General features: G+C 60.5%; 171 protein-coding genes, 5 pseudogenes and 1 riboswitch. Of the genes and pseudogenes, 91 read left to right on the forward strand and 85 right to left on the reverse strand.

Annotated elements, in window-relative coordinates; translation table 11 throughout:
* The first annotated feature begins 383 nt into the window (after nucleotides 1–383).
* The 5 genes and pseudogenes from HGP14_RS24100 (at nucleotide 384) to arcC (ending at nucleotide 4179) form a co-directional block, all read left to right on the forward strand.
* Complete coding sequence (locus HGP14_RS24100) at nucleotides 384–752, forward strand: hypothetical protein (protein ID WP_246704569.1); 369 nt, start codon at nucleotides 384–386, stop codon at nucleotides 750–752.
* Between the two features lie 217 nt (nucleotides 753–969).
* Nucleotides 970–1176, forward strand: a complete 207-nt coding sequence (locus tag HGP14_RS24105) for a hypothetical protein (protein ID WP_168832397.1) — start codon at nucleotides 970–972, stop codon at nucleotides 1174–1176.
* 169 nt (nucleotides 1177–1345) lie between these two features.
* The gene (gene arcA / locus HGP14_RS24110; protein WP_168832398.1) at nucleotides 1346–2575 is read left to right on the forward strand and encodes an arginine deiminase; all 1230 of its coding nucleotides are present in this window, start codon (nucleotides 1346–1348) and stop codon (nucleotides 2573–2575) included.
* 49 nt (nucleotides 2576–2624) lie between these two features.
* Nucleotides 2625–3239, forward strand: a pseudogene (locus HGP14_RS24115) (ornithine carbamoyltransferase subunit F); the annotation flags it as partial.
* 1 nt (nucleotide 3240) lies between these two features.
* Nucleotides 3241–4179, forward strand: coding sequence for a carbamate kinase (arcC, locus tag HGP14_RS24120; RefSeq protein ID WP_168832400.1), 939 nt, complete (start codon nucleotides 3241–3243; stop codon nucleotides 4177–4179).
* 23 nt (nucleotides 4180–4202) lie between these two features.
* On the opposite strand, the gene HGP14_RS24125 is transcribed toward arcC, so the two are convergent.
* Complete coding sequence (locus HGP14_RS24125) at nucleotides 4203–5567, reverse strand: amino acid permease (RefSeq protein ID WP_168832401.1); 1365 nt, start codon at nucleotides 5565–5567, stop codon at nucleotides 4203–4205.
* 195 nt (nucleotides 5568–5762) lie between these two features.
* Between HGP14_RS24125 and HGP14_RS24130 the strand changes: the two are divergent.
* From HGP14_RS24130 to HGP14_RS24150, 5 genes and pseudogenes are all read left to right on the forward strand, one after another.
* Nucleotides 5763–6883: pseudogene (locus HGP14_RS24130) on the forward strand (cation diffusion facilitator family transporter).
* A pseudogene (locus HGP14_RS24135) lies at nucleotides 6846–9106 on the forward strand (Orn/Lys/Arg decarboxylase N-terminal domain-containing protein). The pseudogenes HGP14_RS24130 and HGP14_RS24135 overlap by 38 nt, the downstream one beginning before the upstream one ends.
* Nucleotides 9103–11463 (forward strand): ornithine decarboxylase, encoded by a 2361-nt coding sequence (gene speC / locus HGP14_RS24140; RefSeq protein WP_168832402.1) that lies wholly within the window; start codon nucleotides 9103–9105, stop codon nucleotides 11461–11463. The pseudogene HGP14_RS24135 and the gene speC overlap by 4 nt, the downstream one beginning before the upstream one ends.
* An 18-nt stretch (nucleotides 11464–11481) precedes the next feature.
* Nucleotides 11482–12840 (forward strand): putrescine-ornithine antiporter, encoded by a 1359-nt coding sequence (gene potE, locus HGP14_RS24145; RefSeq protein WP_168832403.1) that lies wholly within the window; start codon nucleotides 11482–11484, stop codon nucleotides 12838–12840.
* A gap of 17 nt (nucleotides 12841–12857) precedes the next feature.
* Complete coding sequence (locus HGP14_RS24150) at nucleotides 12858–13784, forward strand: amino acid ABC transporter substrate-binding protein (RefSeq protein ID WP_168832404.1); 927 nt, start codon at nucleotides 12858–12860, stop codon at nucleotides 13782–13784.
* Between the two features lie 155 nt (nucleotides 13785–13939).
* Here the strand turns inward: HGP14_RS24150 and HGP14_RS24155 are convergent, their stop codons facing one another.
* From HGP14_RS24155 to HGP14_RS24215, 13 genes are all read right to left on the reverse strand, one after another.
* Nucleotides 13940–15016, reverse strand: coding sequence for an ABC transporter ATP-binding protein (locus HGP14_RS24155; RefSeq protein ID WP_168832405.1), 1077 nt, complete (start codon nucleotides 15014–15016; stop codon nucleotides 13940–13942).
* Nucleotide 15017: 1 nt separating this feature from the next.
* On the reverse strand, nucleotides 15018–16946 hold the full coding sequence (locus HGP14_RS24160) for a glycoside hydrolase family 127 protein (RefSeq protein WP_168832406.1): 1929 nt from the start codon (nucleotides 16944–16946) through the stop codon (nucleotides 15018–15020).
* Between the two features lie 27 nt (nucleotides 16947–16973).
* A complete protein-coding gene (locus HGP14_RS24165) occupies nucleotides 16974–17837 on the reverse strand; it encodes a carbohydrate ABC transporter permease (RefSeq protein ID WP_168832407.1) in 864 nt (287 codons plus the stop codon).
* Complete coding sequence (locus HGP14_RS24170) at nucleotides 17834–18748, reverse strand: carbohydrate ABC transporter permease (protein ID WP_168832408.1); 915 nt, start codon at nucleotides 18746–18748, stop codon at nucleotides 17834–17836. Before HGP14_RS24170 ends, HGP14_RS24165 begins: the two co-directional genes overlap by 4 nt.
* Nucleotides 18749–18832: 84 nt before the next feature.
* Nucleotides 18833–20071 carry an ABC transporter substrate-binding protein gene (locus HGP14_RS24175; RefSeq protein WP_168832409.1) on the reverse strand — a complete coding sequence of 413 codons (1239 nt, stop codon included), beginning with the start codon at nucleotides 20069–20071 and terminating at the stop codon, nucleotides 18833–18835.
* 40 nt (nucleotides 20072–20111) lie between these two features.
* Nucleotides 20112–21176, reverse strand: coding sequence for a LacI family DNA-binding transcriptional regulator (locus tag HGP14_RS24180; RefSeq protein WP_168832410.1), 1065 nt, complete (start codon nucleotides 21174–21176; stop codon nucleotides 20112–20114).
* 123 nt (nucleotides 21177–21299) lie between these two features.
* Nucleotides 21300–22064 carry a FadR/GntR family transcriptional regulator gene (locus tag HGP14_RS24185; protein ID WP_312862179.1) on the reverse strand — a complete coding sequence of 255 codons (765 nt, stop codon included), beginning with the start codon at nucleotides 22062–22064 and terminating at the stop codon, nucleotides 21300–21302.
* A gap of 25 nt (nucleotides 22065–22089) precedes the next feature.
* The gene (locus tag HGP14_RS24190; RefSeq protein WP_168832412.1) at nucleotides 22090–23157 is read right to left on the reverse strand and encodes a four-carbon acid sugar kinase family protein; all 1068 of its coding nucleotides are present in this window, start codon (nucleotides 23155–23157) and stop codon (nucleotides 22090–22092) included.
* Entirely contained in the window at nucleotides 23154–24146 is a 993-nt protein-coding gene (locus HGP14_RS24195) for an ABC transporter ATP-binding protein (protein ID WP_168832556.1), read from the reverse strand. Before HGP14_RS24195 ends, HGP14_RS24190 begins: the two co-directional genes overlap by 4 nt.
* Nucleotides 24146–25150, reverse strand: a complete 1005-nt coding sequence (locus HGP14_RS24200) for an ABC transporter ATP-binding protein (protein ID WP_168832413.1) — start codon at nucleotides 25148–25150, stop codon at nucleotides 24146–24148. Before HGP14_RS24200 ends, HGP14_RS24195 begins: the two co-directional genes overlap by 1 nt.
* Nucleotides 25150–26109 (reverse strand): ABC transporter permease, encoded by a 960-nt coding sequence (locus HGP14_RS24205; protein WP_168832414.1) that lies wholly within the window; start codon nucleotides 26107–26109, stop codon nucleotides 25150–25152. Before HGP14_RS24205 ends, HGP14_RS24200 begins: the two co-directional genes overlap by 1 nt.
* Before the next feature lie 2 nt (nucleotides 26110–26111).
* Entirely contained in the window at nucleotides 26112–27068 is a 957-nt protein-coding gene (locus HGP14_RS24210) for an ABC transporter permease (protein WP_168832415.1), read from the reverse strand.
* A gap of 136 nt (nucleotides 27069–27204) precedes the next feature.
* A complete protein-coding gene (locus tag HGP14_RS24215) occupies nucleotides 27205–28845 on the reverse strand; it encodes an ABC transporter substrate-binding protein (protein WP_168832416.1) in 1641 nt (546 codons plus the stop codon).
* A gap of 278 nt (nucleotides 28846–29123) precedes the next feature.
* On the opposite strand from HGP14_RS24215, the gene HGP14_RS24220 reads away from it, so the two are divergent.
* From HGP14_RS24220 to HGP14_RS24290, 16 genes are all read left to right on the forward strand, one after another.
* Nucleotides 29124–30029, forward strand: coding sequence for a dihydrodipicolinate synthase family protein (locus tag HGP14_RS24220; protein ID WP_168832417.1), 906 nt, complete (start codon nucleotides 29124–29126; stop codon nucleotides 30027–30029).
* A 12-nt stretch (nucleotides 30030–30041) separates the two neighbouring features.
* Nucleotides 30042–31226 carry a sialidase family protein gene (locus tag HGP14_RS24225; RefSeq protein ID WP_168832418.1) on the forward strand — a complete coding sequence of 395 codons (1185 nt, stop codon included), beginning with the start codon at nucleotides 30042–30044 and terminating at the stop codon, nucleotides 31224–31226.
* A gap of 323 nt (nucleotides 31227–31549) precedes the next feature.
* Nucleotides 31550–32683: an iron-containing alcohol dehydrogenase gene (locus HGP14_RS24230; RefSeq protein WP_168832419.1), complete on the forward strand. Its 1134-nt coding sequence runs from the start codon at nucleotides 31550–31552 to the stop codon at nucleotides 32681–32683.
* A gap of 26 nt (nucleotides 32684–32709) precedes the next feature.
* On the forward strand, nucleotides 32710–33711 hold the full coding sequence (gene pdxA / locus HGP14_RS24235) for a 4-hydroxythreonine-4-phosphate dehydrogenase PdxA (RefSeq protein ID WP_168832420.1): 1002 nt from the start codon (nucleotides 32710–32712) through the stop codon (nucleotides 33709–33711).
* 23 nt (nucleotides 33712–33734) lie between these two features.
* Nucleotides 33735–34700, forward strand: a complete 966-nt coding sequence (locus HGP14_RS24240; RefSeq protein WP_168832421.1) for a hydroxyacid dehydrogenase — start codon at nucleotides 33735–33737, stop codon at nucleotides 34698–34700.
* Nucleotides 34701–34734: 34 nt separating this feature from the next.
* Nucleotides 34735–35790, forward strand: a complete 1056-nt coding sequence (locus HGP14_RS24245; protein ID WP_409527102.1) for an Ldh family oxidoreductase — start codon at nucleotides 34735–34737, stop codon at nucleotides 35788–35790.
* Between the two features lie 386 nt (nucleotides 35791–36176).
* Nucleotides 36177–36299 carry a hypothetical protein gene (locus HGP14_RS36290; protein WP_281408120.1) on the forward strand — a complete coding sequence of 41 codons (123 nt, stop codon included), beginning with the start codon at nucleotides 36177–36179 and terminating at the stop codon, nucleotides 36297–36299.
* Between the two features lie 63 nt (nucleotides 36300–36362).
* On the forward strand, nucleotides 36363–37358 hold the full coding sequence (locus HGP14_RS24250) for an ABC transporter substrate-binding protein (RefSeq protein ID WP_168832423.1): 996 nt from the start codon (nucleotides 36363–36365) through the stop codon (nucleotides 37356–37358).
* A gap of 29 nt (nucleotides 37359–37387) precedes the next feature.
* Nucleotides 37388–38197, forward strand: coding sequence for an ABC transporter ATP-binding protein (locus HGP14_RS24255; RefSeq protein ID WP_168832424.1), 810 nt, complete (start codon nucleotides 37388–37390; stop codon nucleotides 38195–38197).
* An 11-nt stretch (nucleotides 38198–38208) separates the two neighbouring features.
* Complete coding sequence (locus HGP14_RS24260; RefSeq protein WP_168832425.1) at nucleotides 38209–39042, forward strand: ABC transporter permease; 834 nt, start codon at nucleotides 38209–38211, stop codon at nucleotides 39040–39042.
* Nucleotides 39043–39512: 470 nt separating this feature from the next.
* Complete coding sequence (locus HGP14_RS24265) at nucleotides 39513–41189, forward strand: ABC transporter ATP-binding protein/permease (RefSeq protein WP_168832426.1); 1677 nt, start codon at nucleotides 39513–39515, stop codon at nucleotides 41187–41189.
* A gap of 67 nt (nucleotides 41190–41256) precedes the next feature.
* On the forward strand, nucleotides 41257–43704 hold the full coding sequence (locus HGP14_RS24270; protein ID WP_168832427.1) for a phosphoketolase: 2448 nt from the start codon (nucleotides 41257–41259) through the stop codon (nucleotides 43702–43704).
* Between the two features lie 140 nt (nucleotides 43705–43844).
* On the forward strand, nucleotides 43845–45164 hold the full coding sequence (locus HGP14_RS24275) for a glucoamylase family protein (RefSeq protein ID WP_168832557.1): 1320 nt from the start codon (nucleotides 43845–43847) through the stop codon (nucleotides 45162–45164).
* Between the two features lie 183 nt (nucleotides 45165–45347).
* The gene (locus HGP14_RS24280) at nucleotides 45348–45536 is read left to right on the forward strand and encodes a DUF3008 family protein (protein ID WP_168832428.1); all 189 of its coding nucleotides are present in this window, start codon (nucleotides 45348–45350) and stop codon (nucleotides 45534–45536) included.
* A 116-nt stretch (nucleotides 45537–45652) separates the two neighbouring features.
* Complete coding sequence (locus tag HGP14_RS24285) at nucleotides 45653–45934, forward strand: hypothetical protein (protein WP_168832429.1); 282 nt, start codon at nucleotides 45653–45655, stop codon at nucleotides 45932–45934.
* Between the two features lie 258 nt (nucleotides 45935–46192).
* On the forward strand, nucleotides 46193–47221 hold the full coding sequence (locus tag HGP14_RS24290) for a CorA family divalent cation transporter (protein ID WP_168832430.1): 1029 nt from the start codon (nucleotides 46193–46195) through the stop codon (nucleotides 47219–47221).
* Nucleotides 47222–47260: 39 nt separating this feature from the next.
* On the opposite strand, the gene HGP14_RS24295 is transcribed toward HGP14_RS24290, so the two are convergent.
* From HGP14_RS24295 to HGP14_RS24305, 3 genes are all read right to left on the reverse strand, one after another.
* Nucleotides 47261–47740 carry an MEKHLA domain-containing protein gene (locus tag HGP14_RS24295; protein WP_168832431.1) on the reverse strand — a complete coding sequence of 160 codons (480 nt, stop codon included), beginning with the start codon at nucleotides 47738–47740 and terminating at the stop codon, nucleotides 47261–47263.
* Between the two features lie 167 nt (nucleotides 47741–47907).
* Complete coding sequence (locus HGP14_RS24300; RefSeq protein ID WP_168832432.1) at nucleotides 47908–48129, reverse strand: hypothetical protein; 222 nt, start codon at nucleotides 48127–48129, stop codon at nucleotides 47908–47910.
* A gap of 405 nt (nucleotides 48130–48534) precedes the next feature.
* Complete coding sequence (locus HGP14_RS24305; protein ID WP_168832433.1) at nucleotides 48535–49173, reverse strand: response regulator transcription factor; 639 nt, start codon at nucleotides 49171–49173, stop codon at nucleotides 48535–48537.
* A 371-nt stretch (nucleotides 49174–49544) separates the two neighbouring features.
* Between HGP14_RS24305 and HGP14_RS24310 the strand changes: the two genes are divergently transcribed.
* Complete coding sequence (locus HGP14_RS24310) at nucleotides 49545–49940, forward strand: response regulator transcription factor (RefSeq protein WP_168832434.1); 396 nt, start codon at nucleotides 49545–49547, stop codon at nucleotides 49938–49940.
* A 73-nt stretch (nucleotides 49941–50013) separates the two neighbouring features.
* Here the strand turns inward: HGP14_RS24310 and HGP14_RS24315 are convergent, their stop codons facing one another.
* The 5 genes from HGP14_RS24315 to HGP14_RS24335 form a co-directional block, all read right to left on the reverse strand.
* The gene (locus HGP14_RS24315; RefSeq protein WP_205927317.1) at nucleotides 50014–52617 is read right to left on the reverse strand and encodes a PAS domain S-box protein; all 2604 of its coding nucleotides are present in this window, start codon (nucleotides 52615–52617) and stop codon (nucleotides 50014–50016) included.
* Between the two features lie 309 nt (nucleotides 52618–52926).
* On the reverse strand, nucleotides 52927–53838 hold the full coding sequence (locus HGP14_RS24320; RefSeq protein WP_168832436.1) for an ABC transporter substrate-binding protein: 912 nt from the start codon (nucleotides 53836–53838) through the stop codon (nucleotides 52927–52929).
* 125 nt (nucleotides 53839–53963) lie between these two features.
* Entirely contained in the window at nucleotides 53964–54851 is an 888-nt protein-coding gene (gene copD, locus HGP14_RS24325) for a copper homeostasis membrane protein CopD (protein ID WP_168832437.1), read from the reverse strand.
* On the reverse strand, nucleotides 54848–55213 hold the full coding sequence (gene copC / locus HGP14_RS24330; protein WP_168832438.1) for a copper homeostasis periplasmic binding protein CopC: 366 nt from the start codon (nucleotides 55211–55213) through the stop codon (nucleotides 54848–54850). The genes copD and copC overlap by 4 nt, the downstream gene beginning before the upstream one ends.
* A gap of 326 nt (nucleotides 55214–55539) precedes the next feature.
* Nucleotides 55540–56469, reverse strand: a complete 930-nt coding sequence (locus HGP14_RS24335; protein WP_168832439.1) for a LysR family transcriptional regulator — start codon at nucleotides 56467–56469, stop codon at nucleotides 55540–55542.
* Between the two features lie 193 nt (nucleotides 56470–56662).
* On the opposite strand from HGP14_RS24335, the gene HGP14_RS24340 reads away from it, so the two are divergent.
* A complete protein-coding gene (locus HGP14_RS24340; protein ID WP_168832440.1) occupies nucleotides 56663–57130 on the forward strand; it encodes an Rrf2 family transcriptional regulator in 468 nt (155 codons plus the stop codon).
* Here the strand turns inward: HGP14_RS24340 and HGP14_RS24345 are convergent, their stop codons facing one another.
* Nucleotides 57131–58210 (reverse strand): acyl-CoA dehydrogenase family protein, encoded by a 1080-nt coding sequence (locus HGP14_RS24345; protein ID WP_168832441.1) that lies wholly within the window; start codon nucleotides 58208–58210, stop codon nucleotides 57131–57133.
* A gap of 224 nt (nucleotides 58211–58434) precedes the next feature.
* On the opposite strand from HGP14_RS24345, the gene HGP14_RS24350 reads away from it, so the two are divergent.
* Nucleotides 58435–59172 carry a metallophosphoesterase gene (locus tag HGP14_RS24350; RefSeq protein WP_168832442.1) on the forward strand — a complete coding sequence of 246 codons (738 nt, stop codon included), beginning with the start codon at nucleotides 58435–58437 and terminating at the stop codon, nucleotides 59170–59172.
* On the opposite strand, the gene HGP14_RS24355 is transcribed toward HGP14_RS24350, so the two are convergent.
* The 7 genes and pseudogenes from HGP14_RS24355 to HGP14_RS24380 form a co-directional block, all read right to left on the reverse strand.
* Complete coding sequence (locus HGP14_RS24355; RefSeq protein ID WP_168832443.1) at nucleotides 59173–61521, reverse strand: polysaccharide biosynthesis tyrosine autokinase; 2349 nt, start codon at nucleotides 61519–61521, stop codon at nucleotides 59173–59175. It lies immediately after the preceding gene.
* Between the two features lie 4 nt (nucleotides 61522–61525).
* A complete protein-coding gene (locus HGP14_RS24360; protein WP_168832444.1) occupies nucleotides 61526–62533 on the reverse strand; it encodes a glycosyltransferase family 2 protein in 1008 nt (335 codons plus the stop codon).
* Nucleotides 62530–63441, reverse strand: a complete 912-nt coding sequence (locus tag HGP14_RS24365) for a glycosyltransferase (RefSeq protein WP_409527100.1) — start codon at nucleotides 63439–63441, stop codon at nucleotides 62530–62532. The genes HGP14_RS24360 and HGP14_RS24365 overlap by 4 nt, the downstream gene beginning before the upstream one ends.
* 14 nt (nucleotides 63442–63455) lie before the next feature.
* Nucleotides 63456–64451, reverse strand: a complete 996-nt coding sequence (locus HGP14_RS35700; RefSeq protein WP_246704575.1) for a glycosyltransferase family 2 protein — start codon at nucleotides 64449–64451, stop codon at nucleotides 63456–63458.
* A gap of 30 nt (nucleotides 64452–64481) precedes the next feature.
* Nucleotides 64482–65651, reverse strand: a pseudogene (locus HGP14_RS36490) (glycosyltransferase family 4 protein); the annotation flags it as partial.
* 80 nt (nucleotides 65652–65731) lie between these two features.
* On the reverse strand, nucleotides 65732–66523 hold the full coding sequence (locus tag HGP14_RS24375; protein ID WP_168832447.1) for a glycoside hydrolase family 16 protein: 792 nt from the start codon (nucleotides 66521–66523) through the stop codon (nucleotides 65732–65734).
* Nucleotides 66524–66526: 3 nt separating this feature from the next.
* A complete protein-coding gene (locus tag HGP14_RS24380; RefSeq protein ID WP_168832448.1) occupies nucleotides 66527–67645 on the reverse strand; it encodes an acyltransferase family protein in 1119 nt (372 codons plus the stop codon).
* A gap of 531 nt (nucleotides 67646–68176) precedes the next feature.
* On the opposite strand from HGP14_RS24380, the gene HGP14_RS24385 reads away from it, so the two are divergent.
* Nucleotides 68177–69136 carry a glycosyltransferase family 2 protein gene (locus HGP14_RS24385; protein WP_168832449.1) on the forward strand — a complete coding sequence of 320 codons (960 nt, stop codon included), beginning with the start codon at nucleotides 68177–68179 and terminating at the stop codon, nucleotides 69134–69136.
* A 6-nt stretch (nucleotides 69137–69142) separates the two neighbouring features.
* On the opposite strand, the gene HGP14_RS24390 is transcribed toward HGP14_RS24385, so the two are convergent.
* Entirely contained in the window at nucleotides 69143–70153 is a 1011-nt protein-coding gene (locus tag HGP14_RS24390) for a glycosyltransferase family 2 protein (protein WP_168832450.1), read from the reverse strand.
* A gap of 114 nt (nucleotides 70154–70267) precedes the next feature.
* Nucleotides 70268–70546: an exopolysaccharide production repressor protein gene (locus HGP14_RS24395; protein WP_168832451.1), complete on the reverse strand. Its 279-nt coding sequence runs from the start codon at nucleotides 70544–70546 to the stop codon at nucleotides 70268–70270.
* A 762-nt stretch (nucleotides 70547–71308) separates the two neighbouring features.
* Here HGP14_RS24395 and HGP14_RS24400 point away from each other — a divergent pair.
* The 4 genes from HGP14_RS24400 (at nucleotide 71309) to HGP14_RS24415 (ending at nucleotide 75657) form a co-directional block, all read left to right on the forward strand.
* Entirely contained in the window at nucleotides 71309–71989 is a 681-nt protein-coding gene (locus HGP14_RS24400) for a sugar transferase (protein ID WP_168832452.1), read from the forward strand.
* A gap of 121 nt (nucleotides 71990–72110) precedes the next feature.
* Nucleotides 72111–73331: a polysaccharide biosynthesis/export family protein gene (locus HGP14_RS24405; RefSeq protein ID WP_246704570.1), complete on the forward strand. Its 1221-nt coding sequence runs from the start codon at nucleotides 72111–72113 to the stop codon at nucleotides 73329–73331.
* A gap of 11 nt (nucleotides 73332–73342) precedes the next feature.
* Nucleotides 73343–74608, forward strand: coding sequence for an O-antigen ligase family protein (locus tag HGP14_RS24410; protein ID WP_168832454.1), 1266 nt, complete (start codon nucleotides 73343–73345; stop codon nucleotides 74606–74608).
* Nucleotides 74609–74652: 44 nt separating this feature from the next.
* Nucleotides 74653–75657 (forward strand): acyltransferase family protein, encoded by a 1005-nt coding sequence (locus tag HGP14_RS24415; protein ID WP_168832455.1) that lies wholly within the window; start codon nucleotides 74653–74655, stop codon nucleotides 75655–75657.
* On the opposite strand, the gene HGP14_RS24420 is transcribed toward HGP14_RS24415, so the two are convergent.
* The 3 genes from HGP14_RS24420 to HGP14_RS24430 all read right to left on the reverse strand — a co-directional run bounded on the left by HGP14_RS24420 (nucleotide 75626) and on the right by HGP14_RS24430 (nucleotide 81805).
* The gene (locus HGP14_RS24420; RefSeq protein WP_168832456.1) at nucleotides 75626–78838 is read right to left on the reverse strand and encodes an efflux RND transporter permease subunit; all 3213 of its coding nucleotides are present in this window, start codon (nucleotides 78836–78838) and stop codon (nucleotides 75626–75628) included. The two genes, HGP14_RS24415 and HGP14_RS24420, sit on opposite strands and share 32 nt — an antisense overlap.
* Entirely contained in the window at nucleotides 78835–80013 is a 1179-nt protein-coding gene (locus HGP14_RS24425) for an efflux RND transporter periplasmic adaptor subunit (protein ID WP_168832457.1), read from the reverse strand. The genes HGP14_RS24420 and HGP14_RS24425 overlap by 4 nt, the downstream gene beginning before the upstream one ends.
* Nucleotides 80014–80263: 250 nt before the next feature.
* Nucleotides 80264–81805, reverse strand: a complete 1542-nt coding sequence (locus HGP14_RS24430) for a sodium:proton antiporter (RefSeq protein WP_168832458.1) — start codon at nucleotides 81803–81805, stop codon at nucleotides 80264–80266.
* A gap of 288 nt (nucleotides 81806–82093) precedes the next feature.
* Between HGP14_RS24430 and HGP14_RS24435 the strand changes: the two genes are divergently transcribed.
* On the forward strand, nucleotides 82094–83320 hold the full coding sequence (locus HGP14_RS24435) for an HlyD family secretion protein (protein ID WP_168832459.1): 1227 nt from the start codon (nucleotides 82094–82096) through the stop codon (nucleotides 83318–83320).
* Complete coding sequence (locus HGP14_RS24440; RefSeq protein ID WP_168832460.1) at nucleotides 83313–84857, forward strand: DHA2 family efflux MFS transporter permease subunit; 1545 nt, start codon at nucleotides 83313–83315, stop codon at nucleotides 84855–84857. The genes HGP14_RS24435 and HGP14_RS24440 overlap by 8 nt, the downstream gene beginning before the upstream one ends.
* 58 nt (nucleotides 84858–84915) lie before the next feature.
* Here HGP14_RS24440 and HGP14_RS24445 read toward each other — a convergent pair whose 3' ends face one another.
* Together HGP14_RS24445 and HGP14_RS24450 are read right to left on the reverse strand one after the other, a co-directional pair.
* Entirely contained in the window at nucleotides 84916–85503 is a 588-nt protein-coding gene (locus HGP14_RS24445) for a DNA-3-methyladenine glycosylase (protein ID WP_168832461.1), read from the reverse strand.
* Between the two features lie 50 nt (nucleotides 85504–85553).
* Nucleotides 85554–86456, reverse strand: coding sequence for a LysR family transcriptional regulator (locus tag HGP14_RS24450; protein ID WP_168832462.1), 903 nt, complete (start codon nucleotides 86454–86456; stop codon nucleotides 85554–85556).
* A gap of 122 nt (nucleotides 86457–86578) precedes the next feature.
* On the opposite strand from HGP14_RS24450, the gene HGP14_RS24455 reads away from it, so the two are divergent.
* Both HGP14_RS24455 and HGP14_RS24460 read left to right on the forward strand, forming a co-directional pair.
* Complete coding sequence (locus tag HGP14_RS24455) at nucleotides 86579–87319, forward strand: SDR family oxidoreductase (RefSeq protein WP_168832463.1); 741 nt, start codon at nucleotides 86579–86581, stop codon at nucleotides 87317–87319.
* A gap of 79 nt (nucleotides 87320–87398) precedes the next feature.
* Complete coding sequence (locus tag HGP14_RS24460; RefSeq protein ID WP_168832464.1) at nucleotides 87399–88301, forward strand: SDR family oxidoreductase; 903 nt, start codon at nucleotides 87399–87401, stop codon at nucleotides 88299–88301.
* 234 nt (nucleotides 88302–88535) lie between these two features.
* Here HGP14_RS24460 and HGP14_RS24465 read toward each other — a convergent pair whose 3' ends face one another.
* Entirely contained in the window at nucleotides 88536–89447 is a 912-nt protein-coding gene (locus tag HGP14_RS24465) for a LysR family transcriptional regulator (RefSeq protein ID WP_168832465.1), read from the reverse strand.
* 154 nt (nucleotides 89448–89601) lie between these two features.
* Here HGP14_RS24465 and HGP14_RS24470 point away from each other — a divergent pair, with 154 nt between their 5' ends.
* The 5 genes from HGP14_RS24470 (at nucleotide 89602) to HGP14_RS24490 (ending at nucleotide 98935) form a co-directional block, all read left to right on the forward strand.
* On the forward strand, nucleotides 89602–90414 hold the full coding sequence (locus HGP14_RS24470) for an alpha/beta hydrolase fold domain-containing protein (protein WP_168832558.1): 813 nt from the start codon (nucleotides 89602–89604) through the stop codon (nucleotides 90412–90414).
* Between the two features lie 46 nt (nucleotides 90415–90460).
* On the forward strand, nucleotides 90461–91648 hold the full coding sequence (locus HGP14_RS24475; protein WP_168832466.1) for an efflux RND transporter periplasmic adaptor subunit: 1188 nt from the start codon (nucleotides 90461–90463) through the stop codon (nucleotides 91646–91648).
* A 255-nt stretch (nucleotides 91649–91903) separates the two neighbouring features.
* Nucleotides 91904–95101, forward strand: coding sequence for an efflux RND transporter permease subunit (locus HGP14_RS24480; RefSeq protein WP_168832467.1), 3198 nt, complete (start codon nucleotides 91904–91906; stop codon nucleotides 95099–95101).
* A gap of 139 nt (nucleotides 95102–95240) precedes the next feature.
* A complete protein-coding gene (locus tag HGP14_RS24485; RefSeq protein ID WP_168832468.1) occupies nucleotides 95241–97025 on the forward strand; it encodes an IlvD/Edd family dehydratase in 1785 nt (594 codons plus the stop codon).
* 125 nt (nucleotides 97026–97150) lie between these two features.
* A complete protein-coding gene (locus HGP14_RS24490) occupies nucleotides 97151–98935 on the forward strand; it encodes a putative bifunctional diguanylate cyclase/phosphodiesterase (RefSeq protein ID WP_168832469.1) in 1785 nt (594 codons plus the stop codon).
* A 3-nt stretch (nucleotides 98936–98938) separates the two neighbouring features.
* Here the strand turns inward: HGP14_RS24490 and HGP14_RS24495 are convergent, their stop codons facing one another.
* The 4 genes from HGP14_RS24495 to HGP14_RS35270 all read right to left on the reverse strand — a co-directional run bounded on the left by HGP14_RS24495 (nucleotide 98939) and on the right by HGP14_RS35270 (nucleotide 104261).
* On the reverse strand, nucleotides 98939–99955 hold the full coding sequence (locus tag HGP14_RS24495) for an NAD-dependent epimerase (RefSeq protein WP_168832470.1): 1017 nt from the start codon (nucleotides 99953–99955) through the stop codon (nucleotides 98939–98941).
* A gap of 3 nt (nucleotides 99956–99958) precedes the next feature.
* Complete coding sequence (locus HGP14_RS24500; RefSeq protein WP_168832471.1) at nucleotides 99959–101275, reverse strand: UDP-glucose dehydrogenase family protein; 1317 nt, start codon at nucleotides 101273–101275, stop codon at nucleotides 99959–99961.
* Between the two features lie 97 nt (nucleotides 101276–101372).
* Nucleotides 101373–102800, reverse strand: coding sequence for a mannose-1-phosphate guanylyltransferase/mannose-6-phosphate isomerase (locus HGP14_RS35265; protein ID WP_205927318.1), 1428 nt, complete (start codon nucleotides 102798–102800; stop codon nucleotides 101373–101375).
* 33 nt (nucleotides 102801–102833) lie between these two features.
* The gene (locus tag HGP14_RS35270; protein WP_205927319.1) at nucleotides 102834–104261 is read right to left on the reverse strand and encodes a phosphomannomutase; all 1428 of its coding nucleotides are present in this window, start codon (nucleotides 104259–104261) and stop codon (nucleotides 102834–102836) included.
* Between the two features lie 158 nt (nucleotides 104262–104419).
* Between HGP14_RS35270 and ung the strand changes: the two genes are divergently transcribed.
* From ung to HGP14_RS24520, 3 genes are all read left to right on the forward strand, one after another.
* Nucleotides 104420–105130, forward strand: coding sequence for a uracil-DNA glycosylase (gene ung, locus HGP14_RS24510; protein ID WP_168832472.1), 711 nt, complete (start codon nucleotides 104420–104422; stop codon nucleotides 105128–105130).
* A gap of 131 nt (nucleotides 105131–105261) precedes the next feature.
* Nucleotides 105262–106194, forward strand: coding sequence for a VOC family protein (locus HGP14_RS24515; protein WP_168832473.1), 933 nt, complete (start codon nucleotides 105262–105264; stop codon nucleotides 106192–106194).
* A 10-nt stretch (nucleotides 106195–106204) separates the two neighbouring features.
* Nucleotides 106205–106813, forward strand: a complete 609-nt coding sequence (locus tag HGP14_RS24520; protein ID WP_168832474.1) for an alpha/beta hydrolase — start codon at nucleotides 106205–106207, stop codon at nucleotides 106811–106813.
* Here HGP14_RS24520 and HGP14_RS24525 read toward each other — a convergent pair.
* Nucleotides 106804–107667 (reverse strand): DUF6030 family protein, encoded by an 864-nt coding sequence (locus HGP14_RS24525; RefSeq protein WP_246704572.1) that lies wholly within the window; start codon nucleotides 107665–107667, stop codon nucleotides 106804–106806. The genes HGP14_RS24520 and HGP14_RS24525 overlap by 10 nt on opposite strands.
* 413 nt (nucleotides 107668–108080) lie before the next feature.
* Between HGP14_RS24525 and HGP14_RS24530 the strand changes: the two genes are divergently transcribed.
* Nucleotides 108081–108926, forward strand: a complete 846-nt coding sequence (locus HGP14_RS24530; protein ID WP_168832475.1) for a GNAT family N-acetyltransferase — start codon at nucleotides 108081–108083, stop codon at nucleotides 108924–108926.
* An 8-nt stretch (nucleotides 108927–108934) separates the two neighbouring features.
* Here HGP14_RS24530 and HGP14_RS24535 read toward each other — a convergent pair whose 3' ends face one another.
* Nucleotides 108935–109852, reverse strand: a complete 918-nt coding sequence (locus HGP14_RS24535) for a DMT family transporter (protein ID WP_168832476.1) — start codon at nucleotides 109850–109852, stop codon at nucleotides 108935–108937.
* A gap of 196 nt (nucleotides 109853–110048) precedes the next feature.
* On the opposite strand from HGP14_RS24535, the gene HGP14_RS24540 reads away from it, so the two are divergent.
* Together HGP14_RS24540 and HGP14_RS24545 are read left to right on the forward strand one after the other, a co-directional pair.
* Nucleotides 110049–111347, forward strand: a complete 1299-nt coding sequence (locus tag HGP14_RS24540) for an adenylosuccinate synthase (protein ID WP_168832477.1) — start codon at nucleotides 110049–110051, stop codon at nucleotides 111345–111347.
* A 63-nt stretch (nucleotides 111348–111410) separates the two neighbouring features.
* Nucleotides 111411–113774: a hypothetical protein gene (locus HGP14_RS24545; RefSeq protein ID WP_168832478.1), complete on the forward strand. Its 2364-nt coding sequence runs from the start codon at nucleotides 111411–111413 to the stop codon at nucleotides 113772–113774.
* 73 nt (nucleotides 113775–113847) lie between these two features.
* On the opposite strand, the gene rpoH is transcribed toward HGP14_RS24545, so the two are convergent.
* Nucleotides 113848–114756, reverse strand: a complete 909-nt coding sequence (gene rpoH / locus HGP14_RS24550) for an RNA polymerase sigma factor RpoH (RefSeq protein WP_168832479.1) — start codon at nucleotides 114754–114756, stop codon at nucleotides 113848–113850.
* 171 nt (nucleotides 114757–114927) lie between these two features.
* Nucleotides 114928–115953: an RluA family pseudouridine synthase gene (locus tag HGP14_RS24555; protein WP_168832480.1), complete on the reverse strand. Its 1026-nt coding sequence runs from the start codon at nucleotides 115951–115953 to the stop codon at nucleotides 114928–114930.
* Between the two features lie 39 nt (nucleotides 115954–115992).
* Here HGP14_RS24555 and HGP14_RS24560 point away from each other — a divergent pair, with 39 nt between their 5' ends.
* Both HGP14_RS24560 and HGP14_RS24565 read left to right on the forward strand, forming a co-directional pair.
* The gene (locus tag HGP14_RS24560) at nucleotides 115993–116376 is read left to right on the forward strand and encodes a hypothetical protein (RefSeq protein WP_168832481.1); all 384 of its coding nucleotides are present in this window, start codon (nucleotides 115993–115995) and stop codon (nucleotides 116374–116376) included.
* A 5-nt stretch (nucleotides 116377–116381) separates the two neighbouring features.
* Complete coding sequence (locus HGP14_RS24565) at nucleotides 116382–117203, forward strand: RNA methyltransferase (RefSeq protein ID WP_168832482.1); 822 nt, start codon at nucleotides 116382–116384, stop codon at nucleotides 117201–117203.
* 1 nt (nucleotide 117204) lies between these two features.
* Here the strand turns inward: HGP14_RS24565 and HGP14_RS24570 are convergent, their stop codons facing one another.
* Together HGP14_RS24570 and HGP14_RS24575 are read right to left on the reverse strand one after the other, a co-directional pair.
* On the reverse strand, nucleotides 117205–118365 hold the full coding sequence (locus tag HGP14_RS24570) for a hypothetical protein (protein ID WP_168832483.1): 1161 nt from the start codon (nucleotides 118363–118365) through the stop codon (nucleotides 117205–117207).
* A 118-nt stretch (nucleotides 118366–118483) separates the two neighbouring features.
* On the reverse strand, nucleotides 118484–119080 hold the full coding sequence (locus HGP14_RS24575) for a DUF1134 domain-containing protein (RefSeq protein ID WP_168832484.1): 597 nt from the start codon (nucleotides 119078–119080) through the stop codon (nucleotides 118484–118486).
* A 185-nt stretch (nucleotides 119081–119265) separates the two neighbouring features.
* Here HGP14_RS24575 and chpT point away from each other — a divergent pair, with 185 nt between their 5' ends.
* Together chpT and HGP14_RS24585 are read left to right on the forward strand one after the other, a co-directional pair.
* Nucleotides 119266–119916, forward strand: coding sequence for a histidine phosphotransferase ChpT (gene chpT, locus HGP14_RS24580; RefSeq protein ID WP_205927320.1), 651 nt, complete (start codon nucleotides 119266–119268; stop codon nucleotides 119914–119916).
* 119 nt (nucleotides 119917–120035) lie between these two features.
* A complete protein-coding gene (locus tag HGP14_RS24585) occupies nucleotides 120036–120398 on the forward strand; it encodes a PleD family two-component system response regulator (RefSeq protein WP_168832486.1) in 363 nt (120 codons plus the stop codon).
* Nucleotides 120399–120598: 200 nt separating this feature from the next.
* On the opposite strand, the gene ctrA is transcribed toward HGP14_RS24585, so the two are convergent.
* Nucleotides 120599–121300, reverse strand: coding sequence for a response regulator transcription factor CtrA (gene ctrA, locus HGP14_RS24590; RefSeq protein ID WP_003542362.1), 702 nt, complete (start codon nucleotides 121298–121300; stop codon nucleotides 120599–120601).
* A 443-nt stretch (nucleotides 121301–121743) separates the two neighbouring features.
* On the opposite strand from ctrA, the gene HGP14_RS24595 reads away from it, so the two are divergent.
* Entirely contained in the window at nucleotides 121744–122094 is a 351-nt protein-coding gene (locus tag HGP14_RS24595) for a flagellar export protein FliJ (RefSeq protein WP_168832487.1), read from the forward strand.
* Nucleotides 122095–122204: 110 nt separating this feature from the next.
* Here HGP14_RS24595 and HGP14_RS24600 read toward each other — a convergent pair whose 3' ends face one another.
* Nucleotides 122205–122483 carry a GNAT family N-acetyltransferase gene (locus HGP14_RS24600; protein ID WP_168832488.1) on the reverse strand — a complete coding sequence of 93 codons (279 nt, stop codon included), beginning with the start codon at nucleotides 122481–122483 and terminating at the stop codon, nucleotides 122205–122207.
* Between the two features lie 106 nt (nucleotides 122484–122589).
* Here HGP14_RS24600 and HGP14_RS24605 point away from each other — a divergent pair, with 106 nt between their 5' ends.
* Nucleotides 122590–123057, forward strand: a complete 468-nt coding sequence (locus HGP14_RS24605) for a paraquat-inducible protein A (RefSeq protein ID WP_168832489.1) — start codon at nucleotides 122590–122592, stop codon at nucleotides 123055–123057.
* Between the two features lie 23 nt (nucleotides 123058–123080).
* Here HGP14_RS24605 and HGP14_RS24610 read toward each other — a convergent pair whose 3' ends face one another.
* From HGP14_RS24610 to cysQ, 3 genes are all read right to left on the reverse strand, one after another.
* Nucleotides 123081–123356: a DUF1153 domain-containing protein gene (locus tag HGP14_RS24610; RefSeq protein WP_168832490.1), complete on the reverse strand. Its 276-nt coding sequence runs from the start codon at nucleotides 123354–123356 to the stop codon at nucleotides 123081–123083.
* Nucleotides 123357–123533: 177 nt separating this feature from the next.
* The gene (locus HGP14_RS24615) at nucleotides 123534–124571 is read right to left on the reverse strand and encodes a DUF2793 domain-containing protein (protein ID WP_168832491.1); all 1038 of its coding nucleotides are present in this window, start codon (nucleotides 124569–124571) and stop codon (nucleotides 123534–123536) included.
* A gap of 96 nt (nucleotides 124572–124667) precedes the next feature.
* Complete coding sequence (gene cysQ, locus HGP14_RS24620) at nucleotides 124668–125486, reverse strand: 3'(2'),5'-bisphosphate nucleotidase CysQ (protein ID WP_168832560.1); 819 nt, start codon at nucleotides 125484–125486, stop codon at nucleotides 124668–124670.
* A 476-nt stretch (nucleotides 125487–125962) separates the two neighbouring features.
* Here cysQ and HGP14_RS24625 point away from each other — a divergent pair, with 476 nt between their 5' ends.
* From HGP14_RS24625 to ureC, 14 genes are all read left to right on the forward strand, one after another.
* Entirely contained in the window at nucleotides 125963–126865 is a 903-nt protein-coding gene (locus tag HGP14_RS24625) for a branched-chain amino acid ABC transporter permease (RefSeq protein WP_168832492.1), read from the forward strand.
* Between the two features lie 4 nt (nucleotides 126866–126869).
* Entirely contained in the window at nucleotides 126870–128261 is a 1392-nt protein-coding gene (gene livM / locus HGP14_RS24630) for a high-affinity branched-chain amino acid ABC transporter permease LivM (protein ID WP_168832493.1), read from the forward strand.
* Nucleotides 128261–129142, forward strand: coding sequence for an ABC transporter ATP-binding protein (locus HGP14_RS24635; protein ID WP_168832494.1), 882 nt, complete (start codon nucleotides 128261–128263; stop codon nucleotides 129140–129142). Before livM ends, HGP14_RS24635 begins: the two co-directional genes overlap by 1 nt.
* Nucleotides 129142–129870 (forward strand): ABC transporter ATP-binding protein, encoded by a 729-nt coding sequence (locus tag HGP14_RS24640; RefSeq protein WP_168832495.1) that lies wholly within the window; start codon nucleotides 129142–129144, stop codon nucleotides 129868–129870. Before HGP14_RS24635 ends, HGP14_RS24640 begins: the two co-directional genes overlap by 1 nt.
* Before the next feature lie 24 nt (nucleotides 129871–129894).
* Nucleotides 129895–130248 (forward strand): DUF6867 family protein, encoded by a 354-nt coding sequence (locus HGP14_RS24645; RefSeq protein WP_168832496.1) that lies wholly within the window; start codon nucleotides 129895–129897, stop codon nucleotides 130246–130248.
* A 119-nt stretch (nucleotides 130249–130367) separates the two neighbouring features.
* Nucleotides 130368–131495 (forward strand): branched-chain amino acid ABC transporter substrate-binding protein, encoded by a 1128-nt coding sequence (locus tag HGP14_RS24650; RefSeq protein WP_168832497.1) that lies wholly within the window; start codon nucleotides 130368–130370, stop codon nucleotides 131493–131495.
* Nucleotides 131496–131648: 153 nt separating this feature from the next.
* On the forward strand, nucleotides 131649–132617 hold the full coding sequence (locus tag HGP14_RS24655; protein WP_168832498.1) for a D-glycerate dehydrogenase: 969 nt from the start codon (nucleotides 131649–131651) through the stop codon (nucleotides 132615–132617).
* Nucleotides 132618–132987: 370 nt separating this feature from the next.
* The gene (locus HGP14_RS24660; protein ID WP_168832499.1) at nucleotides 132988–133809 is read left to right on the forward strand and encodes an urease accessory protein UreD; all 822 of its coding nucleotides are present in this window, start codon (nucleotides 132988–132990) and stop codon (nucleotides 133807–133809) included.
* A 16-nt stretch (nucleotides 133810–133825) separates the two neighbouring features.
* The gene (locus HGP14_RS24665; RefSeq protein WP_168832500.1) at nucleotides 133826–134128 is read left to right on the forward strand and encodes an urease subunit gamma; all 303 of its coding nucleotides are present in this window, start codon (nucleotides 133826–133828) and stop codon (nucleotides 134126–134128) included.
* 10 nt (nucleotides 134129–134138) lie between these two features.
* A complete protein-coding gene (locus HGP14_RS24670) occupies nucleotides 134139–134393 on the forward strand; it encodes a DUF1272 domain-containing protein (RefSeq protein ID WP_168832501.1) in 255 nt (84 codons plus the stop codon).
* Between the two features lie 10 nt (nucleotides 134394–134403).
* Entirely contained in the window at nucleotides 134404–134709 is a 306-nt protein-coding gene (locus tag HGP14_RS24675) for an urease subunit beta (RefSeq protein ID WP_168832502.1), read from the forward strand.
* Nucleotides 134710–134732: 23 nt separating this feature from the next.
* Nucleotides 134733–135140, forward strand: a complete 408-nt coding sequence (locus tag HGP14_RS24680; protein ID WP_168832503.1) for a lysozyme inhibitor LprI family protein — start codon at nucleotides 134733–134735, stop codon at nucleotides 135138–135140.
* A 2-nt stretch (nucleotides 135141–135142) separates the two neighbouring features.
* Nucleotides 135143–135784, forward strand: coding sequence for a Urease operon accessory protein (locus tag HGP14_RS24685; protein WP_312862181.1), 642 nt, complete (start codon nucleotides 135143–135145; stop codon nucleotides 135782–135784).
* 3 nt (nucleotides 135785–135787) lie between these two features.
* Nucleotides 135788–137500: an urease subunit alpha gene (gene ureC, locus HGP14_RS24690; RefSeq protein ID WP_168832504.1), complete on the forward strand. Its 1713-nt coding sequence runs from the start codon at nucleotides 135788–135790 to the stop codon at nucleotides 137498–137500.
* Here the strand turns inward: ureC and HGP14_RS24695 are convergent.
* Nucleotides 137497–137706 (reverse strand): hypothetical protein, encoded by a 210-nt coding sequence (locus HGP14_RS24695; RefSeq protein ID WP_168832505.1) that lies wholly within the window; start codon nucleotides 137704–137706, stop codon nucleotides 137497–137499. The two genes, ureC and HGP14_RS24695, sit on opposite strands and share 4 nt — an antisense overlap.
* On the opposite strand from HGP14_RS24695, the gene HGP14_RS24700 reads away from it, so the two are divergent.
* From HGP14_RS24700 to crcB, 6 genes are all read left to right on the forward strand, one after another.
* Nucleotides 137696–138235, forward strand: coding sequence for a peroxiredoxin (locus HGP14_RS24700; protein ID WP_168832506.1), 540 nt, complete (start codon nucleotides 137696–137698; stop codon nucleotides 138233–138235). The genes HGP14_RS24695 and HGP14_RS24700 overlap by 11 nt on opposite strands.
* Before the next feature lie 215 nt (nucleotides 138236–138450).
* Nucleotides 138451–139335 carry a GGDEF domain-containing protein gene (locus HGP14_RS24705; protein ID WP_168832507.1) on the forward strand — a complete coding sequence of 295 codons (885 nt, stop codon included), beginning with the start codon at nucleotides 138451–138453 and terminating at the stop codon, nucleotides 139333–139335.
* A 79-nt stretch (nucleotides 139336–139414) separates the two neighbouring features.
* Nucleotides 139415–139894: an urease accessory protein UreE gene (ureE, locus tag HGP14_RS24710; RefSeq protein ID WP_168832508.1), complete on the forward strand. Its 480-nt coding sequence runs from the start codon at nucleotides 139415–139417 to the stop codon at nucleotides 139892–139894.
* A gap of 6 nt (nucleotides 139895–139900) precedes the next feature.
* Nucleotides 139901–140572 carry an urease accessory protein UreF gene (locus HGP14_RS24715; protein WP_168832509.1) on the forward strand — a complete coding sequence of 224 codons (672 nt, stop codon included), beginning with the start codon at nucleotides 139901–139903 and terminating at the stop codon, nucleotides 140570–140572.
* Nucleotides 140573–140648: 76 nt separating this feature from the next.
* Nucleotides 140649–141260 (forward strand): urease accessory protein UreG, encoded by a 612-nt coding sequence (ureG, locus tag HGP14_RS24720; protein WP_168832510.1) that lies wholly within the window; start codon nucleotides 140649–140651, stop codon nucleotides 141258–141260.
* A gap of 67 nt (nucleotides 141261–141327) precedes the next feature.
* Nucleotides 141328–141389: riboswitch (Fluoride riboswitch) on the forward strand.
* 74 nt (nucleotides 141390–141463) lie between these two features.
* Nucleotides 141464–141895 carry a fluoride efflux transporter CrcB gene (crcB, locus tag HGP14_RS24725; RefSeq protein WP_168832511.1) on the forward strand — a complete coding sequence of 144 codons (432 nt, stop codon included), beginning with the start codon at nucleotides 141464–141466 and terminating at the stop codon, nucleotides 141893–141895.
* A 66-nt stretch (nucleotides 141896–141961) separates the two neighbouring features.
* Here crcB and HGP14_RS24730 read toward each other — a convergent pair whose 3' ends face one another.
* The 7 genes from HGP14_RS24730 to HGP14_RS24760 all read right to left on the reverse strand — a co-directional run bounded on the left by HGP14_RS24730 (nucleotide 141962) and on the right by HGP14_RS24760 (nucleotide 151248).
* Nucleotides 141962–145267 (reverse strand): efflux RND transporter permease subunit, encoded by a 3306-nt coding sequence (locus HGP14_RS24730; RefSeq protein WP_168832512.1) that lies wholly within the window; start codon nucleotides 145265–145267, stop codon nucleotides 141962–141964.
* An 11-nt stretch (nucleotides 145268–145278) separates the two neighbouring features.
* On the reverse strand, nucleotides 145279–146469 hold the full coding sequence (locus HGP14_RS24735; RefSeq protein ID WP_168832513.1) for an efflux RND transporter periplasmic adaptor subunit: 1191 nt from the start codon (nucleotides 146467–146469) through the stop codon (nucleotides 145279–145281).
* Nucleotides 146470–146872: 403 nt separating this feature from the next.
* Nucleotides 146873–147844, reverse strand: coding sequence for an ABC transporter substrate-binding protein (locus HGP14_RS24740; protein ID WP_168832514.1), 972 nt, complete (start codon nucleotides 147842–147844; stop codon nucleotides 146873–146875).
* 57 nt (nucleotides 147845–147901) lie between these two features.
* Nucleotides 147902–149029, reverse strand: a complete 1128-nt coding sequence (locus HGP14_RS24745) for an ABC transporter permease (protein WP_168832515.1) — start codon at nucleotides 149027–149029, stop codon at nucleotides 147902–147904.
* The gene (locus HGP14_RS24750; RefSeq protein WP_168832516.1) at nucleotides 149026–149910 is read right to left on the reverse strand and encodes an ABC transporter permease; all 885 of its coding nucleotides are present in this window, start codon (nucleotides 149908–149910) and stop codon (nucleotides 149026–149028) included. The genes HGP14_RS24745 and HGP14_RS24750 overlap by 4 nt, the downstream gene beginning before the upstream one ends.
* Nucleotides 149907–150227 carry an endonuclease domain-containing protein gene (locus HGP14_RS24755; protein ID WP_246704573.1) on the reverse strand — a complete coding sequence of 107 codons (321 nt, stop codon included), beginning with the start codon at nucleotides 150225–150227 and terminating at the stop codon, nucleotides 149907–149909. Before HGP14_RS24755 ends, HGP14_RS24750 begins: the two co-directional genes overlap by 4 nt.
* Before the next feature lie 235 nt (nucleotides 150228–150462).
* A complete protein-coding gene (locus tag HGP14_RS24760) occupies nucleotides 150463–151248 on the reverse strand; it encodes an ABC transporter ATP-binding protein (protein ID WP_168832518.1) in 786 nt (261 codons plus the stop codon).
* A gap of 98 nt (nucleotides 151249–151346) precedes the next feature.
* Between HGP14_RS24760 and HGP14_RS24765 the strand changes: the two genes are divergently transcribed.
* A complete protein-coding gene (locus HGP14_RS24765; RefSeq protein ID WP_168832519.1) occupies nucleotides 151347–151763 on the forward strand; it encodes a cupin domain-containing protein in 417 nt (138 codons plus the stop codon).
* A gap of 9 nt (nucleotides 151764–151772) precedes the next feature.
* On the opposite strand, the gene hydA is transcribed toward HGP14_RS24765, so the two are convergent.
* The 3 genes from hydA to HGP14_RS24780 form a co-directional block, all read right to left on the reverse strand.
* The gene (hydA, locus tag HGP14_RS24770; protein ID WP_168832520.1) at nucleotides 151773–153227 is read right to left on the reverse strand and encodes a dihydropyrimidinase; all 1455 of its coding nucleotides are present in this window, start codon (nucleotides 153225–153227) and stop codon (nucleotides 151773–151775) included.
* A complete protein-coding gene (locus HGP14_RS24775) occupies nucleotides 153224–153658 on the reverse strand; it encodes an endonuclease domain-containing protein (RefSeq protein ID WP_409527101.1) in 435 nt (144 codons plus the stop codon). Before HGP14_RS24775 ends, hydA begins: the two co-directional genes overlap by 4 nt.
* A gap of 149 nt (nucleotides 153659–153807) precedes the next feature.
* The gene (locus HGP14_RS24780; RefSeq protein WP_168832522.1) at nucleotides 153808–155061 is read right to left on the reverse strand and encodes a Zn-dependent hydrolase; all 1254 of its coding nucleotides are present in this window, start codon (nucleotides 155059–155061) and stop codon (nucleotides 153808–153810) included.
* 292 nt (nucleotides 155062–155353) lie between these two features.
* Between HGP14_RS24780 and HGP14_RS24785 the strand changes: the two genes are divergently transcribed.
* Nucleotides 155354–155995, forward strand: a complete 642-nt coding sequence (locus tag HGP14_RS24785) for a TetR family transcriptional regulator C-terminal domain-containing protein (RefSeq protein WP_168832523.1) — start codon at nucleotides 155354–155356, stop codon at nucleotides 155993–155995.
* Between the two features lie 50 nt (nucleotides 155996–156045).
* Here HGP14_RS24785 and HGP14_RS24790 read toward each other — a convergent pair.
* A pseudogene (locus tag HGP14_RS24790) lies at nucleotides 156046–157524 on the reverse strand (GAF domain-containing protein); the annotation flags it as partial.
* Nucleotides 157525–158004: 480 nt separating this feature from the next.
* Between HGP14_RS24790 and HGP14_RS24795 the strand changes: the two are divergent.
* Nucleotides 158005–158211: a hypothetical protein gene (locus tag HGP14_RS24795; RefSeq protein ID WP_168832525.1), complete on the forward strand. Its 207-nt coding sequence runs from the start codon at nucleotides 158005–158007 to the stop codon at nucleotides 158209–158211.
* A gap of 90 nt (nucleotides 158212–158301) precedes the next feature.
* Here the strand turns inward: HGP14_RS24795 and preA are convergent, their stop codons facing one another.
* The 4 genes from preA to HGP14_RS24815 all read right to left on the reverse strand — a co-directional run bounded on the left by preA (nucleotide 158302) and on the right by HGP14_RS24815 (nucleotide 163367).
* Nucleotides 158302–159615, reverse strand: coding sequence for an NAD-dependent dihydropyrimidine dehydrogenase subunit PreA (gene preA, locus HGP14_RS24800; RefSeq protein WP_168832526.1), 1314 nt, complete (start codon nucleotides 159613–159615; stop codon nucleotides 158302–158304).
* A 15-nt stretch (nucleotides 159616–159630) separates the two neighbouring features.
* Nucleotides 159631–160992, reverse strand: coding sequence for an NAD(P)-dependent oxidoreductase (locus HGP14_RS24805; protein ID WP_168832527.1), 1362 nt, complete (start codon nucleotides 160990–160992; stop codon nucleotides 159631–159633).
* A gap of 390 nt (nucleotides 160993–161382) precedes the next feature.
* Nucleotides 161383–162336, reverse strand: a complete 954-nt coding sequence (locus tag HGP14_RS24810) for a sensor histidine kinase (protein ID WP_168832562.1) — start codon at nucleotides 162334–162336, stop codon at nucleotides 161383–161385.
* A 236-nt stretch (nucleotides 162337–162572) separates the two neighbouring features.
* Nucleotides 162573–163367 (reverse strand): response regulator, encoded by a 795-nt coding sequence (locus tag HGP14_RS24815; RefSeq protein WP_168832528.1) that lies wholly within the window; start codon nucleotides 163365–163367, stop codon nucleotides 162573–162575.
* Between the two features lie 269 nt (nucleotides 163368–163636).
* Between HGP14_RS24815 and HGP14_RS24820 the strand changes: the two genes are divergently transcribed.
* Together HGP14_RS24820 and HGP14_RS24825 are read left to right on the forward strand one after the other, a co-directional pair.
* Entirely contained in the window at nucleotides 163637–163843 is a 207-nt protein-coding gene (locus HGP14_RS24820) for a NepR family anti-sigma factor (RefSeq protein ID WP_168832563.1), read from the forward strand.
* A 10-nt stretch (nucleotides 163844–163853) separates the two neighbouring features.
* Nucleotides 163854–164408, forward strand: coding sequence for an RNA polymerase sigma factor (locus tag HGP14_RS24825; RefSeq protein ID WP_168832529.1), 555 nt, complete (start codon nucleotides 163854–163856; stop codon nucleotides 164406–164408).
* A gap of 56 nt (nucleotides 164409–164464) precedes the next feature.
* On the opposite strand, the gene HGP14_RS24830 is transcribed toward HGP14_RS24825, so the two are convergent.
* Both HGP14_RS24830 and HGP14_RS24835 read right to left on the reverse strand, forming a co-directional pair.
* Nucleotides 164465–164866, reverse strand: coding sequence for a hypothetical protein (locus HGP14_RS24830; RefSeq protein ID WP_168832530.1), 402 nt, complete (start codon nucleotides 164864–164866; stop codon nucleotides 164465–164467).
* Nucleotides 164867–164875: 9 nt separating this feature from the next.
* Nucleotides 164876–165220 (reverse strand): DUF883 family protein, encoded by a 345-nt coding sequence (locus tag HGP14_RS24835; RefSeq protein WP_205927321.1) that lies wholly within the window; start codon nucleotides 165218–165220, stop codon nucleotides 164876–164878.
* A 332-nt stretch (nucleotides 165221–165552) separates the two neighbouring features.
* On the opposite strand from HGP14_RS24835, the gene HGP14_RS24840 reads away from it, so the two are divergent.
* The 3 genes from HGP14_RS24840 to HGP14_RS24850 are packed head-to-tail and all read left to right on the forward strand — an operon-like array spanning nucleotide 165553 to nucleotide 166554.
* Nucleotides 165553–165966: a DUF2325 domain-containing protein gene (locus tag HGP14_RS24840; protein WP_168832531.1), complete on the forward strand. Its 414-nt coding sequence runs from the start codon at nucleotides 165553–165555 to the stop codon at nucleotides 165964–165966.
* On the forward strand, nucleotides 165963–166229 hold the full coding sequence (locus tag HGP14_RS24845) for a hypothetical protein (protein ID WP_168832532.1): 267 nt from the start codon (nucleotides 165963–165965) through the stop codon (nucleotides 166227–166229). Before HGP14_RS24840 ends, HGP14_RS24845 begins: the two co-directional genes overlap by 4 nt.
* Before the next feature lie 10 nt (nucleotides 166230–166239).
* A complete protein-coding gene (locus tag HGP14_RS24850) occupies nucleotides 166240–166554 on the forward strand; it encodes an antibiotic biosynthesis monooxygenase family protein (RefSeq protein ID WP_168832533.1) in 315 nt (104 codons plus the stop codon).
* A gap of 47 nt (nucleotides 166555–166601) precedes the next feature.
* Here the strand turns inward: HGP14_RS24850 and HGP14_RS24855 are convergent, their stop codons facing one another.
* Nucleotides 166602–166967, reverse strand: coding sequence for a DUF423 domain-containing protein (locus HGP14_RS24855; protein WP_168832534.1), 366 nt, complete (start codon nucleotides 166965–166967; stop codon nucleotides 166602–166604).
* A gap of 8 nt (nucleotides 166968–166975) precedes the next feature.
* A complete protein-coding gene (locus HGP14_RS24860; protein WP_168832535.1) occupies nucleotides 166976–167365 on the reverse strand; it encodes a group II truncated hemoglobin in 390 nt (129 codons plus the stop codon).
* A 155-nt stretch (nucleotides 167366–167520) separates the two neighbouring features.
* On the opposite strand from HGP14_RS24860, the gene HGP14_RS24865 reads away from it, so the two are divergent.
* From HGP14_RS24865 to HGP14_RS24880, 4 genes are all read left to right on the forward strand, one after another.
* Nucleotides 167521–168084, forward strand: coding sequence for a TetR/AcrR family transcriptional regulator (locus HGP14_RS24865; protein ID WP_168832536.1), 564 nt, complete (start codon nucleotides 167521–167523; stop codon nucleotides 168082–168084).
* Between the two features lie 16 nt (nucleotides 168085–168100).
* Nucleotides 168101–168442: an SMR family transporter gene (locus tag HGP14_RS24870; RefSeq protein WP_168832537.1), complete on the forward strand. Its 342-nt coding sequence runs from the start codon at nucleotides 168101–168103 to the stop codon at nucleotides 168440–168442.
* A 167-nt stretch (nucleotides 168443–168609) separates the two neighbouring features.
* Nucleotides 168610–169395: a ThuA domain-containing protein gene (locus tag HGP14_RS24875; protein ID WP_168832538.1), complete on the forward strand. Its 786-nt coding sequence runs from the start codon at nucleotides 168610–168612 to the stop codon at nucleotides 169393–169395.
* Nucleotides 169396–169404: 9 nt separating this feature from the next.
* On the forward strand, nucleotides 169405–170448 hold the full coding sequence (locus HGP14_RS24880; RefSeq protein ID WP_168832539.1) for a Gfo/Idh/MocA family protein: 1044 nt from the start codon (nucleotides 169405–169407) through the stop codon (nucleotides 170446–170448).
* 71 nt (nucleotides 170449–170519) lie between these two features.
* Here the strand turns inward: HGP14_RS24880 and HGP14_RS24885 are convergent, their stop codons facing one another.
* Both HGP14_RS24885 and HGP14_RS24890 read right to left on the reverse strand, forming a co-directional pair.
* Nucleotides 170520–170915 (reverse strand): DUF1236 domain-containing protein, encoded by a 396-nt coding sequence (locus HGP14_RS24885; protein WP_168832540.1) that lies wholly within the window; start codon nucleotides 170913–170915, stop codon nucleotides 170520–170522.
* A gap of 400 nt (nucleotides 170916–171315) precedes the next feature.
* The gene (locus tag HGP14_RS24890; RefSeq protein ID WP_168832541.1) at nucleotides 171316–172740 is read right to left on the reverse strand and encodes an efflux transporter outer membrane subunit; all 1425 of its coding nucleotides are present in this window, start codon (nucleotides 172738–172740) and stop codon (nucleotides 171316–171318) included.
* Nucleotides 172741–173016: 276 nt separating this feature from the next.
* Here HGP14_RS24890 and arsC point away from each other — a divergent pair, with 276 nt between their 5' ends.
* A complete protein-coding gene (gene arsC / locus HGP14_RS24895) occupies nucleotides 173017–173439 on the forward strand; it encodes an arsenate reductase (glutaredoxin) (RefSeq protein ID WP_168832542.1) in 423 nt (140 codons plus the stop codon).
* Between the two features lie 68 nt (nucleotides 173440–173507).
* Here the strand turns inward: arsC and HGP14_RS24900 are convergent, their stop codons facing one another.
* Nucleotides 173508–174014 (reverse strand): hypothetical protein, encoded by a 507-nt coding sequence (locus HGP14_RS24900; protein WP_168832543.1) that lies wholly within the window; start codon nucleotides 174012–174014, stop codon nucleotides 173508–173510.
* A 425-nt stretch (nucleotides 174015–174439) separates the two neighbouring features.
* Between HGP14_RS24900 and HGP14_RS24905 the strand changes: the two genes are divergently transcribed.
* Both HGP14_RS24905 and HGP14_RS24910 read left to right on the forward strand, forming a co-directional pair.
* The gene (locus HGP14_RS24905) at nucleotides 174440–174760 is read left to right on the forward strand and encodes a hypothetical protein (protein WP_168832544.1); all 321 of its coding nucleotides are present in this window, start codon (nucleotides 174440–174442) and stop codon (nucleotides 174758–174760) included.
* Between the two features lie 11 nt (nucleotides 174761–174771).
* Nucleotides 174772–175092: a hypothetical protein gene (locus HGP14_RS24910; RefSeq protein WP_168832545.1), complete on the forward strand. Its 321-nt coding sequence runs from the start codon at nucleotides 174772–174774 to the stop codon at nucleotides 175090–175092.
* A 107-nt stretch (nucleotides 175093–175199) separates the two neighbouring features.
* On the opposite strand, the gene HGP14_RS24915 is transcribed toward HGP14_RS24910, so the two are convergent.
* The 8 genes from HGP14_RS24915 to HGP14_RS24950 all read right to left on the reverse strand — a co-directional run bounded on the left by HGP14_RS24915 (nucleotide 175200) and on the right by HGP14_RS24950 (nucleotide 187398).
* A complete protein-coding gene (locus HGP14_RS24915; protein ID WP_168832546.1) occupies nucleotides 175200–175946 on the reverse strand; it encodes an isoprenylcysteine carboxylmethyltransferase family protein in 747 nt (248 codons plus the stop codon).
* 14 nt (nucleotides 175947–175960) lie between these two features.
* The gene (gene cmoA, locus HGP14_RS24920) at nucleotides 175961–176719 is read right to left on the reverse strand and encodes a carboxy-S-adenosyl-L-methionine synthase CmoA (protein WP_168832547.1); all 759 of its coding nucleotides are present in this window, start codon (nucleotides 176717–176719) and stop codon (nucleotides 175961–175963) included.
* A gap of 237 nt (nucleotides 176720–176956) precedes the next feature.
* Nucleotides 176957–178114 (reverse strand): UDP-galactopyranose mutase, encoded by a 1158-nt coding sequence (gene glf / locus HGP14_RS24925; RefSeq protein WP_168832548.1) that lies wholly within the window; start codon nucleotides 178112–178114, stop codon nucleotides 176957–176959.
* Between the two features lie 12 nt (nucleotides 178115–178126).
* The gene (locus HGP14_RS24930; protein WP_168832549.1) at nucleotides 178127–179461 is read right to left on the reverse strand and encodes a hypothetical protein; all 1335 of its coding nucleotides are present in this window, start codon (nucleotides 179459–179461) and stop codon (nucleotides 178127–178129) included.
* 166 nt (nucleotides 179462–179627) lie between these two features.
* Nucleotides 179628–180428, reverse strand: a complete 801-nt coding sequence (locus HGP14_RS24935) for a class I SAM-dependent methyltransferase (RefSeq protein ID WP_168832550.1) — start codon at nucleotides 180426–180428, stop codon at nucleotides 179628–179630.
* A 78-nt stretch (nucleotides 180429–180506) separates the two neighbouring features.
* On the reverse strand, nucleotides 180507–182564 hold the full coding sequence (locus tag HGP14_RS24940) for a glycosyl transferase (protein WP_168832551.1): 2058 nt from the start codon (nucleotides 182562–182564) through the stop codon (nucleotides 180507–180509).
* Nucleotides 182565–182782: 218 nt separating this feature from the next.
* Nucleotides 182783–183748, reverse strand: a complete 966-nt coding sequence (locus HGP14_RS24945; RefSeq protein ID WP_168832552.1) for a hypothetical protein — start codon at nucleotides 183746–183748, stop codon at nucleotides 182783–182785.
* 431 nt (nucleotides 183749–184179) lie between these two features.
* Nucleotides 184180–187398: an S-layer family protein gene (locus tag HGP14_RS24950; protein WP_168832553.1), complete on the reverse strand. Its 3219-nt coding sequence runs from the start codon at nucleotides 187396–187398 to the stop codon at nucleotides 184180–184182.
* A gap of 560 nt (nucleotides 187399–187958) precedes the next feature.
* Here HGP14_RS24950 and HGP14_RS24955 point away from each other — a divergent pair.
* Nucleotides 187959–189887, forward strand: a complete 1929-nt coding sequence (locus HGP14_RS24955; protein WP_168832554.1) for an adenylate/guanylate cyclase domain-containing protein — start codon at nucleotides 187959–187961, stop codon at nucleotides 189885–189887.
* Between the two features lie 267 nt (nucleotides 189888–190154).
* On the opposite strand, the gene HGP14_RS24960 is transcribed toward HGP14_RS24955, so the two are convergent.
* Entirely contained in the window at nucleotides 190155–190667 is a 513-nt protein-coding gene (locus HGP14_RS24960) for a hypothetical protein (protein ID WP_205927323.1), read from the reverse strand.
* Between the last annotated feature and the right edge of the window lie 329 nt (nucleotides 190668–190996).

Here is a 190996-nt window from a genome sequence, read left to right on the forward strand (position 1 = left end):
AGACCAGCAAGAACGTCAAGGATCGTCTAAACGGCTCCGCGTCATCGACGAGATGGACTGTAAGGTCGTTCGCCATCAGTTGAGCTCTCCGGCAACGCGGGCGACAACGAGAAAGGAAACCTTCTCCATTGCCTGTGTGCGATATGCGAGCTTGTCCGCACGAGATGATAGCTCCGCCGGCCATCTTTGGACCGATGATCGGTGTAACATCGCGTAACCTCTATTGGAAATGGCTCGTCACCCAACATTGCGCGGTGGTCGGGAGGAGGTGGTCAATGGGAGTTGCACCTATCTCTATTTTCATTGATCCGGCTCAATGCCGCCGCTTTGCTGTTCGGCTAATTTGAACCAACGGGTACATGATCTTTCGAGGAGTAGCTGAAATGAGGAAGTTTGCCCCGGCCGCCGTTGGAATTGTGGCCGCTGCTGCGATGGTGATGCCGACGGTGATGCCTGTGAGCGCTCAACAAACGACTCGCCAGGAATACCGAAGGATGAATTGGGCCGAAAACCTGCCGGAAGCGGTCAGGACGTATCATGACAAGCGGTTCACGGTCATCAGCTACAGCAACGCACATGAAACCGGCCATCATCCGTCGCCTGGCACTGCACAGCAGGTGGAGGCAATCCGAGCTGCAGCTCGGGCAAACAAATGGCTCGTTGCGCAATTGAAGGCCAGGAAACTCACGCCGAGCAAAATCGAGTGGGTGACACGAGCCCGTAATGGCAACATGGTTTTCTACATAGATTGAGCGATAGCTGGTCTCGGAGGAGAAATCTTCTCCGACACATAGCGAGCGATCGTTGCAACATCCCCTGACAAGTGCGTTGCAGGCGTTCGTTTCGCTACAGCGAAACCTGGCTCGTGCGCTGGTCGACCGAGGACCGTGCCATCCAGGTGACCGAGTTATGGGCTGAGCCGTTCTCAGCCCAGACTGTCGCTCGTGCATCGTCGCGAGGTTTCCGGTGATGTGGAAGTCAATCATCGAAGCTCCATTGGAGCAGGATTTAGAACTCGCCGTGATCGACGAGGACGGAGTTCACGCTTTGGTTTTTCCGTGTCAGCGCAGGCCCGGCGCTTGGGTGAACGCCATGACTGGCGAAATTCTGGAGGTTCATCCGACCCATTGGCGCGCCTGGCTTGTTCAACAATTCCATGTGGTCAAAGTTCATTGACGCGAATAGACGCGGCCGCCTCGGGCGGTTTGTCAGCGGAGCACCAGATGCTGCACCGCACATTGCTTCCGATCAATGACATCGCCAACCGCGCCAACATAGTCTGGCCGGGTTCACGGGCGGCCGGATGTGGCCGCCATCCGGTAGGCTGCTTGCAGTGGAGAGGGTCATGCGCGGTTTCGGTGTTCACTCGGAGGTCGGAAAACTCAGGACCGTCATGGTCTGCAAACCGTCCTTGGCCCATCAGCGTCTGACGCCTGCCAATTGTCATGATCTGCTCTTCGATGATGTCCTCTGGGTTCATGAGGCGCAGAAGGATCATTATGATTTCGTCCTGAAGATGCAGGAAAGGGGCGTCGAGGTTCTCGAACTCCACGATCTGCTCGGCCAGACGCTCGCCGACAAACAGGCGCGCGATTTCGTGCTGGATCGCCGGATCACCCCAAACGTGCTTGGCTCGCAGATCGCGGAGGCGGTGCGCCCGTGGCTTGACGAAATGCCGGCCACGCAGCTCGCGGCATTCATGATCGGCGGCATCGCTATCTCCGATCTGCCTGACGTCAAGGCGAAGTCGTTGATGCTGAGTGCCTTAGCGGAGTCGGAATTCGTCATACCGCCGATCCCCAACACATTGTTCCAGCGCGATCCCTCCTGCTGGATTTATGGTGGCGTCACCTGCAATCCGATGTTCTGGCCCGCTAGGCGCGCGGAAACCCTGATCCAGCGTGCGATCTACAAGTTCCACCCATCTTTCCATGGCGGCGATTTCCAGATCTGGTGGGGCGATTCAGACCAGCAGTTTGCGAATGCCTCGATGGAGGGTGGGGACGTCATGCCGATTGGCAACGGCACCGTGCTGATTGGCATGGGCGAGCGCACGACCTATCAGGCCGTCGGGCAGGTGGCCCAGGCCCTGTTCAAGAGCAAGGCGGCAAAGAGGGTCATCGGCTGCCTGATGCCGAAGAGTCGCGCGGCGATGCATCTCGACACCGTTTTCAGTTTTTGCGACCGCGACGTCGTCACGCTGTTTGCCGAGGTGGTCGACCAGATCCGTTGCTACAGTATGCACCCGAAGGACGACGACGGCACGTTCGAGGTTCATCCCGAAAATCAGCCGATGCTCGATGTGGTCAGCGAAGCGCTTGGCTTGCCTCAACTGCGCGTCGTGGAGACCGGGGGCAACTCCTACCAAGCCGAACGCGAGCAATGGGACGACGGCAACAACGTCGTCGCGCTCGAGCCGGGCGTCGTCGTCGCCTACGACCGCAACACGCACACGAACACGCTTCTGCGCAAGGCGGGCATCGAAGTCATCACCATTCGCGGCTCAGAACTCGGCCGCGGCCGCGGCGGCGGACATTGCATGACCTGCCCCATATGGCGCGACCCCGCATACTGATGCCTCGCATCCATCAAAACAGACCCGACGGAGCAAGAAAATGAGTTTTACCGACGAATACCATCCGACGCAGATGCTCGCCGACGTGATGACCATGCGCGAACATAGCGACAAGCCGATCGCTGACATCAAATATGCCTATGTTGGCGACACGCGCTCGAACATGGGGCACTCGCTGTTGATCGTCGGCTGCCTGATGGGGATGGACGTGCGCATCTGTGGGCCCAAGTCGCTCTGGCCTTCGGAAGAATACATGAAGATCGCCAGGAATCTGCAGCAGAGGTCTGGTGCGCGTCTGCTGATCACCGAAGATCCCAAGGAAGCCGTGAAGGGCGTCGATTTCATCCATACGGACGTCTGGGTCTCGATGGGTGAGCCGAAGGAAGTCTGGCGCGAACGCATCAAGCTGCTCACGCCCTATCAGGTCAACGAAGACCTGATGAAGGCAACGGGTAATCCGCAGACGAAGTTCATGCATTGCCTGCCGGCGTTTCACGATACTGAGACGACATTGGGCAAGCAGATCGCAGAAGACTACGGCATGAGCAACGGCCTTGAGGTGACCGGCGAGGTCTTCGAGTCGGAGGCCAATGTCGCCTTCGAGCAGGCGGAAAACCGGCTGCACACGATCAAGGCGCTGCTTGTCGCTACCCTGGGAGATTAGGATGCGTGTGGTTATCGCGCTTGGCGGCAATGCCCTTCTCCGGCGCGGAGAAGCCATGACCGCGGATGTCCAGAGGCGGAACGCGCGCATCGCTGCGGAAGCGATCGCACCGCTGGCAGCCGAGCATCAGCTCATCATAACCCATGGCAATGGGCCGCAGGTGGGCCTCCTCGCGCTTCAGGGCGCGGCCTACGAGCCGGATGAAGCCTATCCGCTCGATGTTCTCGGCGCCGAAACCGAGGGTATGATCGGCTACATGCTCGAGCAGGAACTCGGCAATCTGCTGCCGTTCGAGCAACCGCTGGCGACGCTTCTGACCATGGTTGAGGTCGATGCCGACGATCCCGGTTTCCAGAATCCGACCAAGTTCGTCGGCCCGGTCTATGACAAGGCCGACGCCGATCGCATCGGCACGGAAAAAGGCTGGGTGTTCAAGCAGGACGGCGAGAAGTGGCGGCGCGTCGTTGCGTCGCCATTGCCGAAGCGCATCTTTGAGGTCCGCCCGGTACGGTGGCTGCCGGAACAGCGAACCATCGTCATTTGCGCTGGCGGCGGCGGCATTCCGACGATGTATGAAAAGGGTAGTGACCGGAAGCTGATCGGCGTCGAAGCCGTGATCGACAAGGATCTGTGCTCGGAGCTTCTGGCACGCGAGCTCGGTGCCGATCTTCTCGTCATGGCGACTGACGCCCAGGCCGTCTGCACCGACTGGGGCAAGCCATCTCAGAAGGCGATCCATAAGGCGCGTCCCGATGATCTCAAGCAGTTCTCCTTCCCTGCCGGCTCCATGGGGCCGAAGGTCGATGCCGCGTGCCATTTTGCTCAGGAAACCGGCAAGAGCGCGGCAATCGGAACCTTGGCTGACATTGCCAGGATGGTGCGCGGTGAGCGCGGGACGATCATCAGCAGCGGGTTCTCTGGCCTGACCTGGCACGCTTGAGCGTGCCAGGTTCCGCGATGACGTTATCCTGAGACGGCCGGGTGCGTTGCTGCACCCGCAGCCGTCTCTTTGCTGTCGACCGGTGCCGCGGCGTTTCGTCGTTGCCAGACGTAGACAGGAATGCCGAGCATGAGCAGCACGAGACCATAGAGCACTGGCTCGGCGCCGGACCCATAGAGGGTGAACATAGCGAAAATGAAACCGACAAGCTCGATCGCGGTCACGCGCGGCACCCGTCTTCCGTTGGTCACACGCGCCGCAACGAGGCTTCCGGCAAGCGAGCAGAAGGCATAGGGAACAACGGCCGTCATGGTACTCAGCCCGACCATCAGCCGATAGACTGCGGCGAAGCCCTCCGACCCGATAGCCTGGACCAGGACCAGCAGGGTCGCAAACGATGCCGAGACCACCATACCGATCGCCGGCACGCCGCGTGAGGAGAGCCGGGCAAAGAGAGGAGGGAACAGCCCGTCGCGAGCTGCCGCCATTGGAACCTGCCCCATCAGCAGCGTCCAGCCGTTTAGCGCGCCAATCGATGAGAGCACGACTGCGATCGAGATCGCCAGCTCGCCGCTGCGCCCCCACATGATTCCCGCTGCCTCGGAGAACGGCGCCACGGAACGCACGAGCTGCTCGCGAGGCACAAGGCCCATCACAACGATCGTGCCGAGCACATAAAGAGCCGCAGCGATGGAGATACCGAGCACCGTCGAACGAGGGATGGTTCGCTCCGCATCGCGGACATCGCCGGCGGGAACGGTCGCCGATTCCAGTCCAAGATAGGCAAACATGGTGAGCGGCGCCAATGCGGCGACCGACTGAAGCAGCGGCTGGCCGCTCGGGTTGAATTCGGAGAAATGAGACGTGTCGACGAAGAGAAGACCGATAATGGCGACCGCGCCGAAGGGAACCAGCTTGGCGTAAGTGGTGACCTGCGCAAAGACGCCGGCTGCGTGAACGCCGCGAAGATTGACGAGCACGATCGCCCATATCGCCCCAAGCGTCAGCAATGTCGCGGCAAAGCGGTTTCCTAGCGCTGGGAAGAGATCGATCATCACGCCGGCAAAAGCGATGGCGATCACAGGCAGCGATGTCCAGATGGAAATCCAGTAGCCCCAGGCGATCAGGAAGCCGGCAAAATCGCCATAGGCCAGCCGCGTATAGGCGTAGGGTCCGCCGACAGCCGGCACGAGACTGGCGAGCCGCGCGAATGTGAGACCGAGGCAGATTGCGCCGGCTCCCATGATGATCCAGACGACGATCGCGAGGTTGCCATATGGCGCGATCGCGGCCGGCGAAAGATAGAAGCCCGATCCCACCATATTGCCGACGACGATGGCGGTGCAGGCGGCAAGTCCGAGGCTTTTGCCATTCGGTGACGTCGTCATGAATTCCCCCTAAGAGGCCGTCTCCCTGGTGCCAACGGCGCCGTGGGCCGCCATCTCAAGCCCGATCTTCCCTCCAAAGATCGGGCGCTGCAATCCGGTTCAATGCGTAGTCGGCGCGCGCCTCAGACATCTTCACGATTGGCGTAGAGGCGCTAGAATGGCCACTGCTCAGTGGTGGGCCGCGTGGGGATGCCGATGTGGAACGAGCAGGGGTTTTTACGCATCTCGATTGCGGCCACCGTCGTGGTTGCCGCGCTCGGCGTCGTCTTCGGTATTCTTTCGGGCTCATTTTCCATTGCGTTCGATGGGATCTATTCGCTGGCGGATGCAGCGATGACCGGGCTTGCTCTATGGGTTTCGAGCCTGATCGTGAAATCGGCGCAGAGCGATGCTCAGTCGGGCAGAATTCGCAACCGTTTCACCATGGGCTTCTGGCATCTGGACCGATCGTCCTCATGCTCAACGGCTGCCTGCTGATGACGGTCGCGCTCTACGCGCTGATCAACGCGATCATCAGCATTCTCAGCGGCGGGCACGAACTCCATTTCGGCGTCGCGATCGCCTATTCCGCCGCGACGGTGGTCGTCTGCGTGGTCATGGCCGCCATAGGCATGAAACTGAACCGTACTTTGAAATCCGACTTCATCTCCCTCGACGTCAAAGCCTGGATCATGTCGGGCGGTATCGCCCTTGCCCTGCTGATTGCTTTTCTGATCGGCCTTGCGGTGCAGTCGACGCCGGTCGCCTGGGTCGCCAATTATGTGGACCCGGTGGTCTTGGGCCTGGTCTGCCTCGTGATGATTCCGCTTCCGATTGGCACGGTCTGGAAGGCGCTGACCGAAATCCTGCTGATTGCGCCGGTCGATCTCAAGGACCATGTCGATCATGTTGCTTCCGAGACGGTTCGCCGTCTCGGTTTCCTCTCTTACCGGGCCTATGTCGCACGCGTTGGCGGGCAACGCAGATCGAACTTTACTTCATCGTGCCTCAAGGACTTCCTCCGAAAACAGTGGAGGAATGGGATGCGCTTCGCGAAGAAATCGGCGACGCGATCGGGGATGAGAGCGCCAATCGCTGGCTCACGATTGCCTTCACCGCCGATGCGGAATGGGCCGAGTAGAGACGAGGGATCGTCTCCGCCGATTTCGAAAGGCTTTTGTTCCTATCTTGATTGCGATCAACGACGCCGCTTTATCCGGCGTGTACCATCCCCCGACCTGAGGCGCATGCGGCTGCGTGGCGGTCGCTGCCTTTTGACCATCGGGTTGTGGAGGGCGCATGGAGTTCCAAAAGGCATTTCCGATAGCCGTCATTGATGAGGATTTTGACGGCAAGAGTGCTGCTGGGCGCGGGATGCGCGATCTGGCGGCGGCGATCGAGAACGAGGGGTTCCGCATCGTTTCCGGTGTCTCCTATGAGGACGCGCGCCGTCTCGTGCATATCTTCAACACCGAATCCTGCTGGCTGGTTTCCGTCGACAGTACGGAGGACAAGATCTCGCGGTGGCAGGTGCTGGAAGAGGTTCTAAGCGCGAAGCGCGGGAAAAACGACCGGCTGCCGATCTTCCTATTCGGCGACGACACGACCGCCGAGGATGTCCCGGCCAGCGTGCTGCGTCACGCCAATGCCTTCCTGCGGCTGTTCGAAGATTCGGCGGAGTTCATGGCACGCGCCATCGTGCAGGCTGCGCGCAACTACCTCGACCGGCTGCCGCCGCCGATGTTCAAGGCGTTGATGGACTATACGCTCGAGGGTGCATATTCCTGGCATACGCCCGGCCACGGCGGCGGCGTCGCCTTCCGCAAGAGCCCGGTCGGGCAGCTCTTTTACACCTTCTTCGGCGAAAACACGCTCAGATCCGATATCTCCGTATCTGTCGGCAGCGTCGGTTCGCTGCTCGATCATGTCGGGCCGATCGCCGAGGGCGAACGCAACGCCGCCCGCATCTTCGGCACGGACGAGACGCTGTTCGTGGTCGGCGGCACGTCGACTGCAAACAAGATCGTATGGCACGGCATGGTCGGGCGCGGCGATCTCGTGCTTTGCGACCGCAACTGCCACAAGTCGATCCTGCACTCACTGATCATGACGGGCGCGACCCCCATCTATCTGACGCCGTCGCGCAACGGGCTCGGCATCATCGGCCCGATCTCGAAGGATCAGTTTACGCCCGAAGCAATCGCGCAGAAGATCGCCGCAAGTCCGTTTGCCGGTCAGACGAGTGGCAAGGTCCGGCTGATGGTCATGACCAACTCGACCTATGACGGGCTCTGCTACAATGTCGATGCCATCAAAGCATCACTGGGTGATGCGGTTGAGGTGCTGCACTTCGACGAGGCCTGGTACGCTTACGCCAATTTCCACGAGTTCTACGACGGCTTCCACGGCATCTCCTCCGCTCAGCCTGCGCGTTCGCAGAACGCCATTACCTTTGCCACGCACTCGACGCACAAGCTGCTCGCCGCGTTCTCGCAGGCGTCGATGATCCATATCCAGCATGCCGAGAACAAGCGCGTCGACATTACGCGCTTCAACGAAGCCTTCATGATGCACACCTCGACCTCGCCGCAATACGGCATCATTGCCTCCTGCGATGTCGCGGCCGCGATGATGGAGCAGCCGGCCGGGCGCGCGCTTGTGCAGGAGACGATTGACGAGGCAATCAGCTTCCGGCGTGCGATGAACGCGGTCAGAAAACAGACGGAAGGGAGCTGGTGGTTCGATGTCTGGGAGCCGACGGTTGCCGAACAGACGCCGAGTGACAATCACGAAGACTGGGTGCTGAAACCCGGCGACGGCTGGCACGGCTTTGCGGGCTTGGCCGAAAATCATGTGATGGTCGACCCCATAAAGGTCACCATCCTCTCGCCGGGACTGTCCGCAAACGGCACCATGCAGGAACACCGCATCCCGGCCGCCGTCGTCACGAAGTTTCTTTCCTCGCGCCGCATCGAAATCGAAAAGACCGGCCTCTACTCCTTCCTTGTTCTCTTCTCGATGGGGATTACCCGCGGCAAATGGAGCACGCTTGTCACCGAACTCTTCAATTTCAGAATCTTTATGATGCCAACGCGCCGCTGACGCGTGCGCTGCCGGCACTTGCCGCCGCGCATCCGGAAGCCTACGGCGGCATGGGGCTGAAGGATCTCTGCGAGCAGATCCATGCGATCTATCGCAGGGACGACGTGCCGAAGGCGCAGCGCGAGATGTACACGGTCCTGCCCGAGATGGCGTTGCGGCCGGCCGATGCGTATGACCGGCTCGTCAAGGGACAGATCGAGAGCGTTGAGATTGACGATCTCATGGATCGCGTGCTTGCCGTCATGATCGTTCCCTATCCGCCCGGCATTCCGTTGATCATGCCGGGCGAGCGGATCACGCAGTCGACGAAGTCGATCCAGGGTTACCTGCTCTACGCCCGTGATTTCGACCGCAAGTTTCCGGGCTTCGAAACCGACATTCACGGCCTGCGATTTGCCCCCGATAAAGACGGACGTCGGTACCTCGTCGACTGCATTGCAGAAGGACAGCAACAATGATCCCGCGCGATGTGAAGTCTCCGACCGTGGCCATACCGTTTCACAAGATGCTGAAGGTCGTAGCAGTTGTGGATCGCGGCAATCCGCAGGTGCAGGAGTTGCTCGCGCGGATTGCTGCCGAAAACTTCGAGGTGGAGTTGCGCGACGACTATTCCGCCGACGTCTCCGAGGATGCGTCCGTCGGCGCCTATATCGGCTCGGTCGAGGGTGGGCGCTTGGCGGATGCGCGCGCCTTCCTTCGCTCCGTCCGGGACGGCGGTTTCCGCACCCCGATCTGGGCGATGGCGGATGTGCTGACGATCGCGGACATGGATATCGTCGAGATGGCCGGCGAGGTGGATGGCTTCGTCTATCTCGGCCAGCAGACGCCCACATTCTATGCCAAGCAGATCATCTCCAGCCTGGTCAACTACGGCAAGTCGCTGCTGCCGCCGTTCTTTGGCGGCATGATGGCCTATGATGGTGAAGCCAACATCGCCTTCGATTGCCCTGGTCATCAGGGCGGGCAGTTCTATCGAAAATCACCGGCCGGGCAGCTCTTCTTCAAGTATTTCGGCGAGAGCATTTTCCGCAATGATCTCTGTAACGCCGACGTCGATCTTGGCGACCTGCTGATCCACGAGGGGCCCGCGGCGGAAGCTCAGAAGCAGGCGGCGCGCATCTTCGGTGCGGACCGCACTTACTTCATCCTGAATGGAACGAGCACCTCCAACAAAGTCGTCGCCAATGCGGTGCTGAGGGCCGGCGACCTTGTGCTCTTCGACCGCAACAACAAGTCTCTTCATCAGGGCGCTCTTGTACAGGCCGGCGCCATCCCGATTTATCTGCCCACAGCCCGCAATTCGTTCGGCATGATCGGAGCCGTCGATTGGGCGGCGTGGGATGAGACCTGGCTGCGGCAGCAGATTGAGGCGCATCCGCTCGTTGCCGACAAGAGCCGTGCCGCCGCCGACAGACCCTTCCGGCTCGCCTGTATCCAGCTCGCCGCTTATGACGGCACCATCTACAACGTGCGCCAGGTCATGGAGAAGATCGGGCATCTCTGCGACTATGTGCTCTGGGACGAGGCGTGGATCGGATACAACGCCTTTCATCCGCTCTTCGAGGGCCACAGCCCGATGCGCCTCAAGGATTTGCAGCCCGATATGCCGGGTCTCTTCTCGACGCAGTCGGTGCACAAGCAGGGCGCCGGTTTTTCGCAGGCCTCGCAGATCCACAAGCGGGACGAACATATTCGCGACCAGCGCAGGTTCATCGAGCACAAGCGCTTCAATGAATCCCTGCTGATGCACGTCTCGACATCGCCGTTCTACCCGCTCTTCGCCTCGCTTGACGTCAACGCCAAGGTGCACGAGGGCAACGCGGGCGAAATGCTCTGGGATCGCTGCATCGGATTGGGGATCGAGGTGCGCAAGAAGCTGCGCGGCTTCGTGCAGCACTATGAGACCAAGGCCGCAAATCCCGAGGAGCAGTGGTTCTTCGATCCCTTCGTGCCCGATAAGATCACGGTCTCCGGTTCGAAGCATACTGATGACATCGCTGAGACGCGGTGGGAGGATATCCCGACCGACGTGCTGAAGCGCGAGCAGCAGTGCTGGCGGTTCGATCCGGAGGCGAAGTGGCACGGCTATGCCGGCTATGCGCCTGGCTACACCATGGTCGATCCCAACAAGCTGACGCTGCTCACACCCGGCATCGATCGGAAGACGGGTGAATATCGCGAGTTCGGCATTCCGGCGACCGTGGTCGCCAATTATCTGCGCGAGCAGCGGGTCGTGGCGGAAAAGTGCGACCTGAACAGCCTGCTCTTCCTGCTCACGCCGGCGGAGGACGAGAGCAAGCTGAACACGCTCGTTGCCAAACTGGTGAAGTTCAAGAACCTCTGGGATCGCGACGCGCCGCTGCAAGAGGTGCTGCCGACCGTGTTTGCGGCCAATCGCGAGCGCTATGCGGGCTACACGGTTCGGCAGGTCTGCAAGGAGATGCATTCCTTCTACCGCAATGCCGGCGTCAAGGAATTGCAGCGCCTCTGCTTCCGCTCCGAGAGTTTTCCGGAGCCGGCGATTGCTCCCAAGCAGGCCTATGAAGCGCTCGTGGCCAACGATGTTGACTATGTGCCGCTGACAGAGGCCGCCGGCCGCATCTCGGCGACGCTGGCGCTGATCTATCCGCCGGGCATTGGCGTGATCGTGCCGGGAGAGCGCTGGGACGACAGGGCGCGTCCGATGCGGGACTATTTCCTGGCTTTCGAGGAGTCCTTCAACCGCTTCCCCGGCTTCAATTACGAAGTCCAGGGCGTGTTCCAGGAACGGGTCGATGGGCGCATCAAGTTCTATACGTATGTCGTGCGCGAGTAGGGACGGGAGGATTTCACCATGACCGATAACACGATGCATCTCGCGACCGAGGCCACGGCCAAGAAGAAAATGAACCTGGTGCAGCTCACCTTCATCGTCGCCGTCAACATGATGGGATCTGGCATCATTATGCTGCCGGCCAACATGGCGCAGGTCGGGGCGATCTCGCTGCTCTCCTGGCTGGTGACTGCAGTCGGCTCGATGGCGATCGCCTACGGATTTGCGCAGGCCGGACTGTTCAATCAGCGGCCGGGCGGCATGTCCGCCTATGCGGAGGATGCCTATGGAAAGGACGGCTACTTCCTGGTGTTCTTCCTGTATTTTCTCTCACTTGCCGTCGGCAATGTCGCAATCGGCATTTCTGCGGTGGGTTACCTCGCCGGGTTCTTTCCGGTACTGACGTCGACCCCCGTGATGACGTGCCTGGCCCTGGTCGTCCTCTTGTGGCTGACGACGGCTGCCAATTTCGGCGGTCCGCGCATAACCGGACGCATCGGCTCGGTCACCGTATGGGGCGTCATCATTCCCGTGGGGCTGCTTTCCATCATAGGTTGGTTCTGGTTCAGCTCCAGCACCTTCGCGGCCGCTTGGAATCCGAAGGGGTTGACGCTCGCCCAGGGGATGGGCTCAAGCATTTCCCTGACGCTCTGGGCCTTTCTCGGCATGGAGTCGGCGGCGCAAAATTCGGACGCTGTGGAGAATCCGAAGCGTGACGTGCCGCTTGCCTGCATGTTCGGCACGCTAGGAGCGGCCGTTATCTACATCCTGTCGACGACCGTCATCCAGGGGATTGTCCCCAATGCCGATCTCGCGGCGTCGACCGGGCCGTTCGCGCTTGCCTATGCCACCATGTTCAACCCGACGATCGGTTCGGTGATCATGGCGCTCGCCGTGCTGGCCTGCCTCGGCTCGCTTCTCGGCTGGCAGTTCACGATCGCGCAGACCGCACGTACGGCGGCTCAGGAAAGGATGTTTCCTGCCGTGTTCTCCCGCGTGAACGAGATGGGTGCGCCGGTCCGCGGCATGATTATCCTCGGCATCGTCCAGACATGCCTCGCTCTCATGACGATTTCGCCGACGCTCAGCGAACAGTTCTCGGCTCTGGTCAACCTCGCCGTCGTGACGAACGTCCTGCCCTACATCATCGCGCTGTCGGCGCTATTCGTCATGATGAAGGCTGCGGGCGTGCCGGAGGCGAAGTACCGGTTGAACGCCTTCATCGCCATGGTCGGCATGCTCTACAGCGTGTTTGCCATCTATGCCTCCGGCAAGGACGCGGTGCTTGGCGGTATGCTGGTGACAGGCATCGGTTTCATCATCTACGGCCTGATCGCACCTCGCTTCGTCAGCGGCGTGAATCGCGCACCGGCCGAGTAGCGCAGGGAGGACCAATCATGCCAACGAACAAAGGTCGCTGGACCGCAATAGTTGCCTCCATCTTCGTCGGGGCGATCGCATCGACCGCTTGGACGTCCGCTAACGCACAGACGCTGGACCGTATTCGCCAAAGCAGTTCGCTCAGGCTGGGGTACGACGCGGATGCGAGGCCGTTTTCGTTCAAGACTGAGCAGGGAGCGCCTGATGGCTATGCGGTCGCCCTCTGCAACAAGATTGCCGACAGCGTGAAGGCAGAGCTGAACCTGCCGCAGCTCAATGCCGAATGGGTTCCTCTTGCCGGTGATGCTCGGATGCGTGCCATACAGGATGGCATTGTAGATCTCGTCTGCGGAGCGGAGCCTGTAACGCTCAGCCGCAGGCAGGAAGTTTCATTCTCGATCCCCATTTTCCCGAGCGGCACCGGGGCCGTCGTCAGCACCAGCGCGCCACTGGCATTGCGCGAAGTCTTGGAATACGGCGAACCGTCGAGCCGTCCCGTCTGGCGCGGCGCGCCAGCCCGGACCATCCTTGAGCACAAGACGTTCTCGTCGGTCGCAGGCACGACAAGCGAGCGCTGGCTGTCCGACAAGATCAAGACCTTCCAGCTTGCCGCAACGACGACCCCGGTGGAGAGCTATCAGCAGGGGATCGAGCGTGTCCTCGATGGTCAATCGGCTGTGCTTTTCGGCGACATGCCTCTCTTGATGGACGCCGCTGCCCGCAGCGACAATTCCGGTAATCTCATCGTTCTGGAGCGCCATTTCACTTATGAACCGCTTGGCCTTGAACTGGCGCGCGGAGACGAGGACTTCCGCCTGTCCGTCGACCGCGCCCTCAGCCAGACCTATGCTTCGGATGGTTTCCGTACCTTCTTCGCAACATGGTTCGGCCCGCCCGACGAAGCGACCGTGACATTCTTCCGGCAGACAGCGCTGCCGGAATAGGCGCGTTTCTCACGACGTTCCGAATGCAACCGCGATGATTTGCCGGGGTGGCTCTGATCTCTCCGCTGCTGCCAGAAAAGCCGCTGTCTGATCGACCGCGGGTTATTGGGGCGGGCTTTTGCCCGGCCAATCAGAGTATCACAGCCATATTGTTGTTATAATGCCCTCGCTCCTCGTTCATCGAAGACACGCAGATCAGACGCTGCCGCCGCGAGGATGATTTCAGCGCCTGGCGCAATGGGGGCGGGGGAGCGATGTTCGACCGTCACCGGCTGGCGGTCGGCAAGCTGGCAGTAGAGGTATTGTGTTCCTCCGAGGTACTCCGAAAACTCGACGCTGGCGCGCAAGATGCCATCCACATCACTGGATGCGACGCGCAGATGTTCCGGGCGGACACCGAGGGTCACGCTGCCACCCGGTGCAAGACTTTTGCCGGAAACAGGCGTTTGCAGCGAATGTCCGCTGATGCCGATCTTGCCAGCGCCCCGCCACTCGGCGTTCAGCAGATTCATTCGCGGCGATCCTATGAAACCGGCGACGAAAGTGTTCGACGGGTTCTCGTAGATCTCGCGTGGCGTTCCGGCCTGTTCGACGCGTCCGTCGCGCAGCACGACGATTTTGTCGGCCAGGGTCATCGCCTCCGTCTGGTCGTGGGTTACGTAGATCATCGTGTTGCCGAGTTCGCGATGGAGGCGGGCGATTTCGATGCGCATCGAAACCCGCAGTTCCGCATCGAGATTGGATAGCGGTTCGTCGAAGAGGAACACCTCCGGCTTGCGGACGATCGCCCTGCCGATCGCTACGCGCTGGCGCTGGCCACCGGAAAGCTGGCCCGGCCGCCGGTCGAGAAGATGGTCGATCTTCAGGATCGCGGAGGCAGCCTTGACGCGGACCTCGATCTCCCCGCTGTCGGTATGCGCCATCTTGAGCCCAAAGGCGAGATTGTCGCGCACGCTCATATGCGGGTAGAGCGCGTAGGACTGGAAGACCATGGCGATGCCGCGCTCGGAAGGATCGAGATCGGTGACGGTTCGTCCCTTGATCTCGATCTCCCCGTCGGTGACCTCTTCCAGGCCTGCGATCATGCGCAGCAGCGTCGACTTTCCGCAGCCGGAAGGTCCCACGAAGACGACGAAGGAGCCTTCGTCGATCGAAAGGTCGATCCCATGGATCACATCCAGACTGCCGAAGCTCTTGCGTATCCCGGTCAGTACGACGCCGGTATCAGCCATCTTATTCACCACGCACTTCGCCCGCTCTCACCCATACCAGCATCTCGCCGGGCGCGCGATTGTCCCAGAAGGGATAGGGCACGAAGCGGGCGGTCGTCTTCTTCGCCTTCGGCGGGGAGGTCCGGTAAAGCGCCGGTCCCCAATCGGCCTCGTCTCGCGTAACCGGTACGTCAAGCGCGATCGCACCGCCCATCCCTTCGATCTCATCGGTCTTGGCGGCGGTGACATCGGATGCAATCCTGATGCCGTTCAGGCCAGCGCCGTTGTCGGTTTCCTCGACGCAATAAACGAGCGGCCCGCGCATGACGGCCGTGCGGCCGGCATCCTGCCGGACCAGCGGATTGGCGAAGAGCGTGCGGGCAACCAGCGGAATGTCGAGGTCGACATGATCGCCGGCCTTCCATTCGCGTTCGATGCGGGCATAGCCGTCGACCGTGACGCCAGCGAGATCGAACGCCTCGCCGTTGACTTTGAGTGTGGCGCCGTCAGCCCATTCCGGAATGCGAAGGGAAAGCGCAAACCGCGACGGGTTGTCGGGCGACACGTCGATGCGGATCGCGCCCTTCCAGGGATAGCGGGTCTTCTGGGAAAGTTCGACCTTCGCACCGGCGAGCTCGAAGCGGGCCTTGCTTTCACCGTAGAGGTGCACGGCGATCTCGTCTTCGGCAACCGCATACATGTAGGAGCCGACGGAAGCGAGCAGGCGGGCGATGTTCGGCGGGCAGCAGGGGCAATGGTGCCAGATCCACCGATGGTGCTTACCGACGCTTTCCAGCGGGTTTTCGTAGAAGAACCGCGTGCCGTCGAGCGAGAGACCGGCCATGGCGCCGTTATAGAGGGCCTGTTCCATGATGTCGGCATAGCGCCGGTTCGGGCCGCGGCCCAGCATGCGGCTCGCCCAGAAGACGAGGCCGACAGAGGCGCAGGTCTCGGCATAGGCGCTCTCGTTCGGCAGGTCGTAATAGTCGGTGAAGCCTTCGTTGGATGCCGCCGGCCCGATGCCGCCGGTGATGTACATCTGCTTGGTGGTGAGATCGTCCCAGAGCGTTTCGAGCGCTGCGGTCAGCGTGTCGTCGTTATATTCGGTCGCGATATCGGCCATGCCGGCATAGAGATACATGGCGCGCACCGCGTGCCCCACCACCTTCGTCTGTTCGCGCACCGGCAGATGCGCCTGACCATATTCATAGGTCTTCTGATGGAAATCGGCGGCGCTGCGGCCGTCGCGGATTGCCTCCTCGGTGAAGAAATGCGGCTCCTTACCGCGTTCATCGATGAAGAATTTCGAAAGATCGAGATATTTCTTTTCGCCCGTCACGCGCGCCAGCTTGACCAGTGCAAGCTCGATCTCCTCATGGCCGCAGTAGCCGGGGATCTTCCCGGGGCCGTGGCCGAAGATCTTGATCATGTAGCCGGCAAAGCGGCTCATGATGTCGAGCAGCTTCCGCTTGCCGGTTGCCTGGTAATAGGCGACGGCGCCCTCTATAAGATGGCCGGCGCAATAGAGCTCGTGGTGGTCGCGCAGGTTTGTCCAGCGGCGGTCCGGCTGGACGCGCTGGAACCAGGCGTTCAGATAGCCGTCTTCATCCTGCAGCTTCTCGTACATGTCGATGATCTGGTCAACGCGGGCTTCGAGCTTTGGGTTCGGGCGACGGTAGAGAGAGTAGGCGACGGTCTCGATCGATTTGCCAAGATCGCTGTCCCAGAACATCTGCGTCGTGCCGCCCCAGGGGCCGATCGGAATGACAACGCCGGGGCTTGGCTGGTTCACGTCGATGGCACGCAACATTCCGGCCTCGACGCAGCGGTCGAGCAGCGTCTCGGCAGTCGAGTCGCAGATAGCATCCTGCCGGTCTCCGAAAAGCCCCTGTAACTCGACGCTCGGAACGGGCAGGGGGCGGAACTGGCGGTCTCTCTTCAGCTTGTTCATGGCTTCATCCATTTCGTTGAAAGATCATCATTTCACCGCGCCGGCCATCAGCCCGCGCATGTAGTAGCGTTGCAGGAGCAGGAAGACGATCAGGCAGGGGATCGTCATGACGATGACGCCGGCCTGGACCGCTCCCCAGTTGACCGCGCCGAGCCGGCCGGCACGAACTGCCGTCATCAGGACCGGCAGCGTGTATTTCTCGTTGCTGGAGAGCAGCACGAGGGCGGCCAGGAATTCGTTCCAGGCATTCAGGAAGGCAAAGATCGCAACCGTCGCGACACCCGGAAGCACCAGCGGCAGAAGCACCCGGGCAAGCAGCCTGAGGTCGCGGGCGCCATCGATGCGCGCCGCCTCCTCGATCTCCTTCGGCACGGCGTCGAAGGCGTTGCGCATCATGAAGACGGAGAATGGAAGCTGCAGCGTCACGTAGACGAGTGTCAGCCCGAGCAGCGAATTGTTGAGGCCGAGCCTGGCGAGGATGATGAAGAGGGGCGTCAGGATCGACTGGAACGGGATCATCAGCGTGGCGATGATCAGCACGAAGAGGGCGTTCTTCAGCGGGAAGCGGTAGCGGGAGAAGCCGTAGCCGGCGAGCAGGCTCACGGCGACGGTCAGGACCACCGTTGCCAGCGAGACGAAAAGCGAATTGACCATATGCCGCCAGATGCCGGCACCGAAGCTGTCGAGCACGGCATAGGCATCGAAGCTCACGCCGGTCGTCGGCCATGGGGGCAGGGGCGGCAGGCCGGACTCCGTCCCGTGCCGGAAGGAGGCAAGCAGGGTGATGACGAAGGGCGCCAGGAAGAAGATCGAAATGGCGATACCAATCACATGATAGGCGGAGGCGGCGCGGCGGGCCTTGCGGGCGCGTCTTTCCTTGGTTGAGATCATGGCCTTTCCTCCCCGACCCGCAACAGCCAGAGCTGCACGATGCTGATCGCGACAAGGATGGCGAGCAGGGCGATCGAGAGTGCCGCGCCATAGCCGAGATTGAAGGACACGAAGGACTGGTTGAAGATGTAGTAGACGACCGAGATCATCTTGTTCTGCGGCCCGCCTGACGTCATGATGTAGAACTGGTCGAATGCGAGGATCGAGCCGGTGACGGAGACGATGAGCGCCAGCGCGATCGTGCGGCGCATCAGCGGCAGCGTCAGGTGCCTGAACCGCTGCCAGCGACCGGCGCCGTCGATGCGCGCGGCCTCCGTCAGCTCCGCCGGGATCGCCTGCAGGCCGGTGAGCAGGATGATCATCGTGAAGCCCGCAATCTTCCAGACCACCATCACGATGATCGTCAGGAAGGCGGTATCAAAGCTCGCCATGATGTTCGGGCTGCGCTCGACGATGCCGAGCGCGCGCAGAGCCGGACCGAAGAAGCCGCTATCGACATTGGCGAGCCACACCCAGAGCAGCGATGCGGTGGCAAGGCCGACGACGACCGGCAGGAAGATGATGGTGCGATAGGTGCCGACGAAGCGGCGTTGCCGCTCGACGAAGAGCGCCAGAGGAAAGGCGACGGCGAAGATCGCAATGGTGACGATCACCGTATAATAGGCCGTGAAATTGAGCGCGGCCATGAAACGGCCGTCGTTTAACATGCGGGTATAGTTAGCCAGGCCGATCCAGCGAGAGACGCCCATCAGCGGCCAGTTGTGCAGGCTCATCCAGCCGGTGAAGAGCACTGGCATGACGAAGAAGACGATGACGAGCGCCATGGCCGGCGCAATATAGAGAAGGCCGCGCCACTGCGACTTCCGCCGTCTTCGGGCTGCGCGTATGGGCTGCGCACCGGAACCGGTCATCGAAACCTCCGCATTTCATGATGTCGATCAGTCAAGGGGTCGGCCGGGGAACTGCCACCGCTCCCCGGCCACGGCCGGGAGAGATTATTGGCCGCTGTCTATGATCGACTGCATCTCGGATTGTGCATTCGAGAAGGCTCCATCGACATCGTCGCCGTAGATCGCGGCATTGGTGAATGTCGCCCAGGGACCGTTGGCGCTGTTGATGAGATCGTTGAACTGCAGCGTATAGGGCGTCTTGGCAACGGCGATCGCCTTCAGCCCCACCTGCATCCGCGGATCGAGGCCTGCGAGCACCTGCTCGGCTATGTCGCCGCGCGTCGGCAGGCTGCCGTATTTCGCCATGACCTTCTGGCCGTCCATGGAATAGATGTATTCGAGGAATTCCTTCACGGCGTCGAGCCTCTTCGTGCCCTTGGTGATGACGAAGTTATCGCCGCCCGCAAAGGAAGAAGGCTTGCCGTCGACGCTGGGGATCAGCGTCACGCCGAAGTTGATCTCGGGATGCTGGGTCACCAGGGTGCCGATCGCGAAGGCGCCGAGGCTCTGCTGCCCGATCTTGCCGTTCGGGAAAGTCAGGAAGTTCACGCCATTGTCGCTTGCCGCACCTGCCGGCACGAGGTCCTTCTTGACCATGTTGCGATAGATATCGACTGCCTTGCGCATCTGCGGCGTATCGAGCGTCGCCGTCTTGCCGTCCTCCGAGAGGATATCGGCGCCCGCACCCCAGACCAGTGGCGTGAACGTGAAGATCATGCAACCGCCGCAGCTGCCGCCGGAGAAATAGAAGCCGTAGGTATCGTCGCCGAGCTTGCGGATTTTCTCTGCGTTGGCCGTAATCTCTTCCCATGTGGCCGGTGCCTTTTCAGGATCGAGCCCGGCCTTCTTGTAGAGATCCTTGTTCCAGGCGAAGACCGAGGTCTCGACCGAGAGCGGCAGACCGTAGATGCGGTCCTGGTAGGTGCCGAGGCGCACATGCGAGGGCGAAAGCGAATTGAAATAGGGAAGCTGCTTGGCCCAGTCGGTGAGATCCTCGAGCTGGCCGGCGGCGGCAAAGGCCGGTGTGTAGATCAGATCCATCGACAGTGCATCGGGCGCCTGGCCGCCGGCGATCGCGGTCGCATATTTCTGTACCAGTTCACTGAAGGGCACTTCGGTCGCGACGACCTGGTTCTCGTGGCTGGTGTTGTAGGCCTCGACGACCTTCTTGAAGGCATCGCCGATGCCGGTCCGGACCCACATCTCGATTTTTTCGGCTGCCGAGGCGCCGGACGCCAGGCAGAGGGTGGCAACGCTCGTCGCCAGCAAAAGACGCTTGATCATGGCACTCCTCCCAATATGGCGCGTCTCCTTCGCGCCGTTGCTATATTCCGAGGGTGTCCCCCCCGCATGACTGCCGCACGATAAGCCGGCACGGCAATTTCCTGATGCCGGGCTCCACCGTCCGGCCTTCCGCCAGGGCAAGAACCGTAAGCCCCGCCTGACGTCCCAATTCCTTCAATTCCATGTCCACCGTCGTCAGCGGCGGCCGCGTCTGGGCCGCGACGATCTCCCAATTGTCGAAGCCGACAACCGAGACGTCCTGCGGAACCTTGAGGCCTCTCTCTCGCAGGGCATCGATGACGCCCCGCGCGATCTGATCGTTGCCGCAGAAGATCCCATCCGGTTTCTCCGCAACACGGCTCCATATCGCCGCTATCGCATCGTGGCCCCAGCTCTCGGACCAGACGCCAGACATGACTTCCGCATCCCGACCGACGATCGCCCGGTAGGAGGCCGCACGCTCCCGAACCGAAAAGAAATCCTCGGGCCCGGTGATATGGACGATCCGTCGCCGTCCAAGCTTGCGCAGCCACTCGACCGCCAGCCTGGCACCCTGCTCGTCATCCGACCGGAAGGTCACGCTATTCGGCGCTCCTTCCGTGAAGGCGTAGACGACCGGCACATGCAAATTGGACAAATCGACCGGCAACCGTCTGTCAAGACGCTTTCCCGTCGCGATTATTCCGTCCACCTGTTTGTCGAGCATAGCCTCGACATGAATCTGGCCGAGAGCGGGATCGTCTTCGATCGCGCACAGGAAAACCGAAACGCCGTGATCGACGAGAGCCTCGGATATGCCCGCCATGACCGGCAGCGTGAAGCGGCCGTAAGTGTCGTTCGTCAGGAGTCCGATCGTGAAGCTCCGCTTGCTGAGGAGACCCCTTGCCAAGGCATTCGGCCGGTATCCGATCTCCGCGGCGATACGCTTCACGCGTTCGCGCGTGTCATCGGTCATTCGGCCGGTATCGTTCAGCGCTTTCGATGCCGTCGATATGCTAATTCCGGCAGCCCTTGCCACTTCGTGAATGGTGGTCCTGCCTGTTTTTTTCCCCGTGAGTATTAGCTGCTCCTCCGTCGCACCCGACATGAGAAAAGCTTTTACCATGGCACTTGTCAAGCGGGAAAAGGTTTTCTCGCGAGGTGGGTGGGATGCGAAGGAGAGCAGCTTGCAGCTCCTCGTCCTCAAAGGCGCGACCTCCCCGGTGTCGATCCGAAATTTCGAAGGACCTCAGAAGGAGAGATCGAGCACGCGGCCTTCGAAAAGCCGGTCTCGGGAACCTTCGAGATGCGCGCGCATCAGGTCGCGCGCCTCGTCGGCTCTGCCCTCGGCAATGGCCTTGTAAATGGCATTGTGCTCCTGGAACACCTGTTCGAGGCCCTGGCGGGGGCCGAGCAGCGAAAGGCCGTGAAGATGCATGCCGACGGCGATATGTGCCTTCAGGGCGTCGATCGAGGCGGTGTAATAGTGATTGTTGGCAGCCTCGGTGACGGCGCGATGGAAGATGAAGTCGGCATCGGCGCGATGCAACTGATGGCTGGTCGCTTCCCTCAGATCGGCAAGCGCGTCGGCGATCTTCTGAAGCGCTGCCTCATCCCGGCGTTTGGCCGCGAAATAGGCCGCCGCCGGCTCGATCGTCAGGCGGAATTCGTAGCAGCGCTGGATATCGGCGATCGTTTTGACCGGCGAATAGGCGAGCTGAGCCGTCGGCGAGCCATGTGCGCTGACGAAGGTGCCGGCTCCCTGACGGGCGTAGACGATCCCTTGTTCGCGCAGTCGGGCCAAGGCATCGCGGACGATCGGACGCGAAACGCCGAGCATCGAGGCAAGCTCGTGCTCGCCCGGCAGACGGGAATCCGGCGGATAATTGCCGGTCCGGATGCGCTCCAGGAGCTGGTCGAAAACGCGGTCGACCAGTTTCACAGCCTTGCCGCGTTCCGGCCGCGGCGGCGCCCCCGCCTGCGAATTCACTGATGCGCCGTTCGCTTCATCCACTCTCATTCTCCCTGCTGGCATCCGTCTATGCCGCCTGATTTCGGGGAACCAGTCTTAGCAAACTATCGGAATTGCCAAAGCCTCCCGACTTGATGGCGCAACGGAACTGCCGTCCTGCGCCATCGGTCAGATCGAACCAGGGAATGCCGGCTTCGATCTCGCCTTTCGGCCGAACGACCCGCACCCCCAATCCGCGAAGGACGGCAAGCGCGGTATCCCCGCCGCCGACCATCAGCATTTCCGGCCCCGTCGCAACTATGACCGATTTCACACCCTGCGCAAAGCGCGCCGCGACCTGCGCAGCCTCATGCGATATTTCTCCTGTGCAACGCAAGAGTGCAGGCAGCCGTATATTCCCGACCGGTTCGACTTCTCCCATCGGTGCATCGATCACCGTTGCGAGGGTTCCGGACCTTTCCAACCGTTCCATCTGGCGGGCGGTGATCGGATCGCGCGAGCCGAACGCAAAGAGCGTTTCCGCCCGGGCTTCGAAACCCTGGTGCTGGCTACCGATGTGGCCGCGGCCGAGATGGCGGGCGAGGGCGGCGCCAAGGCCGCGCGCACCGACGGCGAGAACCGATGCCCAGTCGTTTTCCGCCACGATCCGGTCGAGGTCCGCATCGCTTTCGGCATCCCCGATCGCGAGTCCTTCGGAATGTCCGGCAAAGAGAGCGGCAATCGGCAAGGGCGTGTCGACGCCGCGTCCGACGACAGAGGCGCCGGAGGTAAACCGTTGCTGATCCGGGATTGCCGGTGCAATCAGGATGCTCTTGCGTCCGAATACGTCGGCAAGCGCCGCACTTTCGGCCGCGACATTTCCCTTCAGCCTGGAATCGATCTTCTTCATGACGACCGCCGGAGCCGCAGCCGCAAGCTTTTGACCGGCGGCCAGGACCACCTCGGCCGCCTCGTCGCCGGAGAGCGCCCGCGAAGCCGTATTGACGACAACCACTTCAGCGCCTGTGGCGATGGCTTCCTCGATCGCCCCTGCATCGACCGCGACGGCGACAGACAGGCCCGCCTCGACGAAGGGCGTGCCGGTGTCGAGCGAGCCCGTCAGATCGTCGGCGATCACGGCAACCTTCAAGCTCATGCCGTCTGTCCCGGATTGACGGCGTGGCAGGCGACGAGATGGCCGGGCTTTGCCTCCGTCCAAGCCGGCACCACCTTGCTGCAGACCTCCATGGCAATCGGGCAGCGTGTATGGAAGCGGCAACCGGATGGCGGGTTGAGGGGGCTCGGCACATCGCCCTGCAGGATCTGGCGCTTGCGGTTCCTCTCATGCTCCGGATCGGTTTCGGGCACAGCCGACAGCAGCGCCTTCGTATAAGGGTGCAGCGGATTGTCGAAAAGCTCCTCGCGCGTCGCAAGCTCGGCTAGCCGGCCGAGATACATGACGCCGACGCGGGTGCTGATATGGCGCACGACCGCAAGGTCATGGGCAATGAAGAGATAGGTCAGGCCGTATTTCTCCTGCAGGTCGAGCAGCAGGTTGATGATCTGCGCCTGGATCGAGACGTCGAGCGCCGAGATCGCCTCGTCGCAGACGATGAATTTCGGCTGGCAGGCAAGCGCGCGGGCGATAGCGACGCGCTGGCGCTGGCCGCCGGAAAGCTCGTGCGGATAGCGCTGCGCAAAGCGTGGCGGCAGGCCGACATCGGTCAGAAGTGCTGCGACCCGGTCCTTCAGTTCCGCCTTCGTGGCGAGCTTGTGGAAGAGGATGGGTTCGGCGATCGCCTCGCCGATCGTCATGCGGGGATTGAGCGTCGAATAAGGGTCCTGGAAGACGATCTGCAGGTCGCGCCGGAAAGGGCGCATCTGTTTCTCGCCGAGCGTGGCCAGATCCTGGCCCTTGTAGACGACGCGGCCGCTGGTGGCGCGATAAAGGTTGAGGATGGTGAAGCCGGTCGTCGATTTGCCGCAGCCGGATTCGCCGACGAGGGAGAGCGTCTCGCCTTCCATGATGTCGAGATCGACATTGTCGAGCGCATAGACGGTAGCCGCGCGTTCTCCGAAGGCGCCGAGCTTGACGTGGAAATGCTTGACCAGGCCTTCGACCTTGAGGAGCGGTTGCGCACCCATCATGCAGCCTCCTGCATTCTCTGAACGACGAAACATGCGGCGCGGTGATCGATGGCGCCGGCGAGTGGCTCGAGCTTTGGCACCTGCTCGTGGCAGATCGCCTCGGCCAGCGGACAACGCGGCGCAAACGGACATCCCTTCGGCCGGCGGCCGGGCTCCGGCGGCGTTCCGCCGATCGAACTCAGTCGGCTTGCGGGCGCATCCGAAAGCTTGGGGATCGAGGAAAGCAGGCCGCGCGTGTAAGGATGGCTCGGGCGGGCATAAAGCTCGTCCACCGGCGCATCCTCGACGACGGTGCCGGCATAGAGTACGGCGACGCGATCGACGAGACCGGCGATCAGCGCCAGATCGTGGGTGATCCAGACGACGGACATGCCGAGCTTGGCCCGCAGCTCCTTCACGAGATCGACGATCTGCGCCTGGATGGTCACGTCGAGTGCCGTGGTCGGCTCGTCGGCGATCAAAAGCTTCGGATTGCAGGCAAGGCCGATCGCGATCATCACGCGCTGGCGCATGCCGCCCGAAAGCTCGTGCGGATAAGCCATCAGCCGCTCTTCCGGGCCTGGGATGCCGACGAGGCGCAGCAACTCGACGGCACGGGCGCGGGCCTCCGCCTTGCTTATCTTGCTGTGATAGATCAGCGGCTCGCAGATCTGGTCGCCGACGCGCATGACCGGGTTCAGCGAGGTCATCGGGTCCTGGAAGACGAAACCGATATCGCCGCCTCGCACTTTTCGCAGCTCCGAATTCGACATCTTCTGCAGGTCGCGGCCGTTGAAATCCGCGCTCCCCTTGGTGACCTTGATCTTGTTCGGCAGGAGCCGCATCAGGCTCAGCATCGTCAGACTCTTGCCGCAGCCGGATTCGCCGACGACGCCAAGGGTTTCGCCCTTGTTCACGTGAAGGTCGATACCGTCGACCACCACTGCTGGGCCACGCCTGGTTTCGATCTCGACGGTGAGGTCGCGGACGTCGAGAAGGCGTTCGTTCGCCTTGGTGTTCATTATTTGCTCCCCCGCGGATTGAGTGCATCGTTGAGGCCATCGCCGAGGAAGCTGAAGGCAACCGAGGCAAGGCCGAGCACGGCCGCCGGGGCGGCAAGGAGATGCGGATAGTGCTGCCAGACACGCAGGCCGTCCGAGATCATGTTACCCCAGCTGGGCGTCGGCGGATTGACGCCAACACCGAGAAAGCTGAAGGCGCTTTCGAGAACCATGGCAGTGCCGAGACCGGCGCTGACGGAGACGATCAGCGGACCCAGCGCATTCGGCACGATATAGCGCTTGATGATGATCCAGTTCGACAGACCGAGCGCCTGCGCCGCCGTGATATAGGGCCGGTTGCGGATGGAAAGCACCTGCGCACGTACCAGGCGGGCATAGGGCGGCCAGGAGATCAGCGCCATCGATCCGAAGACGAGGATGAAATCTACCCATACCGTCTGGCGATAGAAGGGGTTGAGCGTCTCCAGATAGCGCGCTTCCATCCATCGAGTGATCGGTGACTTCAGCGAGGCGTTGATGACGACGACGAGCAGAAGATTGGGGACCGACATCGTCACATCCGTCAGCCACATGATGACGCGGTCGAAGGGATTGCCGAAGAAGCCGGCAACAGCGCCAAGAGTAAGCCCGATCAGCACCGCGAAGAAGGTGACGATGACGGCGACCAGGAAGGCGGTGCGCGTGCCGAAGACGACGCGGCTGAAGACATCGCGGCCGAGATCATCCGTCCCGAAGAGATGCGAGAGGGAAGGGGCCGAGTTTCTGGCTGCGAGATCCTGGCTCAGATAATCGTACGGCGTGAGATAGGGACCGAAGATCGCCGCGAAGCCGAGGATCAGCACGACGGCGAGGCCGAAGAGCGCGAGCTTGTTGCGCTTCAGGCGGTGCCAGGCATCGCGCCATAGGTTGACCGGCGGCTCGTCGGCTGTCTCGACCGTGGAGAGGGGAATGGCGGACATGATCAGCGGCTCCTTCTCGAATCGCCGGCGCGCGGATCGAGCAGCGGATAGAGCACATCGACCAGCAGGTTCGACACCATGACCAGGAAAGACCCGATCAGCGTGATCGCAAGAATAACGGGATAGTCGGAATTGGTGAGTGCCTGCACGGTCAACCGGCCGAGGCCCGGAAGACCGAAGACGAGCTCGACGAAGATCGCGCCGTTGACGATCGTGATCATGATGAGGCCGAGCTGGGTGACGACCGGTGTCAGTACCGGGCGCAGGATATGCTTCAGTGCGACGACAATCTCCGGCACGCCCTTGGCGCGGGCGGTGCGGACGAAATCTTCCGACAGCACCTCGATGACGGCGGCGCGCGTCTGGCGCACGATGAGCGCGATCGGCTGGAAGGACAACACGATGAGCGGCAGGATGATGCGCACGTCGAAGATGCCGCCCCAGCCATAGGGCACCTTGATCATTGGCAGAAGCACGATCAGCCCCACCATCAGGAGCGGGCCGGCGACATAGGCCGGGACCGCCCAGAGGAAGAGCGCCGAACCGAGGATCGTGTAGTCGATGCGACTGTTCTGGTTGAGTGCGGCAAGCATGCCAAGCGGAATCGCCACCACGGCCGTCAGGACGATGGCACAGAGCGCGAGCTGGAAGGAGACGGGGGCGGCGGCGGACACCATTGCCCAGACGGAACGGCCGGAGGTCAGCGAATTGCCGAACTGGCCGTGCAGCAGGTTCCAGATGTAAAGGCCGAATTGCTCGATGAAAGGCCTGTTAAGACCGGCGCTCTCGCGGATGGCCTCGATCTTCTGCGGATTATAGGCGACGTCGCCCGGCGCGCGAAGGAAGATCAGTTTGATCGGATCGCCGGCGCCGTAGAAGGCCATCGCATAGACGGCCATCATCACGACCAATACCGACGGTATCCAGATGGCGAACCGCGTTAGCACATAGCGTAGCAAGGCCACCTCCCACTCTTGCCCGGCGCATGACTGGCGGGAATACCGCAAATGGCCGGTTCTTCTTGAAAGATGCGCGAAGACCCCTGCGGCCTTCGCGCCGATGTCAGGCCGCCTCAGGCGGCCTTGGTCGTTGCGGTCAGCCGATGGAAACGTCCCAGGGCGCCACGACCTGCCAGTCGAGGTTCTTCTCCATGGCCTTGACGTCCTTGGTTGCCCAGCGGGACATCGCCTGAGAATACCACGGAATGAACGCCCAATCCTCGCGGAACGCCTTCTGCGCCTCCTGGGCGAGCTTCACGCGGTCCGGATCGTCGGTGGACTTGGTCGCGGCCTCGGCAAGCAGGCTGTCCACCTTGTCGTTCTTGTAGCCGCCGAGTTTGTTCTGGGCGTTGGACGAGGTGGAGGCGATGGAGCCTGCAAGATAGGAAGCCGCATCGGGAACCCGCGTGCCGACGTCGTCGCGGAAGATCTGCACGGAGTTCTGGTCCGGTCCCGCATAGGCGTCTTGCTGCGGCTTCATGTCAACGGCGGTGATACCGAGGTTCTGGCGCCACTGCTCGGCGATGAACTGTGCGGCCGCCTCGATCGCCGGAGCCGAAATGCCGACGAACATGATCTTCGGGAGACGTTCCGGTCCGCCATACTTCGATTCCGCCAGAAGCTTTTTGGCGCCTTCCGGATCGTAAGGGTAGGGCTCGAAGCCGGAATTGTCGGCGCCCGGAACAGAGTTCAGGATCTGGTCAGCCTTCTTGTGCGGTCCGTCGGGATAGGAGGCCTTGAACAGGCCGTCGCGATCGACCGCCATGATCAACGCTTGGCGCACCTTCGGATCGTCCATCGGCGCGCGGGAGATGTTGAACCAGAAATGCTGGCTCGTCGGAATGATCGGGCCGGCGGAGAATTCGGGGCCGAGATCCTGGATGATCGTCGAGGTGACGAGCTCCGTATGGGCATTGTATTCGCCCGACTTGATGAGCTGCGTCGCCGTGACATTGTCTTCGATCGAGGCAATCTCGATACGGGCGAGCTTCGGCTTCGGCCCGAAGAAGTTCTCGTTCGGCTCGAAGGTCAGCGTGCCGGCGTCGATATCGATCGCGGTCAGCTTGAACGGGCCGGAATAGACCGCACTGTTGTCGGGCTTGTACCAGTCTGCGACTTCCTCGCCATCGCTGCCCTTGGACTGCGAAGCTTTGGTGATCGGGATGATGTGGTTGGCAAGGCGCATGAAGAAGATCGGGTCAGCTTCGGTCAGCGTGACGACGACCGTGCCCTCGTCCGGGGTGGCAACACCGGAGATCTCAGTTGCCGAACCTGCGCCCAGTTCCTTGTAGCCTTGAACCTTGCTCAGCACCTGGTCGGCACGCTGGCTCTTGGTGTTCGGCATGGACGCCACTTCCCACGAACCCTTGATATCGGCCGAGGTAATCTTGCTGCCATCGGAGAACACGGCCTTCGGATCGATCTTGAAGGTCCAGACCTTCTTGTCCGGCGATTCCCAGCTGGTGAAGACGTAGGGCTTCAGCTTGCCGTCGGCGTCGAAATACATCGGCGAGGCCCACCAGAAGGAATTCCAGCGAAAGGTTCTGCCGCCGCCGCGCAGCGGCGACCAGTCCTGGTCGAAGGCCGGGTTGATGGCCTTCAGCACCTGGCCTTCCTGCGCCTTCACGATGCGGGCGCTTGCGCCGAAAAGAGTGAAGCCGACACCGGCGGCCAGCCCGAGCTTGAGGGCTTCGCGGCGGGAAATCTGCGAAATGCTTTGGTCGTTGCGAATTGTCATTTGCTCCTCCGTGGCAAGCAGCGCGCTTGTTCGAAAGACCCTCCCCGAAGCCGCGCGACATGGCGTAGAGAGTTGCGCGATAATGTAAATCTGTCAATAAAAAATAACGAAGCGACCACCAAAACTGTATGGCTCAATATTTAATATAGAAAAATCAATAAATTAAAATCCAGGGCGGGGTTTTCTCAAATTTGTAAGATTGACAACTCCGGCACGTTGCGATGAATTCAGCACGGTAGGAACGTGCCCGGAAGGCCCGGTTTGAAGAGGAGGATACTTTGAGCGATCACAAGATTACAGGCGTCTACAGCGCCGCCACGACCCCTCTCAATGCCGATGGCAGCCCCGATCTCGGCCTCTTCACCGAACACTGCCGGAGGCTGATCAGCGAAGGCTGCCACGGCGTCGCGTTGCTCGGCACCACCGGCGAGGCCAACTCCTTCTCTTCGGCCGAGCGCCGCACCATCCTCGAAGCGGCGCTTGAGGCCGGCATCCCGGCGGACCAGCTTCTGCCCGGCACCGGCGTCGTCGCCATTCCGGAGACGGTCGAACTCACCAAGCACGCGCTCTCGCTCGGCGTTACCAAGGTGGTGATGCTGCCGCCCTTCTACTACAAGGGCGTCTCCGACGAGGGGCTGTTCGCCGCCTATGCGCAGGTGCTGGAGAAGATCGGCGACAGCCGCTTGCAGGTGATCCTCTACCATATCCCGCAGGTTTCCGGCGTTCCGCTCTCCATTCCGCTGATCAGCCGGCTGGTCGAAGCCTTCCCGAAAACCGTGGTCGGCATCAAGGAATCTGCCGGCGATTTCAATAACATGCAGGCAATCATCGCCGCTTGCCCGGGCTTCTCGGTGCTCTGCGGTGCCGATCCGCTGCTGCTGCCGCTTCTGAAGGCCGGCGGCGCCGGCTGCATCACCGCGACCTCCAACCTCGTCGCGAATTCGCTGCGCACCGTCTACGACCATGTTCATGACGAGACGCGTGCCGCCGAAGTCGAAGCTGCGCAGGCGCGTATCAACGCTTTCCGCACGCTGTCCAACTCCTATGTCCAGATCCCGACGATCAAGGCGATGGTCGGTCTGAAGACCGGCAATACTGCTTGGAAGCGTACGCGGCCGCCGCTGGTGCCGCTCAGCGATGCCGAATATGCGACGCTCGCCGAAGGTTACGCCAAGCTGCCGTAAGGGAGAAAGCTCATGCAAGCGACAGGCCTGCTGCCGGAGGAGGTTCCGGCTCTGATGGATGGCGTGCTTCGGCCAAATGGCGCTCAGCCCGGGCGCTTCGATGCCTATCTGCCGTCTCCGTGCATCCAGAACCACGCCGCCAACCTCGCGTTCCTGGCCGACGGCACGCTTACCTGCGTCTGGTTCGGCGGCACGATGGAGGGCATGGGGGACATCTCCATTTACATGTCGCGGCTCGCGCCGGGAGCCGATCGCTGGTCCGAGCCGGAGAAAATGTCGGACGATCCGGCGAAATCCGAGCAGAATCCGCTGGTTTTCACTGCGCCGGACGGCGGGGTCTGGCTGCTTTACACCTCGCAGACATCCGGCGACCAGGATGGCGCAGTTGTCAAATGCCGGATTTCCGAGGATGGCGGCAAGACCTTCGCGCCGGCCTATATTCTCTGCGACGTTCCAGGCACGTTCGTGCGCCAGCAGATTGTCGTGAACCGCAGCGGCGACTGGCTGCTCCCGGTCTTCCGCTGCATCAGCCTGCCCGGGCAGCGCTGGAGCGGTGACGCCGATACGGCGGGCGTGCTGATCTCTCGCGACGGCGGAAAAAGCTGGCAGATGCGGGATATAGCCGATAGCCTGGGCGCCGTGCATATGAATATCCTGCCGCTCGACGGGGACAGGATGGTCGCCTTCTTCCGCGATCGCTATTCCGAGAACGTCCGCGCCTCGCTGTCCTCCGATCAGGGCGAAACCTGGAGCGCGCTGGAGCCGACAAACCTCCCCAACAACAATTCCTCGATCCAGGCCACGGCCTTGAAAGATCGAAGAATCGCAATGGTTTACAACCACAGCAATGCTGCATCGTCGGATGCGCGACGTCAGTCGCTCTATGACGAGATCGACAGCGACAAGACGGCGAGCGTGGAGGTTTCCGGGGCGCCGGTGAGAAAGGCCGTCTGGGGCGTGCCGCGTGCGCCCCTCAGCCTTGCGGTTTCCGTCGACGAGGGCCGCAGCTTCGAGCGCAAGCTCGATCTCGATACCGGCGACGGCTATTGCCTGAGCAACAATTCGAAAGACATGCTCAATCGCGAGTTCTCCTATCCGTCGATTGTCCAGGGATCCGACGGCGTGCTGCATGTGGCCTATACCTATTACCGGCGCGCCATCAAATATGTGCGTCTTCCATTGGAATCAATTGCTTAGCACTCCGTGAAAATAGTTGGAGGGGCGCGGTGAGGCTGGATGCCGGAAGGCATTCGGCCTCACTGTGTCAACAGCGATGTTTACAAGTGTACGACAGATCGTGCACTTTCCTCTTCACTGGCGCTGGCGTAGGTCTTTCTAAGAAAATTGCTTTTAAGTCAATGGTTTAACGCGTATACCAGCTGCTTCATATCGATGCAGCCTCATCGAAATGGATCGGAAAGCAAGAAAAACCCTTGACCGTTCTTGCCAAAAACCAGCAATTGAGATAACAACTTTACATCATCGACGGCAAGTCCGTCGCGCCTCGGGGAGGACCGCAGATGGTCAGTTTGGATTCGCCTATCACCGTTGTCCGGCCGCACCTGATCGAATTCGGCCTCGGGACGGCGGGAAAGCTGGGCGCCTGGGCGGCCGACAAGGGCTATTCCCGCATGCTGGTCATTTCCGACGCCTTCAATGCCTCGCGCATCGACCTTTTGCAGTTGAAGGGCCAGGTTTCCGTCTTTTCGGACGTAGTCCCCGAGCCGGATATCGGCAATCTTGCCAAGGTGCTCGCAGCGGCCGGGGCGGCGCAGGCCGATCTCATCGTCGGTTTCGGCGGCGGCAGCGCCATGGACCTTGCCAAGTTGGCTGCCGTGCTCACCGGTTCGTCGCAGAGCCTGCGCGACGTCGTCGGAGCGAACAAGGTTCAGGGCCCCCGCAAGGCAGCGCTCGCCCAGGTGCCGACCACGTCTGGAACCGGAAGTGAAGCCGGCATCCGCGCTCTGGTGACCGATCCCGATACAAAGGCGAAGCTTGCCGTCGAGAGCCTGCATATGCTCGCCGATATCGCCGTCATCGACCCGTCGTTGACCTTCTCGGTTCCCGCCCGCACGACGGCCGCGACCGGCGTCGATGCCATGGCGCATTGCGTCGAGGCCTTCACCAATCGCAAGGCGCATCCGATGATCGATATCTACGCGATCGAGGGCATCCGGCTCGTCGGCAAATATCTCGCGCGCGCCGTCCGCGATGGTTCGGACGCTGAGGCGCGCGCCGGTCTTTCGCTCGCCTCGCTCTATGGCGGTTTTTGTCTCGGCCCGGTCAACACGGCAGGCGGACATGCGCTCGCCTACCCGCTCGGCACGCGCTGGCATGTCGCCCATGGCGCGGCCAATGCGCTGATTTTCCCGCATGTCCTCGCCTTCAACACGCCGGCCGTGCCGGAAAAGACGAAGGCGGTCATGGAAGCGCTCGGCTACAACACCTCTGACAGCATCAAGTCGGTCTTCGATGCGGCCTATGCCTTCTGCGCCGAACTCGGCATCGAGATGACGCTGTCCGGCCTCGGCGTGCCGGAAAACGATCTCGACGCCATGGCCGACGACGCTTTCGCCATCCGCCGGCTGCTCGACAACAATCCGCGCGACTTGACCCGCGCCGACATCCGCTCGATCTACGAAGCAGCCTATTGAGCAGGGTTTTCAAGAGGATTTGACTGATGGACAGGAATGCAAAAGTCGCGGTAACCCTCGGTGATCCCGCCGGCGTGGGCCCTGAGGTGATCGTCAAGGCGCTGGCTGCGCTGCCGGCCGCCGAACGGCGCGATTTCGTCATCGTCGGCAATACGGAAGCGCTGGAACGGGCAGCGCGTGCAACCGACATTACGCTCCGCTTCGGTCCTTCGGCCTCGGACGACGGAAGCATCATCGCCGTGGATGAAGTGCCGCTCGGCGCGGCCCTGCCGGAGATCGGCAAGGTCAGTCCCGTCGCCGGCGATGCCTCGGTCCGCTATATCGCCCGCGCCGTCGATCTGGCGATGTCGAAGCAAGCCGACGTCATCGTCACCGCGCCGATCAACAAGGAGGCGATGAACCTCGCCGGCCATCATTTCGACGGTCATACGGGCCTGCTTGCGCATCTGACCGGCTCCAAAAGCTCCTTCATGCTGCTTGCCTCGGAACGGCTGAACACCATTCACGTCTCCACCCACGTCTCGCTGAAGGGCGCGATCGAGCGGGCGAAGACCGAGCGCGTGCTGGCGACGATCGAGGCCGGACACAATCACTTCATGCGGCTGGGCAAGAACGCGCGCATCGCCGTCGCCGGCCTCAATCCGCATTGCGGCGAGAACGGGCTCTTCGGTACCGAGGACACGGAATTCCTCGCCCCGGCCGTGGAACAGGCGCGCGGCAAGGGCATCGATGTCGTCGGCCCCATTTCCGCCGATACGGTTTTTGCCCGCGCCTATAACGGCGCCTTCGACCTCGCCGTCGCGCAGTATCACGATCAGGGCCATATCCCGATCAAGCTGGTCGCCTTCGAAACCGCCGTCAACGTCTCGCTCGGGCTGCCGATCGACCGCGTCTCGGTGGACCACGGCACGGCTTTCGACATCGCCGGCACCGGCAAGGCCAACCACGTCAACATGCTTTCTGCCATCGCCTATGCACGGCTGATGGCCCGTTCGCCGCGTGATGCAAAGGCGCACGAACCGTCCTGAGGGGCGAGCGAGGGGGAGGCACAATGGAAAAGACGGTCGTCATCCTCGGAGGGGAGCTTGCAGCGGAGGGCAGGGCGATCCTTGAGGAGGCAGGCGTCGGTGTCGTTTCCACCCCGCCCTATATCGACCGGCAGGCCGTCATCGAGGCGATGAACCGCCACAAGCCGGATGCCGTCATCGTCCGTCTTCTCGCCGATATTCTGGGCCGGAAGGAGATGGAAGCGGGCGGCCGGCTGCGTCATATCGCAAAGCACGGTGTCGGCACCAACGATATCGACATCGAGTCTGCCGCCCGGCTCGGCATCCCCGTTTCCGTCACAACAGGGAGCAATGGCCACTCGGTCGCCGAACATGCGCTCGGCCTCATGATGGCGCTCGTCAAGGATTTTTCCCGGCAGGATACGCTGATCCGCGATGGCGTCTGGGACAAGAACCAATATCAGGGGCGGGAGCTGCGCGGCCAGCATCTCGGCCTCGTCGGCTTCGGCTTCATCGGTCAGACGCTCGGCACCATGGCGCTGGCGCTCGGCATGCGCGTTTCCGCCTTCGATCCGCACACGCCGGATTCAGCCTTTCGTGACGGCATCCGGCGCGAAAGCGATCTCGATCGCCTGTTGTCGCAGGCCGATATTGTCAGCCTGCATTGCCCCCTGACCCCGGACACCCGCAATCTTATCGACGCGCGGCGCATCGCGCTGATGAAGCCGGGCGCCTTCCTGGTGAATACCGCCCGCGGCGTGGTCGTCGACGAAGCGGCGCTCGTCGAGGCGCTGAAGTCCGGACATCTCGCCGGCGCCGGGCTCGACAGTTTCGCGCTCGAACCGCCGGACAGGGACAATCCGCTTTTCAAGCTGACGAACACGATCGTGACGCCGCATGTTGCCGGCGTCACGATCGACGCCAAGCGCGCCATGGCCGTGATGGCAGCCCAGAACGTGCTGACGACCCTGCGGGGTCAGCAACTCGCGGAGCGCTTCCTGGCGCGCTGAACCTATGTCTTCAAAGGAGGCTGAGATGGCCGACATGACCCATAAGCCGGTGCCGCATTATTCCGTGGACGAATTGCGCTCCTTTGCCCAGAAACTTTTTGCGGCCGCCGGCCTCGAAGAGGACAAGGCAGAGGCTGTTGCCCGCTACCTCCTTGAGGCGGACCTCATGGGCCACACCACCCATGGCCTGGCGCTTGCCGGCTGGTATCTGCAGAGCGTCGCCGATGGCGTGATGAAACCTGCCGGACTGCCGGCAGTGATTTCCGATCGCGGCCCGGCGATCGCCTGGAACGGGCGCCGGCTGCCCGGCGCCTGGCTGACTTCCGAGGCGGTAAAGCTCGCTGCCGAGCGCGCGGCTCAGTACGGCACGGCGACGGTGACGATCGCCGACAGCCACCATATCGGCTGCCTTGCCGCCTATCTCAGTCTTGCCACCGATCGCGGCTACATGGTCAGCATCGCAAGCTCCAGCCCTTCCGGTGCACAGGTCGCTCCCTTCGGGGGAAGGCGGGGCATCTATACGCCGAACCCGGTCGCCCATGGCATCCCGACGCCGGGCGATCCGATCCTGATTGATATCAGCGCCTCGATCACCACGGTCAACATGGCTCAGCGCCTGATCCGCGAAGGGCGGCAATATGATCACGATTGGCTGATGGACGAGGAGGGCAATCCGAGCCGCGATCCGGGCGTTCTCGAACGCGGCGGCACGCTTCTGCCGACGGGTGGCCTCGATCATGGCCAGAAAGGTTACGGGATGGCGCTGCATGTCGAAGCTTTCACCCAGGGCCTTGCCGGCTACGGCCGCGTCGATGCACCGAAGGGAACCAATGCCGCGGTCATCGTGCAAGTCTTCGATCCCGATGCCTTCGGCGGCCGTGAGGCCTTCCTCCGGCAGACGGGCTGGCTGGCCGACGCCTGTCGTTCTAATCCGCCGCGTCCCGGCGTGGCGCGCGTCAGGCTTCCCGGCGAAAACGGCCTTGCGAAGAAGCGGGCAGCCCTTGCCGAGGGCGTCGAACTCGCTCCCGGCATCATGCCATCGCTGCTGCCGCATGCAGAGCGCCTCGGCGTCGCCGTCCCCCGTCCGTAGAGAGAGCCTAGCGGCGACAGCCTGAACCGGATGTTCCGTCAGCCGCTGCCGGGGACTACCCCGGTCATTGTCAGTCAGCGTCGCTGGTTCTAAGCTGGTCGAGACCGGATGGTGACCAGGTGCGAGGAGCGGTCGCCCGTGAAGCCAAGCTGATCGGGCCATTCCTGCGGATGTTGTTCATCACATCTGCCGTGCTTGTCCTTACGTCTTCTGAGATACCGGCCGCCCATAGCAAAAAACTTATAGCTCGTCGCTTCCAACGGTCTTGGACAGGCAGCTTTCGCGGCACTAGGCTCACCTGATGACAAACCCAGCGGGGCAGGAGAGAGCGTCGGCAGGCCGCTATCGCGCTAAGGGAAGAGCACCGGCAAGTGGCGGAGAAGGATATGGACGTCGCCCTTGACCTCGCGCAGAGCGTGAAGCTGCCCTTGCCGCTCAACGGTCTCGTCGACCAGTTCATGAAGTCGATGAACAGGGAACGAATGCAAAGCCTGCTTAGCTGCACTTAGTTGCGCCCACCCGTAGCTCGGAGGAGAGCGGGGTGAGGACAAACCAAATCGTGGGAGGAAAGCATGAGAAATCTATTGAAAGCAGCTTTGGCAGCGGGGTTGAGCCTGCTTGCGGGCGCCATGTCGCCGGCCGCGGCAGACGAAGCCCTGACCAAGCTGAATGTCGCGTATGACGGCTTCACCATGACGAGCGCGCCGATCCAGTACACGCTTGCCAAGGGCTTGTTCAAGAAGTACGGGCTTGACGTCAACCTCGTTTATGTCGAGGGCGGTTCCGTGCTCACCCAGGCGCTCGTCGGCGGCTCGATCGACATCGCCCAGAACGGCTACACCCCCTCAATCGCCGCGGCCGTTGCCGGCGCCGATGTCGTGATCATCGGCAGCATGGCCAACAAGCTGCCGTTCCAGCTTGTCGTCGATGCCTCCATCCAGAGCGCCGACCAGCTGCGCGGCAAAAGCATCGCCATCAGCAAGTTTGGTTCGTCGACCGACACCGCCGTCAAGTTCGCTCTGAAATCTCTCGGCCTCGAACCCACGGATATCAACATTCTCCAACTCGGTGGCGAGGGCACGCGCGCGGCCGCCTTTGAAAGCCACCAGGTCCAGGGGCTGATGTCGCAATATCCGCGCACGCAGGAAATGGTCGATGCCGGCTCGAAGATGCTGGTAGACGTGACCGAGATCGTCAAGGACTACCCGAACACTGCATATGTGACCTCGCGGAGTTATCTTTCTGAGCATTCCGATACCGTCAAGCGCTTCTTCATGGCGATGGGAGAGGGCCTCCACGGCTTTCGTGCCAATCCGCAGGACGCGATGGACGTGACTGCATCCTTTCTGAAGCTTGAGAAGGGGCCATCGGTCGAACAGGCGTTCCGCTTCTATTCCGAGAAGGTGTTCCCGCAGGATCTGCGCCCCTCGATCCCAGGTGTGTCTGCTGTCCTGGCGGAGCTTTCGAAAACGCAGCCGGCTGCAGCCTCCGTGAAGCCGGAATCGATCGTCGACACAAGCACGCTCGATGCGCTCGATAAGGAAGGCTTCTTCAAAGCGCTCAACTAAAAACTGCCGATAAGGCGGGAGGAGAACCCATGTTGCAGGCAACGCCGGTCAAGCTGAAGGCCGATAGCGTCAAACTGAATTATTACAATGATCGCACCAAGCGCGATCTGAGCGTACTTGACGGCGTCGACTTCAGTGTCAACGAGGGTGAACTCGTCAGCATCGTCGGCCCAAGCGGCTGCGGGAAATCGACCTTCCTCGCTGCCGTCGACGGCCTTGTCTCGATCAACGGCGGCAGAATCCTGATCGACGAACGGGAGGTGAGGAAACCAGGCCCGGATCGCGGCCTTGTCTTCCAGCAGGATTCGCTTTTTCCCTGGCGCACCGTCCTGAGGAACGTCGCCTACGGCCTGGAGATCCAGAAGGCCTTCAGTAGGGAGGAGATCGCCGCACGTGCGCGCAAGTTCGTCGAGCTCGTCGGGCTCGCCGGCTTCGAGGACAACTTTCCGAATGAGCTCTCGGGCGGCATGCGTCAGCGTGTCAACATCGCAAGGGCGCTGGCCGTCGACCCGGAATTGCTGCTGCTTGATGAGCCCTTTGCCGCACTCGACGCGCAGACACGCGAATTCATGCAGTTCGAGTTGCTGCGCATTCTCGACCGTGCTCAGAAGACCGGGCTGTTCATTACCCACCAGATCGACGAGGCGATCTTCCTCTCCAATCGCGTCATCGTGTTTTCGGCGCGTCCGGCAAAGGTGAAGGAGATTGTCGAGATCGACCTGCCGAAGGAGCGCACGCTCGATCTGAAGCATACACCGCGCTTCATGGAGATCTTTCGCCATATCTGGCGACTGATCGAGGAAGAAAGCGCCCGAATGGGCCTTCTGCGGGTGAATTGAAGGAGCGAGAGATGACGTCCGTTACCGAAGAACAAGAAATCCCAAGACAGCGAAAGCCGGAATTCGCCATCTACGAATTCCTGGTGCGCCGAGAGAATGCCTTGCTCGGCGGGGCCACCATGATCGTGGCGCTCCTGCTCTGGGAGGCGGTTGTCCGCCTTGGCCTGGTCAATCCGCTTTTCACCAGTTCGCCGAGCCGCATTATCGCAACAGGTTATGCGATGTTCGCTGACGGCAGCATCTATCCACACCTTGCCATCAGTGGATTGGAGCTGCTCGTAGGCTATGGGCTGGCGATCATCGTCGGCGTGCCGCTTGGCATTCTGATGGGCTGGTACCGGCGTTTCGACGCGGCGCTCGACCCGATCATCTCGGCGCTCTACGCCACACCGCGCATTGCGCTCCTGCCGCTGATCATGATCTGGTTCGGCATCGGTCTCGGCTCGAAGTTCGCGATCATCTTCCTGAGCGCCGTGTTCCCGATCCTCATCAACACGAATGCCGGCGTCAAGACCGTCGAACGCGACTACATCAAGGTGGCTCGTTCTTTCGGGGCGAACGACAGGCAGATGTTCCTGACCGTCGCCTTCCCGGCGGCCGTTCCGTTCCTGTTGACTGGCCTCCGTCTCGGCCTCGGCCACGCGCTGATCGGCATCGTCGTCGGCGAGATGTACTCGGCACAGGCCGGCGTCGGCTATCTCATATCCGTCGCCGGCGCCACCTTCCAGACCGACCGGGTCATGTTTGGCATCATCCTGATTGCCGCCGCCGGCGTCGTGCTCACCAACATCCTTAGGATGGTCGAGCGCCGCTTCGACCGCTGGCGGCCGAACAACAGGCTCTAGCCGGTCGGCCGGTTCCCAGCGGCCATCGGCGGCGACACGATTCTACAGCGACGGCGGCTACCACATTATAGATTAGGCCGCCGGTCTATTTGGCCGAAAGAGTCGGCGCGCAGCGGTTCAGCATCCTCAGGCCGGCTCATAGGCCTCAAAAATCGCCTAGGTGGTGGCCCTTATTGTTTCCGCGGGCGCGCGGCGGTAATGTGTGTGGAGGCCGAAGAAGTGGCTGGCGACTATTCCAGATCGGTCGCCATTTGCGCGGCAGAGTCTGCGGAGTTGCATCCAAAAAAGGGGTGCAAGGACTGGCCCCTCTGAGGCCCTGGGATTAGCAGAGTAATCGAAAGTTGCGAAGATGGTGTTCGCAACTGATCGCCACTCTATTTGGCACGAATAGCCTTCAAGGAAGCCGTGAGAGAGGCAGGGCTTCATCTGTAGGGCGAAAACGAGCAGCGACGCGATGCAAAGAGGGAGGCATGGAAGAGCTGCAGACTTCTCTCAGGGTGACGGCGAGCCGCTTTCTGCGCTCAGTGAAGCATTTCCTTTCTTCGGAAGTCGGCGGCACGGCAAAGCTTCTGACCGCAAGCCTGGTCGTATTCTTCCTCGCGATTAACGGGCTCAATGTGCTCAACAGCTTCGTCGGCCGGAATTTCATGACGGCGATCGTCGACAGGCAGGTTGCAGAGTTCGCCAGGCAAGCCGTGTTCTATCTTCTTGTGTTTGCCGCCTCTACGACCGTATCGGTGTTTGCGCGCTTTACCGAGGAACGGCTCGCACTCCTTTGGAGAGACTTTCTGACGCGTCGCGCCGTCAATCTCTATCTCACGGACAGAGCCTTCTACCGCCTGGACGTTTCGGGAGAGCTCTCGTATCCGGATCAGCGCATCTCGGAGGATATCCGTGCGTTTACCGTGACGACGCTGTCCTTCCTGCTCCTGATCTTCAGCAGCGGACTGACGATTCTTTCATTTTCAGGGGTGCTTTTGTCCATCAACCCTGTCTTGTTCGCCGTGGCTTTCATCTACGCAGCTTGTGGCTCATTGCTCACGGTATGGCTCGGGCGACCGCTCATCAAGCTGAACTACGACCAGCTCGATAAAGAGGCAAGCTTCCGTACGGGCCTCGTCCGGGCAAGGGAAAATGCCGCACGGATCACGCTGTCCGGCACCGAGCGGCACATGAAGTCCTTTCTGGCAGGCCGAATTGATGATCTGGTAGCGAACTTTCGGGTCATAACATCTGTGAACCGCAATGTCGGCTTCTTCACAACTGGTTACAACTGGCTGATTCAGATCATCCCTGCTCTGATCGTCGCGCCGGCGTTTTTCCGCGGTGATATCGAATTTGGGGTGATTACACAGTCTGCAGCAGCATTCGCGATGCTGGTGGGCGCCTTTTCGCTGATAATCAACCAATTCAACTCGATCTCCAATTTTGCTGCCGTCGTGGCACGGCTGAGCACACTCTCGGCAGCGATAGAAAACCCCCGGCAGCACGTCCGATCGGAAATTCAGATCGACGACACCGGAGAGGGCCTTGTTTATGAGAAGCTCACGATATTGTCAGAGCGGGATGACGCGCCGTTGTTGCGGGAGCTGACCGTAGCCATTCCGTCTTGTGCTCGCGTACTGGTGACCGGCCGCGAGGACCAAGAGAACGCGTTTTTCAGGGTCACCGCAGGGTTCGCTTATCCGGGTTCGGGCAGAATCTTTCGTCCCGCCAACGCAGGGATACGCTTCCTGCCGCAGCAGCCCTATCTTCCGCCGAGCACGCTTCGACAGCTGATCGTTCCGTCGGATGCGGGTGCTGAAAACCTGGATGAACGGATTTCGAGACTGCTTACCGAATTCGGACTCGAACGCATTTCCGCAGCGGGGGGATTTGAACAGGTAGTAGAATGGGATACGCTTCTGACGCCAAGAGAGCAGCAGCTGCTCGCGATGGCGAGTGTATCCGTAGCGAAACCGCGTGTCATTGTGCTTGAGAGGACCGCGGCTACGGTGGGGCAGGACGAAGTCCGCAAGATTATTACGCGCTTTGCAGAAGACGGTATCGCCTGCGTTCATATTGGGAACGTCGCAGAGATATCACTTTATGATGCCATCCTGAAGTTTGCAGACGATGGCGCTTGGCAGTGGAGGAAACGGACATAACCGCACAAGCGGTGGTGGCATGCAGCACAGAGACTGAGGCGAGAAGAAACTCGATGGGAGGCTGATGATGACGAATGCCGCTCTTTCAATCGATGACAAGCAGACAAAGACCACCCCGCTTGGGGCCGAGGAACTCCGCTTGATGGACGCCTATTGGCGGGCATCGAACTATCTTTCGGTGGGGCAAATTTATCTACTCGATAACCCGCTTCTGAAAGAGTCGCTCAGGCGCGAGCATATCAAGCCGCGGCTGCTTGGCCACTGGGGAACGTCGCCCGGCTTGAACATGCTCTATGTGCACCTGAATCGGGTGATCAAGCGCGACGACCTCAACATGATCTATGTGATCGGGCCTGGCCATGGCGGACCGTCGCTGGTCGCGCATGCCTATCTGGAGGGAACCTACAGCGAAGTCTACCCGAATATCGGGCAGGACGTGGGGGGCATGAAACGCCTGTTCAAGCAGTTCAGTTTCCCGGGTGGAATCCCGAGCCACGTCGCTCCCGAAACGCCTGGAAGCATCCATGAAGGCGGTGAACTGGGCTATGCCCTGAGCCACGCCTACGGCGCTGCCTTCGACAATCCTGATTTAATCGTCGCCTGCGTCGTCGGCGACGGCGAGGCCGAAACAGGCCCGCTGGCGACGGGATGGCACGGCAACAAGTTCCTCAATCCCGCCCGTGACGGATGCGTGCTGCCGATCCTGCATCTCAACGGCTACAAGATCGCCAACCCGTGCTTCCTCGCTCGCATTCCCCAGCCCGAACTGCAGAAGTTCTTCGAAGGGATGGGGTATGCGCCGCTTTTCGTGGAAGGGCATGATCCCGATAAGGTGCAGCAGCAATTGGCCGCGGCCATGGACACCGCCGTTACGGAGATCAAAAGGATCTGGGCGGAGGCGAGGGACAAGGGGAACGTCAGCCGTCCGGCCTGGCCCATGATCGTCTTCCGCACCCCTAAGGGGTGGACCTGCCCGAGCGAAATCGACGGCAAGAAGTGTGAAGACTATTGGCGCTCGCATCAGGTCCCGATGGGCGACATGGACAAGCCGGAGCACATCGAGATCCTTCAGCAGTGGATGAAGAGCTACAAGCCTGAAGAACTCTTCGATGACGACGGTCGATTACGCGCCGAATTGGCGTCCTTGGCCCCGGCGGGTCATCGCCGGATGAGCGACAACCCGCATGCAAATGGCGGCCTGGTTTTGCGTGATCTGAAGATGCCGGACTTCCGCGACTACGCCGTCTCGGTGCCGAGCCCCGGATCGGTGACGACGGAATCCGCTCGTGTCATGGGCAAGTTCCTGCGCGATGTCATGAAGCTGAACATGGATAGCAAGAACTTCCGGCTGTTCAGCCCTGACGAGAACAACTCCAACCGCTGGCAGGACGTGATGGAAGTCACCAACCGTTGCTACATGGCGGAGATCTATCCCGAGGACGATCACCTGTCGCCCGATGGCCGCGTGATGGAAGTGTTGAGCGAGCATCAGTGCCAGGGCTGGCTGGAAGGCTACCTTCTGACGGGGCGCCACGGCTTCTTCTCCTGTTATGAGGCTTTCATCCACATCATCGACTCGATGTTCAACCAACACGCCAAATGGCTGAAGGTGTGCAACCACATTCCCTGGAGGCGGTCGATCGCCTCTCTGAACTACTTCCTGAGCTCGCATGTCTGGCGGCAGGATCACAATGGCTTCAGCCACCAGGACCCGGGCTTCATCGATCACGTCGTCAACAAGAAAGCCGAGGTGATCCGCGTTTACCTGCCGCCGGATGCGAATACGCTGCTTTCGGTCACCGACCACTGCCTGCGAAGCCGCAACTATGTGAACGTCGTCGTGGCCGGCAAACAGCCGGCTCCGCAATGGCTGACCATGGATGAGGCGATCAAGCACTGTGCCCAAGGCCTCGGCATTTGGGAGTGGGCCAGCAACGATCGAGGTTCGGAGCCGGATGTCGTCATGGCGTGCTGTGGCGACGTGCCGACGCTGGAGACGCTGGCGGCCGTGCAATTGATCCGCGAACATATTCCGGAGCTGAAGGTGCGCGTGATCAATATCGTCAATCTCATGAAGCTGCAGCCGTCAAGCGAGCACCCGCATGGGCTTTCCGATCGCGATTTCGACGCGCTGTTTACCAAGGACAAGCCGATCATCTTCGCGTTCCATGGATATCCCTGGCTTATTCATCGTCTGACCTACCGTCGCACCAACCACGACAATCTGCATGTTCGAGGATACAAGGAGGAGGGAACGACCACGACGCCGTTCGACATGGTCGTTCTGAACCAGCTCGATCGCTTCCATCTCGTCGAAGACGTCATTGATCGGCTGCCGCAACTCGGCGCTCGCGCGGCCTACTTCAAGCAGGCGATCCGCGACAAGCTGATCGAGCATCGGCAGTACATCCAGGAGCACGGCGATGACATGCCTGAGATCAGCGGCTGGAAATGGGGTGTCCGAGGACAGTCAGTTAGGCCGCAAGGGACGTCGACGGAAGGCGACAACACGTGAGCCGCCCAGCCGGCTGCTGAGGGGCGGCTAGGCTGACTTGCGATGACACCAGTGCTGATACGCAAGTCACGCCTGACGACGCTCAGGCTGTGATTTGCGTGAGGCAAAATGGATCGCGAAGCTGTGGAATGGGTGAAGTCATGATCGAGATACCTCCCATCGCGCCACATATGGAGTCCGCGCCGAGCGACCAGGACTTGGCGCGATTGCAGTTAATGACCCTGCTCTACTACCTGCAATGCACCAATCCGGACAACGGGCTGGTGCGCGACAAGACGCAGGACGGTGCGCCGGCGAGCATCGCTGCGGTCGGTATGGCGCTTGCCACCATTCCCGTCGTGGTGGAGCGTGGCGTTATCATTCGCGAGTTTGCCGTCAAGATCGCGCGGCGCCGGCTGGAATTCTTGATGCGTTGCCACCAGGGACCGGAACCTGACGCCTCCGGTTACAAGGGATTCTTCTATCATTTCCTCGACATCGAGACGGGGCGGCGGGTCTGGCAGTGCGAACTGTCGACGATCGACTCGGCCTTTCTGTTTGCCGGCGCTTTGACGGCCGCTACCTATTTCGATGGGGATACGGAGGACGAGGTGCAAGTCAGGCATCTTGCTGCCTCGCTCTACGAACGGGCAGACTGGAACTGGGCGCGTGACCATGGTGCGACGCTGACGCATGGCTGGCGACCGGAGAACGGCTTCATTCCCTATCGCTGGCGTGGCTATGACGAGGGCCTGCTTCTCTACATACTGGGGCTTGGATCGCCGACCTATCCGCTGCCGCCGGAAAGCTATGCGGCCTATAGGGAGAGCTACGAGTGGCGTAACATCTTCGGGCGTGAACTGCTCTATTCCGGTCCGCTCTTTACGCATCAGCTTTCGCATATGTGGATCGACTTCCGCGATATCCGCGACGAATTCATGCAAGAGCACGAAAGCGACTATTTTCAAAACAGCCGTCAGGCCACCTTCGTGCAGCAGGAATATGCGATCCGAAATCCGATGGGATTCGAGGGCTACGGCGAGCACTGCTGGGGATTTACCGCGTGCGACGGTCCCGGCTGGCGGACCGTGGAAATTGACGGCGTGCGGCGCGAGTTCTTCGATTACATCGCACGCGGGGCACCGTTTGGGCCCGACGACGGGACCGTATGCCCCTGGGTTGTCGTAGCATCCCTTCCTTTTGCGCCTGAGATCGTCATTCCGACCGTTCGCAATTTCGCGGGCTTGAAGCTGGGGATGACGCGGCTTTACGGATTCAAGCCGTCCTTCAATCAGACCTTCAAGGATGCAAGCAGTCCGACAGAGTGGTGGATCAGCCCCTACCATTTCGGGATCGACCAGGGGCCGGTGGCGCTGATGATCGAAAACTATCGCACTGGCCTCCTCTGGAATCTGATGCGCAATTGCGAGCCCATCGTCCGTGGATTGCGTCAGGCCGGGTTCACTGGCGGCTGGCTGTAGCAAAGGATGCGCGAAGGGAGCACCCGGCGTCGCCAATCCCTTTCCCCAGCCGCCGAGGCCGCCTGAGACCGACTCGGGCGATGTTTTCGGCATTCATGAAGACGAGCCTTCCGGTGGCGACCGCTGGAACATTTTGCCCGTAAGAATGGTTCAGCCCTCGTAGAAAACAGGGGAGTATTTCCCATGCCGGCAAAATCGAAATCACAGCAGAAGGCCGCAGGCGCCGCTCTCGCCGCCAAGCGTGGAGACATAAAAAAGAGCGAGCTGAAGGGCGCTTCAAAGGGCATGGCTGAGTCCATGAGCGAGAAGGAGCTGCACGACATGGCGTCGACGAAACGTAAAGGCAAACCGGAGCATGCCTCGAAATCGTGATTAAGCGTCGCCATTGCACGCCCATCAAAGCTTGACCGATACAGCTTCAAGAAACGTCCGTCGTTGGGCAGAGGCGGAACCATAGGTGTGGCGTACAATTTACACAGGAGCACACTTTGAACACGGCCAATCTTCAACTCGAAGGCCTCGTCATGGCGATCGCAGCCATGGCGGATGTCATTGTCGACAAGGGCCTGATCAGTCGCCGGGACATCAATGCCGCCCTGGAAGAGGCGGAGAGAGCGATCGCGGAGGACGGCAAGCGCGAACTATCGGATGCCAACCGTGCGGCGGCGCTGTTTCCGATCCGCGTCCTCCTGCTCGCCGGCCAGGATGCTCAGCGGGCGAAACGGCTTACCTTCTCGGATTATGCTGAACTCGTCGGCAGGTCGACGTGAACACCGGATGTTGAGGTATTCACGCCGGCATCGCCGACGCGAGCGCGTATTCCGCCGATATGACGGTACCGACCGAATAGCATTTCGCTGCCGGTTGCAAAGCGATGCCTATTCAGCAGTCGTTGCGACAGTATCGGCAAGCGAGATGGCTAATCGCCTTGCCTTGCAGCTTTAACCCAAGCTGATAGAGTGAATTGCATAAGCGCCACGCATTGTGCTGCCTGCATTTTTGTCCCCATTTGAATGTGTTGAGGCACAATGGAAGCATCGAAGACTCCGAGTGTCAGCTATGGTGCCGAACCTGGATTGCGCTTTGCCTCGCTGCTTGACGGACAAGGCGGGTGCAGGCAACTGGACATGGCGCAGCTCTGCGCTTGGAGGCCGGAAGAGGGCGTCCTCTGGCTTCATCTGGAGCGCGATCATCCCGCCGCCGCTTCCTGGATCACGCACAAAAGCGGCCTTGATCCGTTTGTGGTCGAGGCGCTTCTGGAAGAAGAGTCCCGCCCTCGCGTCGAACCTGTCGACGATGGACTGTTGATTATCCTGCGCGGCGTGTGCGCCACGTCGCCGGAGGACGCGCAGGAGGCACCGGCGGATATCGATCTCGTGCCCCTGCATCTTTGGGTCGACACAAACCGCATCGTCTCACTGCGCGACAGCGGTCATTACATTACCGCACTCCGCGACATCCGTTTGTCACTGGAGAAGAACAAGGGCCCTCAGCGCACTGGCGATCTGCTTGCCCTGATCGGCGACAAACTGGTGCGCGATCTCGAAGCCGTGCTCGACGCCATGGACGAGGAAGTGGACGAACTCGACGAGATGATATTTCACGGTGAGGCGAGCCAGGTGCGCGAGCGCCTCAAGTTGCTACGTCGGCGTGCCGTGCAACTTCGCCGCTATCTTGCGCCCCAGCGCGATGCGCTCAATCGCATCGAGCATGACGACGCACCCTGGCTGGCCGAGCGCGACAAGCTTCGCATGCGCGAAGTTATCGACAAGCTGATGCGCTTCATCGAATATCTCGACGCGATACGTGATCGCACGAGTATCCTGCACGACGACCTTTCGACCGTTATCAGCGAACGCATCGCCCGCAACTCCAACCGTCTGGCTGCGCTTGCGGCGCTGCTGTTGCCACCAAGCGTGATTGCCGGCCTTTTCGGCATGAATGTCGGCGGCATTCCGGGCGTCAACGACACCTGGGCCTTTGTGATCATCGTTGCATTCGTGACGATCATGGCGGTCGTGACACTGTGGATGCTGAAGCGCATCAACTGGCTCTAGGAATCAGACGCGAGCTGCACGCCAGCCCCGCCCGGCGCTTTACTCGACGCTGACATCTTTCCAGGTATCGAACGTTGCGGCTTGGCCGAGGCGCCGTCCCTGCCGATCGATGAGTTCCCAGACAATGGCATTTTCAATCCAGAAGCGGCGGCCTGATTTGGCAATGCGAAGGCCACGGTAGTCGGCAATAAAACCGTTGGCTGTCACGGCATTGAGCAATCTTTCGCGCTCGGCCCGATCCGGCGCTTCAGCCGAAAGACGGGACGGCAAGGTAATGAACTCCGCCCATGTATATCCAAAGCAGGCCTGGGCGGCGCGGTTTGCATAGATGAAACGCGGATCGGTTTCATTGTTGTGAGCAAGGACCACAGCCGGAGACTGGTTGTACAGCCACTCGGCACCTTGGTCCTCGGGTGTCAGAGGTCGTCCTACGCGGCGTTCAAAGCTCTCGGCCATCAGCGTGTAAAACGCCGGATCGCAGGACAAGTCGAGTCCTGCCATGCTGTAGTCGAATATCATGCCATACATCCTTCAGCGACGACGAAAGTCGCTCCTTATGTCTGTCTTCTGTGAATTGGAGTCAAAAATGAGGCGCCCATTACACGATATCGACCGCTGGAGATGCCGGACGTGGCTTCATGAGGCAATGAGTTGGCCGGCAGGCATGGACCAACCGCTGGATGCCGTTACCATTGAGCATTCGAGGCTGCTTCGATGGGCGCAGAGGGGGTATCTCCGAAAAGCTCCTGTGGTCTGTGGCCCGGCGAAAACTCGCCACCAAACGGGCCATGCGGTGTGACGAAAGCAAGATAGATCGCGATGGCAAATAGCGAAATCAGGTACATGCCGAGCGGGAAGGCGAGGCTGAGGGATTGCGAGTTCTGATCCCTATGCTGATGACGCTTCATTTTTGAGTGCTCCGTGGAACGTCGGGCGTAACAAAAAGTTCTGCAGCGCTTTCCCGTTCGGGTCGGCTAGAGCGATCGGGGAGAAACTCCCCTTGGTCTTCGTAGCTTCAGGAAGACCGCCCAGGACGGCTGGGCGGTCTTGCGGGATCCTGGACCCGCGAAGCTTCGGGAGGGGATGCCGAAGCTCATTGGTAGCAGGAGAGAAGAGCTTGCTACCCGCCTCTCATGAGGCTGGAGAAAATGTAGCGCCAGGAGGGACGAAAGAGAATTATACAGTCGTCTTTTCTCGTCATACCTTCGGATGCGGCACGAGAACCCGTCCGGAAACTGGGTGCGCTGCGGCGAAACCTTGGCAAGGCTGAAAATGGATAGTACCGGCTTGGGCTTTTTTTGGCCCTAGAGCGTTTATACGTGCCTCGGCGGCTCCCCAAGCGGCAGCTTCAGCTTGTCCGCCATGCGGGCGAGCTCCGGCAAGGAGGCAGCACGCATCTTCTGCATGACCTGACTGCGGTGAACCTTCACGGTAATCTCGCTAACGCCCAGATCTCCGGCGATCTGCTTGTTGAGCCGGCCGGTTACTACCAGAGCCATTACCTCGCGCTCTCGCGGGGTCAAGCTATCGAACCGCAGGCGCAATGTCTCCAGTGCCTTTTCATTTTCAAGCCATACGCGGTCGCGCGCCAGGCCGACGTAAACGGCATCGAGCAAATCCTGATCGCGGAACGGCTTCGTCAGGAACTCGATCGCGCCCTCCTTCATTGCCTGGACGGACATCGGAATATCGCCATGCCCAGTGATGAAGACGATCGGGAGCTGCATGTCCGCCTGCGACAGCTGCCGTTGAAAATCAAGGCCGCTTTGTCCAGGTAGCCGGACATCGAGCACGAGGCAGGTCGGCCCGGCTGGCCGCCCAGAATTGAGGAAATCGCCCACCGAGGTGAGGAGCTTCACGTCAAAACCGACGGATCGAAGGAGACTGCCGAGCGCCTCGCGGATCGCCGGATCGTCATCGATGACAATAACGGTTGCTGGCGCCTCGGGCATCGTCAGCGCCCCCAAAACTGAGCGAGCTCTCGTCGCGCGCTATCTGTGCCCATTATGGCAGCAGGCCGAGGCGGACTCGAAACGCTATAACGCCAAGGTGAACAGAACACTCCCCCTCTCTCCCTCCCGAGCTCCGGCACGCTAGAATGCCCCCTAATTATCTAAGCCACAAGGGCAAATGCGATGTGACCAGTCCGCCGGGTCAGCCGCTTTGCGCCTCCTCGTTGTGATGGTGCCGGTGTTAAACAACCTATACCATCGTATAGGCTCCGGTGACTTTGTCGTCACTGCACGCTGTTGTATGTTATTGCAGACGCTACAACGCTAGAATGCTTCACAACACCAAACGGCGAATTTTTGGGGAGGCGGCAGTGCCAACCGTCAAGCCTCTGATTGCGATCGTCGATGACGACGTGTCGATGCGCGAGGCTATCGAAGGACTCATGAGATCGCTGGGATTTGACGCCGAGGCCTTTTCATCCGCGGACGATTTTCTGAAGTTTCCCGATATCAATCGCACCGCTTGTCTGGTCACGGATATCCATATGCCCGGACTGAGCGGGCTTGATCTGCACCGCCACCTCGTTGCGCTGGGCAAGAATATTCCGACCGTTCTGATTACCGCTTATCCGGACGAAAATGCGCGCGCGCGGGGGTTCGGCCCGGGTATAGTCGGCTATCTGACAAAACCCTTTGGCGAGCAGGATCTCCTTGATTGCATCCGTTCCGCGCTGCCGCCTGGTAGCGACGGAGAGGTCGATTTATGACTTGAGACGAAGGCACCCCAGTCGTACAGCCCGGCCATGCTCCGACGAACAAAGCGCCTTCAGCAAGCTGTCGTCAGCTGCTGAACTCCTCCCGTTCCGAAGGCAGGGTGAACTGAAATACCGCCCCGTGAGGTTCATTTGCGCTTGCCCACAACCGCCCTCCATGGGCCTCTATGATGAGCCGGCAGATCGACAGGCCAAGTCCAAGTCCCTCCGCCTTCGTCGTGTAGAACGGCACGAACAGCTCCGCACTTTGCGGGTCGAGCCCGGTGCCGGTATCCCTCACGGCGACGAGCACCGCCGCGGATGCCTCAAGCCGGGAGGTGATCAGCAGCTCGCGCGGCCGGTCCGTCACCCCGCTCATTGCCTCGATGCCGTTCATCATCAGGTTGAGAATCACCTGCTGCAACTGCACGCGATCCCCTGCCACCGGCGGCAAGTCTTCCGCCAGCTCGGTGTGCAGCAGGATGCGGTGGCGGCGCAGCTCGCCTTGAAGCAGGCCTACCGTATCCTCGATGAGGGCATTTAGTTCCACGCGCGTCGTGGCTGTTTCCGTCTTCCTGAGCAGCGAGCGCACCCGCCCGATCACCTCACCGGCGCGGTGACCGTCCCGGACGATGCGCCCAAGCGCTTCCCGAGCTTCGCCGATGTTGGAGGGCTGACTGGCAAGCCAGCGTAGGGCCGCATTGGCATTGGTGACGATGGCTCCCAGCGGCTGGTTGACCTCGTGCGCGATGGACGAGGTCAACGCTCCCATCGTCGTCACCCGCGCCACATGCGCGAGTTCCGCCTGCGCCTTCTGCAGCGCCTCCTCGGTCCGCCTGCGGTCTTCAATGTCGACGAGGAATCCGTACCATTTAAGGATATTGCCCCCTTCATCCCTGAGTGGCACGGCGCTTTCAAACAGCAAGCGATATTCGCCGTCAGCCGCGCGGCGGATGCGCATCTCGGCTTCGAAAGGCTGGCCTGTGGCCAGAGATGCATGCCAGTTTGCGAGGTAAGCTTCGATGTCTTCCGGGTGAAATGGGGCTTCTGCTTCCCAGCTCCATCCCAAGGTTTCATCGAGGGACAGGCCTGTAAACTCCCGCCACCGTTGATTGATGAAATCGACGTGGCCGTCGGGCAAGGCGGTCCAAACCATAGCGGGCACAGTCTCGATGACCTGACGAAGCTCTTCTTCACTCCGCCGGGCCGCCTCTTCGGCGCGTTTGCGTTCGGTGATGTCCTCACAGACGATCAGGAGCACGGTACGCTTCTTCACCACCATCGCCCGGGCCGTCTCGCGGACGCAGAGCATCGAGCCGTCTTTGCGGACCTTGCGCAGTTCCCAGCTCATGGCCCGGCCAAGATGTTCAAGACAAGCGGCCGCATTTCTCTGGACAGCGTCCCGGTCTTCCTCGTGAAAGATGTCCTGTACAGGGCGACCGATCAATTCGTCGACGGTGTATCCAAGCTGTTCTGCGCCAAAGGGATTGACGGACAGGATTGTGCCTGTGTCGTCTATCATGAAATACATCGTCGGATTGTTCTCGAAGACCGCCCTCCATTGCTCCTCGCTCTCACGTAGCGCCTCTTCCGCCTGCTTGCGCTCCGTCAGATCAATCACGAAGGCGACGCCTTGATTATCGCTTTCTTCAAAGGTTGCCGCGCCGATCATCACCGGCACGCGGCTGCCGTCCTTTCGAAAGTACTCCTTCTCGATTGGTGGCCGGCTTCCGGTCAGTTTGTGCTCTTGTAACCACTGGACATCGCGCCCGTGCCAGTCCGGCGGTGTCAAGTCGGCCCAGCTCAGGCGCCCGGCGACAAGATCTTCACGCTGGTAGCCCACAATCTGGAGAAAGGCGTCATTGGCCTCGATTATCCGGCCTTCGAAGTCCCAGATGAAAATGCCGATGATATTGGCTTCGACCAAGCGCCGGATACGGGCCTCCCTTTCCCGCAGGACTGCCTCTATTTCGCTGCGGACTGCAACGTCTCGGGCAAGCTGAACATTGGCATTACAAAGACCGTGATAGGCTGTCTGAAGGTCGTCGGACAGCAGATTGAAGGCGGTCACCAGCCGCTCCAGTTCGTCCTCGTGCCGAGGGGGACGGCGCCGCAACCGTAAATGCGGCGGCGGATCACTGATGCAGTAGGTGCTAACAAAGTTCGCGATAGCAAACAGATGACGCGTGATGAGATAATGAAAAATGTAAATGATGAACAATGATAGCAGTAATATTGTTGCTGCCTGCCCAAGAAAGATTGTCCATGCTCTATTCAGCAGCATACGATATATGCCGGCAAGCGTGGCCTCGATATGAAGTGTGCCGATCGTTTTCTCTTGCCCCTCCACACTGCGGCGTAGCGGATATTCCTGTGCGATGATGGATGAATCGGATGATTTCGCTCCAACCTGCACGGTAAACGGATTTCCGGTCGCAGTCGTCTCGCGGACCTCCACGGCGCTGATATCAGGAAGCTGGAGAATTCCGGTGAGTTGCAGCCGCAGCTGCGTTTGGTCCAAGGTCCAGAGACTTTCAGCCAGGCTGCCGAGATAGCTATTGCTGATCTGCTCAAGCCGCGACTCAAGGGCCGAAACATCGCGCCGGTAATCGATATAGAGCTGAAGCAGGGTCAAGATGAGCGTGATGGACACGCTAAAGAGGAGGACGCTGATCAGAAGGCGCAGCCCCAAGCTGTGGCGCATGCTGGCGGGGACCCCCAAACGTCCGCGCGTATGGGCTGCAAGTGCGCTGAGGACACCCGAATACCGTTTCAAGCGCTCACCATCCTTCGCTCCAGCGGCTCAATCGCCGACGCCCAAAAGGTCAAACGCTATTTTGTGGCGCGCTTAGTGCCCCTCGTTCCAACGGTGGCAGACTGAAGATAGCCGCATTCTTCCTTCGCACGCCGCGTAAAGACCGCTGCTGGGCCGGGATCAGTCCGGCCTCTGACAGTATGGCCCTGTTTCCCTTGCTTTAACCGATGAAGATGATCGTCCACGTCAACGATTTTGTACGCTATCACTTGAGCGCCACTCAAGGCGAGGAATCTTTGCCCAGGCCGGCAGGGAGGGGTTCTCGAGCTCGATGACCGTTCGCTGCGAGAAGCGAAAGTCGGCAATCGTCTGCGCGAAGTACTTTTCAAAGTAACGGTCAAAGCTGCCATCCTTTTGCATTTCCTGCAGCCCATAGCGGATTCGTTCCGCCAAGCGCGGTGCGGACTTCGAAACATAGGCGTACTGCGCATAAGGGAAGTGTATGAGCAGATGCTGGTCGGTCGCCAGGTTCGGGTAAGCCTTTGCATCTTCATCATGTATTGCAGCAACCACGGTTGCACCGCGTGGAATCAGGTCGAAGCGTCCGCGTTCCAGCATTAGCATCAGCAACTTGGGATCTGTGGCAGTCACGACCTCCATGCCGTTGTGGCGAAATATCGCCGCCGTCGTCTCGCCTGATGCCCCGATCCGTAGTTGCCTGAGGTCGGCGAGATCTCGCACCTTTGCCACCCGGCCCTGATCGCTGGCGCGGATGGAGGCGATGCGATAGCCAAAAAGACCCTTGTCCAGCGGGATATCAATTGGGATCAAATCGTCGTCGAGCGGTTCGAGGACCACGAGATTGATCAGATCACCTTTCACGGCCTCGCGCCTGAGCCGGGCAGCGGTCAACTCCGTCATGGCAGGTTCGACTCGATACGGCCCGTAGCGGGCAACGCTGCGTTCCAGTGCGGCATCCAAAAGTTCGTAAGTGTATCTTCGGCTAATCAGTTGCCGCTCGAACTCACTGCGGCGCACCACATCCTGGACCGGAGCCGCTGGCTCCGTGGCCATCACCCGCCACCCGCCTGCTGCAAGACAGCACAGCGCCAACAGCAGGGCGCTCATCAGGCCCGTCATTCGACGATGTGCAACCATGCCGGAACCCTCGGTCGGGATCGCCAAGCCGCCTGGGCAAGTTCATTCGAGGAATGCGGAGGCGGATAAGTTGCTAATATACATGAAAGCTTTAGCCGGAACAATTTTGGCCGACGCGGGCCGAGCTACGGATATGGCTCAAGCATGCCGAACCACGCGACGAGGCCAATGACGAACAGTCCGAGGATAATCTCGGCTGCGGTCCCGGCGGTTAATGCCGAAACGGAATGGGATCTGCGTGCCAATCGAGGCACGAACACGTAGCGGTTGAAAATCGCCATCAGCGCCATCATGGCGACCAGCCCGATCTTGATCGCAAGCAGCCGCTGATAGTCGATGGTCCAGTCCGTGGGTAGGCGGCCAAGAACTAGAAGCATGTTGGCGACCCCCGAGAGGATGACGATAGCCACGGCGACATGCCCGGCCGTCGAGAAGCGGATGAGCGCCGTTCTGGCTTCCTGTTTCTTTGCAGGGTCGGTCGACGGCCGCAGGATGATGAGCAAAGGCAGCAGCGCGCCGAGCCAAGCTCCTCCGGCAAGCATGTGGATGATATCATTTGCCTGATGAAGGGTTCGCAGCCAGCCTTCGTTCATGGCAGCATGCCCCGTCACCGCCTGACTGCAGAGGAGCAAGGCGCACGTCGCTGCAGTTGCGGAAAGTCGGTAGCGAGGTGGTAGGGCGCCCGTGGCAAGAAGCAGCAAAGTCGCGACCACCTGGCACACCCAAGCGGCTCCGACGGTTGTCTCCGATGCGACGCTGGCCATCATCTCGAAGCTGATCGCGTCCTGCCAGCCTTCTCCGATCGTGGCAGCACGTAGTGGAAGCGTGGCAACGGTCGCCACGGTCACGCAGACGATAGCGGCCGTTCGGAATGCATAAAGCCGCGCCCAAACATTCGACCGCAAACCGCTCGGCACGAGCGTGCACAAATAGACACTGGTGCCCCACAGCAAGAGCGTGGCAGCGTCGAAGAGGAACCGGCAAAGGATGAGGGCGGCGCCGGGACCGGTCACGGCTTGACGGTGAAGCTGTAGGAACCGCTGGTCTTGTGGCCGTCGGTCGAAAGCACGTGCCAGTCGACGGTGTAAGCACCAGGCTTCAGCGGGTCGGAGATGGGTACCATCAATGTCTTGTCGCCGTCCATCAACTTACTGTCGCCAAGCTCGACATCCTGCTTGTCGGGCCCAGTCACCTTGATGCCTGAGAATTTGAGGTTTAGCCCCTCGGTGAAGATCAGGTCAATCTCGCTCGGTGCTGCAACGGAAGCGTTGTCGGCCGGTACGGAGGACGTCAGGTGCGCGTGGGCGAAAGCCGGGCCTACAAGCACGGCGCTCGCGACAGCGGCGTAGGAGAGAAGGCGGGTAAGTCGTGGCATTAGGATGTGCCTTTCGGTCGAGGTTGAGGTTGGGACATGCGATGAACGCCGCGGTATCCCGGCGGCCGCGAATATAACCATCGGAAATGGTAGACATTCGCGGATCGGATTTATTCCGGGGGTGTAGTCAAATCGCCTCGCCCCGAGTTCGGTCGCGGCCTTCGCTGCCTGGAATACTGAGATCGAGCGCGACAGGACCGATGCCGTGGCGTCGGTTTTCCTAATTGACGAGATCTGGAATCCCAAGCGAATTCCGCTCTGAAACGGCGCTTGCGGCGGATAGGCGCACCAGCACCACCGGTACGATCGTGACACCCGTTGAGGCCTCAATCCGGGCTGCCGGCAAAGCGGGCGGCTAACTTTCTCTTTCGGAACTCCTCGGTGACGAAATCCACGAAAGCGCGGGTCTTTGCGGGCAGGAGTGAGCGGGTCGCGTAGTAAAGCGAGATTGGCCCGGCATCGGCGTACCAATGCGGAACGAGCCGGATGAGCTCGCCGCTGTCGAGATAGGGCAGCGCGTCAGGTTTAGCGATCAGCGTCACGCCGAGACCGAGCACCGCGGCGCGGCACATGGCTGCCGGATCGTTGACGACGATCTTTTCCTGAAGCTCGGCCGCCACCTCCTCGCCGGCGGCATTGCGCATCAGCCAGCGGCGAATACGGCCGGTATGCACCGAGCGCATCACGATGCCGTCGAGCCCGGCCAATCCGGCTGGATCGGCAGGTGGCGTGCGGCTTTGCATGTAGGAGGGGGAGGCGACTGCGATCAGATGCGCCGGGGCAAGCGTGCGGGCGATAACGCCTGGCGTCAGCTCGAAGCCGCCGCCGATCGCCGCGTCATAACCCTCGGCGATCAGATCGACCGGACGGTTCTCGAAGGTCCATTCCGGCCGGATGTGAGGATAACGGGCGATGAAGTCCGGCAGCAGCGGCAAAAGATAAGCGATACCAAAAGTCGGGCTCAGGCTAACCTTCAGGATGCCGGAAGGCTCACCACGATCTGTGGAAATATCCGCGATCGCATCCTGCAGACGCTCCAGGTGGTCGCGGATTGCAAAAAGGAAGCGCTCGCCGGCTTCCGTCAATGTCAGTTTGCGCGTGCTGCGCTGGAAAAGCCGGACGCCGATATTGGTTTCGAGCGTTGCGACATTCCGGCTGACTGCGGCCGGTGTAATCGTCAGCCGCCGCGCCGCAGCCGAGAAGCTGCCGAGTTCGGCGCTGCGCACGAAGGACTCAAGATTCGCAAGCGTTTCCATCGCTTATTTTCAATCCCTCTTGAAGCGATCATGAACTCTCGGGTTGTAACACAAGACTCCGATTTTTGAGGAGAGTCAAAAAGGCGGACTTAACCTATATAAATCCTAGGTATTTCTTGCTCATTCGTGCTTTCGGCGCTATTTGCATATTAGAGGACAGCAGGGCGCGCGGAACCCTGTAGGGCAGTCGATAATGTTAACAAAAAAAGGCAAATATGGATTGAAGGCACTGGTCGATCTGGCGCGTCTCGCTCCAGGTGAAACCGCCTTCATCAACGATGTCGCCGCGCGCAACAATATCCCCAAAAAATTTCTCGACGCGATCCTTCTGGAACTGCGCAATGTCGGCATCTTGCGCTCGAAGAAAGGGCCGGGCGGCGGATATTCGCTGTCGCGGCCGGCATCGGAAATTCGCATCGGTCATGTCATCCGGACGCTCGATGGCCCGCTCGCTCCCATTCGCTGCGCCAGCCGTACGGCATACGAAGCCTGCGACGACTGTTCGGATCCGGAAACCTGCCACGTCCGCAGGTCGATGACCGAGGTGCGGGATGCGATCGCTGATATTCTCGACAGCATGACGCTCGAACAATTCGTCGCAAAGGGCGGCAAAGTTGAAGGCCACGACGACGAAAAGGTCCCGGTCTCCGCCGCGAGTTGATCAGCGATTCTTCCGCAAGTGGTGGGTCGCGGCGCGGCGATGAAGGACATCGAGTGGCGTTCCCAAAGCTCGGATGCGAGCGTTTCGCCAGTGACGGTCGAGGTTGAGGCCGATGCTCGCGGTATTTTTCCCGGCCAGTTCGAAAACCAGGCTTGAGGCATTCAACGCTAGTTCGCTCGCTACCGCCCGCGCGGCGGTCGCGGAGAAGTAGGCATCTTCGGCAGCCCGGCCAACGATGTTGATCTGGGCCATGTCGAGCTGGCGACCGGCCCTTTCGAGAAGAGCGGATGCAGCCTCTGCGCTGATCGCCAGTTTGCCAACGTCACTTTCCTGCGTGGTGCTGACACCCGACGAAAGAACCGCGCGCGCAATCCCCAGATCGACAGCGGCATGCAGCAGTTCGCCGATCGCCGACGGTGTTTCCGCAGCAGGAGCGATCGCATCTGCATTGACATGCACCTCGTTGGCGACGATCGCGGCCGTGCCATTGGTGCGCTGGCCAAAGCCGTCCCAATCATCGACCAGTTGAAGGCCGTCGCTGTCGCGCGGCACATAGAGCGTGCTCTGATCACTTCGGATCGCGATCCAATCGACGAAGAGGACGGCGGGAGAAGATGTGCTGCGGCCGTTCAGTCGGTGTCCGAGACCGTTCGCGCTGGTTGCTGCGGTGTCTGGAAATGAAGCCGCTGCAAGGCGATCGCCGGCAAGCACGCGCGCGAAAAGCAAGCGCTTCAGCTCTTCGCTGGCGTGCTGCCGCAACCCTTCGAGCACGGTAAAGTGGACTTCGAGAAATTCACCGATCGAGGGGTCGCCTTCGGCGATAATCGCAACGATTTCGGCGAGCAGCGAATTGGTGACGTCCAGCCCCTCATACTCGGCAGGGACGGAGAGGGCGGCAAGGCCGGATTGCGAGAGCGCATCGATTTCCTGGTAAGGCAGGATGCGGTTGATGTCCCGCTCGCTCGCTTGCCGCTGAAAGGCGGCAGCAAGGCTGCGGGCCGTGTTGATCGCCTCTTCCTCGCTTTCGATGCGCTGTGCGACCGGTCTCGTACGGTCGTGAAATTGCGATACGGTTCCCATCGGTCGGTCTCGTGTTCAGAGATGACAGGAGTGGAGGATTGCAGCCGGAATGGTAAGACCGGCTTTTCTACAAAATTAGTATGGTTTGAATTTTCTTACCAGGTTAAGAGGAAAAGGCCGCGCTCAACTCCTCACAAACTTGGCATTTCGCACCGCAGCGCTTTCAGCCATGCACGGAATTGATTATGGCTCATGCGTCAGTACCCGCCAAGAGGTTTCCCATAATGCTATCGTCTGCCCGGCAACGCCTTCAGCTCGATTGCGGCGATATGCCTATTTATGCCATCGGAGACATTCACGGGCGTCATGACCTGCTGCAGATGGCCGAACACACGATTGTCAAGGATGCGGCGCGTCTGCCGGGCCGCAAGCTCATCATCGCACTTGGCGACTACATCGATCGCGGTCCCTCGTCGGCGCAGGTGATCTCGCATCTGATGTCGCCGCCGCCGGAGAATTTCGACCGCATCTGTCTGACCGGCAATCATGAAATGATGATGCTCGACTATATCGACGGGAATCTTTCATTTTCCGAATGGATGCGCATGGGCGCCGACGCGCTGCTGCGCTCCTACGGTCTCGATGCCGAGCATCTGCCGCTGATCTTTCCGACGGCTGCGAAACTCGACGGCTTCATCCGCCAGTCGTTGCCGCGCCAGCATATCGATTTCATGCGGGCAATGCCGATCCTGGTCGATACGCAGGACGCGTTGTTCGTGCATGCCGGGATCGACCCCGCCTTCACGCTCTCCGAACAGAAGGACGAGGATCTCGTCTTCATCCGCGACCGCTTCTTCAACAGCAGCAGTTCGCTACCGAAGCTCGTCGTTCACGGCCATACGCCGGGTGACGAACCAGAGGTGCAGCCGAAGCGGCTCAATCTTGATACGCGTGCATTCAAAAGCGGAAGGCTGACCGTCGCCCGCCTGTGGCGGGGACGGGTTCACCTCTTTTCGACCTGATCAGGCCTCGGCAGCCTGACGCTTCTGTGGAACTTCTTCCGTGTAGTAGCTGACATATTTGTGGTGGTAGCGTTCCGTGCCGCCGAAATTGCTGAACTTGCCGAGTTCGGCCATATCCGTCTTGTTGAGGATGACGCCCAGGATCTTCGACTTGATCTGCGGTTCGGCATTCACGACGTCTCGGACGATGCTCGTCGGTGTCTGGCCCCATTCGGTCACGAACAGGAAGCCGTCCACCTGCGGCGCAAAGGCCTTGGCGTCGACGACCGGGCCGAGCGGCGCGAGGTCGACCACGATGTAGTCGAACATTTTCCGGGCGTTTTCCATAAGGTTGAACATGCCCTGGGAGGCAAGAAGCTCGCTGGTGTGCATCAGGTGGTCGTTCGTGACGACCGGCAGGATCGCAAGCTTGGTGCGGCTGTCGACCTTGACGGCGCTTGCCCACGGCACCTCACCGAGGACTGCTTCCACAAGACCCTGCTGCGGCGGTGACTTCAGCATCTGCGTCAGGCCTGGATTGCGAAGGTCGGCGTCGATCAGCAGAGTGCGCTTGCCGCTGGACGCGAGCAGGGCTGCGAAGTTCGCCGCTGTCGTCGACTTGCCTTCGCCGGGCAGGGCGGAGACGACGCCGATGACACGATCGCTCTTGCCCTGGAACATGACGTCGCTCGCAAGCTTGGCATTGCGCAGCGTTTCGGCAAAGACCGAGCGGGGCGCTTCGAGAACAATACGCATGATGCGTTCGAAGCTTGCGCCATCGTCCGGTGCTTCGGCGGTCTGAGGGAGCGGCTCCTTACGCGGCTGGAAGACCTTGCGTTCGCGCGGCGGCTTTCCGACTAGCGGCAGGTAGCCGAGGAATTTCAGGCCCAGGATGCTGCGCACATCGCCCTCGACACGGAAGAAGCGTTCGCGGAATTCCTGGAACGCGGTCAGCGCACCGCCGGCCATCAGGCCGAGAACGATGGCGAGACCGAGCGTCATCGTTTTCTTCGGGCTCGACGGCGACGTGGGGATACCGGCTTCGGAAATCACGCGTGCCTTCGCGATCGGGAAGGACTGCTGCTGCGAAGCCTCTTCGTAACGGCCGAGATAGGATTCGTAGAGCGTCTTCAAGGCGGTTGCCCGCTGCTCGAGATCGTTGAGCTGTACGATCGACTTGTCCGATTCCGAATTTTTGCCGGTCAGATGCCGGATGTTTTCGCGCAGCGACTGTTCACGCGATTGAGCGACCTCGAACTCGTTGCGATAGCTGGAGGTGAGCTGCTTGAGTTCCTGGAAGATCTGACGTGTCAGGTCTTCCTTCTCACCGCGAAGCTGCACCGCTTGCGGATGGTCGGCACCATAATTGGTGGTGATCTCCTGCTCGCGGCGGCTGACCGACAGATAACGCGTGCGAAGGTCCTGGATGACGGAGTTATCCGTCTGGCCGGAGGAGATTGCGGCGTTGTTGACCGCCGCTTCCGGGCCCTGATCGACGATCGACTTGAACTGGTTGTAGCGGGCCGAGGCGCTTGCGGTATCGGCCTGTGCGACGATGAGCTGCTTGTTGAGGTCGGCAAGCTGCTGGTCGGACATAAGCTCGCCGTTTGCCGAAGTCAGGCCATTCGCGGCCTTGAAATTCGCGACGTCGAGCGCCGCCTGCTGCGAGCGATTGCGGAGATCGGCAAGGCGTTCCTGCAACCAGACCGAGGCACGTTCGGTTGCGTCGAAATTCGCGTTGAGCTGGTCGTTCAGATAAGCGTCGGCATATGCCTTGGTGATCCTCGCAGCCAGCATCCTATCGGTCGAGCGATAGGAGACGGCGATAACGGAGCTGCGGGAAACGCGCTCCACCCCCAGCGCCTGCTGCAGCATGGCTGCGGCCTTCTGACGGCGGCCATTACGGGCATCCTCCTCGGAGACCGGCGGGCCGCCCGGTGTCAGGGCACTGGCGATAAGCTTTATGCCTGACTTCACGAGGTCGACCGGCGACTGGCCGGCGTCGAGGACGGTGTCGTTATCCGCGAGCTTCTGAGCGTCGACGACCCGCAGCGCAAGTTCGTTCGATTTCAGAATTTCGACGGCACTGGCAATCTGCGTATCCAACTGCTGGGCGTTGGCGGCCGGCGGCTGATCCTCGGCATATTTGGTCATGCTGTCGTCGAGCAGGATTTGCGTCATCGACGTATAGACGGGTGTCGCAAGAAACAGGTAGACGGCCGCGAGCGCCACGAACGCAACGACGCAAAGCACGATCGAGCCTTTGCGGCGCAAGAGGATCGCGATCAGCCGATCGATATCGATGAAGCTGTCGGAATCGTCGCCCGCTTTCGGTACGGAGCTGTGCAGGGTCAGGTTTCGTTGATTCATGAGCTCATCCTTTGGGCGAACGCGGTGCGCCGCCGAACGTTGGAATGTCTGTCTTTTGTCCGGCGAGATTGCGGAATGCCGCCGCCATTCTGTTGAGGCGTGCGGCGATCGGCATCTTGAGGTGGCGAAGGGCAGCAGGATCGCGCCATGCCGCCCTGATCGCGCCGGAGATCGATCTGTTTTTGATGTTTTCCACCAGGATCAGGAACGACGCCGCCCGTCGCAGACTCTGTGCCCGGAATTTCTGTGCAGCCATGGCATCCGCATCGAGCGTGTGTTTCCCGAGAAAGACCCTGTCTCCCTCCACCATTGCCTCGATATGCCGGAGTTCCAGCACCCGTGAGATGGAGCCCTCGCGGATATTGTAGTTATAGCCGGGGATCGGCTCGATGACGCAGCGTGCGCCGAGCGCCAGCGCCGAAGCGAGAAAAACATAATCCTCGCCGATCCGCAGGTTCTCGTCGAAGCGTAGCGCATGCTTCTCGATGAAGGCGCGCTCGAAAACAGGCTTCAGATAACCGAAATTATGCGTCGTTTCGAAAAGCGCGTTGGAGCGAATGAAGTCGGGCAGCGTCAATTCCGGCATGGCCGCCAGAGCGCTTTCGGCAAACATCGTTTCCGGGGGCGAGCCATCGGCGCGGATCACCCGAAGATTATCGACCGCAATCTGTGCACCTGCGTGTTCAGCACGGGCGATCAGTCGCGCAAGTCGGCCCGGCTCGATGGCGTCGTCGGAATCGAGCACGGCAATCCAGCGGCCGCTCGCCGCGGCTAGGGCGGTATTGCGTGCTACGGCCGGCCCACCGTTCTTCTCAAGCGTCAGCAGCCGGACATTTTTATCCGCGTAACCTCGCGCCACCTCGCCGGTTTCATCGGTCGAGCAGTCGTCAGCAACGATGACCTCGACGGTCACGCCGGTCTGCGCCAGCGCACTGTCGATCGCTTTCGAGAGCGTTTCGGCTGCATTGTAGGCAGCCATGATGAAGCTGATGTCCGGCGGCGCTTTCGTCATGCAGTCCCCTCCGCCGCGCCGTATTGGCGGATCTCGCGCACACCGAGCAGGCCGCTGACGACACCGAGGTGCATCATGCCGCGAAGTGCGTAGCGATAACGCGGGACCGGAACGAGGATGCAGACGAAGGCAACGCCGAGGCAATAACCGGCCTTTGCCGTCGCAAGACCGATCTGCTTCAGACGATTGAGGCCCTTGTGCTTCTCCTGCAGCAGCCGGCCGTGCGTCTGACCGAAACGGAAGCGGCGCTTCGCAAGCCACGAAAGCTCCGCCCGATTTTCCGGTACCGATTCATAGACGTGCGCTTCGGGGGCATAGGCAATGCGCCCGCCATCCCGGTGCATGTGGCTGAAGAACTCGGTGTCTTCGCCGCCCGTCTTTCCGAGTGCCAGGTTGAAGCGGCGCCCCTTCACATGCGGCGAGCCGAGGCGAAGCAGCACATTGCAGGTGTAGCCGGTGCGGATTTCGCCGCCGACCCAGACCGGCAGGGTCGAATGAAAATCACCTTCCCGCATCCAGCTTGGCGCCGTCTGGGAGTAGACGCTGCGGACCGGTCCAAGGACGGCGTCTGCTTCGGTCCTCTCGGCCGCACTCAGCAATTCGATCAGCCAGTTTTCCGAGGCATCCTCGTCGTCGTCGATGAAGGCCAGGAAGTCGCCGGTCGCGTTTTCGAGACAGGCGTTCCGGGCGATCGAAATGTTTGATGCCGGGCAGTGCACATAGGCGATCACGTGCGGGACCCTTGAGCGAAGAGCGTCGACGCGCTCTCGTGCGCTCGGCGTCACGTCGTTGTCGGCAACGATGATGCGCAGTTTGACGTTTTCGGGAACCGCAAGACCGGCAAGCGAAAGCAGCGCCTCATCCAATGAGGCGCGGCGATAGGTGCAAACGCCGATATCGATCTGCATGCGTTGGTCCTTCATCAGGAAGCCTTGCGGTTGCGGAAGCTCAGGAGCTCCATCCAAAAACCTGCCGACCAGGCGAAATGCATCACCATGGCCGAGAGTGCGGCAAGCGGGCCGTATGGGTTGCGCTGGCCGACGGCCATCCAGAAGCCGTAGCCGACGCAGGCGACCGCCCAGAGGCTGAATGGTATAACGGCGATCCAATTCAGCACGGCCAGGAACGCACCGATAAACAGCGGCACCACCGCAAGCGGCAACATCTGACGAAGCTTCGGCATGCTGCCATGCTTGAGGATGTTCTTCGCGCGGCCCCGACCATAGCCAAGATATTGGCGGAAAAGCGTCCGGACCGTTGATCTTGGGTAATAGATCATCCGCGTCTTGTCGGTCATCCAGATACCGAACCCGGCCTTTTTCAGGCGGTAATCCAGTTCCGCGTCCTCATTATGGCTAAATGTCTCATCGTATCCGCCGACGGACTCGAAGGCTGCGATGCGTATCAGCGCATGGTGGCCGTGATCGGCCCAATGGCCCTTGGCACCCTCGCGGTGCTTGGAGCCGCCATTGCCGAGCTTGGAGTTCTGCGCGAAAGCCGTTGCCTTCTGGAAAATGCCGTGTCCAATCGTCTCCATCGCGACGACGACCGAATCCGCCTGGACCAGCTCGGCTTCTTCGACAAGCCGCTGGCAATAATCCGCCGGATAGTCGCCGTGGGCGTCGATCCGGATCAGGTATTCGTAGTCGCGTCCAAAGGTTTTGACCGCCAGGTTGACGGCCGCGCTTTGAATCCGGCGCGGGTTGTCGAGAAGAATGACCCGGGGGTCGGCTTCGCTGATCCGCGCGACGATGTCACGGGTGCCGTCGGTGCTGCCGCCGTCGGCGACGACGATGCGGGCATTCAATTGATCGAGGGCGGGACCCAGTCTCTCGATCAGGGGGCCGATGTGCTTTTCTTCATTCAGGCAGGGGATGACGATAAGGCTGGCGACGCTGGAACAAACATCAGTCTTCATTGCAGTCAAACCCTCTTGAGCTGCGGTTGCGGGAACAAAGGAAGCGGCGGACGCCTCCGCGGCGGAGGATACAAGGCGGGACAAGTTGTCGACCAAGGCGCGGCAATCGCTGCGGTCAGCAAACCAGCTTCTGCGATCCTCGGCTGCGACGGCCGCCGCAAGGGCGCCGTAACGTTCGCCGGTGAGGCCGTCGAAGAGCGCCTCGAGGCTTTCAGGAGAGGCGTCGTGCAGCGTCAGGCCAATGTCCTTGGCGGAGAGGAAGCGGGCTGTTTCGGTGCCTGCAAGCGTGATCGGCACGCTCCCGTAGAGGCAGCCTTCGTAGAGCCGGTTGGGAAGCAGCCAGCTGGAATTGAGGCCTTCTTCGAAGAAGTCGATGGCCCAGGAGAAGTGGACATCGCCGTAGATCGCTGAGAGATCTTCCGGGTTCTTGTACGGCCCCTCGAAGCTCAGGTAGGGCTCGTTGGCGACAAAGGTGTCGAAATCCTCGAACTCGGAATAGGCGGGCCGGCCGCGCAGCACGATGTTGACGCGACCATCCATGCAGCGGGAGAAATCGGCAAGCAGTTTTAGCGACTTGCGGCAACGGAGCGCCCCGAACCAACCGATCTTCCAGGGCTCGCCGTCCTGCGGCGGCAAGCGGAACGGCTTGGCTTCCGGCATGCCGTCCAGCGCGAGCACCTTGTTTTCGACAAGCATGATCGGCGCCTTGAGAGCAGAGCGCGGAACGAAGTAGTTGGCGATAAACGCCGGCGAACTGGTCAGGATCAGTTTGGCGTCGCGTCCGAAATGGGCTTCCGCACGGCGGATGGCCTTGCCGGCTGCACCGTCGCTCACGAGAAGGCGATGGATGTCGAGGCATTCGTAAACGACGGGCACGCCGCCGAAGAGCCGGCTTGCGCGGTCAGCGACGGCGAGCGATTCCAGATTGCGCCCGATAATCACGTCAGGGCGCTCGACGCCCTTGAGCAGGCGGCGGAGTCCGGCAACAGCCTTTGCGACGGCGGCCATGCGCTGGCCGAATCTGCCGTCAGCGGTCCGCCCCAGCTCGATCGGCGTAAGGCCATCGACGGCGGCGAGCGCATTCTCGCCGCGCCGGAAGCCGGCCAGCGTCACCGACGCGCCGCCCTCCCTCAGCATCAGCACGCGGCGGCGCACAGCCGGATCGGCAAGGTCGTGCGCCAGGTAGAGGACTTTTAGCATCAATACTCCTTTGCGTAGACCGGAATTCACCGGAGTCCGTTCGGTTGGTGCTGTGCAGTGTCTTGGCAGGTTCTGCACGCTCAGTTGAGCGTGCAGGCGATCGAACCCTGGAACTGGCATTTATCGCCGGGCGCCGTGTAGGCGAACCGGTCGATTTCCATCGTCGTGGGTTGTGTGTAGGCAAACTTGCCCATCCAGTTCGCAAGCGTGTCCGATCCCCAGAGGCTGAAGAAAATCTTCTGCGGGCTCTGAGGGATCTTGGATGGATCGGTGACCTCCTGAACGAGTTTACCGTTCAGGTAATAGCGAAGCCGGGCCGGCTCCCAGACAAAGGCATAGTCGTTGAAACCCTGGTCGGCAGCCTGGCCGACGGGCACGAGCTTTTCGTTGCCGCCCTTCGCCTTGATGTACTGATTCAGCTGAACGGTCGACGTGTCCTTGCCAAGCACTTCGAAATCGATTTCATCGTGCTGCTGTTTGTCGGCCGGGCCGATATAGGTGAAGAAGGCGGAGTTCAGGCCCGGGCCGGTTGCCGCCTTGATCCGCGCTTCATAGGTGCCGTAGCTGAAGCGCTTCTTCGTCTGGATCTCGCCGCAGAGATAATTCCGGTCCTTGGACTTACCCTCCGTGAAGCCCAGGCCCAGCATGCCGCCCTCGGCCTTCACCTCGTTCTTCGACCAGGTGCAATTCTGGTGAGCGCCATTGTTCCAGCCGTCGGATACGAACCAGACGCTGCGATCGATCTTGTCGAAATCGTCGACGAAGGATTTGCCCGTCGCCTGCTGGGCATGGGCGGGAAGGGCGCCCAGGAACAGGGCGCCGATTGTCAAGCTTTGGCAAAGCAGTCGCGCATGGGCGATTTTAGCCGTCATGTGTCACCTTTGCTGTGGAATGAATTCTGCCGGGATTTCCCGGCGCGAAGCGGGCGAAGACCCTTTCTTCGACCGGCCACCGGTCAGTACGGCGTAGAGACGCGGAGCGGTGTTGCGGACGAGGTTGTTGGAAACCGCAAGCACCGGGAAGAGAACCAGTAGCGAGCCGCAGAAGAAGAGCGGATAGAAATCGATCCCCATCTTTCCCCAGACCATCCAAAGAAAGACGAGCAGCGGATAATGGGCGCAGAATATCCAGAAGCTCAGGCTCCCGGTTTTCGAAAGACGCTGGCCCAGACGGGTTTTGATGAGCAGGGCAGACAACATCCAGAAACCCGCAGCTCCGCCGATCGCCAGGGCGTTGCGGGAAAGTTCGACCCACGAGGGCATCAATGGACCGGTCGTGTAGATCGCGGTCGCAAGTAGCGCCGAGGCGATAAAGAGAGCCGCGACACCGAGCGGGGCGAAGCGATCAAGCGCCTTGATGTCGAGCTTGTAGAGGCTTGCATAGATGCCGAACGTGAAGCTGAAGAGGATCGAGCGCTTGATCACGATGTAGAGCGACAATTCCGGAATGAGCGCAAGAAGCAGCAGCGCCGACAGCGTCAGCAGCGGAACGCGACGGATGAGCCAGGCAAGCAGCGGCGAAAGCAGGATGCAGACGAAGAGGTCGCGCAGGAAATAGAGCGGGATGTTTGCCGGGAAATCCTCGAGCGCGAACAGCTGGCTGAGAAGCCCACGGACCGATGCTGTCCAAGGACTGATGACGTAGCCATCGCCGATGCCGATGCTCAGCATTGCCAGCACGGCGATGAAGAATGCCGTATTCCAGAGGAGAAATGGCAGGAAAACGGTTTGCGCCTTCGTCCGCACGGTCTTCAAGTAGTCGAACCCCTCCATGCCGCCACGAAACAGCAGATAGCCGGAAATGGCGCTGAGGCAGGGAACCCCAACACGGAAGAGCGCTTCGCTCAGGAACACCCGCAGCCAGTCGAAGAAACCGTAGTTTCCGTTGAACGGCGTGTTGGCAGGATCGAACGGTATATGGACGAACACGATGCCCGAAATGAGCACGATGCGCATCAGGTTGATCCGAGAGGATACGTTTGTGTCTACGTTCACGTTATCAGTCACCCCTATTCGGCCGCACCTCCCCTTACGGCCGTTTCAACGAGACAGACTCCAGCCCGCGATCCAAAAGCTAGAGTGTTTTCACGGAAGAAAATATGGCGCTGCAGCAAAAATGATCGGGTGTCCCGTCTTGACACAGCCGGGGAACCTCCGCATCGGCAGCCGGTTTTGTCGCGCACCGACTTAGAGAAGCGGCTGAACGCCCCATACGGCAATGTATTTCGGAATATGATAATAAAGCAGGATTGGGCCGGGCCGGGAGCACGCGTGCTAGAAAAGTTTTTCATTCTTGGTGAAAGATGTCGACGGTTTCCAAGGCCATGCAGTCCCGAATTGCGGCGAGAATGTGATTTTTGGTATCCTTGGTGCGCCTTTTCAGCACATGCCTCTCTCGAGGCCAAACTATTGGGCTTTGACAAATTTCGGCCGGAATGACCTTCATCATTTCGCACTGCAGCAACTTGTTCGGTGTAGCTCTCGGGTCTATGTGCTTGATCACCGGACGGTCCTTCAGGAGAAAGAATGGCGACCTTCACGATCATCATCCCCTTCTATCAGCGCGAAGACGGCATCCTTCGCCGCGCACTGGCTTCGGTCTTTGCGCAGAGCTTTCAGGACTTCGATGTGATCGTTGTCGATGACCAGTCACCCTATGCGGCCGAAGACGAATTGAAGCCGCTCACCCAAGACCAGCGGGAGCGGATTACGATCGTCAAGCAGCCGAATGCAGGCCCCGGCGGAGCGCGCAATACCGGCCTGGACAACGTTCCGGCCGCTACGCGCTTCGCAGCCTTTCTGGATTCCGATGATCTCTGGACGCCGGCGCATCTGCAAAATGCCCATGATGCGCTGCAGAAGTTCGATGCAGACTGTTACTGGGCGTCAATCCACGGCGGCGAAGAGTTCGACTACCATTTCGGGATCGCCGATCTGGAGAGGAGCGAAAAGGCGTCGCGCCTTTCCGACCATCCGCTGCTGCTCGAGATTCCGGACCTTGCAGGCGTGATGCTGAAGAACTGGGCTTTCCTGCACATGTCGTGCATGGTCATCGGCCGGCCGCTGATCGAGAAGGTTCGCTTCGACGCGGCACTTCGGCTCGCGGCGGAAGATGTTCTGTTTTTCTGCGATTGCATGCTCGCGGCGCGGCGGATCGTTCTCTGCGGGGAGGCGGGTGCGCTGCGCGGAGAAGGAATCAATATTTTCCACGGCGTCGACAACGCCTCGCCGGAGTTCCTCAAGCAGCAGTTCATAACCTGGATGGCGCTCGACCGGCTGGAAAGCCGTTTCTCCAAGCGTCCGCAGGAAATCGAAACGATCAAGGCCTACAAGAGCCGGGCACGGAAACAGGCGCTCTGGAGCCAGGCCGGCCTTGTGCGCAGGCGACGGATGCCGGACTTGCGGCTGCTGGCACGCTGGGCCTGGCGCGATCCGGCCTTGCTCACGAGCGTGCTTCAGCTCGCCGGCGGAAAACCTTCGAAATAGGCAGGCTTACTCCGCAGGCGACGGCAAAAGATATCTGAGCCCACCGGCTCCCTTGGTCGCGATGTCGACGCCGCCGGGGCTGCGGAAGCGTTCCGTCTTGTCCATGAAGATGCCCCCGGCAATCGCCGGGATGGCCAGGGGGTGGGTCAGGGCGTAGCCAAGGGCCGCACCGGCCCCGGACTGCTTCTTCACATCGAGGAAGTGCCGAAGCTCGTATTTGCCGCGAACGTGGCTCTCGTGCCGGCGCACGGCTGCGGCGGCTTCTGAGGACAGCTTGCAATTGGCCAGGATCGCCTGGTCCGCTTCATAGAGCCTGCGGATATCTTCCGTCCGGTGGCTTCCGCTCAAGGAGTTGCCGCGCACGACGGCGCCATACCCGCAGCTATGGATCACCTTGTAGCGTGCGCCGTTAGCCAGCGCGCGGACGTAGAGATCGTAGTCCTCGCCGAGGCGCATCTCCTCGCGATAGCGCAGCTTGTAAGCATCAAGAAACGCACGCCGCATGACCGGCTTCAGGAAGCCGATTTCACCGCGCCGGACGCCGCGCTTCGAAATATTGCCCTCGACAAAGCTCACCAAGTCAAGAAACAGCGGACGATCAGGGAAATGGTCGAGTTGCTGCGGGGCGCGCGTGACGGTCTCGGCTTCCACGAAGGCGATGTTATCGGCCACCAGATCCCAATCGTCTTCCGCAAGCATCCGGCTGAAGCGGCCTTCGAAGAAGAAGTCGTCGGCATCGAGAATGCTGATCAGCGGCGCGGAGGAGACCTCAATCGCATGGTTGCGGGCGGCGGACGGACCCCTGTTCTTCTCGAAGGAGACGACATTCAAGCGATTGCTGCCGTCATCGGCAGCCCTGGCGACATCGGCCGTTCCATCGGTGGATCCGTCGTCGATCACGACGACTTCGGCCACTTGCTTTTCCCGCAAGGCCGAAGCGATCGCCATACCGATCGTATCGGCCGCGTTCTTGGCGGCAATGATTACGCATATGCTTGCCGTAGCCGTCTCAACCACGTCGTACCCTCCGTTGTTTCGCGCAACAGTTAGGACGTCGCCGCTTCGACGGCAATGCAAAAGACCTTCAAAAGATATTACGGAGCCCGGGCGTCACGTGCCGGAAGCGTGCTTTCAACGGTTGAAAGGCTCGGAACTTTTGAACGGTGTAACGACAAGCGTTTCCTTGTCGTCGCGAGCCGGCGACATCACTGCAGTCCCCTTGGCGTTACGCGCCTTGCTTTCTTTCCAGACGAGGAAAAGCACGCCGCCAAAGTAGCCGATCTGCAAAAGTACCGCGCTGATTGCTGTGTCGATCAGCGTATCGACGAGAGAACCGTTTAGGTAATAGGTCGCAATCGCAAAGACCGCCAAAGCGCCGAGCATGCTGACGAAAACACGAGGTGCGTACATAATCCTGCCTCCCCTAAGGAGGTCGTTCAATGAACATTCATTGAATTCGGGCTGCCTCCCTGGGACCCTTTACTTTGTATATTTTAGATAGCCTGTGGTTTCAACCGAACAGAAGCATTCTTTCGTTATCCGTTGCTCGTTTTCTACAGTATTCGAATTAAGGTTTCGTTCCGGCCTTGGATAAAATCGGCGAATGCTCGTTAAGGATTAACTCCGGCCTCCTTTCATGCGATCAGCTTACCTTGGATTGCGGCAAATTTGACATTGCACCTGTCTTTCGCGCCATATTTCCACATGGTAACTAACGCGGCGGCGGGCAATGCGTTCAACTTTTATTACAAAGTTCTCATCTAAAACGATTTGAGTGTGCGGCGCAAAATGCATGGTGCGCCGCAATAAAATTGGCAATAAGGCAATATAGTTGACCTATTGAGGGTAGTGCCGAGGCTGCATAGCCAAATTCCGTCGCAAATCCGCAGAAGAAGTTATTCTTCAATCTTTTTGCGCCGCAAAGCAAATACCAAGTTCTTTAGTGCGGCTCATCGAGACTATTCGAAAACATTGCAAGCTTTGCATCTGCACTTAAGGGATGGCTCATAAACGAAAAAGCGCTTGCGGCACGTCAAAAACGGCCCGTTACACAATCGCCATGAAATTGTGGCTTAAAAAAACAAAATCGGCCCATACACTCCGAACTCGTCAACGCCAGCCTATCGGCCTTGGCATACCGACCAAACGGCAAACATAAGTGGAGTTAACTCTATGAAGTCTGCGACGAGATCGGACAGTACGCCATTCTTTGGCGTGGTTCATGCGAATGTCTTTCCGCCGACCGGCGGGATAATCAAGCGAGCATTCGATATCTCTGCTGCCGCGCTCGGGCTCATTTTCCTGAGTCCGGTGTTTCTAATGGTGATGCTGCTCATAAAGCTCTCCGACAGGGGACCGGCTTTCTACGGACATCGCCGTATCGGCCACAACGGCCAGGAGTTTCGTTGCCTGAAGTTCCGAACCATGGTCGTCGATGGCGACAAGGTTCTGCAGGAGCATCTGCGCAACAATCCGAAGGCAATGGAAGAGTGGCGTTCAACGCGCAAACTTCAGGACGATCCGCGGGTCACCGCCGTCGGAAGCGTGCTGCGCAAGCTCAGCCTTGATGAACTGCCGCAACTCATCAACATCCTTCGCGGCGAAATGAGCGTCGTCGGGCCTCGGCCCGTGGTGCATGACGAACTGGAGCTCTATGAGTCTTCCGCCGTCTATTATCTTCAGGCTCGCCCTGGGCTTACCGGCCTTTGGCAGATCAGCGGACGTAACGACGTGTCCTATGCCACGCGCGTTGCTTTCGACACCCACTACGTCGAAAACTGGTCGCTCACCCGCGACGTTATGATCATTGCCCGGACGATCCCTGCCGTCTGCATGCAGCGCGGCAGCTACTGAGAACGCCGCTTCCAAATACACCAGTGACGTACGGTATAGCTTTTGGCTTGCCGTGCCGATTTATGGGAAAGACTGAATGAGAGAAATCCTGTTACGCCGTAACCTGCTTGGAAACTCCTTTATGACTGGCCTCGCTTTCGTTGCGGGGTTTGGCATATTGGTCGGCTCTTCTAGCTTTGCAAAGGCTGATGACTACAAGCTGGGCACGATGGACAAGTTGCGCATCCGCGTTGCCGAATGGCAGACGGCGGAAGGATCGATCCGCGACTGGTCGGTGGTCAGCGGCGACTATACGGTCGGCCCCGCAGGCAATCTCTCGCTTCCGTTCGTAGGCGACCTCCCAGCCTCCGGAAAGACGACGGATGCGATCGCGCAGGAGATCGGTGTCGCGCTGCAGAAGCAGTTCGGCCTGAAGGACCGGCCCTCCGCATCCGTCGAACTTGCCGAATTCCGGCCTGTCTTCCTGACAGGCGACGTCGACAAGCCGGGCGAATATCCTTTCGCACCGAATCTCACCGTCGTGAAGGCCGTCAGCCTCGCCGGCGGGCTTCACCGCGCAGACGCCGGCCAGCGCTTTGCCCGCGATTTCATCAACGCCAAGGGTGATGCAGTCGTCTACACGACGGAAAAGAATCGCCTGCTCGCCCGCAAGGCACGGCTGCAGGCCGAGATCGCCGGCCAAGAGACGATCGACATGCCGAAGGAACTGAAGGATCTGCCGGAGGCAAAGGCGCTGCTTGCCAGCGAAACAGCATTGATGTCGACGCGCAAGAAGCGGCTCACGCTGCAGCTTCAGGGGCTCGAGGACTTGAAATCTCTGCTGCAGTCCGAAATTGAGTCTCTCGCCAAGAAGACAGAGACGCAGACACGCCAGCTCGAGCTTGCCAAGGAAGACCGCGATAAAGTGGAAAACCTTGCCGAGAAGGGGCTTGCGCTCAGCGCCCGCAAGATGGCATCCGAACAGCGCGCAGCCGATATCGAGGCCACGCTTCTCGACATCGACACCAACTCGCTGAAGGCCAAGCAGGACATCAACAAGGCCAATCAGGACGAGATTACGCTCCGCAACGACTGGGACGCCACGCTGGCGCAGGAACTGCAGGACACCGAAAGCGATCTGGATACGCACAACCTGAAGCTTGCGACCAGCGATGCGCTGATGTCGGAAGCTCTGGCGCAATCGAATGATGCCGCGCGGTTCGACCCGGACAATAGTGCCAGCATCGGCTACTCGATCGTGCGGGAAGTCGACGGCCAGTCGAAGGAAATTCCGGTGCAGGAAAACACCGCACTGCAGCCCGGCGACCTGATCAAGGTCACCGCCGGGGTCGCAATGAGATAGCGGAGACCCGCATGCGGATCGCCAAATCGGTGCTGATAAAACCAGCTGAGAACGAAATCTACGCCATTCCGGCGGTGGCGCTTTCGCTCTTCTGCTTCGCCTATTCGCTCCGTTTCGGACAGCCGGCGATCCTGCTTTACTATGCGTTGTGGTTGCCGCTCATCGCAGTCGATTATCGTAAGGTGCTGGGCAGCTACAGCCGGTTCATCTGGCTGTTTGCCTTTGCCGGTTTCGCATTTCTGTCCGTATTCTGGTCGCAGGTCCCGAGCGTCTCGATGCGGGCGAGCATCCAATTACTGACACAGGTGGCCTGCGCGCTGATCGCCGTTCGCGTGGTCGACGTCCGGACCCTGACGCTTGGGATGGTGGCAGGCACGGCCATTGTGCTCCTTTATTCGATCCTCTTCGGCTTTTACGAATATGACCCGATCGACGGGACCTACAGTTTCGTCGGTGCTTTCGCGTCAAAGAACCAGCTTGCCTTCTACGCATCCCTGGGCATCATTTTCGCATATGCCGCCGTCTTCATCTACGGCGAACGCCGTCTGTGGATGATAGCCTCCGTCATCGCCGGCCTTATGTCCGCCTATTGCCTGCACGCCGCGCAATCCGCAACCTCGGTCATCACGACGGCAGCTATCGTCGCCCTGCTGATTGGCTTACGCGTCGTGCTCATGCTGTCGCCGGATAATCGTAAACTGCTGGTCGTCGGTGGCGGGGTTGCGGCAATCGTGCTCGCCGTGGCGGGTGTCTATCTCGGTGCCGTCGATGCGGTCCTTGGTCTTTTCGGCAAGGATTCGACCCTGACCGGGCGTACCTATCTGTGGCAGCAGGGTATTGCCGCAGCGACGCAACACCCGGCCTTCGGTGTCGGCTACCAGGCTTATTGGGTGCAAGGTTTTTCCGAGCCGGAGCGGCTATGGAAGGAATTCTTTATCGGCTCGAGAAGCGGCTTCCATTTTCATAACACCTACATCGAGACGGCAGTCGAACTCGGCCTGACCGGTGTGCTCATTCTGGCCGCCACAATCATCGCAACGCTGTGGGGGCATTTGCGCCGGCTGCTGGAGGATGTGCGCAACGATGAATCCTATCTGCTGTTCGGCATCATCGTGCTGCTTCTGTTCCGCTCGTTCGTGGAAATCGATATTCTGACACCTTATAACGTCGGTACGTTCCTTCTTTACTTCACCGCGGGAAAACTTGTCGGCGCGCGACAACGTTCGGCGATGGCCGCCCTGCGACGTTATCAATCCGTTTCGCCTGTCAATTCCTGATCATCTGCATCTACGCCGCGAGAGCGGAGTAAACGGGGAAATGCATGAAGACCCTCTACGGGATCCAATATTTGCGTGCTTTCGCGGCACTTGCCGTCGTCGTTTTTCATGCGGCGGAGAGAAGTAGCGAGCATTTCGTCATCGGCGCTGCGGGCGTCGATGTCTTCTTCGTCATCAGCGGATTCATCATGTGGGTGATCAGCGAGCGCAAGCCGTTGACGCCGCAGCGCTTCCTGCTCGACCGAGTCCGCCGCATCGCCCCCTCATATTGGCTTGTGACCATGATCATGATCGCCGGAGCACTGGCAGGGCTGTTTCCAAACCTGCGGCTTGCTGCCGGCCACGTCCTGGGTTCGCTCTTCTTCATTCCTGTGCACTCGCCGAGCACAGGCGAGATTTGGCCAGTCCTGGTTCAGGGCTGGACGCTGCAATTCGAGATGTTCTTCTATGTCGTTTTTGCCGGTGCGTTGTTCCTGCCGCGCCAGTGGCGGCTGCTCTTCCTCGCCGCGGCGTTCGGATTTTTCGTCGTCATCGGCGCGATCTGGCATCCGTCCTCGCCGATGCTCGCCACCTACACCCGCCCGATCATCCTGGAATTCCTGGGCGGTGTCTTCATCGCCGAACTGTGGCTGCGCCGCTGGATCGCGGGCCACAGCCTCGGGCTTGCTTTCGTCGGCGCAGCACTCTGCGGCTTTGCGGTGATCTATCTGAGTGGAGCGGAATTCGACGAGTTCATCTGCGGGCCGCTGGCGATGGCGCTGGTGTACGGCATGGTCTCGCTGGAGGCGGACGGCAGCATCGGCCGCGTGCCGGTGCTCACCTATTTCGGCGACGCTTCCTACTCCATCTACCTCTGGCACACGCTGGCGGTGTCGGTTGTCCTCAAGGCCTCCGGACTTGCCGGGATCCCCGATACTCTTACCGTGGTTGCGGCCACTTGCGCCGGAACGCTCCTGGGAGTCGCCGCCTACGAGATGATCGAAAAGCCCATGCGCAAGCTGCTGTCGGGCGACACCTTCAAGCGCCGCCCGCTCGAACGTCCTTCGTAGTCTCAGCGTCCAGTTCATCGGCAGATGCTTGCTCCGCAACAGCCGTCTTACGCCAGCGGGCGCGCAGCACGACGTAGAAGACCGGAGTCAGGAACAGGCCAAAAATCGTGACGCCGAGCATGCCGGAGAAGACGGCCGTGCCAAGCGCCTGGCGCATCTCCGCGCCCGGCCCCGTTGCGATCATCAGCGGCACGACGCCGAAGATGAAGGCGAATGCAGTCATCAGAATGGGGCGAAGGCGCAAATGGCTGGCTTCAATCGCCGCTTCCACGGGCGTTTTGCCTCCCTCTTCCGCCTGTCTCGCGAATTCCACGATCAGGATCGCGTTCTTCGCCGCAAGTCCGATCAGCACGATGAGGCCGATCTGCGTCAGGATGTTGTTGTCCATACCGCGGAAATGGACGCCAAGCAGGGCCGCGAGAATGGCGAGCGGCACGATCAGGATGATGGCGAGCGGCAGCACCCAGCTTTCATACTGGGCGGCCAGTGCCAGGAATACGAAGATGACCGACAGCGCGAAGATATAGATCGCGGTGTTGCCGGTGCCGCGCTCCTGGAAGGCGAGCTCGGTCCAGTTGAACGTCGTTCCGGGGGGCAGTACCGAGGCTGCGATCTTTTCCATGCTATCGAGGGCAGTGCCGGTCGACACACCCGGCGCCGGATTGCCCTGCAGCGGTACCGAGACATACATATTGTAGTGCTGGACGAGCGCCGGGCCGCTCCTGTCCTGAACTTCGATGAGCGTTCCCAGCGGCACCAGCGCGCCCGTCGCCGAACGGACCTTCAGAGCAAGGATATCGTCCCGCTCGAGGCGGAATTCCTGGTCGGCCTGCGCCCGCACCTGATAGACCCTGCCGAAAGCATTGAAGTCGTTGACATAGGACGTGCCGAGATTGATCGAGAGCGTATCGAATATGTTCGAGATCGGGACGTTCAGCATACGGGCCTTGTCGCGATCGATATTGAGGAAGAATTGCGGGCTCGATACGGAGAAGGTGGTGAAGACGCCTGTCAGTCCGGGTGTCTGGTTGGCGGTGCCCATCATCTGGTAGGCAAGGGCCAGAACCCGCCGCATGTCGCCGCTTTCGAGGTCCATCAGCTGCATTTTGAAGCCGCCGGAATTACCAATACCCCTGACGGAGGGGGGCGGGATGGCAATGATGAAGGCTTCCTGGATGCCCTGCAGGTTCTGGTAGAGCTGACCGATGATCCGGCCAGCGCTTAGAGCTTGCTCAAGCCTGTGTTCGAACGTGTCAAAGGGCGCGAAGACAACGCCTTGATTGGACGCGTTGGTGAAGGTGGCGCCGCTGAAGCCTGCAAAGGCCACCGAGTGAGAGACGCCAGGCGTTTTGCCGATGATTTCCGCCGCCTGCTGCACGACGGCGTCGGTGCGGTTGAGCGAGGCGCCCTCGGGCAGTTGAATGACGACGATTGCGTAGCCCTGGTCCATATTAGGGATAAAGCCACTCGGGACGATCCGGCCCATGTAGTAGGTCGACGCCAGCAGTGCCGCAAATACCAGCAGCGCACAAAACACGGCGGTCCTTGTCGCAACGATGTGGCGAACAAGCCATGAGTAGCCGTGGCTCATCCGGTCGAAGCCGCGATTGAAGCCGTTGGCGAGGCCGCGGCCCAGTCGCGTGAGCGGATTTCGCGTCTCTTTCGCATGTTCTTCGTGTGGCCGCAGCACGAGCGCGGCGATCGCTGGCGACAATGTCAGCGAGTTGATCGCCGAAATCGCCGTTGCGACCGAGATCGTCACCGCGAACTGCCGGTAGAACTGGCCGGTAATGCCCGGGATGAAGGTTGTCGGGACGAAGACGGCGATGAGGACAAGGGAAATGGCGATGACCGCCGTTCCGACCTCGTCCATGGTAACATGCGCCGCTTCCCTCGGCGTCATGCCCTTGGCCAAGTTTCGTTCGACGTTCTCGACGACGACGATCGCATCGTCCACCACGATGCCGATGGCGAGCACGAGACCGAAGAGCGTCAGCATGTTGAGCGAGAAGCCGAAGGCGAGCAGGAAAGCAAAAGTGCCGATCAGCGACACGGGGATCGCCACGATGGGGATGATGGCCGTGCGCCAGGATTGCAGAAAGACCAGCACGACAATTGCGACCAGCAGGGCTGCTTCGAAAATGGTCTTGTAGACCTCTGATATGGACTCGGAAATGAACTCCGTCGGATTGTAGACGATGTTATAAGCCAGCCCTGGAGGAAAGTCCTTGGCGAGCCGTTCCATCGCCGCCTTGATTTCGGCGGCGCCAGCCAGCGCATTCGTGCCTGGACGCGAGAAGATGCCGAGCGCCACCGCCGGCTTGCCGTCGAGGTAGCTGTTGGTGACATATTGCTTGGCGCCGAGTTCGATGCGGGCAACGTCCTGCAACTGTACGAGGCGGCCATCCGCTGTCGCTTTCACGATGACGTAGCGGAACTGCCGCGCATCGGAGAACCGGCCCTGCGTTGTCACGGTGTATTGGAATGCATTTGTGCCGGCCGCCGGCGGACCGCCGATTGAGCCGCCGGACACCTGCACGTTCTGCTCGCGCAAGGCAGCCACCACATCATTCGGGGTCATGCTATAGGATGCCAGCCTCTGCGGATCGAGCCAGATGCGCAGGGCATACTCGCGCTCGCCGAAGATGGTGAGATCGCCGACGCCGTCAAGGCGCACGAGCACATCGCGGATGCGGCTGCGGGCATAGTTCGAGACGTAAAGCTGATCGTAGCGGCTGTTCGGAGAGAGGATGTGCACGACCATCATAAGATCGGGCGAACTCTTCGTGGTGGTGACCCCGGTGCGGCGAACCTCCTCCGGCAGCCGTGGTTCGGCGATCGCTACCCGGTTTTGGACGAGAACCTGGGCCTGATCCAGGTCGGTGCCGAGCTTGAAGGTGATCGTCAGGGACATCGACCCGTCATCCGTCGCATACGAGGACATGTAGAGCATGTTCTCGACGCCGTTGATCTCCTGTTCGATCGGCGTTGCGACCGTGTCGGCGACGGTCTGGGCGTCGGCGCCGGGATAGTTTGTGCGCACGACGATGGTGGGCGGTGCTATTTCGGGAAACTGCGCCACCGGCAGCTGGAAATAGGCGAGGCCGCCGAGAATGAGCAGAACTATGGAGAGAACGGACGCGAAGATCGGCCGGTCCACGAAGAAGTGCGCAAACCTCATTGGGCCAGCTCCATGCTTGCAGCTTCCGGCGGGATATCCTCGCGGCTCTGCGGCAGTTCTGTCATCTGCGGCGTGACCTTGCTGCCCGGGCGGGCGCGCATCAGGCCGTTGACGACGATCGTCTCGTTGCCGTCCATGCCTTCGCGGATGGCGCGGTAGCCGTAAAGCCGCGGACCAGTTCGGACCGGTTTCGTCGAAATAGTGCCGTCTTTGCCGACGACATAGACGACGCGCTGGTTCTGGTCGGAGCCGATTGCGTCGTCCGGCACGAGAATGGCCCTATAGACGTTCGACGCCTCCACTTGCACGCGGCCAAAGAGACCGGGCTGAAGCACGAATTTCGGATTGTCAAAGCGGGCGCGGACCCGCATCGTGCCCGTCTGGCTATCGACCCGGTTCTCGGCGAAGTCCAGTTTGCCTGTGAACGGCTTATCGTTGGAATCCGTGATGCGGACCTTAACTTCGAGACCGCCGCCACCCTGCTGAAGCTCGCTGCCGCGTTCACGCGCAGTTTGCGCGAAGTTCAGGAGCCGGCGTTCATCGACGTCAAAATAGAAATCGATCGGGTCGAGTGAAACGATGGTCGTCAAAACCGATTGATCGGCCTGAACGAGATTGCCCACGGAAATCAGCCGGCGGTCGATGCGGCCGCTGATCGGGGCGGTAATCGTCGTATATTCCAGATCGAGCTTTGCGCGGTCGGCCGTTGCTTGAGCGCCTCGGAGATTGGCTTGAGCGGAATCCCATTGGCTGCGACGTTCCTCGAGCAAGGAAATCGACTGGCTGCCGCTGGTCGAGAGCGATGCCGTTCGCTTGTACTGCGCATCGGCATACGTCAGCGTCGATTTCGCCACTTCCAGCGCAGCATTCGCTTGGTTCAGGGCAGTGATGAAGGGCCGCTGGTCGATGACGAACAGCAGGTCGCCTTTCTTGACCAGAGAGCCGTCGGTGAAGTGCACCTCCTGCAGGTAGCCGCCGACGCGCGATCGCACGGAGACCTCGTCGACTGGCTCGAAGCGGCCGATGAATTCGTCATTATCGACCACGTCCCGGACGACGGGCTTGGCGACCGTGACGGACGGGGGAGCCGGAGGGGCTTGCTGTGCCATTGCAACGATCGGCGCAAGCGCTGCAAAGCCAACAAATGTCAGGATGTTACGAAAAGAGTAAGGCATAGCAACCCCCGCTGCTGGGCGGCCGTTATACCGCCGATCTTACACTGTAACGATGCAATTCATATCTGCTGCTTTGGAACCCGGTTTCCCGTGTTCGTCTTCCTGTCTCGTCATGCGGCCGGCCGCCGCGCCTGGTTTTTCGAAGAGGCAGAGGTTCGTCCCGGGTAAACCTCTGGCATAGGAATATAGACGCCAGTGGATGAAAATTGCAAACGCCAACCGCTCGCCGTTTTGAGATTTGCGTGAGGCCTCAGCCCTCGACGATCTGCTCGCTCTCGGGCGACGACGCAGCGAGCTCGGCCCAATCGAGTTCCTGCTCCAGGATGTGGAACATATCGTCGTCGATGGCGTCGGCGCGGCGCATTTCGGCGAGTTTTTCCCGCTTGGCAGCGATGATGTTCCGCCGCAGTTCGTCCATTTCACCCACCTCTCGCGGATGCTCGCCACTACGCGCGATCTCGCGCTCCGAAGCGTAGACATCGCGCAGGATTTTTGCCGACTTTCCCTGCTTGGTTTCGAGTTCCTTGAGTGCGGTTTCGATCAGTTCGACGCGGGCCTGCGACAGATCTTTCCCCCATGAATGGTCGGGCTCGAAGCGGAGAAAATGGATGAGCGGGCCGAGCGTAAGACCCTGTATGATCAAGGTGCCGAGAACGACGGCGAGCGCGGCAAGCAGAATGATATCGCGGGATGGAAAGTCGAAGGGCAGAGCAAGCGCGGTCGCCAGCGTCACCAGCCCGCGCATGCCGCACCAGCCGGCAACGAGGCTCATGGAAAGCGTCGGCGCCTGCTTTGTGGCATGGCGCGACGGGAAGAGAGCCATCGTGCGGTTATAGAGAAGTTCCCAGAGCATGCGCACGACGACGACGGTGACGAAGACGGAAATGGCGACGGTTATTGCGAATGTCAGCCGGTCCGGTTCCATTTCGAGGAATATCTGCCGGGCCTGAAGGCCCATGAGCAGAAATGCCAGGACGTTCAAAAGGAAGACCGCTGCCTCCCAGACCGAATAGGAATGAATGCGATGGCGGGCGCTTTGGCGCTCCGGCATGTAACGGGCAATGACCATCGCATAAGCGACGATCGCCAGGATCGCCGAGAGATGCAGATGTTCGGCGATGATCCAGGTGCCGAAGGTGGCGACGAATTCCAGCAGCGTCCCGCCGAGCGTGCCTGCGAGCTTGATGCCGATCAGCATGTAGGCGCGGCCTGCGAGATAACCGAAGATGAGTCCGCCGGGAACGGCAAATGCAAGCAGCGGCAGGACGCTCGCGAAGAAACTGGGGCTGGCGGCGGCCGCGACTGCGGCGCTGAAGATGAGCAGGGAGACTGCGTCGTTCAGCAGGCTTTCGCCTTTGAGGACGACGTAGGTTTGGCGCGGCAGGTTGAACCTTTCAAGCATCGCTGTCGCGGCCGCCGCGTCGGGCGGGGCGACAATGGCACCGAGCGCGATCGCTGCTGCAAGCGGAAGGCCCGCGACCGTCACGCCGACGAAGGCGACCGCGGCCGTGGTCAGTATCACCGCGATAGCTGCGAGCGAAACGAGCGGCAGCCAGTTCTGCCTCAAGGTCCGAGGCGGCAAGTCATAGGCGGCGTCGAAGAGAACAGGGGCAATGAACAGGGCGAGCGCCAACTGAGGGTCGATGCCGATTTCCGGCGCCCAGGGTACGGCGGCGACGATGACCCCGGCGATCGCAAGCATGGTCGGATAGGGGATCAGAAATTTGCGCGAGAACTGCAAGAACACGATCGCGACCAGCAACAGGCTCAGCATGCTCTCGAAAAACGCCATCGATTTCCCCATCGCCATCAGTGTTTGAACAAGAAACTAGCGCGGCGGCGGGGCTTGCATACGGCGCTCTGGTGCTGGAGAAGCGAATGCTTAACTATGCCCTGCGACATTTTGGCCGCAGTCGCAGAATTTCCGGCGGCTGATCTTGTTCCGCGAACCGTCAGAACGTATTTGCAAGATCATAAGTGTGCTTATAAATAGCTGGCATATCTTGAGTGCGCATCCTATCTCATGAAGTCAAACCTAGTGCAGGCGTGCCGACACCGGTCGCCGAGAATGAGCTGAACCATGGCTGATAACTCCTCCCTGCGCGTCGTTGGTGACGCCAGTGCAAAGAACCTCACCGAAGACAAGAAGATCTCCGAAACCCAAGAAACGGTAGCCGAAGCGCCTTCATCCAATCCAGCGCCGGTTGCCGCCGTGGCTGCGCCCGACGGTACCAAGGTCCGCCGTCGGCGCAGCCTCACACGTCCCGTGCTGTTCGCGCTCCTGCCCGTCGCCCTCGTTGTCGGCGGCTATTACTACGTGAACGGCGGACAGGTGATGTCGACCGACAACGCCTATATCCAGGCCGATATGGTTGGCCTGACGACGGACGTTTCCGGTATCGTCGACCAGATCAACGTACACGAGAACGAAACCGTCAAAGCGGGGCAGGTGCTCTTTAGCCTGAAGCCCGACAGCTTCCGGATCGCGCTCGACGGCGCAAAGGCGCAGCTCGGCGCCCAGCGCAACCAGATCGAAAACCTGAAGGCCAGCTATCAGCAGTCGCTCGCGGAAATCACGCAGGCGGAGGCAGACATCCCATATTACCAGGCGCAGTTCGCCCGTCAGCAGAATCTCATTAACAGTTCCGCGGCGACGCGTTCGGCTTATGACGAGGCAAAGCACGACCTCGATGCCGCGCTTCAGAAGGTTGCGGTCGCCAAAGCGCAAGCCGCAGCCACGCTCGCCCAGCTCGGCGGCGACGCCGGCCAGCCGGTCGAGCAGAACCCGCTCTATCTCGAGGCCAAGTCGAAGGTGGACGATGCCCAGCGCGAACTCGACCATAGCGTCGTCAAGGCACCGTTCGATGGCATCGTCACCAACGTCAACGCGCTGCAGGTTGGCTCGTACCTGCAGGCCTCCCAGCAGGCTTTCTCGCTGGTCGCCACCAACCATCTGTGGATCGCCGCAAGCCCGAAAGAGACCGAGCTTACCTATGTGAAACCGGGCCAGGAGGCGGCCATCTATGTCGACACCTATCCGGGCGTTGAATGGAAGGGCAAGGTCGAGAGCATTAGTCCGGCATCCGGCTCCAGCTTCTCGCTGCTCCCGGCGCAGAATACCACCGGCAACTGGGTAAAGGTCGTCCAGCGCATTCCGATCCGCGTCAGCATCGAGGATGCTGCCGGTAAGCCGCCGCTCCGCGTCGGCATGAGCACGATCGTCGATGTCGATACAGGCCACGCCCGCGGCCTGCCCGATTTCGTCAATAACCTGTTGGGCCGTTCCGGCGGCAAGGACCATGAGTAACGCTGCATCTCCGGCCGCACCCGTTGCCAATCGCGGCGCGATCACGGCCTGCGTCATTCTCGCCGTTATCATGCAGGCGCTGGACACCACCATCGCCAACGTGGCGCTGCCCTATGTGCAGGGCAGCGTTGCGGCGAGTGCCGATCAGATCAATTGGGTTCTGACCTCCTATATCGTCGCGGCTGCCATCATGACGCCGCCGTCGGGCTTCCTGGCTGCCAAGTTCGGCCGCAAGAACGTCCTGCTGACGGCGATCGTCGGCTTCGTCGTCGCCTCGGTCCTCTGCGGTCTTGCCCAATCGCTGAACCAGATCGTTGCGTTCCGCCTATTGCAGGGCCTGTTCGGCGCCGCTCTCGTTCCACTCTCTCAGGGCATCCTCCTCGACATCTATACGCTCGAGGAGCGCGGCTCGGCCATGGCCTTATTCGGCGTCTCGGTCATGGTCGGGCCGGTTCTGGGCCCGGTCATCGGCGGTTGGCTGACGGACAACATCAGCTGGCGGTGGGTGTTCTACATAAACGTGCCGATCGGTGCGCTGGCGTTTGCCGGGATTGTCATCTTCGTGGCGGAAACGAAGCGGGATGCTCTGGCGAAACTCGACTGGTTCGGCTTCGGCATGATGAGCCTCTTCATCGCCGCGCTGCAGCTGTTTCTCGACCGCGGCGAGCAGCTCGACTGGTTTTCGTCCGGCGAAATCATGATCGAGGCGATCGTCTGCGCCGCTGCCTTCTATCTGTTGGTCGTGCATACGCTGACGGCCGAGAAATCCTTCGTGAATCCACGCTTGTTTCTCGATCAGAATTTCGCGGTCAGCATGGTGTTCATCTTCGTGGTCGGCGTCACCTATCTTGCTTCGCTGGCGCTGATGACGCCCTATCTGCAGACGCTGATGGGTTATCCGGTGACAACCGCCGGGATCGTCATGGGTCCGCGCGGCATCGGCACCATGCTCTGCATGTTCATCGTTGGCCGCCTGATCGGCAAGGTCGATACGCGCTGGCTGCTCCTGGCCGGCCTCGGCCTGACAGCCTGGGCAATGTATGACATGACGGGCTGGACGCCGGACGTTTCGCAATGGACGATCGTTTCCGTCGGCTTCATCCAGGGCGCGGGGCTCGGCTTCCTCTTCGTGCCGTTGACGACGATCGCCTTTTCAACGCTGCCGGCGCATATGCGCGGCGATGGCACGGGCCTCTACAACCTGTCCCGCAACATCGGCTCCAGCGTGGGCATTTCGATCGTCTCGGCGCTAATCGTCGAGAATACCCAGAGCAATCACGAGTCGATCGCGGCCTATGTCACGCCGTTCAACCGGGCCTTCGATGCCGCCGCTGCACAGTCGCTCAGCCCGCTCACCGCGGCGGGCCGGGCGTCGCTCAATGAGCTCGTCACGCTGCAGTCGACGATCATCGCCTATATGGACGACTTCAAGCTCCTGATGCTGATGTCCGTGGCCGTGATGCCGCTGGTGCTGCTGCTGCGCAAGCCCAAGGCCGCTGCCACCGCCCCATCCGATCACACCGCCGTCATGGAATGAAGCTCCGGACATCATGCCATCGCAGGCGAAAGCCGCTTGGCACTTTTTCGGAATTGCTCTAGCGGAACGGCTTGCTCAGATATCGCGAGCCCTGAATGCCGAAGCGCCATGGTGCTTCGGCATTCTTCGTGATCCCGATCCTTGTGCCCGCGATGATCGGAACCGGTGTAGAAGGTGAGATGGAATAAGGCGGGTGATCGAGCAGCCGATCGTTGAGTGCGATATCGATGCCGAGCGCCTGGCAGAGCTTGCCCGGGCCGCTGCAAAGCTGGGTCAGAACATCGGTACCGCGCCGCTCGATCATCGCGGCGATCCCGCTTTCCGGTTCGAGTGCGCGGATCAGCACGGCTGAGCCGGGCGTGCAGACGAAATTCAGGCACCAGTACATGCCGTAGATGCGGTAGATATAGACGTTGCCCGGCGGGCCGAACATTGCGCCGTTCCGTTTCGTCGGGCCGCGGAAACTGTGCGAGGCCTCGTCGTGCGGGAAATAGGCCTCTGTCTCGGTGATCCGCCCGCCCGCACCGTTGACGAGCAGATGGCATCCGATGAGATCGCGGGCGACGGCGATCGCATCGCGCTCGAAGAAGCTTCGAAGTTCATTGCCGGTCAAAGGACCGCTTCCGATGGCGCCCATGTTCGTCATTCAAATCCCGTTCTCTGATTTCGGCCGATATCACCGCGTGCCGGGCGCCGCTACCCGAAACTTGGCGGCTGCTGTGCGAAGACTTTCACCAGCCAGTCTATGAAGACGCGAACACGGGGCGAGAGCTGGCGGTTGCGTGGATAGAGGAGCGAAACCGGCGTTTCGGTCAGCGGAAAATCCGGCAGCACATGAATAAGGGTGCCAGCGGCCAGGTCCTTTTCGGCGTGGTAGCGCGGCACCTGTATCAAGCCCAGGCCGAGGCGGGCGGCCGACATGAAGCTCTCGGCGGCGTTGACGGTGACCGTCGCGGCCAGGGTGACATTGCGGATGCTGCCGTCTACCAGGAATTCCAGTGGCATTACGCCGCCGGTCGCGGTCGAACGAAAGCCGACCATGCGATGGCCGTCCAGCTTGTCCGGATGTTCGGGAATGCCATGGCGCTCGAGATAAGCGGGCGAGGCGAGGGTGATCTCCTCCAGCATGGCCACATGCCGGGCGATCATGTCGCTATCCTGCGGAATGCCGACCCGCAGCACGCAATCGATGCCCTCGCGCACCAGGTCGACCAGCCGGTCGCCTTCGCTCATGTAGAATTCGATATCCGGGTACGTCTCCAGAAATGACGGCAGGCTTGGCAGGACGAAATGCCGGGCAAGCGTGCCGTGCACGTCCACCCGAAGCATGCCTTTCGGCTTGGCGCCGGCAAAGGCGCCTTCGGCATCCTCGATGTCGGCCAGGATCGACAGGCAGCGCTGGTAATAGGCTTCCCCGTCGAGCGTCGGGCTGACATGGCGCGTGGTGCGCTGAAGCAGGCGAACGCCAAGCCGGGCTTCCAGCTGTTTCACGGCGTCGGTTACCGTCGAGCGCGGCAATCCTATATCTTCGGCTGCAAGGGTGAAGCTGCGCCTCTCCACAACGCGGGAGAAAACCCGCATGGCATCGAACCTGTCCATCGTATTTGTTCGTATTTTCCGGATAGTGATGCCGAAGAATGCATGATTATCCGCAGGATGAAAAGAGGCATCTTGTCCTTATCGGAACGCGCTGCGGCGCAAATGACTGAAGGAGAAAGAAAATGGCTAACAATAACAATAAGGTTGCTCTTGTCACCGGCGCTTCCCGCGGCATCGGGGCTGCCGTCGCCGAGCGTCTCGCCCAGGACGGCTTTACCGTCGTCATCAACTACTCCGGAAATGCCGCTCCCGCGGAAGAATTGGCTCGGAGGATCGAGCAGGCCGGCGGCAAGGCTCTGACGGCGAAAGCCGACGTCAGCGACGCGGAAGCCGTGCGCCGCATGTTCGATGCCGCAGAAGCAGCGTTTGGTGGCGTGGATGTGCTCGTCAACAATGCCGGCATCATGATGCTTTCACCGATCGCCGACGCGGACGATGCCCATTTCGACCGCCACATCAGCGTCAACCTGAAGGGCACCTTCAACACGCTGCGCGAAGCCGCCAAGCGCCTTCGTGACGATGGCCGGATCATCAATTTCTCGACGAGTGTCGTCGGCCTCAAGCTCGAGACCTATGGGGTCTATGCCGCTACCAAGGCCGCCGTGGAAACGCTGACGGCGATCATGTCGAAGGAAATGCGCGGCCGAAATATCACCGTCAACGCAATCGCTCCCGGCCCAACCGCCACCGACCTCTTCCTCAACGGCAAGTCGGAGGAACTGATCGGCCGCATGGCGAAGATGAACCCGCTGGAGCGTCTCGGCACGCCGGAAGACATCGCCGCCGCGGTCTCTTTCCTCGCCGGTCCCGACGGCAGCTGGATCAACGGCCAGGTGCTGCGTGCCAACGGCGGCATGATCTGACCCTCGGCCGGGAGGCGGCTATCCGTCTCCCCTTTCTCCCCGAATATTCACCGATCTGATTTGAAGAAGGAGCAGCACTATGAGCAAGCAAGTTATCGTCGTCACGGGTGCATCGAGCGGCTTCGGTGCGATGAGCGCACGCGCCCTCGCAAAAGCAGGCCATACCGTTTACGCCGGCATCCGCGCTACGCAAAGCCGCAATGCCAAGGCCGTTGCCGATGCGGCAGCGTTCGCTAAGGAAAACAATGCCGATCTGCGCAGCGTCGAGCTGGATGTCGCCGACAATGCCTCGATCGAGCAGGCGGTCGAAAAGATCGTTGCCGAAAACGGCCGCCTCGACGTCATCGTCCACAATGCCGGTCATATGTCCTTCGGCCCGGCCGAGGCCTTTACGCCGGAGCAATATGCGGAACTCTTCGATATCAACGTGCTCTCCACGCAGCGCCTCAATCGCGCGGCCCTGCCGCAGTTGCGCAAGCAGGGCAGAGGGCTGATTGTCTGGGTCTCGTCCTCCAGCACCCGCGGCGGCACGCCGCCGTTTCTGGCACCGTATTTCGCAGCCAAGGCCGCCATGGACTCGCTGGCCGTTTCGTATGCCAGTGAGCTAACCCGCTGGGGCATCGAGACCTCGATCATCGTTCCCGGCGCCTTCACCAAGGGCACCAACCACTTCGCGCATTCCGGCTCTCCGGCCGATACCGCACGTGCCGCCGAATATCTGGAAGGTCCTTACCAGGGCGTTTCGGACAAGGCGCTGCAGGGGCTGGCAGCACTTGAGCCTGCCGATGCCGATCCCGAAGAGGTTGCCCGCGCCATCGTCGACGTCGTCGGCAAGCCGTTCGGCAAGCGTCCGTTCCGCGTCCACGTTGATCCGTCGCAGGACGGTGCCGAGATCGTCAACGGCGTTGCCGATCGCGTCAGGGCCGAACTCTTCTACCGCGTCGGTCTGGAGGACCTGCTGAAACCCTCGGTGATCGGCTGACGCGGGCTTGATTGTTGCATTTTTGCGAACACTGCTATGCGAATCAAACGCCTTACAAAGTTCGCATTAGGGCGTATCTCTATTGGGTAAGGGGCGACGGGAAGTCTCCGTCCTGTCGCCCACCTCCAAGGTCCGCCGGGCCATTTCCCCTGGTGACGCGGTGGACCTCGAAATTCAAAGTCGATGATAAGCGGCCCGTCGAAGGTTTCCCTGCCTTCCGGGCCGCTTCCGTCTTCAAGGCTCATTGAGCTTCGCGTCGGCAAGCAGCTTCACCAGCCAGTCAACGAAAACGCGCACCTTGTTGCTCAAGTGCCGGTTCGGCGGATAGACGACGTAGAGCGGCAGCGGTTCGCGGCTCCACTCGGGCAAGACTGGCACCAGCTCGCCCTTGGCAAGGGCGTCGCCGATCATGAAGCGCGGAATCTGTGCAATACCGAGACCGTTCAGGACAGCCGTCACGTACGTCCGGCTGTCATTGACGGCGACGATGCAGCGCGGATTGACTTCGAGCTCTTCGTTGCCCTTGCGGAACTCGAAGGGAAAGGCGCGGTTGGTCTGAGCGCGGAAATAGCTGACCGAATAGTGGTCGGCTTCCAGTTCCTCGGGCCGGCCCGGGATACCGAACTTTTCGATATAGCGCGGGGCAGCGCAGGTTATCATTTCGACCTCGGAGACGCGCCTTGCGATCAGAGATTGATCGGCTGGCGTACCGCCGCGAAGGGCACAGTCGACATTCTCTGCAAGGTAGTCGACGTTGCGGTCGCTGACGCCCAGATCGATGCGGATCTCAGGATATTTCTCGTAGAAATCGCAGAGCGCCGGAACAACAATGGTATCGGCAAAAGCACCTGCCATTTCAACGCGTAGGCGGCCGCTCGGAAGGCTCTGCGAGTTGGAAAGACTGCCGTCGAGCTCTTCCAGCTCGGAGACGATCTGGGAGGCCCGCTCATAGTAAAGCGCGCCGTCCGTCGTGACCATGACGCGCCGCGTCGTGCGGTTGAGCAGCTTAGTGTGCAGATGCGCCTCCAGGCCCTGAATGAGATTGGTGATTGTCGCCTTGGGCATTGAGAGCGTCTCGGCCGCTCGCGTAAAGTTGCCCGTCTCAACCACGCGTATGAACGCGCGCATTGCCGAGAGTTGGTCCATTGGAGATCTCCACAGTGTGCACTGCGATATTATTCGAAAATCGGAACAGTGTAATCGCAATAGACCTTCTTATTCCGCGATGTGAATAACAATATGTTTTTTCGTAGATTGGCAAGCCATAGCTGTTTGCGCCGACCAAATGAAAGCCGGAACGATGGCGATGCAGGTGAAAGACATAGTGCTGGAGAAGGTGGCCACTGGCCCCGTTTCCGCACGCGTCTATCAGGGCGCCGAGTTCGGCAAGGGCGCGCCGATCGTTCTGTTCTTTCACGGCGGCGCCTTCCTGCAATCCGGCGTCAAGGAAAGTGCGGTTGCCGAGAGCATGGCGAACGCCGGCGCGATCGTTGCGATCCCTGACTACAACGCGCCACTCGGCAACGTCTTTCCGAAGCCGCTCGAAGTCGGCTATTCCCTCTTTTCCTATCTTGCCAACAAGCGTGCCTCCGGCATCGGCGATCGCAATTCGCTGCTTCTGGTCGCCGGCGAAGAGGCTGGCGGCAATATTGCGGCCGGTGTAGCGCTGAAGGCGCGCGATCATTATGCCGATGCGCTCGATGGCCAGATCCTCATTTCCCCGCTTCTTGATCCGTTCATGGGTACGGCCTCCATCCGCAAAGCCGATGGTATCGGCATGCGTCAGCGCTGGACGGAAGGCTGGAGCCACTATCTCAGCGGCGGCGGGTGCCATCCCTACGCCGCGCCCTGTCTCTGTTCGCGCATCGCCGGTGTTGCTCCAGCCCTCATTTTTACGGCGGAGGACGATCCTCTGCGTGATGAGACCGTCGGTTACGGAGCCCGCCTCAAAACGGCCGGCGTTGCAGTTCGCCAGCATATCCTCCCCGCCCGGGCAGGCTGGCCTTCGATTTACGGCGGGAAAACGGACGGCACTTCGAACTGGCAGGAAAACGTCAGCCGCGAGTTCGAAAGTTTCCTCCGAGAGTTAAGCGTTCAGCAGCAATTGCATTGAAGACAACCTGTTTTTGCCGGCCGTAGCGGCCGGAAGGAGAGTACCAATGACGTCCAGAAAGAAACGCTGGGCCCTGGTGGGCGCCGGCATAGGTGTTGTTGCGTCTGTTTCGGCGGCCGCTATCTTTTTTGAATTGCCGATGAGCACGGCTGCGACCGCCGCTTCGGAACCCGCGCAGGCTCCCGCTGTGCCGGTCACCGTTGCCGTGGTCCAGAGCCGTGACGTGACGGCCTGGGAAGACTTTTCAGGCCGTCTGGAGGCGGTAGACCGTGTTCAGGTCCGCCCGCGCGTTGCGGGTGCCATCCAGTCCGTGCACTTCCGCGAAGGCGCTTTGGTGAAGGCGGGCGATCTGCTTTTCACCATCGACCCGGCTCCGTATGAGGCTGCAGTCGCGCAGGCGCAGGGTCAGGTTGCTTCGGCCGAAGCCAAGGTCGGCCTGGCGCAGACCGAACTCGACCGCGGCCGCAAGCTTTCCGACAACCGCACGATCTCGCAGAGCGATCTCGATCAGCGTCAGAGCACGCTGGCTGAGGCGCAAGCGGGCCTTCGTTCGGCTCAGGCGGCCCTTCAATCCGCCCAGCTCGACCTCGACTACACGCAGGTGCATGCCCCGGTTTCCGGCCGCATCGGCAAGATCGAGGTCACCGTCGGCAACCTTGTCGCCGCTGGCTCCGCCTCGCCGGAACTGACGACGCTCGTCTCCGTCGACCCGATCTATGCGAGCTTCAATGCAAGCGAAGAAATGGTGACGAAGGCGCTTTCGGAGCTTCCGGCAACCGACGCCGCGCTGCCGGCCGTCGAACGGATCCCGGTTGAAGTCGGCACGCTCGCCGATGACGGCACGCCGATCAAGGGCAAGCTGCAGCTCGTCGACAACGAAGTCGATGCGGCAAGCGGCACCATTGCGGTCCGCGCCGTCTTCGACAATCCCGGCGGCAAGCTGATCCCCGGCCAGTTCGTGCGGGTCCGCATGGGTCAGCCGAAATCCGAGAACAAGATCGTCATCAACGACCGCGCGGTCGGCACTGATCAGGACAAGAAGTTCGTCTTCGTCGTCGATGGCGAGAACAAGGTCAGCTACCGGCAGATCCAGCTCGGCTCGCTGTTCGACGGCCAGCGGGTGATCGAAGGCGGTCTCACTGCCGGCGAGAAGATCGTCGTCAACGGGCTGCAGCGCATCCGTCCGGGCGCAATCGTGGCGCCCCAGATGGAAGAGAAGGTCGCGACCAACTGAAAATTCCCTTCTCCCCCACGGGGAGAAGGTGGCCCGAAGGGCCGGATGAGGGGGCGGGTGCGGCCGGGACGGCCTCGCTTTCGCTCAGCCGTTCGCTCCTTCGTCGCTCACCCCCTCATCTGTCCTGACGGACATCTTCTCCCCGCTGGGGAGAAGGGGATGGGCCGCAATCCAAAAATATACCACCCGCCGGCGGCCTCCCATGCCGCCTGAGAGGGACCTTATATCCATGTTCACCCCGGAGAGGGCTTTGATATGAACATCTCCAGATTCTTTGTCGACCGCCCGGTGTTTGCCGGTGTTCTTTCGGTCCTCATCGTGGTCGCCGGCCTGATCGGCCTCAGGGCGCTGCCGATTTCGGAATATCCGGAAGTCGTGCCGCCTTCCGTCGTCGTGCACGCCACCTATCCCGGCGCCAACCCGTCGGTCATCGCCGAAACGGTGGCGACGCCGCTCGAAGAGCAGATCAATGGCGTCGAGGGCATGCTTTACATGTCCAGCCAGGCGACCTCCGACGGGGCACTCAACGTCACTGTTACCTTCCAGCTGGGCACCGATCCGGACAAGGCACAGCAGCTCGTACAGAACCGCGTTTCGCAGGCCGAGCCGCGTCTTCCGGCGGAAGTGCGCGCGCTCGGCATCACCACGGTCAAGAGCTCGCCCGACTTCATCATGGTCGTGAACCTCGTCTCGGATGGAGACAATCATGACATCACCTACCTGCGCAATTACGCGACCCTGAACGTCAAGGACCGGCTTGCCCGCATCCCAGGTGTGGGCCAGGTGCAGGTCTTCGGCGCCGGCGACTATTCGATGCGCGTCTGGATCGATCCGCAGAAGGCTGCCGAGCACAATCTTGCCGCCAGCGACATCAGCAATGCGATCAATTCCCAGAACGTGCAGGCCGCCGCCGGCATCATCGGCGCGTCGCCGAGCCCGACGGGCGTCGACCTGCAGCTCAACGTCAATGCCCAGGGACGTCTGCGCACACCTGAGGAATTCGGCAACATCATCGTCAAGACAGGCGCCAACGGTGAAATCACCCGCCTTCGCGACGTTGCCCGCATCGAGCTTGGTGCCGCCGACTATAGCCTGCGCTCACTGCTCGACGGCAAGCCGGCCGTCGCCGTCGCCGTCCTTCAGGCGCCGGGTTCGAACGCGATCGAGATCGCAGACAACGTGCGCGCCACCATGGATACGCTGCAGCAGGCGATGCCCGATGGCGTCAAGTACGAAATCGTCTACGATACGACGAAGTTCGTACGCGCCTCGATCGAAAAGGTCATCGATACGCTGCTCGAGGCTATCGCGCTCGTCGTTCTCGTCGTCATCCTGTTCCTGCAGACATGGCGTGCCTCGATCATTCCGCTGATCGCCGTTCCGGTATCGATCATCGGTACGTTCGCGGTCATGTATGTCTTGGGCTTCTCGATCAACGCGCTCAGCCTCTTCGGGCTGGTGCTGGCGATCGGTATCGTCGTCGACGATGCGATCGTTGTCGTTGAAAACGTCGAACGCAATATCGAGAACGGGCTCAGTCCGCGACAGGCGACCTACAAGGCCATGAAGGAAGTGTCCGGCCCGATCATCGCGATTGCGCTGGTGCTGGTCGCGGTCTTCGTGCCGCTCGCCTTCATCTCCGGCCTGTCGGGTCAGTTCTACCGCCAGTTCGCGCTGACGATCGCGATCTCGACCGTGATTTCTGCCTTCAACTCGCTGACGCTCTCCCCGGCGCTTGCTGCTCTTCTTCTGAAGGGGCATCACGCACCGAAGGATTGGCTGACGCGGTTCATGGACGCGATCTTCGGCTGGTTCTTCCGCGGCTTCAACCGCGCCTTCGGTGTCGGTTCCAGCTACTACGGCAAGGGCGTGGGCGGTCTCCTGTCGCGCAAGAGCATCGTCATGGTGGTCTATCTTGCGCTGGTGGGAACGACTTACAGCCTGTTCACCACGGTTCCGGGCGGCTTCGTGCCTTCGCAGGACAAGCAATATCTGATCGGCTTCGCACAGCTGCCGGATGCCGCAAGCCTCGACCGCACGGAAGACGTCATCAAGCGCATGACCGATATTGCCCTGAAGCAGCCGGGTGTCGACCATGCGATCGCCTTCCCCGGCCTGTCGATCAATGGCTTCACCAACTCCTCGAATGCCGGCATCGTCTTCGTGACGCTGAAGGACTTCGACGAGCGCAAGACGCCGGACCTTTCCGGCGGCGCGATCGCCATGGCACTGAACCAGAAGTTCGGCGCCATCCAGGATGCCTTCATCGCCATGTTCCCGCCGCCGCCGGTCAACGGTCTCGGCACGACGGGCGGATTCAAGCTGCAGATCGAGGATCGCGCAGGCTTGGGCAACCGGGCGCTCGACGAGGCAACCAAGGCAGTCCTTGCCAAGGCCTATCAGACGCCTGAGCTTGCCGGTCTGTTCTCCAGCTTCCAGATCAACGTGCCGCAGCTCTATGCCGATCTCGACCGCGCCAAGGCCGAGCAGCTCGGAGTGTCCGTCACCGACGTCTTCCAGACGCTGCAGATCTATCTCGGCTCGCTTTACGTCAACGACTTCAACGCCTTCGGCCGCACCTACAGCGTTCGCGTCCAGGCCGATGCCAAGTTCCGGGCACAACCGGAAGATATCGGCCAGTTGAAGGTCCGCTCGGCATCGGGCCAGATGATCCCGCTTTCGGCGCTGCTGAAGGTGGAGCCGAGCACCGGTCCGGAGCGTGCGAACCGCTACAACGGCTTCCTCGCGGCCGATATCAACGGCGGTCCGGCACCGGGCTTCTCGTCCGGTCAGGCGCAGGCGGCAATCGAGAAGATCCTGAAGGAGACGCTGCCTCCGGGCATCGACTTCGAATGGACGGATCTGACCTACCAGCAGATTCTTGCCGGCAATTCGAGCGTCGTCGTCTTCCCGCTCGCCCTGCTGCTCGTCTTCCTCGTGCTGGCTGCCCAGTATGAGAGCCTGACCCTGCCGCTGGCGATCATCATGATCGTGCCGATGAGCCTGCTGGCCGCACTGACCGGTGTCTGGCTCACGGGTGGAGACAACAACATCTTCACCCAGATCGGCTTCGTGGTCCTTGTCGGCCTCTCGGCGAAGAACGCGATCCTGATCGTGGAATTCGCCCGCGAGCTCGAGTTCGAGGGCAGGACGCCGGTCCAGGCCGCAATCGAGGCAAGCCGCCTGCGCCTGCGCCCGATCCTGATGACCTCCATGGCCTTCATCATGGGCGTCGTTCCGCTCGTCACCTCGACGGGTGCCGGTTCGGAAATGCGCGCCGCCATGGGTGTCGCCGTCTTCTCGGGCATGATCGGCGTGACCTTCTTCGGCATCTTCATGACGCCGGTCTTCTACGTGCTCTTGCGCAGGATGACGGGCAACCGTCCGCTGATTCAGCACAACGACAATCATCCTCGGGATGAAGAAGAGCATGTCCGGGTCGCCGCCGAATAAGCGGGAGCTCGACGAGCAAAAAAAAGAAGGCGGGACATCGGTCCCGCCTTTTTCATTTGCGCGCAGGCGTCATCTGTCTATGTTTTTTTGACGAACGTACATCGCATGCAGGGAGCAATCCCTAGCTCGGGAGGAAGGAATGACTGACAATAAAACGCCGAAACGTCGCCTGCGTTCGCAGGACTGGTTCGACAATCCGGACCATATAGACATGACGGCTCTCTATCTCGAGCGCTTCATGAACTACGGCATCACCCCGGAGGAGCTGCGCTCCGGCAAGCCGATCATTGGCATCGCCCAGAGCGGCAGCGACCTGACCCCCTGTAACAGAGTGCATATCGAGCTCGCCAAACGCGTGCGCGACGGCATTCGGGATGCGGGTGGCATTCCGATCGAGTTTCCGACACATCCGATCTTCGAGAACTGCAAGCGGCCAACGGCGGCGCTCGACCGCAACCTCGCCTATCTCGGGCTCGTCGAAATTCTCTACGGCTATCCGCTTGACGGCGTCGTGCTGACGACCGGCTGCGACAAGACCACCCCTTCGGCGATCATGGCCGCCTCGACCGTCGATATCCCGGCCATCGTGCTTTCCGGCGGGCCGATGCTCGACGGCTGGCATGAAGGGGAGCTGGCGGGCTCCGGCATGGCGATCTGGCGGTCGCGGCGCAGGCTTGCGGCGGGAGAGATCGACGAGGAGGAGTTCCTGCAGACGGCGCTCGATTCCGCACCGTCTGTCGGCCATTGCAATACGATGGGCACGGCTTCGACGATGAACGCTCTTGCAGAGGCGCTTGGCCTGTCGTTGACGGGCTGCGGCAATATCCCCGCCGCCTATCGCGAGCGCGGCCAGATGGCCTATCGCACCGGACGACGCGCCGTCGAGATCGTTTTCGAAGATCTGAAACCGTCGGATATTCTGACGCGCGAAGCCTTCCTCAACGCCATCCGCACCAATTCGGCGATCGGCGGTTCCACCAATGCGCAGCCGCATCTGGCGGCGATGGCAAAGCATGCCGGCGTCGAGCTTCATCCCGACGACTGGCAGGTCCACGGCTTCGATATCCCGCTGCTTGCGAATGTCCAGCCGGCCGGCGCCTATCTCGGAGAGCGCTATCATCGCGCGGGCGGCACGCCGGCGATCATGTGGGAACTGCTGCAAGCCGGAAAGCTCGACGGGAACTGTCGGACGGTGACCGGCAGGACGATGGCCGAGAACCTGGAAGGCAGGGAGGCACGCGACCGCGAAGTCATCCGGCCGTTCAACGAGCCACTGAAGGAGCGGGCGGGTTTCCTCGTGCTCAAGGGCAATCTCTTCGATTTCGCGATCATGAAGATGAGTGTGGTCTCGGAGGATTTTCGCAAGCGCTACCTGCAAGAACCCGGCCACGAAGGCATATTCCAGGGCAAGGCGGTCGTGTTCGACGGCTCTGAGGACTACCACAAGCGGATCAACGATCCGGCGCTCGACATCGACGAGAACACTATCCTCGTCATCCGCGGGGCAGGCCCGATCGGCTGGCCGGGATCAGCCGAGGTCGTGAACATGCAGCCGCCGGATCGTCTCCTGAAACGCGGTATCCGCAGCCTTCCGACGATCGGCGATGGCCGACAGTCCGGGACTGCGGACAGCCCCTCGATCCTCAATGCCTCGCCGGAGAGCGCGGCCGGCGGCGGTCTCGCGTGGCTTCGTACCGGTGATATCATCCGCATCGATTTCAATCAGGGCCGTTGCGACATGCTGGTCGATGCGACCGAGATCGAACGCCGGAAAGGGGATGGCATTCCACCGGTGCCGCCGGACGCCACACCATGGCAGCGTATCTACCGCCGGTCGGTCAATCAGCTTTCTGAAGGTGCGGTTCTTGAGGGAGCACCGGAATTTAGGGGGATTGCAAAATTTCCACCGCGCCACAATCATTAGACGCAAGCGTTAAGGAATTGGGCACCCTATAACCAATTCGATAGTCCCAAAGTATATTCGTTAATGTGGGTTTGAGACGGTACTATAAGTCATCGCATCTGCTTTAAGGCTGAGACCGACTGCCTATGACGAAAACGACCCGGTCGGAGCAAGAATTCCAGGATCTCCTGAGGCGCCTCGAGCTCGCGCTCGACGCGTCGCAGATCGGCGTTTGGGACCATAATGTGCGCACCAATGAGATTTTCTGGGACGCGCAGATGCACCGGCTCTACCAGACCGGCCTGAGCATGCGGGTCATTCCGGCATCACTCTGGATGGACGCCATTCATCCGGAAGACCTACGGCGGGCAGTGGATGAGTTCGACGAGGCGGTTGCCCGGCGCGGTCCTTACAATTCCGAATTCCGCATCATTTTGCCGAATGGTGAAATCCGGCATTTGCGTTCGCGCGGCCATTTTTACGTCAGCGAGGAGGGCACTCCCTCCTTCATCGGCGCCGAATGGGACGTCACGGCTGACGTGCTGCTGAATGCCGAGGTGGAGCGTCAGCGGCAGGTTGCTGAAGCGCGCGCAAGGGCGCTCGAAGAAAGCAATGCGCGCATCGAATATGCATCCGAGCACGACTACCTGACCGGGTTGCCCAACCGGCGCCTGTTTGATAACCGGCTCGCCGCCCTGCAGGCCGACAAGTCGATCTCGACGCTCGCGGTCCTTCATCTTGATCTCGATCAGTTCAGGCAGATCAATGACAGCTATGGTCATGCGGCTGGCGACGGCGTGCTGCGTGCGGCAGCACTGCGGATCACCGCCGCCATCCCAACAAATAGCATGGCTGCGCGCGTCGGCGGCGACGAGTTCGTGATCCTGCTGTGGAATTTCGGAACGGTCGAAGCGCTCAGGCGCATAGCGGCGGATGTCCAGCAGCGTCTGCGCAAGAAGATCCGGTTTGGTCACGAATTGCTGCAATCCGGCGCCACGATCGGCGTATCATGGAGCGCCGGCCGGCGAACGCGTAATCTGTTCGCGGAATCCGATCTGGCGCTTTATCAGGCCAAGAAATCCGGGTTGAACCGCATAGAATTCTTTTCTCGGCAGCTGCAGGATGACTTGCTGAGCAAACGCCACCTCGCCGAGGAGTTGAAGCGCGGGCTGGAGCGCGGCGAGATCATTCCTTACTACCAGATGCAGTTCGACGCCAAGACGCGCGAGATTTCAGGTCTTGAAGCGCTTGCCCGCTGGCTTCACCCGGAAAAAGGCCTGCTGTCACCCGCCGTGTTCATGAATGTCGCGGCTGAAAGTGACCTTTTGGCCGATATCGATGCCGCAATTCTAAAGAGGGCTTTGGAAGATCGCAAATACTGGCTGCGCCGGGGAGCGGTTGTTCCACGTATAGCGGTGAATATCTCCGGCCCGCGGCTCTTCGACCCGACGCTACTGGATAGCCTTCGGGCAATGGAAATTCCTCCCGGGCAATTTGCTTTCGAGCTGGTGGAGACGATTTTTCTCGATGACCCCGACGACAGATTGCTGCGCAACATCGATCAAATCAAGCAGATGGGCATCGACATCGAGATCGATGATTTCGGTTCGGGGCATGCCTCGCTGATCGGTTTGGCGCGGCTGCGCCCGAAGCGGCTGAAGCTTGACCGCCAGCTAGTGATCGATGTCGTCGAATCCGAGGAGCAGTACCGAATCGTCAGTTCGATCATCGACATTGCCAAGGCGCTCAATGTCGAAGTGATCGCGGAGGGTGTCGAGACCAAGGGGCATGCCGAAGCATTGACCCGGCTTGGCTGCGACACGCTCCAAGGCTTTGCGCTCGGCTCTCCGGTTTCCGCGGTGGAGATCGACCAGCTTATTTCGCCGGCGAGCCGGATCGAGGTCAAACCAGGCGCGGCAGGACGGCTCTAGCGATTACGGCTCCAGCTCGCGGCGGGCTTCCAGATACCATTCCACAAAGGCTCTGACGCCGGTTTCCAGCGTCGTGTCCGGCTTGTAACCCGTGAGCGCCGCGAGCAGATCCGGGCTGGCGAAGGTGCGCGGAACATCGCCCTTCTGCATCGGCAGCATCTTTCGCTGTGCCGGCTTTCCGAGCGCCTTTTCGACCGTCTCGACGAAGTCCATCAGGCTGACAGGCTGACCGCCGCCGATATTGACGACGCGGAACGGTGCCTGATGCGACAGCGTCTCGACCTTTTCGTCGGCAACGCGGTTCTCCTCCGAAGGCACGACGGCGGAAAGCCGGACGATCGCTTCCACGAGGTCATCGATATAGGTGAAATCGCGGCTCATCTTGCCTTCGCCGTAGATCTCGATCGGCTGATCCTCCAGCATGCTCTTCACGAACTTGAAGAGCGCCATGTCCGGGCGGCCCCAGGGACCATAGACCGTGAAGAAGCGGAAGGCGGTGGTCGGCACCTTGTAGAGATGCGCGTAGCTATGCGCCATCAGTTCCATCGACTTCTTCGTGGCGGCATAGATCGTCAGAGGTTCGTCAGCCCTATCTGTCTCGCGGAAGGGAACAGACGGATTTCCACCATAGATCGAAGAAGTCGAGGCCAGCATCAGATGCTGCACCTTGTGGCGCTCTGAAAGCTCAAGGATGTTCCACGAGCCTTCGACGTTCGAGCTGAGATAGGCACGCGGATTTTCGAGGCTGTAACGGACCCCCGCCTGGGCGGCGAGGTGGATCAGGATATCCGGCTTTGCCTCGCCAACTGCGCCCGCAAGCGCCTTTTGATCTTCAAGCATGGCGATAACAGGCTTGAAGGCGGGGAACTGCGCCAGAGCTGCGTGCCGCATGTGCTTCAGCTTGACATTGTAGTAGGGCGTCAGGCCGTCGAAACCGGTGACGCGATGCCCATCCTGCAACAGGCGCCGCGCAAGGTGAAAGCCGATGAAGCCTGCGGTGCCTGTTATGAAATAGTGCATTCTCTATCTCTTCTCGGTCTTCTTCCCGACGGCGAAGTAGCTGAAGCCATGACGGGTGATTTCGCCGACGGGATAGATATTGCGCAGATCCACGATGACAGGGTTCTTCATCGTCGTCTTCAGGCGCTTGAAGTCGAGGGCGCGGAATTCATCCCATTCCGTGACGATCACGATCGCGTCGGCGCCTTCAGCGATCTCGTATGGATCCTTGCCGTAGGTGACCGGACCGAGCATTTCCTTGGCAGCTTCCATGCCTTCCGGATCGTAGGCGTGAACGGTGGCACCGCCGTCGAGCAGGGCTTGAACGATAGTGATCGAGGGCGCGTCGCGCATGTCGTCGGTGTTCGGCTTGAAGGTCAGGCCGAGGACGGCGATCTTCTTGCCGCGCACGCTGCCGTCGCAAGCGGCGATGACCTTGCGGCCCATCGCCCGCTTGCGATTGTCGTTAATCGCCACCGTTGTTTCGATGAGGCGCATCGGGCTGTCGTAGTCCTGCGCGGTCTTGACGAGGGCGAGCGTGTCCTTCGGAAAGCACGAGCCGCCGTAGCCGGGACCGGCATGCAGGAACTTGTCGCCGATGCGCTTGTCCATGCCGATGCCCTTGGCAACCTTCTGCACGTCCGCACCGATCTGCTCGCAGAGATCGGCGATCTCGTTGATGAAGGTGATCTTCATGGCGAGGAAAGCATTGGCAGCGTATTTGATCAGTTCCGACGTCCGGCGCTCGCAGAAATAGAGCGGTGCTTCATTGAGATAGAGCGGCCGGTAGACTTCGCGCATCACTTCTGTCGCTCGTGGATCTTCCGTGCCAATGACGATGCGGTCTGGACGCTTGAAATCGGTAATCGCCGCGCCTTCGCGCAGAAATTCCGGATTCGAGACGACGGCGATGTCCTTGCCGGGGAACTCCTCGCGAAAGATGCGCTCGATCTCGTCGCCGGTGCCGACGGGAACGGTGGATTTCGTGACCACCACGGTAAAGCCGGTGACAGCTGCGGCAATCTCGCGGGCGGCGGCATAAACGTAGCTCAGATCGGCGTGGCCGTCGCCGCGGCGCGACGGCGTTCCGACGGCGATGAAGACGACATCGGCATCGGCGACCGGCCCTGTCAGTTCCTTGGAGAAATCCAAGCGGCCGGCGCTGCGGTTGTGTTCGATGATAGCGTCAAGGCCCGGCTCGAAGATCGGCACTTCGCCAGCCATGAGCGCGTCGATCTTCGCTTCGGATTTGTCGACGCAGGTGATGTGGTGTCCGAAATCCGCAAGGCAGGCGCCGGAAACGAGACCGACGTAACCCGAACCAATCATAACTATGCGCATGGGATAACCTTCATCATGTAAAACGATCGTGGCCTACGGCGGCAAAACGCGATCGTGTTACAGGCGCACACTTACAAATTCAAGACAGCGGCACGTTTCAGCTACGGCCGAACTCGTCGACGATGCGGATGATGTCATCCTCACCGAGGTAGGAACCGGTTTGCACTTCGATCAGTTCCAGCATGATCTTGCCGGGATTCGCGAGCCGGTGGACCTCTCCGAGCGGGATATAGACCGACTCGTTTTCGCGCAGCATCTGCACAGTCTCGCCGATCGTCACCTCGGCCGTGCCCTTGACGACGATCCAGTGTTCCGAGCGGTGATGATGTTTCTGCAGCGAGAGCTTCTTGCCGGGCGTGACGAAGATGCGCTTCACCTGAAAGCGGTCGCCGTTGAGGATCGACGTGTAACCGCCCCAGGGCCGATATGAGGTCGGGTGCGTCTCCGTCAGTTTCGACGTCGCGGGCAGGGCGGCGAGCGTCTTGACGAGATCGCCAACACTCTGGCTGTCCTGCAACTTGCCGACATAGACGGCATCCTCGCTTGCGATCACGGCAACGTCGTCCATGCCTTGGACGGCCAGGTGAACGCCGTGGCTCATCACCAGCGAGTTGCGGCTATTGACGAGTGTCGTATTGGCGGTCGCGACGTTGCCATTCTGGTCGCGCGTGCCGGATTTCCACACGGAGTCCCAGCTGCCGAGGTCAGACCACTTGAATGGCGAGGGCACGACGGCGGCGTTTTCCGTCTTTTCCATGATCGCATAGTCGATCGAGATGTTCGGCGCCTTCGCGAAGGACGGGGAATCGAGGCGGATGAAGTCGAGGTCGCGTGTGGACTTCGCGACCGCAGCATCGGCCGCTTTCACGACATCCGGCGCATGGGCGCGCATTTCGCCAAGAAGCACCGAAACCTGGAACATGAACATGCCCGAATTCCAGTAGAAGTCGCCGGCTGCCAGCATCTCCTTCGCCTTGTCCAGAGGCGGCTTTTCAATGAAGCGCTTCACCGTCTGCGCGCCGGTCGGAAGGTTCTTGCCGCCCTCGATGTAGCCGTAGCCGGTCGCCGGCTCGGTGGGCTTGATGCCGAAGGTGACGAGCTTGCCCGTAGCGGCGGTCTCCCGCGCTGCGCGTACGCTGTCGAAATAGCTTTGGTCGGCGACGATCTCATAGTCCGAGCCGAGCACATGCATGATCACGTCCTTGCCGAAAGCCTCGGCAACGAGAGCGGCAGCGGCGGCGACGGCGGGCGCGGTGTTGCGGGCGACGGGCTCGAGCAGGATGGCCTTCAGCGGGTGATCGAGCTCGCGGGCCTGTTCGGCCACGAGGAAGCGGAATTCCTCGTTGGTCAGCACGACCGGCGCTTCGTAGAGTGCAGGGTCGGAGACGCGGGCGAGCGTCTCCTGGAACAGGGTCTTGTCGCCGATGAACTGAATGAATTGCTTCGGCGCAGTTGCGCGCGACAGCGGCCAGAGTCGCGTGCCCTTGCCTCCTGCCATGATCACGGGAACGATCTTTTGCGTCATCGGGTGCGTTTCCTCAAAGTCTTTTGTCTTCAATCAGTTTTGTCCGGCCCAGTGCCTGATCCGGTTCAGTCCGGCTTCAAGCAGTTCCGTCGCGGCGTGTTCGTTTTCCGCCTCGACATAGCAGCGCATTTCCGGCGCATTGCCAGAGGGGCGGAAGTGAATGATGCGCTTGTCGGCCAGCGTGACCCGCAATCCGTCGATATCGCTCGTCGCGGAAGGTTTTCCGATCGGTGTCAGGAATTCGGCCAGATTTTCCGGCGATGCCCGCAGGTAAGCCATCAGCTTTGCGCTGGTTTCGACGGGGAAGTTCTCCAGCCGGTCGGCGGCAGCAACCGGAAGGTTATAGGAACCGGCGATTGCCGAGAGCGGCTTCTTTTGCGCTGCTGCCAGCGAAAGCACGGCGAGCATCGGCAGGAAACAATCGCGCGTCGGCAGTGCGTCCACGGTCTTGCCGTTGACGGTGAAATCCGAGCCGGTCAGCAAGCCGCCATTGGCCTCGAAACCCATGACGTGGTCTTTGCCCGCGGAGCTGGCTTCCTGCATGCCTGATATGACGAAGGGCGAGCCGACGCGCGTCCGCACGACGGTGAAGGCGCCAGCGGCTTCGATACCGGAGTTGGACGTCACGGGCGTGACGACGGTGCCCGCGTTCAGGAACTTCGCAGCAATCAGCCCGAGCAGGTCGCCTCGCAGCGGCGTACCGGTTTCGTCGGTGACCAGAGGCCGGTCGCCGTCACCATCGGCGGAAACGACAGCGTCGAGCTTCAACGACTTTGCCCAATCCTGCAGGAGCGCGATGGTTTCCGCCGAGACCGCTTCGGTATCGACAGGTATGAATGTTTCCGATCGTCCGAGGGCAACGACGTCGGCCCCGTAATGCGACAGCAGCTGAACCAGAAGGTCGCGAGCGACCGTACTGTGCTGATAGACGCCGATCTTCAGGCCGGAAAGTGCATTTGCAGAAAGGATACCGGCATTGCGCGCCACGAAGGCTTCCGTGCAGTCAGCTGTCTTGTCTTCGACTTTTGTGCCGGCTGTGGTGGTCGCTTTGTGCATCGAGGCGTCGAGCTTGGCCGCGAGGTCGGATATCGCCGTTTCGTCTGCCTTGTCGATTTCGCCGTCGGGCCGGTAGAATTTGATGCCGTTGCGGTCGGCCGGGATGTGCGAACCGGTAATCATCAGGCTGGCGGCCTTGTGCCGGAGCCCGTAGAGCGCCAATGCCGGCGTCGGGACGGTGCCGCAGTCGGCGACCCTGAAGCCGAGCGCGGAGAGTGCCGCAGCGCAAGTCGCAGCGATTTCGGGGCTGGAATCACGAAAGTCGCGGCCGATCAGAACGAGATCGCCTTGCCCTGCACGCCCGCTCTCAAGAAGATATTGCCCGAACGCCGTGGCGTAGACGGCCGATGCCCTGCCTTTCAAATCGGTGGAGAGGCCGCGCAGGCCGCTTGTGCCAAACTTCATTCGTGTTAAATCCTTGCTGACGCTTGCTTTACCGCGCCATTGTCACCGGTCTAACGATACTTCGTAAATTTTAGCCGCGATAGGTGACTAAAATATTCCGCGTATTCCCTTTAGGCTTAGGGCAATCCGTCGGCCATGCGGTTGAACAGGGATGATCGATGAGCGAACAGACCATCGCGCTTGAAGAAAGCTGGAAGACGGCGCTCGCGGCTGAATTTTCCAGCCCGTACATGGCGCAGCTCAAGGATTTTCTGCTGGCCCGGAAGCAGCTTGGCAAGCGCATCTTTCCCAAAGGTCCGGAGTATTTTCGGGCGCTCGACCTGACGCCCCTTACCCGGGTGAAGGTCGTCATTCTCGGGCAGGACCCGTATCACGGTCTCGGGCAGGCGCATGGGCTTTGCTTCAGCGTTCGGCCCGGCGTGCGTATTCCGCCATCGCTGGTAAACATCTACAAAGAGATGGAAGCCGACCTCGGCATCAAGCCGGCGCGGCATGGCTTCCTGGAGCATTGGGCCCAACAGGGCGTCCTGCTGCTGAACAGCGTTTTGACCGTCGAGGAGGCGCAGGCAGCGTCGCATCAGGGCAAGGGCTGGGAGCAATTCACCGATGCAGTGATCCGCAAGGTGAACGAGCAATGCGACTCGGTCGTCTTCATGCTCTGGGGTTCCTACGCGCAGCGAAAGGCGGCCTTCGTCGACTCTTACCGCCATCTCGTCCTGAAGGCGCCGCATCCGTCGCCGCTTTCGGCGCATAACGGATTTTTCGGCTGCCGGCATTTTTCGAAAGCGAATACCTTTCTGCAGTCCCATGGCCGCACGCCGGTGGAGTGGGAGCTACCGGCTAATCCGCAGGATAGTCAGACTTATTGAACAGCCGATGATCGTTGTTCAATGAACGGAGACGATGCGTTTTGATCTCCACGGCTATTCCAAAGCGCTCCAAGGGCTCATCTATAAGCCATCCAACGCCCGCCGTTGCGGGCAAGAAAGAGGGTTTCGATATGATCAACCAGATCAAGGGTCTGCACCACGTCACTTCCATGGCGGAGGACGCCCGCACCAACAATCAGTTCTTCACGAACGCGCTCGGTCTGCGCCGCGTCAAGAAAACCGTGAACTTCGACGCGCCTGAAGTTTACCATCTCTACTATGGCGACGAGACCGGTGCCCCCGGCACGGTCATGACTTATTTCCCGTTCCCGAAGATGGCGCAGGGCCGTCCGGGTACCGGCGAAGTCGGCACGACCGTCTTTTCCGTTCCCGAAGGTTCGCTCGGCTTCTGGAGCGACCGTCTCGCCAAGCTCGGCGTCAGCGGCCTCAAGGCCGACGAGAGCTTTGGCGAAAAGCGGTTGAACTTCGCCGGTCCTGATGGCGACGGTCTCGCACTTGTTGAAGTCAAGGACGACAACCGCCAGCCCTGGACGCATGGCGGCATCAGCGAAGACCATGGGATTCGCGGTTTCCACTCCGTGGCCATGCGGCTTCGTGACGAGGGTGCGACGGCCGAGCTCCTGAAATTCATGGGCTATGAAGTTCAGGACGAGAAGGACGGCGTAAAGCGTCTGATTATGCCGGGCGGCAATGGCGCACATCTCGTCGATCTCGAAACGATGCCGAATATTTCCCGCGCCCTGCCGGGTGCCGGTTCCGTTCACCACGTTGCCTTTGCCGTCGAAAACCGGGAAAAGCAGCTCGAGGTCCGCAAGGCCCTCATGGATACGGGTTACCAGGTGACGCCGGTCATCGACCGCGACTATTTCTGGGCGATCTATTTCCGCACGCCGGGCGGCGTTCTATTCGAGGTTGCCACCAACGAACCCGGCTTCAACCGGGACGAAGACACGGCTCATCTCGGCGAAGCGCTGAAGCTGCCACAGCAGCACGCGCATCTGCGGGAGCTGCTCGAGCAGCATCTGCAGCCGCTCGAAGCTTAAGGATGGAACGATGAACGACCACAGCTATGTGCACCGGCTGCATGCCGGTGCACCAGGAAAACCCATTCTCTTTGTGTTGCATGGCACCGGCGGAGATGAAAACCAGTTCTTCGATTTCGCGCGGCGGCTATTGCCCGATGCAACGATCGTTTCCCCCCGCGGGGACGTTTCGGAGCACGGTGCGGCCCGCTTTTTCAAGCGCACAGGCGAGGGCGTCTACGATATGGACGATCTCGCCAGAGCCACGCAGAAGATGGCGGCCTTCGTCAAGGACATGACCGTCGATCACGGGGCGTCACACATCCTGGGTCTTGGCTTCTCCAACGGCGCGAACATTCTAGCGAATGTATTGATCGAGAAGGGGCTGTTCGATGCGTCGGTGCTCATGCACCCGCTCGTCCCCTTCCAGCCGAAAACGAACCCGGAACTCAATGGGCGCAAGGTGCTGATTACAGCGGGCGAACGCGATCCGATCTGCCCAGTCCCGCTGACCAAGGCGCTAGCAGCCTATTTCGAAGGGCAGGGTGCTCAGACGGAGACCGAGTGGCACCCGGGCGGTCATGATATCCGGCCGAATGAGATCGACGCCGTCAGGCGCTTTTTCGCGCCCTATCTCTGAAGCCTACCGAAAATCTGTGGGAGGTTTTCGGATGCCTCAACATCTGGCGCCGTCATCCAGCGCTCGCGTGAAAAATAAGCCCTGGTCCGCAATTGCGGGCCAGGCGCGGCCTTGATCGTCACGATGAAGTTGAAGCTGTTTTCGCTCGTGAACTCGCGGGTGAAACTGACGCTTGCGCCGAAGCCGTCCTCTTTCACATCCTTCATTTCGCGGATTGCGGCCAATGTGTCGCTGAAATCCAGCCAGTGCGGTTGCGCGAGCATCGTATCGAAAATGCGCATCACCGACGGGTCAAGCCGCCCGGCGCCGTCGGTAGCCGGGCCGACGATCTTTGCGCGCATGTTGAAAATCGCGCCCTTGCGGTCTCCGCGAACAATCAAAAAGACCGAACTCAGCGGCCGTTCCTCATCCTGTTTGTAGACCTCCTGGAAGGAACACTCATAGGCACTGCTGCCAAACGCCGAGGGGCGCCATGGCGTGGTCTCGATGCCCGCCTTGCGCAGGGCCTCGCACATCGTGGGGCCCGTCGTCCGCCAGGTCCTCAGGAAACCGCCCGCAAGCTCGATCCGGGGCGCCTCGAGCAGACGCTTCGAAAAGTCGAGGCGAACCGGCGCCGGATTTGGTTGAATTGGGGGCTTGGTCGTTTCTACTTCGGTGTGGACCACCACGCTCTCGTCCGGCAGTTCATATCCGAAACGCGCAGCCAGCGTACGCAGATTGCGCATGTCATTGGAGAGGAGAACTGTGCCGCCGACGACCGAAAGCGAGGCGGCGACCATCAGCCAAAGCGCTGCCCGCCGCTTACGATGCGGCGCCGGCGTTTTCAGGTGCTGGCGCGAGGGCTCGCTGGCCAAATCCAATCACTCGTCAGAAGGCGGTCGCCCGCATCACTACGTCTGGCAAACAGTATTTAGTCAACAAGAGAAGCGAAACACTCAACGAAATAGTGAAAATGCGCTTATTCGGCTCGAAAGCCGATGTGAGTGGATGATGTCGCCGAAAGCCTGCGGGCCTTATTGTTTTCCCATTTACTCCCCTGCTTTCGGTTCCAATTTCTTAAGCAATTTTCTTGAGATTGTAACGGCGTTGTTTCATGATATTCGCGGCGCGAGGAATTTCGTGTCGTGCCTTTTGACGATCGATGCAGATCGTTTCAGCCATGAGCATGTTTCTTTGCGCCTGGCAGCGATGCGGTGGTCTCTAGACTTTAGCGTTTCTGGATATTCCTCCCTGCAAACTTACGGCAGGGTTTGCATGGGAAGGTTGCATGAGTTCGGAATTTGCGGTTCGTGCGATACGGCCGGGTGAGTTGGAGCTTGTGCTCGAATGGGCAAGGCAAGAAGGGTGGAATCCCGGGCTCGACGATTCACTCGCTTTCCAGGAGGCCGACCCCTCCGGCTTTTTCGTCGGCGCGCTCGGCGAAGTGCCGGTTGGCTCCATTTCCGTGGTGAAATACGGCGAGCGTTTTGCGTTTCTCGGTCTCTTTATCGTCCATCCGGACTTCCGCGGCAGAGGCTACGGCAGGGCACTCTGGAATGTGGGGATCGAGTCCGCAGCGGACCGTACGGTCGGTCTTGACGGTGTTGCCGCTCAACAGGCGAATTATCGCAGGGCAGGCTTCGAGACGGCGCACATGACGGTGCGTTACGGCGGTGTCGCCACGAGCCTCCCACGCTCGTCACTCGCGGCGCATCCGGTCTCCGACAAGCTGGATGGGCTCTTCCGCTACGATGCCTCGATTTTCCCGGAACCGCGCAATGAATTCGTTGCCGCCTGGTGCAGGAGGCGGCGCGGGCGCATGACGTTGGTCGTCCGCAAGAGCGGCAAGATTCGCGGTTACGCGACGATCCGGCGCTGCTACGAAGGTTACAAGATCGGGCCGCTTTTTGCGGCGGATGCCGACTCCGCAGCCGCGCTGCTTGCCGGATTGTTGCCGGAAGCCGGGGACGCACCGGTTTTCATCGATGTCCCTGTACCCAACCGGGAAGCGGTCGCGCTGGCCGAAAGCATAGGTCTTGAGCCGGTCTTCGAGACTGCGCGCATGTATCGCGGCGGCGCGCCTGCGATCCCGTTGAAGAATATCTTCGGCGTGACGACGCTGGAACTCGGGTAGCTCGCAGATCAATCCATCGGGGATGCGGGAGCAGTCGGAGCGGCGAGCTCCGGGCGGCCCCTTTCGGCGATGGCAATGCCGCCAAGCGTCAGAACCAGTGCGGCGATATGAAAGAGTTGCAACGCTTCGCCGAGCAGCAGCACGGACAGCAGCGTGCCGAAAACCGGAACGAGATTGATGAAGAGACCGGCGCGGTTGGCGCCGATCCATTCGACGCCCTTGATGTAGAGGATCTGCGCGAGCAGTGAAGCGAAGATCGCCGTATAGATGGTGATGATCCAGCCTTTGCCGTCAGGCATCTGGATATTGCCGGCGGCACCCTCCCAAAGCAGGAACGGCAGGGACGACAATGCCGCCGCAAACGCGGGGAAAGCCATCAGCGTTCGCCAATCGACCGGCGGCTTCCAGCGCAGAAAGATCGTGTAGATTGCATAGGCGGCGACCGCCAGCAGCATCAGGGCGTCGCCGCGATTGAGGCCCAGCTTCAGCAGTGTGGCGATATCGCCATGGGTGGCGGTCAAGACGACGCCGGCGAGCGTCATGCCGAACCCGGCCATCTGCGCGGTCGAAACAATTGTGCGGAAGAAGATGAGGTTGAGCAGAAAAATCAGCATCGGGATGCCGGCCTGCTCGATCGCGACATTGATGGCGGTCGTGTACTGCAACGCAGAGTAAAGCACGGCATTGAAGATCGTATAACCGATCATACCGTAGAAAAACAGCAGAGGCAGGTTCTTGCGGACGAGCGGCCAGTCCTTCCTGAGCTGCGGAAACGACACAGCTGCAATCAGCGTGGTCGCAAGCGTCCAGCGCAGGAAAGTCAGCATCATCGGACTGACATGGCCGAGCGCCAGTTTTCCGGCGACGGCGTTTCCCCCCCAGCATAGCGCTGCAACGATGAGACAAAGGTAGGCCGTGATCCGCAAGGATGATTCTTCCCGTTTTCCCTGAAAAGGAGCTTTGATTGCTGCCGATGCCCCGGCAATTAGCCCGTGGCGGGCTGATTTGTCACGCAAAAAGCCCAATTCCCCGTGATAACAGGGTCGCTTTCCAAAAGACAAAGCTTTATAGATGCGCGGGTTTGAGCAGAGCGGTTGATCCGCTGGTAACAGGAAGAGTTTAATGACGAATGTAGTCGTGGTCGGTTCGCAATGGGGTGACGAAGGCAAGGGCAAGATTGTCGATTGGCTTTCGGAACGTGCGGATATCGTTGTGCGCTATCAGGGCGGGCACAACGCAGGCCATACGCTGGTCATCGACGGCACGAGCTACAAGCTCTCGTTGCTGCCTTCCGGCGTCGTGCGCCCGGGCAAGATGGCAGTTATCGGCAACGGCGTCGTGGTCGACCCGCATGCGCTGATCGCCGAGATCGAGAAGCTGGAAAAGCAGGGCGTCAAGATTTCTCCCGAGAACCTGCGCATCGCCGACAACGCGACCCTTATTCTCTCGCTGCACCGCGAGCTTGATGCCTACCGGGAAGATGCTGCCTCCAATAGCGGGACGAAGATCGGCACGACGCGCCGCGGGATCGGGCCGGCCTATGAAGACAAGGTCGGCCGCCGCGCGATCCGCGTCATGGATCTCGCCGATCTCGAGGCGCTGCCGGGCAAGGTCGACCGCATCCTGACGCATCACAATGCGCTGCGCCGCGGCCTTGGCGTCGCCGAGGTCAGCCATGACGCGATCATGACCGAGCTGACGTCGATCGCCGACCGCGTGCTTCCATACCGCGATACCGTTTGGCTCCTGCTCGACAGGGAACGCCGCAAGGGCGCCCGCATTCTCTTCGAAGGCGCGCAGGGCAGCCTGCTCGACATCGATCATGGCACCTATCCGTTCGTGACGTCCTCGAACACCGTAGCCGGTCAGGCTGCGGCCGGCTCGGGCATGGGTCCGGGGTCGCTCGGTTACATCCTCGGCATCACCAAGGCCTATACCACGCGTGTTGGCGAGGGTCCGTTCCCGACCGAGTTGCATGACGACATCGGCCAGTTCCTCGGTGAAAAGGGCCATGAGTTCGGCACGGTAACGGGCCGCAAGCGTCGCTGCGGCTGGTTCGATGCGGCGCTCGTCCGCCAGTCGGTTGCAACCAACGGCATTACCGGGATCGCGCTGACGAAACTTGATGTTCTCGACGGCCTGGACGAACTGAAGATCTGCGTCGGCTACAAGCTGGACGGCGAGCAGATCGATCATCTTCCGGCCAGCCAGGGCGCGCAGGCGCGCGTGGAGCCGGTCTATATTACGCTTGAAGGCTGGAAGGAATCGACGGTTGGCGCGCGTAGCTGGGCCGATCTGCCGGCCCAGGCGATCAAGTATGTCCGCCAGGTCGAAGAGCTGATCGGGGCGCCTGTCGCTCTCTTGTCTACAAGTCCTGAGCGAGACGACACGATACTTGTGACTGATCCTTTTGAGGACTAATGTCGCGGGTCACTAAGACATCTGGCCAGGCTCTGGGCGACCTGGCCCCTCGAGAAAGTACTAATGGCTGATTTTATTGCAGTTATCCGGCGGGCGGTGGACGGCCTGGCCGAAAATACACCCGAGATGCGGGTGAAGGTTTACGAGCGCGCGCGCGGTGCCGTGCAGCGGCAGCTCGAAAACATGAAGCCGCGTCCGCCGGAAGCGATGCTGCAACGCCAGCTGGATAAGCTCGATGCCGCCATTCGCGAGGTGGAAGCAGAGCATTCCGAGGCATTGCCGGAAGACCAGGCTGCGATTGCCGCTGCTGCTGCCGAAGCGCCTGTCCATGAGCAACCTCCAGTCGAGGCATTCGCCGAACCTGCTCCTGCGCCCGAGCCGGTGGATCAACCGGTTGCCGAGTCTCGTGAGCAAGCCGCCGAACCTGTCGAATATCAGCATGAAGAGGAATCTCGGGAAGAGGCCGCCCATTACGAGGAGCCCGTCGTTGCGGCGGATGAGCCCGCACCCCAAGAGGTACAATGGGAACGCCCCGCCGAGGAAGCCGCCCCCATTGAAGAAGTGGCCCCTGTTGAGGAGTGGGCGGCATCGCATCACGACGAAGCGCCGGTCGAGGAATACCGTGTTGCTCCGCATGAGCCTCATGTGGAGGCGCCCGCTTTCGAGCCGGAACCTGCCTTCGAAGCCGAGCCCGCGGTCGAACCCGAACCGGCGGCCGAGCCGAAGCCACTCCCGCCGATCAACGAATACAATCCCTCGAACCGTCTCGTCGAGCCCGTCGCCGCGTTCGAGAAGCCGGAGGAATTCGTAGAGCATAGCCGCGAGGAGCCGCTTCAGGCGGAAACTGCCGCGCATTTCGATCCCGTATGGGCCGAACCTGCTGCTCAGATCCCGTCCGAGCCCGCGAAGGAAGCGGAGGCGGCGTGGGCTGCCGAGGAGGTGAGGAACTTTTCGGGGATCGTGCCGCCGGCCGAGTCGACCAGCGACGCGGCGCGCGCTTTCGAGGAAGCCATTGCGGCGCTTCCCCCGGTGCTGCCGAAGATGCCGCCCGCGAACGAAGGCTTCTCATGGGAGGCTGCGGCCTTCGACGACCTGCCGCCGATCGAGGCAGGTCAGGACAAGAAGAAACCCGTTGCGGCACAGTTTAACGATGCGGACCTCTTTGAGGATATCAACGGCAAAACTGGAGCTCCCGTCGCGGACGTTCCGGGTGCAGAGTGGCAGGAGGCCAAGGCACTTCGAGGCTACGATCACCGCGGCGTCGTGGCGGAAGACGACGATTCCGTGCCGTCCGACGGTGTCGACCATCTGCTTGCGGCCAAACTGCAGAACAAGAATTTCCGCATGGAGCCGAAGCGACGGCGCTTTGGCGTCGGCGCGGCCATTACCATGCTCGTGGTGCTGGCGGTGCTGGGCGGGGGCGCCTATGCCGCCTGGATGAACCGTGACCAGCTGGTCGCGATGTTCAACGGTTTGGTAAGTTCGGCGCCATCCAAGACGGCCGATGGCGAGCCGGCTGCCTCTTCCGGAAGCCCGGCACCTGCGGCGCCCGCGACAAATACCGAAGCGGCAAAGCCGGCCGAGAAGGACCAGCAGGCTACCGCCCGTGATGACGGCTCCGCTACGAACAACAAGTTCACACAGCGCCTTATGGCTGACGGCACGGAAGTCGATAACGGCCCGGCCGCCGCCCCCGGTACGCCGACGGCCGAAGGCAAGTCCGTCTCCGAACAGAACGTCGCATCCGCTGCGCCGGCGCCAGCCGCGCAGGCGAGTACACCCGCCCAAGGGCAGGCGGCAGACGCCCCGGCCGCTGCCCCTCAGCAGGCCCAAACCGCGCCGGCCGCTCAGCAGACGCCCGCCGGTGCGACGGAGAAGATGTTCCTCTACGAAGAGCGGATCGGCGAAAGTTCGCCGACGGCGATCCAGGGATCCGTCATCTGGAGCGTCCAGCATGAAACCGATCAGGCCGGCAAGCAGGAATCGACTGTGCAGGCCAATGTGACGGTGCCGGAGCGCAATCTTTCGGTTCTCGTGACCTTCAAGCGCAACTCCGATCCGTCGCTTCCGGCGAGCCATCTCGTCGAAGTCGTTTTCTCGCTTCCGCCGAATTTCGAGGGCGGCAGCATCGAAAGCGTGCAGCGCATTTCAATGAAGCGCACGGAGCAGGATCGCGGCGACGCGCTGATAGCCGTGCCTGCCAAGATCACCGACGATTTCCACATGGTCGCGCTGAATGATTATCCGGACGCGCGAAAGGCCAATCTCCAACTGCTTCAAACGCGCGACTGGATCGATATCCCGATCACCTATCGCAATGGCCGTCGCGCTCTGATCACCATCCAGAAGGGTGCGACCGGCACGGAAGCGTTCAACAAGGCGATCCAGGAGTGGACCGCACTCGGCGACGTGAGCACGAGCCAGTAACCCTGATCCAGAGCTCGGACACAAAAAAGGCGGGCCGCATGGACCCGCCTTTTTCACGTGTGAGTTTGCTGATTTATGCCGTGGATTCGACGACGCGGACGGCTTGTGCCCTCTCCAGCGCTTCCTTTCGGACGGCATCCTGCACCTTTTCAAAGGCGCGCACCTCGATCTGGCGGACGCGTTCGCGGCTGATATCGAACTCGGACGAGAGATCTTCCAGCGTAACCGGCTCGTCAGCAAGGCGGCGGGCCTCGAAGATACGCCGTTCGCGGTCGTTCAGCACGCTCATCGCCTTTGACAGCATCCGGCGGCGCGTCTCCAGTTCATCCTGCTCGATCAGCACGGCCTCCTGGCTATCGTGGTCGTCCACGAGCCAGTCCTGCCACTGACCGCTATCGCCTTCCGAGGCCTTGATCGGCGCGTTCAGCGAAGCGTCGCCGGAAAGGCGGCGGTTCATCGAAACGACTTCCTCCTCGGACACGTTCAGCTTCGTTGCGATCTCGGCAACCTGCTCCGGCTTCAAATCGCCTTCATCGATGGCCTGGATACGGCCCTTGAGACGGCGCAGGTTGAAGAACAGGCGCTTCTGGTTCGCAGTGGTCCCCATCTTCACCAGCGACCACGAACGCAGGATGTATTCCTGGATCGAAGCCTTGATCCACCACATGGCATAGGTGGCGAGACGGAATCCGCGTTCCGGATCGAACTTCTTGACGGCCTGCATGAGGCCGACGTTGCCTTCGGAAACAACCTCTCCGATCGGCAAACCATAACCGCGGTAACCCATGGCGATCTTGGCGACGAGACGCAGGTGGCTGGTGACCAGCTTATGCGCGGCTTCGCGGTCGCCATGCTCCGCATAACGCTTCCCCAGCATGTATTCCTGCTGCGGCTCCAGCATCGGGAACTTGCGGATTTCGTCGAGATAACGATTGAGGCCGGCTTCGCCGGCGGTAATGGACGGCAAGGTATTACGGGCCATGATTGCACCCTCCTATGTAGATTCCGGCTCCCAATGGAACGCGCCCCCGCGTTGAACAGGCGAACCGAGACATGCGGCCCAAAGCCGGGCCCGCACTTAGTCTATGTAAAGATAAGTATGGCGGAACGGCGGTTCAAGCCAGCTTGCCCGGTTCACGATGGCGTTACGTGTCTAACGGCGCAGGGCTTCGACCAGTTCCACCATATCTTCGGGGAGGGGAGCCTCGAAGTGCAAAAGTTCACCTGAGCGGGGGTGCTCGAACTGCAGCATATAGGCATGGAGCGCCTGCCGCCCGAAGCTGTTGACGACCTTGCGTGCCGCTTCCGGCAGAAGGTTGGCCTTGGTTCTGAGATGCGCGCCATAGACCCCGTCGCCGAGAAGCGGATGACCGATATGGGCCATGTGGACGCGGATCTGGTGAGTGCGGCCGGTCTCCAGGTGGCATTCGACGAGCGCGGCGAGCGCCGTCGCGTCCGGGTTTTCGTGGAAGCGCTCCAGCACCTCGTAATGGGTAACGGCCTCGTCGGCATCCTGGCTGTCGGGACGTTTGACCGTGCGGCGCGTGCGGTCGCCGGTCGAGCGGCCGAGTGGCGCGTCGATCGTTCCGCTGAGCGAACGCGGGCGGCCCCAGACGATGGCCTTGTAGGCACGTTCGAGCGGCATGGTGCGGCCGTGGTCGGCAAATTGCTGCGACAGGTTGCGGTGGGCAATATCGTTCTTGGCAACGACCATGACACCTGTGGTGTCTTTGTCGAGCCGGTGAACGATGCCCGGTCGCCGGACACCGCCGATGCCCGACAGGCTGTCACCGCAGTGGTAGATCAGGGCGTTGACGAGCGTGCCCGTCCAGTTTCCGGCGGCCGGATGGACGACAAGGCCGGCCGGCTTCGAGATGACGATGACGTCGTCGTCCTCGTAAAGGATGTCGAGCGGAATGTTCTCGCCTTTCGGCGTGGGGTCCTCGGGCTCGGGCAGCAGGATCTCGTACTGGTCGCCGGGCCGCACCTTCTTCTGCGGATCAAGGGCAGGCGCTCCGTTCACAAGCAACTGGCCGTCCTTGATGAGCACCTTGACGCGGCTGCGTGAGAATTCCTCGCCGAGCTGTGCAGTCAGCCAGGCATCGAGCCGGCCTTCGGCACTCTCATCAGCGGTCAGGACTTTCCTAATCCCGGATGCTTGTTTAAAGGGGTCGCTCAAGACGCTTCTTCTCCGAAGTATTTTTTGCAGGACGCCACAATGACCAAAATCGAGACAGACGATCAGGAAGAACAGTCCCTTGACCCGGCAATGGAAAGTGTCCGGCGCAAGATGGTGCGGTTGCAGATCGTTTCGGGCGTCATCATGTTTGTGAGCCTTATGGCGGTCTTCGGCGCCGTTGTCTACAAGACGATGAAGGCGGAACCAGCCGAAACGGCCGCTGCCTCCGGCTCCGGCGTTCCTTCGGATGCGCCGGTCAGCTCCACGGTTTCGCTGCCGCCCGGCTTCGCCGTGCAATCCACATCGCTATCAGGAGACCGGATTCTGTTCTTCGGGCAGTCTGCCGACGGGAAGCGCAAAGCACTGGTCTACGATATCAAGGCAGGCCGCCTCGTCGCTGATATCATCGTCGGGGCCAATTAGCGCCGATGGCTGCGCCTCCGGTCACGATCGAGAGCGTGGATGACCCGCGCATTGCGGAATTCCGATCGATCCGCGAGCGCGACCTGACCGGCAGGCAGAACCGCTTCATTGCCGAAGGCACCGTCGTGCTGCGGATGCTGGCCGAGGCCCATTTGGCAGGGCGCGGCTTCGAGGCCGAGAAGGTGCTGCTGCTGCGCAACCGCGTCGAAGGCGTTTCCGACATTATTGCGCGCTTTCCCCCGGAGGTTCCAATCTACGTCGCCGAGGCCGATGTCCTCGACGGCATTGTCGGTTTCCATCTTCATCGCGGCGTCCTGGCGATCGGAAAAAGGATCGAGCGCAGCGAGAGCCTGCTCGACTGCCTGCCCGATCGCGCGCTCGTTTTGGTCGGCTGCGGCATTTCCAACCACGACAATGCGGGTTCGATGTTTCGCAATGCGGCGGCCTTCGGTGCGGATGCCGTTTTTCTCGATGAGACATCCTGCGACCCGCTTTACCGCAAGGCGATGCGCGTCTCCGTCGGATCGGTGTTGAGCGTTCCCTATCAGCGCGACGGCAGCGCCCTGGACATTCTCGCAGCGCTTGCCGCAGGGGGCTTCGATATCTGGACTTTATCGCCGCGCGGCGAGACGGATATTCGCGCGATATCGTCGTCAGATCGCATAGCGCTCGTCGTCGGTACGGAAGGAGAAGGATTGCCGGAAACAGTCCTGGCACGCTTCAGGAGCGCGCGCATTCCGCAATCCGCCGGCCTGGACAGCCTCAACGTCGCAACGGCGACCGGGATCGCACTGTTCGCAATCTCGTCGGCTGTGGGCCGGGTCTGACTTAGCCCGGCTCCGAAAGGATCGTCGCGGCGCGCTCGGCGAGGCTCACGCGTTCGCCTTGCTCCTTGCCGGTGCCTTCCGGCAAAAGGTCACGGATCGGCGAGGACGGACCTTCGTTGATAACGGTCAACGCGACCATGCCGGCAGCGATCGAGGCGATCTCTTCGCGCATTGCGCTGTCGTCGGCTGTCGTCGTCTTTGCCTTGGCGATGCGATCGGAAATGGCTGCGCTGCGGGCACGGACTTCCTCGGCGAGGCGGGCGGCAACGACTGCTGGATCAAGTTCGGACGCTGGAGCGCTTTCCTGCATCGTTTCCTCCGCGATGGTTTCGACAACTGCCTCCGCCAGCCCGGCGGCGCGAAGCGCACGGTTTGCCTGGCGCAGGCCGGCTTTGGTTGCCTTCAACTGCTCCTTGAGCTTGGCGATTTCCTGCTGGCGCCGCCCCAGCAGCGTTTCCTTGTCGGCAGCAGCGGTCGCGTCACGGGCACCCTTGTCTTCCAGGCGGAGCACCTTGTGTTCCTGCTGCGTCAACTTCTGCTCGGCATCCTTGGCGCGCTTCTGCAGAAGGTCGACGTCCTTGCGCAGCGTATCGCGTTCGTCGCGCAGCGTGTTGGCCCGCGATTTCAGACTTTCCATCTCCGTTTGCTGCGCAGCCATGTCGATCTTCAGGTTATCGGACTGTTCGGCAAGCTTGTTCAGACGGCTGCGTAGGAGGTCGAGTTCGGTTTCCTTTGCGGAGCTCGCCTGTTCGGCCATGTGCAGGCTCGTCTTCAGCTGGCTGATGTAAGTCTCGTCCTTGCGAAGATGAGATCGGGAATCGGCGGCCTCAAGGTTCAGATCTTCGATCTGGGCCTTCAACGCGCCGACTTCGGAGGAGAGGCGACCGGCATCGAGGGCGAGACCGTCATGGCGAAGCTTCAAGGAAAGAGATTTTTCGCGCTCCCTTATCAAATCCTGGGCCGTCCTGGCATTTTCGGCCGCATAGAGTGCCCTCACCATGTCCTTCTGCGCGCGAACCTCCTGCGGGCTGAGCGGCATGGTCGCCTTCATCCGGTTTTCCGTATACCAGACGATGCGGCGATGGATGGCAGGCGAGATCAGGAAGACGAGGAACGCCGCCGTCAGGAATCCCAGTCCGAACAGAAGTGCATACTCGATCACGGCGCCGCCATTGCCTCAGAATTGATTTGCGTCAGCGCCAATGATTAAGCGCGCACCAAGCGCAGGGCAAGTGGCGGATGGGTGACGGCGGGAGAGAAACCGCCACCGGACTGTAGGTTCAGAAGGGGTTCCAGGTCGGGCCCGGGGTGATCTTCAGATAGCCGACATTGACGCCGAGACGCGCGCCGATGCCGGTGCGGATCGGAACCACCAGAACATTGTTGTTCTTGAGGAGCGTCATGCCGAAGCCGGCAACCACGAAAGCCTGACCGCTGACGCCGCCGAAGCGGGCATAGATGCTGTCCACCGAAGGCAGGTCATAGACCAGCATCATCACGCGCGTGCCCTGGCCGCCATAATCGAGACCAAGGGAGGGGCCCTGCCAGTAAAGAGGATGTTCGCCGGCATTCTTGGTGTTGAGCTGGCCCTCGCCATAGGTAAGGCCGGCGATGAAGGCGCCCGATCCTTCCTGTCCGAGGATGTAGCCGTTCGGCAGTCCGTATTTCTGAAAGGCCGCCTCAATGACCTTGGCAAGGCCACCGCTGGTCGAGCCGAAGAACGAGTGGCCGGCGTCGATGATCTCCTGGACTGTGTACTGGTTGCCGCTGGCCTGCTGGGCTCCGGCCTCCTGCGAGGAGAGCATAAATGCGGATATGGTCAGCGCGACGAGAAGCCGGCAGAAGCCGATAAATCTTCTGGGGGATTGAAGGCGCATGGTGTGATCCGTTCGTCATGGTCGGTTCGATGAGCCGTTTCCGGCAGTAGACACATTTTGCGCCGATCGTCTTAACAATCGGTTTACCAAATATGGTGTCATTATGGCGGCGAGTACGGCGCAAACTTCGTGCAATTTTGATCAAGCAAGATATAGGCGGATGGATCCACCGCCCTCAGGAGACGATGATGTCCAGAAATCCTAATCTTACATTGACCGGCCCCGATTTGGCCGCGCTACTTTGCAGCCGAGTTTGCCACGACGTCATCTCGCCGGTCGGCGCGATCAACAACGGTCTCGAACTGCTGGACGAAGGTGGGGCCGATTCCGACGCCATGGACCTCATCCGCACGAGCGCGCTCAATGCGTCCGTTCGCCTGAAATTTGCACGCCTCGCATTTGGCGCTTCCGGCTCGGTCGGCGCTTCGATCGATACCGGTGAGGCAGAGCGCGCGGCCAAGGACTTCGCTGCCGCGGAAAAGAAGACCGAGGTTACCTGGAACGGCCCGCGCGCCATCGTCGCGAAAAATCGCGTGAAGCTGCTGCTGAACCTTTTTCTCGTCGCCTATTCGTCGATCCCGCGCGGCGGTTCGCTGGAAGTGACGCTCGAAAATCCGGAATTCGATGCGAAGTTCAAGATCATCGCGAAGGGCAAGCTGATGCGCATGCCGGGCAAATTCGTGGAGATCACCTCTGGTCAAATCGAAGAGGCGATCGATGCCCATTCGATCCAGCCCTACTATGCCGTCTTGCTCGCCGAAGAGTGCCGGATGGAGCTCGGCCACAGCCAGACGGGCGAAGAAATCATCTTCACTGCGGAGTCTCTGGCCGCCTAGTTTTATGCCCGCATCGCTGCCGTCTGTCCCGATTTGGGTAACACTTCCTTAGCCTAATCGACCTATCCTCGAAGACTAAGGAAGCGCCACCGGTATAGAAGTGGAGCGAAGGAGCAGTCATGCAGCGGTTCATGATCACTGATAGTTCGGATGTCGTGCGCAAGGTGGGTAAACGTATCCTTTCCGAGCTCGATTTTCTGGTCAGTGAGGCGTCAAATGCAAGCGAAGCGCTCTCCCGCTGCCAGACCGAACTTCCCGAATACCTGATCGTCGATTCCGGCATGGACGGTGCGCTCGAACTGATTTCCGCCATCCGCGCGATGGAACGCGGCAAGGAGGTCAAGATCTACTACTGCGTGATCGAGGCCGATCTGAAAAAGCTGATGGCCGGCAAGCGGGCAGGGGCAACCGACTTCCTGCTGAAGCCGTTCGACCGCAAGATCCTGACGGCAGTCTTCGGCAACCGGGCAATCGCCGCCTGATTTCTTGACAATGAAGCTGTCTTCCTCCGTCATGCTCGGGCTTGTCCCGAGCATCTGCCACCCATTGTTGCGTCGTAGATCCTCGGCACAAGGCCGCGCCTGGGATGGGCGATCTCGTCAACAAGCTCATCGCACCTCCGCAAACGAAAAATCCCGCCGGGGAAGGCGGGATCTCTCAGTCGAAGGGGACGTTCGGCGTCTTATGCGGTCTCGGCGTATTCAGCTCCATCCGGCTCGCGCAGCACATAGCCGCGGCCCCAGACGGTTTCGATGTAGTTGGCGCCACCGGCAGCGTTTGCGAGCTTCTTGCGCAGCTTGCAGATGAACACGTCGATAATCTTGAGTTCCGGCTCGTCCATGCCGCCGTAGAGGTGGTTCAGGAACATTTCCTTGGTGAGCGTCGTGCCCTTGCGGAGCGAAAGCAGCTCCAGCATCTGGTATTCCTTGCCCGTCAGGTGAACGCGCTGGCCGCCGACTTCGACAGTCTTGGCGTCAAGGTTGACGATCAGCTCGCCCGTCATGATGACGGACTGGGCATGACCCTTGGAGCGGCGGACGATCGCATGGATGCGGGCGACCAGTTCGTCCTTGTGGAACGGCTTTGTCATGTAATCGTCGGCGCCGAAGCCGAGACCACGCACCTTGTCTTCGATGCCTGCCATGCCGGACAGGATGAGGATCGGCGTCTTGACCTTGGACAGGCGGAGAGTGCGGAGCACTTCGTATCCGGACATGTCCGGAAGATTAAGGTCGAGAAGGATGATGTCGTAGTCATAGAGTTTGCCGAGATCGACGCCCTCTTCACCGAGGTCGGTGGTGTAGACGTTGAAGCTTTCGGACTTGAGCATTAATTCTATGCTCTGCGCTGTCGCGCTATCGTCTTCAATAAGTAGTACCCGCATTATTATCCCCTTTGCCGCCGCCGAAAGGTGGGCTGGCCCCCTACGCGATACCGAATGCTTTCACTGCGTGATTTGGAAGCTGCCACGAAATGGTTAACAAATTCTGATTCACTCTGGCAAGAGGCAATGAATTTATTAAGCAATCGATCCATTCCGCTGTTTTCCAATGACAATTCGCAAAGCCTTATCCTCAACTGCTACATTAAGAAGGGCGGGTAAGCGATTCATTCGACTCACCAATGAAAAGGTTTCGGAAATCGCGTAGTGATATTTACCGACCCTTAAATCATCGGCACTATCATTAACGATGCCCGTAAACGAAAGGTTACCAGCGGTAGGTTTTTGTTAATACCGCTGAAAATTTTTCAGGCAGACCGTCTCAAAGCGGTGCGCGGCGGGCAATTTTAGTAAAGCCGGGATCTCGCATCACTGGAGTAATGCGTATGAAGTCGCGTGAGAGCCTAGTTCGCCTGAAGGAGTTTCAGGTGAACGAAAAACGACGTCAGCTGCAGCAGTTGCAGATGATGATGTCGGAATTCGAACGGATGACGAAGGATCTGGAGAGCCAGATCCTCGTCGAAGAGAAGAAGTCCGGCATTTCCGACCCGAATCACTTCGCCTACCCGACCTTCGCTAAGGCGGCACGTCAGCGTGCCGACAATCTTCAGGTTTCCATCAAGGAATTGAAGATGCAGGAGGAAACGCTCGAGCAGGCGCTGGAGGAGATGCAGGCGGAATACGCCCGCGCAAGTGCGCTCGAAGAGCGCGATGGCGCCGTTCGGGCCCGCGCCTGAACGACGAGCCGAGGATGCCGCCTGCGGCGTCCGGGGAATCGCCTGAAGAAGCCATGTATGATGGACATCGAAGTCCGTCATACATGGCTTTTGGTGCTGAGCTCTTGCGCTCAGTTCACCACGTCGCGCCATTCATCATGTCGCTGCGCTTGCGCCTTGAAGAACGGGCATAGCGGAAAGATCTTCCATCCGCCCTTTCTCGCTTCCTCGACGGCGTGAAGCGCCAGCGCCTGGCCGACGCCCTTGCCGCGCAGGGCGTCCGGCACGCCAGTGTGATCGATGATGATGAGTTTCGGTGAGGTGCGGGAGTAGACCATTTCGGCCTCGTGCCCGTCAACCTCGGCCACATATCGGCCGCCGGACGCATTTTCTTCGTTGCGAATGTTCATTGTATTTCTCCGGAAACTGATGTTGTTGACGCGGACCGTGACATGCCGGCGCAGCCGTGCCAAGCCGGCGCAAGCGGCAACACACTGTTCAACCGAGGGATGCTCGATGAAAAGATTGGCGGCGATCCGGCCAGTTCTGCTTGTTGCGGCCCCGTTCTTTCTGGCGCTCGGGCTGGTTTTGCCGCTGATCCGATTCGAGAAACTCTATTTCTTCGATGAGACGCCGTCGCTGGTTCAGATCGTTTCCTCGCTCTGGAGCGGAGGGGACATCCCGCTTGCGCTCATCGTCGGGCTGGTTTCGATCGTACTGCCGGTCCTGAAGATGATCGGGATTGCCGCCGAGGCGGTGGCTGCCGGCGGCGGAACCGGCAGCTGGTTTTATCGTCACGCCGTACCGTATCTGTCCAAGTGGTCGATGATGGACGTGCTTCTGGTGGCGATCGTGATTGCAGCGGCGAAGACGACGGGTTTTGCGGATGCTTTCACCCAGCCCGGCCTCTGGTGCTACGCTGCCTCAACAATAATTTCGGGCCTTCTTCACTCCCTTCAGGGAAATGCGTCCGGCCCGAAATGATGTCTTTGCCTGGGGCAGATGGTTCAGTGACGGTATTGCTGGATACGCGTCGTGCGCAGGCCGGCAAGGCCGTGGCTGTTGATCGACGACTGCCAGGACAGGAATTCTTCGACGGTAAGCGTGTAACGCTCGCAGGCTTCTTCCAAGCTCAACAGGCCACCGCGAACCGCCGCGACAACCTCAGCCTTACGACGGATAACCCAGCGCCGCGTATTGGGCGGCGGAAGATCCGCTATCGTCAGCGGGCTGCCATCGGGGCCGATGACATATTTTACTCGGGGACGTATCACTTCGGTCATTGGACTCTCTACACAACTCAAGACCACGCGGGCACTCTAGCCCGTCACATTTAAAAATTGACTAAGCGCTTAGTAACACTTTGATAACAACTTTACCTGCCGTCCTGCGACGCAGGCGCGGCCGTAATCCGGCCGTCCATCGCCTGCGCTTTCCAGGGAAACGATGCCGGATTCCGTTCAGATCAGAATGGCGCTGACCTCGGTCTTTCCGGCGCCGAACTCGTATTGAGCGGTCCCGGAGTGAATGATCGAGAGCCAGTCGCCGCTTGCAAGCTCAGCGAGGCCGAAGGCCGTCTCGCGGGTTGCTGCCGTCGAGGCCACGCCCGCCACGGCGGCAAGCGTATTGGCGCCGTTGGCATCGAGCCGTGCCCCGTAGGCCGAGGATGTCACGGTGCTCGTTGTCAGGATCAGCAGGTAAAGCCCTGTTGCCGGGATGATCAGCCTGTTGCCGGAGCCGGAGGGAACAGCAGCACCGAGCGCGAAACCGCCTTGCTGCACATGCAGGGTATCGAAACCCGTCCGGCTGTTGTTTGCCGGCGTTGACGTCGCTGCCGCAAGCGAGGCCCGGACGATGGGGCGACCCGGCGTTTTCACAATGCCGCCTGCCGCAATTGCCAGGGCGGTCTGCCAGGCTGCGCCGTCGCCGCTCACTTTGATTGCGAATTCATCGTTGCCGGCGAGCCCCATTTCTGCGCGGCCCGACCAGCCCGACTGGAAGAGCAGGGAGGCGGTATCGCCTGCGGCGGCTTTGTTGACCTTGACTTGATGTCCTTGACCTTCATGGCTGAAGAGGCTGGCATGTGCCGCGACGGCAAGCCGGTTCGTGGCATCGGCGGTGGCGTTGAGGCCGAGAAGAGGCAGGCTGCCTGGTACGGGCAAAGAGAGGTCGCTCCAAAGGCCGGCCTGCAGGACGCGGAACCGGCCTGTGTCGAGAAAGAGGGCGCGCCAGCCTTCGCGCGGACTGAGGTAGAGCCAGGCGCCGTCCTGGCGGAAAGCGAGCCTGCCTTCCTTGCCGGTCCAAAGACCGCCGGCACTGGGCGCAATCAAATAGCAATCGCCTTCCGACGGGGTTTCGGGAGGTACTGCCGCTTCTTCTTTCACTGTCAGCTGCACAATGGCGTCGAGACGCTGCAGCGCCTCGTTATGCGTCACGTGCTTCTGAGATTGTGAAGGAAGGATGTAGGGGAGGGCGAGATTAATCGTTTCGTCGGACAAGGTGCGGTCTCCGGTTGGCGCAACGGCGCGGTTATTGCCGCATCGTAAAGCCATCCATGAGGTCCGCTGACGAAAACGCCCTTCCTCTGTTGATTTCTAAGGATTTTCTTCGGAAGTCATGCGCATCCGCGCGGGGTTCACCTTGCCGCCCCAGGAGATAAAGTCGGGATTGGCGAAGTCGAAATCCGCTTTGACGCCGGTCTTTCCATAGGTGAGCGGCAATCCGTCCACGGTAACCGTCGTGCCGCCCGCCGCCCGCAGCACGGCATCGCCGGCCGCCGTATCCCACTCCATTGTGCGACCGAAGCGCGGATAAACGTCTGCCTTTCCCTCAGCGAGGAGGCAGAATTTCAGTGAGGAGCCGATATTCGTGCATTCAGAAATTGCTTGTTCGAAAAGAAATTTGTCGGTCGCAGGACTGTTGTGACTCCGGCTTGCGAGGGCAAGGCGGTTGAGGGGCGGCTCTCGAACCGCAATCGGGACGCGCTCCATCACCGTAAAATCAGTGCCGACGATGAGTTTTTCGGCATGACCTGCTTCGCCCGCGAAAGCGACGCCGAGTGCCGGTGCATAGACGATGCCGGCAACCGGGATGCCATTCTCCACATAGGCGATGTTGACGGTGAATTCGCGCCGCCTGTCGACGAATTCGCGTGTGCCGTCGAGAGGGTCCACAAGGAAAAAGGCCTTTCCCTCGATATCCGGCACCTGACCGGCCGCTACCGATTCTTCGGCGATCACGGGAATATCGGGATAGCTGCGGGCGAGATGCGCCAGGATGATGCGCTCTGCCTCCTCATCTGCACGTGTCACCGGGCTGGAGTCTGCCTTCATAGCGACCGCGCAGCCCTCTTCGAAGATCGTGATGATCACTCTGCCCGCTTCGAGCGCCGTCTTTTCGAATATCTCCAGCATCTTTCCCTCAAGGAACGCAAACATCTGAAAGCTCTTTCCGCAGTATAGAGATAAATAGGGGAGGCGAGCCAGTTTTTGCGCGGCAGCGGAAATTCGCCGGAAACGCAGGGTAAGCATTGAGATATTTTTTCGCGCACAGCTAGCAGAGTCGGTATGAAATTTGCTCGGAAATCCGCTTTCATGGAATAAGTAACAGCTCGGCGTTGGGGCATGTTGCTGGTTCTTCGAGGCCGTTTGGTTAATCCACATTCCGGTTCCGGCTAAAATTTCATCGAAGAATGCCTGTTTTGTGTGGATTTTGATCCGAAACGCGCCATCTGCGTCCAGTTGAACAAGAATCTGACCCAGTAAAGCCTTTTTGTCTTCACATTTTCGCGGAAAGCGGTATGGATTGCCGCTTATAAGGTTCCGGCAAAAGCGGAACTGCACACCAAAAAGAGATGCAGCGCTCGGCTCGCATCCAGGGGAAATGATATATGGAGTACTTCGTCCAGCAGCTCTTTAATGGGCTGACGCTCGGGTCCATCTATGGCCTCGTCGCAATTGGCTATACGATGGTTTATGGCATTATCGGCATGATCAATTTCGCCCATGGCGATATCTTCATGCTCGGCGGTTTCGCTGCTCTCATCGTTTTTCTCGTTCTGACATCCATCTTCGCAGGTCTTCCCGTAGCCGTTCTGCTGCTGGCCATGCTTGTGGTTGCGATGCTGATGACGAGCCTGTGGAATTGGACCATCGAGCGCATCGCGTACCGGCCGCTGCGAGGCTCCTTCCGGCTGGCGCCGCTGATTACCGCGATCGGCATGTCGATCACGCTGTCCAACTTCATTCAGGTGACGCAGGGTCCGCGCAACAAGCCGATTCCGCCGCTCGTAAGCAAGGTTTACGCCATCGGCGGTCTGTCGATTTCGCTGAAGCAGATCATCATCATCGTCATCACCGGGGTGTTGCTTGCTGCCTTCTGGTATATCGTCAACCGCACGGCGCTCGGACGCGCCCAGCGTGCGACGGAGCAGGACCGGAAGATGGCCGCGCTTCTCGGCGTCAACGTCGACCAGACGATCTCCATCACCTTCGTCATGGGCGCCGCACTGGCCGCCGTCGCCGGCACCATGTATCTGATGTACTATGGCGTTGCCTCCTTCAGCGATGGCTTCGCGCCGGGTGTCAAGGCCTTTACAGCAGCCGTTCTCGGTGGCATCGGCTCGCTGCCGGGCGCCGTTCTCGGCGGGCTGATGATCGGCCTCATCGAGTCGCTGTGGTCCGCCTATTTCACGATCGCCTACAAGGATGTCGCAACCTTTGCGATCCTCGCTTTCGTCCTGATCTTCAAGCCGACCGGCATTCTCGGACGGCCGGAAGTCGAGAAGGTATAACATCATGGCAAACATCGAAAATTCTGCTGGCAAGCCCGCACCGGGGCTTGTCCGGAAGGGCCTGACGGAAGCCTTCTTCGCGGCCCTCCTGTCTTTCGGCTTGTTCGTTCTCTATGTCGGGCTCAAGACCGATCAGAACATCAACAACGAGCTGGTCATCGTCCAGCGCTGGGGTCTGCTGGCCAGCTTCGTGGCGATCGCCGCAATCGGCCGCTTCGTCGTCGTTGTTTTCGTCAGGCCGAATATCGACCGGCGGAAGCTCGCGAAGGCAAAGCACGGCGAGCTGGAAATCTCAACGGAGAAGGGCTTCCTACGTCAGCATTTCCTGAAAATCGCTCTGGTCGCGCTGCTGTTGTATCCCATGGCCATCTATGCGCTTCTCGGCGCGCAGGGTTCGCTGAAATGGGTCGACAACTTCGGCATCCAGATTCTCATCTATGTCATGCTCGCCTGGGGCCTGAACATCGTCGTTGGCCTCGCCGGCCTGCTTGACCTCGGTTATGTCGCCTTCTACGCGGTCGGCGCCTATTCCTATGCGCTGCTTTCCAGCCATTTCGGCCTGTCTTTCTGGGTCCTGCTGCCCCTGTCGGGGATGCTGGCCGCACTCTGGGGCGTCATCCTCGGTTTCCCGGTGTTGCGCCTGCGCGGCGACTACCTCGCCATCGTTACGCTCGCTTTCGGCGAAATCATCCGCCTTGTGCTCATCAACTGGACGGATCTGACCAGAGGTACCTTCGGTATTTCCGGCATCCCGAAGGTGACCCTGTTCGGCATTCCCTTCGATGCCACGTCCGGCGGCTTTGCAAAGCTCTTCGGCCTTCCGATGTCGTCGGCCTACTACAAGATTTTCCTCTTCTATCTGATCCTCGCTCTCTGCATGCTGACCGCCTATGTCACGATCCGGCTTCGCCGCATGCCGATCGGCCGCGCCTGGGAAGCTCTGCGCGAGGACGAAATCGCCTGCCGCTCGCTCGGGATCAATACGGTCACGACAAAGCTCTCTGCCTTTGCGACGGGCGCGATGTTCGGCGGCTTCGCCGGTTCGTTTTTCGCAGCGCGCCAGGGCTTCGTTTCGCCGGAATCCTTCGTGTTCCTGGAGTCAGCGGTGGTTCTCGCCATCGTCGTCCTGGGCGGCATGGGCTCGCTAACCGGCATTGCGATCGCTGCCATCGTTATGGTCGGCGGTACGGAACTGCTGCGCGAGATGGACTTCCTGAAGGTCGTCTTCGGCCCGGATTTCACGCCGGAACTCTACCGCATGCTTCTCTTCGGCCTCGCCATGGTCGCCGTCATGCTGTTCAAGCCTCGCGGCTTCGTCGGCTCGCGTGAACCGACTGCCTTCCTCAAGGAGCGGAGGGCAGTATCCGGAACCTTTATCAAGGAGGGGCACGGCTGATGAGCCCCGTAGAGATGACGACTACCATGTCCCCGGATACCTTGCTCAAGGTCGAGCACCTGTCGATGAAGTTCGGCGGCTTGATGGCGATTAACGACCTATCCTTCGAAGCCAAGCGAGGCGACATTACCGCGCTGATCGGTCCGAACGGTGCCGGCAAGACCACCGTCTTCAACTGCATTACCGGCTTCTACAAGCCCACGATGGGCATGATCACGCTGAAGCAGCAGCACGGAAAAGAGTATCTGCTGGAGCGCCTGCCGGATTTCCGCATTACCAAGGAAGCCAAGGTCGCACGTACCTTCCAGAACATCCGGCTGTTTTCGGGCCTAACGGTTCTGGAAAACCTGCTCGTCGCCCAGCACAACAAGCTGATGAAGGCATCGGGTTACACGGTTCTCGGCCTGCTCGGCATCGGCCCCTACAAGAAAGAGGCCGCCGCAGCCATCGAGCGTGCACGCTTCTGGCTGGAAAAGGCTGATCTGATCAGTCGTGCCGACGACCCGGCGGGCGATCTCCCTTATGGTGCGCAGCGGCGTCTGGAAATTGCCCGCGCCATGTGCACCGAACCCGAACTGCTCTGCCTGGACGAGCCTGCCGCAGGCCTTAACCCGCGCGAATCTGCCGCCCTTAACGCACTGTTGCGGGGAATCCGCACCGAAACCGGCACATCGATCCTGCTCATCGAGCACGACATGTCGGTGGTCATGGAAATCTCTGACCATGTCGTCGTGCTGGAATACGGCCAGAAGATCTCCGACGGCACGCCGGAGCACGTGAAGAACGACCCGAGGGTCATCGCGGCCTATCTCGGTGTTGAGGACAAAGAAGTGGAGGAGGTCATCGCAACCGTCGAGAACCTCGAAGGGGGCGTAAATTGATGGCCGGTGAACAGCTTCTCAAGGTTCAGGGCGTCGAAACCTACTACGGCAATATCCGCGCGCTCGCAGGCGTCGATGTCGACGTCCATAAGGGTGAGATCGTCAGCCTGATCGGCGCCAACGGCGCCGGCAAGTCGACGCTGATGATGACGATCTGCGGTAGCCCGCAGGCCCGCAAGGGCACCGTCATCTTCGAAGGTCGCGACATTACCCGTATGCCGACGCACGAAATTGCCCGGCTTCGCATCGCGCAGTCGCCGGAAGGCCGTCGCATTTTCCCGCGAATGACCGTCACGGAAAACCTTCAGATGGGCGCGGGCCTCGATAACCTCAAACATTTCAACGAGGACGTCGAGAAGATCTTCACGCTGTTCCCGCGTCTCAAGGAACGCCATGCGCAGCGCGGCGGCACGCTTTCGGGCGGCGAACAGCAGATGCTGTCGATCGGCCGTGCACTGATGGCACGCCCGAAGCTCCTGCTTCTCGACGAACCGTCGCTCGGTCTCGCACCGCTGATCGTCAAGGGCATCTTCGACGCGATCAAGAAGCTTAACGAGCAGGAAGGCTTGACCGTTTTCCTCGTGGAGCAGAACGCATTCGCTGCCCTGAAACTCTCGCATCGCGCCTACGTGATGGTGAACGGCAAGGTGACGATGAGTGGTTCGGGTAAAGAGCTGCTCGCCAATCCTGAAGTCCGTGCCGCCTATCTCGAAGGCGGAAGACATTGAGCCGATAGAAAAGGAGAGTTTGATATGCAGGGACTTTTCTTTGAGGCAGATTCGGGCGTGCGGATGGCCATCCGTGGACTTGTGATGCTGATCGGCTTCTGGACGGCGTGGCGTGCGGGCAGGGCTGCGGCTGAAAGCTGGAGCAACTATCCGCAGGTCATCGTCTATACCTTCCTCCTCGCCTGGGCGATGCAGTTCCTGCATCACGCCCTCTTTGACGGGCCGATGCTCAGCGCCTTCTATTATGTCATCGATTTCGTGCTGCTGCTTGTCTTCTCGACGGCAGGTTTCCGCTATCGCCGCACCAATCAGATGGTTAACAACTATTACTGGCTGTACGAAAAGACATCCGCGTTCTCGTGGAAGAACAAACATTGACAGCCCGTTGAAACTAGGCATGAATTGCCTTCAGAGTGGAACAGCTTTCCTGGCGCAGTGATGGTGGGCAATGCGCCAGGTCTTGGACCGGAACCCGCCCAAATAATTGGGAGTAAAATATGAAGAAGTCTCTTCTGTCGGCAGTGGCTCTGACGGCGTTGGTCGCCTTCAGCGGCAACGCGTGGGCCGACGTTCTCATGGGCGTTGGCGGTCCGCTGACCGGCCCGAACGCTGCTTTCGGCGCTCAGCTTCAGAAGGGTGCCGAGCAGGCAGTTGCCGACATCAACGCGGCAGGCGGCATCAACGGCGAGCAAATCAAGCTCGAACTCGGTGACGACGTTTCGGACCCGAAGCAGGGCATCTCGGTCGCCAACAAGTTCGTCGCTGACGGCGTGAAGTTCGTCGTCGGCCACTTCAACTCGGGCGTTTCGATCCCGGCGTCTGAGGTCTACGCTGAAAACGGCATCCTCGAAATCACCCCGGCTGCAACGAACCCGGTGTTCACCGAGCGCGGCCTTTGGAACACCTTCCGCACCTGCGGACGTGACGACCAGCAAGGCGCGATTGCCGGCAAGTATCTTGCCGATCACTTCAAGGATGCCAAGATTGCTGTCGTTCACGACAAGACCCCTTACGGTCAGGGCCTTGCCGACGAAACCAAGAAGGCTCTGAACGCCGCTGGCGTCACGGAAGCCATGTATGAAGGCATCAACGTCGGCGACAAGGACTTCTCCGCCCTCATCGCCAAGATGAAGGAAGCCGGCGTCTCGATCATCTACTGGGGTGGTCTGCACACCGAAGCGGGTCTCATCATCCGCCAGGCTGCCGACCAGGGCCTGAAGGCGACGCTCGTTTCGGGTGACGGTATCGTCTCGAACGAACTCGCTTCCATCGCTGGCGACGCGGTTGCCGGTACGCTGAACACCTTCGGCCCGGATCCGACCACCAACCCGGCCAACAAGGAACTCGTAGAGAAGTTCAAGGCTGCCGGTTTCAACCCGGAAGCTTATACCCTCTACTCCTACGCTGCAGTGCAGGCGATCGCTGGTGCTGCCAAGGCAGCCGGCTCAGTCGACCCCGAAGCCGTTGCCGCGGCAATGAAGGAAAAGGGCCCGTTCCCGACGGTTCTCGGCGACATGTCCTTCGACGAAAAGGGCGACCCGAAGCTCCCGGGCTACGTCATGTACGAATGGAAGAAGGGTCCGGACGGCAAGTACAGCTACTTCCAGCAGGAAGCTGCCAAGTAAGCTTTGCTTGAACGGTTCACACCGCTTACAGGAAGCCCGGTTTCGACCGGGCTTCTTTGTTTTTGAAGCCGCCTTCGGCGCATAAGCCGTTTGCATTCCGGTCACGCTCAGTTAACTGTTGGCCCCACCAGAATTCAGAAACGGAAGTTCCCGATGTCCCGACCGCGCATCCTCGTCACCCGCCGCTGGCCCTCTGCTGCCGAGGCGGCGCTTGCGGAGCGCTTCGATGTGACATTCAACCAAGCCGACATCCCGCTGAATACCGATCAGTTCCGGCAGGCGTTCTCGGAGTATGACGCGATCCTGCCCACCGTCTCCGACAAGCTGCCAGCCGCTGTTTTCGCGGGCGATGTCCGCACGAAAATCCTCGGCAATTTCGGCGTTGGCTACAACCACATCGACATCGCTGCAGCCAAGGCCAAGGGCATCGCGGTCACCAACACGCCGGGCGTGCTGACGGATTGCACGGCCGATATCGCCATGCTGCTTCTTCTCGCGGTGGCGCGCCGCGGCGGCGAGGGCGAGCGCCAGGTGCGTGCCGGCGCCTGGAGCGGTTGGTGCCCGACGCACATGATAGGAACGAAGGTGACCGGCAAGACGGTCGGAATCATCGGCTTCGGCCGCATCGGCAAGGCCTTTGCCCGGCGCTGCCATTTCGGCTTCGGCATGGATGTCGTCTTCTATAACCGGTCGAAGGTCGATGAAGCCGAGGCGGCGCGTTACGGCGCACGTCAGCTTGCGACGGTGGAGGAGGTGCTGGCCGCCTCCGATTTCATATCGCTGCATTGCCCGGGCGGGGCCGAGAACCGGCACTTGATGAACGCGGAACGCTTTGCGGCAATGAAACCGGGTGCGTTTCTGATCAATACGGCGCGCGGCGACGTGGTCGACGAAGCGGCATTGATCAGCGCTTTGGATAGCGGCACGATCCGCGGGGCGGGGCTCGATGTCTACGAGGCCGAGCCGCAGGTGCCCGAGAGACTGAAAGCGATGGAAAACGTCGTCCTCCTGCCGCATCTCGGCAGCGCGACGGAGGAAACCCGGACCGCGATGGGCATGAAGGTGGTGGACAACATCACCGCCTTCTTCGACGGCAGGGAGCCGCCGGACAGGGTGGCTTGAGAGAACAACATCCCCCTCACCAACAAAATCGAGCACTTAGCTAAAGCTAAGATGCTGATTTTGTATCCTCTCCCCGCTGAGTAAGAGGAAGGAATGCCACGGAGAGGTTTGTCCCTCTCCCCTCGGGGAGAAGGTGCCGGCAGGCGGATGAGGGAGCGGGATGCTATTCACATCTCATGCAGCATACGGGCTGCCGTTACCTGACCATCCGAGTGGCAGATGCTGCTTTTTAAGGCATGGTCCAGATGCTGCCAATCCGTCTGCCGCGGCTGCGGCCGGTTCGGCGGATGGCACAAAGATTGCTCACTTAAAATATTTGCCGGATTGAATGAGAACAGCCGGGCAAACGGCGAAGGCGCAGGGAGACGGAATGACGACCGTGGCGGCAACCACCAGACCGCAAAGGGCCGAAGGGCGCGGGCATCTGGCCGCAAAGCTGCTGGACGGGCGTGCGCGTATCCGCGAACTCTACCAGGAAGGTGCCGCCAAGATCCGCCTGCCGGAGACCTTCGATGCGTCCATGGAGGCGGTCATCATCAATACGGCCGGTGGGTTGACCGGCGGCGACCGGATGAACTGGAGCGTCGTCGCAGGACCCGGCACGCGTATCGATGTGACCACGCAGGCATGCGAGAAGATCTACAAGGCATCGGCTGGCACGGCGGAAGTAACGACCACGATCACGGCGGGTGCGAATTCGCGCGTCGACTGGCTGCCGCAGGAAACCATTCTGTTCGACCGTGCATCGCTGTCTCGCCGCCTCGATGTCGATCTTGATGAGACCGCGGAATTTCTCGCTGTGGAAGCAAACTTGCTCGGCCGCAAGGCGATGGGCGAGGTCATGGAGACCGGGCTTTTCAGTGATCGCTGGCGCATCCGTCGAGCGGGCAGGTTGATCCATGCCGAGGAGTTGCGGCTTGACGGTGCCGTCAGCGCGCTCACCGCTCGCCAGCCTATTCTGAGCGGGCAGGTGGCCTTTGCGACGCTGCTTTATGCCGGCGCGTTTGCCGATAGCTATCTCGCGAAGGTCCGGCCGCTTTTCGAGGGTCACATGGCAGGGGCCAGCGCGTGGAACGGCAAGCTTGTGGTGCGCGCTGCGGCAGCCGATGGCTTTGCCCTCAGAAAAATACTGATCCCGGTCATTTCCGCCTTGCGCAACGGAGCGCCTGTGCCGAAAGTCTGGAACCTCTAATCTGAATGGATGAATGATGAACCTCACTCCAAGAGAAAAAGACAAGCTGTTGATTTCCATGGCAGCGATGGTGGCACGGCGGCGGTTGGAGCGCGGCGTGAAGCTCAATTACCCTGAAGCGATCGCCCTGATCAGCGACTACGTTGTGGAAGGCGCGCGTGACGGCCGCCCGGTCGCCGAATTGATGGAGGCGGGAGCCCACGTCATCAGCCGCGATCAGGTGATGGTGGGCATCGCCGAGATGATCCATGACGTTCAGGTGGAAGCGACGTTCCCCGATGGCACCAAGCTCGTCACCGTTCACGAACCGATCCGTTGAGGAGGCGATGATGCTCGAACTTCGTCCGAACTGCGAATGCTGCGACAAGGACCTGCCGCCAGAAAGCCGAGAGGCGATGATCTGCACGTTCGAGTGCACCTTCTGTGCGGACTGCGTGGATGGTGTGCTGCAGGGGCGGTGTCCGAACTGCGGTGGCGAATTCACCCGCCGTCCCGTGCGTCCGACCGCTATGCTTGCCAAATATCCGGCATCGGTAAAGCGCGTGCTCAAAGCAGAAGGTTGCGCGCCGCAAAGGGCGGCGTGAGGAGAACGACATGATCCCAGGCGAAATCATTGCCGCGAGCGGCGACATCGAACTGAATGCCGGTCAGCCGACCGTGACGCTTGAGGTTTCGAACACCGGTGACCGCCCCGTGCAGGTTGGCAGCCATTACCATTTTGCGGAAACCAACGCGGGACTTTCCTTCGATCGTGACCAAGCCCAGGGCATGCGCCTCGATATACCGGCAGGCACCGCCGTTCGGTTCGAGCCGGGCCAGACGCGTTCCGTGACGCTGATACCGCTTTCCGGCAAGCGCGAAGTCTACGGCTTCCGCCAACTCGTGATGGGCAAGCTCTAAGAAAAAAGACGGGAGACAATTGAATGCGATCGACTCTGTACCTGGTCGCCGCGGCAGCAGCGCTGATGGCCAGTACCGCGCAAGCTCAGGAGGCGGATTGCAAAAATCCGCAGACGCAGACCGATATGACCTTTTGTGAGCAGTCTCGCTACGAGGCTGCAGACGCGGCACTGAACGAGCAGTGGCAAAAGACGCGCGCGGCACTGGCTGCGACGGACAAGGGTCTGGATGAGAATGATCGTGGCGCCGAGAAGGCGCTCTTAACGGCTCAGCGCGCCTGGATCTCCTATCGAGATGCTCATTGCCAAGCCTACGGCTTTCAGGCGCGGGGCGGTACGATGGAGCCGATGCTGGTTGCCGGCTGCCTTGCCGATCTCACGGACGAACGCACCAAGCAGCTCAAAGAGCTCTCCGACGCGATGGGGAACTGAACGTGACCCGGAAGATCGTGATCGTAGGCAATGGTGAAATCGGCAAGGAAGGGGCCGCGGCAATCGCCGCTGCGGACTTCGTCATCCGGTTCAACGAGTGCCGCTCCTATGCCGCAAGCCCGGGCCGGACCGATGTGGTCGCCGTCTGCAATACCGGCAGACCGGGCAAGGCGATGAGTGGTTCGGATGCCTGGCGGAACCACCGCGCCGTCATTGAAGCCTCCGAAATTTGGAGCGTCCGCGATCCCGAAAAGTTTGCAGCTTTCAAGGCGCCGCTGGCCGTTTCACATCCTGACCTCGATGATTTCTGCGATGATTATACGAGTCGGTTCAATGTCTTCTGCGAGGATGCTGGCAAGCGGCACGTGGTCGTTCAGAAATCGATTCATGAAGCCGTAGAAGCCGAGCTCGCCGCTTTCAATCCCGCGCCATACGTCGTTCCGAGCAGCGGCATGATCGTCATCGCCGAGACGTTCCGGCAGTTTCCCGATGCGGATATCTTGCTGTCCGGCTTCAACCATACCGGCTGGGAATGGCATCCCTTTGCCGCCGAAAGGCAGCTCGTCGACAGCTATGTCGCCGCTGGCCGCATCACGCGGCTTCCGAGGGCGAACGCATCCCTTTCTTCCTCCCAAGGAGCCTGACAGATGCCCCATAAGATCTCCCGCGCCGCCTATGCCAGCATGTTCGGTCCGACCGTCGGCGACAAGGTTCGTCTGGCCGATACGGAACTCTTCATCGAGGTCGAGAAGGATTTCACCACCTATGGCGAAGAGGTGAAGTTCGGCGGCGGCAAGGTGATCCGCGACGGGATGGGGCAGAGCCAGGTGACGCGCGCCAGCGGTGCGGTCGATACGGTCATTACCAATGCGGTGATCGTCGACCATACCGGTATCGTCAAGGCCGACATCGGCCTCAAGGACGGACGCATCGTCGCGATCGGCAAGGCCGGCAATCCGGATACGCAGCCGGGCGTCAACATCATTGTCGGACCGGGCACGGAAGCGATCGCCGGCGAGGGCAAGATCGTGACGGCGGGCGGCATGGATAGCCACATTCACTTCATCTGCCCGCAGCAGATCGAGGAAGCGCTGATGAGCGGACTGACCTGCATGCTCGGCGGCGGCACCGGCCCCGCCCATGGCACGCTGGCGACGACCTGCACGCCCGGACCCTGGCATATCGCTCGGATGATCGAGGCGGCCGATGCGTTCCCGATGAACCTTGCCTTCGCAGGCAAGGGCAATGCCTCCCTGCCGGGGGCATTGGAGGAAATGGTGCTTGCGGGGGCGACCTCTCTGAAGTTGCACGAAGATTGGGGAACGACGCCGGGGGCCATCGATTGCTGCCTCTCCGTCGCCGACCAGTATGATGTGCAGGTGATGATCCATACGGATACGCTGAACGAAAGCGGCTTCGTCGAGGATACGATCGGCGCCATCAAGGGCCGCACGATCCATGCGTTTCACACCGAAGGCGCCGGCGGGGGCCATGCGCCTGATATCATCAAGATCTGCGGCCAATCGAATGTCATTCCGTCATCCACCAATCCGACGCGGCCCTATACGGTCAACACGATCGCAGAGCATCTCGACATGCTGATGGTCTGCCACCACCTGTCACCGTCGATCCCGGAGGATATCGCCTTTGCCGAAAGCCGCATCCGCCGGGAGACGATCGCCGCCGAAGACATCCTGCATGACATCGGTGCCTTCTCGATCATTTCGTCCGACAGCCAGGCCATGGGCCGCGTCGGCGAGGTGGCGATCCGCACCTGGCAGACGGCAGACAAGATGAAGCGCCAGCGCGGCCGGTTGAGAGAGGAGAAGGGCGACAACGACAATTTCCGAGTCCGCCGCTACATCGCCAAATACACGATCAATCCGGCGATCGCCCACGGCCTGTCGCACGAGATCGGTTCCGTCGAAGCCGGCAAGCGCGCCGATCTCGTCATCTGGAATCCAGCCTTTTTCGGGGTGAAACCGGACATGGTGCTGCTCGGCGGCTCGATTGCTGCCGCTCCGATGGGCGATCCGAACGCCTCGATCCCGACGCCGCAGCCCGTCCACTACCGCCCGATGTTCGCATCCTACGGCAAGAGCCTGACGAATTCTTCCGTGACTTTCGTCTCGCAGGCGTCGCTCGATGCGGGTCTCAAGGGACGGCTCGGCGTCGCCAAGGACCTGATCGCGGTCAAGAACACCCGCGGCGGTATCTCCAAGGCGTCGATGATCCACAACAGCCTGACGCCTGACATCGAGGTCGATCCGGAAACCTACGAGGTTCGCGCTGATGGTGAATTGTTGACCTGCGAGCCGGCGACAGTGCTGCCGATGGCGCAGCGGTATTTCCTGTTCTAATCGGACTGATTGACCTCATCTTTATGCAGTTGCCCGCAAGCGCCATGCACCTGCGGAATGTCTGTTATGCGCTGCGGTATTTTTGTCTCTTTCATGCTGCAATGCCGCGAATTCTTCGCTAGTGAGGACTCTCCATTTTCGGGGTCGCGGATTTTCCCAAGATTTGCCGCAGACCCTCCCACGAAGGAGATTTCGATGATCGGCAAGAAGGTTCCCACCGTTGTTTTCCGTACCCGCGTCCGCGACGAGGCCGTTGGCGGTCCCAATCCGTTCCGCTGGGAAGACAAGACGACCGACGACTACTTCGCAGGCAAGCGCGTCATCCTCTTCTCGTTGCCGGGCGCGTTTACGCCGACCTGCTCGACCTATCAGCTGCCGGACTTCGAAAAGCTTTCCGGCGAGTTCGGTGCCGAAGGCGTCGACGAGATTTACTGCATCTCCGTCAACGACGCTTTCGTGATGAACGCCTGGGGCAAGTCGCAGGATCTCGAAAACGTCAAGCTTATCCCGGACGGTTCCGGCGAGTTCACGCGCAAGATGGGCATGCTTGTCGCCAAGGACAATCTCGGCTTCGGCATGCGCTCCTGGCGCTATGCGGCGATCGTCAATGATGGCGTCGTTGAGCAGTGGTTCGAGGAAGAGGGTTATTCCGATAATTCCGATACGGATCCCTACGGCGTCTCTTCGCCCCAGAACATTCTGGAAGCCCTGAAGTCTGTCAAGCAGGCCGCCTGACAGGCCAAAAATCATCGCTAAAAACAGCGGGGCTCGGCATTTTGCCGGGCCCTTGCTTCTAGAGATGACTATGCAGCTTTAGCGTGCATCCGTCACCGTGAAATTGGTGTTCACAAGCTTGGGATGGCAGGCATTTTAACGATCGCCTTAGGTGGTTGGAAGCAAATCGCCCTTTAATCAAACGCTATCGCGGGAGATCGGAGAGGTCGATCAAAATGAAAAGATGGATTTCGCTCCAGGCCGATCTCCGCAATTTCCAGCATAGGCGCACGGTCTATGTGTTCGCGCTTAAGATGAGCTTTCTCGCCGTCATTCTGTCGGCGCTTGTGATTGCCGCGATGCTGCCCACGCTCGACTACATCGGCTTCCTGCCTCTCCCTTTGGTACATGCCATTCAATTCGGCGTCATTCTCTCCTGGCTCGTCTGCGGCGTGGTCTGCGGCGTGCTTTCGCTGATCGTCGGCCACGCGATGCATCATTTGACAGTATCGCGCGCGGAGTTCGAAAAGCTGAGCCGCACCGATGTGCTCTCCGGCTTGTTGAACCGCCGCGCTTTCGCCGAAGCGCTGGAGGGGATGGATGACGGCGCCTCGCTGGTGATCTTCGATGTCGATCGCTTCAAGGCGATCAACGACCGCTTCGGTCATGCCTGCGGCGATGCCGTCATCGTTGCCCTATCCACAATTCTTGCGTCGGCCTTTGGCGCTCCTTCGGTCGTCGCGCGTCTCGGCGGCGAAGAGTTCGGTGTGATCGTTGCCGGCGGTGACGTTGAAGAGCGGCTGGAGCGGATCGAGTCGGTGAAGGCTCAGATCGCCCGGCGCCCGATCGCTGCCGACGGCTGCGATATCGCGATCACGATTTCGGCTGGCATCGCCGATCTTCTGCCCGGACGCAGCAAGGACTCTATTTACACAGCCGCCGACAAGGCGCTCTATCTGGCAAAGGCGCTCGGCCGAAACCGCGTGGTACACGAGAGACACGGGCTGAACTACGCCCTGCATCGCCATCTGATCGAAAGTGGCCTCGGCGTTCAGGGGGCTGATCCGGAATACGACGACGCGCCCCGCGCCTCCAGAGCATTTCAAGGCTCTGGCAGATAACTCGGTTGCAAAGCGCATTGGCGCTTGCGCCGGCAGGCGCTATTTTGCATGGTCGTGACCTCACAGAAACGGACATGTCATGCAGCGCGTTACCTCATATCTTCGAGCCGGAACCCCGTCTTCCAACCCCATCGGCAAAGTCGTTCTGCCGCACGATCTGAGGCATCTGCGCCGCAAACTCCTGCATCTCGAAAACGGCGACATGGTCATGCTCGACCTGAAGGAACCGGTGCTGTTTGCAAGCGGCGATATGCTGGTTCTCGAGGATGGGGAACTCATCGAAATCCAGGCCGCCGACGAGAAGCTTTTCGAGATCCGAGGCCGCGACCGGATGCATCTCATCGAGCTTGCCTGGCACCTCGGCAACCGGCACCTCGGTGTGCAGATCGAGGAAGAGCGCATGCTCATCCTGCGCGACCACGTGATCCGGCCGATGCTCGAGGGGCTGGGCGCGACCGTCAACGAAGTCACGGAGCCGTTCCAGCCCGCGCGCGGCGCCTACCATTCGCATGGCAACCATTCGCACGGGCACGACCACGGTCATCACGCGCATGATTGAGCCGCAATGACCGAGGGCGGCGACCTGCAGGCTCTGCTGCGTCTCATGACATGGCTCTCGCCGGCCTTTCCGGTCGGCTCGTTCGCCTATTCCGGCGGTCTTGAGCGCGCCGTCCATGACAGGCTCGTCACGGATGCGGCCTCGCTGGGCGGATGGATCGAGACGCTGCTTTCTAATGGGAGCACATGGAACGACGCGGTGCTCTTTGCGGCAAGCTGGTGGATGCTGGATGATGCGGATGAACTTGCAGAACTTGCTGCCCTGGCGGAGGCCCTGGCAGGATCACGGGAGCGCCACCAGGAGACGATGCTGCTCGGCGAGGCGTTTCTGACGGCGGCGCGCGCCTGGCCCGATCCCCTGTTTGATCGCCTGCCGCGGGCCGTCGCCTATCCGGTTGCCGTCGGTACGGTTGCCGGGGCGCATGGCATAGAGCTGCAAAAGGCGCTCGCTGCCTTTCTGCATGCCTATGTCTCGCAAGCGGTGTCGGCGGGCATCAGGCTCGGTGTTGCCGGCCAGAAGGACGGCGTGGCCATCCTGGCGCGGCTGGAGGAGACGATTGCCGCCGTCACGCATCGTGCAGCCGGCTCGACGCTCGACAATCTGGGTTCGGCGGCCGTTCAGGCCGAGATTGCCTCGCTGCGGCACGAGACGCAGACGACGCGGCTCTTCCGCTCCTGATCAGAGCATCTCCGTCATTTGCCGGTGGCAGCGTCGAGATCGCGCGGCTATCATCGGCCGAAATTGGAGTGTGGAGATGAAATCGAGAAACGGACCGCTTCGCGTCGGCATCGGCGGACCTGTTGGGTCGGGAAAGACGGCACTGACGGAGAAGCTTTGCAAGGCGATGCGCGACGATTATTCCGTCGCGGTGGTCACCAATGACATCTACACGACCGAGGATGCCGAAGCGCTGATGCGTATGCAGGCCTTGCCATCGGACCGCATCGTCGGCGTGGAAACCGGCGGCTGCCCGCATACGGCAATCCGCGAGGACGCCACGATCAACCTCCAGGCAATCGCCGGTCTCAGCGCGCGAATTCCCGATCTCGATGTCGTCTTCATCGAATCCGGCGGCGACAATCTGGCAGCGACGTTCTCGCCTGATCTGGCCGACATCACCATCTACGTGATCTCCGTCTGCCAGGGCGAGGAGATCCCCCGCAAGGGCGGCCCGGGCATCACCAAATCGGACCTGCTGGTCATTAACAAAAAGGACCTAGCACCTTATGTCGGCGCCGACCTCGACGTCATGGACCGCGATGCAACGCGCATGCGCGAGAGGCGTCCTTTCGTCTTCTCCGACATGAAGCGCGGCGACGGCGTCGATTCCATCGTCAATTTCCTCAGGGAGCAGGGCGGTCTCTAATCCGGCGCGTCCAAATTGACGCGGGGCGTTGGGGCTGGTTGCATTGCAGGCGCGCCGAAGCTATCTTGCGCGCGATGGGGATGGAGTTCCCCCGAAACCGCCGTGATGGCTGATGACTCCTACCGCGATTCATTCGACGGTGGGAGTGTGTCTACTGCCCGCCGCAGGCGGGCTTTCATGTCCGCCCGAACAGAGAGGCGTGCATGTCATTTTACACTTGCTTACTGATCATGGCTGGAGGCGCCTTGGGCACTCTGGCGCGTTATCTTGTGTCCGTTCTCGCGGCGCCCATCAGCGGCGATCTTCCTTGGGGCACGATCATCATCAATATCAGCGGGTCCTTCATCATCGGCCTGTTCGGAACGCTGACGCTCACCCACGGGCGCTTTCCCGCTTCGGAAAACCTCCGGCTCTTCGTGATGATCGGCCTCTGCGGCGGCTATACGACCTTCTCTTCCTTCAGCTTGCAGACGCTGGATCTGCTGCGCTCCGGAGCCGTGACGCGGGCGGCGGTCAATATCGCGGCTTCGGTGGTGCTCTGCATCGCAGCGGTCTCGGCGGGCCATCTGATCGCCTCCTATTTCAACGGCCGTGCGCCGCAGGTGGCACAGTTGCCGATCGCGGAAGAAGCGTGACGGTGAAAAGTCTCCAATAAAAAAGCCGGGCTTGGCGCCCGGCTTTCTGTCTCGCTATTTGAGAAATCACTCTGCCGCGAACGGCGGCAGGCGCAGCACGTTCTTCGCGTTGGCGTTGGCGACCTTGCGCTTGCCTTCCGGATTCTCAATCGCCTCCATCCGCTCGTTGAGAGAGCCGACGGCGTCGGTCAGCTCCTCGCGGGACATCGCCAGCTCCTCCTGATCCTTCTTTCCGACCAGGCGGCCGAAGAGCCAGCGGAGCAGGCGTGAGAGATCGTCCATGATCAGGAAGAAGGAGGGGACGACGACCAGCGACAGCACGGTCGAGACGATGATGCCGCCGATCACTGCGATTGCCATCGGCGCGCGGAACGAGCCGCCTTCGCCGACGCCGAGTGCCGACGGCAACATGCCGGCCGACATGGCGATCGAGGTCATGATGATCGGCTGGGCGCGTTTGCGGCCCGCTTCGACCATCGCCTCCACACGTTCCATGCCGCGATGGCGCATCTCGATGGCGAAGTCGACGAGCAGGATCGCGTTCTTCGTCACAATGCCCATCAGCATCAGGATACCGATCATGACGGGCATCGACAGCGGATTGTTGGTGATGAGCAAACCCACTGCCACGCCGCCGATTGCAAGCGGCAGGGAGAACAGAATGGTGAACGGCTGGATCACATCCTTGAAGAGCAGGATCAAGACCGCCAGAACCAGCATCAGGCCCATCAGCATCGCGTTGCCGAAGCTCTGCTGCATTTCCTTCTGGACCTTCGCGTCGCCGCTTTCGACAAGTTGCACCGTCGACGGGATCTTGGTGTCCTTGACGATCTGCAGGAAGCGAGCCGATGCCGTATCGAGCGCCACGCCCTGCGGCAAGTCGGAGCCGATCGAAACGACGCGGTAACGGTTGTTGCGCTTGATGGAGCTCACGCCTTCCGAATAGTCGATATCAGCCACGGTCGCGAGCGGAACGGTCGCGCCGCTCGCCGTCTTGATTTTCAGCGCGCGGATGGCGGCGAGGTCACGCCGCATATCGAGTGCGGCCTGAACGCGGATCGGGATTTGGCGATCGTCGAGATTGATCTTCGCCAGCGCCGCGTCGATGTCACCGATGGTCGCCACGCGGATCGTCTCGGAAATCTGCTGCGGCGTAATGCCGAGGCGGGCCGCCTGGTCCTTGCGCGGACGAACCTGCAGTTCCGGACGGGGCAGGGCGCCGTCCGCGCTGACATTTGCCAGCAGCGGTTCGGCACGCAGCTTCGATTCCAGAAGTCCGACCGCTTCGTTCAGGTCCTTTTCGCTCTTGGAGAGGAAGTTGAAGGAAAGGTCGCGTTCGCCGCGGTCGTTGAGCTTCAGGATTCGGACGTCCGGAATGTCCTTCACCTTCGCGAAGACTTCCTTTTCAATATCCCACTGCGGACGCATGCGGCCGTGAACCTCGACCTTCGGCAGATAAGGCCCGATGATCGGCATCGCGCCGAAGAAGTCGTTCACGAGCTTCTTCGACAGCCGCTGATCGAGCTTGTGCAGCGTCAGCGTCACCGTCGCGCGGCGAAGCTCAAGGTCGCCCTTTGGCGATGCACCACCGAGCACGAAGACGCTTTCGACGCCGTCGATATCCTTCACGTCCTTGTAGATCGTGTTCGTCGTCGCTGCGGTGTCGTCTAGCGTCGCATTCGGCGGCAGCTCGACGGAGAGCACGATACGTGATGCGTCTTCCGGCGGCAGGAAGCTGCCGGGCACCTGAGCCAGCAACATGACAGAGCCGACCAGGAAGGCGATCGCCGCGATCAGCGTCGCATAGCGTGTCCACCAGCGGCGGGTGGTGGCGCGCACGAGCCGCGTGTAGCCGCGGAAGAACAGCCCGTCATTGTCGTGATGGTCGTCCTTGCCGTCTTGGGCGCGCATCAGGTATGCGGCCATCATCGGCGTGATGAGACGTGCCACCATCAGCGAGAAGAAGACCGAGAAGGCAACCGTCAGGCCGAACTGAATGAAGTACTGGCCAGGGATGCCGGGCATGAAGGAGACCGGCACGAACACGGCAATGATCGTGAAGGTCGTGGCGATGACGGCGAGGCCGATTTCGTCAGCGGCCTCGATGGCTGCGCGATACGGCGTTTTGCCCATCTTGATATGGCGGGCAATATTCTCGATTTCGACGATCGCATCGTCGACGAGAATACCGGTCGCGAGTGTCAGGGCGAGGAAACTGACGAGGTTCAGCGAGAAGCCCATCAGGTCCATGATCCAGAACGTCGGGATCGCGGATAGGGGCAGCGCGATCGCCGAGATCAGCGTTGCGCGCCAGTTCCGAAGGAACAGGAAGACGACGACGATTGCGAGCAGCGAGCCCTCGATCAGTGTGTCGAGCGCGGCCTCGTAGTTGCCGTAGGTGAAGTAGACGGAATCGCTGATCAGTTCGATGCCGACATTCGGGTTTTCTGCACGCACCTTGTCGAGGCTCTTTGCCACGGTTTCGGCAACGCTGACTTCGCTGGCGCCCTTGGCGCGGAAGACGCCGAAGGTGACGACGGGCGTATCATCGAAATTCGAGAAGGACTTCGGCTCCTGATAGGTATCCTTGATGGCGCCTAGTTCGGAGACCTTCACGAAACGGCCGTTCGGCAGGGCAATCGTCGTATTGGCGAGTTCTGCGACATCGCGCGCATCGCCGAGAACACGGATCGCCTGCTCGCTGCCCGCGACCTGGCCTCGGCCGGAGCCGAGGTCGACGTTCGTGCTGCGCAGCTGCTCGTTCACGCTGGCGGCGGTGATGCCGTAAGCGTTCAACTTGTCCGGATTGAGTTCGATGCGCACCTCGCGATCGGCGCCGCCATAACGGTCCACACGGCCGATGCCGGCCTGGCCCTGCAAGGAGCGCTTGATCGTGTCGTCAACGAACCAGGAAAGCTCTTCGAGCGTCATGTCCGGCGATGAAACGGCAAAGGTCTGGATTGCCTGCCCTTCGACGTCGATCTTGGCGACAATCGGTTCTTCCACATTGGCCGGGAGATCGCTGCGAATGCGATCGATCGCGTCCTTGGTGTCCTGCACCGCCTGCTCGGTCGGTACCTCCATGCGGAACATGACGACCGTTTGCGACTGGCCATCCGTCACGGTGGACTGGATTTCGTCGATGCCGTTGATGCTGGCGACCGCGTCTTCGATTTCCTTCGTCACCTGCATTTCGAGTTCGGCAGGCGAAGCGCCGCTCTGCGTGACGGTGATCGAGACAAGCGGAACGTCAATATTCGGGAAACGCGTGATCGGCAGCCTGTTGAAGGATTGGATACCGACAAAAAGCAGCAGGGCGAAAAGCAGCAGCGGTGCTACGGGATTTCGGATGGACCAGGCTGAAAAGTTCATCGGGCCTTCTCTCAGTTGGAAGCAGCAGCAGGCTGTTCGCGCACGGGTGTAATGCGGTCGCCGTCCCGAACGTAGGCGCCAGCCTTGGCAACGACTTCATCGCCCTCCTTGAGGCCTTTGAGGATCTCAACGTAAGCGCCGTCCTGAATGCCGGTTTCCACTTCGGCGAATTTTACGACCCCCTCTTCGACTTTGCGGGCGGACGAGCCTTCGCTGCTGGTCAGGACCGCCGAAAGCGGCAGAGCCACGTTCTGCGTCGACTTCACGACGATATCCGCGCTGCCATACATGCCCGCCCGCGCCTTGCTATCATCATCGATCAGAATGTGGACAAGGCCAAGGCGTGTGGTCGGATCGACCGTCGGGGAAACGAGGCGGACGGAACCGGAGAGCTTGTCGCGGCTGCCCGCAAGCGAGATGGTCGCTTTCTGGCCTGCCTGGATCTTGATGATATCGCTCTCGCCGACTTCGGCAACCAGTTCGATATCGTTGTCACGGATGATGGTGAAGAGCGGGTCGTCCGAGGCCAGCGCAATCGCGCCAACCCTGGCATTCTTTGCCGAAACCGTCCCCGCGACAGCCGTTTTCACATCGGTGCGGGCAAGCTTGAGATCGGTATCGGCGATCTGGCTGTCAACGACCTTCAGGTCTGCCACGGCAACCATGATTGCCTGCTCGGCCGAGCTGACGCGGGCGTTTGCGGAAACGGCTGCTGCAACCGCCTGCTCAACCTGGGCGGTGGACACGGTACCCTTCTTGCCCATTTCCTGCGCACGGGCCTGCTGTTGGCGGGCTTGCTCGGCATTCGCCTTTGTTTCGATCAGTTGCGCCCGCAACTGGGCGAGCGTCGCTTCGCCCTTCGCCTTCGTTGCCAGCATCTGGCTCTTCTGCAAGAGCAGCGCATCGTCGTTCAGCGTCGCAAGTGTGCTGCCGGCTTCAACCTTGTCGCCCACGTCGGCGTTCAGCGCACGGATCGAAAGTCCATCGACCTGAGGCTGGAGATACACTTCCTCGACAGGCTTCACAGTGCCGGTCGCGACGACGCGATCGACGAGCGTCCGCGTCTTGGCCGTGGTTACGACGATCGCGGGGAGGTTCTGGCGCGGCTTCGTGGTTGCCGTTTCCTGCGCAAAAGCAGGAGCTGCCGCGAAAGCGGCGATAAGTAGGGCGAAGGCGCGTGTTTTGGTTCGCATGCGTGCCATTGGGTCGTCGTCCAATCATAAACATAGTCAGCCGAAATCGCGCGTTGTCCCTCAGCTCGCGAAAAGGCCATTTCAACTCTGTGTTCTCAGAGGTACTCCCGCTTCGGTTGCCGTCGCTCTCACACCCTCACGTACGGCAAACCCGGCTCGTACGTGGTATCGATTTGCTTGACGCGCAAGACCGGCAGAAAATAATTCCCCACAAGAGAGCATTAATTACCATTTGCGTCCAAATCAATCGGCGAGTGGTTATGTATTCATTCCGATGATTGATTGCCGCATAGTATTATGACGTCGCAGCCTCCGCCGATGCGACATCGCTTGCGAAATTTTTTCAATCGCCGCCAAAAAAGCGAAAACGCGCGGACTTCGCCGCGCGTTTCGTGTTTGGTTGGACGGCCACTTATTTTGCGGCAGCGTCCGTAACGTCGTGTGTCCAGGCGCCTGACGGCTCCTTGTTGATGATCTTCTGGTCGAGAAGAGCCTTAGCGGTGCGATCGTAAAGCGTGGTGTCGAGCGTGCCCGTACCGTCGCCGATCAATTTGGCGACTTCGCCCATCATGCGCTTCTGATGGTTCTCGTCCTGCCCGCCGTTATCCACGACGATCTCGGCTGCTTCATCCGGGTTGTCGACCGCGTATTTCCAGCCCTTCATCGATGCCTTGACGAACTTGACCATCTTTTCCTTGAAGGCGGGATCCTTGAGCTTGCTTTCCATCGCATAGAGGCCGTCCTCGAGAAGATCGTTGCCCATCGCGGTATAGTTGAAGACGAGCAGGTCTTCCGGCTTGAAGCCGGCATCGATCGCCTGCCAGTATTCATTGTAGGTCATGACCGAGATGCAGTCTGCCTGCTTCTGCAGGAGCGGCTGAACGTCGAAGCTCTGCTTCAGAACGGTAACGCCATCCGGACCGCCTTCAGTCTTGAGGCCAAGCTTGTTCATCCAGGCGAAAAACGGATACTCGTTGCCGAAGAACCAAACGCCAAGCGTGTGACCCTTGAAATCGGCTTCGGTCTTGATCGGGCCGTCCTTGCGGCAGATCATCTCCATGCCCGACTTCTGGAAAGGCTGGGCGATGTTGACCAGCGGAACGCCCTTTTCGCGGGCCACGAGCGCGCCGCCCATCCAGTCGACGATCATGTCGGCGCCGCCGCCGGCGATGACCTGCTCAGGCGCGATATCCGGGCCGCCCGGCTTGATGGTGACGTCGAGGCCCGCCTCTTCGTAGTAGCCCTTTTCCTTGGCGACGTAATAGCCGGCGAACTGGCTCTGCGTGACCCATTTCAGCTGCAGCGTTACCTTGTCGGCAGCCATCGCCTGGGCTGCCGCGAGCGACATCGCGCTCGCCATCATCGCAATAATCAGTTTTTTCATTTTCTTTTTTCCCTCTGAAGTTATGCCCCAATCCCATTTGCGGGAACAAAGCGACGCCTAGCCACCACGGATAGACGGATGCCAGAACGTCACCGCCCTTTCGGCGAGGGCGACGACCCCATAGAAGAGCGAGCCTGCCAGCGCCGCAACGGCGATTTCGGCCCAGACCATATCGACGTTCATGCGGCCGATTTCGGTGGAGATGCGAAAGCCCATGCCGACGATCGGTGTTCCGAAGAATTCGGCAACGATGGCACCAATCAGCGCCAGCGTCGAGTTGATCTTCAGCGCATTGAAAATGAAAGGCATGGCGGCGGGAAGCCGGAGCTTCAACAGCGTCTGCCAGTAGTTCGACGCGTAGGTGCGCATCAGGTCGCGCTCCATGTTGCCGGATGCGGCCAGTCCGGCGACGGTGTTCACCAGCATGGGGAAGAAGGTCATGATGATGACGACGGCGGCCTTCGACGGCCAGTCGAAGCCGAACCACATGACCATGATCGGAGCGACCCCGATGATCGGCAGCGCCGAAACCATGTTGCCGATCGGCAGCAAGCCGCGGCGGAGGAACGCCACCCGATCGGCAAGGATGGCGACAGCAAAGCCGGCGGCGCAACCGATGACATAGCCGATCAGCACCGCCTTGAAGATCGTCTGCCGCACGTCGTCGAACAGGATCGGCAGCGAACCGGCGATCCTGGCGCCGATCGCACTCGGCGGCGGAAGGAGCACGAAAGGAATGCCGAAGCCGCGGGTCGCCGCTTCCCACAGGATCAGGATCCAGGCGCCAAAGATCGCCGGGATCAGCAGCCGCAGGAACGAGCTTCCGAGCTTCGAGATGGGTTTCAACGCGGAGAGCACTGCGACGCAGCGCCAGGCGAGCAACCAGCAGGCGGCGATCAGGAAGAAGAAGGATTTGGTCGCCATGCCCTCGTTGCCGCCAATGCCGGAAAGCAGCATCCATGCGGCCGCGTGCGTGCCGATCAGTAGCGCCATCGCGGAAGAGGCCGGCGGCAGCGGCACGATGGACATGAGCGCGGATCCGGCGACCACGGCAATGATCAACGTCACCGTTCCGTCGGTGAAGGGGTGGGCAGCGCCCTCGTTGAGAAGCGGCAGCGATATCACGGCCGCGATGCATAGAAGGAGCGCAATCAAAGCCTGCCACGAGATGCCCGGAAATTTCATGCCGGCCTCCCGCCCATGGCGCGATCGACGATTTTCGCCACCAGACCGACGATCGCAACGAGCATGGCCGCCAACACCGAGCCTGCGACAAGGGCCGCCCAGATATCGATCGTCTGGCTATAATAGGAACCCGCTAGCAGCTTAGAGCCGATACCGGCAACGGCGCCCGTCGGAAGCTCGCCAACGATGGCGCCGACGAGACTTGCGGCAATCGCCACCTTCATCGAGGTGAAGAGAAAGGGGATGGAGGCCGGGACGCGCAGCTTCCAGAATGTCTGCGCCGGCGTGGCATTATAGGTGCGCATCAGGTCGAGGTGCATGATTTCCGGCGAGCGCAGGCCCTTCACCATGCCGACGGCGACGGGGAAGAAGGAGAGATAGGTCGAGATCAGCGCCTTCGGGATCAGGCCAGTAATGTTGATCGCCCCGAGCACGACGATGACCATCGGCGCGATCGCCAGGATCGGCACCGTTTGCGAGGCGATGATCCACGGCATCAGGCTACGGTCGAGCGCCTTGATATGCACGATGCCGACGGCGATCAGGATGCCGAGTAGCGTGCCGAAGGCGAAGCCGAGGACCGTCGAGGACAGGGTGACGCCAGCATGATAGACGAGGCTGCGATTGCTCGAGAGTTTGCGCAGGAAGGTGTTCTCGAAAAAGTTGCTCGCCACCTGGTGCGGCGCCGGCAGGACCGGTTTCGGCTGTGACAGCGTCTTGCCGATAAATTCCATCGTGGTCGGGGTGATGTTGTTGCGGGTATCCATGTCCCGCTGGAAGGGCGCATTCAGGAGAACAGCCGCGACATACCAGACGGCGATCAGTGCCACGAGGATGGTGAGGACGGGGACGATCTTGTCCTTGAGGGTGTCGGGTTTCATGCCGCTTGCTCCTTCAAAAATGGAGCGGCGTACTTTTGTATTTCGAGGAATACGTAGTCAGGCCCATCAAGCACTTGGGCATTGTCGAAACGGAGCACGTTGAAGCCTTCGTTCTTCATGAATGTATCGCGACGAATGTCGTGGCTGCGACCGGCTTCGGTCTCATGGCTATCGCCGTCGACTTCGATGACAAGGCGTGCCGACAGCCAGGCAAAATCGGCGATGTATGGGCCAATTGGGGTTTCACGCCTGAACCGGGCGCCAAAAGGGCGTAAATCGCGCAACATGTCCCACATCGCGGCTTCGGCCTTGGTCAATTCTCTGCGAAGGCGTTTTGCTCTTTCGCGGGTTTTGGAGGGGATGTTCGAGTGGGGCATTCAGAGGCCTTCCCTTTTGCTTGGGGCGAAAAACCCCTCCCCACCCCCTCCCCACAAGGGGGAGGGGCAGGTCTGCCGCACCCTCGAAGCCTGCCGTTGAACGAGAAGGGGTGTCGCTAGTTTGCCCCTCCCCCTTGTGGGGAGGGGTTGGGGAGGGGTCTTTGCTCCGAGCGGCCTACTCCTCATAGCTATGCCCCGCTCTCAGCCCCTCGCGAACGCGGTGGGCGATGGCCAGGAATTCCGGCGTCTCGCGGATGCCGAGCGGGCGCTCGGCCGGGAGCGTCGAGTCGATGATGTCGGTGACGCGGCCGGGGCGTGGCGACATGACGATGATCTTCGTCGAGAGATAGACGGCTTCAGGGATCGAATGGGTGACGAAGCAGATCGTCTTGTTGGTGCGCGCCCAGAGCTTCAAAAGCTCCTCGTTCAGGTGGTCGCGGACGATTTCGTCGAGTGCGCCGAAGGGCTCGTCCATCAAAAGCAGATCGGCGTCGAAGGCCAGCGCGCGGGCGATCGAGGCACGCTGCTGCATGCCGCCGGAAAGCTGCCAGGGAAATTTCTTTTCAAAGCCCGAAAGGTTGACGAGATCCAGCGCCTCGGCGATGCGCCGCTTCTGGTCGTCGGCCGCATATCCCATGATCTCCAACGGGAGCGCGATGTTCTTGTCGATCGTGCGCCAGGGATAAAGTGCGGGCGCCTGGAAAACATAGCCATAGGCGCGCGCCTTGCGCGCTTCCTCAGGCGTCATGCCGTTGACGGTGATCTCGCCCGAGGTTTTCCGTTCGAGATCGGCGATGACGCGCAGGAACGTCGTCTTGCCGCAGCCGGACGGACCGATGAAGGAGACGAAGTCGCCCTTGCGGACATCCAGATCGACATTGCTCAGCGCATGCACCGGCCCGTCATTTGTGTGGTAGGTGAGACAGAGATCCTTAGCGGATACGACGGACGCTGCTTGCATCGATGCTTGACCAATCCTGTTATTCCCGCCTGCAGCGGTTTGCGTGCTATGATTGTCACCGTTTTCTGTTGTAGCGGCAAAATTCATGGAGAATGACGATGGATGCGAAGTCAAAGCCTACCTGCCACATCATTCGCCCGAGCCATGCCTATGACGGCAAGCAGGGGCTGAGCTACTTCGAAGGCATTGCCGCGGAAACGGTCGGCGCGAAGGGCATCTGCATGCATCTTTTGACGATCCCGCCGGGCGTTCGCGCCAAGGCGCATCTGCACGAGGCGCATGAAACGGCAATCTACATGCTCTCCGGCGAGGCCCACACGTGGTACGGCGACCAACTGGAGCACCATGTGGTCGTCCATGCCGGCGAGCTTTTCTATATTCCGGCCGGTGTTCCCCATCTGCCGGCGAACCTCAGCAGCACGCCTTGCACCGCGATTATCGCACGGACGGACCCCAACGAACAGGAAAGCGTCGTGCTGCTGCCGGAGTTGGATGGGCTGGTGCAGGAGCGATGAGGCCAAGGATCACACCCCGCTTGCCGGAATGCCTGATCGTTCGACCTTGCGCGGCGCGGTGATTTCCTTCCAGGTCGAGAGCGCCTTGCTGACAGCGGTGACCGGCTCGCGCCTCACGAACTCGCCGTGGCCTTCCTGCGTCTTGATCGCGTCCTCCTCGATGGCCACGACGCCGCGCGTCAGCGTGTAGCGCGGCAGGCCGGTCACTTGCTTGCCTTCGAAGACGTTGTAGTCGATGGCCGACTGCTGCTTCTTCGCGGAGATCGTCTTCGAGCGTTTCGGGTCCCAAACGACGATATCGGCATCGGCGCCGACGAGGATCGCGCCCTTCTTCGGATAGATGTTGAGGATCTTGGCGCTATTCGTGGAGGTCACCGCGACGAATTCGTTCATCGTCAGGCGGCCGGTGTTGACGCCGTAGGTCCAGAGCATCGGCATGCGGTCTTCGAGGCCGCCGGTACCGTTCGGGATCTTGGTGAAATCGCCGACGCCGGTGCGTTTCTGGTCGGTCGTGAAGGCGCAATGGTCGGTCGCCACGACCTGCAGCGAGCCGGAAGCAAGGCCGGCCCAGAGGCTGTCCTGATGCTGCTTGTTGCGGAACGGCGGCGACATGACGCGGCGGGCGGCGTGATCCCAATCCTTGTTGAAATATTCCGTCTCATCGAGCGTCAGGTGCTGGATCAACGGTTCGCCGTAGGCCCGGATGCCCTTCTGCCGGGCGCGGCGGATCGCTTCGTGCGCCTGTTCGCAGGAGGTGTGGACGATATAGACCGGGCAGCCGGCCATGTCGGCGATCATGATCGCGCGGTTGGTCGCCTCGCCTTCGACTTCTGCCGGGCGCGAATAGGCATGCGCCTCCGGGCCGTTGTTGCCGTCGGCCAAGAGTTTCGACTGCAGTTGCGCGACCACGTCGCCGTTTTCGGCGTGCACCAGCGGCAGGGCCCCGAGTTCGGCGCAGCGCTGGAAGGAGGCGAACATTTCGTCATCGTTCACCATCAGCGCGCCCTTGTAGGCCATGAAGTGCTTGAAGGTGTTGATGCCCTTGTCCTGAACGACGGTCTTCATTTCGTTGAAGACCTGCTCGCTCCACCAGGTGATCGCCATGTGGAAGGAATAGTCGCAGTTGGCGCGCGTCGACTTGTTGTCCCACATGGTCAGCGCTTCGAGCAGCGACTGGCCGGGCGAGGGAAGGGCGAAATCGACCACCATGGTCGTGCCGCCGGAAAGTGCGGCGCGCGTGCCGCTTTCGAAATCGTCGGAGGAGTAGGTGCCCATGAAGGGCATTTCGAGATGGGTGTGCGGGTCGATGCCGCCCGGCATGACGTAGCACCCGGAAGCGTCCAGCGTTTCGTTGCCCGAGAGGTTCTGGCCGATCTCGACAATCTTGCCGCCGTCGATCTTAACGTCCGCCTTGTAGGTCAGGTCGGCCGTGACGATGGTGCCGCCCTTGATGACTGTGCTCATGGCTGCTGTTCCTTATTCTCTTTTGCGAATGAGGCCGGCGAATAGAAGCCGGATGCTCGGTCTACCTCAAGCCGCTGGCTCAGCGCGGCGAGAATTGTCTCAAGCACCGAGCGGCGTTCACGTGAAATTTCACGGTTCCAGAAACGCAGCACGGCATAGCCATGCGAGTTCAACCAGTCCGTGCGCTTCCTGTCATTCGCGCTGTCGGCATGCTGGAAGCCATCGACTTCAATGACAAGCCGTTGCTCGCGGCAGAGAAAATCCACGATATAAGGACCAAGCGGAACCTGTCGCGCGAACTTGTGGCCGTTCAGCCTGCGGGCACGAAGATCGCTCCACAGATGATATTCCTCTTCAGTTTCATTCTGACGAAGTTGCCGTGCTTGCGCCGTTTTTCCCGGCCGGCGTTTGGTAGCGTCGTCCTTCGGCATTCGTGGCACCCCCTCATCCGACCCTTCGGGCCACCTTCTCCCCGGCGGGGAGAAGGGAAAAACCGAGGCCTCAGCATCTTCTCCCTTCTCCCCTCGGGGAGAAGGTGCCCGAAGGGCGGATGAGGGGGCCGCGAACTCGGCGCTTGCCATCACCCGACGATCTCCGCTGTCTCGAGCACCGCGTGGAACAGCACGTCCGCACCGGCGCTCGCCCATTCCTTCGATATGTCTTCCGCCTCGTTGTGCGACAGGCCGCCGACGCAGGGGCACATGACCATCGTGGTGGGCGCGACCTTGGCGGCCCAGCAGGCGTCGTGGCCGGCGCCGGAGATGAGGTTCATGTGGCTGTAGCCGAGCCTTTCGGCCGCGTTGCGCACGGCGGTGACCAGCTTCGGGTCGAAGGTCACCGGCGCGAAATGGCCGATCGCCTCGATAGAGCATCCAACGCCGAGCGCGTCGGTGATCTTCGGCGCTTCGGCCTCGATCTTGGCGCGCATGCGGTCGAGCTTTTCCTTGTCCGGCGAGCGGATGTCGACGGTGAAGACGACCTTGCCGGGCAGCACGTTGCGCGAGTTCGGCGTGAAGAAGACCTGGCCGACGCCGCCGACGGCGCCCGGCTGGTTCTCCACGGCAACCGCCTGAACCATCTCCATGATCCGCGCCATGGCAAGCCCGGCATTGACGCGCATATTCATCGGCGTCGATCCCGTATGCGCTTCCCTGCCGGTCAGCGTGAATTCCAGCCACCAGAGGCCTTGACAGTGCGTGACCACGCCGATCTGCTTGTCCTCGGCTTCGAGGATCGGGCCCTGTTCGATGTGGTACTCGAAATAGGCGTGCATCTTGCGGGCGCCGACTTCCTCGTCGCCGAGCCAGCCGATGCGCTTCAGCTCGTCGCCAAAAGTCTTGCCTTCCGGATCCTTGCGGCCATAGGCGTATTCGAGCGTATGCACTCCGGCAAAGACGCCGGATGCCAGCATGGCCGGGGCAAAGCGCGCGCCTTCCTCGTTGGTCCAGTTGGTGACCACGATCGGATGCTTGGTCTTGATGCCGAGATCGTTCATCGTGCGAACGACCTCAAGCGCACTGAGCACGCCGAGGACGCCGTCGAATTTGCCGCCGGTCGGCTGGGTATCGAGATGCGAGCCGACATGGACGGGCAGCGCATCGGGATCGGTGCCGGGGCGCGTCGCAAACATCGTCCCCATCTTGTCGACGCCGACCGTTAAGCCGGCGTCTTCGCACCATTTGCGAAAGAGGCCGCGGCCCTCGGCATCGGAGTCGGTCAGCGTCTGGCGGTTGTTGCCGCCGGCAATACCGGGGCCGATCTTCGCCATGTCCATGAGACTGTCCCAGAGACGGTCCCCATTGACGCGCATATTCTCACCTGGCGCTGCCACCATGTCTGAAAATCCTCACCTGTTTTTCGCCGTCATGCCAGGAGCATGCGCCGTCTGTTCCCATCGTCAATTCCCGGCGCGCTTGTTTGTTTTGTTACGCCGGAAAATCCGCAGTTGCCTTTGTTTTGCACCTGACAGATAATTTGACCGATTGGTAAACATTACAGCTTCCCGCGCCGGGCTCAAGACGAAAATCAGGAAAAATACAGCCAAAATTGCAGGCAGTTGCTCAAAATGACGGCAAGGTGAGCCGTCTGGGCGAAGCAACTGAATTCCAAGGGGAAATGAGAGCCAGATGGCAATTCCGAGAGCAGCGAAGACCCAGCGGCGCACACGTATTCAGGAGGAAAAGGAAGAGCAAATTCTGGAGGCGGCTCTCGATGTGTTTTCCGCCAGGGGTTTCCGCGGCTCGACCATCGACCAGATCGCCGAAGTGGCCGGGATGTCGAAGCCGAACTTGCTCTACTACTTCCGCACCAAGGAGGCGATGCACCGGGCGCTGATCGATCGGGTGCTTTATACGTGGCTGGAGCCGCTGCGCGCCTTCGATGCCGACGGCGATCCGGAATCGGAAATCTGCAACTATATCCGCCGCAAGCTGGAAATGGCTCGCGACTTTCCCCGCGAAAGCAGACTGTTTGCCAACGAAGTGCTGCAGGGCGCCCCGCATATAGAAGACGAATTGAAGGGTCCGCTGAAGGAACTCGTCGACGAGAAAGCCGAGGTTATCCGGACCTGGGCAAAAGCGGGAAAGATCGCCGAGTGCGATCCGTACCATCTTATCTTTTCCATCTGGTCGACGACCCAGCACTATGCCGACTTCGATGTCCAGGTCCGCGCCGTTCTTGGCCAGGAGCATGCGGGGGCAGGGCGCTTCGAGGATGCCGGGCGTTTCCTCGAGCAGCTCTTTACCAGCGGGCTGGTCCGGCCGGCCTGATCGAACCTCCGCCGCGCTGCCGTTTACCCGGCCAGGCGGCGGGCCGCTTGAAGCGTGAGGCGGATGGTTTCCGCAATACGGCGTTCTGCTTCGGAAAATGGCAGTGAGCGTCCGCGCACCATTTCAGACCAGGCCTCGAAGCGCTTGCGGGGCGTCAATGCCGGATCGCCAGAGGCGTGCTGCACCGTGTTGGGCGGATCGCCCGCCCAGCGCACCGTACGCAGGATTTCCTGGCGGAAGAATATCACGTAATCGCTTGGCGACCGCGAGATCGGAATGGCAAGAAGCCCGGCTGCGTCGCCGTTCGCCGCGGCGTCGGGGCAGAATTCGGCGAGGTGATCGGTCGCAAGGACTTGGCCGGATGTGCGATTCAGCGTCTCGACCAGCGCCGGAAATTGCACTTGTGAGGGTGTGAGCCCCCGCACTGCCACGCGGCCATTGATCCAGACGGCAACGCCGTCAACAGGGACGGCGTCGGCGATGGCTTCGTTCAGCCACGCCGCGTCAGCGAGCAAGTCCGCATTGTCCGTAACGGCAGTCAGCAGCCGCTCGACGGTCCGCCGTGCCCCGGTCTCCAATTCGAGAGCCCGCTGCCGTTCCCGGCTTTCCAGCCGCGACGCGAACATCTGGCCGAAGAGTTCTGCCGCGGAGCGGCGCTCGAAGGACGGAAGGCGAGCGGTGTAATGATGGCAGGCGAGGAGGCCCCACAGATTGCCGTTCACCATGATCGGCAGCCAAAGCGAGGCTACGACGCCGATGTTTTTCAGATATTCGGCGTGGACCGGCGAGACCGAGCGCAGGATCGCCAGGGAGAGATCGGTCGTCCGACCATGCTCGTCGACCTCGGGCACGATCGGAACCGGCGCAGTTTCGACATCGGCGATAACACGGAAGATATTGCGGGTATGGAGGGCGCGCGCCTCGGCCGGAAAGTCCGAAGCCGGAAAATGAAAGCCAAGGAATGATCCGATGGCAGGCCTTGCGGCTTCCGCAACGACTTCGCCCGACCCTGTGTCATCGAAGCGGCAGACCAGGACGCGATCGAAACCGGTGATGCCGCGCGCCTGCCGCGCAGCCTCGCGTAAAAACTCTTCCGGCGTCTGCGCTTGATCCAGCCGGGCCATGATCGCGCGGATCGATATCGTTGAGCCGCCCTGGCGCCCATCTTGAGAGGGTTCGCCCTCGATGATGATTTGGCCGTCGCTGAGGTGTAGAGCCACGTCGAAGGCAGGACCACCATCGGCAAAGGCGATGCAGAACAGCCGCTCGACAATGCCTGGACCGCGCATGACGGACAGCCGGTTGCGGATGGCGTGCAGCGTCTGGGGCATGATGATGGCGGAAAGCGGCTGCCCGAGCGCGTCCTTGTAGCTTATGCCCAGAAATTCTTCGAGATTGATCGAAGCGCGCATGATCTTCCAATCGGAGGAAGCCACAATCAGGAAGCCGAAAGGCTGGATAGCGCCGAGCTGGTAAAGCTGCGCTCGGTCATAATTCGTCGGTTCGAGTTGACGGGAAGGTTCGCTCACGAGACAGGCAACTCCAGGTCCATTTCAGCAGCCGTGCATAGCGGCCGGTTCGGGATCAGCCATTCAATATCGACCTGCTCCAGCGCGCTCTGAGCGAGATGCCGCATCTTCCACACGATTTCTTGGCTGCTGCTTCATTCCGGCGTCACAAGGCAAGGCATATATGGCGGGAATCCGCTATATCCAGTGAATACATCAATAAGTTGAGATGGTTCCCCCGCTTTTCCCGTTAGCTCATGAGAGGCGGCAGGTTTGCCGCCAACGGGGCCGCAGCGTCGACTTCCGCTGAAGCAGTCCTTCGTCGCTAAGCCGGTCATCAAGCCGCTTGCGGCTGGGTAAAAATTGCTTTGTCAAAATAGACAGTTATGCCGTTTTCGCGCTAACGTGTGATAAAATATATTTTCCGGAAAGCAACATTATACTAATGTAGTACTTGCATATCGGGTGGTGGTAAAAAGTAATATCTTTGGGAGGAATAGTATGTCTCAAGCAGCGGCCTCGAAGAAGCGCATCTTGACTTCAGGTGATCTGACTATGTTGGACGGTTTGCTCAAGGATTGGTGCGACGATCGCGGTTATGACATTTTGAACATAGAGGCACAGGAGGCTGCGCAGGAGTTGACGATGTGGTTTGAGTTTGGGGTTGATCGACCGGATCAACTTCGGGAGCTGCTTGCAACACGTTGAATTGCGAAGCCTGCAATCAACCTAGCAGGATACTAGAATACGTAGAAAGCAACGCCGCGGAGCGATGGTTTCCGCGGCGTTGCTCGTTCATCACTCCGCGGCCTGTCTTGCCATCGGATTGTTCGGATGGGTCGTCCAGTTGGCGTAGGTGCTTTCCACTACACGGCCTGTGCGCTCGTCGAGAGCGCCTGCAGGCAACTGCTCCATGGTGATGCAGTTCTCGACCGGGCAGACATTGACGCAAAGGTTGCAGCCGACGCATTCCTCTTCCAGCACCTCGAAATGGCGCACGCCGTTGACGAACTGCGTGATCGCCTGATGCGAGGTGTCCTCGCAGGCGATGTGACAGCGGCCGCATTTGATGCAAGCCTCCTGGTCGATCTTCGCCTTGGTGATGTAGTTGAGGTTCAGGTACTGCCAGTCGGAGAGGTTTGGGACGGCGCGGCCGGTGATGTCGTCGAGGTTCCTATGGCCCTTGGCATCCATCCAGTCGGAGAGGCCGGATATCATCTCCTGCACGATCTTGAAGCCGTAGGTCATCGCCGCCGTGCAGACCTGCACATTGCCGGCACCGAGGGCCAGGAACTCCGCCGCATCGCGCCAGGTGGTGATGCCGCCGATGCCGGAGATCGGCAGGCCGTAGGTTTCCGGATCGCGGGCGATCTCAGCGACCATATTCAACGCGATAGGCTTGACGGCCGGACCGCAATAGCCACCGTGGCTGCCCCGGCCGTCGATCGACGGCTCGGGCGAGAAAGTGTCGAGATTGACCGCGGTGATCGAGTTGATCGTGTTGATCAGCGATACGGCATCGGTACCGCCCGCCTTGGCGGCGCGCGCCGGCTTGCGGATGTCGGTGATATTCGGCGTCAGCTTGGTAATGACAGGCATGCGCGTGTACTGCTTGCACCAGCGCACGACCATTTCGATATATTCCGGCACCTGCCCGACAGCCGAGCCCATGCCGCGTTCGGACATGCCGTGCGGACAGCCGAAATTGAGCTCGATGCCGTCGGCGCCCGTCTCTTCGACGAGCGGCAGGATGGCCTTCCACGCATCCTCGGTGCAGGGCACCATGATAGAGGCGATCAGCGCGCGGTCGGGCCAGTTCATTTTCACCTGCTTCATTTCGCGCAGGTTCGTGTAGAGGTCGCGGTCGGTGATGAGCTCGATGTTGTTCAAGCCAAGCAGACGGCGGTCGGCACCCCAGATCGCGCCGTAGCGCGGACCGTTGACGTTGACGATCGGCGGGCCTTCTTCGCCGAGCGTTTTCCAGACCACGCCGCCCCAGCCCGCCTTGAAGGCGCGCTCGACATTGTAGGCCTTGTCGGTCGGCGGTGCGGAGGCGAGCCAGAACGGGTTGGGGGATTTGATGCCGACGAAATTGTTGCGGAGATCAGCCATTGTTCATTCTCCCCTTCACGCGACAGCAACGGTTGACTGCGCATCGGCAGTCAGCATGTGGTTGATGGATTCGGCAGCATCGCGGCCCTGCGCGACCGCCGAGACGGTCAGATCATCGCCGCCGAAAACGCAGTCGCCGCCGGCCCAGACACCGTCGAGCGAGGTCCGGCCTTCGCCGTCGACTGCGATGCGCCCGGATTCCATGCGAACTGTCCCGAGGCCGGACGCCTCGAAGGTCTGGCCGATCGCCTTGAAGATCTGCTCGGCGGCAATGACGCCGGTCTCGCCAGTCGTGACGAGGCGGCCTTCGACGAGTTTGGTGTATTCCACCTCGATCGCTGCCACCTTGCCGTCCTTTGCAAGAATGGACTTCGGCGCCAGCCAGTGGCGGATGATGACGCCCTTCGACGTGGCAAGATCCTGCTCGAATTCCGAGGCGTTCATATGTTCCTTGCCGCGGCGGTAGCAGATCGTCACCTCTTCGGCGCCGAGCAGCTTGGCCTGCACGGCGGCGTCGATCGCCGTCATGCCGCCGCCGAGAACAACGACGCGGCGGCCGATCGCAATCTCCGCCTTGTCCTTCGCCTGGCGGAGCGCCGCGATGAAATCGACAGCATCGTCGGCGCCCGGCAGGTTTTCGCCTTCGATGCGGAGCGCATTGACGCCGGCCAGTCCGATGCCGAGGAAGACGGCGTCATACTGCGACTGCAGATCCGCGAGCGAGAAATCACGGCCGAGCTGTTGCCCGTTGCGGACTTCGATGCCACCGATCGACAGCACGTAGTCGACTTCCTTCTGCGCGAAGTCGTCGACCGTCTTATAGCTGGCGATGCCGTATTCGTTCAGGCCGCCGGATTTCGGCCTGGCGTCGTAGATGACAACCTCGTGGCCTTTGACGGCCAGGCGGTGCGCCGCAGCCAGACCTGCCGGACCCGCGCCGACGACGGCGATCTTTTTTCCGGTGGAGGCAGCGCGGGTGTAGAACCGCTTGCCTGCGTCCATGGCTGTATCCGTCGCGTAGCGCTGCAGGCGGCCGATCTCCACGGGCTTTTCCTCTGCCGTGTTGCGTACGCAGGCCTGTTCGCAGAGCTCTTCGGTGGGACAGACGCGGGCGCACATGCCGCCGAGGATGTTCTGGTCGAAGATCGTCTTTGCAGAGCCGATCGGATTGCCGGTGGCGATCTGGCGGATGAACAGCGGAATGTCGATCGAGGTGGGACAGGCCGTCATGCACGGCGCGTCGTAGCAGAAATAGCAGCGGTCGGCGGCGACCAGCGCCTCATGCTTGTCGAGGCGCGGATGCAGATCGGAAAAATTAGCCTCATACTCGGCGGGCAAAAGCCGGCCGGCATGGATCCCAGTTTCCAGTCGTTCCATTGAAGTTCCCTCATTATTGGTAAACGGCTAGTGAGGGAAAGCGTAACTCAGTATCAAAAATTTATCAAACGGTAAAATTTTGATACTGATCACCAGTTAAGTAGCTGATTATTTTGCCAAATGCATCGCGCGATCAACAGCCAAAACGCCTCTTGCACGGCCCGAAGTTGATGCGCATCGAAAAAAATCTCTTGAAAATGTATTTTTTTTCATAACCGCCGGAACCAAAGGTTAACGGCGTCGTTTAGGCGACATCCAGATGATGATCGCATCGACCCAACATGCGCGCCCCCAACTCATCATCTGGATTACTCACGGTCCCCTCCCGATGAGTGAAAACAGCCAGTGCGCCGCCCTCGCACTGGCTGTTTTGATGTGCGCGCGGCTGAGTTAGGCGCGCTTCAGAATTTCGAATTCCGTCTCGGGGATCTGCAGATAATATTCGATGCGGCCCGGGAGCAGTTTCAGTTCCGCCTTGCCGTTCATCGATGATGGGACGACGCGTTCCAGCACGCTCCTGCCGAAACTGTTTTCGCTGAACTCGTGAATGTCCGTACGGTTCGGGAGGACTTCCACCCAGGCCACCTCGATCGCCTTCCTGCCGTTCAGTTTGACTTCCTTGCAGTTCAGCGTGATCGATGATGCGCCGCCGGCGATCGCGCCATAGGAGGCCGAATTGACGATGAGTTCATGAAGGGCGAGCCCAAGATGCACGGCGGCATTCGGCGTCAAATGGGCATTGATGCCGAAGATCGGCATGGACCCTGCCGTTTCCGGCCAATAGGGTGCAAACTGCTTTTCCGCCAGGTCAAAGAGATAGGCGCCGCGCCAGCTCGAATCCGTGATCAGGTCCTGTGAGTTCGAGAGCGATTGAAGGCGCCCGCGAAACTTCACGAGGAAGCTATCGAGCGACAGTGTATTGCGCGCCGTTTGGGTCGCTATGCCCTGGATGATCGCGAGCAGATTCTTCGAACGATGCGAGAGTTCGCGCAGCAGTGATTTCAGCACCTTTTCACGGTGCCGCATTTCGGTCACTTCGGAAATGACCGAGAGAATGCCAAGGAAACCGTCGCCGTTGACGCGCTGGACCTTCAGTTCATAGGTTCGGATCTCGCCCTCGACGTCGAGATCGATTTCGGCATTGGTCGCCGAACCGGTTTCGAGCACGTTGGACTTCAAGACCCCCAGGTAGTCGCCATGCACTTGACCGAAAAGATCGCCGTCTCTGCCGCCGGCGAAGTACCGTTCGGCGAGGTGGGGCGGCAAGTTTTCGGCATAGGAAAGTGCCAGCGTGGCATCCTGGAACAGAATCGAGATTCCGGCGCTGCTCAACGCCCGCTCCATCATCGCGGACTTGCCTTCGAGCGCGAAGGGCCTCCCGGTTAGTGGTTCCGTCGTATTCACCTAGCCGCCGTCCCTTCGATCCTTCTGGTGCAGCTGGAAAGAGGTTGCCGTTCAGGAAACCCGCCGGTCATGCTACGCGTAAGCGTTGCAAAAACCGTTAAAGGCGCTACCGAAGCCACCAGCTAACTGGGAACGCCTCGTTCTTCGCTTTGTTCCGTCGCTTTGGCGGCTAAGCCTCATGCGGCAACCTTGTTGGATTCATTGAAAAATAGCGCCTGGCTGATCAATGCTTTGACCATGTCGGGATTGAAGGGCTTGGTGACGAGGAAGGTTGGTTCGGGCCGCTCGCCCGTCAAAAGGCGTTCGGGGAAGGCCGTTATGAAAATCACCGGCACGCTCGATGTCTTCAGAATGTCGTTCACGGCGTCGATGCCTGAGCTGCCGTCGGCGAGCTGTATATCGGCAAGAACCATGCTCGGCTTGGTCTTGTTGTAAAGTGCCACGGCTTCCGTGTGCGTGCGGGCAATGCCGGTGACCTTGTGGCCGAGGCTTTCCACCATCTGCTCGATATCCATCGCGATCAGCGGTTCGTCTTCGATGATCATGATATCGGTGGCAACCTGACGCGATATTTCCTGCGAGGCAGTGTCGAGCAGGGTCATGATTTCCTGTTCCTCGATATCGAGAATATCGGCAATTTCGCCGACGCGAAAATTCTCGACTGAAGCGAGGATGAAGGCCTGGCGGGCTAGCGGAGAGACCTTGGCCAGGTTCACCGTCGCACGCTGTTCCCAGGCGTACGGCGAAGCCGGCTCGGGAATCTGGACGGCGGTGGAACCAAAAAGTTGCGTGAACAGTTTGTACAGTGCGACACGGTCGTTCGCGGTATCCGGAAAAATCGATATGTCGGCGATGATCGCTTCGAGAACTGCAGCAACGTAAGCATCGCCTGACGTCTGGGTGCCGGTAAGTGCGCGGGAATAACGACGCAGATAAGGAAGGTGCGGCGCAATTCGAGTAGAAAGTGTCATTAAAAACTCCCGTCGGTAGGCCATATCTGGCTTTAATGTTGTGAAAACGCCGCGCTGTCAAAAAAGTTCCAGCAGCTGCGGAACTTTTGATCCGGCCCTGCATTATGATCGCGACAGATGAGGGCGTATCGCATTTTGAGCATGGTAACCGGCAGAGATTTTTCACACCGACCGTTTCGAAGCGGTAGCCGGTGTTGCCGGCGTCTCAAGCCGCCGCGAACAAGTATCGCGCCTTCAAACAGAGACAACCGGCGAGAAGCGACGAATTAATGACAAAACAGCAAAAAAATGAACAGAACAAGCAGCGGCTGGACATGCGCGCAAGCGACATCCTCGACCCAACCAACCAGATTGGCATCAAACTGCGCTCTCTTTACGCGGCCGTTCAGGAGGAGGCGATCCCCGACCGTTTTCTCGATTTGCTTGAAAAGCTGGACGAGGCAGAGATGATGGCGACGGCCAAGGTGGCCGAGTAGGGGCGCGCAGATGGCTAAAGTTGAACCAAGCTTCAAACGCGAATTGCTGGCTGCCTTGCCGAGCCTGCGCGCTTTCGCGATTTCACTGATCGGCCGGCACGATCGTGCCGACGACCTGGTGCAGGACACCATCATGAAGGCCTGGGCAAAGCAGGACCACTTTGAGATGGGCACCAACATGAAGGCCTGGCTTTTCACGATCCTGCGCAACGAGCTTTACAGCCAGATGCGCAAGAGCGGCCGCGAGATCCAGGACAGCGATGGGTTGTTCACCGAGTCGATGGCCATGCACCCGTCGCAATACGGCGCGCTCGACCTGCAGGATTTCAAAAAGGCACTCGATCGATTGCCTCCCGACCAGCGCGAGGCCATCATTCTCGTCGGCGCCTCAGGCTTCTCTTATGAAGAGGCCGCCGAGATTTGCGGGTGTGCGGTCGGAACGATCAAGAGCCGCGTCAACCGCGCGCGACAGCGCCTGCAGGAGTTGCTGCAGATCTCAGGCGAGGCAGATTTCGGTCCGGACGCGACCTCTGCGCCGCTGACTTCGAAAGCCTTCGCTTTTTGATTGCTACGAGTTTGATGAGTGAAAAAAGCCGGCGCTACCGCCGGCTTTTTGCATTTCTAGTCGCGGCGCTTGGAGCCCATAAGGGTCGACGCAATGAGCGCGGTCAGCACACCGGCGGTCAAGAGCGGCTGCGAGCGGACAAGGCCGATGCCGATTGCAGCCATCGACTCCATTGCCTGGCGGCGTTCGCGTTCCCGGCGGGCTTCCCGTGCATTGATGATCGCCATGACGATCAGCACCACGATGCCCAGCAGCAGGGCGCAGGCGGCAAGGAAGAGGACGGCACCCACGGCTCCGTAGATGCTTTCCAGCCATATCGCCAGGGCTGTTACCGCCAGCACATAGGCGGTCAGAAAGAAGAGTGCGGCGGCGGCGATAAAAATGCCGCTGCGCTTTGTTCGCGCAATGGTCCTGTGAACGCCGTCCCCCACGAGCAGGCCAAGGATCGGAGCGAGCATCAAACCTCCTTAACGGCGCACGAGGAATGCAAGCACAAGAGCAACGGCGGCAGCCGTTCCAATTGCCGCAACCGGGTGGCTTCGCACGGTATCGCGAACTTCCGTGGCGCCGCGCGTATAACCCTCCTGCAGGTCGCGAAGCAGGTCTTCGCCGCGCGCGATGAGTTCATCATAGCCCGCCGCCGCCTGATAGCGTGACCTGTCGCCGTAGCGCCGCGTATTCTTGCTGACGAGCTTGGTTAAAGTCGCGATTTCGTCGCGCAGACTTTCGATCTGATCCTCGATCGTGGATTCGATGTCGTGAAGCGTTCCGTTGCCAGAACGTCCGCGAGCGGAGTGGAAGAGGGAAGCCATGATGCTCTCCATCTGTGAGGCGCAGAAAAGGCGCCGGTTTCAACGAGGTCTGAACCGGAGGTGGCATTGACCCAACTAATCGAGCGTCAAACGCGTGGGGCAATCAAAAGTTCCGGTCGGGATCGCCAAGTCGGGGGTGGTGTCGCTCCTCGAAATCGCCTGCCTTGGAGCGTGGCAGGCCGAGCTGGAGCGCCATGCGGAGGCAAAAATGACCGATTGTAAAATATGATCTTTGGAGTCAACTTTATACTTTACCGCAGAAATCAAGTTTAATAAGGTGCCGCTCGCACACGCAGGAAGCGTGTGACGGTCAACGGGCGAACGGGTGGTAAATGGCTCGCAAGGCGAAGAAGGGATCAAACCAGGGCAACCGCATAACTGCGGACGCGCCAGCGCAAGCGGCGCAACGGGGCCTGGGACAATCCAAACCGGGTGTCCGCAGTTTCCTCTATGTCGGCGGCCGCGATTGCCAGGTGGCGCATCTTCGCCAGATCGCGAGCAGCTTCGGCGCCGAGCTGATCCACCATGATGGCGGCCTGCGGGAAGCCGTTTCCCGCATCGACACGGTCCTTCCCTCCGTCGATTGCGTGTTCTGCCCGATCGACTGTATCAGCCACGATGCCTGCCTGCGTGTGAAGACCGGCTGCAAGAAGTTCGGCAAGACGTTCATCCCGCTGCGCAACGGCAGCAAATCGAGCCTCGAGCGTGCGCTGCAAACCATGAACGAAAGAGACAGTTCCCGATGACAGATCAGCCCTTCCAAGGCTTCATGATGATCGGCCTGCACAAGCTCGCCGCGCAGAATGGCGACGGCCTCGTGCCCGAGCTCTACGACCTCCTGACGGAAAATGCCGCTCGCCGGGAACTCTATCCGAACGTGATGGAGTTTCCCGTGTGGGAAGCGCGCCAGTCAGGCGAAATCGCGGATCGCCCCCTTGGGGACGAGGCGGCGAACGGCGATAATGTCGTTGCCTTTCCCAAAGTGCGCGCGAAAGGCAGGAAGACGTAAGGAGGTCCCGATGTATATTGCCATGAACCGCTTCAAGGTCGCGAGCGGCGCGGAGACGGATTTCGAAAATGTCTGGCGCAACCGTGACTCCAGCCTGGCGCAGGTGCCGGGCTTCGTGGAGTTCCGGCTGCTGCGCGGCTCGACGAATACGGAGGAAGGCTACACGCTCTTCGTCTCGCATACGATCTGGCAAAGCGAGGAAGACTTCCTGAACTGGACGAAGTCCGAGAACTTCCGCGCCGCGCATCGCAATGCCGGCGAGAACAAGGTCATGTACAAGGGGCCGCCGGTGTTCGAAGGATTTAACGTCGTAGACGGAATCTGAAGAGGCAACTACGGCACAGCTGTATTGGCGCCCGACGGTTGACCGCGTCAGCGGCGCATCAAGCCACCTGCGGCGACCGCCAGCCAGCCGAGCATCATCGCCCAGCCGCCGGTTGGCGCTGCGTAGGGGAAAAGCCCGTGGCCCGTGAAGCGCAGCATCACGAGATCGCCCGCAAAAAGCGTCGTTCCGACGATCATCAGCAAGCCAGCGAGCACGGCAGTTTTGATCTTCTCCATGCCGATACCCAGACCCAACAGGGCAGGGGCATGCGCCAGGCACATCGCGGACGCGGATGCTGGCAGGGCGGCATCGCCCCCGCCATGCGCCGCGACGGCGGCAAGCGCCACGCCGGCAAAGCCAAACAGTCCGGCAAAGACGAAGAAAAGCGGGACGACGCGTGCGTTCGAGACCATGCCGGATCCTATTCCTTGTTCTGCATATGATGCGCAAGCCGTTCGATCGGCGGCCAGACGATGTCGCGCAGCTTTTCGTTGGCGATGGTTTCGTCCATCGCGCGGCGGAAGCATAGCAGCCATTCGTCGCGCTCGACTGGGCCGATCTCCGCTACGAAGTGTCGGCTGCGAAGGCGCGGATGGCCGCGCTTGTCGGTATAAAGCGGCGGGCCGCCGAGATACCCGGTCAGATACTCGTAGAACTTTTCCTCGCTGCCTTCGAGGCTGGGCGGATGAACCGCGCGGACATGCTTTGCCTCCGGCAACGTGTCTATCAGTTCATAGAAGCGATGCGACAAGGCGCGCACCGTCTGCTCGCCTCCGATCGCCTCATAGAGGGTGATAACCTCTTCCGTCACAACACTATCCTTGAAGTCCGATCCTTATTGCACTGCCGCTGCTGAATTCGCAACCCGATCGCCACCGCCGCGTCATTTCGCGCCAGAGTCCCAATATGGGTGCGGAGAATAAGATCTCGATTGACAAAACCGTCCAGACGGTATTTTTATAAGCAATGTCAAACGCTCATCATCGCAAGAAGCAGCCTGTTCTGGTGCGCCGGCAATTGCTGGACGTGGCAGCGCGCCTTGCGGCGAAACAGGGAATGGCTTCGGTAACGCTCGATGCGGTCTCCGGAGCGTCCGGGGTCAGCAAGGGCGGATTGCTGCACCACTTTCCGACGAAGAACGCGCTGCTGGATGCACTGTTCGAAAGTCTCCTCGAACGCTTCGACGAGGAGCTGGATGAACGGATGCGCGCAGATCCGCTTCCGCACGGACGCTTTACGCGCGCCTATCTCCTCGCCTGCGCCAGCATCAGGGAGAAGCGGGACGATTCCAGCCAGTGGGCGCAAGTGACGATTGCGATGCTGGCGGAGCCGCGGCTGCGTGAACGCTGGCGGCAATGGGTGCGGGAGCGGGCGGACGAATATGTCGGCACCGACTCGTCACTCGACGCGCAGATGGTGCGCTTTGCGGCGGATGGTCTCTGGCTTGCGGACATGACGGAAAGTCACGAGATCGATGCCACCGAGCGCGGCGCGCTGATCGCTCGCCTCACCGAACTCACGACGCGCTAGTTTTAAGGACAGAACCATGAGCCCAAGTGCCGTCTACGCACTGCTCTTTGCAGCAATCGTGCTGGAAGTCATCGGCACGACCGCCCTGCAGCTGTCACAGCAGTTTACGCGGCTGTGGCCGAGCGTGCTTCTCGTCGTCTGCTATACGGTGGCCTTCTATGCTTTGTCGCACACCCTCAAGGTCATTCCCGTCGGAATCGCCTATGCCATCTGGAGCGCATTGGGGATCGTGCTGATTTCCGGCGTCGGGCTTGTGTGCTTCAAGCAGCGGCTCGATCTGCCCGCAGTGATCGGACTTGCGCTGATCGTTGCCGGCGTTTTGATCGTCAATATCTACTCGAAATCCATTTCGCATTGATTTCGCTACCGTTCTTCCTATTCTTATTTTTTTCGCTGTCAAAATAACGTCAAATGTCTATGTGTTCCTCTTAACGCGGAGGAGTGAGGGTGCCATCGGCATCCTTCCAAAGCGCATCGACTATCCACCCAGCCTTTTCAGAATTTGCGTCCGGAGGAGCACCGACAATGGCCATTCGCACTGTCGTTTGGGGTGAAAACATCCACGAGAACACCAATGCCGTCGTCAAGGGCATCTATCCCGAGGGCATGCATACGACCATCGCCAATGCGCTGAACAGCGATCCGGCAATCAAAGCCACGACCGCGACCCTGCAGGAGCCGGAACACGGGCTTTCCGAAGCGCGGCTCGCCGAGACCGATGTCCTCATCTGGTGGGGCCACAAGGACCACGGCGCGGTCTCCGACGAAGTCGTCGAACGCGTTGCCAAGCGGGTCTGGGAGGGAATGGGGCTGCTGGTGCTGCATTCCGGACATTTCTCGAAGATATTCAAGCGGCTGATGGGCACACCCTGCGCGCTGAAGTGGCGAGAGGCGGGCGAGCGTGAGCGGCTCTGGGTCATCAATCCCCGCCATCCGATTGCCGCAGGTCTCGATGAGAGCTTCATCCTCGAGAATGAGGAAATGTATGGCGAGCAGTTCTCGGTTCCCGAACCCCTGGAGACGGTCTTCATCTCCTGGTTCCAGGGCGGCGAGGTGTTCCGCTCAGGCATGACCTGGCGGCGCGGCGCGGGCAACATCTTCTACTTCCGCCCCGGCCACGAAACCTATCCGACTTATCACGACGCCAACGTCCGCAAGGTGCTGATCAACGGCGTCAAATGGGCCTATAACCTGCAGCCCGCGTTGACGACCATTACGGATGCTCCAAATGTGCCGGTGGAAAAAGCGCTGGAGCCGATCGAGGAGCGCGGTCCCAAATTGCACCAGGCCGGCGAAGCCGGTTACCGCTGAGGAGAATTCATGCGACTACTGGTACTTGGTACGGGCGTCATGGCGAAGAACCAGATGCGCCATTTCGCCAACATGGAGGGCGTCGAGGTCGTTGGCGCAGTGGACACCGATCCCGCCCGCCTGAAGCACTTTGCTGACGAACTCAAAATCGAAAAGCGCTTCCTGACATTGGACGAGGCTTTGGCCTGGGGCGATTTCGATGCGGTGACCAACATCACGCCAGACCGCGTCCACTATCCGACGACGATGGCGCTGATTGCCGCAGGCAAGCATGTGTTCTGCGAAAAGCCGCTGGCGGAAAACTACCCGAAGGCTCTGGAGATGACGGAGGCAGCCGAACGGGCCGGCGTCATCAACATGGTGAACCTCACCTATCGCAACGTTGCGCCGCTGCAGCGGGCGCGCGAGATGGTGCTTGCCGGCGAGCTTGGCACGATCAAACACGTGGAAGCATCCTATCTGCAGAGCTGGCTCGTTTCGCGTGCCTGGGGCGACTGGCGCACGGAATCGACCTGGCTCTGGCGGCTTTCGACCGGTCACGGCTCGAACGGCGTGCTCGGCGATGTCGGCATTCACATTCTCGACTTCGCGGCCTATGGCGCGGCAACGGACATCGACCACGTGTTTGCTCGCCTCAAGACCTTCAACAAGGCGCCCGGAGGCCAGATCGGCGAATACCTTCTGGATGCGAACGACAGCTTCACGATGTCCGTCGATTTCGCCAACGGTGCACTCGGTGTCATTCACGCCAGCCGTTGGGCAACCGGTCATCTGAACGAGCTGAAGCTGCGCATTTACGGCGAGAGAGGGAGTCTCGAGGTCAGCCATCGTCCGGCCGGATCGGAACTGCGCGGCTGTCTCGGCGACGATGTCGAGAGCGCGACCTGGAGGGCAATCGAGGTTCCGCCGGTGCCAACCAACTACCAGCGCTTTGCCGATGCGGTCAGGAGCGGCCTGCAGCCGGATCCGAACTTCCGCCACGCCGCCAACCTGCAGAAAGTACTGGATCTTGCCATGATTACCGAGCGCGATCGGTGCGAACTCAAGGTCTGATGATGCCGATTTTGAAGTCTATAAAAACCGCCGCTCTTACGAACGGCGGTTTTTGCTAGCCGGGATAAGGCTTATTGGATGACCTGAACAACGCGGTGTGTGCTCGGTTCGACGATCACACGCTGGTTGTTGACGACCGTATAGGCGTATTTCGGATTTTCCGGCACCGGGATGACCTGTACGTCCGCCGGAAGCGGCTTGCCGACAACGATCGGTTGCTTGATGATGACAGGGGTCGGCGGAGCCGGCTGCGCCTCGACATAGGTCACAACCTCACGCGGCGGCGGATCGATGATCGCGCCGGCCACGGCGCCGGCAACGCCACCCACAGCGGCGCCCACAGGCCCGCCGACAATTGCACCCGTAACGGCTCCACCGGCAGCTCCGGTAACGGCTCCGCCAGCCAACGCATTCGTGGCTAGGGACGACAGCGCCAGGGCGCTGGAGACAAGTAGGATCTTGTACATTTTGCTTTCTCCTTAGCTCGAGTCTGCAAAGAAGAAACGGAGGGGGAGGGCGGTTGTTCCCCTATTGCGAGTGTGTCGGAATCACGCTTGCAACGCCACGGTTACATGGCGTGAGGCGGCGGAAGCATTGCCCTGCGACCAAAGAAAATCGACTAACGCCTTGCCGATGGGGCGATCGGCGTCGGGCCTGCCGGGCCATTTGGGCTGCCGTGAGACCGTCCGGAGTATGAGGCTTCATCCTTTTGGAGAGATATCCAATACCTCAAACCTATGCTTTGATAAGTGCGAACGGCATGATGCTCGCATAGCCGTCTCACCACTCCTCCGATGAGGAAGAGGGGCTGGCCGGCCGATTGCAGGTCGGCCCTTTTTTCTTGCGCCGAAAGCGCCTGTTTGCCACTCAGCTTTTTGAGACCGGTGCTGCTGCGCCGGCGGATGTGCCGGCGGCTCCGGCCTTGACGCCGGCTGCGGCATAGCCGCCGCCGATGGCGACGTTGAGGGAGACGTAGTCCTTGGCCATCTGCTGGATGGCGGCGGCCAGGCTGGCGTCGGCGAGCGAGACGTTGCGCTGGGCATCGAGCACGTCGAGCAGCGAGGAGGCGCCGTCCTTGTAGCTGGCGGTCGACAGTTCCAGCGATTCCTCCGTCGTCTTGACGTTGGCGCGCAGTGCTTCGACCGTCTGGGCGTCGCGGCGCACCGCCGACAGCGCGTTCTCCACCTCTTCGACGGCCTTCAGCACCGTCTGCTTCCAGGCGAGATAGGCCGTCTTGGCGTCGGACCGGGCGATGTCGACATTGGCGCGCAGGCGGCCGCCGTCGAAGATCGGCAGGGTGAGCGTCGGGCCGAACGACCAGGTGGTCAGGCCGCCGCCCTTGCCGCCGGCGGGATTGACCCAGGACGGCGAGATCGAGCCGGAGAGCGCGATCGTCGGATAAAGCTGCGACTGGGCGACGCCGATATTGGCGGTGGCGGCGGCGAGATCGCGCTCGGCCCGGCGGATGTCGGGACGGTTGCGGATCAGGTCGGCCGGAATGCCGGAGATGATGCCGGCGCGGTAGATCGGCTGGGCGGCACCCTTCTGCAGTTCGCTCAGCAGCGCCGGGGCCGGCAGGCCGAGCAGCGTGGCGATGTGATGGGCGGCGACGCGGAAGTTGATTTCCAGCGTCGGGATTTCCGCCTGCGTCTGCTGCACCAGGCCCTCGGCCTGGACGACATCGAGGCGCGAGGCGGCGCCGGCTTCCAGCTGGAACTGGGTGAGTTCGTAGGTTTCCTGGCGCGAGCGCAGGTTGTCCTTCGATAGCGCGAGGCGCTCCTGGAAGAAGCGGGCGTCGATATAGGAGTTAGCGAGATCCTGCAGGAAGGCGAGGCGGGCGACGTCGGCGGTGGCATAGGCCGAATCGAGCGAGGCGAGCGCGCTTTCCTTCGAACGGCGGTACTGGCCGAAGAGATCGAGCAGCCAGGAGATATTGGCATCGCCGGCGGAGGTGTTCTCGGCGCCGACCTGGTTGCGGCGCGAGCCCATCTGCCCGGAGACCGTCTGCGAGGCGCCAACCACCAGGCTCGGCAGCGAGCCGGCCCCGGCGACCGTCACATTGCCGGAGGCGGCGTTGATGCGCTCCATCGCCTGCAGCACGTCGAGGTTCTGGTCGATGCCGCGGGCCACCAGGCTGTCGAGCTGCTTGTCGCGGAACGCCGTCCACCACTGCACCGTCGCAACGTCGCCGATGTTCTTGGCGCCACCCTCAGCGAACTTGCCAGGAAGCGGCATCTCGGGGGGTGTATGATTCGGCCCGACCACGCAGCCGGCTAAGGCCGACGCGATCACAAAACATGCCGCGCTGCGAGTTAGTACAGTTCGCCCCTTCACCCACCATCCCCCTTGGTTTGGCTGAAGATAGGCCAAACATGGTTAATGAAGGGTTCATCCGCCGTTTGGCCGTTGCGGCTTGCTGCAACCCTCAAGCCGCAGATAAGCTGCAATGGCCATTGAATAATTGGTGGGATCCGGCTACCGCGACGCAGCAAGTCGACAAGGGCCGTGCGTTCAGGCAGATCGCCCGGGTCGCGGGCTACGTTGATCCCTATCGAACGAGGCAAAGCTATGAACGTCACCATCTACCACAATCCGGCCTGTGGCACGTCCCGCAATACGCTGGCGATGATCCGCAATGCCGGGATCGAGCCCACGGTCATCGAGTACGTGCAAGCCCCGCCGTCTCGCGCGGAACTGGTCAAGATGATCGCCGATGCGGGCCTGACCGTCCGCCAGGCCATCCGGGAAAAGGGCACGCCCTATGCGGAACTCGGGCTCGATGATCCTGCCCTGACGGACGATCAGCTGCTTGATGCGATGTTGGAGCATCCGATCCTGATCAACCGTCCCTTCGTGGTGACGCCGTTCGGTGCGCGTCTGGCGCGGCCGTCGGAACTGGTTCTGGACATCCTGCCCGATACCCATAAGGGCGCCTTCACCAAGGAAGACGGCGAAAAGGTTCTCGATGCGGAAGGCAAGCGTGTTGTCTGATCTGCCAGCAGCGTAAGGTTGATCTCGCGGCGCTGCGCAAGGAAGGGCAAACAAGCTGTCGGGCTCGCTTACTGGCGCCGGAGATCGATGTTGCTCGTGACGACCGTCTTTCCAGTCGCGGGGTCGCGGTCGACCGTCCTGAGACGCAGGCCCTCCGCTCCGACCTTCTCGATGGTCATGCTCGCATTCCGGTCGCCATTCACGGGGCGAGGCCACCGGACGGAAAGATTGATCGCGTTTCCGCGGCGGCTTCCCGAAAGCGCCGACGGCAGGCCGGACGGTCCGACATAGGTACCCGTGTAGCGATCGCCGTTCACCTTTAAATCCGCTGAAACGGCTTTGCGAATGACGAGCAAGCCGCGGCAGTTGCCCTTCATCGAAAAGTCGAACGCACCCGCCGTTGTTGCGAAGCTGCAGTTCACGTTGATCGGATTGCTACCGATCCGCGTCAGCACTGTGCCAGCGCCGTTCCAATTTCCGGCGAGCGACTTGATGAAGTCGATCTCTGCGGCGGCGGCCGTAAGCGGTTGGGCACTAGCAAGAGCAACGGATAACAAATAGGCGGCGCAGCGCATAATGGGACCTCGTAACTGATCGTGCCAAACGTCTCCTGGACAGATCAGTTCCCCGGCCGGCATTTCCGCAGATCGTGGGCGCCGGAAAACCGTTGATGATCCAATGCCGGCCGGTTTACGAGGCCATCACGGATGCTCAACGATTATCGCACAGCCGCATAAAAGCACATAGACCCCCGTATAGGTCATACCCTTCTCGTTGGTGCCTGATGCTTCCTCCCGTTCAATAGTCAGGCCGGGAGCGGGCCATTATTCTCAAGATGCTTCTGCCGCGGGGCAGTTTCTCTCGATCGATCCCGAATGGAACCAGCATACCTCGCGGGTTGTTTCGAGAAAAAGACGACGAGAATGCTCGCAGCGGACACACTTGATCGAAGGGACATTCGGACACGGAAGCCGGCTCTATTACCATCGAGGTAAGGATCATGAGTAAGCCCGCAGCTATTCTTTTTGCAGTCCTGACCGCTGCTCCCGCAGCCGCGCACGATGCGAAGCCGACGCCGATGCAGCCCAACGGATGGACATATCCTTTTTCGTGCTGCAGCGGCATGGATTGCCGCGAGGTCACTGACCAAGCGGTTCTCGAAGGCCCCCGCGGCTATGTCATCAAGCTCACGGGAGAGCTCATCATGTCCCGGGATACTCGCATCAAGGACAGCCCGGACGGGCATTTTCACCAATGCACGGTGGCCGGCGAGCCCACAGGCCGCACGATTTGCCTCTTCGTTCCGCCACGTGCCTACTGAGGATTACGACCATGACACAGGAAACCAATCGTATCGAAAGCCAGCTCATCCCCTTGAAGCTGTTCCCGGATCGTATTTCGGAAGGCTGGACCACGGCGCCGACGCCGGACGCTCACTCAGCGCCGGACAGCGGCTCCGAGGCTCATTTGATGGCGTTTTCCTTCAATAAAGGCCGGTCCGCCGCGCCTCTGGACGATCAAGCTATGCAGAGCCGGACATCTGCCGCGACACTCTACGTGACCGGATCGCTGTTTGAGCTTTTCTGCTACACCGTCAACCTTGACCGGCTTGTCACGGCGATGGGTGAGCAGCCGGCGGCGAAACTGCAGTAGAGCCGCGCAAGATGCGAGCACGCGGTCGAGGCTGTAGTTTCCCCTCGGGTAGCATGATGGATCATTCCGCAAGCGCGTCCCGGACGTCCGCTTAGGCTCGCGGCACCCTACGCGGCCTTGCCTTCGTGGAAAACGCCGCGCTTCTTGAGAAAGCTGATGGCTCCGGCGAGCACACCGAAAGCGGCCATCAATGCGATCAGGACAGACAGATAGCCGACATGTAGGGTCGGATTCGGTGCGGCGAGATATTCCCAGGCCTCTACCGCAACCACAGCGAACAAAGCAGCGCAAGCTGTCGAATAATCCTTGGCGATGACGCGCTTGAAATTGAATTCCATGCCTTCGGTGGATTCGGCAAACTTGCCGAATCGCGGCATCCAGCGCGGCACATCCCGGCAATAGGCTCGATACCCATCGCCAAACTTGTCCTCGAGAAACGCTTCTTCCGCGTAAATGATGCACTGATAGATGAAGGCGAACAGTGCGATGCCGGCGGCCACCACCCAAAGGCTGCCATGCACCAGGAATAAGCCGCTGTAGATCAGCATGTTGCCGACATACAGGGGATTGCGGCAGATGCCAAACATTCCCCCCGTTACCAGATTCTTGGCATAGACTTTCTTGTTAAGGCCGCCCCGCTGGATATAGGCATAACCGATGACGGTGGCGCGCAGGATCAGGCCGGCAAGCACGACGGCGAGCGCAATCAGATCTTTCCCTTCCTCAAGAAAGGCGCTGCCAAATATCTCGGTCGGCGGTAGCGCCATCAGCAGCAATCCGACGATCATCACGGGGAATGCCTGATTGCGGAACCGGAAGAAAAAATTCCCGATGCTTATCATCGTCTTCTTCATTTGATGACCCATGCCTATTTGACCGCGATAATTCCGCAGAAATTGTACCAGCGGAAAAAGACTTCGATCTGGCGAAATCCTGTCTCCTTGAGCAGCTGGACATTTTCTTCCAGGCGGTAGGGGATCAGCACATTCTCCAAGGCTTCGCGCTTTTTCGATATCTCGATTTCCGAATAGCCGTTCCGGCGCTTGAAATCGTAATAGTGGTCGATGAAAAGCCGATTGAACATGGTGTCCTCGCTCGTGAGCTTCTCAATGAGAAGCAGACAGCCCTGCTCATTCAATCCGGAGTAGATCTGCTTGATCACGCGCTCACGATGAAGCGGGCGGACGAATTGCAACGTCAGCAGCATGGTGACGACGCTGGCATCCGTCATCGCGAGGCCCTGGTGAAGATCGCCGACCCTAAGATCAATCTGCCTGCTGGTTTCTGCCTGCTGGATTTTTACTTTGGCTTTCTCCAGCATTTCCGGTGCGTTGTCGATGCCGATGAACTTGACGCCTTCGTCCAAAAAGGCATCGAGCATCAGCAACGTGGTCGCCGTCGAGCAGCCTATATCATAAAGATTGGTGCCGGGCCGTGCGAAATCCCGCGCCAGTTCGCAGACCATGCGCTGCATTTCTTCGTAGAAGGGCACTGACCGGCTCACCATGTCATCGAAGACACCGGCAACCGTGGCGTCGAAGGCAAAGTCCCCGACCGGCTGGTCCTCGCTGAACACCTCGTCCTTACGTTCGATGTGGAGCACTTTGCTCAGGTCTTTCTCCGCCATTTTATCTGATCCTTGGCTTTGGTCTACGAACGCTTCGGGCCTTGGCACCGCGGGCAGACCGAGCCGGATGCCTTGTGCTGCAGCACGCCCGGTCCACGGGTCTGAAATTCTGCAGCTCATTCAATTGACCGATTTCGCTAGCTGGCGAATGACGCGAAGTCAAGTTTCCTGACGGGAAAGGCGAGACATGAGCAGGCCGGCGCCCGAGAGCGCCGCGCGGCTACGTGTGATTTCCAGTCAAAGTGGCGAATGCAGGAATACCGGCATCGAAGCACTCTCTGCTTTCTTGGAAAGATAGAGCCGCGCTGTGTCGAGCGCCTCGCGAATCGTCACATCCATATCGAGATAGCGGTAAGTGCCGAGCCGGCCCACAAAAGTGACGGAGCTTTCCTGTCCGGCGCGCGAGACATAGTCGGCAAGCTGCTCCTTCTCCCTGACCAAGCGAATTGGGTAGTAGGGAGTGTCCTCAGGGCTGCAGGCGCGGGAGAATTCTTTATAGCAAACAGAGCCCGCATGATCCTCCCAGGGAGAAAAATGCTTGTGTTCAGTGATACGCGTGTAGGGAACCGAGACATCCCCATAGTTCATCACTGCGCAGCCCTGGTAGTCACCTTCATACGTAAAACGCTCGAAATCGAGGGTGCGATAGCCGAGCCAGCCGAATTCGTAGTCGAAATAGCCGTCAAGCGGACCCGAATAGAAGACGTGTCGGAAGTCCGCGCTTTGAACACGGTCGAAATGCGTTCCGAGCTTTACCGTGATGTTGGGATGATCGAGAATACGTCCGATCATATCGGTATAGCCCTTCTCCGGCATGCCCTGGTACTTATGGAAGAAATAGTTGTCATCGTAGTTGAAACGCACCGGGAGCCGTTTCAGGATGGAAGCCGGCAGGTCCGTTGGTGAGCAGCCCCACTGCTTTTGCGTATATCCCTTGAAGAATGCCTCGTATAAGTCTTTCCCGACAAACCGGAGGGCTTGCTCTTCAAAGGTTTCCGGATCGGTTATGGATCCGTCGGCCTGCTCTTCAATAAACTGGCGAGCTTCGTCGGGCCTGAAGCTCTTGCCGAAGAATTGATTGATCGTGTGAAGATTGACGGGCAGGGAATAAACCTGACCGTCGCTCGTCGTTTTGACGCGATTTTTGTAGGGTAGAAACGTCTGAAAGCCGTTCACATAGCTCCAGACCTCGGCGTCATCCGTGTGGAAAATGTGAGGGCCATAGACATGGACCATGACGCCCGTCTCTTTGTCCCGTTCCGTATGGCAGTTGCCGGCAATGTGGTCGCGGGCATCGATGACCTCGATTTCATGGCCCGCTTGTGCGAGTTCACGCGCGATGACCGCGCCCGAAAGTCCTGCTCCCACAGCTAGAATTTTTTCTTTTGCGTGCATTGCAAACCGGTCCTACCTCGGGGTTTCAGCGTGTTGAGCGACAGCAGTCGAGTGGGGAACAGGCTCCACTCCGGGTGCTCGACGATTGGCGGGATCTAATGAAAGTTTGGCGCGCATGAGCGCATCATACCCGTCGATCAAGCGATCCAGATCGAGTCCTTTTTCTTGTGGCCCGAAGCTCAAGTGGCTCACGGTAAAGTCCGCATAAATCGCGGTCGGTCGATTGAGGAAGGTCGGCAAACCGACTGTTAGAGCGTGTTCGTCATCGCCTTTCGGCAAAGCCATGTGGATCAGGTCTCTTCCGAGCCAGGCTATGAAATTGATCGACTGACGTTCGTTCCAATCGATGACCTTGGCTGGCAAGGGCAGGCGCTTGTCTTCCGTTTGCAGAAAATAGTCGTGCAGTTCATTGGCGCGCTCCGCGCTTTGCCAAAGACTGCCGCCAAAACCGCCGGGCGGCCGTTCAAAATGGCCGACCTGGTTGGGAATTGAGCCCGCAACCTGCTGCCAATAGGCGCATACGCCGTTGTTCACGACATTGGCGGAAACGACAACATATTTCGGATTGGTTCGCCTGAACTCGATGAACTCGCTGAGCTTTTCGAGGTCCACATAAACGATGTCGTCATCGCATTTGAGGAATATCGAGTTCGAAAAGGTCTGCTGCCGCTTGGCATAGAAATCATAGGCTTGCCAATAGGGTATCTGCTCGTTCGGATTGCCGACGAAACGTTGTATGCGCGATCGTACTTCGCCCAATTCCAGATCGGCACCCCACCCGCCGCGGAACATGATCGAGGCGCCCGCCGAAAGGTCAAGCTCGGCCCAGTGGCCGATCGCCACGTTATTGACATGCAGGGAAAGGACTCCTGCTGCATCAATGTTGAGGACGATTTGATTTGGAGCACCTGGCGACAGGATCGCTGGAGTGGGCTTGCTCCAAATCGCCTGCGCGTTGTCGCGATCGAAACTCTTGAGCTGACTGCGTGGCAGCTTGCGCAGGACCGAGTGCGAATTGCTCCAGCCGCCGACAACGATTTCGAAATAAATATCGCCGCCGTCGTTCGGAACGACGGCAATGTGAAGGTCGTTTGTGATCGTCGCATTGAGGCGGAGAGGTTGACTGGGAGCAACCGATCCCCAGGATTGGTAGGGCGCGGCGGAGCCCATGTAGCGGACCGGGCCAAATTCGCGCGTCACCCACTCATGATCCGCGACGGAGCGCGTAAAATCCCAGACGTGCCATTCATCTATAATCCCGTCATCCATTGCCTTCCGGATGTACTGGGTCAGAATCTCCATTCTTTTTTGGCGTCCGGCAAACGTCACCAGTACGACTGGGGTCATAGTATCCTCATCGCTTACAACTGTTATTGCAATTCGCGCTGCGCATTATGAAGGCACTCCTCAAACGAGCTGAGTTCGCGTAATGCGGCTAATACCGTCAATCAGCCAGGGAAGTTACGCGCCTGGCTGATTGCTACGATTAGATCCAAGGACCGCGCACGAAATGTCACTCGGATGGGGCGATTTCCGCCTGCTTTTGTATCATCCAAGTATCCCGCTCTCCGGTGAAGTGGAGGGTGCATCCATGCACTTTGCAAAACAAATCAACGTCGTGCTTCACCGCTGGGAACATTAGATAATCGTCCCCGAACAGGACACCACCCGGCGGCAAAAGATCATAATATAGAGAAAGCTCTAGGAAGGTCTCACCGCACTCGTGAGCCGAATCCAAATAAACGAAATCGATTTCGTAGTTGAGCACCTTCAAGGTCCGAGCAGCAACCACCGAGGTTACGCGGAACGGCACCACAGTCTCAGTGAGACCGTTATTGTACATGGCGTTCATGAAGTAATCGAAGATTGCCGGATTGCCGTCCGCTTTCCTCATTGTGCCCGCAAAATTACTCAGGAGCCACATGTTGATGTCGCCACACCATGGGTCGACACACAGCAGTGTGCCATTCGTTTCGCGAAGCCATGACCCAATTATTGTCGCGCTATTGCCGATAAAGCTACCGACCTCGACGCCCAAAGTAGGCTTCCGACCTAAAAAGGCTTCGATAGCGCCAAGAGTTAGCGGACCAATGTGTGCCGTATATTGCATTGGAGCGGGCAAAAGCTGCGGCCGGTAGCCGTGATAAGGATTATCGCATCCGAACAAGCGGTTGCTGATGTCTTTAAAATTCGGCTTCGTTCGCTTGAGATCGTTAGCGTTGATGAAATTTGTCAGCTGAGGGTCAGCAAGGGTTTTTGCGGAGAACCAATTTCTGAGAACGCTTTCATCAATATGCTCACTGAGATCTGCCATCTAGCTTCTCGCTGTTGTTAGAATGCTGTGAGGAAAGGTGTTTGACCAGATCGCCTTAGTAGGCCCAGTGGGAGATGTTTATCGCCCTGCACGTCCGGTCGGCTCTGCCCAAAGGCGTGAATCTGGTGCCAAGGGCGCGTGGTCGTGCCACTGAGCGAGCTTTTCGAGATACCGCCGCCGGTAGGCGCGGTCATCCTCGAACTCGACGCCTGCCAGGACAAGTTCCGCGCCGATCTCGTAGTAGACGTCGAGGTTGCGCAGGTTAGGGACCGGTGTTTCGCCGCGCTCGGCTTCACCCTGAATCTGCCAGAACAGCTCTTCGAGACGGCGTGCAAGGCCTGGAATATCGCGCAGGACACTTGTCTCGCGATTGCGTTGCAAGGCGTCCTTGATTGCCGTGAGGCTTTTGCGATCGTGCGCCAGGGCGATGGCGCGGCTCACATATTCGTCCGGCGTGCTGCAAATCAATTCCGGAATGCCGGCGGCCGCGACGATGCTCGAGCAGAAACGTGCGGCAAAGGTTTTCCCTGGGAAAGTCAGGACCGGCAATCCCATGGTGATCGCATCCGCCGCAGTGGAGTGCGCCCCATAGGGGAAGGTGTCGAGGAAGAGATCAGCAAGACCGATGCGCGCGAGATGCTGCGGATTGGGCGCCTTGGCGGCGAAAATGAGCCGCTCTGCTGCCACACCGCTCTGCGCGGCTGCCTCACGCAGGCGCTGGTTGACATCCTCGCTTGCCCCAAGCAGCCACAGCACGCTGCCCGGCGTCGCCGAAAGAATCTTCATCCAGCGCGCAAAGCATTCGGCGGTAATCTTCTGCATCCCGTTGAAGCTGGCATAGACAAAAGCATCTTCCGGCAGTCCGGCCTGGGCCCGGGTCGGCCGCTCGGCCACCTCTCGCTTGCGGTCGACGGGCTGGTCGCAGGCGATCCGCAGCACCTTTTCGGTGTAATAGATCTCGTTTTCGGGCGGCACGATCTGCGCGTCGGTAATCATATACTGATGAAACGGACTGCTCATCGTGCCGGGATAGCCGCAGAAGTTAACGATGACCGGCGCCGGCCGATAGGCGAAGATTTTCGTGCGCGCCTGCTTGGTATAGCCGTTGACGTCGATAAGGACGTCGATTTCGTCGGCTACGATCTGTCTGGCCGCATCGATATCGCTCAGCGCGGTAATATCGCGCCAGCAATCGACGGCGTTCCTGATGCGGTTATGCGTCGTATCACCGGACCGAGGCTCGCCGCAGTAGTAGGCGTAGATCTCAACGCTACTCTTGTCGTGCAGCTCGAGAACTTCGCAAAGAGCGAAGCCGACCGCGTGCTGGCGCAAATCCGAAGAGACATAGCCGACGCGCAGGCGCTGTCCGGTTCCCGTTTTGAGCCGAGTAGGCTTGCGTGGGAAGCCAACCGTGTCCGGCCGCCCGACCAGTTTCTGGCCGTAACGATACGCTTTGGCGAGCTGGAAAAGCGGGTCGTCGGCATAGCAGCCGAGCGTCAGCGGCGACAGCGCATCAACCAGTTGCCGGGCCGAGACGTGGATCGAGGGAGTGAGAAGCGGCCATTTGCACTGATGCTGGCGCAGAGAGGTCCAATGCTGGCCCGCTTCGGGCTTCGAGGGTTGGAGCTCGATCGCCTGCCACAACGCCGTTTCTGCGTCGGCCAGTTGGCCGGCGGTTTCCAGCACACGGCCGGTATGCTCCAGGGCCATCAGACGATGGCTGAGGCGATCTGGCGTGATCTCCCCAGTCGCCTCCGAGAAAGTCCGCCATTGCCCGACGGCCTGACCAATAAGGCCGCAATCCTCGAGAGCACGGCCGAGGTTGATGTGGGCAGGACCGAACATCGGCTCCTGTTTCAAGCAGGCGCGCAAAGCCTGGATCGAACCCGCTAGGTCGCCCATGTTGCGCAGGCAGACAGCATAGTTGAAACAGGCCATGTGCAGCAGCGGATGGATGTCGTTGAAGGCAATCCAAGTCTTGTAGAGGTCGGCCGAATGCGCGAGCAATCCAGCGCCACCGAAGCCTTCGGCCGCCTGGAACAGTGCAGTCAGAGACATCTGCTGACTGCGCGCCTGCTGCAGCATATCTGAAAGCGTTGACGCCTGAGCGGAAGCGGTTGTTGTATTGACGTTCATGCCTTTCCCTCGACAAAACGGCCCTGTGGCCGAAGACTCCCCAGGCGCGCTAGATGGCCTGCAGCTTTATTGACGGCCTGGCTTGCGCGGGGCTGGTTGTATGGGGAGGGGTGGCGCGACAGCTCCTCGAAAATGAAAAACGGACGGCGCGTGGTGCGCCGTCCGCTCTTGCAGCATTGAATGAAGTATTACGGCGCGGGTTAACGCGCCGCTTGCTATTAGTTGTTGTAAGCCTCTTGGACCCAGTTCGGATCGAGCACGTTAGCTTGGGCGGTGGTGAGCGCGTCGAGCTGCGCATCCGACAGGCCCAGGATATCGTCCGAGGACAAGCCGGGGAGAGCCTTGACGTCGATAGCAGCGATCTCGTCGCTAGAGAAGGCTGCGATTTCGGCGGCGTCGAAGGCTTCGAGCTGGGTCGACGACAACACAGCGACCTGGCCGGAAGTCAGAGCAGTTGCCTGTGCCAACGAGAGGGCTCCCGCCTGGCCGGCCGTCAGGCCCTTGATGTGAGCCACGTTGATACCGGCGACGTCCGCGGTTGCGATCAGCGCTACGTTGTCCGTGGAGATGGCCGCCAGCGTATTCGTGCTGAGTGCGTTGAGGTCATTGCTGTTCAGCGTTTGGGCTTGTGCCGCGGTTAAGCCGGCGGCGCCGGCGGTGCTCAGGCCGGCAAGCTGACCGCTTGTCAACGATCCGAATGCCGCGCTGGTGAGACTGCTGATCTGCGTGCTGCTCAGGGCGCCGACCTGGGCGGTCAGTAGGTTGCCGACCTGGGCGCTTGTAAGCTGATCGGCGTGCAGAACCGCAATCTGCGCGGTCTTAAGCGCCTGCAGGTGAGCCGAGTCAAAGTTCGCCAAGTCGGTGTTAACGAGCGAGGAAATGACATCGGTTGATAGTGCTGCGGTCTGGCCTGTGGTGAATGCAGCCGCGCCGTTCGTTATTGCCTGGAGTTGGTCGAGCTTCAACCCGGCAAGAGCGGCGGTCGCCAGGCTGGTGAGGTTCGCCGTGCCCAGCGAGGTGACTCTGGTGGCGTCAATCGCGCTGAGCTGGCTGGAATTGAGCGCAGCTACCTGAGTGGAATTCATGGCGCCAAGCTGCGCAGTGCTCAGAGTCGCAACGGAATCTGTCGTGAGTTTTTTGATTTGAGTAGCGTTAAGTTTTTGAAGAAAGGTAACGGCTGACATGGATGTACCCCAAGGTTAGTGGTGTCGTGGCAACGCCGGTGTCTGGCATCACCCTCGGCAAAGACTATGCTAGGTGAAACATGGCTCGCGCGAGCCAGCGCATCGGAATGGCATCATGCATCCAGAGCAGCGACGTCTCTGATTCCCACGCCCTCGAAAGCGAGTAACAATGCCATGTCACCGGAATTAGCTTGAAAGCGCCGGTGCACCCATGCCTCGCATTCTGATTACACCATTATTCCGCAGAGTTTAAATTTTGGTTAATTGCAGCTCCAAATTGTTGCTTTTCTTGCGACATACAATTTTGGTCAAGCGAGTAAAAGTAGGCGGCGTGCTTTCATGTCGTCTGTCTATATTGCCTCGCAAGAGGTGCCTTATGATCTTTACTTGCCACTGAGAGCATTGACTTGCCGGGTGAGGCGCCCTAACCGTCAGGAGCCGTCGAATTCCGCATAGGCAGCAAGTACCGCATCGACTTGCGCCGAATTCAGTGCCCCGACCTGTGCCGAGGTGAGAGCATCCAGCTGTTGGCTGCTCAGGCCCCAAATATCGGCCGTTGACAGGCCCGGCAGAGCTCTCGTGTTGATCGCCGCGATTTCGTCCGTCGTGAAGGTCTGGACGTCCTCCACCAGCATCGCCGCGATCTGTGCGGCCGACAGCGCTTGAATCTGCGTCGAGTTCAAGGCGTCGATCTGCTCGGATGACAGCGCCGCGATCTGGTCGCTCGTTAGCCTGGCAATCTGGCTGGACGTCAGCGCATGGATCTGGTCGGTAGAGAGAGCCGCGACTGTGTCGGTGGACAAGCCATACAGCGACCGCGTGCTGATCGCCGCGATCTCGTCGGGCGTGAAGGTCGCGATGTCTTCCGGTTCTAGGGCGCCAAGCTCGGCCGCCGTCAGGGCAGCGATTTGCGAGCTCGTCAAGGCGGCAACCTGATCCGTCGACAGGGCGGCGATCTGGCTGCTTGAGAGCGCCGCGATCAGGCGGTTGGAAAGGGCGGCGGTCTGGCTGGTCGAGAGCGCCGTAACATCCAGTCCCGCCGCTTGCCGCGTGGTCAGGGCGCTGATCTGCGCGGTGCTCAAGGCGCCGACCTGCTCGGGTGACAGCGCGGCGATCTGGTCGCTCGTCAGCACCACAAACTGGGCGGTCGTCAGGGCGTTCAGCTGATCCGAGGAGAGAGCCGCAACGGCGCCGGTGGACAAACCCGGCAGCGCCCTGGTGCTGATTGCCGCGATTTCGCCGGTCGTGAACGTCGCGGTGTCTTCGGACTCCAGGCCCCTGATATCGAGCGCCGTCAGGGCAGCGACTTGCGCGCTCGTCAGGGCGGCCGCCTGATCAGTTGAGAGAGCGCCAATCTGATTGCTTCCGAGTGCTGCGATCAGGCCCGTCGAAAGGGCGGCGGTCTGATCGGTCGAGAGCGCCGTGACATCCAGCCCCATGGCTTGCCGCGCGAGCAGGGCACTGATCTGCGTGGTGCTCAAGGCGCCCATCTGGCCGGATGACAGCGCTGCGAGCTGAACGGTCGTCAGCGTCGCAACCTGACGGGCCGTTAGCGCGTGGAGCTGGTCGCTGGAGAGAGCCGCGACGGCATCGGTGGACAAGCCCGGCAGCGATCTGATGCTAATCAGCGCGATTTCGTCAGTCGTGAAGGTTGCGATATTTTCCGGTGACAGGGCGCCAAGCTCGACCGCTGTCAGGGCGGCGACTTGCGCGCTCGTCAGGGCGGCCGCTTGATCGGTTGACAGGGCGGCGATCTGGTTGCTTCCGAGTGCTGCGATCAGGGTCGTCGACAGTGCGGCGGTTTGATCGGTCGAGAGTGTCGCGACATCCAGGCCGAGGGCTTGCCGCCATGTCAGGGCACTGATCTGCGCCGTGGTCAAGGCGCCGACTTGCTCGGATGACAGCGCCGCGAACTGAACGGTCGTCAGCGTGGAAATCTGGCTGGTTGTCAGCGCGTGGATCTGGTCGCTGGAGAGGGTCGCGACGGCATCGATGGACAAGCCCGGCAGCGCCCGCACGCTGATCGCCGCCATCTCGGCGGTCGTGAAGGTCGCGAGGTTATCCGGCGATAGTGCGCCAAGTTCGGCCGCGGTCAGTCGGGCGATTTGCGCGCTCGTCAGGGCAGCGGCCTGATCGGTTGAGAGGGCGGCGATCTGGCTGCTTCCGAGTGCCGCGATCACGCCCGTCGACAGGGCGGCGGTCTGGTCGGTGGAGAGCGCAGTCACATCCAGCCCCAGGGCTTGGCGCGAGGTCAGGGCGCTGATCTGTGTCGTGCTCAGGGCGCCGACCTGCTCGGATGACAGCGCGGAGATTTGGTCGCTCGTCAGCAAGGCGATCTGGCCGGTTGTCAGCGCATGAATCTGGTCCGTGGAGAAGGCGGCGATGGCGTCGGCGGACAGGCCCGATAGCGACCGCGTGCTGATCGCGGCGATCTCGCCGGTCGTGAAGGTTGCGACATTTTCCGGCGACAGGCCACGCAGCTCGATTGAAGTCAGCGCAGCAATTTGCGCGCTCGTCAGGGCGGCCGCCTGATCGGTTGAGAGCGCGGCGATCTGGCTGCTTCCAAGTGCCGCGATCACGCTCGCCGAAAGGGCGGCGGTCTGGTCGGTCGAGAGCGCTGCGACGTCCAGTCCCGGTGCTTGCCGCCATGTCAAGGCACCGATCTGCGTCGTGCTCAAGGTGCCGATCTGCTCGGACGACAAAGCCGCGATTTGGCCGCTCGTCAGCGCGGCAATCTGGCCGGTCATCAGCGCATAGACCTGGTCGGTGGAAAGCGCCGCGATGGCATCGTTGGACAGGCCCGGCAGCGACCTGGTGCTGATGGCCGCAATCTCGTCGGGTGTAAAGGTTGCGATGTCTTCCGGCGACAGTGCCCGAAGTTCGACCACTGACAGCGCGGCGACTTGGGCGCTCGTCAGGGCGTCCACCTGCTCGGCTGAGAGGGCTGCGATCTGGTTGCTTCCAAGCGTGGCGATCAGGGTCGTCGAAAGGGCGGCAGTCTGCTCGGTGGAGAGCGCCGTGACATCCAGTCCTACGGTTTGCCGCGAGGTCAGTGCGCTGATCTGCGTGGTGCTCAAAGCCCCCATCTGCTCGCCAGAAAATGCCGCGAGCTGAGCGGTCGTCAGCGCCGAAACCTGGCGGGTCGTCAGTGCGTGGACCTGATCGGTGGAAAGAGCTGCGATGGCGTCAGTGGACAAGCCGGGCAGCGCCCTGGTGCTGATCGCTGCGATTTCGTCGGTCGTGAAGGTCGCGATGTCTTCCGGCGTGAGGGCGTGGATTTCATTGAGACTGAAGGCGCCGATCTGCGAGCTGGTGAAGGCAGCGACCTGATTGCTGTCCAGTGCTGTCATCTGGCCGGCGGAAAGGACTGCAACCTGTCCCGTGGACAGGCTCTGGATCTGCTGCGCGGACAGAACCGCCAACTGGTCGGCCGTCAAGCCGACGATGGCGCCCGGCGATACGGCGCTCATCTGTTGGGCGCTCAGTGTGTGGACGTTGTCCGCACCCATAGCAGCGATCTGACGCGCGTTGAGGACTTTGACTTGGTCAGCGCTGAGGGCTGCCGCATCCTCGGTAGTCCAGGCCGCGATCGAAGCCGTGGAAAGGCTCCGGATTTGGCTGACGGACAGCGTAGGGATGGTTGTTGTCATGGACGCGCCCCAGATTTGCTAACGGATCAAAAACGTCATTACCTACCGCTCCGCGCGAGTGGACCAATCAGGCCCTCTCAGTGTTGGACAAGGCCAGCTCCGTGCTGCTCGGGGTTCGCCAGATCAGCCGGACGCCGCCATCGCGTGGTCGCTGCGAAGGAAAAGCGATTTTTGCAGAGAACATGGCTCGGACGAGCCTGCGCATCGGAAGGGCATCATGCATCCAGAGCCATGCAGCGGCCCTGATATCCCCACGCCAGTGAACGCGAACGTCTTCGCGCTACAACAGCCCGTCCGCCGAATCGGCGGTCGAGGCTGCACGCGAACCTTCGCTACTGTGGGACTGTTAGTCAATAGCCTTTAACGTTCGGTTAACGCCCGCCCACCCTCGCTTTCACCAGTGGGTTTCTGTCGGGGGCCAAGCTCTTGAAAAACCGCAAGTCGGAAAGGCCAGAAGCGATGGGCCACAAGCAGACATGCCGTTTTGGCGGTGTGCTAGTTGCGGCGCTTCGATGGGTGTAGACTCCCGGCATATTGCATGTTCATGCAAGGCAACGATGATGAGTATCCCCGCGCTCGACCGGAAGCTGCTCGCGATCCTAGCGGCGGATATGGTAGGCTACTCGAAGGCGATGGAGGCCGATGAGGCCGGCACCATCAAGCGACTGAAAGCCATCCGCGCCGACCTGATCAATCCCGCCATCTCCCAGCGCCATGGCACCGTTATCAAACTGATGGGCGACGGCGCGCTCGTCGCCTTCGACAGCGTGGTTGATGCGGTTGCCTGCGCCGCGGAGTTTCAGAATACTGTGGCGACGCGCAACGCCGGCGTACCGGAGGCTGAGCGCATCGTATTCCGCGTCGGGATCAATCTGGGCGATGTGGTGTTGGTGGATGGCGATGTCTATGGGGATGGCGTGAATGTCGCCGCGCGGCTGGAGCAGTTGGCCGAGCCGGGCGGCGTGATGGTGTCGGGGACGGCATACGATCATCTCCAGGGCAAACTCGACTGGCCGCTCGATTTCGCCGGCGAGCAGCAGGTCAAGAACATCAGCCGCCCGGTGCGGATGTATCGGCTGAGACTCGACGGCAAACGGGCGCGTCGCCCGCTTCTCAGAATGATGCCGCGCTGGGCCAAGACGGCTGCGGCGGCGATCGTGGCGCTGGCTCTGGCGGGCGGCGGGGTCTGGTGGTTCTTGCAGCCCGAACCTTTGAGCGGCAAGCCGTCGGTGGCGGTGCTGCCCTTCAACAATTATGGCGGCGACGAGGCTAGTGGGCGTCTGGCCGATGGCCTGACTGAGGACATCATCACCGACCTCGCGCGGTTTCCCGAATTCGAGGTGGTGGCGCGGAATTCGACGGAAGTTTATAAAGGCAAGCCGGTGGATGCCCGCCAGGTCGCAAGTGCCCTCCATGTCGGCTTTGTATTGGAAGGCTCGATCCAGCAGCAGAGGGGCCGGGTACGGATCACAGCACAGTTGATCGACGCAAAAACCGGCCACCATCTTTGGTCGGAGAATTGGGACCGGCCTGTTGAGGACGTGTTCGCCGTTCAGACCGAAATCGCAGAGCAGGTCACCAACCGCCTCGGCGGCGGAGTGGGACTGATTCAAGAAGCCGGGCGGGCTGCAGCCAAACGTAAACGGCCTGAAAACCTGAATGCCTATGATTACTATCTGCTCGGGTCCGAGAATATTGAAAAGCTCACCAAAGCGGATGCGGAGGAGGCCGTCACGTTTCTCAACCGCGCCGTCGAGCTGGAGCCGGGGCTGGCACGGGCCTGGGTAGAACTTTACCATGCTCATGATCTATTGGGTGTGTTTGGTGTCGATCCCGAGAGCAACCGCAAGGCCGCTGCCGATGTAGCCGAACGCGCGGTGCAGCTTGATCCGAGCGACGCTGAAGCACACGCGGTGTTTGGTATGAGCCTTGCTAATAAGGGCGACATGGGCCGCGCCAAGGCTGAGCTGGACACGGCCCTTCGTCTAGCTCCCGGTTCGTCCGAAATCCTGACTTTCTATTCCGGCTTTGCAGCACGCTTCGGTGAACCCGAACGCGGCGCTCAAATGGTCGACCAGGTAATGCGGCTCGACCCGAATTATCCGATGTGGACGTCCAACTTCTTCTCACCTGCCTATTTTATGGCGGGCCGGTATGAGGACGCGGTGAAGATGCTGGACCGCATGACGCCTAACAACTACCAAAAGTGGAATTGGGTGATACGTAGCAGCTCCCTCGCGGCACTGGGTCGAACCGATGAGGCGAATGCTTCGGTTGTAGAAACTCTCAAGCGGCACCCGGACCTGACTGTCGAGAGCATGATCAATGAATCCGGCCTGAGCGCAATGGAGCGCAGTCGATTCATAGAGACAATGCCGCTAGCTGGCTTCCCGGCGTGCGCCAAGCCCGAGACGCTGGCGAATCTCGCCAAACCTGTGCGACTGCCGGAATGCGAGGCGGGGAAGGTGAAGTCTCTCGGGCAACCATAGAACGCCCTGTGCAACGCGCGCGCCCACTGATCGCCCGATACCGGCGAGCGCTGTCGCTGAGGGTTTGGCGCGATGACGCAAATGGTTGCAACGCTGCGCGAAGCACCCACTAAGTCGGCTTTGGGGCATCCACGCCGACCCGGTGTTGTCCGACATGTATCCGCTTTCTGCCCAAATACGGACGACTGCAGCCTGTTGACGCCACGCTTAGACGCGATCATCCCCCTGTCGCGCGGTATTTCTGCGAGCTCGGAATTCCTGCCTAATTCACGAGTGTTGCTTTGCGAGCGGCGGCAGCTTGAGATAGGGATTGTCGGGATCATAGGAGCCCTTTGGCTCACCTGTGTTACCGACTATCAGTCCCTTTATCAGATGACCCTCCGGCCCGAACAGATAATTGCTACCAGCGCATAGGTGAGCGAGCTTCCTATAATCGAAGTATTTGAACCGATCGTCGGCGAGAAATGCCGCGTCATCATAGGCTTTCCCAGTGATCCGAGAATAGCCGGCAGCACCCATATAGGCTCCGCCTACATCCGTATTGATTCTTGCTCCAACGCACATATTGCCGAGGACCATTGAGAGCTTGAAAATTCGAAGCGTTTCCGCGTCTTTGCTTCCTAGCGGCTTTAGCGCTTCAGCAAGATAGTGATTCGTTGACGGATCGTTGGTCATCGTCTTGCGCCAAGCCGGGGGCATCTCAGCCGCAAAACTTGAAAGCGCCGATACGACAATCGCCACAGAGACTACACCCGCGTGCTTCCGATATTCGTTATTCAAGATCTTCTCCCAGCTGATTCCTGCAACCTAAAGGCAGCATAAGGTGCTTCCGTATATCGGAAAAGCGGAAAACACCGCCGCACGTTTCCAATCCCCAACGCTCGAATCCCATGCTCTCCTGCATCTCGAAATGGAGATCAGGAGATAGCGGGGATGACCCTTATCCAAAACTGCCGAGGCTCTAATCGCTGCCGGATGAAAGTTCAGTGGCATGTATGGACGGCCTCCGCGTGGCAAGGGCTTTTTGGCATTTCTGACGATTGGTCGGGTGCAGGCATGTATACGGCCTTTGATTGCGGCTGGTTCATGCCGCTGGCCCTGATGTAGTC

It is taken from the genome of Rhizobium sp. P32RR-XVIII, assembly GCF_012641395.1.
Classification (GTDB): Bacteria; Pseudomonadota; Alphaproteobacteria; order Rhizobiales; family Rhizobiaceae; genus Rhizobium.

Excerpts from the sequence above, each read along its gene's own strand:
- HGP14_RS35265 (WP_205927318.1), bottom strand. The coding sequence starts at position 102,800 with ATGACGCAAAAGATCGTTCCCGTGATCATGGCAGGAGGCAAGGGCACG.
- HGP14_RS24195 (WP_168832556.1), bottom strand. The coding sequence starts at position 24,146 with ATGGGTGCGCAACCGCTCCTCAAGGTCGAAGGCCTGGTCAAGCATTTC.
- cmoA (WP_168832547.1), bottom strand. The coding sequence starts at position 176,719 with ATGGCGGAGAAAGACCTGAGCAAAGTGCTCCACATCGAACGTAAGGAC.
- HGP14_RS24245 (WP_409527102.1), top strand. The coding sequence starts at position 34,735 with ATGACCCATAAGCCGGTGCCGCATTATTCCGTGGACGAATTGCGCTCC.
- HGP14_RS35700 (WP_246704575.1), bottom strand. The coding sequence starts at position 64,451 with ATGAAGACTGATGTTTGTTCCAGCGTCGCCAGCCTTATCGTCATCCCC.
- HGP14_RS24805 (WP_168832527.1), bottom strand. The coding sequence starts at position 160,992 with ATGGAACGACTGGAAACTGGGATCCATGCCGGCCGGCTTTTGCCCGCC.
- HGP14_RS24705 (WP_168832507.1), top strand. The coding sequence starts at position 138,451 with ATGAAAAGATGGATTTCGCTCCAGGCCGATCTCCGCAATTTCCAGCAT.
- HGP14_RS24745 (WP_168832515.1), bottom strand. The coding sequence starts at position 149,029 with ATGAAATTTCCGGGCATCTCGTGGCAGGCTTTGATTGCGCTCCTTCTA.
- HGP14_RS24680 (WP_168832503.1), top strand. The coding sequence starts at position 134,733 with ATGCGATCGACTCTGTACCTGGTCGCCGCGGCAGCAGCGCTGATGGCC.
- HGP14_RS24375 (WP_168832447.1), bottom strand. The coding sequence starts at position 66,523 with ATGACGGCTAAAATCGCCCATGCGCGACTGCTTTGCCAAAGCTTGACA.
- HGP14_RS24345 (WP_168832441.1), bottom strand. The coding sequence starts at position 58,210 with ATGGGAACCGTATCGCAATTTCACGACCGTACGAGACCGGTCGCACAG.
- HGP14_RS24435 (WP_168832459.1), top strand. The coding sequence starts at position 82,094 with ATGGCTGATAACTCCTCCCTGCGCGTCGTTGGTGACGCCAGTGCAAAG.
- HGP14_RS24255 (WP_168832424.1), top strand. The coding sequence starts at position 37,388 with ATGTTGCAGGCAACGCCGGTCAAGCTGAAGGCCGATAGCGTCAAACTG.
- HGP14_RS24665 (WP_168832500.1), top strand. The coding sequence starts at position 133,826 with ATGAACCTCACTCCAAGAGAAAAAGACAAGCTGTTGATTTCCATGGCA.
- HGP14_RS24320 (WP_168832436.1), bottom strand. The coding sequence starts at position 53,838 with ATGGTTGCACATCGTCGAATGACGGGCCTGATGAGCGCCCTGCTGTTG.
- HGP14_RS24350 (WP_168832442.1), top strand. The coding sequence starts at position 58,435 with ATGCTATCGTCTGCCCGGCAACGCCTTCAGCTCGATTGCGGCGATATG.
- HGP14_RS24900 (WP_168832543.1), bottom strand. The coding sequence starts at position 174,014 with ATGCGCTGCGCCGCCTATTTGTTATCCGTTGCTCTTGCTAGTGCCCAA.
- HGP14_RS24440 (WP_168832460.1), top strand. The coding sequence starts at position 83,313 with ATGAGTAACGCTGCATCTCCGGCCGCACCCGTTGCCAATCGCGGCGCG.
- HGP14_RS24810 (WP_168832562.1), bottom strand. The coding sequence starts at position 162,336 with ATGGAGCGGGCGTTGAGCAGCGCCGGAATCTCGATTCTGTTCCAGGAT.
- HGP14_RS24225 (WP_168832418.1), top strand. The coding sequence starts at position 30,042 with ATGCAAGCGACAGGCCTGCTGCCGGAGGAGGTTCCGGCTCTGATGGAT.
- HGP14_RS24560 (WP_168832481.1), top strand. The coding sequence starts at position 115,993 with ATGACCAAAATCGAGACAGACGATCAGGAAGAACAGTCCCTTGACCCG.
- HGP14_RS24515 (WP_168832473.1), top strand. The coding sequence starts at position 105,262 with ATGATCAACCAGATCAAGGGTCTGCACCACGTCACTTCCATGGCGGAG.
- HGP14_RS24955 (WP_168832554.1), top strand. The coding sequence starts at position 187,959 with ATGAGTATCCCCGCGCTCGACCGGAAGCTGCTCGCGATCCTAGCGGCG.
- HGP14_RS24730 (WP_168832512.1), bottom strand. The coding sequence starts at position 145,267 with ATGAACTTTTCAGCCTGGTCCATCCGAAATCCCGTAGCACCGCTGCTG.
- HGP14_RS24465 (WP_168832465.1), bottom strand. The coding sequence starts at position 89,447 with ATGGACCAACTCTCGGCAATGCGCGCGTTCATACGCGTGGTTGAGACG.
- HGP14_RS24280 (WP_168832428.1), top strand. The coding sequence starts at position 45,348 with ATGCCGGCAAAATCGAAATCACAGCAGAAGGCCGCAGGCGCCGCTCTC.
- ureC (WP_168832504.1), top strand. The coding sequence starts at position 135,788 with ATGCCCCATAAGATCTCCCGCGCCGCCTATGCCAGCATGTTCGGTCCG.
- HGP14_RS24610 (WP_168832490.1), bottom strand. The coding sequence starts at position 123,356 with ATGACCGAAGTGATACGTCCCCGAGTAAAATATGTCATCGGCCCCGAT.
- HGP14_RS24250 (WP_168832423.1), top strand. The coding sequence starts at position 36,363 with ATGAGAAATCTATTGAAAGCAGCTTTGGCAGCGGGGTTGAGCCTGCTT.
- HGP14_RS24360 (WP_168832444.1), bottom strand. The coding sequence starts at position 62,533 with ATGACGAAAGCGCCGCCGGACATCAGCTTCATCATGGCTGCCTACAAT.
- HGP14_RS24565 (WP_168832482.1), top strand. The coding sequence starts at position 116,382 with ATGGCTGCGCCTCCGGTCACGATCGAGAGCGTGGATGACCCGCGCATT.
- HGP14_RS24450 (WP_168832462.1), bottom strand. The coding sequence starts at position 86,456 with ATGGACAGGTTCGATGCCATGCGGGTTTTCTCCCGCGTTGTGGAGAGG.
- HGP14_RS24645 (WP_168832496.1), top strand. The coding sequence starts at position 129,895 with ATGCAGGGACTTTTCTTTGAGGCAGATTCGGGCGTGCGGATGGCCATC.
- HGP14_RS24840 (WP_168832531.1), top strand. The coding sequence starts at position 165,553 with ATGGCTCGCAAGGCGAAGAAGGGATCAAACCAGGGCAACCGCATAACT.
- crcB (WP_168832511.1), top strand. The coding sequence starts at position 141,464 with ATGTCATTTTACACTTGCTTACTGATCATGGCTGGAGGCGCCTTGGGC.
- HGP14_RS24105 (WP_168832397.1), top strand. The coding sequence starts at position 970 with ATGTGGAAGTCAATCATCGAAGCTCCATTGGAGCAGGATTTAGAACTC.
- HGP14_RS24715 (WP_168832509.1), top strand. The coding sequence starts at position 139,901 with ATGACCGAGGGCGGCGACCTGCAGGCTCTGCTGCGTCTCATGACATGG.
- arsC (WP_168832542.1), top strand. The coding sequence starts at position 173,017 with ATGAACGTCACCATCTACCACAATCCGGCCTGTGGCACGTCCCGCAAT.
- HGP14_RS24100 (WP_246704569.1), top strand. The coding sequence starts at position 384 with ATGAGGAAGTTTGCCCCGGCCGCCGTTGGAATTGTGGCCGCTGCTGCG.
- HGP14_RS24605 (WP_168832489.1), top strand. The coding sequence starts at position 122,590 with ATGAAAAGATTGGCGGCGATCCGGCCAGTTCTGCTTGTTGCGGCCCCG.
- HGP14_RS24190 (WP_168832412.1), bottom strand. The coding sequence starts at position 23,157 with ATGAGCTTGAAGGTTGCCGTGATCGCCGACGATCTGACGGGCTCGCTC.
- HGP14_RS24775 (WP_409527101.1), bottom strand. The coding sequence starts at position 153,658 with ATGCCGAAGGACGACGCTACCAAACGCCGGCCGGGAAAAACGGCGCAA.
- HGP14_RS24275 (WP_168832557.1), top strand. The coding sequence starts at position 43,845 with ATGATCGAGATACCTCCCATCGCGCCACATATGGAGTCCGCGCCGAGC.
- HGP14_RS24855 (WP_168832534.1), bottom strand. The coding sequence starts at position 166,967 with ATGGTCTCGAACGCACGCGTCGTCCCGCTTTTCTTCGTCTTTGCCGGA.
- HGP14_RS24940 (WP_168832551.1), bottom strand. The coding sequence starts at position 182,564 with ATGAACGTCAATACAACAACCGCTTCCGCTCAGGCGTCAACGCTTTCA.
- HGP14_RS24400 (WP_168832452.1), top strand. The coding sequence starts at position 71,309 with ATGAAGTCTGCGACGAGATCGGACAGTACGCCATTCTTTGGCGTGGTT.
- HGP14_RS24650 (WP_168832497.1), top strand. The coding sequence starts at position 130,368 with ATGAAGAAGTCTCTTCTGTCGGCAGTGGCTCTGACGGCGTTGGTCGCC.
- potE (WP_168832403.1), top strand. The coding sequence starts at position 11,482 with ATGACCGATAACACGATGCATCTCGCGACCGAGGCCACGGCCAAGAAG.
- hydA (WP_168832520.1), bottom strand. The coding sequence starts at position 153,227 with ATGAGCACAGTCATCAAGGGCGGCACCATCGTCACGGCCGACCTGACC.
- HGP14_RS24865 (WP_168832536.1), top strand. The coding sequence starts at position 167,521 with ATGTCAAACGCTCATCATCGCAAGAAGCAGCCTGTTCTGGTGCGCCGG.
- HGP14_RS24545 (WP_168832478.1), top strand. The coding sequence starts at position 111,411 with ATGGCTGATTTTATTGCAGTTATCCGGCGGGCGGTGGACGGCCTGGCC.
- HGP14_RS24640 (WP_168832495.1), top strand. The coding sequence starts at position 129,142 with ATGGCCGGTGAACAGCTTCTCAAGGTTCAGGGCGTCGAAACCTACTAC.
- HGP14_RS24700 (WP_168832506.1), top strand. The coding sequence starts at position 137,696 with ATGATCGGCAAGAAGGTTCCCACCGTTGTTTTCCGTACCCGCGTCCGC.
- HGP14_RS24215 (WP_168832416.1), bottom strand. The coding sequence starts at position 28,845 with ATGACAATTCGCAACGACCAAAGCATTTCGCAGATTTCCCGCCGCGAA.
- HGP14_RS24750 (WP_168832516.1), bottom strand. The coding sequence starts at position 149,910 with ATGAAACCCGACACCCTCAAGGACAAGATCGTCCCCGTCCTCACCATC.
- HGP14_RS24270 (WP_168832427.1), top strand. The coding sequence starts at position 41,257 with ATGACGAATGCCGCTCTTTCAATCGATGACAAGCAGACAAAGACCACC.
- HGP14_RS24300 (WP_168832432.1), bottom strand. The coding sequence starts at position 48,129 with ATGAAGCGTCATCAGCATAGGGATCAGAACTCGCAATCCCTCAGCCTC.
- HGP14_RS24760 (WP_168832518.1), bottom strand. The coding sequence starts at position 151,248 with ATGCAAGCAGCGTCCGTCGTATCCGCTAAGGATCTCTGTCTCACCTAC.
- HGP14_RS24935 (WP_168832550.1), bottom strand. The coding sequence starts at position 180,428 with ATGGCAGATCTCAGTGAGCATATTGATGAAAGCGTTCTCAGAAATTGG.
- HGP14_RS24470 (WP_168832558.1), top strand. The coding sequence starts at position 89,602 with ATGGCGATGCAGGTGAAAGACATAGTGCTGGAGAAGGTGGCCACTGGC.
- HGP14_RS24155 (WP_168832405.1), bottom strand. The coding sequence starts at position 15,016 with ATGGCTGATACCGGCGTCGTACTGACCGGGATACGCAAGAGCTTCGGC.
- HGP14_RS24180 (WP_168832410.1), bottom strand. The coding sequence starts at position 21,176 with ATGGTAAAAGCTTTTCTCATGTCGGGTGCGACGGAGGAGCAGCTAATA.
- HGP14_RS24945 (WP_168832552.1), bottom strand. The coding sequence starts at position 183,748 with ATGTCAGCCGTTACCTTTCTTCAAAAACTTAACGCTACTCAAATCAAA.
- HGP14_RS24735 (WP_168832513.1), bottom strand. The coding sequence starts at position 146,469 with ATGGCACGCATGCGAACCAAAACACGCGCCTTCGCCCTACTTATCGCC.
- HGP14_RS24365 (WP_409527100.1), bottom strand. The coding sequence starts at position 63,441 with ATGCAGATCGATATCGGCGTTTGCACCTATCGCCGCGCCTCATTGGAT.
- HGP14_RS24880 (WP_168832539.1), top strand. The coding sequence starts at position 169,405 with ATGCGACTACTGGTACTTGGTACGGGCGTCATGGCGAAGAACCAGATG.
- HGP14_RS24230 (WP_168832419.1), top strand. The coding sequence starts at position 31,550 with ATGGTCAGTTTGGATTCGCCTATCACCGTTGTCCGGCCGCACCTGATC.
- copC (WP_168832438.1), bottom strand. The coding sequence starts at position 55,213 with ATGCCACGACTTACCCGCCTTCTCTCCTACGCCGCTGTCGCGAGCGCC.
- HGP14_RS24490 (WP_168832469.1), top strand. The coding sequence starts at position 97,151 with ATGACGAAAACGACCCGGTCGGAGCAAGAATTCCAGGATCTCCTGAGG.
- glf (WP_168832548.1), bottom strand. The coding sequence starts at position 178,114 with ATGCACGCAAAAGAAAAAATTCTAGCTGTGGGAGCAGGACTTTCGGGC.
- HGP14_RS24600 (WP_168832488.1), bottom strand. The coding sequence starts at position 122,483 with ATGAACATTCGCAACGAAGAAAATGCGTCCGGCGGCCGATATGTGGCC.
- ctrA (WP_003542362.1), bottom strand. The coding sequence starts at position 121,300 with ATGCGGGTACTACTTATTGAAGACGATAGCGCGACAGCGCAGAGCATA.
- rpoH (WP_168832479.1), bottom strand. The coding sequence starts at position 114,756 with ATGGCCCGTAATACCTTGCCGTCCATTACCGCCGGCGAAGCCGGCCTC.
- ung (WP_168832472.1), top strand. The coding sequence starts at position 104,420 with ATGAGCGAACAGACCATCGCGCTTGAAGAAAGCTGGAAGACGGCGCTC.
- HGP14_RS24445 (WP_168832461.1), bottom strand. The coding sequence starts at position 85,503 with ATGACGAACATGGGCGCCATCGGAAGCGGTCCTTTGACCGGCAATGAA.
- HGP14_RS24160 (WP_168832406.1), bottom strand. The coding sequence starts at position 16,946 with ATGAACAAGCTGAAGAGAGACCGCCAGTTCCGCCCCCTGCCCGTTCCG.
- HGP14_RS24740 (WP_168832514.1), bottom strand. The coding sequence starts at position 147,844 with ATGAAAAAACTGATTATTGCGATGATGGCGAGCGCGATGTCGCTCGCG.
- HGP14_RS24635 (WP_168832494.1), top strand. The coding sequence starts at position 128,261 with ATGAGCCCCGTAGAGATGACGACTACCATGTCCCCGGATACCTTGCTC.
- arcA (WP_168832398.1), top strand. The coding sequence starts at position 1,346 with ATGCGCGGTTTCGGTGTTCACTCGGAGGTCGGAAAACTCAGGACCGTC.
- HGP14_RS24910 (WP_168832545.1), top strand. The coding sequence starts at position 174,772 with ATGACACAGGAAACCAATCGTATCGAAAGCCAGCTCATCCCCTTGAAG.
- HGP14_RS24150 (WP_168832404.1), top strand. The coding sequence starts at position 12,858 with ATGCCAACGAACAAAGGTCGCTGGACCGCAATAGTTGCCTCCATCTTC.
- HGP14_RS35270 (WP_205927319.1), bottom strand. The coding sequence starts at position 104,261 with ATGAAGTTTGGCACAAGCGGCCTGCGCGGCCTCTCCACCGATTTGAAA.
- HGP14_RS24480 (WP_168832467.1), top strand. The coding sequence starts at position 91,904 with ATGAACATCTCCAGATTCTTTGTCGACCGCCCGGTGTTTGCCGGTGTT.
- HGP14_RS24655 (WP_168832498.1), top strand. The coding sequence starts at position 131,649 with ATGTCCCGACCGCGCATCCTCGTCACCCGCCGCTGGCCCTCTGCTGCC.
- HGP14_RS24305 (WP_168832433.1), bottom strand. The coding sequence starts at position 49,173 with ATGCCCGAGGCGCCAGCAACCGTTATTGTCATCGATGACGATCCGGCG.
- HGP14_RS24575 (WP_168832484.1), bottom strand. The coding sequence starts at position 119,080 with ATGCGCCTTCAATCCCCCAGAAGATTTATCGGCTTCTGCCGGCTTCTC.
- HGP14_RS24885 (WP_168832540.1), bottom strand. The coding sequence starts at position 170,915 with ATGTACAAGATCCTACTTGTCTCCAGCGCCCTGGCGCTGTCGTCCCTA.
- HGP14_RS24260 (WP_168832425.1), top strand. The coding sequence starts at position 38,209 with ATGACGTCCGTTACCGAAGAACAAGAAATCCCAAGACAGCGAAAGCCG.
- HGP14_RS24405 (WP_246704570.1), top strand. The coding sequence starts at position 72,111 with ATGACTGGCCTCGCTTTCGTTGCGGGGTTTGGCATATTGGTCGGCTCT.
- HGP14_RS24905 (WP_168832544.1), top strand. The coding sequence starts at position 174,440 with ATGAGTAAGCCCGCAGCTATTCTTTTTGCAGTCCTGACCGCTGCTCCC.
- HGP14_RS24530 (WP_168832475.1), top strand. The coding sequence starts at position 108,081 with ATGAGTTCGGAATTTGCGGTTCGTGCGATACGGCCGGGTGAGTTGGAG.
- HGP14_RS24455 (WP_168832463.1), top strand. The coding sequence starts at position 86,579 with ATGGCTAACAATAACAATAAGGTTGCTCTTGTCACCGGCGCTTCCCGC.
- HGP14_RS24830 (WP_168832530.1), bottom strand. The coding sequence starts at position 164,866 with ATGCTCGCTCCGATCCTTGGCCTGCTCGTGGGGGACGGCGTTCACAGG.
- HGP14_RS24410 (WP_168832454.1), top strand. The coding sequence starts at position 73,343 with ATGCGGATCGCCAAATCGGTGCTGATAAAACCAGCTGAGAACGAAATC.
- HGP14_RS24950 (WP_168832553.1), bottom strand. The coding sequence starts at position 187,398 with ATGACAACAACCATCCCTACGCTGTCCGTCAGCCAAATCCGGAGCCTT.
- HGP14_RS24845 (WP_168832532.1), top strand. The coding sequence starts at position 165,963 with ATGACAGATCAGCCCTTCCAAGGCTTCATGATGATCGGCCTGCACAAG.
- HGP14_RS24175 (WP_168832409.1), bottom strand. The coding sequence starts at position 20,071 with ATGATCAAGCGTCTTTTGCTGGCGACGAGCGTTGCCACCCTCTGCCTG.
- HGP14_RS24205 (WP_168832414.1), bottom strand. The coding sequence starts at position 26,109 with ATGTCCGCCATTCCCCTCTCCACGGTCGAGACAGCCGACGAGCCGCCG.
- HGP14_RS24290 (WP_168832430.1), top strand. The coding sequence starts at position 46,193 with ATGGAAGCATCGAAGACTCCGAGTGTCAGCTATGGTGCCGAACCTGGA.
- ureG (WP_168832510.1), top strand. The coding sequence starts at position 140,649 with ATGAAATCGAGAAACGGACCGCTTCGCGTCGGCATCGGCGGACCTGTT.
- cysQ (WP_168832560.1), bottom strand. The coding sequence starts at position 125,486 with ATGCTGGAGATATTCGAAAAGACGGCGCTCGAAGCGGGCAGAGTGATC.
- HGP14_RS24835 (WP_205927321.1), bottom strand. The coding sequence starts at position 165,220 with ATGGCTTCCCTCTTCCACTCCGCTCGCGGACGTTCTGGCAACGGAACG.
- HGP14_RS24795 (WP_168832525.1), top strand. The coding sequence starts at position 158,005 with ATGTCTCAAGCAGCGGCCTCGAAGAAGCGCATCTTGACTTCAGGTGAT.
- HGP14_RS24660 (WP_168832499.1), top strand. The coding sequence starts at position 132,988 with ATGACGACCGTGGCGGCAACCACCAGACCGCAAAGGGCCGAAGGGCGC.
- HGP14_RS24870 (WP_168832537.1), top strand. The coding sequence starts at position 168,101 with ATGAGCCCAAGTGCCGTCTACGCACTGCTCTTTGCAGCAATCGTGCTG.
- HGP14_RS24930 (WP_168832549.1), bottom strand. The coding sequence starts at position 179,461 with ATGACCCCAGTCGTACTGGTGACGTTTGCCGGACGCCAAAAAAGAATG.
- HGP14_RS24485 (WP_168832468.1), top strand. The coding sequence starts at position 95,241 with ATGACTGACAATAAAACGCCGAAACGTCGCCTGCGTTCGCAGGACTGG.
- HGP14_RS24875 (WP_168832538.1), top strand. The coding sequence starts at position 168,610 with ATGGCCATTCGCACTGTCGTTTGGGGTGAAAACATCCACGAGAACACC.
- HGP14_RS24820 (WP_168832563.1), top strand. The coding sequence starts at position 163,637 with ATGACAAAACAGCAAAAAAATGAACAGAACAAGCAGCGGCTGGACATG.
- HGP14_RS24420 (WP_168832456.1), bottom strand. The coding sequence starts at position 78,838 with ATGAGGTTTGCGCACTTCTTCGTGGACCGGCCGATCTTCGCGTCCGTT.
- HGP14_RS24200 (WP_168832413.1), bottom strand. The coding sequence starts at position 25,150 with ATGAACACCAAGGCGAACGAACGCCTTCTCGACGTCCGCGACCTCACC.
- HGP14_RS24595 (WP_168832487.1), top strand. The coding sequence starts at position 121,744 with ATGAAGTCGCGTGAGAGCCTAGTTCGCCTGAAGGAGTTTCAGGTGAAC.
- HGP14_RS24240 (WP_168832421.1), top strand. The coding sequence starts at position 33,735 with ATGGAAAAGACGGTCGTCATCCTCGGAGGGGAGCTTGCAGCGGAGGGC.
- HGP14_RS24165 (WP_168832407.1), bottom strand. The coding sequence starts at position 17,837 with ATGATCTCAACCAAGGAAAGACGCGCCCGCAAGGCCCGCCGCGCCGCC.
- HGP14_RS24675 (WP_168832502.1), top strand. The coding sequence starts at position 134,404 with ATGATCCCAGGCGAAATCATTGCCGCGAGCGGCGACATCGAACTGAAT.
- HGP14_RS24415 (WP_168832455.1), top strand. The coding sequence starts at position 74,653 with ATGAAGACCCTCTACGGGATCCAATATTTGCGTGCTTTCGCGGCACTT.
- HGP14_RS24780 (WP_168832522.1), bottom strand. The coding sequence starts at position 155,061 with ATGGTGGCAGCGCCAGGTGAGAATATGCGCGTCAATGGGGACCGTCTC.
- HGP14_RS24765 (WP_168832519.1), top strand. The coding sequence starts at position 151,347 with ATGGATGCGAAGTCAAAGCCTACCTGCCACATCATTCGCCCGAGCCAT.
- HGP14_RS24540 (WP_168832477.1), top strand. The coding sequence starts at position 110,049 with ATGACGAATGTAGTCGTGGTCGGTTCGCAATGGGGTGACGAAGGCAAG.
- preA (WP_168832526.1), bottom strand. The coding sequence starts at position 159,615 with ATGGCTGATCTCCGCAACAATTTCGTCGGCATCAAATCCCCCAACCCG.
- HGP14_RS24670 (WP_168832501.1), top strand. The coding sequence starts at position 134,139 with ATGCTCGAACTTCGTCCGAACTGCGAATGCTGCGACAAGGACCTGCCG.
- HGP14_RS24125 (WP_168832401.1), bottom strand. The coding sequence starts at position 5,567 with ATGACGACGTCACCGAATGGCAAAAGCCTCGGACTTGCCGCCTGCACC.
- HGP14_RS24355 (WP_168832443.1), bottom strand. The coding sequence starts at position 61,521 with ATGAATCAACGAAACCTGACCCTGCACAGCTCCGTACCGAAAGCGGGC.
- chpT (WP_205927320.1), top strand. The coding sequence starts at position 119,266 with ATGATGTCCAGAAATCCTAATCTTACATTGACCGGCCCCGATTTGGCC.
- HGP14_RS24430 (WP_168832458.1), bottom strand. The coding sequence starts at position 81,805 with ATGGCGTTTTTCGAGAGCATGCTGAGCCTGTTGCTGGTCGCGATCGTG.
- HGP14_RS24825 (WP_168832529.1), top strand. The coding sequence starts at position 163,854 with ATGGCTAAAGTTGAACCAAGCTTCAAACGCGAATTGCTGGCTGCCTTG.
- HGP14_RS24520 (WP_168832474.1), top strand. The coding sequence starts at position 106,205 with ATGAACGACCACAGCTATGTGCACCGGCTGCATGCCGGTGCACCAGGA.
- HGP14_RS24915 (WP_168832546.1), bottom strand. The coding sequence starts at position 175,946 with ATGAAGAAGACGATGATAAGCATCGGGAATTTTTTCTTCCGGTTCCGC.
- HGP14_RS24495 (WP_168832470.1), bottom strand. The coding sequence starts at position 99,955 with ATGCACTATTTCATAACAGGCACCGCAGGCTTCATCGGCTTTCACCTT.
- pdxA (WP_168832420.1), top strand. The coding sequence starts at position 32,710 with ATGGACAGGAATGCAAAAGTCGCGGTAACCCTCGGTGATCCCGCCGGC.
- HGP14_RS24500 (WP_168832471.1), bottom strand. The coding sequence starts at position 101,275 with ATGCGCATAGTTATGATTGGTTCGGGTTACGTCGGTCTCGTTTCCGGC.
- ureE (WP_168832508.1), top strand. The coding sequence starts at position 139,415 with ATGCAGCGCGTTACCTCATATCTTCGAGCCGGAACCCCGTCTTCCAAC.
- HGP14_RS24785 (WP_168832523.1), top strand. The coding sequence starts at position 155,354 with ATGGCAATTCCGAGAGCAGCGAAGACCCAGCGGCGCACACGTATTCAG.
- HGP14_RS24340 (WP_168832440.1), top strand. The coding sequence starts at position 56,663 with ATGTTAACAAAAAAAGGCAAATATGGATTGAAGGCACTGGTCGATCTG.
- livM (WP_168832493.1), top strand. The coding sequence starts at position 126,870 with ATGGCAAACATCGAAAATTCTGCTGGCAAGCCCGCACCGGGGCTTGTC.
- HGP14_RS24295 (WP_168832431.1), bottom strand. The coding sequence starts at position 47,740 with ATGATATTCGACTACAGCATGGCAGGACTCGACTTGTCCTGCGATCCG.
- HGP14_RS24585 (WP_168832486.1), top strand. The coding sequence starts at position 120,036 with ATGCAGCGGTTCATGATCACTGATAGTTCGGATGTCGTGCGCAAGGTG.
- HGP14_RS24850 (WP_168832533.1), top strand. The coding sequence starts at position 166,240 with ATGTATATTGCCATGAACCGCTTCAAGGTCGCGAGCGGCGCGGAGACG.
- speC (WP_168832402.1), top strand. The coding sequence starts at position 9,103 with ATGATCCCGCGCGATGTGAAGTCTCCGACCGTGGCCATACCGTTTCAC.
- HGP14_RS36290 (WP_281408120.1), top strand. The coding sequence starts at position 36,177 with ATGGACGTCGCCCTTGACCTCGCGCAGAGCGTGAAGCTGCCCTTGCCG.
- HGP14_RS24395 (WP_168832451.1), bottom strand. The coding sequence starts at position 70,546 with ATGTACGCACCTCGTGTTTTCGTCAGCATGCTCGGCGCTTTGGCGGTC.
- HGP14_RS24385 (WP_168832449.1), top strand. The coding sequence starts at position 68,177 with ATGGCGACCTTCACGATCATCATCCCCTTCTATCAGCGCGAAGACGGC.
- HGP14_RS24335 (WP_168832439.1), bottom strand. The coding sequence starts at position 56,469 with ATGGAAACGCTTGCGAATCTTGAGTCCTTCGTGCGCAGCGCCGAACTC.
- HGP14_RS24475 (WP_168832466.1), top strand. The coding sequence starts at position 90,461 with ATGACGTCCAGAAAGAAACGCTGGGCCCTGGTGGGCGCCGGCATAGGT.
- HGP14_RS24265 (WP_168832426.1), top strand. The coding sequence starts at position 39,513 with ATGGAAGAGCTGCAGACTTCTCTCAGGGTGACGGCGAGCCGCTTTCTG.
- HGP14_RS24460 (WP_168832464.1), top strand. The coding sequence starts at position 87,399 with ATGAGCAAGCAAGTTATCGTCGTCACGGGTGCATCGAGCGGCTTCGGT.
- HGP14_RS24425 (WP_168832457.1), bottom strand. The coding sequence starts at position 80,013 with ATGCCTTACTCTTTTCGTAACATCCTGACATTTGTTGGCTTTGCAGCG.
- arcC (WP_168832400.1), top strand. The coding sequence starts at position 3,241 with ATGCGTGTGGTTATCGCGCTTGGCGGCAATGCCCTTCTCCGGCGCGGA.
- HGP14_RS24625 (WP_168832492.1), top strand. The coding sequence starts at position 125,963 with ATGGAGTACTTCGTCCAGCAGCTCTTTAATGGGCTGACGCTCGGGTCC.
- HGP14_RS24815 (WP_168832528.1), bottom strand. The coding sequence starts at position 163,367 with ATGACACTTTCTACTCGAATTGCGCCGCACCTTCCTTATCTGCGTCGT.
- HGP14_RS24170 (WP_168832408.1), bottom strand. The coding sequence starts at position 18,748 with ATGACCGGTTCCGGTGCGCAGCCCATACGCGCAGCCCGAAGACGGCGG.